This is a genomic window from Sulfurirhabdus autotrophica (assembly GCF_004346685.1).
GTDB lineage: Bacteria > Pseudomonadota > Gammaproteobacteria > Burkholderiales > SMCO01 > Sulfurirhabdus > Sulfurirhabdus autotrophica.
Map to the genome: position 1 here is coordinate 288,358 of NZ_SMCO01000001.1, position 230,686 is coordinate 519,043.

Annotated in this window: 212 protein-coding genes, 2 tRNA genes and 2 pseudogenes (2 of these 216 running past the window's edge); 76 read left to right on the top strand and 140 right to left on the bottom strand. The window is 45.3% G+C overall.

Annotated elements, in window-relative coordinates; all coding sequences use genetic code 11:
• A protein-coding gene (locus EDC63_RS01450; RefSeq protein ID WP_124947724.1) for a CbbQ/NirQ/NorQ/GpvN family protein crosses the window boundary here: on the bottom strand, positions 1–695 show its 5' portion. The gene continues 148 nt to the left of window position 1, outside the view; the window shows 695 of its 843 coding nt (coding positions 1–695); its start codon is at positions 693–695; its stop codon lies beyond the left edge, outside the window.
• Positions 696–776: 81 nt separating this feature from the next.
• Positions 777–1,187 carry a hypothetical protein gene (locus tag EDC63_RS01455; RefSeq protein ID WP_124947723.1) on the bottom strand — a complete coding sequence of 137 codons (411 nt, stop codon included), beginning with the start codon at positions 1,185–1,187 and terminating at the stop codon, positions 777–779.
• 141 nt (positions 1,188–1,328) lie between these two features.
• On the opposite strand from EDC63_RS01455, the gene EDC63_RS01460 reads away from it, so the two are divergent.
• The gene (locus EDC63_RS01460; protein ID WP_223248430.1) at positions 1,329–1,625 is read left to right on the top strand and encodes a hypothetical protein; all 297 of its coding nucleotides are present in this window, start codon (positions 1,329–1,331) and stop codon (positions 1,623–1,625) included.
• A 57-nt stretch (positions 1,626–1,682) separates the two neighbouring features.
• On the opposite strand, the gene EDC63_RS01465 is transcribed toward EDC63_RS01460, so the two are convergent.
• The 8 genes from EDC63_RS01465 to EDC63_RS01500 form a co-directional block, all read right to left on the bottom strand.
• Complete coding sequence (locus EDC63_RS01465; RefSeq protein ID WP_124947721.1) at positions 1,683–2,180, bottom strand: TPM domain-containing protein; 498 nt, start codon at positions 2,178–2,180, stop codon at positions 1,683–1,685.
• Complete coding sequence (locus tag EDC63_RS01470; RefSeq protein WP_124947720.1) at positions 2,177–3,076, bottom strand: TPM domain-containing protein; 900 nt, start codon at positions 3,074–3,076, stop codon at positions 2,177–2,179. Before EDC63_RS01470 ends, EDC63_RS01465 begins: the two co-directional genes overlap by 4 nt.
• 38 nt (positions 3,077–3,114) lie before the next feature.
• The gene (locus EDC63_RS01475) at positions 3,115–3,729 is read right to left on the bottom strand and encodes a LemA family protein (RefSeq protein ID WP_223248429.1); all 615 of its coding nucleotides are present in this window, start codon (positions 3,727–3,729) and stop codon (positions 3,115–3,117) included.
• A gap of 20 nt (positions 3,730–3,749) precedes the next feature.
• Positions 3,750–4,493, bottom strand: a complete 744-nt coding sequence (locus tag EDC63_RS01480) for a uracil-DNA glycosylase (RefSeq protein WP_124948016.1) — start codon at positions 4,491–4,493, stop codon at positions 3,750–3,752.
• Positions 4,494–4,498: 5 nt separating this feature from the next.
• A complete protein-coding gene (gene rimI / locus EDC63_RS01485) occupies positions 4,499–4,960 on the bottom strand; it encodes a ribosomal protein S18-alanine N-acetyltransferase (RefSeq protein ID WP_124947718.1) in 462 nt (153 codons plus the stop codon).
• Positions 4,957–5,628 carry a tRNA (adenosine(37)-N6)-threonylcarbamoyltransferase complex dimerization subunit type 1 TsaB gene (gene tsaB, locus EDC63_RS01490; RefSeq protein WP_124948015.1) on the bottom strand — a complete coding sequence of 224 codons (672 nt, stop codon included), beginning with the start codon at positions 5,626–5,628 and terminating at the stop codon, positions 4,957–4,959. Before tsaB ends, rimI begins: the two co-directional genes overlap by 4 nt.
• A 136-nt stretch (positions 5,629–5,764) precedes the next feature.
• Positions 5,765–7,711 (bottom strand): ATP-dependent DNA helicase, encoded by a 1,947-nt coding sequence (locus tag EDC63_RS01495; RefSeq protein WP_124947717.1) that lies wholly within the window; start codon positions 7,709–7,711, stop codon positions 5,765–5,767.
• A gap of 99 nt (positions 7,712–7,810) precedes the next feature.
• Entirely contained in the window at positions 7,811–8,434 is a 624-nt protein-coding gene (locus tag EDC63_RS01500; protein WP_124947716.1) for a DUF2238 domain-containing protein, read from the bottom strand.
• Positions 8,435–8,523: 89 nt separating this feature from the next.
• Between EDC63_RS01500 and EDC63_RS01505 the strand changes: the two genes are divergently transcribed.
• Both EDC63_RS01505 and EDC63_RS01510 read left to right on the top strand, forming a co-directional pair.
• Positions 8,524–9,399, top strand: a complete 876-nt coding sequence (locus EDC63_RS01505; RefSeq protein ID WP_124947715.1) for an alpha/beta fold hydrolase — start codon at positions 8,524–8,526, stop codon at positions 9,397–9,399.
• Positions 9,400–9,411: 12 nt separating this feature from the next.
• Complete coding sequence (locus tag EDC63_RS01510) at positions 9,412–11,667, top strand: putative bifunctional diguanylate cyclase/phosphodiesterase (protein ID WP_124947714.1); 2,256 nt, start codon at positions 9,412–9,414, stop codon at positions 11,665–11,667.
• 14 nt (positions 11,668–11,681) lie between these two features.
• Here EDC63_RS01510 and nhaR read toward each other — a convergent pair whose 3' ends face one another.
• Positions 11,682–12,611, bottom strand: coding sequence for a transcriptional activator NhaR (gene nhaR / locus EDC63_RS01515; RefSeq protein WP_124947713.1), 930 nt, complete (start codon positions 12,609–12,611; stop codon positions 11,682–11,684).
• Between the two features lie 110 nt (positions 12,612–12,721).
• On the opposite strand from nhaR, the gene EDC63_RS01520 reads away from it, so the two are divergent.
• The 7 genes from EDC63_RS01520 to EDC63_RS01550 all read left to right on the top strand — a co-directional run bounded on the left by EDC63_RS01520 (position 12,722) and on the right by EDC63_RS01550 (position 17,233).
• A complete protein-coding gene (locus tag EDC63_RS01520; protein WP_189836550.1) occupies positions 12,722–13,405 on the top strand; it encodes a Bax inhibitor-1/YccA family protein in 684 nt (227 codons plus the stop codon).
• A gap of 8 nt (positions 13,406–13,413) precedes the next feature.
• Positions 13,414–13,956, top strand: coding sequence for a YqhA family protein (locus tag EDC63_RS01525; protein ID WP_132920865.1), 543 nt, complete (start codon positions 13,414–13,416; stop codon positions 13,954–13,956).
• Between the two features lie 18 nt (positions 13,957–13,974).
• On the top strand, positions 13,975–14,850 hold the full coding sequence (gene htpX, locus EDC63_RS01530; protein ID WP_124947712.1) for a protease HtpX: 876 nt from the start codon (positions 13,975–13,977) through the stop codon (positions 14,848–14,850).
• Positions 14,851–15,159, top strand: coding sequence for a YkvA family protein (locus EDC63_RS01535; RefSeq protein ID WP_124947711.1), 309 nt, complete (start codon positions 14,851–14,853; stop codon positions 15,157–15,159).
• On the top strand, positions 15,156–16,121 hold the full coding sequence (locus EDC63_RS01540; RefSeq protein ID WP_124947710.1) for a TerC family protein: 966 nt from the start codon (positions 15,156–15,158) through the stop codon (positions 16,119–16,121). The genes EDC63_RS01535 and EDC63_RS01540 overlap by 4 nt, the downstream gene beginning before the upstream one ends.
• Positions 16,121–16,525, top strand: a complete 405-nt coding sequence (locus EDC63_RS01545) for a rhodanese-like domain-containing protein (RefSeq protein ID WP_124947709.1) — start codon at positions 16,121–16,123, stop codon at positions 16,523–16,525. Before EDC63_RS01540 ends, EDC63_RS01545 begins: the two co-directional genes overlap by 1 nt.
• A 120-nt stretch (positions 16,526–16,645) precedes the next feature.
• Positions 16,646–17,233, top strand: a complete 588-nt coding sequence (locus EDC63_RS01550; protein WP_124947708.1) for a YqaA family protein — start codon at positions 16,646–16,648, stop codon at positions 17,231–17,233.
• A 448-nt stretch (positions 17,234–17,681) separates the two neighbouring features.
• On the opposite strand, the gene EDC63_RS01555 is transcribed toward EDC63_RS01550, so the two are convergent.
• Positions 17,682–18,554, bottom strand: a complete 873-nt coding sequence (locus tag EDC63_RS01555) for a secretin N-terminal domain-containing protein (RefSeq protein ID WP_399166031.1) — start codon at positions 18,552–18,554, stop codon at positions 17,682–17,684.
• A gap of 516 nt (positions 18,555–19,070) precedes the next feature.
• On the opposite strand from EDC63_RS01555, the gene EDC63_RS01560 reads away from it, so the two are divergent.
• Together EDC63_RS01560 and EDC63_RS01565 are read left to right on the top strand one after the other, a co-directional pair.
• A complete protein-coding gene (locus tag EDC63_RS01560; RefSeq protein ID WP_132920866.1) occupies positions 19,071–19,400 on the top strand; it encodes a hypothetical protein in 330 nt (109 codons plus the stop codon).
• Between the two features lie 48 nt (positions 19,401–19,448).
• Positions 19,449–19,859, top strand: coding sequence for a hypothetical protein (locus EDC63_RS01565; RefSeq protein WP_124947706.1), 411 nt, complete (start codon positions 19,449–19,451; stop codon positions 19,857–19,859).
• A 329-nt stretch (positions 19,860–20,188) separates the two neighbouring features.
• Here EDC63_RS01565 and EDC63_RS01570 read toward each other — a convergent pair whose 3' ends face one another.
• The gene (locus tag EDC63_RS01570; RefSeq protein ID WP_124947705.1) at positions 20,189–20,371 is read right to left on the bottom strand and encodes a hypothetical protein; all 183 of its coding nucleotides are present in this window, start codon (positions 20,369–20,371) and stop codon (positions 20,189–20,191) included.
• 80 nt (positions 20,372–20,451) lie between these two features.
• Here EDC63_RS01570 and EDC63_RS01575 point away from each other — a divergent pair, with 80 nt between their 5' ends.
• The 3 genes from EDC63_RS01575 (at position 20,452) to EDC63_RS01585 (ending at position 22,386) form a co-directional block, all read left to right on the top strand.
• Entirely contained in the window at positions 20,452–20,682 is a 231-nt protein-coding gene (locus tag EDC63_RS01575; protein ID WP_124947704.1) for a hypothetical protein, read from the top strand.
• Positions 20,683–20,775: 93 nt separating this feature from the next.
• On the top strand, positions 20,776–21,597 hold the full coding sequence (locus EDC63_RS01580; protein WP_124947703.1) for a DODA-type extradiol aromatic ring-opening family dioxygenase: 822 nt from the start codon (positions 20,776–20,778) through the stop codon (positions 21,595–21,597).
• A gap of 174 nt (positions 21,598–21,771) precedes the next feature.
• Complete coding sequence (locus EDC63_RS01585; RefSeq protein ID WP_124947702.1) at positions 21,772–22,386, top strand: zinc ribbon domain-containing protein; 615 nt, start codon at positions 21,772–21,774, stop codon at positions 22,384–22,386.
• 107 nt (positions 22,387–22,493) lie between these two features.
• On the opposite strand, the gene EDC63_RS01590 is transcribed toward EDC63_RS01585, so the two are convergent.
• The 8 genes from EDC63_RS01590 to EDC63_RS01625 all read right to left on the bottom strand — a co-directional run bounded on the left by EDC63_RS01590 (position 22,494) and on the right by EDC63_RS01625 (position 30,845).
• Entirely contained in the window at positions 22,494–22,973 is a 480-nt protein-coding gene (locus EDC63_RS01590) for a hydrogenase maturation protease (RefSeq protein ID WP_124947701.1), read from the bottom strand.
• Positions 22,970–24,271: a Ni/Fe hydrogenase subunit alpha gene (locus EDC63_RS01595; RefSeq protein ID WP_124947700.1), complete on the bottom strand. Its 1,302-nt coding sequence runs from the start codon at positions 24,269–24,271 to the stop codon at positions 22,970–22,972. Before EDC63_RS01595 ends, EDC63_RS01590 begins: the two co-directional genes overlap by 4 nt.
• A 15-nt stretch (positions 24,272–24,286) precedes the next feature.
• Positions 24,287–25,060 (bottom strand): NADH-quinone oxidoreductase subunit B family protein, encoded by a 774-nt coding sequence (locus EDC63_RS01600; protein WP_223272267.1) that lies wholly within the window; start codon positions 25,058–25,060, stop codon positions 24,287–24,289.
• On the bottom strand, positions 25,057–25,887 hold the full coding sequence (locus tag EDC63_RS01605; protein ID WP_124947699.1) for an FAD/NAD(P)-binding protein: 831 nt from the start codon (positions 25,885–25,887) through the stop codon (positions 25,057–25,059). The genes EDC63_RS01600 and EDC63_RS01605 overlap by 4 nt, the downstream gene beginning before the upstream one ends.
• Positions 25,884–27,014, bottom strand: a complete 1,131-nt coding sequence (locus tag EDC63_RS01610; RefSeq protein ID WP_124947698.1) for a 4Fe-4S dicluster domain-containing protein — start codon at positions 27,012–27,014, stop codon at positions 25,884–25,886. Before EDC63_RS01610 ends, EDC63_RS01605 begins: the two co-directional genes overlap by 4 nt.
• A gap of 167 nt (positions 27,015–27,181) precedes the next feature.
• A complete protein-coding gene (locus EDC63_RS01615; protein ID WP_124947697.1) occupies positions 27,182–28,363 on the bottom strand; it encodes a methyl-accepting chemotaxis protein in 1,182 nt (393 codons plus the stop codon).
• Positions 28,364–28,478: 115 nt separating this feature from the next.
• The gene (locus EDC63_RS01620) at positions 28,479–30,158 is read right to left on the bottom strand and encodes an ABC1 kinase family protein (RefSeq protein ID WP_124947696.1); all 1,680 of its coding nucleotides are present in this window, start codon (positions 30,156–30,158) and stop codon (positions 28,479–28,481) included.
• 30 nt (positions 30,159–30,188) lie between these two features.
• On the bottom strand, positions 30,189–30,845 hold the full coding sequence (locus EDC63_RS01625) for a DUF6781 family protein (RefSeq protein ID WP_124947695.1): 657 nt from the start codon (positions 30,843–30,845) through the stop codon (positions 30,189–30,191).
• Positions 30,846–30,966: 121 nt separating this feature from the next.
• Here EDC63_RS01625 and EDC63_RS01630 point away from each other — a divergent pair, with 121 nt between their 5' ends.
• Positions 30,967–31,509 (top strand): C40 family peptidase, encoded by a 543-nt coding sequence (locus EDC63_RS01630; RefSeq protein WP_124947694.1) that lies wholly within the window; start codon positions 30,967–30,969, stop codon positions 31,507–31,509.
• On the opposite strand, the gene EDC63_RS01635 is transcribed toward EDC63_RS01630, so the two are convergent.
• The 4 genes from EDC63_RS01635 to EDC63_RS01650 form a co-directional block, all read right to left on the bottom strand.
• Positions 31,460–32,362, bottom strand: coding sequence for a patatin-like phospholipase family protein (locus EDC63_RS01635; protein ID WP_124947693.1), 903 nt, complete (start codon positions 32,360–32,362; stop codon positions 31,460–31,462). The genes EDC63_RS01630 and EDC63_RS01635 overlap by 50 nt on opposite strands.
• Positions 32,363–32,508: 146 nt before the next feature.
• Positions 32,509–33,264, bottom strand: coding sequence for a PepSY domain-containing protein (locus EDC63_RS01640; protein WP_124947692.1), 756 nt, complete (start codon positions 33,262–33,264; stop codon positions 32,509–32,511).
• Positions 33,261–33,794 carry an FMN-binding protein gene (locus EDC63_RS01645; RefSeq protein WP_124947691.1) on the bottom strand — a complete coding sequence of 178 codons (534 nt, stop codon included), beginning with the start codon at positions 33,792–33,794 and terminating at the stop codon, positions 33,261–33,263. Before EDC63_RS01645 ends, EDC63_RS01640 begins: the two co-directional genes overlap by 4 nt.
• A gap of 93 nt (positions 33,795–33,887) precedes the next feature.
• On the bottom strand, positions 33,888–35,156 hold the full coding sequence (locus EDC63_RS01650) for a porin (protein ID WP_124947690.1): 1,269 nt from the start codon (positions 35,154–35,156) through the stop codon (positions 33,888–33,890).
• A gap of 253 nt (positions 35,157–35,409) precedes the next feature.
• On the opposite strand from EDC63_RS01650, the gene EDC63_RS01655 reads away from it, so the two are divergent.
• Complete coding sequence (locus tag EDC63_RS01655; protein WP_132920868.1) at positions 35,410–38,454, top strand: response regulator; 3,045 nt, start codon at positions 35,410–35,412, stop codon at positions 38,452–38,454.
• A 157-nt stretch (positions 38,455–38,611) separates the two neighbouring features.
• Here EDC63_RS01655 and EDC63_RS01660 read toward each other — a convergent pair whose 3' ends face one another.
• From EDC63_RS01660 to EDC63_RS01675, 4 genes are all read right to left on the bottom strand, one after another.
• Entirely contained in the window at positions 38,612–38,989 is a 378-nt protein-coding gene (locus EDC63_RS01660; protein WP_124947687.1) for a DsrE family protein, read from the bottom strand.
• A gap of 75 nt (positions 38,990–39,064) precedes the next feature.
• Positions 39,065–39,301, bottom strand: coding sequence for a hypothetical protein (locus tag EDC63_RS01665; RefSeq protein ID WP_124947686.1), 237 nt, complete (start codon positions 39,299–39,301; stop codon positions 39,065–39,067).
• 283 nt (positions 39,302–39,584) lie between these two features.
• Positions 39,585–42,161 (bottom strand): ATP-dependent chaperone ClpB, encoded by a 2,577-nt coding sequence (gene clpB / locus EDC63_RS01670; protein ID WP_124947685.1) that lies wholly within the window; start codon positions 42,159–42,161, stop codon positions 39,585–39,587.
• Positions 42,162–42,249: 88 nt separating this feature from the next.
• A complete protein-coding gene (locus tag EDC63_RS01675) occupies positions 42,250–43,725 on the bottom strand; it encodes an FMN-binding glutamate synthase family protein (protein ID WP_124947684.1) in 1,476 nt (491 codons plus the stop codon).
• Positions 43,726–43,799: 74 nt separating this feature from the next.
• Here EDC63_RS01675 and nadC point away from each other — a divergent pair, with 74 nt between their 5' ends.
• Complete coding sequence (gene nadC / locus EDC63_RS01680; protein WP_124947683.1) at positions 43,800–44,630, top strand: carboxylating nicotinate-nucleotide diphosphorylase; 831 nt, start codon at positions 43,800–43,802, stop codon at positions 44,628–44,630.
• 107 nt (positions 44,631–44,737) lie between these two features.
• Here the strand turns inward: nadC and thrC are convergent, their stop codons facing one another.
• The 3 genes from thrC to alaC form a co-directional block, all read right to left on the bottom strand.
• Entirely contained in the window at positions 44,738–45,865 is a 1,128-nt protein-coding gene (gene thrC / locus EDC63_RS01685) for a threonine synthase (protein WP_124947682.1), read from the bottom strand.
• Positions 45,866–45,938: 73 nt separating this feature from the next.
• The gene (locus EDC63_RS01690) at positions 45,939–47,255 is read right to left on the bottom strand and encodes a homoserine dehydrogenase (RefSeq protein WP_124947681.1); all 1,317 of its coding nucleotides are present in this window, start codon (positions 47,253–47,255) and stop codon (positions 45,939–45,941) included.
• A 65-nt stretch (positions 47,256–47,320) separates the two neighbouring features.
• Complete coding sequence (gene alaC, locus EDC63_RS01695) at positions 47,321–48,508, bottom strand: alanine transaminase (protein WP_124947680.1); 1,188 nt, start codon at positions 48,506–48,508, stop codon at positions 47,321–47,323.
• A gap of 81 nt (positions 48,509–48,589) precedes the next feature.
• Between alaC and EDC63_RS01700 the strand changes: the two genes are divergently transcribed.
• On the top strand, positions 48,590–48,961 hold the full coding sequence (locus EDC63_RS01700; RefSeq protein ID WP_124947679.1) for an Mth938-like domain-containing protein: 372 nt from the start codon (positions 48,590–48,592) through the stop codon (positions 48,959–48,961).
• 30 nt (positions 48,962–48,991) lie between these two features.
• Here the strand turns inward: EDC63_RS01700 and yrfG are convergent, their stop codons facing one another.
• The 15 genes from yrfG to EDC63_RS01775 form a co-directional block, all read right to left on the bottom strand.
• The gene (gene yrfG / locus EDC63_RS01705; protein WP_124947678.1) at positions 48,992–49,645 is read right to left on the bottom strand and encodes a GMP/IMP nucleotidase; all 654 of its coding nucleotides are present in this window, start codon (positions 49,643–49,645) and stop codon (positions 48,992–48,994) included.
• Between the two features lie 120 nt (positions 49,646–49,765).
• Complete coding sequence (gene rpoS, locus EDC63_RS01710; RefSeq protein ID WP_124947677.1) at positions 49,766–50,683, bottom strand: RNA polymerase sigma factor RpoS; 918 nt, start codon at positions 50,681–50,683, stop codon at positions 49,766–49,768.
• Positions 50,684–50,703: 20 nt separating this feature from the next.
• Positions 50,704–51,690, bottom strand: coding sequence for a peptidoglycan DD-metalloendopeptidase family protein (locus EDC63_RS01715; RefSeq protein ID WP_223248424.1), 987 nt, complete (start codon positions 51,688–51,690; stop codon positions 50,704–50,706).
• Positions 51,687–52,343, bottom strand: coding sequence for a protein-L-isoaspartate(D-aspartate) O-methyltransferase (locus EDC63_RS01720; protein WP_124947676.1), 657 nt, complete (start codon positions 52,341–52,343; stop codon positions 51,687–51,689). The genes EDC63_RS01715 and EDC63_RS01720 overlap by 4 nt, the downstream gene beginning before the upstream one ends.
• Positions 52,340–53,083: a 5'/3'-nucleotidase SurE gene (gene surE, locus EDC63_RS01725; RefSeq protein ID WP_124947675.1), complete on the bottom strand. Its 744-nt coding sequence runs from the start codon at positions 53,081–53,083 to the stop codon at positions 52,340–52,342. Before surE ends, EDC63_RS01720 begins: the two co-directional genes overlap by 4 nt.
• 117 nt (positions 53,084–53,200) lie before the next feature.
• A tRNA-Pro gene (locus EDC63_RS01730) sits at positions 53,201–53,277 on the bottom strand.
• A gap of 34 nt (positions 53,278–53,311) precedes the next feature.
• Positions 53,312–53,719 (bottom strand): MerR family transcriptional regulator, encoded by a 408-nt coding sequence (locus tag EDC63_RS01735; RefSeq protein WP_124947674.1) that lies wholly within the window; start codon positions 53,717–53,719, stop codon positions 53,312–53,314.
• Complete coding sequence (locus EDC63_RS01740; protein ID WP_124947673.1) at positions 53,700–54,002, bottom strand: integration host factor subunit alpha; 303 nt, start codon at positions 54,000–54,002, stop codon at positions 53,700–53,702. The genes EDC63_RS01735 and EDC63_RS01740 overlap by 20 nt, the downstream gene beginning before the upstream one ends.
• Before the next feature lie 10 nt (positions 54,003–54,012).
• On the bottom strand, positions 54,013–56,376 hold the full coding sequence (gene pheT, locus EDC63_RS01745; RefSeq protein ID WP_124947672.1) for a phenylalanine--tRNA ligase subunit beta: 2,364 nt from the start codon (positions 56,374–56,376) through the stop codon (positions 54,013–54,015).
• Positions 56,377–56,455: 79 nt separating this feature from the next.
• A complete protein-coding gene (gene pheS / locus EDC63_RS01750; protein ID WP_124947671.1) occupies positions 56,456–57,475 on the bottom strand; it encodes a phenylalanine--tRNA ligase subunit alpha in 1,020 nt (339 codons plus the stop codon).
• Positions 57,476–57,667: 192 nt separating this feature from the next.
• Positions 57,668–58,027: a 50S ribosomal protein L20 gene (gene rplT / locus EDC63_RS01755; RefSeq protein WP_124947670.1), complete on the bottom strand. Its 360-nt coding sequence runs from the start codon at positions 58,025–58,027 to the stop codon at positions 57,668–57,670.
• Between the two features lie 12 nt (positions 58,028–58,039).
• Positions 58,040–58,237 (bottom strand): 50S ribosomal protein L35, encoded by a 198-nt coding sequence (gene rpmI / locus EDC63_RS01760; RefSeq protein ID WP_124947669.1) that lies wholly within the window; start codon positions 58,235–58,237, stop codon positions 58,040–58,042.
• 89 nt (positions 58,238–58,326) lie between these two features.
• Complete coding sequence (gene infC, locus EDC63_RS01765; RefSeq protein ID WP_442267841.1) at positions 58,327–58,860, bottom strand: translation initiation factor IF-3; 534 nt, start codon at positions 58,858–58,860, stop codon at positions 58,327–58,329.
• Between the two features lie 76 nt (positions 58,861–58,936).
• Positions 58,937–60,853: a threonine--tRNA ligase gene (gene thrS / locus EDC63_RS01770; RefSeq protein WP_124948010.1), complete on the bottom strand. Its 1,917-nt coding sequence runs from the start codon at positions 60,851–60,853 to the stop codon at positions 58,937–58,939.
• A 352-nt stretch (positions 60,854–61,205) separates the two neighbouring features.
• On the bottom strand, positions 61,206–61,670 hold the full coding sequence (locus EDC63_RS01775; protein WP_124947668.1) for a CBS domain-containing protein: 465 nt from the start codon (positions 61,668–61,670) through the stop codon (positions 61,206–61,208).
• A 225-nt stretch (positions 61,671–61,895) separates the two neighbouring features.
• On the opposite strand from EDC63_RS01775, the gene EDC63_RS01780 reads away from it, so the two are divergent.
• The gene (locus EDC63_RS01780; protein ID WP_124947667.1) at positions 61,896–62,168 is read left to right on the top strand and encodes a hypothetical protein; all 273 of its coding nucleotides are present in this window, start codon (positions 61,896–61,898) and stop codon (positions 62,166–62,168) included.
• Positions 62,169–62,305: 137 nt separating this feature from the next.
• A complete protein-coding gene (locus EDC63_RS01785) occupies positions 62,306–62,923 on the top strand; it encodes an NAD(P)H-dependent oxidoreductase (RefSeq protein WP_124947666.1) in 618 nt (205 codons plus the stop codon).
• Positions 62,924–62,986: 63 nt separating this feature from the next.
• Here EDC63_RS01785 and EDC63_RS01790 read toward each other — a convergent pair whose 3' ends face one another.
• Positions 62,987–64,192 (bottom strand): class I SAM-dependent methyltransferase, encoded by a 1,206-nt coding sequence (locus EDC63_RS01790; RefSeq protein ID WP_223248423.1) that lies wholly within the window; start codon positions 64,190–64,192, stop codon positions 62,987–62,989.
• A gap of 128 nt (positions 64,193–64,320) precedes the next feature.
• Positions 64,321–66,975: a cation-translocating P-type ATPase gene (locus tag EDC63_RS01795; protein ID WP_124947665.1), complete on the bottom strand. Its 2,655-nt coding sequence runs from the start codon at positions 66,973–66,975 to the stop codon at positions 64,321–64,323.
• Between the two features lie 232 nt (positions 66,976–67,207).
• Between EDC63_RS01795 and EDC63_RS01800 the strand changes: the two genes are divergently transcribed.
• From EDC63_RS01800 to EDC63_RS01815, 4 genes are read left to right on the top strand one after another with little or no spacing between them, the layout of a single operon-like run.
• Entirely contained in the window at positions 67,208–67,930 is a 723-nt protein-coding gene (locus EDC63_RS01800) for a cysteine peptidase family C39 domain-containing protein (RefSeq protein WP_124947664.1), read from the top strand.
• Between the two features lie 4 nt (positions 67,931–67,934).
• Positions 67,935–69,404 carry a RimK family protein gene (locus EDC63_RS01805; protein ID WP_124947663.1) on the top strand — a complete coding sequence of 490 codons (1,470 nt, stop codon included), beginning with the start codon at positions 67,935–67,937 and terminating at the stop codon, positions 69,402–69,404.
• Positions 69,401–70,654, top strand: coding sequence for a carboxylate-amine ligase (locus EDC63_RS01810; protein ID WP_124947662.1), 1,254 nt, complete (start codon positions 69,401–69,403; stop codon positions 70,652–70,654). The genes EDC63_RS01805 and EDC63_RS01810 overlap by 4 nt, the downstream gene beginning before the upstream one ends.
• Positions 70,647–71,363: an N-formylglutamate amidohydrolase gene (locus EDC63_RS01815; RefSeq protein ID WP_124947661.1), complete on the top strand. Its 717-nt coding sequence runs from the start codon at positions 70,647–70,649 to the stop codon at positions 71,361–71,363. The genes EDC63_RS01810 and EDC63_RS01815 overlap by 8 nt, the downstream gene beginning before the upstream one ends.
• Before the next feature lie 411 nt (positions 71,364–71,774).
• On the opposite strand, the gene EDC63_RS18655 is transcribed toward EDC63_RS01815, so the two are convergent.
• The 6 genes from EDC63_RS18655 to EDC63_RS01850 all read right to left on the bottom strand — a co-directional run bounded on the left by EDC63_RS18655 (position 71,775) and on the right by EDC63_RS01850 (position 80,975).
• Positions 71,775–72,332 (bottom strand): DUF2934 domain-containing protein, encoded by a 558-nt coding sequence (locus tag EDC63_RS18655; protein ID WP_124947660.1) that lies wholly within the window; start codon positions 72,330–72,332, stop codon positions 71,775–71,777.
• Positions 72,333–72,533: 201 nt separating this feature from the next.
• Positions 72,534–73,049: an Hsp20/alpha crystallin family protein gene (locus EDC63_RS01830; protein WP_124947659.1), complete on the bottom strand. Its 516-nt coding sequence runs from the start codon at positions 73,047–73,049 to the stop codon at positions 72,534–72,536.
• Between the two features lie 360 nt (positions 73,050–73,409).
• Positions 73,410–73,486 (bottom strand) — tRNA-Val (locus EDC63_RS01835).
• Positions 73,487–73,697: 211 nt separating this feature from the next.
• Entirely contained in the window at positions 73,698–75,926 is a 2,229-nt protein-coding gene (gene relA, locus EDC63_RS01840; RefSeq protein WP_124947658.1) for a GTP diphosphokinase, read from the bottom strand.
• A 67-nt stretch (positions 75,927–75,993) separates the two neighbouring features.
• Entirely contained in the window at positions 75,994–78,351 is a 2,358-nt protein-coding gene (locus EDC63_RS01845; RefSeq protein WP_124947657.1) for a DNA internalization-related competence protein ComEC/Rec2, read from the bottom strand.
• A 62-nt stretch (positions 78,352–78,413) separates the two neighbouring features.
• Positions 78,414–80,975 (bottom strand): cation-translocating P-type ATPase, encoded by a 2,562-nt coding sequence (locus tag EDC63_RS01850; RefSeq protein WP_124947656.1) that lies wholly within the window; start codon positions 80,973–80,975, stop codon positions 78,414–78,416.
• A 231-nt stretch (positions 80,976–81,206) separates the two neighbouring features.
• On the opposite strand from EDC63_RS01850, the gene EDC63_RS01855 reads away from it, so the two are divergent.
• The gene (locus tag EDC63_RS01855) at positions 81,207–81,707 is read left to right on the top strand and encodes a DUF2062 domain-containing protein (protein WP_124947655.1); all 501 of its coding nucleotides are present in this window, start codon (positions 81,207–81,209) and stop codon (positions 81,705–81,707) included.
• Between the two features lie 5 nt (positions 81,708–81,712).
• Here EDC63_RS01855 and lolD read toward each other — a convergent pair whose 3' ends face one another.
• The 6 genes from lolD to EDC63_RS01885 form a co-directional block, all read right to left on the bottom strand.
• A complete protein-coding gene (lolD, locus tag EDC63_RS01860; protein ID WP_124947654.1) occupies positions 81,713–82,402 on the bottom strand; it encodes a lipoprotein-releasing ABC transporter ATP-binding protein LolD in 690 nt (229 codons plus the stop codon).
• On the bottom strand, positions 82,395–83,639 hold the full coding sequence (locus EDC63_RS01865; protein WP_124947653.1) for a lipoprotein-releasing ABC transporter permease subunit: 1,245 nt from the start codon (positions 83,637–83,639) through the stop codon (positions 82,395–82,397). Before EDC63_RS01865 ends, lolD begins: the two co-directional genes overlap by 8 nt.
• A 61-nt stretch (positions 83,640–83,700) precedes the next feature.
• The gene (locus EDC63_RS01870; RefSeq protein WP_189836547.1) at positions 83,701–84,120 is read right to left on the bottom strand and encodes a secondary thiamine-phosphate synthase enzyme YjbQ; all 420 of its coding nucleotides are present in this window, start codon (positions 84,118–84,120) and stop codon (positions 83,701–83,703) included.
• Positions 84,121–84,282: 162 nt separating this feature from the next.
• Complete coding sequence (locus EDC63_RS01875) at positions 84,283–86,235, bottom strand: amylosucrase (protein WP_124947652.1); 1,953 nt, start codon at positions 86,233–86,235, stop codon at positions 84,283–84,285.
• 78 nt (positions 86,236–86,313) lie between these two features.
• Positions 86,314–87,159 (bottom strand): S-formylglutathione hydrolase, encoded by an 846-nt coding sequence (gene fghA / locus EDC63_RS01880; protein WP_124947651.1) that lies wholly within the window; start codon positions 87,157–87,159, stop codon positions 86,314–86,316.
• A gap of 10 nt (positions 87,160–87,169) precedes the next feature.
• A complete protein-coding gene (locus EDC63_RS01885) occupies positions 87,170–88,276 on the bottom strand; it encodes an S-(hydroxymethyl)glutathione dehydrogenase/class III alcohol dehydrogenase (protein ID WP_124947650.1) in 1,107 nt (368 codons plus the stop codon).
• Between the two features lie 398 nt (positions 88,277–88,674).
• Between EDC63_RS01885 and EDC63_RS01890 the strand changes: the two genes are divergently transcribed.
• The 15 genes and pseudogenes from EDC63_RS01890 to EDC63_RS01955 all read left to right on the top strand — a co-directional run bounded on the left by EDC63_RS01890 (position 88,675) and on the right by EDC63_RS01955 (position 101,317).
• Positions 88,675–88,827 carry a DUF3096 domain-containing protein gene (locus tag EDC63_RS01890; protein ID WP_124947649.1) on the top strand — a complete coding sequence of 51 codons (153 nt, stop codon included), beginning with the start codon at positions 88,675–88,677 and terminating at the stop codon, positions 88,825–88,827.
• A 45-nt stretch (positions 88,828–88,872) separates the two neighbouring features.
• Complete coding sequence (locus EDC63_RS01895) at positions 88,873–89,526, top strand: OmpA family protein (RefSeq protein ID WP_124947648.1); 654 nt, start codon at positions 88,873–88,875, stop codon at positions 89,524–89,526.
• Positions 89,527–89,908: 382 nt separating this feature from the next.
• Positions 89,909–90,802 carry a phosphoglycerate mutase gene (locus tag EDC63_RS01900; RefSeq protein ID WP_124947647.1) on the top strand — a complete coding sequence of 298 codons (894 nt, stop codon included), beginning with the start codon at positions 89,909–89,911 and terminating at the stop codon, positions 90,800–90,802.
• Between the two features lie 8 nt (positions 90,803–90,810).
• Positions 90,811–92,505 carry a single-stranded-DNA-specific exonuclease RecJ gene (gene recJ, locus EDC63_RS01905; protein WP_124947646.1) on the top strand — a complete coding sequence of 565 codons (1,695 nt, stop codon included), beginning with the start codon at positions 90,811–90,813 and terminating at the stop codon, positions 92,503–92,505.
• 137 nt (positions 92,506–92,642) lie between these two features.
• Entirely contained in the window at positions 92,643–92,936 is a 294-nt protein-coding gene (locus tag EDC63_RS01910; protein WP_124947645.1) for a type II toxin-antitoxin system RelE/ParE family toxin, read from the top strand.
• 16 nt (positions 92,937–92,952) lie between these two features.
• The gene (locus EDC63_RS01915) at positions 92,953–93,261 is read left to right on the top strand and encodes an addiction module antidote protein (protein WP_189836546.1); all 309 of its coding nucleotides are present in this window, start codon (positions 92,953–92,955) and stop codon (positions 93,259–93,261) included.
• A gap of 200 nt (positions 93,262–93,461) precedes the next feature.
• Positions 93,462–93,725: pseudogene (locus EDC63_RS01920) on the top strand (integrase); the annotation flags it as partial.
• A 51-nt stretch (positions 93,726–93,776) separates the two neighbouring features.
• Positions 93,777–93,872, top strand: a pseudogene (locus EDC63_RS18695) (IS200/IS605 family transposase); the annotation flags it as partial.
• 204 nt (positions 93,873–94,076) lie between these two features.
• Positions 94,077–95,181 (top strand): peptide chain release factor 2 gene (gene prfB, locus EDC63_RS01925; RefSeq protein WP_124947643.1). Its coding sequence is split into 2 segments (ribosomal slippage): positions 94,077–94,157 and positions 94,159–95,181, totalling 1,104 coding nucleotides; the frame shifts between segments, so codons are not numbered across the junction.
• Between the two features lie 37 nt (positions 95,182–95,218).
• Positions 95,219–96,730 (top strand): lysine--tRNA ligase, encoded by a 1,512-nt coding sequence (lysS, locus tag EDC63_RS01930; protein WP_124947642.1) that lies wholly within the window; start codon positions 95,219–95,221, stop codon positions 96,728–96,730.
• A 407-nt stretch (positions 96,731–97,137) separates the two neighbouring features.
• A complete protein-coding gene (locus EDC63_RS01935; protein WP_124947641.1) occupies positions 97,138–97,851 on the top strand; it encodes a glycine zipper 2TM domain-containing protein in 714 nt (237 codons plus the stop codon).
• A 79-nt stretch (positions 97,852–97,930) separates the two neighbouring features.
• Positions 97,931–100,318, top strand: coding sequence for a heavy metal translocating P-type ATPase (locus EDC63_RS01940; protein WP_223248422.1), 2,388 nt, complete (start codon positions 97,931–97,933; stop codon positions 100,316–100,318).
• Between the two features lie 65 nt (positions 100,319–100,383).
• Positions 100,384–100,593: a heavy-metal-associated domain-containing protein gene (locus tag EDC63_RS01945; RefSeq protein WP_124947640.1), complete on the top strand. Its 210-nt coding sequence runs from the start codon at positions 100,384–100,386 to the stop codon at positions 100,591–100,593.
• Positions 100,577–100,900, top strand: coding sequence for a metal-sensitive transcriptional regulator (locus tag EDC63_RS01950; protein WP_124947639.1), 324 nt, complete (start codon positions 100,577–100,579; stop codon positions 100,898–100,900). The genes EDC63_RS01945 and EDC63_RS01950 overlap by 17 nt, the downstream gene beginning before the upstream one ends.
• 123 nt (positions 100,901–101,023) lie before the next feature.
• Positions 101,024–101,317: a segregation and condensation protein A gene (locus tag EDC63_RS01955; RefSeq protein ID WP_223248421.1), complete on the top strand. Its 294-nt coding sequence runs from the start codon at positions 101,024–101,026 to the stop codon at positions 101,315–101,317.
• 57 nt (positions 101,318–101,374) lie between these two features.
• Here EDC63_RS01955 and EDC63_RS01960 read toward each other — a convergent pair whose 3' ends face one another.
• The 6 genes from EDC63_RS01960 to rluD all read right to left on the bottom strand — a co-directional run bounded on the left by EDC63_RS01960 (position 101,375) and on the right by rluD (position 107,746).
• The gene (locus tag EDC63_RS01960; protein WP_124947638.1) at positions 101,375–102,145 is read right to left on the bottom strand and encodes a TusE/DsrC/DsvC family sulfur relay protein; all 771 of its coding nucleotides are present in this window, start codon (positions 102,143–102,145) and stop codon (positions 101,375–101,377) included.
• A gap of 100 nt (positions 102,146–102,245) precedes the next feature.
• A complete protein-coding gene (locus tag EDC63_RS01965) occupies positions 102,246–103,298 on the bottom strand; it encodes an Sfum_1244 family protein (protein WP_189836545.1) in 1,053 nt (350 codons plus the stop codon).
• A 220-nt stretch (positions 103,299–103,518) separates the two neighbouring features.
• The gene (gene rimO, locus EDC63_RS01970) at positions 103,519–104,835 is read right to left on the bottom strand and encodes a 30S ribosomal protein S12 methylthiotransferase RimO (RefSeq protein WP_124947637.1); all 1,317 of its coding nucleotides are present in this window, start codon (positions 104,833–104,835) and stop codon (positions 103,519–103,521) included.
• Between the two features lie 317 nt (positions 104,836–105,152).
• Positions 105,153–105,974: a ZIP family metal transporter gene (locus EDC63_RS01980; protein WP_124947635.1), complete on the bottom strand. Its 822-nt coding sequence runs from the start codon at positions 105,972–105,974 to the stop codon at positions 105,153–105,155.
• A 43-nt stretch (positions 105,975–106,017) separates the two neighbouring features.
• Entirely contained in the window at positions 106,018–106,767 is a 750-nt protein-coding gene (gene pgeF / locus EDC63_RS01985) for a peptidoglycan editing factor PgeF (protein ID WP_124947634.1), read from the bottom strand.
• The gene (rluD, locus tag EDC63_RS01990) at positions 106,748–107,746 is read right to left on the bottom strand and encodes a 23S rRNA pseudouridine(1911/1915/1917) synthase RluD (protein WP_124947633.1); all 999 of its coding nucleotides are present in this window, start codon (positions 107,744–107,746) and stop codon (positions 106,748–106,750) included. The genes pgeF and rluD overlap by 20 nt, the downstream gene beginning before the upstream one ends.
• Here rluD and EDC63_RS01995 point away from each other — a divergent pair.
• Positions 107,745–108,530 (top strand): outer membrane protein assembly factor BamD, encoded by a 786-nt coding sequence (locus EDC63_RS01995; RefSeq protein ID WP_124947632.1) that lies wholly within the window; start codon positions 107,745–107,747, stop codon positions 108,528–108,530. The genes rluD and EDC63_RS01995 overlap by 2 nt on opposite strands.
• A 146-nt stretch (positions 108,531–108,676) precedes the next feature.
• Here EDC63_RS01995 and glnK read toward each other — a convergent pair whose 3' ends face one another.
• From glnK to sucC, 4 genes are all read right to left on the bottom strand, one after another.
• Positions 108,677–109,015: a P-II family nitrogen regulator gene (glnK, locus tag EDC63_RS02000; RefSeq protein ID WP_124947631.1), complete on the bottom strand. Its 339-nt coding sequence runs from the start codon at positions 109,013–109,015 to the stop codon at positions 108,677–108,679.
• Between the two features lie 35 nt (positions 109,016–109,050).
• Complete coding sequence (locus EDC63_RS02005; protein ID WP_124947630.1) at positions 109,051–110,655, bottom strand: NAD+ synthase; 1,605 nt, start codon at positions 110,653–110,655, stop codon at positions 109,051–109,053.
• Positions 110,656–110,791: 136 nt separating this feature from the next.
• Positions 110,792–111,673 (bottom strand): succinate--CoA ligase subunit alpha, encoded by an 882-nt coding sequence (gene sucD / locus EDC63_RS02010; RefSeq protein WP_124947629.1) that lies wholly within the window; start codon positions 111,671–111,673, stop codon positions 110,792–110,794.
• Positions 111,674–111,775: 102 nt separating this feature from the next.
• Entirely contained in the window at positions 111,776–112,936 is a 1,161-nt protein-coding gene (gene sucC / locus EDC63_RS02015) for an ADP-forming succinate--CoA ligase subunit beta (RefSeq protein ID WP_124947628.1), read from the bottom strand.
• A gap of 114 nt (positions 112,937–113,050) precedes the next feature.
• On the opposite strand from sucC, the gene EDC63_RS02020 reads away from it, so the two are divergent.
• The 6 genes from EDC63_RS02020 to EDC63_RS02050 all read left to right on the top strand — a co-directional run bounded on the left by EDC63_RS02020 (position 113,051) and on the right by EDC63_RS02050 (position 120,190).
• Entirely contained in the window at positions 113,051–114,148 is a 1,098-nt protein-coding gene (locus tag EDC63_RS02020) for a GNAT family N-acetyltransferase (RefSeq protein WP_317615892.1), read from the top strand.
• A gap of 16 nt (positions 114,149–114,164) precedes the next feature.
• Positions 114,165–114,581 (top strand): archease, encoded by a 417-nt coding sequence (locus EDC63_RS02025; protein ID WP_124947626.1) that lies wholly within the window; start codon positions 114,165–114,167, stop codon positions 114,579–114,581.
• 10 nt (positions 114,582–114,591) lie between these two features.
• The gene (locus EDC63_RS02030) at positions 114,592–116,025 is read left to right on the top strand and encodes an RtcB family protein (protein WP_124947625.1); all 1,434 of its coding nucleotides are present in this window, start codon (positions 114,592–114,594) and stop codon (positions 116,023–116,025) included.
• Between the two features lie 260 nt (positions 116,026–116,285).
• The gene (locus EDC63_RS02035; RefSeq protein ID WP_124947624.1) at positions 116,286–117,113 is read left to right on the top strand and encodes a phosphate/phosphite/phosphonate ABC transporter substrate-binding protein; all 828 of its coding nucleotides are present in this window, start codon (positions 116,286–116,288) and stop codon (positions 117,111–117,113) included.
• A 1-nt stretch (position 117,114) separates the two neighbouring features.
• Positions 117,115–119,559, top strand: coding sequence for an EAL domain-containing protein (locus tag EDC63_RS02040; protein ID WP_124947623.1), 2,445 nt, complete (start codon positions 117,115–117,117; stop codon positions 119,557–119,559).
• A gap of 394 nt (positions 119,560–119,953) precedes the next feature.
• Entirely contained in the window at positions 119,954–120,190 is a 237-nt protein-coding gene (locus EDC63_RS02050; protein WP_223248420.1) for a SemiSWEET transporter, read from the top strand.
• A 28-nt stretch (positions 120,191–120,218) separates the two neighbouring features.
• On the opposite strand, the gene arfB is transcribed toward EDC63_RS02050, so the two are convergent.
• The 3 genes from arfB to EDC63_RS02065 are packed head-to-tail and all read right to left on the bottom strand — an operon-like array spanning position 120,219 to position 123,053.
• The gene (gene arfB / locus EDC63_RS02055; RefSeq protein WP_124947621.1) at positions 120,219–120,641 is read right to left on the bottom strand and encodes an alternative ribosome rescue aminoacyl-tRNA hydrolase ArfB; all 423 of its coding nucleotides are present in this window, start codon (positions 120,639–120,641) and stop codon (positions 120,219–120,221) included.
• A gap of 34 nt (positions 120,642–120,675) precedes the next feature.
• Positions 120,676–121,986 (bottom strand): vWA domain-containing protein, encoded by a 1,311-nt coding sequence (locus EDC63_RS02060; RefSeq protein ID WP_124947620.1) that lies wholly within the window; start codon positions 121,984–121,986, stop codon positions 120,676–120,678.
• Positions 121,983–123,053: an AAA family ATPase gene (locus EDC63_RS02065; RefSeq protein ID WP_124947619.1), complete on the bottom strand. Its 1,071-nt coding sequence runs from the start codon at positions 123,051–123,053 to the stop codon at positions 121,983–121,985. The genes EDC63_RS02060 and EDC63_RS02065 overlap by 4 nt, the downstream gene beginning before the upstream one ends.
• A gap of 124 nt (positions 123,054–123,177) precedes the next feature.
• Between EDC63_RS02065 and EDC63_RS02070 the strand changes: the two genes are divergently transcribed.
• Positions 123,178–123,720, top strand: a complete 543-nt coding sequence (locus EDC63_RS02070; RefSeq protein WP_124947618.1) for an NUDIX hydrolase — start codon at positions 123,178–123,180, stop codon at positions 123,718–123,720.
• On the opposite strand, the gene EDC63_RS02075 is transcribed toward EDC63_RS02070, so the two are convergent.
• The 5 genes from EDC63_RS02075 to EDC63_RS02095 form a co-directional block, all read right to left on the bottom strand.
• A complete protein-coding gene (locus tag EDC63_RS02075) occupies positions 123,717–125,309 on the bottom strand; it encodes a hypothetical protein (RefSeq protein WP_124947617.1) in 1,593 nt (530 codons plus the stop codon). The two genes, EDC63_RS02070 and EDC63_RS02075, sit on opposite strands and share 4 nt — an antisense overlap.
• A gap of 229 nt (positions 125,310–125,538) precedes the next feature.
• Entirely contained in the window at positions 125,539–127,449 is a 1,911-nt protein-coding gene (gene htpG / locus EDC63_RS02080) for a molecular chaperone HtpG (protein ID WP_132920870.1), read from the bottom strand.
• A gap of 256 nt (positions 127,450–127,705) precedes the next feature.
• A complete protein-coding gene (locus tag EDC63_RS02085; RefSeq protein ID WP_124947616.1) occupies positions 127,706–130,591 on the bottom strand; it encodes a bifunctional diguanylate cyclase/phosphodiesterase in 2,886 nt (961 codons plus the stop codon).
• 28 nt (positions 130,592–130,619) lie between these two features.
• Positions 130,620–131,858 carry a hypothetical protein gene (locus EDC63_RS02090; protein WP_223248417.1) on the bottom strand — a complete coding sequence of 413 codons (1,239 nt, stop codon included), beginning with the start codon at positions 131,856–131,858 and terminating at the stop codon, positions 130,620–130,622.
• Positions 131,827–132,234, bottom strand: coding sequence for a type 2 periplasmic-binding domain-containing protein (locus EDC63_RS02095; protein ID WP_124947615.1), 408 nt, complete (start codon positions 132,232–132,234; stop codon positions 131,827–131,829). Before EDC63_RS02095 ends, EDC63_RS02090 begins: the two co-directional genes overlap by 32 nt.
• A 625-nt stretch (positions 132,235–132,859) precedes the next feature.
• Between EDC63_RS02095 and EDC63_RS02100 the strand changes: the two genes are divergently transcribed.
• Positions 132,860–134,692, top strand: coding sequence for an AMP-dependent synthetase/ligase (locus EDC63_RS02100; protein ID WP_124947614.1), 1,833 nt, complete (start codon positions 132,860–132,862; stop codon positions 134,690–134,692).
• Positions 134,693–134,799: 107 nt separating this feature from the next.
• Positions 134,800–136,401, top strand: a complete 1,602-nt coding sequence (locus EDC63_RS02105) for an ABC-F family ATPase (RefSeq protein ID WP_124947613.1) — start codon at positions 134,800–134,802, stop codon at positions 136,399–136,401.
• Between the two features lie 42 nt (positions 136,402–136,443).
• Here the strand turns inward: EDC63_RS02105 and EDC63_RS02110 are convergent, their stop codons facing one another.
• The 8 genes from EDC63_RS02110 to EDC63_RS02145 all read right to left on the bottom strand — a co-directional run bounded on the left by EDC63_RS02110 (position 136,444) and on the right by EDC63_RS02145 (position 142,414).
• On the bottom strand, positions 136,444–136,722 hold the full coding sequence (locus tag EDC63_RS02110) for a hypothetical protein (protein ID WP_124947612.1): 279 nt from the start codon (positions 136,720–136,722) through the stop codon (positions 136,444–136,446).
• 17 nt (positions 136,723–136,739) lie between these two features.
• The gene (locus tag EDC63_RS02115; protein WP_165922883.1) at positions 136,740–137,273 is read right to left on the bottom strand and encodes an ABC-type transport auxiliary lipoprotein family protein; all 534 of its coding nucleotides are present in this window, start codon (positions 137,271–137,273) and stop codon (positions 136,740–136,742) included.
• 125 nt (positions 137,274–137,398) lie between these two features.
• Positions 137,399–138,325, bottom strand: coding sequence for an MlaD family protein (locus EDC63_RS02120; RefSeq protein WP_124947610.1), 927 nt, complete (start codon positions 138,323–138,325; stop codon positions 137,399–137,401).
• Positions 138,310–139,098 (bottom strand): ABC transporter ATP-binding protein, encoded by a 789-nt coding sequence (locus EDC63_RS02125; protein ID WP_124947609.1) that lies wholly within the window; start codon positions 139,096–139,098, stop codon positions 138,310–138,312. The genes EDC63_RS02120 and EDC63_RS02125 overlap by 16 nt, the downstream gene beginning before the upstream one ends.
• 1 nt (position 139,099) lies before the next feature.
• Complete coding sequence (locus tag EDC63_RS02130) at positions 139,100–140,242, bottom strand: ABC transporter permease (RefSeq protein ID WP_124947608.1); 1,143 nt, start codon at positions 140,240–140,242, stop codon at positions 139,100–139,102.
• 144 nt (positions 140,243–140,386) lie between these two features.
• Positions 140,387–140,761, bottom strand: a complete 375-nt coding sequence (locus EDC63_RS02135) for a DUF3135 domain-containing protein (protein ID WP_223248416.1) — start codon at positions 140,759–140,761, stop codon at positions 140,387–140,389.
• A gap of 220 nt (positions 140,762–140,981) precedes the next feature.
• On the bottom strand, positions 140,982–141,794 hold the full coding sequence (locus EDC63_RS02140; RefSeq protein ID WP_124947607.1) for a ferritin-like domain-containing protein: 813 nt from the start codon (positions 141,792–141,794) through the stop codon (positions 140,982–140,984).
• Between the two features lie 113 nt (positions 141,795–141,907).
• Positions 141,908–142,414, bottom strand: coding sequence for a hypothetical protein (locus tag EDC63_RS02145; protein ID WP_124947606.1), 507 nt, complete (start codon positions 142,412–142,414; stop codon positions 141,908–141,910).
• 275 nt (positions 142,415–142,689) lie between these two features.
• Between EDC63_RS02145 and EDC63_RS02150 the strand changes: the two genes are divergently transcribed.
• Complete coding sequence (locus tag EDC63_RS02150; protein ID WP_124947605.1) at positions 142,690–143,748, top strand: PilT/PilU family type 4a pilus ATPase; 1,059 nt, start codon at positions 142,690–142,692, stop codon at positions 143,746–143,748.
• Positions 143,749–143,856: 108 nt separating this feature from the next.
• On the opposite strand, the gene EDC63_RS02155 is transcribed toward EDC63_RS02150, so the two are convergent.
• A complete protein-coding gene (locus EDC63_RS02155) occupies positions 143,857–144,567 on the bottom strand; it encodes a hypothetical protein (RefSeq protein WP_223248415.1) in 711 nt (236 codons plus the stop codon).
• 242 nt (positions 144,568–144,809) lie between these two features.
• On the bottom strand, positions 144,810–145,202 hold the full coding sequence (locus EDC63_RS02160; protein WP_124947604.1) for a Crp/Fnr family transcriptional regulator: 393 nt from the start codon (positions 145,200–145,202) through the stop codon (positions 144,810–144,812).
• A 479-nt stretch (positions 145,203–145,681) separates the two neighbouring features.
• Here EDC63_RS02160 and EDC63_RS02165 point away from each other — a divergent pair, with 479 nt between their 5' ends.
• Positions 145,682–146,017, top strand: a complete 336-nt coding sequence (locus tag EDC63_RS02165) for a hypothetical protein (protein ID WP_124947603.1) — start codon at positions 145,682–145,684, stop codon at positions 146,015–146,017.
• Positions 146,018–146,036: 19 nt separating this feature from the next.
• A complete protein-coding gene (locus EDC63_RS02170; protein WP_124947602.1) occupies positions 146,037–146,786 on the top strand; it encodes a TSUP family transporter in 750 nt (249 codons plus the stop codon).
• Between the two features lie 54 nt (positions 146,787–146,840).
• On the opposite strand, the gene EDC63_RS02175 is transcribed toward EDC63_RS02170, so the two are convergent.
• The 24 genes from EDC63_RS02175 to EDC63_RS02290 form a co-directional block, all read right to left on the bottom strand.
• The gene (locus tag EDC63_RS02175) at positions 146,841–150,299 is read right to left on the bottom strand and encodes a UvrD-helicase domain-containing protein (protein ID WP_124947601.1); all 3,459 of its coding nucleotides are present in this window, start codon (positions 150,297–150,299) and stop codon (positions 146,841–146,843) included.
• Positions 150,300–150,382: 83 nt separating this feature from the next.
• On the bottom strand, positions 150,383–153,121 hold the full coding sequence (locus EDC63_RS02180) for a PD-(D/E)XK nuclease family protein (RefSeq protein WP_124947600.1): 2,739 nt from the start codon (positions 153,119–153,121) through the stop codon (positions 150,383–150,385).
• A 47-nt stretch (positions 153,122–153,168) separates the two neighbouring features.
• Entirely contained in the window at positions 153,169–153,849 is a 681-nt protein-coding gene (locus tag EDC63_RS02185) for a hypothetical protein (RefSeq protein WP_124947599.1), read from the bottom strand.
• A complete protein-coding gene (locus tag EDC63_RS02190; protein WP_124947598.1) occupies positions 153,842–155,014 on the bottom strand; it encodes an O-succinylhomoserine sulfhydrylase in 1,173 nt (390 codons plus the stop codon). Before EDC63_RS02190 ends, EDC63_RS02185 begins: the two co-directional genes overlap by 8 nt.
• 150 nt (positions 155,015–155,164) lie before the next feature.
• A complete protein-coding gene (gene purF / locus EDC63_RS02195; RefSeq protein ID WP_124947597.1) occupies positions 155,165–156,691 on the bottom strand; it encodes an amidophosphoribosyltransferase in 1,527 nt (508 codons plus the stop codon).
• Between the two features lie 37 nt (positions 156,692–156,728).
• The gene (locus EDC63_RS02200) at positions 156,729–157,223 is read right to left on the bottom strand and encodes a CvpA family protein (RefSeq protein ID WP_124947596.1); all 495 of its coding nucleotides are present in this window, start codon (positions 157,221–157,223) and stop codon (positions 156,729–156,731) included.
• 25 nt (positions 157,224–157,248) lie between these two features.
• Positions 157,249–157,953: an SPOR domain-containing protein gene (locus EDC63_RS02205; protein WP_124947595.1), complete on the bottom strand. Its 705-nt coding sequence runs from the start codon at positions 157,951–157,953 to the stop codon at positions 157,249–157,251.
• Positions 157,954–158,021: 68 nt separating this feature from the next.
• The gene (gene folC / locus EDC63_RS02210) at positions 158,022–159,293 is read right to left on the bottom strand and encodes a bifunctional tetrahydrofolate synthase/dihydrofolate synthase (protein ID WP_124947594.1); all 1,272 of its coding nucleotides are present in this window, start codon (positions 159,291–159,293) and stop codon (positions 158,022–158,024) included.
• A 21-nt stretch (positions 159,294–159,314) separates the two neighbouring features.
• Positions 159,315–160,181, bottom strand: coding sequence for an acetyl-CoA carboxylase, carboxyltransferase subunit beta (accD, locus tag EDC63_RS02215; RefSeq protein WP_124947593.1), 867 nt, complete (start codon positions 160,179–160,181; stop codon positions 159,315–159,317).
• A gap of 39 nt (positions 160,182–160,220) precedes the next feature.
• Positions 160,221–161,021 (bottom strand): tryptophan synthase subunit alpha, encoded by an 801-nt coding sequence (trpA, locus tag EDC63_RS02220; RefSeq protein WP_124947592.1) that lies wholly within the window; start codon positions 161,019–161,021, stop codon positions 160,221–160,223.
• 7 nt (positions 161,022–161,028) lie between these two features.
• Positions 161,029–162,228 (bottom strand): tryptophan synthase subunit beta, encoded by a 1,200-nt coding sequence (trpB, locus tag EDC63_RS02225; RefSeq protein WP_124947591.1) that lies wholly within the window; start codon positions 162,226–162,228, stop codon positions 161,029–161,031.
• Positions 162,215–162,838, bottom strand: a complete 624-nt coding sequence (locus EDC63_RS02230) for a phosphoribosylanthranilate isomerase (RefSeq protein WP_124947590.1) — start codon at positions 162,836–162,838, stop codon at positions 162,215–162,217. Before EDC63_RS02230 ends, trpB begins: the two co-directional genes overlap by 14 nt.
• A 118-nt stretch (positions 162,839–162,956) precedes the next feature.
• Positions 162,957–163,739, bottom strand: a complete 783-nt coding sequence (gene truA / locus EDC63_RS02235; RefSeq protein WP_124947589.1) for a tRNA pseudouridine(38-40) synthase TruA — start codon at positions 163,737–163,739, stop codon at positions 162,957–162,959.
• Positions 163,736–164,353 (bottom strand): CbiQ family ECF transporter T component, encoded by a 618-nt coding sequence (locus EDC63_RS02240; RefSeq protein WP_124947588.1) that lies wholly within the window; start codon positions 164,351–164,353, stop codon positions 163,736–163,738. Before EDC63_RS02240 ends, truA begins: the two co-directional genes overlap by 4 nt.
• Positions 164,354–164,408: 55 nt before the next feature.
• A complete protein-coding gene (locus tag EDC63_RS02245; RefSeq protein ID WP_124947587.1) occupies positions 164,409–167,348 on the bottom strand; it encodes a FimV/HubP family polar landmark protein in 2,940 nt (979 codons plus the stop codon).
• Positions 167,349–167,494: 146 nt separating this feature from the next.
• Positions 167,495–168,520, bottom strand: coding sequence for an aspartate-semialdehyde dehydrogenase (locus EDC63_RS02250; RefSeq protein ID WP_124947586.1), 1,026 nt, complete (start codon positions 168,518–168,520; stop codon positions 167,495–167,497).
• A 113-nt stretch (positions 168,521–168,633) separates the two neighbouring features.
• The gene (asd, locus tag EDC63_RS02255; RefSeq protein WP_189836544.1) at positions 168,634–169,746 is read right to left on the bottom strand and encodes an aspartate-semialdehyde dehydrogenase; all 1,113 of its coding nucleotides are present in this window, start codon (positions 169,744–169,746) and stop codon (positions 168,634–168,636) included.
• Between the two features lie 78 nt (positions 169,747–169,824).
• Positions 169,825–170,889 (bottom strand): 3-isopropylmalate dehydrogenase, encoded by a 1,065-nt coding sequence (gene leuB, locus EDC63_RS02260; protein WP_124947585.1) that lies wholly within the window; start codon positions 170,887–170,889, stop codon positions 169,825–169,827.
• 123 nt (positions 170,890–171,012) lie between these two features.
• Positions 171,013–171,651 carry a 3-isopropylmalate dehydratase small subunit gene (gene leuD / locus EDC63_RS02265; protein ID WP_124947584.1) on the bottom strand — a complete coding sequence of 213 codons (639 nt, stop codon included), beginning with the start codon at positions 171,649–171,651 and terminating at the stop codon, positions 171,013–171,015.
• 2 nt (positions 171,652–171,653) lie between these two features.
• Positions 171,654–171,797 (bottom strand): entericidin A/B family lipoprotein, encoded by a 144-nt coding sequence (locus EDC63_RS02270; RefSeq protein ID WP_370685884.1) that lies wholly within the window; start codon positions 171,795–171,797, stop codon positions 171,654–171,656.
• Positions 171,798–171,816: 19 nt separating this feature from the next.
• Positions 171,817–173,226, bottom strand: coding sequence for a 3-isopropylmalate dehydratase large subunit (gene leuC / locus EDC63_RS02275; RefSeq protein ID WP_124947583.1), 1,410 nt, complete (start codon positions 173,224–173,226; stop codon positions 171,817–171,819).
• A gap of 78 nt (positions 173,227–173,304) precedes the next feature.
• Positions 173,305–174,459, bottom strand: a complete 1,155-nt coding sequence (locus EDC63_RS02280; protein WP_124947582.1) for an MFS transporter — start codon at positions 174,457–174,459, stop codon at positions 173,305–173,307.
• Between the two features lie 124 nt (positions 174,460–174,583).
• The gene (gene aroC, locus EDC63_RS02285; RefSeq protein ID WP_124947581.1) at positions 174,584–175,693 is read right to left on the bottom strand and encodes a chorismate synthase; all 1,110 of its coding nucleotides are present in this window, start codon (positions 175,691–175,693) and stop codon (positions 174,584–174,586) included.
• A gap of 280 nt (positions 175,694–175,973) precedes the next feature.
• On the bottom strand, positions 175,974–177,401 hold the full coding sequence (locus tag EDC63_RS02290; RefSeq protein WP_132920871.1) for a M17 family metallopeptidase: 1,428 nt from the start codon (positions 177,399–177,401) through the stop codon (positions 175,974–175,976).
• 243 nt (positions 177,402–177,644) lie between these two features.
• On the opposite strand from EDC63_RS02290, the gene pdhA reads away from it, so the two are divergent.
• The 17 genes from pdhA to EDC63_RS02375 all read left to right on the top strand — a co-directional run bounded on the left by pdhA (position 177,645) and on the right by EDC63_RS02375 (position 197,211).
• Entirely contained in the window at positions 177,645–178,604 is a 960-nt protein-coding gene (pdhA, locus tag EDC63_RS02295; RefSeq protein ID WP_124947580.1) for a pyruvate dehydrogenase (acetyl-transferring) E1 component subunit alpha, read from the top strand.
• Positions 178,605–178,749: 145 nt separating this feature from the next.
• Entirely contained in the window at positions 178,750–179,733 is a 984-nt protein-coding gene (locus tag EDC63_RS02300; protein WP_124947579.1) for an alpha-ketoacid dehydrogenase subunit beta, read from the top strand.
• A 104-nt stretch (positions 179,734–179,837) separates the two neighbouring features.
• The gene (locus EDC63_RS02305; protein ID WP_124947578.1) at positions 179,838–182,816 is read left to right on the top strand and encodes an FAD-dependent oxidoreductase; all 2,979 of its coding nucleotides are present in this window, start codon (positions 179,838–179,840) and stop codon (positions 182,814–182,816) included.
• 112 nt (positions 182,817–182,928) lie between these two features.
• The gene (locus EDC63_RS02310) at positions 182,929–183,942 is read left to right on the top strand and encodes a quinone-dependent dihydroorotate dehydrogenase (RefSeq protein ID WP_124947577.1); all 1,014 of its coding nucleotides are present in this window, start codon (positions 182,929–182,931) and stop codon (positions 183,940–183,942) included.
• Between the two features lie 131 nt (positions 183,943–184,073).
• The gene (locus tag EDC63_RS02315) at positions 184,074–185,969 is read left to right on the top strand and encodes a potassium transporter Kup (protein ID WP_124947576.1); all 1,896 of its coding nucleotides are present in this window, start codon (positions 184,074–184,076) and stop codon (positions 185,967–185,969) included.
• Positions 185,970–185,990: 21 nt separating this feature from the next.
• Positions 185,991–187,109, top strand: coding sequence for an alanine dehydrogenase (ald, locus tag EDC63_RS02320; protein WP_124947575.1), 1,119 nt, complete (start codon positions 185,991–185,993; stop codon positions 187,107–187,109).
• Between the two features lie 107 nt (positions 187,110–187,216).
• Positions 187,217–187,792 (top strand): electron transport complex subunit RsxA, encoded by a 576-nt coding sequence (gene rsxA, locus EDC63_RS02325; RefSeq protein ID WP_124947574.1) that lies wholly within the window; start codon positions 187,217–187,219, stop codon positions 187,790–187,792.
• A 43-nt stretch (positions 187,793–187,835) separates the two neighbouring features.
• The gene (rsxB, locus tag EDC63_RS02330) at positions 187,836–188,384 is read left to right on the top strand and encodes an electron transport complex subunit RsxB (RefSeq protein ID WP_124947573.1); all 549 of its coding nucleotides are present in this window, start codon (positions 187,836–187,838) and stop codon (positions 188,382–188,384) included.
• 16 nt (positions 188,385–188,400) lie between these two features.
• Complete coding sequence (gene rsxC / locus EDC63_RS02335; protein ID WP_124947572.1) at positions 188,401–190,074, top strand: electron transport complex subunit RsxC; 1,674 nt, start codon at positions 188,401–188,403, stop codon at positions 190,072–190,074.
• 36 nt (positions 190,075–190,110) lie between these two features.
• Positions 190,111–191,151: an electron transport complex subunit RsxD gene (rsxD, locus tag EDC63_RS02340; RefSeq protein ID WP_124947571.1), complete on the top strand. Its 1,041-nt coding sequence runs from the start codon at positions 190,111–190,113 to the stop codon at positions 191,149–191,151.
• A gap of 1 nt (position 191,152) precedes the next feature.
• Positions 191,153–191,797: an electron transport complex subunit RsxG gene (rsxG, locus tag EDC63_RS02345; RefSeq protein WP_223248414.1), complete on the top strand. Its 645-nt coding sequence runs from the start codon at positions 191,153–191,155 to the stop codon at positions 191,795–191,797.
• A 3-nt stretch (positions 191,798–191,800) separates the two neighbouring features.
• Positions 191,801–192,490 carry an electron transport complex subunit E gene (locus EDC63_RS02350; protein ID WP_124947569.1) on the top strand — a complete coding sequence of 230 codons (690 nt, stop codon included), beginning with the start codon at positions 191,801–191,803 and terminating at the stop codon, positions 192,488–192,490.
• A 47-nt stretch (positions 192,491–192,537) separates the two neighbouring features.
• Complete coding sequence (locus tag EDC63_RS02355) at positions 192,538–192,954, top strand: hypothetical protein (RefSeq protein ID WP_124947568.1); 417 nt, start codon at positions 192,538–192,540, stop codon at positions 192,952–192,954.
• A 132-nt stretch (positions 192,955–193,086) separates the two neighbouring features.
• Positions 193,087–193,719, top strand: a complete 633-nt coding sequence (nth, locus tag EDC63_RS02360) for an endonuclease III (RefSeq protein WP_124947567.1) — start codon at positions 193,087–193,089, stop codon at positions 193,717–193,719.
• 66 nt (positions 193,720–193,785) lie between these two features.
• Complete coding sequence (locus EDC63_RS02365; RefSeq protein WP_124947566.1) at positions 193,786–194,877, top strand: FIST C-terminal domain-containing protein; 1,092 nt, start codon at positions 193,786–193,788, stop codon at positions 194,875–194,877.
• Positions 194,870–195,307, top strand: a complete 438-nt coding sequence (locus EDC63_RS02370; protein WP_124947565.1) for a DUF1841 family protein — start codon at positions 194,870–194,872, stop codon at positions 195,305–195,307. Before EDC63_RS02365 ends, EDC63_RS02370 begins: the two co-directional genes overlap by 8 nt.
• A 116-nt stretch (positions 195,308–195,423) precedes the next feature.
• Positions 195,424–197,211 carry a SulP family inorganic anion transporter gene (locus EDC63_RS02375; protein ID WP_124947564.1) on the top strand — a complete coding sequence of 596 codons (1,788 nt, stop codon included), beginning with the start codon at positions 195,424–195,426 and terminating at the stop codon, positions 197,209–197,211.
• A gap of 164 nt (positions 197,212–197,375) precedes the next feature.
• On the opposite strand, the gene EDC63_RS02380 is transcribed toward EDC63_RS02375, so the two are convergent.
• Genes EDC63_RS02380 through EDC63_RS02395 form a run of 4 tightly spaced genes read right to left on the bottom strand, consistent with a single transcriptional unit; the run spans position 197,376 to position 199,374 of the window.
• Positions 197,376–198,452 (bottom strand): sulfite exporter TauE/SafE family protein, encoded by a 1,077-nt coding sequence (locus EDC63_RS02380; protein ID WP_124947563.1) that lies wholly within the window; start codon positions 198,450–198,452, stop codon positions 197,376–197,378.
• Positions 198,453–198,488: 36 nt separating this feature from the next.
• Positions 198,489–198,755 carry a hypothetical protein gene (locus tag EDC63_RS02385; protein WP_132920872.1) on the bottom strand — a complete coding sequence of 89 codons (267 nt, stop codon included), beginning with the start codon at positions 198,753–198,755 and terminating at the stop codon, positions 198,489–198,491.
• Positions 198,736–199,140, bottom strand: a complete 405-nt coding sequence (locus EDC63_RS02390; RefSeq protein ID WP_124947562.1) for a hypothetical protein — start codon at positions 199,138–199,140, stop codon at positions 198,736–198,738. Before EDC63_RS02390 ends, EDC63_RS02385 begins: the two co-directional genes overlap by 20 nt.
• A gap of 48 nt (positions 199,141–199,188) precedes the next feature.
• Positions 199,189–199,374, bottom strand: coding sequence for a hypothetical protein (locus tag EDC63_RS02395; protein ID WP_124947561.1), 186 nt, complete (start codon positions 199,372–199,374; stop codon positions 199,189–199,191).
• Positions 199,375–199,665: 291 nt separating this feature from the next.
• Between EDC63_RS02395 and EDC63_RS02400 the strand changes: the two genes are divergently transcribed.
• The 3 genes from EDC63_RS02400 (at position 199,666) to EDC63_RS02410 (ending at position 204,481) form a co-directional block, all read left to right on the top strand.
• Positions 199,666–201,156, top strand: coding sequence for a sensor histidine kinase (locus EDC63_RS02400; RefSeq protein WP_165922884.1), 1,491 nt, complete (start codon positions 199,666–199,668; stop codon positions 201,154–201,156).
• Between the two features lie 6 nt (positions 201,157–201,162).
• Positions 201,163–202,533 (top strand): sigma-54-dependent transcriptional regulator, encoded by a 1,371-nt coding sequence (locus tag EDC63_RS02405; protein ID WP_223248413.1) that lies wholly within the window; start codon positions 201,163–201,165, stop codon positions 202,531–202,533.
• Between the two features lie 160 nt (positions 202,534–202,693).
• Positions 202,694–204,481 carry a SulP family inorganic anion transporter gene (locus EDC63_RS02410; protein WP_124947558.1) on the top strand — a complete coding sequence of 596 codons (1,788 nt, stop codon included), beginning with the start codon at positions 202,694–202,696 and terminating at the stop codon, positions 204,479–204,481.
• A 9-nt stretch (positions 204,482–204,490) separates the two neighbouring features.
• Here EDC63_RS02410 and EDC63_RS18485 read toward each other — a convergent pair whose 3' ends face one another.
• Entirely contained in the window at positions 204,491–204,649 is a 159-nt protein-coding gene (locus EDC63_RS18485) for a hypothetical protein (RefSeq protein ID WP_165922885.1), read from the bottom strand.
• Positions 204,650–204,711: 62 nt separating this feature from the next.
• Here EDC63_RS18485 and EDC63_RS02415 point away from each other — a divergent pair, with 62 nt between their 5' ends.
• Positions 204,712–205,269 carry a cob(I)yrinic acid a,c-diamide adenosyltransferase gene (locus EDC63_RS02415; RefSeq protein ID WP_124947557.1) on the top strand — a complete coding sequence of 186 codons (558 nt, stop codon included), beginning with the start codon at positions 204,712–204,714 and terminating at the stop codon, positions 205,267–205,269.
• Positions 205,270–205,344: 75 nt separating this feature from the next.
• Here the strand turns inward: EDC63_RS02415 and cysM are convergent, their stop codons facing one another.
• The 22 genes from cysM to gyrA all read right to left on the bottom strand — a co-directional run bounded on the left by cysM (position 205,345) and on the right by gyrA (position 229,768).
• Complete coding sequence (gene cysM, locus EDC63_RS02420; protein WP_124947556.1) at positions 205,345–206,232, bottom strand: cysteine synthase CysM; 888 nt, start codon at positions 206,230–206,232, stop codon at positions 205,345–205,347.
• On the bottom strand, positions 206,225–207,220 hold the full coding sequence (locus EDC63_RS02425; protein WP_124947555.1) for a GGDEF domain-containing protein: 996 nt from the start codon (positions 207,218–207,220) through the stop codon (positions 206,225–206,227). The genes cysM and EDC63_RS02425 overlap by 8 nt, the downstream gene beginning before the upstream one ends.
• A gap of 30 nt (positions 207,221–207,250) precedes the next feature.
• Complete coding sequence (locus EDC63_RS02430; RefSeq protein ID WP_124947554.1) at positions 207,251–208,750, bottom strand: mannose-1-phosphate guanylyltransferase/mannose-6-phosphate isomerase; 1,500 nt, start codon at positions 208,748–208,750, stop codon at positions 207,251–207,253.
• Positions 208,751–209,025: 275 nt separating this feature from the next.
• Positions 209,026–209,358: a ComEA family DNA-binding protein gene (locus EDC63_RS02435; protein WP_124947553.1), complete on the bottom strand. Its 333-nt coding sequence runs from the start codon at positions 209,356–209,358 to the stop codon at positions 209,026–209,028.
• A gap of 211 nt (positions 209,359–209,569) precedes the next feature.
• Positions 209,570–210,271, bottom strand: coding sequence for a hypothetical protein (locus EDC63_RS02440; RefSeq protein WP_132920873.1), 702 nt, complete (start codon positions 210,269–210,271; stop codon positions 209,570–209,572).
• 378 nt (positions 210,272–210,649) lie between these two features.
• Complete coding sequence (rfaD, locus tag EDC63_RS02445; RefSeq protein WP_124947552.1) at positions 210,650–211,654, bottom strand: ADP-glyceromanno-heptose 6-epimerase; 1,005 nt, start codon at positions 211,652–211,654, stop codon at positions 210,650–210,652.
• Between the two features lie 82 nt (positions 211,655–211,736).
• Positions 211,737–212,660, bottom strand: coding sequence for a D-glycero-beta-D-manno-heptose-7-phosphate kinase (gene rfaE1, locus EDC63_RS02450; RefSeq protein WP_223248412.1), 924 nt, complete (start codon positions 212,658–212,660; stop codon positions 211,737–211,739).
• A gap of 13 nt (positions 212,661–212,673) precedes the next feature.
• Positions 212,674–213,996, bottom strand: coding sequence for a UDP-glucose dehydrogenase family protein (locus EDC63_RS02455; protein ID WP_124947551.1), 1,323 nt, complete (start codon positions 213,994–213,996; stop codon positions 212,674–212,676).
• Positions 213,993–214,703 (bottom strand): orotidine-5'-phosphate decarboxylase, encoded by a 711-nt coding sequence (gene pyrF / locus EDC63_RS02460; protein ID WP_124947550.1) that lies wholly within the window; start codon positions 214,701–214,703, stop codon positions 213,993–213,995. The genes EDC63_RS02455 and pyrF overlap by 4 nt, the downstream gene beginning before the upstream one ends.
• Positions 214,696–215,886, bottom strand: a complete 1,191-nt coding sequence (gene lapB, locus EDC63_RS02465; protein ID WP_124947549.1) for a lipopolysaccharide assembly protein LapB — start codon at positions 215,884–215,886, stop codon at positions 214,696–214,698. Before lapB ends, pyrF begins: the two co-directional genes overlap by 8 nt.
• Positions 215,876–216,178 (bottom strand): LapA family protein, encoded by a 303-nt coding sequence (locus EDC63_RS02470; RefSeq protein WP_124947548.1) that lies wholly within the window; start codon positions 216,176–216,178, stop codon positions 215,876–215,878. The genes lapB and EDC63_RS02470 overlap by 11 nt, the downstream gene beginning before the upstream one ends.
• Before the next feature lie 228 nt (positions 216,179–216,406).
• Positions 216,407–216,691, bottom strand: a complete 285-nt coding sequence (locus EDC63_RS02475; RefSeq protein WP_124947547.1) for an integration host factor subunit beta — start codon at positions 216,689–216,691, stop codon at positions 216,407–216,409.
• A 12-nt stretch (positions 216,692–216,703) separates the two neighbouring features.
• The gene (gene rpsA / locus EDC63_RS02480; protein WP_124947546.1) at positions 216,704–218,431 is read right to left on the bottom strand and encodes a 30S ribosomal protein S1; all 1,728 of its coding nucleotides are present in this window, start codon (positions 218,429–218,431) and stop codon (positions 216,704–216,706) included.
• 176 nt (positions 218,432–218,607) lie between these two features.
• Positions 218,608–219,264 (bottom strand): (d)CMP kinase, encoded by a 657-nt coding sequence (cmk, locus tag EDC63_RS02485; RefSeq protein ID WP_124947545.1) that lies wholly within the window; start codon positions 219,262–219,264, stop codon positions 218,608–218,610.
• 16 nt (positions 219,265–219,280) lie between these two features.
• Entirely contained in the window at positions 219,281–220,567 is a 1,287-nt protein-coding gene (aroA, locus tag EDC63_RS02490) for a 3-phosphoshikimate 1-carboxyvinyltransferase (RefSeq protein WP_124947544.1), read from the bottom strand.
• Between the two features lie 3 nt (positions 220,568–220,570).
• Positions 220,571–221,440: a prephenate dehydrogenase gene (locus tag EDC63_RS02495; RefSeq protein ID WP_189836541.1), complete on the bottom strand. Its 870-nt coding sequence runs from the start codon at positions 221,438–221,440 to the stop codon at positions 220,571–220,573.
• 111 nt (positions 221,441–221,551) lie between these two features.
• Positions 221,552–222,568: a 3-deoxy-7-phosphoheptulonate synthase gene (gene aroF, locus EDC63_RS02500; protein WP_124947542.1), complete on the bottom strand. Its 1,017-nt coding sequence runs from the start codon at positions 222,566–222,568 to the stop codon at positions 221,552–221,554.
• Positions 222,565–223,671, bottom strand: coding sequence for a histidinol-phosphate transaminase (gene hisC / locus EDC63_RS02505; protein ID WP_124947541.1), 1,107 nt, complete (start codon positions 223,669–223,671; stop codon positions 222,565–222,567). The genes aroF and hisC overlap by 4 nt, the downstream gene beginning before the upstream one ends.
• 49 nt (positions 223,672–223,720) lie before the next feature.
• On the bottom strand, positions 223,721–224,785 hold the full coding sequence (pheA, locus tag EDC63_RS02510) for a prephenate dehydratase (protein ID WP_124947540.1): 1,065 nt from the start codon (positions 224,783–224,785) through the stop codon (positions 223,721–223,723).
• A 14-nt stretch (positions 224,786–224,799) separates the two neighbouring features.
• The gene (locus EDC63_RS02515; protein ID WP_124947539.1) at positions 224,800–225,981 is read right to left on the bottom strand and encodes a phosphoglycerate dehydrogenase; all 1,182 of its coding nucleotides are present in this window, start codon (positions 225,979–225,981) and stop codon (positions 224,800–224,802) included.
• Positions 225,974–227,056 (bottom strand): 3-phosphoserine/phosphohydroxythreonine transaminase, encoded by a 1,083-nt coding sequence (serC, locus tag EDC63_RS02520; protein ID WP_124947538.1) that lies wholly within the window; start codon positions 227,054–227,056, stop codon positions 225,974–225,976. Before serC ends, EDC63_RS02515 begins: the two co-directional genes overlap by 8 nt.
• 87 nt (positions 227,057–227,143) lie before the next feature.
• Positions 227,144–229,768, bottom strand: a complete 2,625-nt coding sequence (gene gyrA / locus EDC63_RS02525) for a DNA gyrase subunit A (protein ID WP_124947537.1) — start codon at positions 229,766–229,768, stop codon at positions 227,144–227,146.
• A 250-nt stretch (positions 229,769–230,018) separates the two neighbouring features.
• Between gyrA and EDC63_RS02530 the strand changes: the two genes are divergently transcribed.
• On the top strand, positions 230,019–230,686 hold the 5' portion of the coding sequence (locus EDC63_RS02530; RefSeq protein ID WP_124947536.1) for an OmpA family protein. It continues 10 nt past the right edge of the window; the window shows 668 of its 678 coding nt (coding positions 1–668); its start codon is at positions 230,019–230,021; its stop codon lies beyond the right edge, outside the window.

The window sequence follows — 230,686 nt, forward strand, 5'->3', positions numbered from 1 at the left end:
GAAGTTGCTTCTTCCAAGCCATGGTCTTTCAAGGTTCGGGCCTTGCGCCCGGCGGCTACAAGTTTATGGGCTAATTCTTCAGGTAGTTCTGGCACTTCGCTACGCAGAATTTTCCGTTCAATCTCTTCATTAGGATAATCAAAGTTAATTCCGATAAAACGCTGTTTGGTTGAAGGCTTCAAATCTTTCAAGACGGTTTGATAGCCGGGATTATAGGAAATCACCAGCATGAAGTCTTCATGGGCTTCGATCTCCATTCCCCGTTTTTCCAGCGGTAATTGACGGCGATGATCGGTGAGAGGATGGATAATGACCGTGCTATCGGTGCGTGCTTCAACGATTTCATCCAGATAACAGATTGCACCTGCTTTAACAGCTCGGGTCAAAGGCCCGTCTTGCCATACGGTTTGTTCCCCCTCCAGCAAAAAACGCCCTACCAGATCAGAACTGGTCAAATCTTCGTGGCAGGATACTGTCACTAACGGACGATGCAATCGATGCGCCATGTATTCAAGAAATCGCGTTTTTCCACAGCCAGTTGGTCCCTTCAGCATGACTGGCAAGCGTTTCTTATACGCGGCTTCAAAAATCTCTACCTCGTTTGCCTGGGCTTCGTAATAGGGCGCATTGGATTCATCTGGTTGTTGGAGAATATCGCGCTCAACACCGCGTAAACGATTCAATAACTTCTTCATTTCATATCCTTCAGATTTTTCCACAAAGGCGAAAGTAAATGACCAAAATGGCATGTGTAAACACACGCACAACGTGAAATTTTAATCCCCTAATCGACCTTCTCGCATACAGCGGGTTTTCATAAACAGGAAAAGATGCCTCAAAGTACGAACAGCCATTTTTTCAGGCACTGGAGGCAATGCATCATTACGGTCCATGGTGATGCAGTTTTTGTAATAGACAAGTTCGCGAATATTGTCTCGAATCGTATTCCAGCTAGGATCACCCTTCACCAGAATTTTAAACACATCGAGAACTTCGTCTGTTTCTGCCGGTAAATTTTTCTCGCCCAAATCTTCGATGTAAGCAATAATCATTTGCCTGATCAATCCTATCGCATGATCAACTGTCTCGAGTAATGGTAATGAACCTCTTGACGAAAGAATACGCTCAAGGTCCCGAGTCTGCTCGTCTACGCTATCAAAAACCTGTATTAAATTTGTGTGATCCATATTATGGTTGCTAATTCCCGACTAGACTACTCAGATTAAACCAACTAAAATGTATTGATTGCTTTATAATACCCGATCATTTTACTCAACTTCACAAAATAATGGAATGCTAATATGAAGAAGCTGGTTAAACTCATAAAAATGAATAACCTACAATACAATGCCAACCGCGATCCAGAAGTATATCGCCGATGCGCCAATGAAAATTTCCGTATTCAGGTGTTACTTGACGGGACTGGTCAGGCTAATTGCAAGATTGCAGATGTCACAGGTAAAGTGGTTGCAGAAAAGACAGTTAGTTTACCAGGTACCTTTACGCATGAAATCTCATTCCCTACACCAGGTATCCGCGTTGTTACGCTGTCTGTAGATGCCAGCGGAGAGAAATTCTCTCAAGACCTGCGCCTGGATGTCATGGAGCATGCCTGGATAGGTTAAACACCTGTTGCATGCACATTATTAAAGCGGTCCTCTGGGCCGCTTTTTTTTCACCCGTTACAACAGAACCGGCGTATCGGATAGCTCATTTGCATTCGCACCTTTTCCTGGATAATGTTTTATCAGGTGCTCACTAACCGCTTTAATCCCTGTAATCACCCCTGCTTCAAATTGCATTTGCTTGAAAGCAAGTTCCATCTTCTGGCAAATGACTTCCCACCCATCATGCCCGACATGTGCATGTATGCCCCTGTCAGCAACAATTTCAAAATCATGATCGGCAAATAGCAAATATATCAAAATACCGTTATTTTGAGCGGTATCCCATACACGCATTTGAGAGAAAACTTCAATTGAGCGCTCTCTTGCAGTTTGGCCTTTCAATAACGGCATCATGTCGAGGGATGCTTCTACTGCAAAGCGAATCTGCCCTTGATGGGTCTTTTCAGCCAACCGAATTGCATCTTCAATTGCCTGCATAGCGTGTGCGGGAAAAGCGCGGCGAACCGCCCAGCGATCAGTCAGCAGATGCTTGATGATACGCATAAGGTTCATGGCTTCTCCAGCAGTAATTTTGGTGGCGTCATTACTGGGTACAGCCTTAGACTCAACGCTTCCCGCCATTTACCCGAAGCACCGCCCCCACCGAAGCCGCCACCGCCCCCACTGAACCCGCCACCTCCGCCTCCAAAGCCGCCGCCTCCAAAACCACCACCAGGCCAATTGCCTCCGCTGCTCCGTCCGCCACCTAACGAGAACACAAATGCAAGAATACCCGCAATCACAGAGCCAATAATGGAACCTATCACCATCCAGAAAATAATCGCCACGATACTGCCAACAATAGATGCACCCAAAACACGTCCAAAAATTGAACGCAATATACCTGCACCAACAAAAATCACCATAAAAGCAACGGGGAGATAGTCTTCAAAACTGGACCATGACACATTTTTCTTGCGTGGGGGTGGCAAAGGCTCACCATCTACAAGTCGAATGAGCCGCGTTACCCCTGCATCAATTCCCCCAAAAAAGTCATTCTGTTTGAAATAAGGCAACATGATTTCGCTAATCACCCGCTTGGCAATGGCATCAGGAATCACCCCTTCCAGTCCATAGCCGACTTCAATCCGCAGAGCATGGTCATCCTTGGCAACCAATAACAGCACACCATCATCCACACCCTTTCTACCAAGCTTCCACGCATCTGCAACCCGAATTGCGTATTGCTCAATCGTTTCAGGTTCTGTGGTGGGAATAATCAGTACTGCAATCTGGCTGCCTTTTCGGGTCTCAAAACCAGCTAACTCTTGTTCCAGTTTGCTTTGTTGCGATGTCGTCAGTGTGTTGGTTAAATCTGTGACGCGTTTTTGCAAAGGCGGAACGGCAACATCCGCCGAAGCAAAACCGAATGCCAGCAATAGCACACAAGTAATCAGCCACCGAAACATTGCTGGCGCTCCGAGCAGGTTATTGCGATCAGATTTGATTACTTGCTACCCGCTGCAGCTGGCGCACCAAAATCCACTTTTGGCGCTTTTGAAATTTCTTTTTCATTTTCAACAGTAAATGATGGCTTGGTTTTATAACCAAACACCATAGCTGTCAGGTTGCTTGGGAAAGAACGTACCGTGACGTTATATTCCTGAACCGATTTGATATAGCGGTTACGTGCAACTGTAATCCGGTTTTCAGTCCCTTCAAGCTGAGCCTGCAAATCCCGGAACAAGCCATCCGCCTTTAACTGAGGGTAGTTTTCAGCAACCAGCATGAGGCGTGATAACGATGAAGTTAATTCGCCTTGTGCTGCCTGAAACTTGGCAAATGCCTGCTCGTCATTAATCAGTTCCGGTGTAGCCTGAATGGAACCCACTTTTGCTCTTGCTTCAGTCACCTGGACGAACACGTCTTTTTCATGGCTCGCATATCCTTTGACGACATTCACCAGATTAGGCACCAGATCGGCCCTCCTCTGATACTGGTTCAGCACTTCCGCCCAGCTTGCCTTAACCTGCTCATCGGAAGTCTGAAAAGTATTGTAACCACATCCACTTAAAGTCAAACTCACCATCATCAGCACAACATAAAACAAGCTTTTGCGCATAGCATTCTCCAATTGAAACATTAATTAAATTCGTTATCTTGAACTGAGATTACGTCATTCATGGTTTTCACTGCAAAACATAAGTCATCCCACACCTTTGCCTTGTCCTGCGGGCTACGAAGCAAATAGGCCGGGTGGTACGTCACAATTAAAGGAATTCCGTTACTTGTGTGCACTGCACCGCGAAGATGGGCAATACTCTCATCAGTATTCAGTAAACGATGTGCGGCCACAGCACCGAGTGCCACAATCAATTTTGGCTGGATCAATGTGATTTGTCGTTTAAGGTAAGGTTCACAAGCAGTTGCTTCATTTGTTTTCGGATCGTGATTGCCAACTGGGTGGCATTTCACCACATTGGTGATATACACATTTTTTCTACGGTTCAGTTTAATGCTTCTCAGCATATTATCCAGCAATTGACCAGATGCACCGACAAAAGGCTCGCCGCTGGCATCTTCTTCAGCACCTGGCGCTTCCCCAACAAAAAGCCAGTCTGCGGATTGATCGCCCACACCAAAAACAGTTTGCTGACGAAATTCAGACAAATTACAGGCTGCGCACTCAGCAACACTTTGCCTGAGCGCCTGCCAATCCATTTGCTGGATTGCCGCACTTCGACCAACCAAATCCTGTGGGGAAACTCGCTTCAGGTCACTCACAACTTCAACTGGTGCAGCCGATTCTGGGCCTTGTTGTGGCGTAGCACTACGCAAGCGCCAAACAGGCCACAATCCCATTTCCTTCAGATAGGTCTCACGCATTGCGCTCACAAAGTCATGCCCATCAATACAGCATCTTCTCTACCACCATGCGCTGGATAATAATTTTTGCGGATGGCCATTTCATTAAAGCCGATATCTTCATAAAGCCTGATGGCGGGGATATTACTGGGACGTACTTCCAGGAACATGAATTCCGCCTGATATTCACGGGACACTTTAATCAAATGCTGCATCAATTTTCTGCCCATACCCTGTCGTTGCCATTCTTTAGCAATGCCTACGTTGAGCAAATGGGCTTCCCCTGCAGCCAGCATGACCAATCCATAACCAATCAGGCTTTCGCCGTATTCATAAATCCAGCAACTATAACCGGCGTTTAAAGAATCGCGGAAATTACCAAACGTCCAAGGATGGGAATAGATTTTTAATTCCGATGCCATGACCTTATCCAGATCATCTAGACACATGGGCCGAAATGAAGGGGCATTATTTAAAACTGCACTCATCGTTCACTCGTCTTCAAAGCTACTTTGTCACGTATATAAAGCGGCGCGGCTTTACTGGCTTCGACAGCTCTACCTTGCTGAAAAACCGGAATCGCCAAACTGGCAATGTGACGCGCATGGGGGAACACATCGCCAAAAACCGCTTTAAGCTGACTTCCGTACTGCAACTTCAGCGCTTCACCATAGGCAGAAAATCCACTGCCACAACCGATCCATTCATCTCCATCAATATGTGGGGCATTTTGCGGAGAATAAAGCCCTGGCTCACTTAAAATGTTCCACTGACCATCAGATTTTTCATATATCGCGTGATATATTTCACCCATACGCGCATCCAGACAACTAATGACCTTTGATTCATTACTGCCTTCTGCCAAAGCTTCCAATGTACAGATACCCGCTACGGGCAAATCAGCACCAAAAGCAAGCCCCTGCGCAACGCCACAGCCAATGCGGAGCCCGGTGAAAGACCCGGGGCCTGAACCGAAAGCAACACCATCTAATTCATTGAGCGTAATATCAGCTTCATCCAGCATTTCCTGCAACATAGGTAGAATAAGTTCGGAATGACGCTGACCAGCCAGTACTTCCCGAGTCAACACTTCATTTCCCAAACTTAAAGCAAGCGAACAGTATTCAGTTGATGTATCTAATGCCAGTATTTTTATCATATTTCGATATTATAAAGTATTCAGCTTGCGCTTTTACCTAATTAAATTTCGGATTCCAAACCACGCAATAATACGTACGTACATATGTGCTTATATAGCACCAAAAACGCATCATTAAATACCAATTCAAACACTAAACAGATGTAACTGTATTATCCTGCTCTACAAAAAAATCAGTTACCTCAGCTAACACCCGCGTCCGCTTCATAGGAGGCAAACTTTGCCAGATTCGTTTGCCGTAGGACTTGGTTAATAATCTGGGGTCACAGATCATCAACACGCCCCTATCTGTTTCATCGCGAATTAAGCGACCTGCACCCTGTTTCAGGGTTATGACTGTTCGGGGAAGCTGGTATTCCATAAAAGCATTTCGACCTTCCCGGTTTATCTGCTCTATACGCGCAGATAGCACGGGGTCATCAGGTGGGGCAAACGGCAGTTTATCTATGATGACCAGTGATAGTGCTTCACCTCGTACATCCACCCCTTCCCAAAAACTCTGGCTACCCAGCAATACCGCATTACCCAGCCTTCTGAATCTGTCCAACAGTTCAGTGCGTGACCCTTCGCCCTGCATCAACAAGGGGTAGGTCAAGCCCTCTGCTTCAAAGGCTTCTTTCAATTGTTCATGAGCTTCTTTCATTGCGCGCAGAGAAGTGAACAAACAAAAAGCGCGGCCTTTACTTGCCCTGATAATAGGCAAGGCGGCTTCTATAACCGATTTTGTATAATCCCTTGTATTGGGTTCTGGCAAACCTTGAGGAACATAGAGTATGGCCTGATTTTCATAGTCGAACGGGCTGTCCCAGCAACCGGTAGTGGCGTCTATCAACCCCATCTCACCCTGGTAATGACCAAAATCTTTTTTAACAGCTAACGTGGCAGATGTAAAAATCCAGGAGCGCGCATTGCCATCTATCTGTTTCTGGAAAATCTCTGCAATCGATAACGGTGTCGCATTCAGTTGAATAGAATGCGTGAATGCCTCTACCCACCGTACATAACCATTATCGATATCCTCCTGCCAGTGCTTGATTTTTCCCTGAAGGAGCAAACCACGCTGCCAGCAATTTTCAAGTCCCGGACTACGTTCTGCCTGCGTTTTCAGCAATTCCAGTAACTCAGCCAGTTTTTCAACCAGTGATTTTAACGCTTCATCAAATCCTGAATAACGCGAGATAACCTGCAGCGCAAAACGCCCGCTGTCCTCTTTTACAACCAGCCGCAAATCCCGTGCGGCTTTATCCATTTTTCCGGCAGCATCCGGCAACGCTGAAAAGTCCTTTGCGGAAACAATAGCTTCAGCCCGAACATCCCGCGCAAGCTCCAATAACTGGCTGGTAGAAATACTCTCACCAAAAAAAAGGCTTGCCGTTTCAGGTAGTTGATGCGCTTCGTCAAAAATAACGGTATTGCAGGCAGGCAGCAACTCCGCAACACCCTCATCTCGCAGCATCACGTCCGCAAAAAACAAATGATGATTCACCACTACGACATCCGCATCCTGCGCTTTTTTTCGCGCCTCCAGCACAAAGCACTCTTTATGATACGGGCACTCCTGCCCTAGACAGTTATCCCGGGTAGACGTAACAAACGGCCAGATGCTTGCACTTTCCGGCACATCACTCAGACCACCCTTATCACCTGTGGTGCTGGTGCGCGCATAACTCTGGATCATGGGAAGGTATTTCACATCATCACGATTCATGAAACGTCCTTCACTGACTGAACGCTCCAGATGATAATGGCACACGTAATTCGCTCTGCCTTTCAACATGGTGACAGTCACCGGGGCTTTTAGCGCAGCGCGAACAGCAGGAATATCCCGGTTAAAAAGCTGGTCCTGGAGGGTTTTGGTGCCTGTAGAAAGAATCACTTTGCCGCCTGAAAGCAGAGCTGGAACCAGATACGCCAGGGTTTTGCCTGTGCCTGTACCTGCCTCAGCAATCAGAATTTCATTTTTCTTGATCGCTGCAGATACTGCATGCGCCATTTCCAACTGCTGGCTACGTAACCGATAGCCACCAATAGACTGTGCCAGCGGGCCTTGCTCAGAGAAAATGGAATCCAGATCGTGCATTGAAGCGACTAAATATGTGAATTGGCCATTTTACCACGATAGCGACGCATAATACCTTCTGCAGCTTCTAATCAATATGCGCATCTAACGTCCAGCACGTTATGGTTTTTTATGGAGAAAAACTTCCAGTTGACGATCATGCCAGCGACTCATTACCAGCAATGAGGTAATTGCACCAGTCAAGGCTAAAAACATATCCCACTGGGTATCCCACACATCCCCTTGTGTTGCAAGAAATGCGACAGCGGCTTCCCCTGATGCTACTGCCACCCGCCATTCAATCAATTCGTAAAACGCGCTGATTGCCAAACAGATGCAAATAACAATAAAAATCAACCATTTCCCCTTATTCAAAGGAGAATTACGCAACAAAATTTCTCTGGCAATGATTGCAGGCACAAATCCCTGAAAAAAATGACCTAGCCGATCGTAGTAGTTTCTATCGAGAGTATAAGTATCCCGTAGCCAGTTAAATAAGGGCATTTCTGCATAGGTATAATGCCCGCCAACCAAAAGAACAACTGCATGCAACCATATCAACTGATATGCAAGATCAGTCAGTCTGAATCGCTGATAAGTGAAACACAGGACTAAAAGACCGATAAATACCGGCATAACTTCCAGATACCATGTAAGACGGTCGTGCGGGTGCATACCAGACCAGGCAGAAATGCTGACAATACTGGCCAGCAAAAATATATGTAAGGAATAGCTTGATCTCATGGTCACGTAAGGGCAAAATTACAAATTAAATCTAACTATTTCAATTGGCTTCCCAACATTATATAAATACCATATATAAGGAGCTGATATTGATCAACATCAAAGTTAATGTTTACCTGCTACTCCTATTCGCTGGTTTTTCTCTCCTCCCAAGTATTTCCAAAGCGCAGATAGTAGATTTAAATATTACATCTAAAATTACTGCAACGGCTGATTACCGAGAGGGCAAAACAGGTTTTCCGGCCGTCATTCTGATTCACGGGTTCCTGCAAACGCGTGAATCACCAACCATACGCCGACTGGCCGATGAATTGGCCAGTAATGGTTACACTACACTTTCACCTACCTTAACGCTAGGCATTACCAAACGTGCTCAAAGTTTGGGCTGTGAAGCCATTCACAAACACATCATGGAAGATGATAAAAAAGAAATTTCGCTGTGGGTAGAATGGCTTAATTCCAAAAAACAAAAGAATATTGTCTTGATTGGACACAGTCGGGCAAACAATGTCATTCTGTCTTATTTAAACGAAACTCCAGATCAATCTGTAAAAAAAGGAATATTGATCAGCTTACCGGATGATGACTTTACCAGCACGGCTCAGGACCGGCAGAAAATGGTTGCATTTGCAAAGCAAAATCTTAAAAACAGCCCCAATACGCTTGCCCCTTATAAAATAGCATTCTGTGATAAATATATGGCCACACCGGAAAGTTATTTATCCTTTTTTGGTTACTCGCGTAATGTCGTTTTAAATTCAATCAAGACCAGTAAAAAGCCAATTGAAGTTATTTTAGGCAATAAAGATGAACGTATGATGAAAGACTGGCCAGACCAGGTTAAAGAAAGTGGCGCTTCTATTTCTGTGATTAATGATGCCAATCATTTTTTTAGCGACCAGGCAGAATTTGAATTAAATGATGTGGTAATGAAATCATTACGTTCATTGCAAGTAAGGCGTTAAAATTTGTTACCCATGAAATTTAAAGGCCGTTTTCTCCCCCTTTCCATCAGGCATTATGCATTCGCATTTTTTGTCATCATCGGGGTATTCATTACGTTCATCGCTATTCTGATGCGTTACGAAATACAATCACTCAATGAAGAAACATCAATCAAAAATAAAAAATCTGCCCAACAGGAAATATCAGAAGCAATCACCCAACTTGATTCGGACTTTCAGAAATATGCATTAGCTGCGAGCAAATGGGACGAACTACGTCAACAATTTTACGATCCCAGTTATTACAGATACTGGCGAAATTCCCGTGCATTAAGCGCAGGTGTTTTCCCGGAACACCTTGAAATAGTGGAGTTATATAATACAAGAGGTGAGAGCTTTACCAAAGATTTGAAAGGTGAGGCTTCGATGCCTTTAAAAATAACAAAGGCTGATATCGGGTTGACGTTAAAAAAAGAAGCCCTTCATGACCATCTCTATTATTTTTTCCCAGTCTGGTCAGACGAAGATCACCAGTTCCTGCTTGGATATGCTGGTTTCAAGATAGATTTCCTTGCTCAGATTCAAAGATTGAAAAAATTTCGCTTTCTTGACATTAATTCTATATCGCTAAATTCAGCGCCCGGCTACCGTTTGCTCGCAACAGATATTGTTTCTCGCCTGAAATACAACTTGATTAGCGATGAAACAAATAATCAACTTGAAAACGTCATGTCAATGACGCTTTATCGCGTAATCAGTGTCATTATTCTGACATCCATTCTGGCTTATTTCTTTGTGAACCACTTTTTGGCAAAGCCTTTGCGCCAGATATCCAAAAGCATTGACAGCACGCATGACGAACATGGCCATATATTGCAAATCACCTCGCGTGACAGATTTGCTGTAGCTGAACTTGAAAAAGTACGTAAATCATTAAATGATTACCAGAAAAATCTTGATGCAATGCATCTCAGCCTGGAAGATTCTCATAACGAACTCTGGACGCTCGCGCACCATGACCCGCTAACCAGTGTCTATAACCGGAGAGCTTTTGAAGATGACTGGTATGAGCAATTAAAAAATTCGGGCGCCTCTCAAAAGCAAGCCACATTTTTATTGTTTGATTGCGACCACTTCAAAGCAATCAATGACACCTACGGACATCAGATTGGTGATCTGGTTATCCAGGGAATTGCCAAAACCCTGCAAGCCGCTTTACGAACCGGTGATCGGCTATACCGGTTGGGGGGAGACGAATTTGCCACGATTCTGTTTAACACGGATATTGCTGCTGCTGAAAAGATTGCTCAACGCTGTTTTGCTTTCATCGCTGAATTTGATTTTACTGAGTTGGGCATCCACGAACCTGTCAAAATCAGTATTGGCATGGCGTACGAAAAAGATCTATCAGTTGATGACCTGTCTGTTCTCCACAAGCAGGCAGACCTGGCTATGTACCATGCCAAGCGCCCGGGTCAGAAAAACATCTCGATTTACTCTGAAGAAATGAGTCAATCGCACGAATCAGTTGTTTCCAATAAAGAAACCCATGCGGTTTATGAAGCGATAGCGTCTATTGATATGCTCCAGATGCATTATCAAATGATTGCTCGTTTACCAGCCGAAAATTGCGATTATTACGAAGCTTTGGTGCGCATTCAGGACAAAGGGATTCTCATTATGCCTTCAGGTATATTCCCGGTTGTTGAAAGACGGCGTCTTGAAGTTGAATTCGATCTGGCCATTCTGGAACGTATTCGTCGCGACCTGGAAAACAAGGTTATCCCGTCTGGGACTGGCGTTTCAATGAACGTTTCAGGCCCAGGTATTGTTAACGAAGACGTCACGAAAAAACTCCTGGAATTTGAACCATTCTTTAAAGAGTACAAACTGGTACTGGAAGTCACTGAAACTGCCCTGATTACACAAATCACCCATGCATCGGCCAATTTAAACAAATTACGCAAAATCGGCTTTTTGATTGCACTGGATGATTTCGGCAGTGGCTATTCTTCTCTTCGATACTTATCCAATATGCCGGTAGACCTGATCAAATTCGATATTTCAATGATTCGCAGCCTGGAGCGAAATGACCGGCAAAGTATTATTGTAGAAAACCTCGCCAAGCTGCTCATTAGCGCAGGCTATAATCTTGTAGCAGAAGGAATAGAAACAAAATCATTGCTGGATAAAGTGATAGCGCTAGGTTTTACCCACGCACAAGGTTACTACCTCGGGCGGCCTCAAGCTTTTGAGCATACTACCCAACTTCTGACGAAAAACGGTTAGAAACAGGAACGGTATTAAAGCGCCCCTTTTTTCCCTGGCTTCCGAGTCATAAAAAATTCTTGCCGCGCCGCACGGCTAATTGCAACCACTGCCGGGTGCGTCAATTTACGTTCCACAGAAATAGCATAAAACTGCTCTATCACTTCTTCAGTCGAACCTATACTGATAACTTCATGCTGCCGTATCACCTGTTCCGCAATCGCCGAAGGGGCTGCGAAAATGCCCACTCCAGCCTGGCCAAAAGCGGTCATCAAAGCACCATCATCAAACTCACCGGTAATACGTGGACGGATCTGGTTGTCGTTAAACCAGCGAGTCAGCCTGGATCTGACTGCCACCCCTTCCCCGGGCAGAAGCATGGGCGCCCCATCCAGACATTTAGGGAAAGGGCCAGAATGCTGTTTTGCGAGATCGGCTGTGGCAAAAAAAGTCAGGCCACATTCACCAAGTGGATGACTGAATCCCTTTATATCCACGGTACGTGGCATGGGGCTATCGGCTATTACGATATCCAGTCGGTGCAACGCCAATTCTGCCAGCAGATCAGCCACTTTTCCTTCACGGCAAATGATACGCGGGGGCTGAGGAACCTGCATTGCGGGTTCCAGCAATTGGTACGCAACTGCTTTGGGCACGGCATCTGTGACGCCCACTTTGACTTGCAACGGCCTGTCCATGGGTTGATGATGCAATGCCTGTTCTAGTTCCTGTCCAAGCGAAAATATTTCTTCCGCGTAACTGAACACCATCCGTCCTGATTCAGTCAGCTCGAATTGACGGCCAGTACGATTAAACAGTTCCACCCCCATCACTTCCTCGAACAGACTCAACTGCCCGCTGATGGTTTGTGGCGTTAAATGCAACCGTTCGCTGGCGCGGGTCACACTTCCCGCTTTAGCTACCGCCCAGAAATAGTGAAGATGTTTGTAATTTAGCGTTGCCATATAGTTTATGCTTCGAATTTTTCGAATAACTTATCAATTATAATCGAATTTATAGAATATAAAAGTAGCACTATACTTCATGTTGTAATTACTTTAAGGAGTATAAATCCATGAACACTATTCATTCGATTGATCAGAATAAGGGTATGTCTTCACAGGCATCTCTCGTTCTTTCCACCAACAAGATGATTCGCAACACTTATATGTTGCTATCCATGACACTGCTATTCAGCGCATTAACCGCCGCAGCTGCCGTTGCGATGAAATTGCCGCACCCGGGGATTATTATCACTTTGATAGGTTATTTTGGCTTGTTATTCCTCACCTCCAAGTTTCGCGATAGCGCACTTGGGCTTGCTTTTGTTTTTGGGCTTACGGGTTTCATGGGCTACACATTGGGCCCGATTGTCAGCCATTATCTCGGTTTGCCTAACGGTGGCCAAATTGTCATGACCGCAATGGGGCTTACCGGCGCGATTTTTCTTGGGCTCTCAGGCTATGCACTAACCAGCCGCAAAGATTTCAGCTTTATGGGCGGCTTTCTGATGGTGGGTATGGTAGTCGGCTTTTTGGCTGGGCTGGGTGCGATGTTTTTTGAAATCCCTGCCTTATCGCTGACAGTTTCCGCTGTCTTCGTACTGCTGATGTCAGGGCTGATCTTGTATGAAACCAGCAATATCATTCATGGTGGTGAAACCAATTACATCATGGCAACAGTCACGCTATTTGTTTCCATCTTCAACCTGTTTACCAGCCTGCTTCACTTGCTGGGATTCATGAACAGTGATGATTAATAATCAACATGTTGAATTACATAGAAAGACTGTTTGAGAAACCCCTCTGGAGTGGACGCTTTGTCGTTGTGGTAGCAGTGGTAGCCAGTATGGCTGCCGCTACAGCCATCTTCTACATGGCCACTGTAGATGTAATCTATCTGGTTGGCCATATGCTGCATTACGCAGACCCGGCCCTGACAGAGGACGCGCGAAAACTGTTGCATGACCAGACTATCACGCACGTAGTGGAAGTGGTAGACGGTTATTTGCTTGCCACTTTCATGCTGATTTTTGCGCTCGGCATGTATGAATTGTTCGTCAGTGATATCGACGATGCCCATGGCAGCAAGACATCCAGCAAAATTCTGGTAATTGAAAGTCTGGATGACCTCAAAGCACGGCTGGCCAAGGTGATTTTGATGATTCTGATCGTCACCTTGTTTGAGGAAGCATTAAACATGAAGGTCACTTCACCGCTGGATCTATTATATCTCGGTGGTGCCATTGCCCTGATTGGTGCATCACTGTTTTTGACTCACAAAGCTGAAGATCATGGGAAAGAACATTAACACTCAGGAGATTGAATCATGAACCGCATTATTCTGTTTCTGGCCACCAATATGGCCATTGTTCTTGTGCTCTCCGTCACTATGCGGATTTTGGGCGTAGAGCCATACCTTACTTCGTCGGGGCTGAATCTCACTTCGTTGCTGATTTTCGCCGCCATTATGGGTATGGGAGGCTCATTCATTTCCCTCGCCATATCAAAGTGGACTGCCAAACGCTCTACCGGCGCAAGGGTGATTGAAACACCAGAAACTCCCGGAGAGAAATGGCTGGTCGAAACAGTGCAGCGTCAGGCTAAGGCAGCTGGTATCGGCATGCCGGAAGTAGCGATTTTTGACTCTCCTGATGTCAATGCTTTTGCCACCGGAATGAACAAGAACAATGCACTTGTGGCTGTTTCAACGGGACTGCTGCAAGCCATGACAAAAGACGAGGCAGAAGCGGTACTGGGCCACGAAATTTCTCACGTTGCTAACGGTGATATGGTGACACTGGCGTTGATTCAAGGTGTAGTGAACACTTTTGTCATGTTCTTGTCCCGTGTCATTGGTTACCTAGTGGACAAAGTGATATTTAAAACAGAGCGCGGCACAGGTCCGGCATTTTTCGTTACCATGATCATCGCTGAAATGGTGCTTGGCGTTCTGGCTTCAATCATCGTCATGTGGTTTTCTCGCAAGCGAGAATTCAGGGCCGATTTTGGGGGAGCAACACTGGCAGGGAAAGGGGCCATGATAGCGGCACTGGAACGATTAAATTCGTTGCATCCACAACCATTGCCTGAAAAAATGGCGGCCTTCGGTATTGCAGGCGGGGGGGCAAGTGGATTCAAGCGTCTTTTCATGACTCACCCGCCTCTGGAAGAGCGTATTGCTGCGCTAAAATCAGGCCAATAAGTGCGTGCAAAGCTGGCAGCGTTAGCCCAGGCGTTCAAACGAGAGTTAGCCGTCTATCGGTGCGCCCTTTCCCATCCGCACACGCCACTTGCTGCCCGCCTGCTGCTTGGTGCAGCGGTGGGCTATGCTCTGTTGCCATTTGATCTCATTCCGGACTTTTTACCCATTATTGGCCAACTTGATGACCTGATTATCGTTCCGGGTCTGGTCTGGCTGGCGCTGCGACTGATACCACCTTCAGTTATTGAAGAATGCCGGGCAAAAATTGCTGATTCACACCCTCACAATAAAGATCTAACAAACATATGAATAACACAGCTGTTTCTATCGGTGAGCCCTGGATGTGGGCGAGTTTTATCGGTTTTGTACTGGTAATGCTCGCGCTGGATTTGTTCGTGTTTGGTGGCAGGAAGGCGCATAAGGTCAGTGTCAAGGAGGCTGCAACCTGGTCACTGGTATGGGTCAGTATGGCGCTCCTGTTTAATGCAGGCCTTTGGTGGTATCTCAATGGTACGTTCGGACAAGAAATTGCTGATCGTAAAGCGCTGGAATTTTTCACCGGTTACCTGATTGAAAAATCCCTGTCGATAGATAATGTTTTTGTCTTCCTGCTGATTTTCTCAGCTTTCCATGTTTCTGCTGAATTCCAGCGCCGGGTACTGATTTATGGCGTGCTTGGGGCTATCGTCCTGCGCGCAATCATGATTCTGGCTGGCGCATGGCTGGTGCGTGAATTCAGCTGGGTGCTCTACCTCTTTGGCTTTTTTCTGGTATTTACCGGCTTACGCATGTTGGTTATGGCAGAAAAAGAACCTGATCTCACTCACAACCCGGTACTCAAGTTCGCGCGCAAACATTTGCGAATTTCCGATGATTATCATGGCGAAAAATTTTCCATTATGAAAGACGGAGTTCGTTACTTCACGCCACTCTTTCTGGTGCTGATTCTCATTGAAGTCTCTGATCTGGTATTCGCGGTAGATTCCATCCCGGCAATCTTCGCCATCACCACAGACCCATTCATTGTGTTTACCTCAAACATCTTCGCTATCATGGGCTTGCGAGCGCTGTACTTCCTGCTCGCGGACGTCGCAGACCGTTTCCATTTATTGAAATACGGTTTGGCCATGGTGCTCACCTTCATTGGTACAAAGATGCTCATTGCCCCCTGGTACCATGTACCCGTTGCCGCCTCGCTGGCCATCGTCGCCGTTTTAATCGGGGCTAGCGTTATTGCGAGCTTAATTGCCACCCGTAAGGAGAACCATTGATGCTGACACGACTATTAGGAATTCTGTTGCTCACATTTTCCCTTGGGGCATGTTCCGAACCGCCTTATACCAGCATCGACAATGCGCAATTGAAAACGTTGATCGCGCAGGGAATTCCTTTATATGACATCCGCCGCCCAGAAGAATGGATGCAAACAAACGTAGTGGAAGGCAGCCATAAACTCACTTACGTTGACGCAAGCGGCAGGATGAATCCAGCGTTTCTGGGTCGATTTACAGCAGAAGTGAACAAAAACGATCCGGTTATATTGATCTGCCGTACCGGTAGCCGCACCCGATCACTGGCACATGAACTGACTGATATGGGGTATACCAAAATTTACAACGTTCGCAACGGCATTACTAACTGGATCAGTGAAGGCAATCCAGTCGTCAAAAACTAAAGGCCGGATTTACCATGTTTAGCGCGACCAAGCCATTCAGCTAAACACATACAAGACACCATGCTAATCCAAATACTTGATGAGGTGCTTGTCACCACTTTACTTTAAGGCAACTGCACCATGCGCATATTTTCTTCATTTTACAGCCGTGCAATGAAATGGTCTCGGCATCCACGCGCCCCGTGGTATCTTGGGACATTAAGCTTCGCAGAATCATCTTTCTTTCCCGTACCGCCAGATGTCATGCTCGCTCCAATGAGCCTCGCCAATCCTTCAAAGGCCTGGCGCTTCGCATTGCTCACTACGCTGGCATCCGTGGCAGGCGGCCTATTAGGTTACACCATCGGCTTTTTTGCCTTCGACGCCATAGAACCATGGCTACGCGAATCTCATTACTGGGAACGGTATCAGTCGGCAGTAGACTGGTTTACCCAGTGGGGTTTCTGGGCAATCTTCATCGCTGGTTTTTCGCCCATACCCTACAAAGTGTTCACTATTGCAGCCGGTGCCCTGTCGATGGCATTACTGCCCTTTACACTGGCCTCACTGATAGGGCGCGGAGCACGCTTTTTTCTGGTTGCCGGACTGATGGCATGGGGAGGAAAAAGTATGGAGGAAAAGTTACACCTCTATGTAGACCGTCTGGGCTGGGCGACTGTCGCGCTGGTAGTCATCGGCGTAATCGGCTACAAATGGGCAGGTGTGTAATTGCAAAATGGGCATAATGCCTGCCCTCGGTAACAACGTATTACTAAGTTTTACAAGTAGTTTGAATGACTTTTTATATGAACCGCAGAGGCGCTGAGGTGCGGAGAAATGCAAAGCTTTGTAAAAGCGTTAACAAAGTCGCCATGTAACAATTCATCACAGATTGTATGTTACAAGTCACATCAACTCCGCGCCTCAGCGCCTCTGCGGTTAAAAACCCATTTCTTATATTACAAAAACCCCAAAATTTGCAAAATTTGTCAATCCAACTGAATTTTCTAAGTAGTTCCCATCCAGAAACGCTACATCCCCCTCTCCCCTTGTGGGAGAGGGTTGGGGAGAGGGGTTGAATTTCAAGGGGTTATCACCCTTTCCCTAGCCCTCTCACATCAAGGGGGAGAGAAAAACAGATGTTTCCAGATGGGAACTAGTTAATTAGTCAAAAAACTTACTTTAACTCTTCCACTTTAAGCAATATCCGGCGCTGATCCTGCCCGGTTTCATTGGTAGAATAAGCAATGCCAGATTCGTTTACAGAACGTTCCTGATTAATTCCGCCAATTTCCATCCATTCCCCAATCCGGCCAGAAACCTCAGTCTGGGCTTGTTGAATGTTGATGCGCCCCCGGCTGTCTACCGTATTATTCTGAGGAGAAATTTCCAGCGTCACTCGATTCCCCTGAATTCTCGGCCTCACATAAAACCCACTGGTCACATCCCGGTAAGAAGTACCCTGTATTACGGTAACAGTCTGCCCGTTTCTCACCACAGTTCTTTCCGGTACAGGCACGGAAGTACCCATACGAATAAAAGCTTGTCCTCCTTCAAGCACTTGCAACTGCTGGGTGTTTGCAGAATCTTCCTGCCTTTGTGAGCTATATACGCGGGCACGGGCAACATCACCACCGCGCCCTACTTCAATAGACCCGCCATCCCTGCTTCTGGTGCTTCCCACCACAACCCTGGCATTGTCACCCACACCCAAACGCCCTGAAACCTCGGCTTCCTTACCTTCTATATCACGCTGCGTACTCTGCTTCACCGTGATCAGCAGCTTTCGCTGAACTGTATCAATCTGATTCAGAATTTCCTTTATTTGGCTCAGATTGGCAGGCGTAGCGCGGATAATCAGTTGATTATTCATCCCATTAATTGCTCCCTGCTTTTCAACAAATGGCTGAAGAATCGGCAACACCTGATCCACAGTTCTGTGTTTTAGAGGAATAATTTCAAGCACAGTTTGGTCAGCGTAGCTTAATGAAACAGGGGAAAATAATGTCAAAAACAGAAATGGCCATAAGCATGATTTTATAAGCCTCACGGAAATACTCCATTCAAAATTGCTGATAGGTGAATATAGTAAACTGAATATTAACAGACAGAAAATAATATTTTAGAAGTGCACTATTAACTTGATTGGGGTAAAACTGGGTTGTTTATACGCTTAGAAATATCGCAAACTGATTTGATAAGATTCACAATCAGAATGCATCCCAAAATTATGCAATTCAAGACAAAGCCATATGCAGATAGCCTGAGATAATCAAAAGCCCTAAACAAGCATTTAATATATTTTATGCCTTTAGGCTATATTGTACGTTATAGTTGTTCCGCAAAGTTGCGACAACATCCAGTATGCCTCGTGCACGGATATACATACCTTGCATTTAAATGCAGGACTGACGAAAAAGGGGTTTTATATAGGTCGTGTAATTGATACATACCCATTGATTTTACGTGGAAAATTCTGATGAAATATGTTTAATACGTCACTATGATGTATTACTTTCCGTCTTTTAGGACGGCTACTTAACGTTAGGAATTCGGAGGAATTACCGTGGCCATGATCAAGTGCAAGGAATGTGGGGGCGAAGTCAGCTCGAAAGCTGATGCTTGCCCCAAATGCGGTGTTCGATTGAAAGCCAAGCCATCTGGCTGCATTGTCGGCTTCTTCAAGCTTATCGGCGGGATTGTTGGCACAATTATCGGCCTGATGGTTGCTATTTCATTCCTCTCAGGCGGCGACAAACGCGATCCACTTCAAGAGCTTGAAAGCAGGTGTCGAGCACTGTCCGATTCATATTCCATCGAATCTGAAAAGCCGACCGTCTATTCAAGTTGTGTGTCTTCGGGCAAGGCAGCACTGAAGTCTCGCGGTGTGAATTAGCCGCGACTATCAAAACATATAATTAACCTTAACAGGAAGGACTCGATCATGAACAAGAACCACATTGGACAACTGGCGCTGGCACTTGTGCTCATGGCTTCGCACATAGTTGCCCATGCCGGTGTTTGTGAATACGCAGACACGACCTACGCGAAAATCTCTACTGGCTTAGCCGGTGCCGGAGTTGCAACAGGCATCGGTCTAAATGTCGCTGGAGTAACTGCGCTCGCACACAGTTCAGGTGCCGCAATTGCAGCTACCGCTTCCAGCGGCTACTTGGCGGGAACATTGGGCACCGTCGGAACTGTAGTCGGTTTTGTTACCGCCCCTGCCACCCTCGTGGTTGGCGGAGTCGCAGTAGTGGCGGCAGGTGGAACAATTGCTTATTGCCACTACACGAAAGACGAAAGACCAGGAGTGCCTGCGCGTCCTGCTTCTGCGCATGGCAAAGCAAAATAAATGCAGTGCTGCTCGCTCAACCACGTGCAGTCGCCGTCTCGCCAGCACCGCCTTTTGAGGCAACATCTAGTCGTCACGCCATTCCTAACCCTTATGAGGCCCCACTGTGTCAAGAGGCAAAGAATTGCCTTTGACTTGACGCGAAGCGTTTAGTCTAAGTATTCACGTCACTCCAGACGAATGAACATGCGCTGACTTGATTTCAACAGCTGGCGCGAAACATGTCCTGCACCAAACACCTATCGGGGCTCTACAGCATCGATGTTGCACGACACCATTACAGACAGTTGGTCTGTGCCCCAGAAATAATATCGTGCCCTTGTACCGGCTCATTCATCGCATCGGGTTGAGATCTTGCGATCTTTCCAGTTATAGCCGAGCTCGGGTAAGGGGCAGTACACGCACAACACCTTCCATACCGTGTTATGAGAGGAACGAAGCGGTCCGTCAATCACGGCAGCGGGCTGCCAGGATGCTGTCCATTGACCATTGGGCGTTCTTTGACGCAGCATGTCATGGGCTATAGGCGGGCTGATCCCTGTGGCGAGTTAGACGTCGAACTGGACCGCTTCCTCCTTAATCTGCAAAAAACTTGTCTCTGTCGAATACGTGGTGGCTAGAATGGGATTTTTGTGTGCAAACCGTTGGTTGGGCTGTTGGCTGGTGTGCTTGTCGCACACTAACATTAGGTCGCTTCCCGGCAGAGAAGATTACGCAAGTGGATGATGACGCCCCATTTCAGGCCTTCATCGTTGAAATCATTGGTTTGGCGCTTATTGCACTTACCATTTACCAACTTTCCGAAAGTTGGCCTAGAATGTGAGAAGCACGCCCTTTAAAATACAGCACAGCCGTGATTTGACCTGAATAGTTGGCCTGCAACCCAGTTCTTGATACTTTCCCAACAGGAGTTTCAATGATTAACAAAACATCTGAAACGCTTTCACCTGTTTTATATCTTCCCCATGGTGGGGGTCCCCTGCCCTTGCTTGGCGATGAAAGACATGCGGAGTTGGTGAATTTTCTGAAGGAAATTGCAACCAGAATTAGCGAACCTTCAGCGATTTTGGTGATCAGTGCTCACTGGGAAGCAGAGCAGCCGACGATAACGAGTGGCAGCCATCCAGAGCTAATCTATGATTACTTTGGATTTCCTGCGGAATCTTATGAAATACAATATCCTGCTCCAGGTAACCCGCCACTGGCTCACGAAGTACTTGAACTGATACAACGCAGCGGTGTATCAGCAATACTTGATGATCGGCGTGGTTTTGACCATGGATTGTTTGTGCCACTTAAGCTGATGTATCCGAATGCGAATATTCCTTGCATCCAGCTATCATTACTGAATCATTTAGACCCATTGCAACATATTGCAATGGGAAAATCTTTGGCTGCTTTACGTAAAAATAATGTGCTGATTATTGGGTCAGGTATGTCGTTCCATAATATGCGGGCATTTTTTTCATCGGACACCAACAGTAACAAAGAAAGCGAATTATTTAATGACTGGCTGATCGAAACCTGCGCAAGTCAGACGATTCCAACTGAAGAACGTGAGCAGAGACTGATTGAGTGGGAAAAGGCACCGTCTGCAAGATTTTGTCACTCTAGAGAAGAGCATCTTTTGCCTTTACATGTTTGCTTTGGCATCGCATGCGCTGAAACACCCATAGCCGAAGTGGTATTCAATCAGGGAGTCATGGGGAAAAGAGTAGCGGGCTTGCTGTGGAAATAGCTTTGTGGAATACCTCTATGCAAACCTATCTAATGAGGCACAGGTATATCCGGATTGCTCGTTCAGGTTAGGCTTCCCAGCCTAACATTCGACAATATTTTCGCTACAATAAAGAAAACAGGACTTTGTTTACGTTGGGCTACACAAACTGGAAACGAGGAAAGGTATCAACCTATGTTCTGCTCAAATTGTGGCGCGAAGATTTCTGGCAAATTCTGTTCGGAATGTGGTGAACCTGTCACCGTTCTTGATACTCCCGAATCGCAGCCCACCGATTGGACTCAGGAATTTAACTATGAAAAGCTGGTTAGCCTACCGAAAGTAAAGGAAATGATAGCTAAACATTCATCTATGTCCAAAAAAACCGTATCTGGAGAGGAGTTTTTAGCCATAGCCGATAAAATCATACCGCTACCGATTTCCCTGGAAAAACTGACCTCCGTTGCTCAACCGATCTCAGCAAGACTTGGCATTAAGACTGGAAAAGAACGTTCTCAAAATCTGACTATTCCCATTGGTACGGCAATTGTTTCGGCCCTCTGCTCTTTGGCTCGCCATGGCCAGGTTTTGCAGCAGGTTCACCAGTTTGAAGATGGATGTCTACTTGAATCAACCTTACCCTCAGACATGTGGTCTTTCGCTGGTACGCTCTATGTAACATTGCGAAAGACACAATCAGGTACACGCATGGATTGCGCGACTCATATTGAAGGTCAGTTCTTTGACTGGGGAAAAAGCAACCGCTGTATAGATGAACTCTTCGCTGACATCCAATCTACCCCCGCATGAAGAAAATACTTTCCCTACAAGTGATACTGAGCGGTCAGTGACATTAGTAACACTTTAGCCCAGAAAAGTATTCACACTATGTGAGTTTTATTTTGCAATATTGATCTTCAATTTTCATTTCTTTCAAGTATAACTGTCACTTCATCCTCTATTGCATTAACCAGCGCCGGAATTGCCTCACGTACTGTGTCACTCATACCCATTGCTGGATCAGCCGATACTATTTCCATTCCCCATAACACAACATTCGCAGGTGCCTCCCCCAACGCTTGAGCTAATTTTAAAGCCTCTGCCAAGCCGAATCCATGGGTTGAAGTTTGATTTTGAAACGCCTGGTGAATTGCATTACCTTCCAAGCGATACAAGGTTCCGGGAGTTGCCTCCGTTATAATGGCATCTATCAATATAACTATTTCTGCCCCATGCATTAACCTGATCAGGTTTGCGCCTGGTCGATCATGCATTGAAACGGATAAGTTATTCAGGTCTAAATTTTGCTGTAATACCTTAGCGACTAACCACCCTACTTCATCATCGCCTAACGGTGACCCAATACCCAAAATTCGGATAGGTGCAGCGACTTTCATTCCCGCTCAACGCGCAAATCAAGAAAATGCGTGGCACAAGAAATGCAGGGATCATAGTTACGAATGACAGTTTCTGCACGGTGGCGAATGATGTCGTCCGGCTGATCAAAACCAAGCTGTTCTATACTGAGCTTCAAATCTTCTTCTATGCGCGCCTGATTTTGACTGGTGGGAGGGACTATCCGAGCATTTACTACTTGTCCGCGACCATCCATTTCATATTTATGCCACAAAATGCCTCTGGGTGCCTCGGTGCACCCGTAACCTGTCCCTGCTTTTGGCTGCGATTCACTATATGAACTGTTTGGTAATTCATAGGCTTCCAGTAACCGAATGGCTTCAACAAACGCATAATGAATTTCAATCGCTCGCGCCACCAAACTGTGATACACATTTTGAGATGGCCAGGTAATACCCGTGGATTCAGCATTTTTGCGAACACTGGCTGGTAACTTGTCCCAATTCAGATTTAGCCTCGCCAGTGGGCCAACCAGATAAGGTTTTCCGTTGTGTAAGCAATGCAATGCGGTTGAATAAGGTACTTGATGTTCGATAAATTCATTTTCAAAATCAGAAATAGCGATATCCATACCACGGCTGGAAACCAGTCGGCCTTCGTTCATGGGATATTCGTCTGGATGGCTAAGGCTAACGCACTCAAAATCCTGCTGAATAGCAGGGAAATTCAGCCCACCGGTCCATCTGACCAGTGCTTCAGCTTCGGGTAAAAGGGTTTTTAATTGTTGAAGCAACGATTGAGCAGCGGCAATGGCAGGTGCATGGTAAAAACCTCCAACCCGTGCACCAACAGGATTAACTGATCTCCCACCCAAAAAAGAAATAATATCATTGCCCAGACCTTGTAGTCTGAGACCACGACGCACCTCGTCTGGATAGTCCTTCGCCATTTCTGGCGCGCTGTTAAACCCTAGATAATCCGGTGCGGCAAGCAAATGAATGTGCAGGCTGTGAGATTCGATCCATTCCCCACAATAAAACAGGCGGCGCATAGCCCTCACCCACGGGCTGGTGGTCGTACCAAAAATACTTTCGATTGCATGGGAAGCACTCATTTGGTATGCCACAGGACAAATTCCACAGATTCTGGCTACCATGTCTGGCACTTCTTCGTATCTTCTGCCTTCCAGTAACTTTTCAAATAGCCTTGGCGGCTCAAAGATGCGCAGATTCAATTCGCTGATACGCCCGTCTTTCACCTTGAGTGACAACGCACCTTCACCTTCTACTCTGGCGAGTATGGGGACTGTTATTGAAATATCCCGGCGCTGATCATTCATATGTGCTGCCTGCCCTCACTTCTTTTCTGTTAGCTTAAATGCATCAGCCGCACTATGGATAAACTGAAAACGGTGTGCAACCTGGTCAGGCAATAGACCTAATCCTTCAAAGCGGCGAGAAAGCGATGCTGCGTTAACTTGTTCTGAAGGGCCATAACATGCATAGCAATCTCGTCCGAAGCTTGGGCAAAGCGCACCGCATCCGGTGCGCGTAACCGGCCCCATACAGGGCTTGCCCTGTGACACCAGAACGCACACATTGCCTTTGCGTTTGCATTCCATGCAAACACTGTCAGCATTAACCGCAGGCCGCACACCAGACAACTTATCCCGAATTGCCTGAATGATCTGGCGCGAGCTAACAGGGCAACCCCATAACTCCAGATCCACTTTCACATGTTTTGCTATTGCGTCAGAAGCCGCCAGACTTTGGATGTGCTCAGGTGAGGCGTAAATAGCGGCGACCCAGTCAGCGCTATTTTCAGCCCCATTTCGCAGCGCCTGAATGCCGCCTGAGGTTGCGCAGGCACCCATCGTAATCACATATTCGCTGTTCTTTCGAATTTTCTGAATGCGTTCAATTTCAGAGGGTGTAGATACGCTACCTTCAACAAAAGCAATATCAACTTTTGCATATGTATCCACTTTTCCTGTCTCGGCAAAATGTAGAATATTCACTTGTTCAGCCAATTGCAGGAATGCTTCACCCATGTTTAAAAACGCAAGCTGACAGCCATCACAGGAGGTGAATTTATGGACAGCAATGCTTGGTTTCGGCAAATTAATCAAAATCCCTTTATTCCCAGCAGTTCCTTCACATCAGGATATGCAAACACAGGACCGTTTTTGCAGATAAATTTCCCACCATACTGACAGTGGCCACAATGTCCTATGGCGCATTGCATATTGCGTTCCATACTCATGTAAATTGAGTGTTCCGGCATTCCTCGTTCAAGCAACAAACGAATAGCGGCAATCATCATACCTTCTGGTCCGCACATCATGGACACCGAAACAGCAGAGTCAAACTTTACTTCGGAAAATAAATCAATGACAGAACCTACGTGCCAAGGCCATAGCGCCTCACCTGAACTGGCCGACAAAAAAACCCGTGTATCGGGAATTTTAGCCCAGGCATCGTATTGCTCACGATAAATCATGTCTCGCGGATGTTTCACACCCTGAATAATGGTCAGTTTACCGTACCTGTCCCGCCTCTTCATGATGTAGTTAATCACAGAAACCACAGGGGCACAGCCTAAGCCTCCTGTGACAATAATCACATCCTTGCCCTCTGCCGCTTTAAGCGGCCAACCCCGTCCATAAGGGCCACGAATACCAATACGGTCTCCCACTGCCAATTTTGCCATTCCTTCCGTAACTCGCCCAACTGACCTGATTGTATGACCAAGCAGGTGAGGCTCTTGCGGATCGGAAGAAATGGAAATCGGTACTTCTCCAACACCAAACAGATACAACATATTGAATTGGCCAGGCTGAAATTGATAGGACCTGCCCATCTCAGGGTCCGTCAAACGCAAGTGCAAAGTAAAAACAGTATCAGTTTCCTGATGGCGCTCCATTATTTCCGCTTCATAGGGCAAATAGGGATTCATAACGCCCCTTCACCGGATTGCCAGAAACGGTCTCCACCGCAAATGATGTTGACCTCTTCCACCATATCAATCGCTGCAGGGCACCATGTCATGCAACGACCACACCCCACACATCCACTGGTACCAAATTGGTCATGCCAGCTACCTAGCTTATGCGTCAGCCATTGACGGTAACGATGTGTAATCTCCGGGCGTGTCTGCATACCATGGATATACCCATGCCCTTCACTAAAACAGGAGGCCCACTGCCGCATATGTACGCTCGAATTGCCATCCAGAGCAGGCACTTCAGCTTCAGTATGGCAAAAACAAGTGGGGCAAACCTGAGTGCAATTACCACAAGACAAGCAACGTTCTGCTACATTTTCCCATCGTTCGTGGTGTAAATTGGCAAATAGGGTTTTACGCAAATCCTCTTCTGGCAAGGAGCGTGTCTGAGTTGTAGCCGCGTATTCAGTGGCACTGTTAGATAGTAAAATCTGTTCTTCTATAGCAGTACCCAAATTCAGCTCTGATAAAATAATTCCACCCATTTCACTACCAGCCTGAACAACGAATCCGTCATCCAGTTCTGTCAGCACAATGTCAAAACCAGAATCGCACCTTGGACCATTTCCTGCAGAAACACAAAAGCAGGTAGATGCACTATGAGTGCAATTTACTCCCACCAAAAACACTGATTCACGACGCCTGGCGTAGTAAGGATCGATATAATCCCCTTGCAAGAATACCTTGTCCTGAATTTTAAGCGCCGCCAGATCACAAGCACGTGCACCTATAACCGCAATAGACTTAGTTTCTGGTAGCAGCCCATCTACTACAAAACCTTCATCGTTCTTATGCGCACGCCACATCGGTTCTTCCGGCGCAAAGAAAAGCGGTTTTAATGCTTGCGGACCGTTTGCCCAGGCAAAAAAACGCTGATCTCCATTTTGCTTAACTCGATATTCACCAGGTTTTTGCGAGTCTCTATACCCTTTTGGCAATGCTTCTACACTGGTAAATGCTTCATATAGAATTGCGCCATCCCTGAGCTGAGGGCCAATACATTGGTAACAATGATTGGAAATGCAAGTCAGAAAAAACTGAAAACGTTCACGAGGGAGATAGAAAAGCTTATCCGTCATAGGGAATAGCCAAACTATAAAAGAAAAATCCTAAACCTGCTTTAAACAAGTTTAGGATAAATACTACTGGAGAGAGCTTTAAATAATGAAACTTCATAATGAACTCCTATGAGTTCATTATAGTCAGTACAGAAACATATTCCAGCTGAAAATCAGCTGGAATTGAATTAACTCAGTTTGAATGCCTTGACTGTTGCATCCAGATTTTCTGCCAGTTCTACCAGTGCCTCTGCTTTGGAAGAACCTTCACGTGTATTCTGAATAGTTCCGTCAATTAAACTACCAATCTCCACGATGTTTTCACGGATACTGCTTACGTCTTCATTCTGGAGATCTGTTGCCTGAGCAATATCCTGAACCATGCGAGTAACCAGTTCTACGCCAGCCACAATTTTCTTCAAGGCACTTCCTGCTTCACGGGCCATTTCTACCCCGCTACGCACTTCAGTCGTACCCGTTTCCATTGTTTTGACTGCTTGACCTGTTTCTTGCTGGATAGACTGAATCATCTGGCTGATTTCCTGAGTAGCATGCGTCGTTTTCTCCGCAAGCTTTCTCACCTCATCAGCTACCACCGCAAAACCACGTCCCTGTTCACCGGCACGTGCAGCTTCAATGGCAGCGTTCAAAGCCAGCAAGTTGGTTTGTTCTGCAATTTCTTTAATCACCGCTACGATAGCGCCAATTTTATCCGAACTTTCACCCAGATTTTCTACAGCTTGAGCGGCCTCATTCACAGCCTGGCTGATTTTATCCATGCCACTGATTGTTTGCTGTACAACCACACCACCCTGGCTAGCCACACCCGCAGCCTCACGTGCCTGGCTTGCAGCTTCATTTGAATTCTGATTAATTTCAGAAACGGTATGGGCAAGATGATCAATCGCTTTATTGATCTGGCCAGCACGATCAGCTTGCTGATCCACATTCTTGTTGATTTGCCCCATCAGGGAACGAATACCACTACTATCTGCACGGACAGTACCACTTAAACCAGAGGTCTGACCGATCAATTGGCGCAGATTTTCAGTCATACCATTAAAACTGTCGATAATTTCACCAATAGTATCTGCGCTAGACATAGAGCAAGCAAAGCTTAAATCTTTATTTGAGATGGAAGTGGCAACTTCAGAAATCCTTCTCAGTTTTTGCAGCAGGATAACGTTCAGTAACCAGTAGTTGACGAAACCAATAATGATACCTGCTACCAAACACCCGACTACGAACCAGACCAGCATGCCTGGCTTCCATTCCACAAAGAAATCGGCATAAAAAGGAAAAACTGCCGCAACAGCAACACCAAAACCCAAAAACGAAAACAACAAGTTACGTAGTATGCTTGGTCTCATAAAATTTATTCCACTCCGCTTTATTTTTTTACCTACCGAACTTATCGGTCGAAACGTAATAAAACTTTAGATATAAATGTCAGTTATTACAATAATTGTTTTTTGTGACACCCATTCACTCTTTGCCAGAACGCCAGATAGAAAAAATAATCCAGATGCTGTTTAAAAATGCCACAAAAAATCCAAGCAATCCAAACAGCGGCAAGCCAAATACGGTTGGCCCACCTTTTACTGTCATCACGATGGATGAGCCTATCACCAGTGAAGCAGTCAAAATACCTAAAGTCAAACGATTCGTACTGCGATCAAGTTGCGAACCAAAATGGTCAAGCCGTTTCAGATCTAGATCAATTTTTAGTTTGCCACGTCGCGCTTCACGTAAAAGCTTGGCTAGATCCCTTGGAAGTGCTGTTGCAATTTCCATCAGGTCTTTTAAACCATGTTGCCCTCGTTTTAATAAGGCAGCAGGTTTATAGCGTTCTGTAATCACGCTGCGGACAAATGGCGTCAGATGCTCAAGCATATGAAACTCAGGGTCCAGTTGCTGCCCTAAACCTTCCAGCGTAATAAGCGCTTTGAACAAAAGCGTTAAATCCGATGGCAAAACCAGTCCGTTTTCACGCATGATCACCGTTATTTCACTTAATAGCGGGCCAAGCCTGAGATCTTTTAACTGCACATTATCAAAATTAAAAACAAACTCACTGACATCTGTCGCCAATTTCGTTTCATTAACTGCGCCATCACCTGTCCAATCCATCAGTACATCGAGCATGCCCTCTTCATCTTTTTTGGCCAAGGCATATAACAAATTAACAATCTGATTGCGTCTATAATCAGTGATTCTGCCAACCATGCCAAAATCAATAATACCAATACGATTTTCAGGCAGATAAAATACATTACCCGGGTGCGGATCAGCATGAAAATAGCCATGAATCATGATCATTTTCAGCACAGCATCTGCTCCCCGTGCAGCTAATAGCTTACGATCTAAACCTGATTCATCCACTTTTTTAAGGTTAGTGCCCGGTATGCCCTGAATGGCCTCCTGTACATTCATGATTTCACTGGTGTACTCCCAATATACCTGTGGCACGACTACAGTGGGATCATCCTGAAAATTGTTTCTGAAACGATCAATATTACGCGCCTCCATCGCAAAATCCAGTTCGCGACGCAAAGACCGTTTAAATTGTGAAACAACCTGGCTGGGCTGATACCGGCGCGACTCCGGTATTTCCGATTCAATCAGTCGTGCGAGATGCGCCAGAATACGTAAATCAGCTTCAATGACAGATTCAATACCTGGGCGCCGGATTTTCAACACAACGGGAGTGCCATCCTGCAACTTGGCCAGGTGAACCTGCGCAATAGAAGCCGCTGCAAATGGAATAGCGTTTAAATCACGAAAAATCTCATCAGGCGCTTTTCCCAGTATCTTTTGAAGGTCCGGTAGCAGATCTTCAAAAGGTACAGGAGGAACTTCACTTTGCAGCTTCTCGAATTCTGCAATCCAGTTAGGCGGAAAAATATCGACTCTGGTAGCCAACACCTGACCCAATTTGACAAAAGCGGGCCCAAGTTCTTCTAGCGCACGCCTTACCCTTACTGCAGGCTCAAGCTGGCTGATTTCACTTGCTTCTTTCCAATGAAGGATTCTTCCCGCGCGTTCAAGAATATTTCCGATTCCTATGAGGCGAACAAAATCCCCGCCACCATATCGAATCATGACTGAAGTGATGTCATGCAGACGTGAAATATCCCGCATGACATTGATTGTTTCCCAAAGCATCTGACAACCTTAATTTAAACAGGAATCTTATTATTTTTTAGATTTTTCATGTAGCGCATCTGCCAACCCGGAAAAAATCCCACTGGCAATCGTGGCCAAACGTTTGCTCACTTCTCGTGCTGCCTCTTTTCCGGTAGTTGCACTCCCGTCCAAAGTAGATTTCAACCGGCTTCCAAATTCGTTAACTGCCTCAGCAACCTTTGCACCCGTATCTGTCCCGGCTCGTCTTGCATGGGTTATCAGATCAGTCATTTCTTGCTTGACCTTGCTACTGGCACCCTCTGCTACATGACTAACAGTTGAGAGAAAATCTTCTTCCAGTAATTTCAAATTATCCAGCGCATCCTTCAGCTCATGATCTGTAAAGTCTTTACTTTGAGAAGTTAGCTGCCGCAGCGCCAAATGCGTTGCCTGTGCAGACTTCATTAAAGCCTCATCAAGACCAGCTATTGCTTCGGAAAGTGCAGATTTAATTTCACCAGACCGTTTATCCAGACCAAGGTTAATACCCTCTGTGACAGACTTGATGACACTTTTTATTTCCTTAGTATCCAGACTTTTTGAGTTCAGTGCCTGTATCGTTGTATCTCGCACTCTTGTACGAATATCTTTATCCTGCTGAACACTTTCACTTATAGCCCCCTTCAGGCTCTCGTCTGATACAGTGTTTTGTCCAATTTCACTCATAACATTCTCCACTTAAAGATTGACTATTATCGGAATACTATATGAATATTAACGCTATTTAATATGAAACGTACATAAATTTGCTTTACAAAAACACCAACCATCAGTTACATTTGTGCCCATGAATTATCGCGTAGCACTATTATCTGTCAGTATCATCCTCAGTTCAGCCACTTCAAACGCGGCAGAACCGACTGATTTAAATAACAAAGCCGACAGTCAACCAATCACAGCTTCACAAGAAAAATCGCCTGGCCACGTTTCCGAATTGCTGATGAATGCCCTAAGCCTTGTAGGTGTGAAATATAAATACGGTGGAAGCTCCCCTGAAACAGGTCTGGATTGTAGCGGTTTTGTGGGACACGTATTTGAAAGCGCGGCTGGCTTGGTGTTGCCTCGTTCTGCTTCTGAAATCAGTACGGTAGGGAGTAAAGTTACAAAGAGTGAGCTTCGCCCTGGTGATCTGGTGTTTTTTAAAACCATGCGCAAAGCCATTTCACATGTTGGCATTTATCTGGGAAATAACCGCTTTATTCACGCAAGCAGCAGCTCAACTGGCAGCGTCTTGATTTCCAACATGAAAGAATCTTACTGGGCAAAGCGCTTCATGACTGCTAATCGGGTAGACCTTTCCAACCCTTCTTCTGTAAAACCTGTCGAATAAGAGGCAATGCAGCTTGCGTTGCTTTCTCACCTTCCAGGATAGCAAGATGTCTTTGCTCAAAATCTGCAGCACCAATAACCCCCGTTTCAGGTCGAATAACGACATCTGCATCTGCTAGTTCATAACGACTGATAGTCTGTCCCATGATACTGAAAGTTTGCAATAACAGATCGATACTATCTTTAATTTTCGCCAATTTTGGTTTGGCTGAGATATCAACCGCAATAATAATGTCTGCCCCCATATCCCCTGCCGCTTTCACGGGTACCGGACTGGTTAACCCCCCGTCTACATATTCACGGCCGTTTATGCTGGCAGGTTGAAATAAACCAGGCACACTGCTGGAAGCCCGAACAGCCATTCCCGTGTTGCCACGACGAAATACAGCCTGCTCTCCCGACTGCAAATCCGTTGCCACTGCTGCAAATGTTTTGCTTAATTTTTCTATTGATTTGTTTTGCAAAGCGGTATTAATAAAATTTTGAAGACTGTCACCTTTGATAAATCCGCGATTGGGTAAAGTCCAGTCCCCAACATTGGATTCAGCCATTTTGAAAGCTATTTTTTGCAGCTCAAAACCAGTATAACCGCCTGAATACAACGCACCTACCACACTGCCAGCGCTCGTACCCACCACAATATCCGGTACAATACCCTGGGCTTCAAGTGCTTTAATTACGCCGATATGAGCAAATCCGCGTGCCGCACCACCTCCCAGAACCAATGCGATTTTCGGTTGGGGTTGCTTGGTCACAACGACGGGTTTGGGTGACTCTTTCGGCGCAGGTAAAATTGAGCAGGCACCAATAAAAGCCAATGAAAACAGGATTAAGACATTTTGTTTTAAAAACATTTTTGTTGTATGTATGCTGCGCACGTTAATAATCATGAAAAAGTTAAAGCATGCGTCAGACACCTAACAGCATTTTTCGTTCAATCGGTCTGATAGTCATTTAGAAAGTCGCTCGAAAATAACTGTGAATGTAAATGCTTCGCGGATTAATGTGATTTGTTCTGCATTCTACCTTGTTTTACAGATCGCCAATAAATCCAGACACCACTCATGCCTAACGTAAGCAAAGCAAACGCAACAAAGTCCATCACCCAAGGACCATAATGACCAAATAACCTGCCACTATGTAAATCCAGTAAGATGCGCTGGGCTGGCAGGCCCGGTGCCAATAATTCTGATTGCTGTTGCAGTGTTTTATCGGGTAAAGAAGCAAGGCTTACCCAGACAGTATGATTAACCGATGCATTATCCCAGTTTAACCCATCACCACTGGTAAAAATGCCATCCGCAGTTTTCAGCACGATGCTTTCCCCGGTTTTTCCCACAGCAATGATCGGATAACCTGGCAGAGATAGTTTCTCTACTTTATCCAACAACTGTCCATCTTGCTGAAACATATAAAGCTGAGAAGCGGTTGCAATATAGGCTATACCCGAAATTTCAATAGCGCCTACCGGCTGACCGCTTCCGTGCAGCACCCTGGTTCCCCATGCCCATTTTTCGCCATACCATGATAAAAATTCATGGCCAAGTAAATATCCCTGTGTGGGAAAATTGGCGTGAATGCCATACCAACGCATAAGCCACGGCGTTGAAACTTCCATTTTATCCAGCTTAAGCGCTTCCTCATGATTCAGTGCCAGCCCTGTGAATACAAGCAATACCAGAAACAAAGCAGCAAATACACCTACCCTGGCATGCCAGCGTCTGATTAGTCGAATATAATGAATTCTCAAACTCATTTTGCTTTACTCAACTGATCATAGTACAAAGCAAGGCGAGCCATACGCTCCATAGCATGAACAGAAAGCGTAGCACCTGAAATTCCATCAACAGAATGTTCAAGTCGATTATCGGAAGTATTAGATAGTCCTTTGAATTGGTTTAAGAATGCAGGGTATTTTATTTCCATGCCACGACTTTCTCGATACACCAGTACCTTGGCTTGATCAATCTTGCCATCCATTACTATAAAGCCAGCGGTGATTAAATCTTCTTTCCCAATTTCTTCCAAAATCCATAACGTTTTAACACCGTCGCTCCAATAACGTTGCCGTAATTGAGTTGGCGCGTGTCCAAGTATAGTCATTACTTGAGATTCAACATTTTTTGTTAGCCAAATGGTCTTGACTAGCGGTTTATTACTAAACGCATTGGCTACAAAAACTTCCGGCTCCATAATGACGCGATCCAAGGCACTAACTGGCAATGAAAAAAACAAAACACAAATTGTAACAATCATTGTTAAAGCTGAACGAGCTGGTTTTCGCATAATCTTCTTTTAAAACCGTATTTTTTTCCAGTATAAAACAAACGGCCAGGAATAATATTCCTGGCCAAATCATCCTTCCAACCGATTAACTGGTTAGAACATATAACCTATACCTAAATTATACCGATCCTTCTTATTGTCAGTCTTAAAATTTTGAATGTCTGCCTTTAGCACTACCTGAGGATGCAATTTAAAATTAACACCCATGGTCGTCACTGTTTCATTGTTAAGCGGGTCGGATGCATAACCATCTGCAACAGAAGCTTGCGTGTTATATCGTTCGTACCTAATAAAAGGCGCCACATCAAAATCACCCTTTTTCCATACGTGATAGGCAGCCTGTGTGTACCAACCATATAAGGACTTAGGTGCCACAACACCTGTCGCAGCGCTAACTTTATCTGCATCGTTCATAGTGCCGCGTGCATATAACGCTTGCAAATCAAGCCCACCTACTGTGTAATTTGCATGCAGATCCCACAACGTAACTCTTGCTGCCACTCCCTTAAGCGCCGCATTACTCGCTCCATCCTGACCTGTATTGCCAGAAAATACGCTACCGCCAACCAGTAACCCTGGCACACCACGATAATTTAATGCACCAAAAAACCCCAAATCATTGGCTGCGGCTTCTCCACCTGCAGTCCGGCTTTCACGCAGTCCATTTTCTGGCTTTTTGAATTTCCCTGCATTAAGACTTGTTGAAATACCAACATTGTATTCCAGCCCTGGCAGTGCTTCGCCTTGTGCCGAAAGGCCTAATTCACGCCATGTTGATGGAATGATCAATGATTCAACCTGATTGCGTTCTACGCCATAGAAGGTAGGCGGTTCGTGTGTCTCGTTGGTGATACCTATCGGCATCAACATTAAACCTGCTCTCGTGTTGATTTTGTCTGATATAGCATATTCGAGGTAAGCTTGCTCCATAGCCACCTCACCACCTTCCCCGCCCTCAATCCAGGAATGCTCAATTTCCAGCTCAGAATTAAAGCGCAATCTGTCATTAAACTTATGACCAAAGAACAACACAAAACGTCTTAAATCTGCTTGATCCTTAACACTGCTATCACGGTAATTGTTATAAATAGCTTCGCCATACCCCCCAATCACAGTAGGTGATTGGCCATAATCAAAACGTTTACCGCCAGTAGCAGATGCGTCATAACCAGGCATGTCACTAGCCAGACTGATTGTTGAAGATTTGCTTTGCGCTACCTGATTATTATTCATCTGTACTTTCAACGCTTCAATTTCTTGCTGAAGAATTTCCAGCTTTTCTTCAAGTGTTGGTTGTGCAGCAACCGCTTGTTCCATAAAGAACGCACTCGTTAACGCCAACGCTATCATTTTCTTACGCATATTCATCCTTTTTCCGTACATTCAATATTGAGAATCATTATTAACAACAATCAATACATGATAACAATTCTCATTACTATGTCAATATAAATAGCAATGATTCTCATTAATAATTATACAAACAACTTGAAATTAATTCATAACACTTTCACAACATATTGTAATTATTACTAATATGGTATCTAATCTAGTTAGAAATAAGACTGATCTGCTATACAGCTATCTGCCTACCGGCATGCAAAGGAATCTATAAATGTTTGCAAAAAACATGAAATTTAGTGTTGGCACCGGTTTTGCCGTTGTCCTGGCACTCATGATTTCGCTCACATTAATTGGTTTAAGCCAAATGTCTTCGATTAATGACCGCCTTGAACGTATTGTTGACGAGAACAATGTCAAAACAGAATTGGCAACCGTCATGCGCGATTCTATTCGTGACCGGGCTATCAGTATGCACACCATTGTGGTTCTGGATGACCCGTTCAAGATGGATGAAGAACTCCAGAATTTCTATCAATACGGTATCAACTTTACGTATGCACGCCAGAAGTTCGACAAAATGCCCCTCACCAAGGCTGAACAAGCCGTTTTGGAAAGACTGAGGAACGTCACCACGGCTACGCAACCTGTCGTAGTGAAAACAATTGAACTGGGGCTGGAAAACAACAAGGACGCCGCTTTCAAAATTCTGCAAACCGAAACTATTCCCATGCTGAGAGACCTTGTCAAAGAGCTCGATGAGCTCATGATGCTCCAGCGCGACTCAAGCAGAGTTGCAGCATCAGAAGCATCACAGGCTTATGAAAACACTCAGCTAATGATGATTACGTTAGGTATTATGGCAGTCATTTTAGGCATTTTGATTGCGATTTTTGTGATTCGCCGCGCAGCCGGACAAACAATTGAGATTGAGAAAGAACAACTTAAATATATGACGCTATTTGAATCTAATTCTGACGGTATCGTTATTTTTGATGAATCAGGATTTCTTAATTGCAACCAGGCCGCTCTCAATATGTTTTTAATTGGCTCTGTTGATGAGTTCATCCGTAAAAATCCTTCAGATCTTGGTCCTATCGAGCAAAGCAAGGGGATTGCTTCCGATAAATACGCAGCAGAAAATATGCATAAGGCTATGACTACGGGTCATGCATTTTTTGAATGGCTAGGCAAACGCTCAGACGGTACTTTATTCCCATCCGAAATTGCCTTGCATTCAGTAAAACTGGACGGAAAAATTGTAACGCAAGCTATTATCAGGGACATTACTGAGCGAAAGCTTGCTGACAAACAAATGAAATCGGCTTATGAAGCGGCACTTGAGGCAACACGGGTAAAATCAGAGTTTGTTGCCAATGTAAGTCATGAAATCCGTACACCTATGAACGGTATTATCGGAATGATCAGCCTACTAATGGATACCCGCCTCACCCACGAGCAAAAAGACTATGCAGAAACGGTTCGCGGTTCTGCAGAGTCACTTCTGACTATTATTAATGACATTCTGGATTTTTCAAAAATTGAAGCGGGTAAGCTTTCTCTTGAATCAATAGATTTTAATCTACATGAAACCATTGAAGATGTCTTTGAGTTGCTTGCAGAGCGTGCTCAAAGTAAAGGCCTCGATCTGTTATGCCATATACCGGCAGACCTAAGTAATTATTTTGTTGGTGATCCTGGACGTTTACGCCAAATTTTGATTAACCTGACTGATAACGCCATTAAGTTTACGGACTCTGGTGAGGTCATTTTGAAAGTCATCGCCAATAATGAAGATAACAACCATATAGAATTACTTTTTGAGGTTTCCGATACTGGCACTGGCATTACACCCGAAGAGCGAAACCGGCTATTCCAATCTTTTTCTCAAGCAGATGGCTCAACCACACGCAAACATGGGGGCACAGGTTTGGGCTTGGCCATATCCAAGCAACTGGTGGAAATGATGAATGGTTCCATCGGCGTGAATAGCACGCCAGGTAAAGGCAGCACTTTTTGGTTTAGAATTTCCCTTCAAAAGCAATGTATTGCAGATGATAAACCTTCCATCTCCGCCAACCTGCTAAGTGGCTTGCGTGCGCTCATCCTCAATAGCAATTCAAATGCCATACATATTTTGAATGAGCAGCTTTATTTTTGGGGCATGGATTGCATTGGCACCACACAACCTGATCAAGTCATAGAACTATTGCTGGAGGCGCAATCAGCAAATGCCGCGTTTGACATGATTATTATCGACATTCCGTTTACAAAACGCGATGGTTTGTCACTCTTCTCGGCAATAAAGACCGATAAAAGATTGCGCTCAATTAAAATACTCGCCCTGATCCCGCTATCACAGCGCCACCATGAAAAGGAATGGCGAATATCTGGTGCTAATCAATGCTTAGTGAAACCCGTGCGTCAGGCTAAACTACTACAGGCTTTAAGCAGCTTATCAGGACGTGCATCAAAAAATACGCCAAAGAACTCGGTGATGCCACGTCAGCCTGTAAAAAGTAAATCTTCATGCAATGTGCTTATTGCTGAAGATAATGTCGTAAACCAGAAAGTCATTTTGTATATATTACATAAACTAGGTATAAAAGCGGATCTGGCAACCACGGGAAGTGAAGCAGTATCTGCCATGTCCGAAAAATTATATGATTTAATTCTCATGGACTGCCAAATGCCTGAGATGGATGGATTTGAGGCAACAAAAGAAATCCGTCGATTTGAGAAGCTTCAAGCAGCTTCAAAAAAAGTGCCCATTATTGCCATGACTGCAAATGCTATGCCTGGTGATCGTGAAAAATGTCTTATATCCGGCATGGATGATTATCTGAAGAAACCACTACATCTTGCTGATATAGAAGGAATAATTAGCCAACACATCCCATCGTTCCAAAGCAATTCAGAATCAACAGCCACACCCGAAGCTAGCAGTTCAGATGAGGCACTTGCCCCGCCAATCGATTTAGAGCGCGTTAAACGTGTATTTGGGAAAGACCATGAGATCGTACAAGAATTGCTCCAACTTTACCTAACGAGCACACAGTCATCATTTGAAAGGCTACAAACAGCAATTAAAAATGAAGATAATCTATCTGTGGCTCGTGTTGCTCACGAAATTAAAGGCGCTTCTGCCTACATTGCGGCAAATGAAATTAAGGAACTGTCTACGCTACTGGAACAAGCCGCAAAATCGCAAAATTGGATTAAGGTGAAAGAACACTTTGATGATTTAGAGTCAGCTTACATACGCGCATGGGGCTTTGTAAATGATCTGGATATTGAAGAAAGTGCATTTCCAGCTTAAGCTGGACACTCTATTTTGTTCATTTCCCGTTCAATAGGTATTGGGAAAAGAAATACACAGCATCGGTGAGAAATAATCGCCGATGCTGTGTATGTTTTAAAGACTGAAGCAGGAAAAACAGCAAACACCTGTAAATCAGGTGCCAATTAACTGAAAATCAATAAGAAATTGATTTCCACTCATCATCCAGAACCCGACACATATAAGATGCCCCACCTGCAACGCCTGTGCATTCAGGGATTAAAATATCCTTGGTTATGGAATAGGCATCCAAAGCGCCACCACATGCAAAAAACTTTGCGCCCAGTTCAGCAGCGTCCTGCATAAACCCATATACAGATTTAACTTTGTTATCAGAAGGGAATATCTTGTCAGCGACGCCATTTACTAGCAAGCGAGTTGCACGACTGGCAAAATAAATTTCAACTTCTACATCCATAGCCGCAGCTGACGCTGCCTGAAAAAAAGGCGTACCACAAAGATGGGGGTTTTCAGGATCAATCGTAAGTAGCATCATGACTAGCTTTTCAGCCATTTCGTCACTCCAGGTAAACAGTTATAAGCTAAAGTACACGAGCAACGACAAATCTGTCAACAGAATGACTCAATTTCACGCCATGGTTTTACTAACGTGCCATGCTGTGTTGTGACTGGCTTGCAATTTGTGACGGACTTCCGCTTTATGCACTGCCTGAATTAATTCGGTAGCTAACACTCGTGCCTGCGCAGGGGTCATAAAACACCCTTGAGACTGTTGATCCGAAAGAGCAACCCGTACTAAATTTTGCCCTTTATCGTCATTTTCCAGAGAAACTTCTACTTTCAAATTGTTAATGGACGTATTCATTTATGGCAGACCCCTTCAAGTTTATTTCTGACTAGTCAGCATTATAATTGTTCTACATTACAACTATATGCAACATCCATGCCAGATTAATCTTTGTTTCAAAAACCAATTAAAATATTATTAATCATTATGTTATACCATTTAATGAGTTCATAAGCAATAAGACATTGTCGTATCATCAACAACACTGCTGATATTTCAACATTTACCTGCATCCATTTTCAGCATAGCAAAAAAAACGGGGCTTGTGAGTGCCCCGTTTTTTTTCTGATGAAAAATTCAATTATTTCTTATCAAATACCATCACCCCATTTTTGCAGTCAACCATAATCGTATCCTTAGCTGCAAAATGTCCCGAGAGAATTTCTTTGGCTAGCGGATTTTCCAACTGCGACTGAATCGCACGCTTCAATGGACGAGCCCCAAATACGGGGTCAAATCCTGCAGAAGCCAACTCTGACAATGCAGCATCCGTTACTTCAAGCCCCATCTCCATAGCCGCCAAACGCTTGGATAAATATTGCAACTGTATACTTGCAATGGATTTGATTTGATCTTCTCCCAAACTGTGGAACACGACCACTTCATCTATCCGGTTAATAAATTCCGGACGGAAATAGTTTTTAACCTCTCCCATCACTGCCAGCTTAACCACTTGATAATCATCACCCTCCATTTGCTGGATCATTTGTGAACCCAGATTTGAAGTCATCACAATCACCGAATTTTTAAAATCTACTGTACGTCCTTGGCCATCAGTCATCCGGCCATCATCTAACACTTGCAAAAGCACATTAAAAACATCCGGATGCGCTTTCTCCACTTCATCCAGCAAAATCACTGAGTAAGGCTTTCGACGAACAGCTTCAGTTAAATACCCGCCCTCTTCATATCCCACATAGCCGGGAGGTGCACCAATCAATCGTGCTACAGAATGTTTTTCCATGAATTCAGACATATCTATTCGGATCAAATGATCTTCCGAATCAAACAGAAAACCAGCCAGCGCTTTGCATAATTCGGTTTTACCGACACCAGTCGGCCCAAGAAACAGGAAGGAACCATAGGGACGATTTGGATCAGATAAACCTGAACGTGAGCGACGGATGGCATCTGAAACGAGTCTAGTCGCTTCATCTTGCCCTACTACTCTTTCATGCAATTTATCTTCCATATGTAACAGTTTGTCACGCTCACCCTGCATCATTTTGGAAACCGGAATCCCGGTGGCGCGTGACACCACTTCTGCTATTTCTTCTGCGCCAACCTGGGTGCGAAGCAACTTGTGCGTTTTTTCCACTTCTTCTACTGGCACTTGTTTCAGTTGCTCTTCTAACTGAGGAATACGGCCATACTGCAACTCTGATACTTTCTGGAAGTCACCCTTGCGATAAGCATCATCTTTTTCAACGCGAAGTTTTTCCAACTCTTCCTTGATATGCGAACTGCCCTGTACCTGAGCTTTTTCAGCTTTCCAGATATCTTCGAGATCGGCATACTCACGTTCCAGCTTGTTAATTTCCTCTTCCAACAAGCCAAGTCGTTTTTTGGAAGCTTCATCTTTCTCTCTTTTAACCGCTTCACGTTCAATCTTGAGCTGAATGGTTCGACGTTCCAGCTTATCCATCACTTCCGGTTTGGAATCAATTTCCATCCGAACGCGAGCAGCTGCCTCATCGATCAGATCAATTGCCTTGTCAGGCAAGAAACGGTCTGTAATGTATCGGTTTGACAATTCCGCCGCTGCAACAATGGCTGGGTCGGTAATATTGACGCCATGGTGCACTTCATACTTTTCCTGCAAACCACGGAGGATAGCTATGGTGTCTTCTACCGTTGGTTCTCCCACAAGTACTTTCTGGAAGCGCCGCTCCAGGGCGGCATCCTTCTCAACGTACTTACGGTACTCATCCAGCGTTGTCGCACCCACGCAATGCAATTCACCCCGTGCCAACGCAGGCTTTAGCATGTTGCCCGCGTCCATGGCACCTTCTGCCTTGCCAGCCCCAACCATCGTGTGCAATTCATCAATAAATACGATGGTTTGGCCTTCATCCTGTGCTAATTCCTTTAAAACGGATTTAAGACGCTCTTCAAATTCCCCTCTATATTTTGCGCCAGCAATCAGCGCGGCCATATCGAGTGACAGAACGCGTTTATTTTTCAAAGTTTCTGGTACTTCACCATTCACAATACGCTGAGCCAAACCTTCTACTATGGCGGTTTTACCTACACCGGGTTCGCCAATTAGAACTGGATTGTTTTTGGTGCGGCGCTGCAAAACCTGAATGGTCCGGCGAATTTCGTCATCTCTGCCAATCACCGGATCGAGCTTGCCCTGCTTGGCACGCTCAGTCAGATCAATCGTATATTTATTCAGCGCTTCTCTTTGCCCTTCAGCTTCCTGATCTTTGACAGATTCACCACCGCGCATTGCCTGAACAGCTTTTTCAAGATAGTCACGGGTGACACCTTGCTCTTTCAACAGGCGTCCGGTCTCACCTTTGTCATTTGCCAGCGCGAGCAAAAACAACTCTGAGGCAATAAATTGATCCCCTCTCTTTTGCGCTTCCTTATCAGTCACATTTAATAAATTATTTAAATCTCGAGAAAGGGAAACTTCCCCTTCATGCCCTTCTACCTTGGGCAAGCGTGAAATAGCAGCTTGAACCGCGGTGCGCAATGGCTGAACATTAGCCCCAGCCCTCCCTAGCAAAGACGAAGTGCCACCATCTTGCTGATCAAGCAATGCCAAAAGCAAATGCTGAGGTTCAATAAACTGATTGTCGTTGCCAACAGCGATACTTTGTGCATCAGAAAGGGCTTGCTGAAATTTTGTTGTTAACTTGTCAAAACGCATGGCATTTCCTTTTAAAAAATCATCGTTACAGCATAACTTGGGGGCAAAACGATAATTTCAACTGCTACCAGCACGTTAGCGTCATTATTTATGAACTGACTTTGAGTTCTGGATAGGGATAAAGCATGTTCATAGCTATGCTTTGACCGGCAGTTTGAACAATCCGTACATGTTCCCGGCGAAACTCTCTTGCGTGATGCAGACCGCAAGAATGCGCGATCATTTCAATTTCATTATTCATATTCTGAGCATAGTTGGCCACTCGCAGATATTTTTCCTGCACCACAAGCCCTCTCTGCAATCGCTTGTTATGTGTTGTTATTCCAGTAGGGCACATATTAGTATGGCAGCGCATTGCCTGAATACAACCCAATGAAAACATAAAACCGCGTGCGGTATTCACAAAATCCGCACCAATGCACAACGCCCAGGCCGCTTTAGCCGGCGTCACCATTTTTCCGGCTGCAACTACTTTTATGCGCTCTTTAAGACCCGACTCAATTAAAGCGTCTACTGCCCTGGGCAATGCCTCTGCTATCGGTAAACTCATGTGATCAGCCAGGACCTGTGGCGCGGCACCGCTCCCACCTTCCCCCCCATCAACAGAGATATAATCCGGTGCAAACTCCAGTCCACGACGTAATATTGCATCACAAACATCGTTTATAAACTGCCAGCCTCCTATCGCTGTCTTAATACCGACCGGACGACCAGACAATTCGCGAATCAAAGCAACCTGATCCAGCAACTCATCCACATTAGCTATATCACGATGACGATTGGGGCTTAAAGAATCTACAAATGCATCAATGCCGCGAATTTTAGCTATTTCAGTTGTGACTTTTATACCGGGTAATACGCCGCCCTTTCCTGGTTTGGCACCTTGCGACAACTTGATTTCAAAAGCGTTGACTATTTCACCCAATTCACGCGCTTTTTCCCTGGAAAATTTACCATCGCGATCACGGATACCATATTTTGCAGTCCCTATTTGCATGATGAGATCACAGTTTCCTGCTTGATGATAGGGAGAAAGTCCCCCTTCTCCCGTATTCAACCAACAACCAGCTTCCGCTGCGCCTTTAGATAGCGCTTGCACAGCAGGTCCTGAGATTGCGCCAAAACTCATCCCGCTAATATTAACAATAGAGCGCGCCACAAATGGTTTATTGCAATACCCTTCACCAATTACCAAAGGTGGAATGGTTAAACTATCTTCTGCCAAAACGGGGAACGCAGCGTTTACAAAGATAATCGAGCCCGGTTCTCGAAGATCATTGGTGGAACCAAAACCAATATTGCCGCCTAATCCTTTTGCAGTTCTGTATACCCAATTTCGAGTAGCCCGGTTAAAGGGCATCTCATCTCTGTCTCCTGAGAAAAAATATTGCCGGAAAAACTCGCCTTGCCTCTCAAAGAAATAACGCAACCTTCCAATAACAGGGTAGTTTCGTAAAACAGCATGTTTCTTCTGGGTTATATCCTGAATGATCCAGAATACTAAAAGCGCAATCAGCAGAAAACCAATGATTGTGCCAACACCATATGAAATAATGCTCAACATTCTTCTCTCCCGCAAACAGCAAACTACGATAAAATTTACACCTTTCTATGCCCTGACCATAATAGGCTAAAAACATGGACATCACATCTGCCATTGAGTTAAACGTTACTACTGCACTAGCTGAAGACATTGGAAATGGTGACATTACAGCCCAGCTCATCCCCGCATCACTAACTGCTATAGCCACAGTTATTTCCAGGGATCATGCCACCTTATGTGGAAAAGCCTGGTTTGAAAGCTGTTTCAAACGACTTGACTCGAACATTCACATTCAATGGTTCGTACAGGATGGAGATCGCATCACACCCTCACAAAAAATATGTGAAATCAGCGGCAATGCTCGCGCTATGTTAACCGCTGAACGTCCGGCACTCAATTTGCTCCAAACATTATCCGGAACGGCTACATTAACTCGCAGCTATGTAGATAAAATTGCAGGTACTTCTGCGTCTATTTTAGATACACGCAAAACATTACCAGGGCTTAGGATTGCCCAAAAATATGCCGTTCTTGCAGGTGGTGGTCTTAACCAGCGGATAGGTTTGTATGATGGCATCCTGATCAAGGAAAATCATATTGCGGCGGCTGGCGGTATTTTTACAGTGTTAGTAGAAGCGCGAAAACTGGCAAAACCAGGTGTCTCCATACAAATTGAAGTCGAAAACATGTCTCAGTTAGATGAAGCACTCCAAGCAGGTGCCAAGCTGATTCTGCTGGACAATTTTTCCTTCTCAAAACTGAGAGAAGCCGTTATTTTTACCGCAAAGCGTGCAGTATTGGAGGCTTCTGGAGGAATCACATTAGAATCAGTTCGTTTGGTAGCAGAAACTGGTGTAGACCGCATTTCTGTCGGCAATCTGACAAAAGACGTAAAAGCAGTGGATTTTTCAATGAGATTTGCTTGATTGACAACGTGGTTCTGCAAGCGACCACTGAATTGAACTTAAAAGGCTTTACAGGTTTTTGTGTTCACATAAGAATACATACTCTCAACCAATACAAAAACCAGACACTAAAATTTAGCGATATTCGCTAAAATAATTTTTTCAATGGCGCCATGCGTTGCCTCTACAGATACAGGCAGAGTACTCTGTGAAATAGCCATTTCAGGGTCTTTAAGACCATGGCCTGTAAGAGTACAAACAATCGTGCTGCCTTCGCCAATCAGTCCTAATTCCAGATCTTTCAGCACACCAGCCAATGAAGCTGCAGAAGCTGGCTCGCAAAATATCCCTTCAGTTTGTGCCAGCAACTTTTGCACTTTTAAAATCTCTGTATCAGTGCATTCACCAAACCAACCACCTGACTCTTCCTTCACTTTCCATGCACGGTCCCAGGATTGAGGATGGCCGATACGAATAGCGGTTGCAATTGTTTCAGGTTGATCTACAAATTCACCACGCAAAAATGGCGCGGAACCGGCAGCTTGATATCCAAGCATGATTGGCCGACGCTCCGCCAGGGTTCCATTCTTGAACTGGCAATTACCAGCGCAGAAAGCACATGATGCCGTGTCTATACATGCAGCTTCAGAGTAACCTATCCAATGGGCTGTAATATTGCCCGCATTACCTACTGGCAGGGCATGGTAATCTGGCGCTTCACCCAACTCTTCTATGATCTCGAATGCAGCCGTTTTCTGGCCTTGAAGGCGAAATGGATTGATTGAATTGACTATGGTTACAGACAGATTATCTGAAATTTCCTTGACCAGTCGCATCCCGTCATCAAAATTGCCTTTAATCTGAATAGTTACTGCACCATGCATCATGGCTTGAGACAACTTACCTAATGCAATTTTACCCTCAGGGATCAACACGAATGCAGCTATTCCAGCCCGAGCTGCGTAGGCTGCAGCAGCAGCTGAAGTATTTCCGGTAGACGCGCAAATGACTGCTTTTGAACCTGCTTCCACAGCTTTTGTTACAGCCATGGTCATACCGCGATCCTTAAACGAGCCGGTTGGGTTCAAACCTTCAAATTTAACCAGGATTCGCACATCTTTTTTAACAAGCTTGGGAAGATGTTTAAGCTCGATTAACGGGGTATTGCCTTCACCCAATGAAATAATTGGTGTGTTTGTCGTGACTGGCAAACGATCACGGTAACGTTCAATCAATCCCGTATAGTGTTTGGCCATACCCTTCCCTAAAATCAACTCATGAAACCGAGAGGTTTATATAACAACCCCTTCATCTCATTCAGTTAAAAAATCAGTTTTTATTAAGCTCTTCCAACCTGATACGCGTCACTTTCCCTGAGACCGAAGATAGCCCTTCAATCTTGGCAATAGCTTCATTCACATTTTTTTCTACTGTGATATGGGTCAGTATAATAATGTTAACCAAGGTTTCACCTTCACGTGGTTCTTTCTGAACCATAGCATCAATTGAAATACCCAACTTCGCGAGGATGCCTGTTATTTCAGCCAGCACACCTGTTTTATCCAGCACGCAGAGACGCAAATAGTAAGCTGTGCGCACTTCTGACATCGGAAGAATTGGGTCATCTGATAGAGCATCGGGCTGAAAAGCGAGATGCGGCACACGATTGCCAGGATCAGCAGTGTGCATACGTGTCACATCTACCAAATCGGCAACAACTGAAGAGGCTGTAGGTTCTGCACCAGCACCTGCACCGTAATACATGGTTGCACCCACCGCATCACCTTTTACCAAAATTGCATTCATCACACCTTCCACATTCGCTATCAAACGCTTGGCAGGAATCAGCGTAGGATGAACGCGCAATTCAATTCCTTCTGGCGTCCAGCGTGTAATGCCCAGCAATTTAATGCGATAGCCTAATTCTTCAGCATATTGAATATCTTCACGAGTCAGTTTGGAAATCCCTTCGGTATAGGCCTTGTCAAATTGCATAGGAACGCCAAAACCAATAGCCGACATAATCGTCAATTTATGCGCTGCATCAATTCCTTCAATGTCAAAAGTGGGATCGGCTTCTGCATATCCCAAGCGTTGAGCTTCTTTCAGCACCTCTTCAAAACTTGAACCTTTTTCGCGCATTTCGGAAAGAATAAAATTACTCGTTCCGTTAATAATGCCTGCTATCCATTCAATTCGATTAGCCGTCAGTCCTTCACGCAGCGCTTTGATAATAGGAATACCACCCGCAACAGCTGCTTCAAAAGAGACCATAACCCCCTTGGCTTGCGCAGCAGCAAAAATCTCATTGCCATGTTTCGCAATCAATGCCTTATTGGCAGTCACAACATGTTTGCCATTTTCAATCGCCATCATGACCATATCCTTTGCAGGCTCTATGCCACCAATAAGTTCAACAACGATATCAATATCCGGGTTATCCACCACATCAAACGGATTGGTTGTAATCTTAAAACCGTCCCCTGCGTATTTTTTTGCTTTCTCAATATCGCGTACCGCTGCCATCGTAACGCGAATTTCCCGGCCAGCACGACGCGTGATTTCAACCTGATTGCGGCGCAATACTGTTAGCGTTCCTCCACCAACAGTACCTAAACCTAATAAGCCGACATTAATTGGTTTCATTCAAATACCTTTATTCATTTTATAGACCACAAAGATGTAATAAGTTGCGCATACAAACGCTAGCGCTATTTCAGTAAGCCATCTTTGCGAAACATTTCTTTTAAACCACGAATAGCCTGCTTTGTCCTGGATTCATTTTCAATCAGTGAAAAACGAACATGATCATCACCATATTCTCCAAACCCAATACCTGGAGAAATCGCGACTTTTGCATCGGCTAATACTTTTTTGGAAAATTCCAGCGATCCCATTGCACGATATGCATCAGGAATCTGCGCCCAGACAAACATCGTAGCCTTGGGTATATCAACCATCCAGCCTATGCTATGCAAACCTTTACATAAAACATCGCGCCGCTTCTGATACATTAAACGAATGTCTTCTACGCAATCTTGAGGTCCTTCCAAAGCAAGAATCGAAGCAACCTGAATAGGCGTAAACGTGCCGTAATCATGATAACTTTTCATACGCGCAAGAGCAGACACCAACCGCTGATTCCCAACCATAAAACCAACACGCCAACCAGGCATATTATAACTTTTTGATAGAGTGAAGAATTCAACAGCCACATCTTTGGCACCAGGAACCTGCATAATTGAAGGCGCTACATAACCATCGAACACAATATCGGCATAGGCGAGATCATGCACTACAAAAATGCCATGCTCTTTTGCCAGTGCAATGACTTTTTCAAAAAAAGGCAGTTCAACGCATTGCGTGGTCGGGTTGCCCGGGAAGTTCAGAATCAACATTTTCGGTTTAGGATAGGAATCCTTGATTGCTTTTTCAAGCTCCTCGAAAAAATCTACCCCGGGTGCCATAGGCACGTGCCGGATATCTGCTCCAGCAATAACAGGTCCATAAATATGAATTGGATAGCTGGGATTAGGGACCAATACAATATCCCCCTGATCCATAGTAGCTAAAGCCAAATGCGCAATACCTTCCTTGGAACCGATAGTAACGATTGCTTCCTTATCGGGGTCAATATCCACATCAAATCGTTTCTTGTACCAAGTGCAAATCGCCTTCCGTAAGCGCGGTATGCCTTTAGATACAGAATAGCGATGTGTATCGCCACGACGTGCAGTTTCAATCATTTTATCGACGATATGTTTTGGTGTTGGCTGATCGGGATTGCCCATGCCAAAATCAATAATATCTTCCCCACGCTTACGCGCGGCTGCCTTCAATTCACCCGTAATGTTGAATACATACGGTGGAAGGCGCTTGATTCTTGGGAATTCTTCCATATACTTGGATCTGGCTATAATAAACTTAAAAATCGTACAATATTACATGAGCCCAATCTGCACCGCAAATGGAGAACACGCATGAAACTTCACCTAGCCAAAGCCGCCGGCCAAAACCTGTTCACAGGATACGGGGAAGACTATGTAGTCATTAATCAAATTCAATATGATAAAAGTCTGATAGCCTTACCAGATAAGCTGGTTGAGGATTGGAATGTCCCTTCATTTGAAGCATTAACCAGTGATCATTTTGAATTCATACTCAGCCTGGATCCAGAAATTGTCCTGTTAGGCACGGGTAAAAACTTACGATTTCCCCACCCGAGCCTGACGCAAACTTTAACACGCAACCAAATAGGTATCGAAATCATGGATATTTATGCCACTTGCAGAACGTACAACATACTCATGGCTGAAGGACGAAAAGTTGCTGCTGCCCTCATACTCAATTAAACACCCATATTTACAAAATACATTATTACATCAGATAGATATAATATCGTTGAAACGTTCAACAGCCATAAATTCTTCCACTTTTTTGGCTGGTTGTTTGGAATCAGGTTGATGTATTGCTAATAGATGCGCAATACCATACTCTCTAGCCGAACGTAATACCGGAAGGCTGTCATCTACTAATAGCGTCAACGCCGGATCAAATCGCTCTATTGTCTGCAACTTACCCCAAAACCCAGATTGTTCTTTTGGCATCCCTAAATCATGCGCGCAGATAATCGCATCAAAATAGCCACCCAGTTCTGTGCGTTTCATTTTAAGAGATAAGCTTTTTGAATGCGCATTTGTAACAAGGGTCAAACGTTTGCCAGATGAGCGTAGAAAGGATAAAAATGCCAATACATCAGGTCGCACAGCAATTAAATGCGCAACTTCTTCTTTGAGCTTCTCAATATCAAGGGATAATTCACGGGTCCAGTAATCAACGCAGTACCACTGCATCGTACCTGTAACCCGCTGATAGCGAATTGCAAGATCTGCATGTGCATCTTCATAATTCACACCATGCCGTTCTGCATATCTTTGAGGAACATGCGATAACCAGAAATGATTGTCAAAATGAAGGTCCAGCAGGGTACCATCCATATCCAGAAAAACCGTTTCTATTTTATTCCAGTCAATCATTTCAATTGCCAATTCTCGAACACAACTAATAACACCGTAGATACTGACGAAAAGTCGATAAGATATAAACTACACAGATCAAGCTAATACGACTAATTACTGAAAATGAGGAAATGCAATTCAGAGTAAAACGTCTTTGGATATACCCGCAAGCCGTAGGATTCGACGCAAGCTTTGCAGCGCCTCCATCTGAATCTGGCGCACTCTTTCGCGTGTCAGATCCAGACTTTCAGCCAGATCTTCAAGCGTGTGAACTTCCTGCTCGCCAAAACCATAACGCCGCTCAATTACCCATCTTTGCTTTTCGCTCAACTGATCCATCCAGCTTTGAACAAATTGTTCTACTTCAGCCAGTTGAAACAAATCTTCAGGCCTCAGACACTGCTCATCAGGCACAGCCTCACCAATAGAAAGCATCGGGTCAATATCCAGGGGCGCATCCAAAGATGCCATACGTTCATTTAACCTGAGAATTTTTCTGACTTCTTCAACCGGCTTTTCAACAAGATGCGCCACATCTTCAATCTTGGGTTCCTTATCACTATGCGCTTCCAGGTGACGATAGGCTCTGAGACAGACGTTCAACTCTTTAATGATATGGACTGGTAATCTAATAGTGCGAGACTGATTCATGATAGAACGTTCGATATTCTGACGAATCCACCACGTTGCATAGGTAGAAAAACGAAAACCGCGCTCATAATCGAATTTATCCAGAGCATGGATGAGCCCCAGATTGCCCTCTTCAATTAAATCCATCAAAGGCATGCCACGATTAATATAACGCTTAGCAATATTCACCACGAGGCGCAAATTTCGCTCAATCATCTTCTGTCTGGCCTGAAAATCGCCATCCCTGACCAGACGCGCAAGTTCATACTCCTCACTCGCGCTGAGCAAAGCATTCTGGCCGATTTCATTAAGATAAATCTGTGTAACATCTCCATGGCAATCACCAAAAAGAGATTCTGTTACCGGCAATGTTTCGCTGGTCTCAGAGGAGAAACTTGGTTCGAGCTGCTCTTCTTCGTCCTGCATAAACACTTCCCCTTAAGATTTTATGAGGTTTTGTCCCCAGGCAGATATTTCATAGGATCTACAGGCTTGCCAAGGCGCCGTATTTCAAAATGCAATTTAATCTGATCAGAATCCGTATCACCCATTTCGCCGATTTTCTGGCCCTTGGTAACACTTTGACCCTCTTTTACAAGGATCCGACTATTGTGCGCATACGCGCTGAGAAACGTTTTATTATGCTTTATGATTATTAGTTTACCATAACCACGCAAACCACTACCACTATATACAACTTTACCGGGCGCAGATGCGAAGACGGATTGACCACTTTTTCCAGAGATATCCAGCCCCTTGGCTCCACCTGCATCATTAAACCCGGCAATCAATTTACCTTGTGCTGGCCAAATCCAGTCAACCTGATCATCACCGGCTGCCTGACCAGACTGATCCGGCTTTTCCTCAATAACCTTTACTGCTGGCTTTTCTGCTTCAGCCGTGGGCGCAACAACAGGCAATGTTTTAGCTTGTGTGGCTACTGCAACCTTTTTGGTTGAAGCCTGTGCAAAGGCCTGATCAGAATAAGGAACTTTTTCAGCAATAGGCTGGGATTTTACCACCCCTCCTCCAGCTAAAGCTTTTGTTTCACCCGGAGATTTAAGTGCAGTAATGACCGGACCGTTCTCTGCTTGCTTAAACTTTAATCGCTGCCCTACTCTGATCACATTGAAATTTTCAATGTGATTCCATGCAGCAATTTCTTTATAATCTAGCCCATGTTCCAAAGCAATACTAAATAATGTATCGCCTTTTTTAACAATATAAGTATCTGGCCGCCAATCTACGTCTGCATCCCTTGCATTGGTTTTTGTTTTAACAGCAGATTTATCTGCTCGGTCTATCACAGGTGCTGATTGATTCGATGCACATCCACTAATAGTCAATAGCAAAGCCAATGAAAAAAAAATGCCGTACTGACGGCAATATCCCTTAAATAGATGGAAATCACATTTTGCAAAAAACGAATTCAAGAAACCCCCTGCATCAGAGGCACAAACTTCACTGGCTCTAAATCAGTTTCGACCAATCCATCAGCAGTTCGTTCAATCAAACGCAAACGCTGCTCTGCACTGCCAATCGGCAATATCATTCGACCTCCCTCAGCAAGTTGCTGCAACAACTCAGGAGGAACATGCGTTGCTGCTGCTGCCATAATTATACCGTCAAACGGACCGGCTTCAGGCAACCCCATACAGCCATCAGCATGCTTTAGACGCACGTTTGGCAAACGTAATTCACGTAGACTTACCCGGGCTTTTGCCAAAAGCGGTGCAATACGCTCAACAGAATAAACCTCTTTTGCTATGCGAGACAACACTGCAGCCTGATAGCCACACCCTGTCCCAATCTCAAGCACTTTATGCAACTCGCCCCCGGCACGTAATAATTCAGACATGCGCGCGACAATATAAGGATTAGATATTGTCTGACCGAATCCAATAGGTAATGAAATCTCTTCATAGGCACGACTGGATAGTGCCTCTTCAATAAATATGTGGCGAGGTATCGCATTTAACGCAGCCAACACCACCTCATCCTTGATACCTAATTGACGTAAACGCTCAACCATGCGTGCTCGGGTACGTTGTGATGTCATTCCAATGCCGGTGTGTCGAGTACTCATGCTTCCAACCAGTGTTTCGTGGCGCTTAGTTGCGCAAATTGTGTCAAATCCATTTGTAACGGTGTCAAAGAAACCCTGTCATGGTTAATGGCGTTAAAATCTGTTCCTTCACCAGCATCTTGCGCTGCACCCGCAGCACCTATCCAGTAAACTGTCTGGCCGCGAGGATTTTCAGACTTTACCACAGCTTCTGCTCTATGACGCTTACCCAATCGCGTTGTTTCAATCCCCTTAATTGATTCATAAGGAATATCAGGTACATTCACATTCATCAAAATTGGAGCAGGAAACGCAGACTTTTGATACCGTTTAACCAAATCAGCAACCACTTTGGCTGCAGTCAGATAGTTACCTTTAGAAGCACTGACCAGTGAAACCGCGATTGAAGGAATACCCAATAAAAATCCTTCAGTTGCAGCAGCCACCGTGCCGGAATAAATAGTATCGTCACCCATATTTGCGCCGTGATTAATTCCTGAAATCACCATATCTGGCAATTCATCCAGCATTCCGGTAACCGCCAAATGTACACAATCAGTAGGCGTGCCATTCACGTAATAAAAACCTTTATGGGATTGACGTAATATCAACGGACGATCCAGGGTAAGAGAATTACTCGCCCCACTACGATCCCTTTCAGGTGCAACCACTGTAATATTTGCGAATGTTGAAAGCGTTTCGGCCAGAACGGCCAATCCGGGAGCGAAATATCCATCATCATTACTCAGCAGGATACGCATAGTTATTTCCCGGTTACATCAATTATATTGAAGCAAAAGACTATAGACAAAATTGAATAGAAACAAATATTCTGCTTTTTCACTTTTATTTATGACGAGCCTTTTGTTGCAGAAATTTGGTCGGGGCGAGAGGATTTGAACCTCCGACCACATGCACCCCATGCATGTACGCTACCAGGCTGCGCTACGCCCCGAAGCGTGCGATTATACCAGAATTGAGAGAAGAGGCTAGGCTTGAAGCAACTCTAAAACGCTTTTTATTTCTTTACGTAAAAGCGCATAGCCAATTTTATCTTCTTCATCCATTTCAGTTGTAACCGAGTGACTTTCATCACCATTGGTTGAAACAGCAGAAAAAACAGAAGCATCGCCTTCACTTAACTGATTTCGCGCTCCGTTGATTGTGAAGCCTTGCTCATACAGCAAATCACGTATACGACGTATCAGCAACACTTCATGATGTTGATAATAACGACGATTACCCCGACGTTTAACCGGTTTAAGCTGAGTAAATTCCTGTTCCCAATAACGTAGAACATGCGGCTTTACGCCGCATAATTCACTTACTTCACCAATGGTAAAGTAACGTTTTGCAGGAATAGGAGGCAACTCCTCCTTATGCAGCGTTTCCGCCATAGTTCTTTTCCACTAAAGCTTTTAACTTCTGACTGGCATGAAATGTAACCACACGACGGGCTGTAATAGGAATTTCCTCACCGGTCTTGGGATTGCGGCCAGGACGCTGAGGTTTGTCCCTTAATTGGAAATTTCCAAATCCAGACAATTTAACACTGTCCCCACTCTCAAGCGCAATACGGATTTCCTCAAAAAAAGATTCCACCATATCTTTGGCTTCGCGCTTATTCAAACCTACTTTTTCAAACAATAAATCTGCCAACTCGGCCTTCGTCAATGTCATGAATGCTCCCTCATGTTCGTAATTTTGCGTTAAATCGGTTATTTAATATTTGTGTCAGATGAGTAATTGCTTCATCCGTTTCTTTATCTGTAAGCGTCTTTTGAGTATCTTGCATCAGCACGCGGAATGCAAGACTTTTTTTATCTGAATCAATGCCTTTGCCTCGATAAACATCAAATAATTCCAATGCTGTGACGATAGCAGGCTTATTTTCATGCAACGCATCCAGTATTATCTGCACACTCAAACTTTCATCAACAACAACTGCAATGTCACGGCGTACCTGCTGAAGTTTAGAATATTCACTAAAGACAGGTATCACTCTCTTTTGCAATGAAGCAAGATCAAGTTCAAACAAGGTGGCAGACTGAGGCAAATCATATTTTTGTTGCCATTGTGGATGTAATACGCCAATCCAACCAATACACTTATTGGCAATCCAGACAGTTGCAGACTGGCCAGGATGCAATGCCGGATGCTGAGCAGCGGTAAACCTGGGGATTTCAGGCCAGCACAAAGCTTCTACATCTGCTTTCATATCATAATAGTCAACGCTTCTCGCTGGCTCGCCCCATTGCTCAGACCTGACCGGCCCATAACATAATCCTGCGATGCGCAAAGGCTGTTGTTCACTACTCGGCTGATCACCCACAAAGCAACGACCCAATTCAAATAATCTTACTCGCTCCTGTTTACGGTTAAGATTAAACCGTAATCCATCAATCAAACCACCAAGCAATGTTGAGCGCATTGTGCTCATATGGCTTGCAATCGGATTTTGCAATTTTATAGGCTTGGTATTACCAGCAAAATCCTTCTCCCAAACCTCATCAACAAAACTATAGTTGATAACTTCCTGAAAATCTCGATTTACTAAAACCTGCCGTAATTCAGAATCCTGACGAAAAGATTCGGGTTTCGGCAACATCCCCAAATTAGCACGTGGCGAAACTGCCTTAACGTTGTCGTAACCATACAATCGAACTAACTCTTCAATCAAATCAGCTTCAATGTTCAAGTCAAAACGATAGCTGGGTGGCGTTACAAAATAAACACCTTTATCAGACACAAAGGTCAGTTGCTGAAGCCTTAGTAAGGCTTCCACTTGATCCTCTTGCATGTCGATTCCCAATACGCGCCGTGCTCTGGCAACACGCAATTGAATAGGGTCGCGTTTTGGTAATTCGCTGATAACTTCTGTAATTTCCCCTGCCGCACCGCCACATATTTCCTGTATCAAACAGGTAGCACGTTCCAGCCCAATGCGAGTGGAAGCAAAATCCACGCCGCGTTCAAACCGGAATGAGGAATCAGATGAAATTGCAAAGCTTCGTGACTTACCTGCAATAACTGCCGGGTTAAAAAATGCACTTTCCAAAAATATGTCTGTCGTAGTGTCACTGACGGCGCTATCTAGCCCACCCATTATGCCAGCCAACGCAAGAACCGTGGCATCATCTGCAATTACCAGCATATTCTCAGCCAGCTTGACAGCCTGTTCATTCAAAAGCGTCAGTTGCTCATCCTGCGTCGCAAAACGTACAGTGATGCCACCGTTTAGTTTATTGAGATCAAACGCATGAAGTGGCTGACCTAGTTCCAGTAACACATAATTTGTTACATTGACTATAGCGTTGATGCTACGCAATCCGCTACGCTCTAGCCGACGAATCATCCATTCAGGTGTAGGGGCAGCCAAATTAACGCCCCGTACAATTCTGCCGCAATAACGAGGGCAAGCCTCAGGCTCAAGCACCTTCACGTCAAGCACGCCAGCTGATTTATCTATTACAGCCGGTGTCACTTCAGGCAAAATCAGGCTGGAAGCGGTAATAGCAGACACTTCACGTGCAACACCGGTTACGCTTAAACAATCACCACGGTTTGGTGTTAATTTTAATGTGAACAGCTTATCGTTAAGGTCGAGGTATTCTCGAATATTTTGACCAACAGGTGCATCAGAAGGCAACAGCAACAGTCCATCACTTTCTTCAGCCAATCCAATTTCTTTCTCTGAACAAAGCATGCCACTTGACTCAACACCACGAACTTTTGCCTGTTTAATGACTATTCCGGGCAAAGCCGCGCCAACCTGAGCACAAGGAACACGAGCTCCAACATGGACATTTTTTGCACCACATACAATTTGTAATGGTGCATCAGCACCCACATTGACTTTACATACTTGCAGGCGATCTGCATCCGGATGCTTTTCCAGAGACAGTACCTCGCCAATCACCACATCATTAAAATCCGGTACCAACGATTCAAGCGCTTCTACTTCCAGACCTGACATTGTTAAGGCATGGGCAAGCTGCTCACTGGTAACCTCAGGATTAACTAATGTGCGCAACCAGTTTTCAGAAAATTTCATATTTTAGTGTTCACAGCAAAGTCACAACGTTATCAGCAAAAGTGCGATTCATTCAATTCATCCAGCATCAAGAAAACTGCTAATTAAATTGCTTTAAAAAGCGTAGATCATTTTCGAAGAACAAACGCAAATCATTGACGCCATAACGAAGCATAGCTAAACGCTCTACGCCCAGCCCAAAAGCAAACCCTAAGTATTTCTCACTGTCGACTCCGACATGTGAAAAAACATTAGGATGAACCATGCCACAGCCCAACACTTCCAACCAACCTGTATGACTGCAAACGCGGCAACCCTTACCTTCACACATGACACATGCGATATCCATTTCCGCTGAAGGCTCTGTAAAAGGGAAAAACGAAGGGCGAAAGCGCACTTTCAAATCATCACGCTCGAAAAAACGCTGCATGAAATCAGCCAGCACGCCTTTTAATTCTGCAAAACTGACATTTTCATCGACCCATAACCCCTCAACCTGATGAAACATAGGCGTATGTGTCACATCTGAATCACAGCGGTAAACACGTCCAGGCGCAATAATCTTCAGGGGCGGTTGATGATTTAGCATATAACGAACCTGAACGGGTGACGTATGCGTTCGCAAAACATGTTTGCTATCAACATAGAACGTATCATGCATAGCACGCGCCGGATGATCTTCAGGAATATTCAATGCTGTAAAATTATGAAAATCCGTTTCAATCTCTGGGCCTTCCGCTATTTCAAATCCAATCGAATGAAACAGGGATTCAATTCGCTGTAACGTTAAAGTTACAGGATGCAATCCACCAACACCCAAACCACGCCCTGGCAAAGTTACATCCAAGGATTCTTTTGCTAACTGATCATGTAACACTTGCGCTTGAATAGCATCTTTCCGTTCCTTAAGCGATTGCTCAAGCAACTGCTTTACCTGATTGATTCGTCCACCAACAGCAGGACGCTCCTCTGCGGATATTTTTCCAAGCTGTTTAAGCAACTCTGTCAGTGCGCCACTTTTTCCAAAATAACGCGCTTTAGCTTGCTCCAGATCAACCACATTATCTATTGTTTGAAATAGATCGAGCGCTTCTTTTTGAATATCGTCGAGATTTTGCATCTTGAATGTAATGTATTTATCACGGGGGAAATAAACTAAAGTTTAATCCACATTAACTTCAAACCATAATACATTGTTATCAATGAAAATTAAACAAATATATTATAACAATTCAGGTGGAGTAAAATTCAGTTTACTCATATCTTAAAACAAAAAAAGGAGGCCTAAAGCCTCCTTTTTTCAAGTTACTTCTTAGGCGCTAAGGCTAGCTTTGGCCTGTTCTACAATGCGAGCAAAAGCTGCTTTGTCGAAAACTGCGATATCAGCCAACACCTTACGGTCAATATCAATAGCCGCTTTTTTAAGGCCATTCATAAACACGCTGTAGGTTAAACCCAACTCGCGAGATGCTGCATTGATACGAGTAATCCACAATGAGCGGAACTGACGCTTACGCTGACGGCGATCGCGATAGGCATATTGCCCTGCTTTCATTACCGCTTGCTTGGCAATACGGTAAACATTACCACGACGACCGCGGAAACCTTTAGCTTGTGCTATAACTTTTTTGTGACGGGCACGTGCCGTGACTCCACGTTTTACTCTAGGCATTCTGACTCTCCTTTATGCGTACGGCATCATAGCTCGAATCGAGCGTGTGTTGCTGGCATCAACCATCGTAGTACCGCGCAACTGACGCTTGGACTTTGTGGTTTTCTTGGTCAGAATGTGGCGCATGTAAGCGTGAGCACGCTTCACTCCACCGCCACCCAGAACTTTGAAGCGCTTTTTAGCGCTACTTTTCGTTTTCATCTTAGGCATTGATAACTCCAATTTTAGCTTAACGCCGGGCGCTTTCAGCCAAGAAAGCTTTAAATAGCCCGGACATTACTTATTTTAAAAAGCTACGCTTACTTCTTTTTAGGAGAAAGCACCATTACCATTTGCCTGCCTTCCATTTTCGGAAACTGCTCAACCGTGCCAAATTCAGACAAGTCTGCTTCTACACGTTTCAACAGATTGTATCCAATCTCCTGATGAGCCATTTCACGACCACGAAAACGCAAAGTAATTTTGGTTTTGTCGCCCTCTTCCAGGAAACGTATCAAATTGCGCAACTTAATTTGATAGTCACCTTCATCCGTTCCCGGACGAAACTTTATTTCCTTGACTTGAATCTGTTTCTGTTTAAGTTTGGCTTCATGCTGTTTCTTGCTTTCCTGATATTTGAATTTACCAAAATCCATCAAGCGACAAACAGGTGGCTCAGCCTGTGGTGCGATCTCAACCAGATCAACGTCCACTTCTTCAGACAACCTTAATGCCTCAGCCAAACTGACGATACCAAGCGGCTCGCCTTCTAAACCAACCAAGCGGACTTCCGGTGCAGTAATTTCGCCGTTTAGCCGCTGCTCTTTACCCTGAGCGATAGTGAAAACCTCCAAATCAAGTTAACGCGAGGGGTGAAGTATACAGCAATGGAAATCAATTCCAAATACCGAACTTCACCCCTCGCTCAATTCAAGCCACAACACCTCGTTGTGACACTTCCTGTTTTAAACGCTCTACAAGTGTTTCCAGTGACATTTGCCCCAGGTCTTCTCCTGAACGTGCACGCACGGCAACCAGGTTTGCTTCCATTTCCTTATCACCAACGATGATCTGATACGGAAGCTTCTGTAAACTATGTTCGCGGATTTTATAGGTTATTTTCTCATTTCTCAAGTCTGTTTGCACGCGAAAGCCATATTTTTTCAATTCTTCTGCAACAGAAGTCACGTAAACAGCCTGTTTATCAGTGATATTCATAATTACCAATTGAACTGGTGCCAGCCACAACGGCATGGCTCCAGCGTGGTTTTCTATCAGAATACCAATAAAACGCTCCATGGAACCCAGAATGGCGCGATGCAACATCACCGGAACCTGGCGCGAATTATCTTCTGCTATGTAGGAAGCTTCCAGTCGCTCTGGCAATGCAAAATCCAGTTGAATAGTACCGCATTGCCAAACGCGACCAATAGAGTCTTTCAGAGAGAACTCGATTTTTGGACCATAAAAAGCGCCTTCACCTGGCTGCAACTCCCATGCCAAGCCTTTATGATTCAGTGCTGCTTCCAAGCCAGCTTCTGCTTTATCCCACAATTCATCTGCTCCAACCCTTTTTACAGGGCGAGTAGATAATTTAACCAGCACTTCATTGAAACCAAAATCCTTATAGACTTCCTGCAGCATATCTATAAATGCGCCGACTTCTTCCTGAATTTGCGCTTCAGTACAGAAAATATGGGCATCATCTTGTGTAAAACCACGTACACGCATAATGCCGTGTAGTGAACCTGATGGCTCATTGCGATGACACGATCCAAACTCAGCCAGACGCAATGGCAATTCGCGATAGCTCTTCAAGCCCTGATTGAAAATTTGAATGTGGCCAGGACAATTCATTGGTTTTACTGCGTAATCGCGGGATTCGGAATGCGTCGTGAACATGTTTTCACGGTAATTTTCCCAGTGTCCTGATTTTTCCCACAATGCGCGATCCATTACTTGTGGAGTGCGAACTTCCTGATATCCGTGGTCCACTAACTTGCGGCGCATGTATTGTTCAATTTGTTGCCAGATCTCCCATCCATTGGGATGCCAGAAAACCATACCAGGCGCTTCCTCCTGGATATGGAAAAAATCCAGCACCTTGCCCAGCTTGCGGTGATCGCGCTTTTCTGCCTCTTCCAGACGGTGCAGATAGGCTTCCTGGTCTTCTTTTTTGGTCCATGCTGTGCCATATACGCGCTGCAGCATTTCATTTTTTGAATCGCCGCGCCAATAAGCACCTGCCAACTTCATCAACTTGAATACTTTCAGTTTTCCAGTAGATGGCACATGGGGGCCACGACACAAATCGGTAAAATCGCCCTGGCTATACAGCGATACGTCTTCATCACCCGGTATAGACTCAATGATCTGCGCTTTGTAATGCTCTCCCAGATCCATGAAATACCGAATCGCATCCGTTCTTTCAAGCACTTTGCGCTCTACTTTTAAATCGCGCTTGGCAATCTCGCTCATTTTCTTTTCGATCGCAGCCAGATCTTCAGGTGTAAACGGGCGCTTATAGGAAAAATCATAATAGAAACCATCTTCGATTACAGGGCCAATCGTCACCTGCGCATCCGGGAACAGTTCTTTGACGGCTTGAGCTAGCAGATGGGCTGTGGAGTGACGTATTACATCCAATCCATCGGCGTCTTTATCAGTAACTATTGCAAGATCAGCGTTTTTTTCAATCAGATACGATGTATCAACTAACTTTCCATCCACTTTACCGGCTAGCGCAGCACGCGCCAATCCAGTACCAATGCTGGCGGCCACATCGGCGACCGTTACTGGACTGTCGAAATTGCGTTCAGAGCCATCAGGCAAACGGACAACAAGCATAGATACACGTTCCAGAAAAAACAAAAGTGCGGATAACCGCACTCTGTATTGTTGTAGGCGCGATCGGGATTATTCCCTCGCTTTCTAACCTATCAAAGGAAACGAATTTTCGTCCCCTTGTTAATTATTCAATTTAGCTAGAAGCACGGCGCCTGCTAAATCCGGAACCAGTAAATAGTACAAGACTCACTTCAAAAGTGCACTATCACTTTAGTTTCTCGGTAAAGGCGCATTTTCGCACAACCACTGTGATACTGCAATAAGCCCTCCCCTCTAGGAGAAAACTGCAGATATTCAACATTATTCAACTATGTTTTCCTTGGTTCTGTTTCTGAATATTGAAAAATTTGCCTCAAAAATGAACATGTGTTGAGCGGGTTTGACTTTCGTGTTTTATCTCATTTGAAACAGTTTTGCATAGCTCATTCATCTCTTCTGCCAGCAGTTCAAGTAAATCGTCCAGAGTCACAATGCCAACCAATGCCCCTTTAACATCTACCACCGGCAGTCGACGTACCCCTTTTGTTCGCATGTAACGCATAGTTTCAAAAACACCTTCACTTTCATTCACCACGGCAAGTTCGCTCCCCATAATGTCACCAATCGTAATTACAGATGAATCCAGTGCCATAGCGACAACTTCAATGACAAGATCACGGTCTGTCACAATCCCTATCGGACCTCGCAAGCCATTCATTTCTTCCACGATCACCAGGTCACCCGTATGATACTGGCGCATGAGCCGAGACGCTTCCAGAACGGTCGTATCTTTTGATGCTATCACCACTTCCCGGTTACAAATTTCATCTATAGCCATAATTTCACCCCTTGCACATTAACTCATACTGATCTGCTCTATTCCTTAATTTAAGATGTGCCATCACAAAAAATCAATACGCATTTATCAACAATTCAAGCAGTTAATTTCGCGTGTTGAACAAATTAAATTTCTCCAAAAATATTCATAGAGAAACTTCTATACTGAAATAGATGTGTGCATCGATTCATTATTTTCAGAGAACCTTATCAAGGAGAAGTCATAATGGCAGTCGTCAATATTGGCAACTACTACGCAGAATGGATGCCTTCCGGAAGCCCAGATAAACCAGGTTGTGGTCGGATCATTTTACGAAGTGCAACCCGTCTGACAGAGTTGTTTCGGCTAACCAACCTGAATTCGGATGACTTCCGCAATTTGCTCCACCTGTTGCAAACTGAAAAACCTCTTTTCTGGGATAGTGAGGCGGGATGGCTGCGAACTGCGCATCCACAGACACATGATGCTGAACCCGTAGGGGAGCAGGAAGGAAAATAAGCAACAGCACGAACTGTTACTTTTAAGACACTCGTTACCTCGATTGCCCCATAAATTTGGAGAATAAATACGCACTTTCTATCCGTTTTCGGGATTTATCCATTTGTGAATTGGGTAGATTTCATCAAGGAAAAGCCATGATAATGAAAAACGCCTTATTGGATGCATTCTATTTTCGCCATGCCTGCAAGTTGTTTGATGATTCAAGAAAAATACCGCAATCTGATCTGGATTTTATTTTGGAAGCCGGACGTCTCTCACCATCGTCAATGGGATTGGAGCACTGGAAATTTATTGTGGTTCAATCTCCGCAATTAAAAGTAAAGCTTCGGCACGCTTGCTCAGACCAACCACAGATCAGTTCCAGCAGCGATGTCATTGTTATCCTTGCCAAGATATCTGATTTGCAACCTGATAGTGCATACGTTATAGCGCAATTCAGCCGCCTTAATTTGCCTCCTGATAAAACTGAAGAATTTCATCAATTTTATCGTGAGTTTGTGCAAAACAGGGATCTCACGGATTGGAGCGTTGCTCAATGCCATATTGCCGCTGCCAACATGATGACTGCAGCGGCAGCAATCGGTATAGATTCATGCCCAATTGGTGCTTTTGGAACGGATCAGGTGAGGCACATCCTGCAAATTGATCACAACCAGTATGAGGTAGCTCTGGTTCTACCTATAGGCTATCGCAAGCACCCCCAACCTGCTAAGCACAGGCTGGCATTTTCGGATTTGATTGAGTTTCGCTAAATTTTGGAAAATCAGATCTCATTTTGTAATAGCTAATAACCAATTTGGTTGCTTGCATAGGGTTTATACATATACATGGTCGCGAGTATAGGGGTAAGGCAACGTTCCATCAGAAAGGGGTTTACCTGCAACGATCTGAAACAAGGACATCCATCCCCTTTCGAAAGCATGGGCTGAACCTCCCATATAGATGTGCCAAATTCGAAATTTTTTCTCACCTATCAATTCCTTTGCTTCCTGCTGACCGGCTTCCAGATTTTCTACCCAATTCCAAAGGGTTTTAGCATAGTGTGGACGTAAATTTTCTACATCCACACACTCAAGACATTGCTGAGACATGATTTCAATTGCATCTGACACATGAACCAGCTCTCCACCTGGAAAAACATATTGTTCGATGAATTCGCTGATTCCGCTGCCTAATCCATCTGTTCCAAGATTTGCTGCTGTGATCCCGTGGTTTAGCATCAAGCCTCCAGGTTGCAGTAACTGATATATTTTGCCAAAGTATTGGTGAAGATTTTTCATTCCCACATGTTCAAACATGCCAACTGATGAAATTTTCTCGTATTTTTCAGTTACCGGCACATCACGGTAATCCATTAACCTGACTTTGCATCTATCCTGCAAACCACGTTTAACAATCTGCTCTTGAACATATTCATATTGATTTAGACTCAGGGTGACTCCTGTTGCGTTGACACCATAATTCTCTGCTGCCCAAAATATTAATCCGCCCCAACCACAGCCAATATCGAGAAACTGCTCGCCAGTCTTTAAATCCAGCTTGCGGCAAATATGCTCAAGTTTTTGCTCCTGCGCCAAATCCAGACTGTCATCAGGGTGTTTAAAGTACGCACAGGAATAGACCATGCGTCTATCCAGCCACAGTTTGTAGAAATCATTAGATACATCATAGTGATAGCTTATTTCTTTGCTGGCATCTACCCTTGACTGCCTTAACCAGCTCAATCCTGTCCTGCTTGGTTGAGCAATGCAGGAAGCCGCATCACAAAACATTTCGCCTACATGAATGATGTCATGCATGCTTCCTTCCAAATCAATTTGTTGCTCAACGTAATTTTTTGCCAGCTTCCCCATGCTAGGGTTAGCCAATGAAGTTAGTGCATGGGGTGATCGCACAGACAATTTAACTTTAGAGTGTTTGCCAAGATTCATCTCTCGCTCATCCCAAAAATTAATGCTCATGGGCAAAACTAATTTTCGAATTCTCTGCTCTATCTGGTTAAACATTTGATCACGCAGCATAATGAGCTCTCCTCAAGCAGTTCTCATTTTTTTATAGCCTATATAAATCAGATATCTACCTGACTTGACATACATACTGTTGTAACATGTCAACCAGTCATTACTCAACGCCTGATGTCATGAAGCTTCTAGTGACGATTTCGTACGAAGTGCTTTCTTATCTCCTCCAGAAGCCCCATCCCCAAGGCCATAAGAATCATCAACAGCCAAATTTCTGCTGATAGTGGTTGAGTGCCGAACAGCATATTTCCAAGTGGTGTGTAAACAATTGCAAATATGATAGTAAGTTCGACAATCAAGCCAAGTATTAATAAAGGGTTTCGTTTCAGTGTAAAACGAAGTGAAGATTCTCTGGGATGACGGCAAAGAAATAAATTAATTACTTGCGTCATAACGATAGCAGCCAGGCAAGCCGTTGTGGCCTGTATGTAAAGTGATGAAGTTTTATTGAGCATCTCGCCATAGTGCCAACCAGCCTGGTATAACATAAAGAAAAAAATGGTCATTGCCACAGTCGCTTCCATCATTCCCAACCAGAGATAGGCCCTTGTAATGAGGGGCCAAGACAACAGTCGCTCATTTGATGGTCGCGGTGGCTGTTGCATCAGCCCACGATCTGGTCGCTCGGCCCCTAACGCAAGGGCAGGCAACATATCCGTACCTAAATCCACGGCCAGAATCTGGATGATGGTGAGCGGAAGCGGAATTTTGAACAGCACAAAAGCAAGGTACGGCACTATTTCCGGTATATTCGAGCTAAGAATATAAGTCAGAAATTTGCGAATATTCTCAAAAACCGCTCTCCCCTCTTCGATCGCATTGACTATGCTGGCAAAGTTATCATCCAGTAAAATCATGTCGGCCGCTTCTTTGGCAACATCAGTACCGGCTATCCCCATTGCAATGCCAATATGCGCAGATTTTAATGCTGGTGCATCGTTCACGCCGTCTCCAGTGACCGCAACAATTTCACCCTTTCTTTTTAATGCCTGAACAACCAGCATCTTCTGCTCAGCCGTCACACGAGTAAATAATATTTCCGGGCTATCCAGTGCGATCTGTAGTTGTGCCGGGGTTAATTTGCGTAGTGCTTCACCATGCATTACGAGAGGATTTTCGGTTTTCACCATGCCGATTTCACGTGCAATTGCAACTGCTGTATGAGGGTGATCACCAGTCACCATGATGACCTTGATACCTGCCGTGCGGCATCGTTCCATAGCTTCCGGCACTTCCGGCCTGGGCGGGTCCTGCAGCCCGATCAAACCTGAGAACACCATTTCTTTTTCAGCGGGAATCTCATTGATCAACAGCTTACGATAGGCAAAAGCCAATACCCGCAATCCTCTTCCAGCCATTTCCTCCTGCGCATCGCTTACACGACGTCGGGCTGTATCATCAAGTCGCGTCTGCACCCCACTTAAATCCACGTGTTCACACAAACTCATAATTGTTTCAGGAGCTCCCTTGCAATAAAGCCACAATTCACCACTATGTTCGATGACAACTGACATTCTGCGACGCTCGCTGTCTAAAGGAATCTCGCTAATGAGCGGTGCTTCGCCAAAATCATTCATATTTTTTGCAAACTCGGCAAGGGCCAACTCCATGGGGTCGCCAAGCCAGGTAACTTGGCTGTTATGAATACTGCGCTTAAGGCTATGGCAATACTGTGCATTACGCAGCAGTTGCACATTAATTGCGCAAGCATCAACAACATCTGGTGGGTAAAGTACGCCATCGGAAAAAATACGTTTCACTGTCATTTTATTTTGTGTCAGCGTGCCAGTTTTGTCGCTACAAATGACAGTAGTTGAACCCAAGGTTTCGACTGCAGGCAAGTGGCGTATCAAAGCATTCCGTTTTGCCATCCGTTGAGTAGCCATGGCTAATGACAATGTGACCGTAGGCAACAAACCCTCAGGTACGTTGGCAACTATAATTCCAATAGCAAACATGAAGTTATCCCAGAAAGGCAAACCGATAACAAAACCAATTCCGAAAAAGATCAATCCTAATATTGAAGAAAACATTGCTACCAGTTTTGACAAACGTACAATCTCTCGCTGCAATGGAGATCCTGCCTCGCCCTCGGTTTGCGTCAGATGCGCAATCTTGCCGAATTCTGTATGCATGCCTGTCGCAAAAATAACAGCCTTTCCTTCCCCAGATACCAGTGAAGTTCCTGCTAACAGCAGATTGTTTGCTTCAAGCGCCGAACCTATATCAGTGCCGGCTGCGGTTCTTGCCTTAGGCAAGGATTCACCGGTAATAGTCGAAGTATTTACCCTGACACCAGAAGCCTGAATCAGTCGGCAGTCAGCCGGCACATTATCGCCTTCAGAAAACAGGACAACATCACCTGGTACAAGCAAGTTGGCAGAAATTGTCTGGAGTTGTCCATCACGCATGACTTTCACATTCTGAGGCAACAAATTTCTGAGGGCTGAAATGGCTCGCTCGGCACGATATTCCTGCCAGAACGAGAAAAAACCGTTGATCAATATAACACCAACAATTGCAGTGACGAGCTGCCACATGCCTTCATCTGGGTTTCTGAGTTCAGCAAACATCGCAAGTCCTGCAGCAACCCATAGAATCAGCGCGAAAAAATGCGTGAATTCCTTTAAAAATCTAATCCAGAGAGGTTTACCTTTAATCTCTTCTATAAGATTGTAGCCAAATTCTCTCAGCCGCCTTTCAGCATCCGCAGAATTCAGCCCTTGTTCTGATGCCTTAAGGCTGGTCAGGACTTCAGCAATTGGCAGGTTTGCAATATTCATCGGCGATTAATGCATTTAGCTGTGGAAATACCATTTTTGAATTAACTATCATCAAATATAGCAGACAGCTCGCATAAAGCCGGTATTAGGGAATTTCACACCTCCCGATCTTTCCGATTACCCCAGTTCATCAATTATTTATTTTCATAATGGTAAATAAATTTGCCTTATCAACTATATTTAAATTGCGTACAAAAAAACCATTAAAAAATACATAGAAGGCTTTACCAATATGCTGCCAACTACGCTGAAACTGCCTGTCAAAATGCAGCCTCAGCCAAATGAAACCACTTGCGGGCCTACCTGCCTTAATGCGATATATCGTTATTGGGGAGAAAATGGATCACTTGACAGTGTTATTGAACGAACACAAAAATTCGAACATGGGGGAACATTTGCAGTCTTTCTTGCTTGTGATGCATTGCGCAAAGGTTTTAAGGCTACCATTTACACTTACAACCTGATGGTATTTGACCCCACCTGGTTTGCCAAGCCGGCAGTGGATATCGCCGAACGCCTTCAGCGCCAGAGTGAAGTTAAGAATGACTCCAGACTATTGCTTGCCACTGCAGGTTACCTGGATTTTCTGAATCTGGGGGGCCGACTTCGATTCCAGGACCTGACACGCCCGCTTATCAGGGGATTATTACGTCGCAATACGCCGATACTGACTGGACTAAGTTCAACTTATCTTTATCGTTGCGCACGAGAATACGGACCTGAAGACACCCCGGACGACGTTCGTGGTACACCAAGCGGGCATTTTGTCGTCATAGCGGGATACAACAGGATAAACCGCACAGTCTTGGTAGCGGACCCCTATGGGCCTCACCCATTCGGCCCCACTCATGAATATTGGATAAATATCGATCGCGTATTGGGTGCTGTATTACTCGGTATCGTCACTCATGACGCCAATCTGCTAGTCATTCAACCCCAGCGCGGCAAAAAATAATCCAATGCGTAACTTGTTCGTCGTGAATAACCCTCGGGACTGGCCACTTGAAGTACCGGGTGTGGAGGTAGTACCTGCGCGCACCTATCTCACCGATCCAGCCTATGGTAATGATCGCTCTATCAAGGTATTTAACCTTTGCAAATCCTACCATTACCAAAGTATCGGCTATTACGTTTCGTTGCTTGCGGAAGCGCGTGGCCAGAAACCGCTTCCAAAAGTTGGCACAATGGAAGACTTGCAATCACAAAATCTGGTTCGCCTTCTTACTGAAAGTCTGGATGAATTGATAGAAAAATCATTATCAACCATTAAATCGGATGAATTTGAGCTCAGTATCTATTTTGGACAAAATTTAGCCAATCGATACGCTACGCTGAGTCATCAACTTTTTAACCTGTTGCAGTCGCCCCTGTTGCGCGCTTATTTCGTGCGCAAGCGCAATCAGTGGCGCATCCGTACTGTACGGGCTATTGCTGCCAGTGACATTCCGCCCCATCATCAGGAATTTGTGGTGAAAGCTGCGACTGACTATTTCATGGGGCGCAGACAGCACATGCGTAAACGGCCAGCACCGCGTTACGACCTGGCCATCCTGCATGCACCTGACAATACAGAGCCGCCATCCAATTCAAAGGCCATGAAAAAATTCGAGAAGGCAGCTGAAAGCCTGGGCTTGCAAGTGGAGTTTATCACCCGTACAGATATTGGCAGACTGCCAGAATTTGACGCCTTATTCATTCGCGACACCACTTACGCTAATCATTACACTTTTCGTTTCTCCCGGCGTGCTGTTGCAGAAGGCCTGGTGGTAATTGATGATCCCGATTCCATCCTAAAATGCAATAACAAGGTCTACCTGGCAGAATTGCTTACTCGAAACAATATTCCAACGCCCAAAACGTTGATCGTTCACCGTGACAATATTGAACAAATTGTGCCTCTCCTTGCCCTGCCCTGTGTGCTTAAGCAACCTGACAGTTCATTTTCGCGTGGAGTAGTAAAAGTTACAACAGAAGCGGAATTGCGCACTAAAACAAGCGAACTCATGGAAAAATCGGAACTCATTATTGCTCAGGAATGGCTGCCAACGGAATTTGACTGGCGTGTTGGTATTCTGGACCGTCGTGTGCTTTTCGTGGCCAAATATATGTTCCCTCGCGGACATTGGCAAATAGTCAAACGTGATGAACAGCGGCAAATCTTAAGTGAGGGGCCTACGGTGGCTGTGTCAGTGAGTGAAGCGCCTGAGGTAGTTGTGATGACCGCACTCAAGGCAGCTAATCTCATAGGGGATGGGCTATATGGCGTCGACCTCAAACAACAGGAAAACCGTTGCTATGTTATCGAAATTAACGATAACCCAAATGTCGATGCCGGAAATGAAGATGATGTGCTGAAAGATGCAATCTACCGGGAAATCATGGGATCATTTTTGAGGCGCATCGAAGAACGTAAACGGGGTTCGCGATGAGTGGTAATTTGGCACTCCATGCGTTCACGGGGTATGGAATAGAGCTGGAGTACATGATTGTTGATCAACATACCCTTGCTGTCATACCCATGGCTGACGAGCTGCTACGTATGGAAGCCGGAAGCTATGTTTCAGACGTTGCAAGAGGGAAAGTCGGTTGGTCCAATGAACTGGTCAAACATCTCATAGAAATTAAAAACCCCTCCCCTGTTCCAGCCATCGCGCCCCTTGTTGCTACCTTCCAGGCAGAAATTCAATACATCAACCGATTGTTAGCACCTCACAATGCAATGCTCATGCCTTCAGCCATGCATCCATGGATGAACCCAAGTAACGAAACAAGGCTATGGGACCACGATCATGCAGATATTTACCAAGCTTTTGACCACATTTTCAATTGCAAACAACATGGCTGGGCAAACCTGCAAAGCATGCATTTGAATTTGCCATTTTTCAATGACGAGGAATTCTCCCGACTCCATGCTGCAATCCGGCTTGTACTTCCCATCATTCCGGCTATCGCCGCAAGCTCACCCATTATAGAAGGCAATCTCACGCATTTTCAGGATTGTCGTATGGAAGTGTATCGCTCCCACCCTATCAAAATCCCTTCCATTATCGGCCAAGTCATTCCTGAAACTGCGATGACAAAATTCCAATACGCTGAGCAGATACTCTCCCCCATGTATCGCGACATAGCGATATTTGATCCCGATGGGGTGCTTCAACATGAATGGCTCAACGCCCGGGGCGCCATTCCGCGCTTCGATAGGAATGCGATAGAAATCAGGGTAATTGATCTGCAAGAATGTCCACAGGCAGATCTTGCTATTGCTAGTGCTGTCATTGCTGTTGTCAGAGCCTTTTATGATAACCATTGGGCGACACTGGAAAAGCAACAACAGTTCAGCACGGAGCGCCTGGTACAGATCATGCACCACTGCATACGCGATGCTGAAAAGGCAATGATAGAAGATGCAGACTTTCTTACTCTTATGGGTTTCCCCGTGGCAAGGTGTGAAGCACGGGAACTGTGGCGACACTTTATCGAAGTGTTGATGTGGCATAAACCTGCCCACGATGAAACCGAGCATGCAATCTTGAATATCATTCTGGAACAAGGGCCACTTGCTCGCCGCATTCTTCAAGCCGTTAGCGGAGATTTCAGTCATCAAAACCTGAAAGCAGTTTACCTGTCGCTTTGCAATTGCCTCGAAAATGGGCAAGTGTTTCAACCGCAACATGCCTAAGACCATTCAATTTCTGATTACTTGCGAGCACGGCGGCAATCGGATTCCCCCTCAATTTCGTCATCTGTTCACAGGCCATGAGCTACTGCTTGAATCTCATCGTGGCTACGATGCGGGCGCGCTTGCCATGGCAAAATTACTGGCCAAAACACTCTCCGCACCCTTGTTCATATCTACTACCAGTCGCCTGCTCATCGATCTCAACCGGTCTATCGGGCATCCGAAACTTCACTTTGAAACCGTGTCTCAAGCGCCATCAGCCATTCGCGATGACATATTTAAACACTATTACCTGCCGTACCGAAACAAAGCTGAGTCGGTTATTGCCAATGCCATTAAACAAGACAAAATGGTTATTCACATTTCATCTCATAGCTTCACACCCGAGCTTAACGGAGAAATACGCAATGCTGATATTGGTCTGCTTTATGATCCAACGCGACAAGCCGAAGCTGAACTATGCTCTCGCTGGCAAACCGCATTTAAATCACAGCTACCCAAACTGAAAGTGCGCAGAAACTACCCCTATACAGGTAAGTCTGATGGTTTCACAGCCTATTTAAGACGCCAGTTTAAGCCTGAAAATTATGTGGGAATAGAATTGGAAATCAACCAAAAACACGTTTTCAATGGAACGCGGCAATGGCAATCTTTAAGAGAAACCGTCATCCGTAGTCTGCTGGAAGCATTGCAAACTGACACGCGATGATCACCAAGGGGTTGCTGAAAACAATTGATAGTTTTCATCAATCCTCCGCCAAGAGATTGAATAACACTTCAAATCAACCAGCTATCAGGAAGTGCCATCCTTCGCCTCGCCAGTAGCCGTTTGCGCTGTTCTCCGGAGTTCCGTCATTTTGGTGTTCATTTCATCCAGTTCTGTCAGAATTTATCTGACAAACTCATTGCGACCTTGATTCAATTTGCCTGCCTTCGCCACGTTGCCCTCAGTGGTTGACTTCTGAACCTCTTCAGAACTTGTTTTAAGTGGCGAAGGTTCTTCCTTTTTTTGGCACCCAGTCACAGTTACGACTAAACTCAATATCATGAACTTCAATAGTCGATTCATTGCACGCTCCGATCACTTGGAAACCAACTATTCAAACTCACCCCGGACAACTCATTTAAAACGAGATGCAATTTGATTGAGCGCTTTTCGCATTTCGTCCCAAGCCTTTTCAGTGCCACCTTTCAAATCCTCCCAGGCATCTTCAGTTCGCTGGCTCAATTCCTGCATTTTTGCATGAGCGACAGCCCTTTTACCCGAAAGAATTTGCAACTGTTTTTCATAATCCTCGCGAATCTCTGCTGTAGTTTCCAATGCCTTTTCTTTTAATTCAGCAAGCTTCGCGTCCCACTCTTTGAGCTGCGCTTCAAGCTTACTTTGAAAAGCTTGTTTATTCCCCCCATTCGATTCGCTATTTTGGTGTTGAAGAATACGCTCGATTTCTGCTTCAGCCTCAAACCAGTCGTGTGAAGGATCTCCCGATACGAAACCGCGACTTTCGGCACGAAAATAGGCTGCCTCTGCAATCATGTGATAGCGTTCTTCCGGAGTAACAGAATTTGTAATCTGAGCAGCAGAACTTGCCTGTTTTGACTTACTAGATATATTCGTTTTAGAGGTAGGGGATGAATTATTACTCTTGCTTCGGGATTTAGATTTAACTTCTGACATAACAAACACTCCTGAATGAAATGGCTTAATAAAACCAACTCGCTCCAAGTAATAGCTGAAACATTAATAATAAAATAATAACAATATGTTATTGCGATTTATTAATGTTAACTATAACAATTTTTCGAGCGCAAATCCATTTACAGCTGATTTACACTCGAAGTCTTACTGAACGGTCACATCAAAAAAGTTGTTTGATATTTAATCGATATTGACACTATGGCGCTTGGATTTCTTCAGTTTGGGAATAGTCATTTCCAACAATCCATCCTTAAAACTCGCTTTCGCATTGTCCGGATCAACATCGTGGGGCAGAGATACGGTTCGAGCAAATGCACCTCGTGATATCTCACACCGGTAATAATCACCCTTCTCTTCTTTTTCTTCGTGACTGGATTTACCTTTGATGGTAACCGTGTTTTCTGTCACAGAAATATCCAGATCTTTTTTATCAACACCTGGAACTTCTGCCCTTACCAAAATATCCCCATCATGTTCAATAATATCCACACTTGGCACTTTGCCTTCAAATGCCCTGTCAAAAGAACGCAACATTGGGCGATTCATTTGAAAAGGACTCATCCATCCACGCTGTAAAAAATTATCGAACATCTCATCCATTTCTTCAAACGGATTCATCACACGCATAGGCGCTGATTTTTGTATCTCTTTACCCTTATTTGATGTTGCCACTCCGGTTTTTGTAGTATCGTCCATGATGTATCTCCTGAATTATATTTTTGCGTTCAAATAAGGCAGTTAAAATCCACCTGCGTTTACTATAGGAAACGTAAATAATATTTCAAGACGATTGATATATTCAACTATATAAATAACAATGTAACCAATTGAGTAACAAGTAATTTTTTAAACAAGGTTTTTTGCAATAATCAATCACAAAAATTTGAAGCGTTATCAGAAGTGATCAATTGAGAAAATCTGATACGCAAACATATGACATTTTAGAGATTACTATCAGATTTTGTAACAGATAATTAGGATTATAAAGAAGGGGAGAAAAAATCCAAAAACATGGATTTTTAACATATAGCTACAAAATTATAACTAAAATAAATGTGGTAGGCGGTAGAGGACTCGAACCTCCGACCTTCTGGATGTCGACCAGACGCTCTAACCAGCTGAGCTAACCGCCTAAAAAAGCCTGCGTATTGTAACCGAGAATTCCATTGGGTTCAATTAGCGAATCGTAGATTAACCAATTGAACTACCTGAAAGCGATATTTTTCAAATGAATTGAAGATAAACAACAAATAGCATTTAAAACAAATCCATCGTATTTTCAATTCATTACCATTAAAGAAACACATGAATCACAGGTGTATACAACTTATTACACAAACAAGATTAATTTTGACGTCTGGCTGTCATTACATTGGGAACATGGTGAATCAACGCTATCAATCGACTTAATTGCTCAAGATCAGCTATTTCAATCGTGAATTGCATCTTGGCCCGATTATTTTTGCTTAACGTATTAACCTTGGTCACATTAACCTTTTCTCTGACAAAAACATCCGTGATATCACGCAGCAAGCTCTGTCTGTCATAGGCATCCACTTCAACATCTACCGCAAATGCAGAGGCTTTTTTTCCACCCCACTGTGCATTAACTAGCCGACTCCGCCTTTCATCCGTCAGGCGCAACATAGCCTTGCAGTCGCTACGATGAATAGTCACTCCCCTGCCACGCGTCACATAACCTACTATGGGATCTGGCGGTGCCGGTTTGCAGCACTTTGCCATGTTGGTGAGCAAATTGCCCACTCCTTCAATCAAAATACCTGCAGGGGATTCGGTTGCTACCGATGGCCTTGGTGTGAAAGGCTTGCTCACTTCTTCGGTTTTAGGAGCGACTTCATCCTGGATAGCAAGTATGATCTGGCGGTGCGTCACATCGCTACGTCCAATAGCAGCCAGTAAGTCTTCCAGCTTATTGAAGTGCAGTTTTTGGGCGAGCTTTTCTTGATTAAGCGATGTCACACCTAGCCGATGCAATTCGCGATCCAGTTGCGCTCTGCCTTGCGAGACATTTTCTTCAAAATTCTGATACTTGAACCAGTGTCGCACTTTGGCTCGGGCACGGGGGCTTTGAAGATAGCCTAGACTGGGATTTAACCAATCCCTGCTTGGTGCGCCCTGTTTTGTAGATAGAATCTCAACACGCTGGCCATTCTGCAACTTGTAGTTGAGCGGCACCATGTTGCCATCCACCTTGGCGCCCCTAGTGCGGTGCCCCAGATCGGTGTGCAGGAGGTATGCAAAATCTATGGGAGTTGAGCCCTTTGGTAAATCAATGACTTTACCCTGAGGTGTCAATACGTAGACCTGGTCCTGGAACAATTCATTTTTGAACTGCTCCATCATGTCACCGCTATCGGTTACCTCTTCTTTCCATTCCAGAATTTTGCGCAGCCAGGCAATCTTTTCATCAAACCGGGCATCTGACTTGCCACCCTCCTTATAGCGCCAATGGGCTGCCACACCCAGTTCAGCATGTTGATGCATCTCATATGTACGTATTTGCACTTCCAGCGCAAGCCCTTTAGGACCAATGACTGCGGTATGCAAAGAACGGTAATCATTGCTTTTGGGGTGTGAAATGTAGTCATCGAACTCGCTGGGTATTGGCTGCCATAAATTGTGGATTAACCCGAGCGTGGAATAACAATCTTTGACATCATCAACCAATATTCTGACGGCCCGCACATCATACAATTCACTGAATTCAACCTGCTTGCGTTTCATCTTGTTAATGATGCTGTAGATGTGTTTTGGTCTGCCTGTGACCTCAGCCTTGACGCCTGCCGAAGCAAGCTCCTGCTTTAATTGCTGCAGGACATCTGTAATATATTTTTCACGGTCAACTCGACGTTCATCAAGCAATTTGGCTACTTTTTTATAAAGTACCGGTTCCAGATAACGCAGGGAAAGATCTTCCAATTCCCATTTAATTTGCCAAACGCCAAGCCGATTAGCCAATGGGGAAAACAGTCCCTGGGTTTCCCGTGCAATGAATTTCTGCAAATCTTCCGGCGCATTCGCCAGACAACGCATGGTTTGAGCACGTTCAGCCAGTTTGATCAATACAACGCGAATATCTTCCACCATCGCCAGCAACATTTTGCGAAGACCTTCTACTTGCTGGGTGTTATCGCCTTTTTTCTTGTCCTGTTCCTGGCTTTGCTGAGCATGCATTTCACTGAATTCCTGAATTTGCTCCATACGTGAAATGCCTTCCACCAGTTTGGCAACATTCAGACCAAAACGCGTTGTCAGCGTTTCCATCCAATCATCCATGGACTCAGGTACTGCGTGCAAAATGGCAGCTGAAATAGTTTCAAAATCCATATTCATGCTGATCAAAATCGAAGCTGCGCCCAACGCATGCTGTATCAAAGGCGCGCCTGTGATCTCTGCTTTACCGACATAGAGGGGCGTTACAAATTCACAGGCCTGTCGAAGCGTTTCAATCTCAGCAGGTGTAAAACGTTGAGAAAGAGAATCAAGCCAGGTCTGAACATCCCCGCCTTCTTTGCAGGGGGAAGAATTTAAGGTGTGGTGAACTGAAATCATGAAATATTATGGCATAAATGCAATGTAATTTCGTTTTTTCCGCTAGTACTGCCAAGTATTAAAATCGTCAATCCCACCAATAACGGTGGTGCTCTTGCCGATATTCACTGGATATCAAATTCAAATTTTTCTCGAATTTATATTCAATTGCACCACCCAGATCAGAACGAATCAACTTGCTTCCCAGCAAATTATATCGCTCAATGATTTGTTGCTTTGGGTGGCCGTAACGATTGCGATACCCAACTGTAAAAACCACATCATCCGGCGCAACTTTCGCTATAAATTCTTCTGTCGATGACGTTTTGCTGCCATGATGGGGGGCCAATAAAATTGTCGATTTTAGGGATTGCGGTGCTCTATCCAGCAATTCCTGTTCCGCACCACGCTCAATATCCCCAGTCAGCAAAACACTGCCATAGGGCGTTACAATTTTTAATACACAACTTCTGTCGTTATCTTTTAAGGTATCGTTTAAATAGCTTTCAGAAGTGGGATACAGCATTTCAAAAAAAATGCCATCCCATTGCCACGATTGTCCTGCGTAACACCGTTTTGATTGTGATGCATGCTTTAGTATCGGACTATCAAGCGGCAAGGATGATGCCATCCATTCAACCGGTATGCCATCCAATACTGAAATAGCGCCTCCGCTATGGTCAAGATCATTATGCGTCACGATCAGGCCATCCAGATTCCGTATGCCTGCTCCTCGCAGGTAAGGCAAAATAACGCGATTCCCGCTATCTGACTCTTCTGTAAAACCCGGGCCGGTATCATAAAGCAAGGCATGATGTTCGGTTTTGGCAACCACTGACAAACCCTGCCCGACATCCAGTATGGTCAACCACAACGCATCGCCTTTTGGCGCGGGTGCCAGTATCAAGAAAACGGGTAATAGACTTATCGCACCCAGCCAGCGCCCGGGAAACCCCCTCGGCAATAAAAGCCATAAAATACCAAACATTGCGACAGGTGCTGTCCATGCCACCGGAGCGTGCTGCTGCCATACTGCGTCGGGTAGCGCGCTTAAATACATCAGCCCTTGCATGCACCAATCCATAACGGTGTGCGCAAGGATTAACAGAAAACCGAATCCGGGAATAATACCTGCCAACGTTAACGGTACAACTATTAAACTGACAACCGGAATAGCAAATGCATTAGCAATGGGCGATATGATGGAGACTTGCTGAAATAACACCAATAACGCTGGAACAAGTCCCAAAGTAACGGCCCATTGTGTAGTGATAGCCTCACGAAACCAGTGTGGCTTACCTATACGGCCTACGCTCACATATAGGATGACGGCAACCGCACCGAATGATAACCAGAAACCTGGTGACAATACGGCCCATGGGTCAAGCAAAGAAACCACCAGTAGCGCTAGGGAAAGAACGACCGAAACCGAAGTAATTCGGCCTGCCCACAATGCTGCAGCAACGATAGCCAGCATATAAAATGTGCGCTGCGCAGGGACAGCAAAGCCAGCTATGAGCGCATAGCTGAGTGCAGCCACAACACCAACCAACAAAGCGGCTTTACGCGCAGGCAGCCATAAAACCAGCCGATGGTTGCGACGCCATAACCAGTAGGTTAATGACAGAAACAGTCCTGAGATCATGGTGACGTGTAATCCGGAAATCGACATCAGATGATTGACGCCGGTGCGCAAAAATACCAGCCACTGAGATTGCGGCACTGCACTCTGCTCGCCTATTGCAAGGGCTTCCAGTACACCTGCGTATGGCCTGTCGCCCAGACCTTGCTGCAGCCGCTGGGCAATATATTCGCGAAGGGATTCGACCAGATAAGATGGTCTGGGAATAAATGCCTGTAACCGTTGGTTTTCTGCATTATTTCGGATGCTCCCTGTTGCACGTATATTGCGTTCCAGCAACCATGCTTCATAGTCGAATCCATAAGGATTAACATTACCGTGGGGGCGCTTCAATCTCACAGTCAACACCCAACGTTCTCCCGCATGCACTTTTGTAACAGGATTTTCGACCGGTTTGTGAAAATCTCCGCTGTACCAACTAAGCTGAATATGGCTTGGCACCATTGCGCCAGGAGTAATTACCTGCTCAACGTCAAACTCGAAACGGGTACCACTTTGGCTCAGTTGGGGTAATGCTGCTACCACACCTACTATCTGAATATCTTTTCCTTCCCATGCCTGAGGTAGCGTTTCAGCAAGCCGGTGATGTGCCATTTCAGCAGCAAATAAATAACCCAGCCCAAGAAAAAATGTGTTGATTAATAGAAGTCGAATTACGAGGGTGTATTTAGTGGATGCAGGAATAATGGCCCATACCACCAAAGGGATGGCCAAAAATAACCAGTTCCAGCTAAATGCTGGCAGGAACGGTTGTTGCTGAAGTAGCCATACACCTGAAACAAAAGAAAAAATATTGATGCGCACGCAGAAACAAACCAAAGCCCAATGAGAATGACGCTAGCATACACGAAATATCTGCTTTTGTTTCAGAATTGCTGTTTTCTGCCATTCCACAATTTCATGGCTTCAAACCACAAAACACTGGCGAACCCTGCACTGGTACAAAGCAACATATCATCCGCATGCAAGGTAGCAAAGTGGAAAATATCCATTAGCGCCGGAACGTACAAAATCAGCCCAAGAAAAACAATAGTCCCGGCCAACACCCACCACAAGGCACTATTGGGTTGGGAAAACATGCTCAATATACTGCGTGACCGGGAACGATTGGTCAAAATCAAGTTCAAATTAGCAATCACCAAAGTTGCAAATGCCAACGTGCGTGCTTCTGCTTCACCCTGACCACGATGTAAAGCGATGCCATAGACAGCCAGCACTATCATCAACACACTCACCCCTTGCATAATGCTCAACGCTAAGGTCCAGCCACCAAACAAAGGCTGATCTGGATGGCGCGGCGGACGACTCATGACGTTATTTTCTTCGGATTCCGCTTCCAACACAATGGAACAGGCTGGGTTAATCACCATTTCCAGAAAGACAATATGCATGGGCGATAAAATCAAAGGCCATCCCAGCATTAAAGGAACAAGTGTGAGGCCGGCTATAGGCAAGTGCGCTGCCAGTATGTAAGACATCGCCTTTTCCAGGTTATCGAAAATGCGTCTGCCCAAACGGATAGCATGCACGATAGAACTGAAATCATCATCCAGCAAAACCAAAGAGGCGGCCTCGCGCGCTACGTCCGTCCCCCGGCCACCCATGGCAATACCAATATGGGCCGCCTTGAGGGCAGGGGCATCATTGACGCCATCTCCCGTCATGGCCACCACTTCACCATTGGCCTTAAAAGCATTGACTAGCCGCAATTTCTGCTCCGGAACAATACGGGCAAAAATACTGGCGGATCGAATTCTCTTCTGCAGTGCGGTGTCATCGAGATTATCCAGCTCTTCGCCAGTCATAATTTCACAATTTGCACATAATCGCGCCTGCTGCGCAATAGCGCTTGCAGTGCCTGCAAAATCGCCGGTAATCATGACCACACGTATGCCCGCACTTTGACACTCTTTGATTGCTTCCGGTACATTGGGGCGTATCGGGTCTGCTAGGCCGATCAACCCTAAAAACACAAAATCAAAATCATGTTGAATTTGTGGCCAGGGCTCGCCCTGGCATGTTGCTTTTGCCATCGCCAGTACGCGCAAACCTTCACTGGCCATTGCATTGGCTTGTGCTGAGATTATCTTTAGCTGAGACTCGTTCATGTGACACAAGTCAGCTATGGATTCTGGGGCTCCTTTTGCAGCTACAACAAATTCATCACGATCTGTTGCAACCCACACATGGGACATGGCCAGTAAATCGGGTGCAAGAGAATATTCGTGGACAATAGACCATGATTGGTGAAGATGTTCCGTATTAGCCAAATAATGGGTACCGAGCCGATGAAACGCCTTTTCCATGGGATCGAAAGGCTCTACTTCACTGGCCAATATGCTGAATTCAACCAGTTCATGAAAGGATTCAGGCAATTCCTGATTCTTATCTTCGTAATCAATAGCATAGCTATCTTGTCCGGCGTAAAGCTTGCTTACCGCCATCTGGTTTTGCGTTAACGTCCCGGTTTTATCCACGCACAGCACCGTTGCAGAACCAAGTGTTTCCACAGCTGGAACACGGCGTGGCAGCACATTCTGACGGGAAATTCGCCATGCGCCCAAAGCCAGGAATACGGTAATAACAACCGTAAACTCTTCAGGCAGAATCGACATGGCAAGGGTAATACCGGCGAGCAACCCATTCAGCCATTCACCACGGTTGATGACATACAACGCTACCACCAACAGGCTTAAGGCCGTGCCAATCAATGCCAAATTACGAACCAGGCGCCCGGCCTGATGCTGTAATGGCGTCTTTTCCGGTTCATGGGATTGCAATGCTTTGCCGATTTTGCCTATCTCGCTATGCACCCCTGTTGCAAGTACCTTTGCTATCCCCTGCCCTTGTACCAACATCGTACCGGAATACACAAACGGCAAGTCATCGCCACCAGGACGCACCAATTTCAAGACACCATCCCATTTTGCTTTTCGCACAGTCACGGATTCACCCGTTAGCAAAGATTCATCCGCTTGCAGATCGTTACACGAAAACAATACGGCATCTGCTGGCACCCGATCACCTTCAGCCAGCAGCAAAATATCGTCTTGCACCACTTCCCGTCCAGGAATGCGTTTTTTTTCGCCATCACGAATGACTAATGCGCGCGGACTGGTAAGATCGCGCAGTGCTTCAAGTACTCTTTCGGTTTTTCGCTCCTGGTAAATCGTAATACCCATTACGATAAAGACAAACATTAACAACATCAGTGCCTCACGCAAATCTCCCAACACCAGATAGATCAGCCCGGCCGCTACCAGAAGCAAAAACATGGGCTCCCGCACAACATCAAAAGCAATACTCAAAACGCTACGCACTTTGGTGGATGGCAACTCGTTAAATCCATCTGCTTTTAAACGAACACTCACCTCCACTTGGGTAAGGCCAAGCAGTTGTTTAGTTTCATTTAAAGGTACTGTTTTCACTATCGGTCAATTCATTCGATTTAAGATTCATTTGGTTGCGTATTGAACCTGTTAGTAACCACAGGAGTCTACTTACTTTAATATAAACCATACCCACACAGCAGTCTTTATATAAAATAGACAGAAAGAGTTATCTTATTTCGAATTACAAAGGTTAAGAACAGTTCAGTGCCACGCAAATATTTCAGAAAATACTTACCTACCCACGCCGAAATCCTGCAGAACAAACTCATGAAAGTTTTCGGGTCTGTGTTGCATCACCACAATTTATGGCATCTCAACCGTCAGTCTGTTGCCGGAGGCGTTGCGGTTGGCATGTTTACAGGGATGATTCCCGGCCCGGTACAAATGATATTTGCAGCTTTATTTGCAATTATATTCAGGGTTAATTTACCCGTAGCAGTTGCTGCAACCTGGTTTACCAATCCGGTCACCTCTGTACCAATTTTTTATTCAGCATATAAAATTGGCAGTTTCATTACAGGGAAGAATGCAGGGAACATCCCGCCGCTGACATTTAACTGGCAGGAAGATAACTGGCTGGAATTTCCGGTTCTATTCATCCAATGGCTCAGTTCGCTGGGTGAAACGTTTTTAATTGGCACAGCAGTGCTGGCCAGTTTACTCTCATTGATCAGTTATTTTCTGGTACGGCTATTGTGGCGACTATACATTGTTGCTTACTGGCATCGACGCAGAAAGCGCATCAAGCCAGCTGATAAAATACAATAGCGTGCTCAGGCGTTTGTTAAAACGCCATCATCCAGCTTCATAATGCGTTGCATGCGCGATGCCAGATTCATGTCGTGTGTCACCACCAAAAAGCTGGTTTTGTAGGACGCATTCAAGTTCATCATCAAATCCTGAATACCTTCAGCAGTATGCCGGTCCAGATTGCCGGTAGGTTCATCGGCCAGGACGCAAGCAGGCCGGGTGACCAAGGCTCTGGCAATGGCCGCACGCTGACGCTCACCACCTGAAAGCTCGCCGGGATTATGCGACAACCTGTGCCCCAACCCCACATCATTTAATACCGCTTCTGCAGTCTGATAAGCTTCACTCTTGGCCATGCGCCTGATCAACAGCGGCATGGCAACATTTTCCAGCGCACTGAATTCCGGTAACAAGTGGTGGAACTGATAGACAAAACCCAGTGACTGATTACGCAGATATCCGCGATCAGCTTCACTCATATGCTGAATATCCCGCCCCATGATTTCTACTGAACCGCTGGAAGCACTATCCAATCCGCCCAGAAGATGCAGCAGTGTACTTTTACCGGAGCCGGAAGCCCCAACAATTGCAACGGTTTCTCCCTTTGCAACCGACATATTGATGCCGAACAATACAGGCACTTCAAACCTGCCCTGCTTGTATACCTTGTGCAAATCCTGACATGCAAGAACCATATCCTGAGCCTTATTCATATCTTAATGCCTCTGCCGGATTGGTTTTGGATGCGCGCCAACTGGGGTATAACGTAGCCAGCAAACTCAAAACAAGTGATACTGCGCCAATCACCATTACATCGTTTATTTCCAGTTTTGAAGGCAGCTCGCTGATGTAATAAATATCCTTTGCCAGAAAATGGATACCGAAAAGCCTTTCAATGGCTGGCACTACCACATCAATATTCATAGCCAGGGTCACGCCACCGAGCAATCCCATCATGGTGCCAATCACACCGATCAACGCACCCTGCACTATAAAGATCTTCATGATGCTGCCCGGAGAAGCCCCCAATGTCCGCAATATCGCGATATCGGCCTGTTTGTCAGTTACCACCATTACCAGCGTTGAGACAATATTGAAGGCAGCAACTGCGACAATCAACAATAAAATAATAAACATCACATTCTTTTCAATCTGGATCGCCCGGAAAAAGTTGGCGTGTTGACGAGTCCAGTCGCTGATGTACAAATCACTTGAAAGCATCGCACTCAATTCCTGTGCCACCTGAGGCGCCTTGTACAAGTCTTTCAGCTTGAGGCGAATACCGGAAACCTTGTCTTCCATGCGATACAATTTCTGCGCATCCGCCATATCAATCAACGCAAGACCGTTATCGTACTCATACATCCCAACTTCAAAAATACCGACCACTCTGAACTGTTTCAGTCGCGGCAAAATACCGGCAGGGGTGACTTGCCCCTGCGGCGCAATCAATACCAGTTTTTCACCAATCCCGACACCTAAAGCGCGCGCCAGTTCAGACCCAAGCACAATCCCGAATTCACCAGCACGCAAATTGGTCAGTTTGCCTGCTTTCATATGCTGACCAATATCTGCCACCTTATCTTCATACTCCGGCAGAATCCCGCGGATAATCACGCCCTGAACATTCTGATCGAACGACAACATACCCTGCGCCATGATATAAGGCGCAGCAGCAACGACTTCCGGATGCTTGATGGCCTGCGATTCGACACTTTGCCAATTTGAAAGCGTATTATCGAGGCCGCTTATTTGCGCATGTGCTGCTACTCCCAGAATTCGTGCCCGCAGCTCTTCCTGAAACCCATTCATCACTGAAAGGACAACAATCAGGGCTGCCACTCCCAACGCAATACCCAGCATGGAAATCAGAGAAATGAAAGAAATGAAATGATTGCGGCGTTTGGCGCGTGTATAGCGCAGGCCGATAAAGAGTTCGAATGGTTGCACGTGTCAGTTCAAAATATTAGCAAACGGCAAGTCTGCCACAAGCGGGCCCGCTTCGCCATTGTTATTCCCCAATTAGATGCAATAACACATGCCGTCGCTGTGATTCGGTTCGATGTTCATACAGGTAAACCCCCTGCCAGGTACCTAATGCAGGTTTTCCCGCAACGACCGGAATCGACAAATGGGTTTGGGTCAAAGCAGCCCTCACATGGGCAGGCATATCGTCCGGCCCTTCCAGAACGTGACTGTAGATGGGATCGCCTTCCGGTACCAAACGAGAAAAAAACCGTTCCAGATCGGTCTGCACATCAGGATCATAATTTTCCTGTATCAGCAGGCTGGCAGAAGTGTGTTTCACAAAAATCGTCAGCAGACCCATTTGCAGGCCGGATAACTTCACCCAATGATTTATCTGATCGGTAAAGCTGTAAAGACCTTTCCCTTGTGTATTCATTTCTATCTGATAGGTTGTTTGCCTCATGAAGATAAATCTGAAATTTGAATAAACACTTTGTATTTTCCTCTGAAATATTCGCAAGTTGCAACTTATCTTCAAATCAGAAAGATATTTTCGATTAGCAGCTTGGAAATTTGATAATGCTTGAAGGAGGTTTGAAGAACTCGTCGCCAAACATCCCAAATTTTACTCGGTGAGCCAATAACAAGACAATGGCAGTAGAACAATTTCATCATTTTCAACTGCAATATGCTCTCCTGTGCAGAGGTCGTTCATGCCATCGAGTTGAAAGAAACCATAGGCTCTTAAAGCCCCGACAGGGAGCGTTTGCGCTTCAGCATTAAAGTTCGCAGCAACTAACACTCTATTGCGATTGTTTTGCGGTTCAGTCCGGGAAAAAACCAGTAAATTCGGATTGTCGACTTTCAACAATTGGCGATTGTCAAAATCCGCAAACGCTATGGTTTCTTTACGTAATGCGATCAATTTTTTAATTGCACTGAATATCCGATTCTCCACCGTGCCAGCCTGGTGGCGTTTTTCTGATTTGTTCCAGTCAAAATGTGAGCGATGCACCCACCGATTGTCTTCTCGCTTAGAGGGTTCTGCGAGATATTCCAGACTATTGAGCATGCCAATTGCGTCTCCATAATAGAGTAAGGGTATACCGCCAAATGAGAGAATCATGCTATGCAACAACACGATAGTCTTGATTGCTGCATCGATGGCTTCTGGATCTTGCGCTTCCAGTGCAGACTCTAACCCTACCAATGAAGCGAGAGAACCGGAAATACGTGCATCGCCGGTCTTGGGATTTTCGCCAAACGGCAGGCCTTTGGCAGATGAACCTGTGAATCGCCCCGTAAAATAATCAATCAGAAAACGCCGGTGCTGAGCCGGGTCATATCCAGCCAGGCTGACATCGTGATCGTCAAAGCCCAAACCGATGTCGTCGTGACAGCGCACGTAATTAAGCCATGTTGCTCGTTCCAATTTGTTTGGCAGGTTTTTGATTCCCTGATTGAGCAAAGCTGCATTCTTTGTCGCAACGGCATCCCAGAGCAACGCCATAAATGTGGCGTTGTAAGCTATTTCGCACTCTTTAGCATTGATTGCATCCTCGCCGAAATATTTGGATATTTCGCTTGGCGAAACAATCGCCTCCGCTATGAATAACACGCCCGGCGCTGTCACCTGACAGCAATCCTTCATTAATTGCAAGATAAGATGAGCTTCACGTTCATTCTGGCAGGCGCTGCCCATTTTTTTCCATAAAAATGCTACAGCATCCAGACGAAGTATATCTACACCCTTGTTTGCCCAAAACAGGATGATATCGATCATTTCTATCAGCACTGCCGGATTGCGATAGTTCAAATCCCACTGATAGCTATGAAACACTGTCATCACCCATTTACCTAATTCTTCATCCCAAGTGAAGTTACCAGGTGAAGTGGCCGGAAATATTTCAGGCATGGCTTCTTCATAAATGTCCGGAATTTCCCGATCATCGAATACGTAGTAATAGTCCTGATATTTTTTGTCGCCTTTACGGGCTTTTGTGGCCCATTCGTGTTCGTTTGAAGTATGGTTAACTACAATATCCAGCACCAGCAACATATCGCGTTTCTTGAGCGTAGCAGCAAGCTCTTCAACTTCCTCCGTTGTGCCGAAGCACGGGTCTACCTTGCTATAATCACGCACTGCATAACCACCATCGCTATGGTCAGGCGGACAATCAAGAATAGGCATAATATGCAGCATGTTCACCCCCAGTTCCTGAAGGTATGGAAGCTTTGTGCGCAAACCTTTTAAGTCTCCGGCAAAACGGTCACAGTAAAGCGCCATTCCCACCCATTTCTGGCTTAAAAACCAGTTGTAATCCTGTTCGCGAGCCAGATCAGATTTGCGCAAATTGGGTGATCTTTCAATGTAGCGAAGTGCCAATGTTTCAACCAGTTCGAGCATTTGTTGCTTGAAATCAGGTCGATTACCATACAGTAAATTGAACAGCGAATGAATGGCGTAAAAATTTGCACCGAGCCGGGTGTAAAAATGCCGTAACCGCATGTTCCCGATTTCAGGTTTGAGCTTATGCAGAATTTCATTCAATAATGCGTGTGAAGCTTGTTCGTACATACATATCCTATGAATTTACTCAGACGTGACGTTTAGTTATATCAATATTCCGCAGACTTATTACTATTCCCATTTATCTTACTTATTCAAATTCTGATGGTGAAAAGCAATATGGTCTTCCATGAAAGTGGAAATAAAATAGTAACTATGGTCATATCCAGCATGTCGTCGAAGCGTAAGCGGCTGTTGAGCTGTTTGGCATGCAGATTCCAGATCATGTGGTCGCAATTGTTCTTCAAGAAACTTATCGCTCAGCCCCTGATCTACCAATATACCTTGCGGATAGGGTATAATTGATTGTTTTATCAATTCACTGGCGTCATATTGCCGCCAGCTAGCTTCATCGGCGCCCAAATAGGTTGAAAATGCCTTTTGCCCCCAAGGACAATTTACAGGTGAAGCAATGGGTGCAAAAGCAGACACCGAAGCATAGATTTCAGGATTGCGAAGGGCCAGCACTAATGCCCCATGTCCACCCATCGAGTGGCCAAATATACCTAACCGATCTGAACGAGCTGGAAAAGATTGTAATATTAATGCTCGAAGTTCATGCACCACATACGATTCCATTCTGAAATGCGCAGACCATGGCGATTGCATTGCATCAACATAAAACCCTGCCCCGGTGCCAATATCCCAACTATCGGCCTCACCCGGAATGCCCGTATCGCGAGGACTGGTATCAGGTGCAACCAGCATTAATCCGTGGTGCGCGGCATAACGCTGTGCGCCAGATTTGATCATGAAAGTTTCTTCGGTACAGGTTAACCCCGCAAGAAAAAACAGAACGGGAACCTTCCTTTCTTTGGCTTGTGGCGGCTGATAGACAGCGAACCGCATTGGTAGACCAATTTCGGTAGACGCATGCCGATAAAAACCTTGTACGCCACCAAAACAGGCGTGCTCACTGATACATTCCAGCATAAAAACCGCCCTAGTAAATAACGACAGAGCGAATTGACTCGCCACTTTTCATCAAATCGAAGCCTTCATTGATTTGCTCAAGACTTAATCGGTGAGTAATCATGTCGTCAATATTGATTCTGCCTTCCATGTACCAATCCACAATTTTCGGAACGTCTGTGCGTCCGCGCGCACCACCAAAAGCCGAACCCTTCCAAACACGCCCAGTGACTAACTGAAAAGGGCGAGTACTAATCTCCTCCCCTGCAGCTGCAACGCCGATAATAATCGACTGCCCCCAGCCCTTATGTGTGCACTCGAGCGCCTGGCGCATGACCTTCACATTACCGATACATTCAAAACTGTAATCAGCACCTCCATCAGTCAATTCGATAATTCGATCAACGACGTTTTCGACTTCATGGGGATTAATAAAATGCGTCATGCCAAATTTACGTGCCAATTCTTGCCGGTTAGGATTGATATCAACACCGATTATCTTTCCCGCACCCACCATTTTTGCACCCTGGATAACATTGAGTCCAATACCGCCTAAACCAAACACTACAACGTTCGCGCCAGCCTCAACCTTAGCCGTAAAAATGACCGCACCTAAACCTGTAGTTACGCCACAGCCAATATAACAAACCTTGTCAAAGGGAGCATCTTCGCGGATTTTTGCCAATGCTATTTCCGGCACTACGGTGTAATTGGAAAAAGTAGATGTGCCCATGTAATGATATATGGGACGACCATCAATGGAGAAACGAGATGTGGCATCCGGCATCAGCCCTTTACCCTGAGTCGATCTGATTGCCTGACAAAGATTCGTCTTTTGTGAAAGACAGAATTTGCACTCCCTGCACTCAGGCGTGTACAAGGGAATCACATGATCACCCTTTTTTAAGGAGCGCACATTTTTTCCTACATCCACTACAATCCCCGCCCCTTCGTGCCCTAGAATTGAGGGAAAAATCCCTTCCGGATCAACGCCTGAATGGGTGTAATAATCGGTATGGCAAATTCCCGTTGCTTTCAGCTCAACCAGCACCTCACCTTCCTGCGGGCCTTGCAGATCTACTGTTTCAATAGTGAGTAGGGTGCCTGCTTTCCAGGATATAGCTGCTTTTGTTTTCATTATTACTCCATCAATAAGTACGGGGAACCTTCTGCACTGACGTAATGTAAAAATATTCGCAGAATGCGGCGCTTGGCATAGATATAGCACAGTCTAATTAAAACATTCGGAGACTTGCACTAAAATGAGGAATCTATCTAATACAAGTTTGCCACAAGCCACTAACTGAGCCAAATTTATATAACAGACACATCAAAAGGTCGAAATATTGAATCCATTGTTATTTCAAGCAATGCCACCAGCCGCATCAAATTGTGATGCCATAATACAAATTAACTGACTTGCATCAACCAAAATAATAATGTTAACCTTTAACTCGGCTAATCAACCTGAACAAAATTCAGGATTACGCGTCCAACCGAGTCCCAATGCTACGCTTCTCAGGATAAGGAAACACCATGAATTTGCACCTGAACTTTGGCCCACTCGCAGCATTAATCGCAGGCATTCTTATTTTGTTAATGCCCAGAATGCTTAACCTGATTGTTGCTATTTATTTGATTATTATCGGCTTGGCAGGCCTCTTTGGCACTCGCCTTTTTAACTTTTAATCATTAAGTAACCACAAATCAGTTAACCCTAAATGGAGAACCATAATGCGTAAACTCATTATAAGCATCTTCGCCGCTACCCTCGCACTCACAGGCTGTGCAAACATGTCAGAAACCCAACGCGGAACAGCGACAGGCGCTGGAATTGGAGCAGGTCTTGGCGCGATTCTGGGCGCAACTACCGGTGACGGTGGTGGTGGCCGTGCAGCAACAGGTGCTGCATTAGGTGGTATTGCTGGTGCAGTTGCTGGTAATGTATGGTCTACCCGAATGGAAAAACAGAAACAGGATATGGAACAAGCCACACAGGGAACAGGCGTACAAGTCAGCCAGACTGCGGATAACCGTTTGAAACTGGACATCCCTAGCGACATCTCATTTGATACCGGCCGCTCAGATATCAAATCAAATTTCCGCCCTATTCTGGATAAATTTGCTGCAAGCCTGGCCGACAATCCGGCAACCATGGTCACTATCGTCGGCCATACAGACAACACTGGCAGCGATGCTATCAACGACCCACTTTCCGTTGAACGCGCGACTCGCACACGCGATTACTTAACAACAAGAGGTGTCGCCCCTGCACGATTCACTATAAACGGCCGAGGTTCACATGAGCCAGTCGCTTCTAATGATACAAGCGCTGGCCGCGCCCAAAACCGTCGTGTAGAAATTTACGTCGCTGAGACGAAACGATAAAAATTCACTGCTTTACGGACAGCACTTGCATACATATACAAGTGCTGTCACGCAGTAAAATAACTGACAAAAGCATGAATCGTTAGATACACTGCTGCACAGGGTCACACTATCCCCTCTAAAATCAAAAGGCTTCCAATTCCGGTTTTAAACGGCAAATTTACAACGCGCATATTGGCCAGCACATATTACAAGCCAACCATGCCGCCTATGTTAAACTTTGCACAGCTATCTGACTGGAACTTCCGTGCATTGCCATTTACTTATCCCCAACCTTTTTCTCACACTTCCATCTGGCCATGACCCTTTTCAGGGCTTGCATCTACCCTGCTTAAAAACTTTGTTGGGTAAAAGCTCACAACAACCCCCAACAAATCAAAGCATGGAAGCTTGGCTATGTGAGATTTTCGGAATTGAAAAGCAACAAGACTGGCCTGTTGCACCGCTAACACTTACTACAGATGGAGGTATGCCAGAGCAATATTACTGGTTGAGAGCAGATCCGGTGCATTTGCGCGTACAACGCGACCAGATTATTCTTGCAGACAGTGGCACATTAACCATAACGCAAAACGAGGCCGATGCACTGACCGAATCACTCAATCGCCATTTTGAACAGGATGGGATGCTGTTTTACGGGCTAAGGCCTGATCGCTGGTATCTCCGGCTCACCACCCCTCCTGCAATACAAACCCATATGCTGCCAGAGGTTGCCGGGAATAATATTGACGAGTTGTTGCCTTTTGGTCCCGAAGGTATGCGCTGGCACGGTCTTTTCAACGAAATCCAAATGTTATTTCACGATCACCCTGTTAATGAACAACGGGAAATGCAGGGTGAAATGCCTATTAACAGCGTCTGGATATGGGGAGGCGGCATTTTACCCAGCGTTCAAAAAACACCTTTCTCAAGCATCTGGTGTAATGATAATTTTGCCCGTACATTGGCGCATATTACACAAACAAAATTTTCCAACTTACCTGAAAATGGTACTGCATTCCTTGAACAGACCGACAAGGAGGGAAAATGCCTCATCGTACTGGATATTCTTCGCGGTGCCGGGCAATATGGGGATGTGTACGGCTGGCAGGAAGGCATGCAATCACTGGAACAGCAGTGGTTCTCTCCCCTGCTTCAGGCACTGAAAAACAGAAACTTGACTGCGTTAACTATTCATGCCGGAGCCGGCAAAGAAATTCGGACATTTACACTTGCTCCTAGCGATTTGTGGAAAATATGGCGTCGAAATAAACCACTTAAGTCCTACATGGAATAATCAACACTATGCCCAAAATTTCAACTCGCAATTATTCAAGCGAAACAGCTAAGGAATTGACTCAGCAAGGACTGCACCCCGTGTTAGCACGTATTTTTTCTGCCCGCGGCATTATTAGTTCAACGCAGCTTGAAAGTGATTTAAGTGGCCTGATCCCCCCCAAGCAACTCACTAATACAGAAAAAATGGCGAGTTTGCTGGCTGACGCGATCGAGCAAAAGAAACGACTGATCATCATTGCGGATTATGACTCTGATGGCGCAACGGCCTGCGCAGTGGCAATCAGAGCATTACGTGAATTTGGTGCCATTGTGGATTACATCGTTCCTAACCGTTTTGAATACGGCTATGGACTAACACCTGAAATCGTTCAACTTGCAGCAACAAAGCAGCCGGATATTCTGATAACCGTAGATAACGGCATCGCTAGTGTGGCTGGAGTTGCAGAAGCCAATCGATTGGGTATGGAAGTACTGGTGACTGATCATCACTTACCCGGAAACGAACTACCGAAAGCTGCATGCATAGTCAATCCAAATCAGCCCGGCTGCCCTTTTCCCAGTAAAAATCTGGCGGGAGTAGGCGTAATATTTTACGTCATGCTGGCCTTACGGGTAGAGCTAAGGAACCGGGGTGTTTTTGAAAACAAACAGGAACCTAATTTAGGCAACATTCTTGATCTTGTGGCACTGGGAACCGTAGCTGACGTGGTTAAACTGGACGATAACAACCGCATTCTTGTCCAGCAGGGTTTAAAGCGCATACGTTCCGGTAAGGCCCATGCGGGCATTAAGGCCTTGTATCGCGTTTCTGGCAGAGACTTCCGCAAGGCATCTACCTATGACTTGGGCTTTATGCTGGGGCCGAGGCTTAATGCGGCTGGCCGCCTTGATGATATGGCACTGGGGATTGAATGCCTGATTACAGACAATGAATTCCGCGCGCTGGAAATTGCTCAGAGGCTTGACACATTGAACCGTGAACGACGTGAAATCGAAGCGGATATGCAGCTAAGCGCCCTTGCCGTTCTGGATACCATGGTAGTAGAAGACAGTTACAGCCTGAGCCTCTATGATCCGGAGTGGCACCAAGGTGTGATTGGCATTCTCGCATCCCGTATTAAAGAAAAATTTCACCGCCCGGTCATTACATTCGCACCGGGCAACGATGGCGAAATTAAAGGCTCCGGACGTTCCGTTGCAGGTTTGCATTTGCGGGATGCCCTTGATCTGGTTTCAAAACGCCATCCTGATCTCATAAGAAAATTTGGTGGCCATGCTTTTGCTGCTGGATTAACCATTATGGCGTCCAGCTTTGACATGTTTACTCAGGCATTTGAAAAAGTGGCAAGGGAACTGCTTTCACCAAATGATCTGGAGCGCATTATAGAAACAGACGGAAATCTGCTACCCGACGAGATGACCATGGAACTCGCAACGCTAATAGAGAATCACGTCTGGGGCCAGGGATTCCCTCAACCGACATTTCAGGATGAATTTATCGTTGAGCAGCAGCGACTGGTTGGGGAAAAACATATGAAATTACGCCTCAACAATGGCAAGCGCAGCTTTGAAGCCATCCAGTTTTTCAGGGAAAGCCCGGTCCCTGACAAGATTCAGGCCGCCTTTCAGCTAAGTATCAATGAGTACAATGGCTCACGCACCTTGCAGTTGATGGTGCAACACTGCGAACCAAGCGAATGACTATATTCAACTGCGTGGCAGATACCGATACTCGCCGAAAGCAGCCCATCGTAAAAATTGGTGAATTATTCTAACTGACTGTTACTGATTCAACTATCTTATCTTGACTTATGTAATCGTTCGATTACAATTAAATCATGTTCTCGATTAAACCACTTCCTGAATTCACAGTATGGCTCGATGGGCTGACCGACGAGTCTGTACGTGGGGTTGTTGTCGCACGCATTAAGCGCTTGTCTTTAGGTTTAATGGGCGATGTAGAGCCTGTTGGAGGGGGTGTATCAGAACTTCGCATTCACTTGGGCGCAGGCTGGCGTATTTACTTTACCCAACGTGGAAAAGAGGTGATCGTGTTATTGGCTGGCGGCTCAAAACGCACCCAGAAAACCGACATCAAGCGAGCCAAAGTCTTGGCTGCGCTGCTGGTTTAGCTATAAGGAGATAACGATGAAACCAATCAAAGTGGATGACTTACCTGAATTCAACGCTGCACCATATCTTGGCAGTGAAGCGGCAATTGCGGCTTATCTGACAGATATTATTGAGGCGAATAATCCCGCGCTTCTGGCTTCCGCGCTCGGCGATATCGCTCGTGCACGCGGTATGGGCGAGATTGCCAAGGCATCTGGCATCTCCCGAGAGGCATTATATAAAGCTTTACGTCCTGGTGCCCAACCGCGTTTCGATACTATAAGTCGTGTTTGCACAGCCTTGGGGGTACGCCTGGTGGCGCAGGCCACTCATCCTTCAGTGTAATGTAGTGCCTGACAGATAGGCCAGAAACCACCACTGAAGCTGAAGGAAATCTGGGCCATCCGTATCCATCTGCAACTCGGCAAACGTATCCGTGACTTGGCCATGTTTAACTTGGCCATCGACAGCAAGCTGAGAGGTTAGACCTGGTGAACATACGGGTCCTGGACATAATTCACGGCATCCAGATGTTGACACGAGCTATGGTCATTCAACGAAAGACGCAGAGGCCTGTGCAGCTTGAACTGACGGAAGATACCAGAAATGCCGTCGCAGCATGGATAGCTAAAGCCAATCTAAAGTCGGAACATTACTTGTTCCCCAGTCGGTTGCAAAACTCTCCGCATGTTTCAACCCGGCAATACGCTAGGATCGTGCATCGATGGGTCGCCGCAATTGGTCTTGATTCCACTTTCTATCGCACACATACGAAGCGCCGAACCAAGGCAAACCTGATTTACCGGCAAACCAAAAACTTGCGGGCAGTGCAACTGTTGCAGGGCCATTCGAAGTTGGAAAGCACTGTGCAATTGGATGAAGAAATGGTTCGGGAATACATTCGTAATCAGGAGCAGGAAGACGAACGTTACGACCAAATGAAATTAGGGCTATAGCTGCCTTTAGGCGGCTCATGGGTTACCAGCGCCTTTGAGGCGCCAAAACTATAAACTGCATAGAACCTCTTGCCTACGAAAGGCTAATGGGCATCCGCTTATCAGTATGAAGATCAAACAACGCCAGCTTGCTATTCTATTTATGGGCTGAATTACGAGGTTCCCTCGTGTATAATCGAGAAATTTTCTCCAGGGTAGTATTTCATGGAAGCAGAACAACTTAATACGTTAACCAATTTATTGGAAGACTTAGGTAAAAGAACCGAAGAATTACGGGGGTATCTTTGACTTCGACCAGAAGAAAGATCGCCTGGTAGAAGTCGTTCAGTTGATGGAAGATCCAGCCATCTGGAATGACGCAAAAAAAGCACAGGATTTAGGCCGCGAACGCAGATCATTAGAATCCGTTGTTTTTACGCTGGAAAAACTCGTTCAGTCACTGAATGATACCAGCGAATTATTTGAAATGGCGCGGGAAGAAGGCGACGACGACACCCTTGTCAGCATAGAAGCCGATACCAAAAAACTCGAAGAAATCGTTGAGGGCATGGAATTTCGCCGTATGTTTTCCAACCCCATGGATCCCAATAATTGTTTTATCGATATCCAGTCAGGTTCAGGCGGTACAGAAGCGCAGGATTGGGCCTCCATGCTCGAACGCATGTACCTGCGCTACGCCGAGCGACATGATTTCAAAGTTGAAATTCTGGAAGAATCCGAAGGCGAAGTAGCAGGCATCAAAAGCGCGACACTGAAAATATCGGGAGAATATGCTTACGGCTACTTGCGCACTGAAACAGGCGTGCACCGTTTAGTACGAAAATCCCCGTTTGACTCCGGCAATCGTCGCCACACTTCCTTTTCCAGTGTGTTTGTCTACCCGGAAGTCGATGAATCCATTGAAATCGATATCAATCCCGCCGATTTGCGTGTTGATACCTATCGCGCATCAGGTGCGGGAGGTCAGCATATCAACAAAACCGATTCTGCAGTCCGTATCACACACATTCCCACGAACATTGTGGTGCAGTGTCAGAACGACCGTTCTCAACACAAAAACCGCGCTGAGGCCATGAGCATGCTGAAAGCCCGTATGTATGAGGCTGAACTCCGTAAGCGCATGGAAGAAAAGCAGTCCCTGGAAGATACCAAATCCGACATTGGCTGGGGTCATCAGATTCGGTCATATGTGCTTGATCAGTCACGCATCAAGGATTTGCGCACCAACTTTGAAGTAGGTAATACCCAGGCTGTGCTGGATGGGGATCTGGATGATTTCATCAGCGCCAGTTTGAAACAAGGTGTTTAATCAATTAACACGCAAAGATAGATAAAAGGCTACAAGAATGAGCGAACAAGAAAACCAACCGGTTCAAGATACAAATCAGATATTTGAAGAACGCAGAAGCAAACTGAAAGCTCTCCGCGAACAAGGGATCGCTTTTCCCAATGATTTCAACCGCGAACATTTAGCCGCTGACCTGCACCAGCAGAACGAGAGTAAATCCAAAGAAGAGCTGGAAGGTAGCCCAGTCAGTGTCAGCGTTGCTGGCCGCATGATGTTAAAACGGGTAATGGGTAAAGCCAGTTTTGCGACCATTCAGGATATGAGCGGGCGCATCCAGCTATACATTACAAACGACCATGTTGGTGAAGCCGCTCACGAGGCATTCAAACACTTTGACTTGGGCGACATCATTGCCGCCAAGGGCGTATTGTTCAAAACAAAAACCGGAGAGTTGTCAGTCCGCGCCACTGAAATCCGTTTATTAACAAAAACGCTGCGCCCGCTACCTGAAAAATTCCATGGGCTGACAGACCAGGAGCAAAAGTACCGGCAGCGTTATCTGGATCTGATCACCAACGAAGATACACGTAAGGTATTTTCTACCCGTTCCAAAATCATTCAGGGCATTCGCGAATTCCTTGTACGCCACGGCTATCTGGAAGTTGAAACCCCCATGATGCATCCGATTCCGGGTGGTGCAGCTGCGCGTCCCTTTATCACCCATCACAACACGCTCGATATGCAATTGTATCTGCGCATTGCACCGGAACTGTACCTGAAGCGCCTGGTAGTGGGCGGAATGGAAAAAGTATTCGAAATCAACCGTAACTTCCGCAATGAAGGTATGTCCACCCGGCATAACCCTGAATTCACCATGCTGGAATTTTACGAAGCCTATCGCGACTACCGTTACATGATGGACTTCACCGAAGCAATGTTCCGCGAAGTGGCAGAAAACGTCTTGGGAACAACCAAAGTGACTTACCAAGGTCGCGAACTGGATTTGGGCCTCCCCTTCGCTCGTTTAACCATTGCGCAAGCTATTCAGAAATACAATCCTGAATTCACCGAAGCGCAGTTAAACGACCGTGTATTCCTGATCAACAAATTCAATGAGCTCAAGGTCAGTTATAAGGAACATGATGGCATTGGTGGTTTGCAGCTTACCCTGTTTGAAGAAAACACAGAACACCTGCTGTTTGATCCCACTTTTATTATTGATTATCCGGCAGAAGTGTCACCATTAGCGCGTAGTAACGATAGCAACCCCGAGATTACAGAGCGTTTCGAGTTGTTTATGGTCGGGCGCGAAATTGCCAATGGTTTCTCAGAGTTAAACGACCCTGAGGACCAGTCTGATCGTTTCATGAGCCAAGTACAGCAAAAAGATGCAGGTGATGCAGAAGCCATGCACTACGACGCAGATTATATACGTGCACTGGAATACGGTTTACCGCCCACTGCAGGCGAAGGCATTGGTATTGACCGTCTGGTCATGCTCCTGACTGACAGCCCGAGTATTCGGGATGTTATTTTGTTTCCGCAAATGCGGCCTGAACAGCTGTCTTAAAAAACATCAAAAAATTGGGGATAACCAGTTGAGATAGCACTGGAAATATTGCCTTATTTATAAGCATGATTCATTAAAATGGCCCCAGAAATCCAGGGGCCTTTTTTATCAAGGCTTATTTGAAACTTTTACTTGTTTCATCCCAGACTTTTTCATTAGGGAAGATCTCGGAAGCATTAATAATATAACGTACAATATAGTCAAAGTTATTAGTTTAAAACCTATAGCTTCAATGAGATTGATACACTTTCTTGCAAATAATTTACTGACGAAACTCATGAACTATAATTAATTGGTTCTGAAACCTGTTTGCCAGTAACTTCACACAATTAACAGACCTGAAGTTAATCTTCTTAGGTCAATCGCTTACCTGCATAATTAAATCATTAATCAACTGGAGTACCGCAATGGCCACACAAACTACGAAAACCCATCCGATTATGATTATTGCTGCAATAGCAGTAATTCTATTCAGTGCTGTCGGAATTGGCGCTATTATGGGATGGATACCTGGCTCTGCTTCAAAAACCCAGGAACAGAGTACGCAACCATTAGTGACTGCTGAACAAACAGCCAAAATTGAAACGGCTGACACCAAGACTGTCACACCAGTACCTGAGGAACAAAAACCGGAGCCCGCTACCCCACCAAAAGCGGAAACTAAGGCGGAAGTGACTAAACCGGCTTCACAAACACATAGAGAAAAACAAACCAAAAAAGTAACACATCAAAATGTGGCCAAGCAAACCAGTGTCAGTACTAACTCAGTACCAGCACCCACCAATATTTGCTCAAATTGTGGTGTCATTGAATCTGTTAATGTCATTGAGCAAGCAGGTGAAGGAACCGGACTGGGTGCTGTAGCTGGCGGAGTTGCCGGAGCGCTTCTTGGAACGCAGATCGGTCAGGGACGCGGAACAACCGCGGCTACGATCGCGGGTGCAGCGGGAGGTGCTTTTGCTGGACATCAGGTAGAAAAAGCCGTCAAGAAAACCAAGCACTTTGAAATCAGTGTTCGCATGGAAGACGGCTCTTACAGAACCTTTAACCAGCCAAACGATTCCGGTTTGATGTCTGGAGATAAAGTCAAAGTGGTGGATGGTGCAATCGTAAGAAACTAACCTTCAATATACCCCCTAAGGGTATATTGACAACATCCAGTCATTCAGAATATGATGGTTGCTCTAAGGAGTAATCATCATGCATTTCCCTATTTCCTCAAAACGCATTGAATTACCCATTGAAGGCATGACCTGCTCTGCATGCGCCAACCGTATCGAAAAAAGCTTGAATAAACTGCCAGGCGTCAAAGCTGCGGTCAATTTTGCCAGCGAAAAAGTTCAGATTGATTACGAAGTGGGTGAAGCCAACCCCGCCAACCTTGTTGAAACAATCAAAAAAACAGGTTATTCCGTTCCCAACCAACGCATTGAACTTGCTCTGGAAGGCATGACATGTTCTGCCTGTGCAGCCAGAATTGAAAAAGTGTTGAACAAAAAACCCGGGGTAGAAGCAACGGTAAATTTTGCAGCTGAAAAAGCGAGCATTATGCTGTCACCGGGTACATCAACCATTGCAGATTTGATCTCATCAGTGAAAAAATCCGGCTATGACGCGCATGAGTTGGCAGAAGTCAGCCGCGAAGATGAAAAAGCACGCAGACAGAACGTATACCAGAAAGAAGTCCGGTTATTCTGGATATCGGCTGCGTTCACCCTCCCTCTGGTTCTCCAGATGGGTGCCATGTTTTCAGGCAGCCATGAAGAATGGCTGCCTCGCTGGCTGCAAATGGTACTCGCCACGCCAGTGCAATTCTGGGTTGGCAAGCGTTTTTACATGGGGGCCTGGAACGCTTTACGAGGTGGCAGCGCCAACATGGACGTGCTGGTAGCCTTGGGTACCAGCATGGCTTACTTCTTCAGTGCTGTTGTCACTTTGTTTGGTCTGACTGAACTTCACGTCTATTTTGAAGCCTCCGCCGCCATCATAACTTTGATACTCATGGGAAAGCTTTTAGAAGCCCGTGCCAAAGGAAAAACATCTACCGCTATTGAACAACTGCTTAAACTTCAGCCAAAAACCGCTCGCGTAGAGCGAGATGGCGAGATTATTGAAGTAGAAGTGAGCAGCATCCATATAGGCGAAGTCTTTATAGTGCGCCCTGGCGAACGTATTCCTGTTGATGGTGACATCATCGAAGGCCATTCCAGCGTGGATGAAAGCATGCTTACGGGTGAAAGCTTGCCCGTCACTAAAGAAGTGGGTAAAAAGGTCTTTGCTGCCACTCAAAATAATCAAGGCATGTTGCGGTGTAAGGCCACAGGGGTGGGTTCTCATACCGCATTGGCAGAAATTGTACGCCTGGTAGAGGAAGCACAGGGTTCCAAGGCCCCTATTCAGCGTTTGGCTGATACCATTTCAGGAATTTTTGTTCCGGTTGTAGTGGCCATAAGTGTCATCACTTTTGGCTTATGGTGGGGTATCGGAGGCAGTTTTACCGTGGCGCTGGTTAATGCTGTCGCGGTCTTGGTCATCGCCTGCCCCTGCGCGCTGGGCCTAGCCACACCCACAGCGATCATGGTGGGTACTGGCAGAGGTGCGCAATCAGGTGTGCTGGTTAAAAATGCAGCCGCACTGGAACGCGCAGAAAAAATCCAGATACTGGTTGTGGACAAAACAGGTACCCTGACTGAAGGCAAACCCTCAGTTACCGATGTTGTGCCCGTTAATGGTCATAGTGAACAAATATTGCTCAATATGGCCGCAACGCTTGAACAGGGTTCCGAGCATCCACTTGCACAAGCGATATTGAATCACAACAAGGAACAATCTGGATCCACCTCTGCCATATTAAACTTTTCTGCCGTCGCAGGAAAAGGCATTCAAGCCGAAATTGAAGGTGAAATCGTATGGCTTGGCTCACCGCGCTTTCTGATTGAACAAGGTGTCGTCATTGACGATAAACAGATTGCTCAACTTACCACCCAGGGAAAAACAGTTATCGGCATTGCAAAGCCCAACGGGGTTATTGGATATATTGCCATCGCAGACAAAATTCGTACCACCTCAACTAACGCCATTTCCCGTCTGAAAAACATGGGGATTGAAGTGGTGATGATTACTGGCGACAATCAGGCCACGGCGAAAGCCATTGCTCAACAAGCTGGAATTGATACTTTTTTTGCAGAAGTTTTACCTCAACATAAAGCCGAATCAATCAATAAGTTGCGCGAACAAGGAAAAATCGTTGGTATGGTAGGTGATGGCATTAACGATGCCCCTGCCCTTGCTGCTTCAGATGTGAGCTTCGCTATTGGCAGCGGTTCAGACATAGCCATTGAAGCCGCAGATGTGACGCTGATGCGCAGCGATTTGAATAGTGTGGCTGATGCGATCAGTTTATCCAAGGCCACGTTAGGGAAAATTCGACAAAACCTGTTTTTTGCATTTATTTACAATATTCTGGGCATACCTCTGGCAGCGTTCGGCATGCTTAATCCGGTTATCGCAGGGGCGGCCATGGCAATGAGCTCAGTATCTGTCGTCAGCAATTCGCTACTGTTAAAGCGTTGGAAAACAGCAAACTAGAATGCAACACATTTTCAAAAACGTTATTTGTATTAGCATAATGCAATTTATAAAGGAGCATTAAAATGGATTCAAAAAAACTGAATGTTAAAGGGATGACTTGCATGGGCTGCGTTAAAAGCGTAAAAAATGTACTTGAACCAATACCCGGTGTTAGTAATGTAGAAGTAGTCCTGGAAACCGGCAAAGTCACTATCGGTTATGATGCTTCTAAAACAGATACTGGTGCTTTTAAAACAGCAATCGAAGATGCCGGCTATGAAGTCGTCGGCTAAAACAGTCAGCAAACCTGTTTGTCACTCAGAACCTAAAAATGTCGTTCAGCCCCATAAAAACGCACTCCTTAAACGGTTAAACCGTATAGAGGGACAAGTGCGTGGCATTTCCAAAATGGTTGAAGGTGACCGCTATTGCATAGATATATTGACCCAGATCAGTGCAATTAAATCCGCACTTAATGCGGTTGGTATGCAACTTTTGGAAGACCATACCAAAGGCTGCGTTCAAAATGCAATAAAATCTGGAAACGGAGATGATGAACTGGCAGAGTTATTAACCATTGTCAGGCAATTTGTACGTTAACCCAAATCTCAAATAAAGATTTCCTTTGCAGCAGCATCAAAGGTTACAATAATCGTATTCGCAGTAGAGGAACAAACTGGGAAACCAGCTAATTACCGTATTTAGAAAACCGGAGCAAATTAAGTGAACGACGAAATCTTATCCAAAGAGCAACGCATTTTGCGCGTGATGCGCAAGGTACTGGCAAGCATTGTTAAAGACGCAACACCACAACCAGGTATGCTGCACCCCTTATCTGAAAGAACGATTCAGGATATCCGTGAATGTTTTGGATTGATTTCTGCACGGGAAGCTGAATTGGCAGACAATGCCGGACTGAGCAGAAATGAAAAGCCTTTTTATACAGATGAACCGCAAAAGAGCAATGTGGTTAAGTTACACAAACCCGGTTCTACCAAAAAACCAGAAGGGGAATAATAATTCTGGCTGATCACTCAGGTTTTCAGCCATAATTTCCCATCTGTTAAATAGCTGTCAATTATCTATACACCCCTGAGGTTCAGGCAAACCGGCAATACGCGATCCTTGCCGGGATGGACCGCCAGGAAACAGATGATAAAGATAGTCGTGACTGCTCTTACCTTCACCTAGTTCACGCCGCATGTGCTTCATCAGCAATCTCACCATCGGGGTTATTCCATAGTTGAAATAGAATTTCCTGAGATAATTGATTACTTCCCAATGGTCAGGTGTAAGACGAATATGCTCTTTACTTGCCATGAATTCAGCCAGGCGCTCGTTCCAGTCAGCCAGGTTAACCAGATTACCCTTTTCTGTTACAGAGAAGACCTCCTTCTCAAACTCAAAAGTGCCTACAAAATGTGAAACTTCTTTTGCAGGCACTGCTTTTGATTTCTTTCGGGTTATAACATGCATTCCCTCAATCTCAGCATCAAGCATAGGGACAGGGAGACCCGCAATTTTGGTACCTTGTGTCAAAACACCATTCGGGAACAAGTTTTCCAGATATGCATCTGAAGATTTGATTTCCCCATCGGGCAATTTTTCGCTAATTTCCTTCTTGAGCAACTTTTTAATTGGCGAAATATTGTATTCTGTATAGTAAGCACGAAGTAAATTGAGAATCTCCCAATGGGCTGGTTTGAGCTCCAGTCCCTCTTTTTCAGCTAGCATAATAGCGATCTCTTTATTCCACTCAGACAGGCTCTCCAAGCGCCCGCTACTAGTCAACTTCACTTTTTTTAAGGCATCCGAATGCTTTGCGGAATCAAACTGGCTGCTCATGATCTTCTCCTGTACTGGAAGTACATATCCCAAGCAAGAATGGATAATTTAAAGGTTTCTTAATTCTAGAATGCAATGCCAATTATACAACTGTAAAGTTTTAGAATTTAAGAACTGAATTCCCATCAATCAGTAGTTTTTCCAAAAAGAGGCTACTGTTCTTCCCGTGTTTCTTGTATATATCGAGCAACTGCTGGCCCACTTTTGACCAATGATCTTTACCTTGGCAAACTGCTTCTGCCAATGGCTCAATATTTCCTGAAGCCACCCAACTCTGGTACCCCTTCATAGCCCGTGGAAAAAGCTCTTTGCGCATCCCATTAAAATTAGCAAAGTAAAAATGTAATGAGCTTGCAGCTTCTCTTTCAAGCAGCGCGGGAAGTGTGGAAAGACAATCTGCCATATGATCACGTACTGCACGCGCCATAATTTCTGCCTTGATTGACGTCAATGTTGACAACATTTCCGACCAACCCTCACCCAACAAATCTCCAGCCATACCTTCACCCAGTTCATGCAGAATCATGGCTTCACTTTCATTTTCTGTCATGACCTCAAGCGCTAAATTAGGATTTTTCTGAAAATCATAAAAGCTGAATGCACTGGCTTGCGTGTTATCCCGCTTCTTCCAATTCCATTCTTCGAATTTATCCCAGATATATCGTCGGACAGCTTCCCGGCGTAAATATATGGTGCGGTTTAATAATGCTGCCGGAGGGGAAATTAAATCTCGCGCGTATTCACAACCTGAAACAAGAATAGTAAATCCATTGCGCTTTTCTTCTTTAAGTAACTCACCCAGAAAAAAATGCGGCTTGTGAAACCGGCCATACCCTCCGCTATACACATAGCCTTCTGGAAGTAATTTTCGGTTGATTGATTCACTATCAAACGGATCTTTCAAGTCTGAACCAACGCGCAAAGGAGCATAGGGTGATTCTTCAACGGTATTCCAGAGGTTTTCCCGCTCAACCATCCAGTTACCTAATTCATCCTTGGGCGGACTTTTACTGTATGGAATATCATTTTCCCATCGATAATACTGTCGCATTTCAAGAAGATAGGTGCACATTGTCATGTTTCGAGCATAACGTGCATCCGTGATATAACAGTTTTGCTGGACAGCATCTACAAGATGGTGGAAATTTTGCATAAAACTTTCTCCGTCTTATATCAAGCATATAAACCCCGAAAACTAAGGGGAATATACAATCAAAATATAGCACAAATGAAGATTTACTATTTTATATGAAGCACTGAGTACGTTAAATATAACGCTGAAAACCATCGTAAAGCATCAGAAAATTCTTAACAAGCATTTATTTCAGAGGGGGCTCATTGTAAATGAGAAATCCAGTATTGACCTTACTTGTTCAACCAACAAGTTTTGCCCACAAATCATGTTCGTCAGAATCAATAATTTCTACTTGAACCAAATCCCCTACTGCCAGCTTTTTAGCATCATCAATAAAAACCAACCCATCAATTTCTGGCGCATCTGCTGCACTTCTGGCAACAACGCCTTCCGGCGTAATTTCATCAACAAGTACTATCATTTTCTTACCCACTTTACGTGCTAAGCGATTGGTACTTATGTCAGCCTGTAACGCCATTAAACGCGCTTTACGCGACTCTTTCACATCTTCTGGTACGTGGTCAGCAAGTTCATTGGCTTTTGCGCCATCTACTGCTGAATAAGTAAAGCAACCTACCCTGTCCAGTTGTGCTTCAGTCAAGAATGACAGCAACTGTTCAAAATCTTCTTCCGTCTCTCCCGGAAAGCCCACTACGAATGTGCTGCGAATGGTCAGATCAGGGCAAATTTTTCGCCATGACTGAATTCTTTCCAACGTGTTTTCACTATTCGCAGGCCGTTTCATGGCTTTCAGAATCTTAGGACTTGCATGCTGCAAAGGAATATCCAGATATGGCAATATCTTCCCTTCCGCCATGAGTGGAATCACTTCATCTACATGAGGATAAGGGTAAACATAATGTAAGCGAACCCAAACACCTAATTCCCCTAATGCCTTCACGAGTTCTGTCATACGTGTTTTCAAAGGCTTGCCTTGCCAGAATCCAGTGCGGTATTTCACATCCACGCCATAAGCGCTGGTGTCCTGAGAAATCACCAGCAATTCTTTCACGCCCGCTTTTACCAGATTTTCAGCTTCCTGCATCACGTCGCCAACAGGGCGACTTACCAGATCACCACGCAATGCCGGGATAATGCAGAAGGTACAGCGATGATTGCAGCCCTCGGAAATCTTCAGATAAGCGAAATGCTTGGGCGTCAGTCGCACACCTTGCGGTGGAATCAAACTGGTATAAGGATCATGTGGCTGAGGTAAATGTTCATGAACGGCTGACATGACTTCATGTGTTGCATGAGGGCCTGTTACAGCCAGCACTTGAGGGTGCGCTTTCTTTACCACATCCCCTTTTGCACCCAGACAACCCGTTACAATCACTTTTCCATTCTCGGCCAAAGCTTCACCAATAGCATCCAAAGACTCTTCTACCGCAGCGTCAATAAATCCACAGGTATTAACCACAACCAGGTTTGCATCCTGATAGCTCCCCACGATCTCATAACCTTCCGCTCGCAACTGGGTCAGAATGTGCTCGGAATCGACCGTTGCCTTTGGGCACCCAAGGGAAACAAAACCAACTTTAGGAATAGCTTTCATATCAATTCATTCTCAATAAAAATTCTGGGTTCGCGCAAAACGAAAAAATCATTTACATATTGCAGTTTGCCGAGCTGAACGATACATATTCACTCTACAAAACTTAATTTTTTTCCAGCAGGTATAATTACTTTCATCTACACAACCTTGGTGCAACTTTGTATATTATTGCTATTGCCTGGATTTACATCATCTTTATGATGGCTATTACCGCCAAAAGTTTTTTCGGAGGTCTCATGACCTTCATCTGGTACGGTATTTTGCCGTGTGCGCTATTTTTGTGGGTGTTTGGAACGCCTCAACGCAAAAGAACCAAACTACGCAAGATCGCCGAGCAGAAACTTAATCAGCCCGATACTACCAATACCAAGCCCGATTAAAGTCACTTGTTGTACAGTTGCATGCAGTTCAGTGCGCTTGTGCAATCCCGGAATCAGATCTGCTACAGCCACATACAACATGCTGGCTGAAGCAATACCCAGCACAAACGGCACCCAGTCCTGCATGGATTGCAAAGCAAAATAACCTAAAACGCCCCCAACAATCGTGGCGGCACTCGACAGTAAATTAAAAATTAACGCTTGCCTTTTGGTATACCCGGAATGCAGCAAAATAAGGAAATCCCCTACTTCCTGCGGGATTTCATGTGCGATGATGGCAAGCGATGTCACGACGCCCAACTGGAAATCAGCCATAAATGCCGCGGCAATAATAATTCCATCCACAAAGTTATGGAAAGTATCACCCACCATGATCATGATACCACTTCTGCCATGGTCACTGTGGTCAGCATGAGCACTATGGGAATGGCCTCCAGTATGCTCGCCATGATCAGAGTCAGGTGTATGGACTTCGCATTCATGACCGTGACAATGACGCCAGATAACCAGCTTCTCCAGTATAAAGAAAAGCAGAATACCAAACAGAATAGTTGCCGCCATGTGCTCAATATTTTTTGTTAATTCAAACGCATGGGGCAATATTTCAAGAAAAACAGCGCCAAGCAACGCACCAATGGCATAGCTGATCAACATCGGCACCCAAGAGGCGCGCGCCGATAAAGCGACAATTGCAGCAAAGGCTACACTAAGCACGCCACCGAGCAGGCTGGCTAAAATGATGGCAAGGAGAGTTGGCACGATGAATGACTGAGCGTAAAATTTTTGTATTATACGCTATGTGTCAAGTATCGTCAGATAGCCAGATCAATGAAGCCATGCGACCTGTCACACCATCCCGACGATAGGAAAAAAAGGTTTCGTTATCTGTGTAAGTACAGAAATTACCACCGTAAACTCGCGTTATACCCAGGGCTGCAAGTCTCTGCCTTGCTAACAAATAGATATCAGCAAGCCATTTACTTTCGCCATGAGGTACAAATGCATCCTGCGCAGCAGCGTCATGATCCATGAATGCCTGCCGCACTTCTTCTCCCACTTCAAAACGCTTAGGACCTATAGCCGGCCCAAGATAAGCCATCAACGAAACAGGGGGTACATGCATTGATTTTACCGTGCACTCTATGACACCGGAAACCAGTCCTCGCCATCCGGCATGGGCGGCACCCACAACCGTTCCAGCATCATCACAAAGTAAAACTGGCAGGCAATCAGCAGTCATGACAGCACACACGTTATTTTTCGAATGTGATACACAGGCATCTGCTTCTATTACACCATCTGCCAAAATATCAGCATTCGCTACATGTACCCCATGCACTTGTTTAAGCCAAACTGGCTCATTCGGTAAAAGTAGACGCAAAATAGCGCGGTTTTGGTTAACTGCATCCGATGCGTCACCAACGTGATCGCCCAGATTCATTTCTGCATAAGGCGCGTCACTCACACCACCGTTACGCGTAGTGATGATAGCTTTAACTGTAGATGGCGCATCCCAATCAGGGATAATCAGCTCATTGCTTGCTTTGTTCATCAGTTTTTCGTAATACTTCCAGCAAATCAACCATATCTTGTGGCATTTCAGCTTCCCATTCCATTGGCTCATGCGTAACCGGATGAATCAACCCAAGACGCGTTGCATGCAGGGCTTGTCTGCCGAAAAGTCGAATAGGCTCCCGCAATTCGGGATTAACATGGGCGGTTTGACCTATATAAACCTGATCTCCCGCCAATGGGTGCCCTATCGATTGCATATGCACGCGAATCTGGTGCGTACGACCCGTTTCAAGACGGCATTGAACTAGTGTATGACCAGAAAAATTCTCAAGCACGTGGTAATAGGTGATTGCCGGTTTGCCGTTTCTCACAACGGCCATTTTGGTACGTGATTTCGGGTGACGTCCGATTGGTGTTACCACTTTTCCGTCCTGAGTGATTTGCCCGCGTGCAATCGCCAAATATTCACGTTTAACGGTGCGTGCCTGCAATTGCCTTACCAGGTCGGTCTGCGCTGTAAGGGTTTTAGCCACAACCAGCAAGCCACTCGTATCTTTATCCAGCCTGTGCACAATGCCCGCACGAGGTACCTGTGACACTTGTGGTGCATGGTGCAACAATGCGTTAAGCAATGTTCCTTGCCAGTTTCCACTGCCAGGATGCACCACCAGACCAGCCGGTTTATTGACAATCAATATTGTATCGTCTTCATAAACAACGTTCAGCGCAATTTCTTCCGCCAGATAGGGCATCTCCGAGGGGTGAACTTCAGGGATCACACTGATATTTTCACCTCCCCAGACTTTTTGTTTGGCAATAGCTGGTTTATCATCCACCATGACCTTTTCTTCCTTGATCCACGTTTGCAAGCGGCTTCTGGAATAGTCGGGTAATAATGACTGCAAGGCTTGATCTAATCGAAATCCGGCACAACTATCAGGAATGACTATATCAATCCGTTCTGCGTCGTCGTCGTTTAGGTTATAATCAGAAAAATTTTCTACGGGTTGGCTCATGAAACAGATTTTAGCGTTATTTCTACTATTAATGGTAACGGCGTGTGGTTTACTGCCAGAAGTTCAGGACGAAACCAAAAACTGGTCGGCCCAAAAGCTCTACACCTCAGCAAAAGAGGAGATGAACGACAGTAACTACGAAAAAGCCATCAAGTATTTTGAAACTTTGGAAGCACGTTATCCCTATGGCCGTTATTCCCAACAGGCACAACTGGAAATAGCCTATGCTTATTACAAATCAAGTGAGCCGGTTTCTGCTATTGCTGCAGCAGATCGATTCATCAAGTTACACCCTAACCATCCTTATGTTGACTATGCATACTATCTTAAAGGGCTAGTTAACTTCAACGAAGATAAAGGGTTGTTTGCCGTGTTGAGTGATCAGGATATGACACAGCGCGATCCAAAAGCCGCACGAGAGGCATTTGAATCATTCAAGGAACTGGTTACCCGCTTCCCGGACAGCAAATATACACCAGATGCTGCTGCTCGAATGAAATATTTGGTTAATGCACTTGCTTACCATGATGTTCATGTGGCGCGTTATTACGTTAAGCGTGGCGCTTATGTAGCCGCGGCTAACCGTGCTCAATCGGTTGTGAAGAATTTCCCGCAATCCCCTGCACAAGAAGAAGCGCTAGCATTGATGGTTAAATCCTACGATGCTTTAGGTTTAAAAGAGTTGCGTGATGACGCTCACCGCATTCTGAAACTTAATTTTCCAAAGAGCGCTTATTTGACTGGTTACTCACCTGAGACAAAAGACTGGTGGAAGTTTTGGTAAAACCCCTCATTTGAATGGGATTACTTTGAATAAACACCATTTTTCACATAGCTAAACCTTAGATTTACGCTGGCTGGTGTGTTAAATGAAATTTAAAAGCCCTTGACGATACGCCAAGGGCTTTTTGTTTGGGCAACCAATTCGTATCAAATGGCAGCTTCGTCTGTTTCCCCAGTGCGAATACGGACAATCTGTTCCACAGTCGTAACAAATATTTTTCCATCACCAATCTTACCGGTACGCGCCGCTTTTACAATGGCTTCAATAGCTGGATCTACCTGATTATCTGCAATCACAAGTTCGATCTTCACCTTTGGCAAAAAATCCACTACGTATTCTGCCCCACGATATAGCTCTGTATGACCTTTCTGACGTCCAAAGCCTTTCACTTCAGTCACGGTCAAACCACTCACCCCAATCTCGGATAGTGCTTCACGCACTTCGTCCAGTTTAAACGGTTTGATAATTGCTTCAATTTTTTTCATTTTTCACTCCTGAGTGTTCGACTTTGTTCTGCTGACTAAAATTTTGGTTTATATCTGGATGTTATAGGATAACGTCGATCCTTGCCAAATCCACGATGTGTAATACGTATACCAACCGGTGCCTGACGACGCTTATACTCATTAATATCAATCAGGCGGGTTACCCGGCGCACATCTGCTTCTGTATAACCTGCAGCGATAATTTCTTGCGGACACAAATCATGCTCGACGTATTTCTCCATGATTGCATCAAGAATCTCATAAGGTGGCAAGGCATCCTGATCTGTCTGGTCTTCACGCAATTCTGCTGATGGCGGCCGTGTAATCACCCGTTCAGGTATCACCGCACCCAAACTGTTTCGATAACGCGCAAGACGGTACACCAATGTTTTCGGGACATCTTTCAACACAGCAAAACCGCCAGCCATATCACCATATAAAGTGGCATAACCAACTGCCATTTCGCTTTTGTTGCCGGTTGTTAATACAATCGTGCCATACTTGTTGGACATCGCCATCAGCAATGTACCGCGAATCCGCGCCTGAATATTTTCTTCAGTAGTATCAAAAGGCAGGTCATTAAATTCATCTGACAGGCTGTTCATGAATGAGTCAAACATTGGTTTAATCGATATTTCGCTGTAGCGCACACCCAAAGTTTCGGCCATGATGCGCGCATCTTCCAAACTGATATCCGCAGTAAACTGGGAAGGCATCATGACAGCATGAACTTTATCAGCACCCAGCGCATCGACCGCCACTGCCAGTACCATGGCAGAGTCTATCCCGCCAGAAAGTCCGAGTTCAATCCCCGGGAAACCATTTTTACCGACATAATCCTTCACACCTTGGCACAATGCTTCATATGCACTGGCTTCCAGTGATAACAGGGGCAAAATTTCCCCTTTTACAGGCATGCCATTTTCAAGGGTTATGATCCCTAGCGTTTCTTGAAACCCAGCAAATTGATGGGTCAGTTCTCCACTGCTATCCATCGCAAAGGAAGCACCATCAAACACCAGTTCATCCTGCCCGCCAAACAAATTGCAATAAACTGCTGACATGCCAGTCTCAGCAATGCGTTCGCGCACAACCCGATAGCGTGATGCCTGTTTTTCCAGATGAAAGGGTGAAGCATTCAGCACGAGCAAAACCTGTGCGCCAGCTTTACGTGCAAATGAAGCCGCTTCTGCATCCCAAACATCGGCGCAAATATTGATACCAAACTTCACGCCATCCAGTTCAAAAACGCAGGGCTCACTACTGGGAGAAAAATAACGCACCTCATCGAATACCGTGTGATTAGGCAGACAATGCTTATGATAAGTGGCCACCACTTTACCATCTTGCAATACCGAAGCTGCGTTATAACGCTTATTTTCATCCCAGTGGGGATGCCCCACAATTACGGTAATACCTTCAATATTTGAGGCAAGTTTACTTAACACATGGTCACAGGCATCATAAAACCCTGATCTGAGCAACAAATCTTCAGGCGAATAACCTGAAAGCGCCAGTTCAGGTGTTAACAGTATGGTTGCTCCTTGTGCTTTAGCTTGATTGGCAAAATCGAGAATTTTGTCGGCATTGCCTTCAAGATCACCAACAATACAATTTATTTGGGCTATGGCTATTTTCATGACCTAACCGCTCCATATGCCCGGAATATATGCATCAGTCTTAATAACTCACACAACCCATCAATACAGCCATTCCATACAAAATGAGATAACCGGGTAAAAAGTTCATTATTTCCTGAACCTTTACTTATGTTGCTCAAGGTTTTTTCCCGGCAATTGCGGCCACCATGGCCTCTCCAATTTCGGCTGGAGATTTGGCTACAACTACACCTGCCTGTTCCAGCGCCTTGATTTTATCTTCTGCCAAACCGCTGCCTGCAGAAATGATAGCGCCGGCGTGGCCCATTCGTTTACCTTTGGGTGCAGTCTGCCCTGCAATATAACCGGCTACGGGTTTAGAAACATGCGATTTGATGTAGTCTGCTGCTTCTTCTTCACGGGTTCCGCCAATCTCACCTACCATAATTATCGCTTCGGTTTCAGGGTCGTTCTGGAACATTTCCAGACAGTCAATAAAATCCAGACCTTTAATCGGATCACCACCAATGCCAACGCAGGTGGTTTGCCCTAAGCCTAACTGTGTTGTCTGATAAACGGCTTCATAGGTTAACGTGCCGGAGCGGGACACAATCCCCACCTTACCGCGTTGATGAATAAAACCAGGCATAATGCCGATCTTGCATTCATCCGGTGTAATCACACCCGGGCAATTCGGGCCGATCAATTTGGCACCATTGGCCCTGATTGCTGCCTTTACATTGAGCATATCCAGCACCGGAATACCTTCCGTGATGCACACTATCACTTCTATACCTGCATCTGCCGCTTCCATCACTGAATCCGCAGCATAGAGCGAAGGCACATAGATTACGCTAGCATTTGCGCCGGTTTCTCGAACAGCTTCACGCATGGTATTAAACACGGGTAAATCCAGATGTTTCTGTCCGCCTTTTCCAGGTGTTACGCCACCCACCATCTTCGTGCCATAGGCAATTGCCTGTTCCGAATGAAAAGAACCTTGTTTGCCGGTAAATCCCTGGCACAGAACTTTGGTGTTTTTATTGATTAAAATGCTCATCTTCAATCCTAAAGTTTTTATTCGCTGCTGATCAGACTGACAGATTTAAGGAAAATATCATGCCATTACCTATTAACCAGACGCTTGTTCAGCGGCTAAAAATCAGCTCACTGCTTCTACTACCCGTTTAGCCGAATCCGTTAATCCGTCAGCCGAAATGATTTTCAACCCGCTTTCAGCCAGCATTTTCCGGCCTAGATCTACGTTAGTGCCTTCAAGACGGACAATGACAGGGACAGTCACAGCCACTTCCTGTACGGCCTTGATAATGCCTTCAGCGATAATATCGCAGCGCATGATGCCACCAAAAATATTCACCAGAATGGCCTTTACTTTGCTATCTGAAAGAATAATCTTGAAGGCTTTGGCGACTGTTTCTGCCGTAGCAGCCCCGCCCACATCCAGAAAATTTGCCGGTGCACCGCCATGAAGTTTAATCAGGTCCATTGTGGCCATGGCAAGGCCAGCGCCATTTACCATGCAACCTATATTGCCGGATAGCGCAATATAGTTCAGCCCGGCAGCGTGAGCCGCAGCCTCTTTGGGATCATCCTGCGTATGGTCACGCAACTCTGAAAGTTTTTTCTGACGATACAGAGCATTGTCATCCACACTTATTTTGCAATCCAGCGCTACCAGTTCACCCGTATCTGTCACAATTAGGGGGTTCACTTCTACCATAGACAAATCAGCCGTAGTGAATAACTTGTACAGTCCTTTCAATAGCTTGGTTAGCGCTACGATCTGTTTGTCTTTCAACTCAAGTGCGAAAGCAATATTACGACACTGAAAATCTTGCAGTCCCATCAATGGATCGCACACTTCCTGCACAATTTTCTCTGGCGCAGTCCGGGCAATATCTTCAATATCCATTCCGCCGCTGGCTGAAGCCACAACTGTAATGCGCTCATGCTCACGGTCCACCAGCAAACTCAGATAAAGTTCACGTGAAATGTTGAGCGTTTCTTCAACCAGAACACGCGAAACCATTTGTCCATCAGGTGCATTCTGGTAAGTAACCAATGATGACCCCAACAGCGCATCTGCTGCTTCTCGCAGCTCATCCACAGAGTTCACAAGGCGCACCCCTCCAGCCTTACCTCGCCCCCCGGCATGTATTTGCGCCTTGACCACCCACTTTTCGCCGCCCAGATAACCTGTTGCGACTTCAGCATGACCTGTATTTTCAACCACCACGCCACGCGGTGTGGTGATACCATGTTCACGCAAGAGTTCTTTTGCTTGGTATTCGTGTAAATTCATGGTGTTTTCGTCTTATTCAAAATTTTATGAAGATAAAGTTTATATTTTGGAGCAATTCCACTGAACACGCTAGTCTCTAACCCAGATATTCGCATAATTGATTCATTAGCTGACATCAATCCACAACAATGGAATGTATTGGCTGGTGAACAACCCTTCTTGCGGCACGAATTTCTTTTCGCGCTGGAAACCACTGGTTGCGTGTCTCAACAAGCCGGGTGGATTCCCAGACACATCACGCTTTGGAAAAACAATGTACTCACCGGTGCCATGCCGCTTTATGTCAAATCGCACTCCTATGGCGAATACGTTTTCGACTGGGCATGGGCAGATGCTTATCAGCGTCATGGAATAAGATATTACCCCAAACTGGTAAATGCCACTCCATTTACGCCCGTTACGGGACAGCGTTTGCTTGCTGCGACTGAAAGTGATCGGCTTTTGCTATTATCAGCCGCTCTAAAACACGCCCAAGATATTGGCGCGTCTTCACTGCATTGTCTGTTTCCCACACAACCTCAAGCCAAAGAGATGCAATCCCTGGGCATGATGCTAAGAAGCGGCGTGCAATTTCATTGGCAAAACAATGAATACGCAGATTTTGATGGTTATCTGGCCAATATGAGCCATGATAAACGCAAAAAAATCAAACAGGAGCGCCGTAAGGTCAGCAATTCAGGTATCACGTTCGAACACCTCACAGGTAATGCCATTTGCGATACTCATTGGGAGTTTTTCAATTCCTGTTACCAAACTACTTATAGACAGCACCGGTCCACTCCTTACCTTAATCTGGCTTTCTTTCGCCAGATTGGCGCTACGCAACCTGAAAATGTGCTTTTAATCATTGCCAGCCGGGATGGCATCCCTATCGCAAGCGCTTTGAACTTTTATAATGATCATACTTTGTATGGCCGCTACTGGGGGGCTATTGAGTATGCACCAGGGCTGCATTTTGAAACATGCTATTACCAGGCCATCGAGTTTTGCATACAACATAAAATCCTCACCTTTGAGGGTGGAGCTCAAGGCGAGCATAAGGTTGCGAGGGGGTTTCTGCCCACCCCAACCTGGTCAGCGCACTGGCTGGCACATCCTGAGTTTTCTCACGCGGTAGAAGAATTTCTGGAACGAGAGTCTCGCGGTATTGCGCAATATATTACCGAACTGAATGAAAGCAGCCCTTTTAAAAGTGAGAAACCTTCCATATAACCGTCTATAAATAAACATGGATGCAGGCGACTACAGCTATTTCGACCATGATGCAGATATCGGCATTATCGGCCATGGCAAGTGCCTTGAGGCTGCCTTTGAATCAGCAGCCAAGGCCATGTTTGCAATTATGGCCGAACTTGAACAGATCAAGCCCGTAAACGAGATAAACCTCTCGTTTGAAGAGTCTGATCTTGAATATGCACTGGTAACCTGGCTAAACCTGTTAATTACTGAAGCGAGAGAAAATGGACTCGCACTTGGTAAATTTTACATCACCCGCAACAAATTTCACTGGCATGGAAAAGCATGGGGAGAACCTTGGCGAGCAGGCCTCGAACGAGGTGTTGAGGTAAAAGGCGCCACCCTGACGATGTTATCAGTGAAAAATGATGGTAACGAATGGGAAGCACGTTGCATCGTGGATGTCTAAAGGATTTTATATGAATCTTGCTGGATTAAATAAAATAGAACCTTATTGCTGGGAAATTCCAGCAGTTAAAGGTGAAATGCACTCCCCAGTCCATCTTTATGGCAGCGAACCGCTTCTCGCCAGCATGGATGAAAAAGTTCGTGAGCAAATCACCAATGTTGCCAAATTACCTGGACTTGTCGGTGCTGCCATGACCATGCCCGACGCTCATTGGGGATATGGGTTTCCTATAGGCGGCGTAGCAGCATTTGATCCGGACTTAGGGGGCATCATTTCTGCTGGAGGCGTGGGATTCGACATTTCTTGCGGTATACGTTGCCTGCGAACCAATCTGAATCTTGCTGATGTTACCAGCCAGGCAGAGAGGCTTGCCAACACCTTGTTTCAGCGCATTCCGGCGGGCGTTGGAGAAGAAGGTGCCTTGAAACTGAGCATACTTCAGCTGGATGATATCATGCTGGGTGGAGCAGAATGGGCAATCAGGCAAGGCTATGGCGTTCAGGAAGATTTGTCCTTTATTGAGGAGCACGGGCGTATCCATAACGCTATTCCAGCCAATGTGTCAGATCACGCAAAAAAACGTCAGCATGGCGAAATGGGCACCCTGGGCTCGGGAAATCACTATCTCGAAGTACAGGTGGTTGACCGGATTTACGATGTTGATGCAGCCCGGACATTTGGCCTCAAGGAAGGACAAATTGTCATCTCCATCCACTGCGGCTCTCGCGGGCTTGGCCATCAGATTGGCACTGAATACTTGGTCAGCCTCGCTAAGGCTGCCAGCCGTTTGGGCATAGAACTACCGGACCGGGAACTAGCCTGTGCACCTATCAATTCTCCAGAAGGACAGGAATACCTTGGCGCCATGAATGCCGCAATCAATGTGGCGCTCGCCAACAGACAAATACTGACCCATCTCACACGTGAAGTGTTTAATCAAATTTTCCATGACAGCATTTTGGAAACACTCTTTGACGTCTCACACAACACCTGCAAACTGGAAAAACACAAGGTAGATGGCAAAGGACGATGGCTTTACATCCATCGCAAAGGTGCCACCCGGGCTTTTGGACCCGGACACCCCGCCCTGCCTGAACGTTATAAAGAAGCAGGTCAGCCTGTGATTATTGGCGGCAGCATGGGTACGGGCTCTTATGTGTTAGCTGGAATCAGCGAAAGCGAAAATAAAGCATGGTCTTCTGCCAGCCATGGTGCCGGCCGTGCGATGAGTCGGCACACAGCCATTAAGCAATGGCGTGGCAAGGAACTGATAGAAGAGTTAGCGTCAAAAGGCATACTGATCCGCACTAAATCCTTAAGGGGTGCAGCAGAAGAAGCGCCAGGTGCCTATAAGGATGTCGATCTGGTTGCAGAGGTGACAGAAAAAGCAGGTTTGGCGAAGCGTGTTGCATTTTTGCGACCAAAAGTCTGTATCAAAGGCTGACCATTTGCTTCTCTGTAGCTCGCCCTGCAACTCGCATTTCCAAGGCATTCATTTAAATTAAAGCGATAAATTCAATCAATTTTCAATACCTTTTCTTCAAGTACCAGCACAACTCAATTCAGGATGCGCGCATCCAACTAATTGATATTTATATGAAGATTTCTTGCACACACGTTAAAATAAGTTAATAATCAATCAAAAGCAACTATTGTGAATTGCACCGCAATTTAAGACAATACACTGGTTAAAAGGATAACAATGTGATTTCCAAAAAAACGCGTTCTCTCCTTCTCTTACTCTCAATTGTAACTACCACTGTTGCAAATGCTGCCCAGGAATTATCATTCGGTGTTATACCTTATGTGTCTGCCGGTCCATTAATACAAACTCAAAGCCCACTCAAACAATATATTGCCAAGGTGCTGGGCACACCCATCAACCTTGTTACAGCTCCTGATTTTCGTGCGTTTCTTGATCGAACTCAAAAGGGTGAATATGACATTCTTTTTACTGCCCCCCATTTTGGCAGGCTTGCTGCGGAGCGTGATGGCTACAAAGCGTTAGTTATGACTTCCCACCATGTGCAAGGCTCATTTCTGGCAAGAAAAGACTCGCCCATTGAATCTATTGATGATCTGAAAGGCAAGACCGTCATGATTGCCCAGCGGATTTCAATGCTTTTTCAATTAGCCGAAACAACTTTGCAACAAAGAGGTCTGATTGATGGTAAAAACATCACTATCATTGAAACGCGAACCCATAACAACGCGTTATATGCACCAATGCGTGATGAAGCAGACGCATCTGTCACAGGTGTACTGATCTGGCACCTGCTCGGCCAGGAGTTTAAAGACAAACTCAAAGTAATCGGCACAACAGCAACAGTGCCTGGATTTTTGCTTTTAGCGCACCCTCGAATGCCTGTAGACATTCAAAACAAACTAAAAGATGCCTTACTAAAATTTGGTGATACACCAGAAGGAAAGACTTATTTTGAAAACACTGGATTTATTGGATTTGAGCCGATTTCTGATAACACAATGAAGGCGCTAGATCCTTACACAAAAGTACTGAGAACCAAACCATAAAATGTTTAATCGCCTCTTTGCTCCGCATCGGTCAATCAGAACCAAACTGGTTCTCGTCAGTATTGTCGTTGAAATTTTTATGCTTGGCCTGCTACTGGCAAATAGCATGCGTCTGCTTAACCAGACACTGGAGGAACAAACCCAGGCAAAGATAGAGGCAGTGACCCCCTTACTGGATTCAGCCATCAGCGCACGCCTGTTTGAGCGTGATCATGTAGGTATTACTGAAATCCTGCAAAAATTGATGAAAAGTCAGTTTAGTAACTTTCAATACATCGTTATCTACGACAATCTCGGTGAAGTATATGCACAAACAGGCAACATTGATATCCACAAAATGCCTGTGATTGACAAACATGTTTCAACAAGTATCCCAAGTGGCGTGTATAACTCCATGACTGCCCTGACACTAGGACATGAAAAAATTGGCGCAGTCCGCTTTGGCCTTTCTTTGCATTCTTTGATCACCTCTCGCGACAACGTACTTCAACAAGGTCTGCTTATTGCTTCAATTGAAGTCATTCTCACTTTTATTTTGTTATCTGTCGGCGGGTATTTGCTGACACGCCACATACACACGCTCATGACCGCCACTCAGGAAATTGCTGCGGGAAACAATGCCACTCAAATACCAGTAAGCAGCAGGGATGAAATCGGTATGCTGGCAACCAACTTTAATATCATGACCCAAGCCATTCATGACCGAATCGATGCGCTACACCTTTCTGAGCGCGCTTTGTTTGAGGAAAAAGAACTGGCTGAAGTAACCCTTCATTCCATAGGGGATGGGGTAATAACAACTGATGTTCATGGCCTCATTCAATATATTAACCCTGCTGCGGAGCTCATTATCGGGTGGGAATCAAAGTTGGCAAAAGGCCGCCATATTGTTGAAGTATATCGCACTGTTGACGAGCTAACGTTAACACCACTGGACAACCCTGCTAGTGAATGCCTGCAGGAAAAAACCGTCATCAGTCGGCAAACTCAATCCGTTCTGATACGAAAGGATGGCAGGCAATTTGCTATAGAAGAGACGGCCTCGCCCATTCTGGATCGTGATGGAAAAATGACAGGGGCAGTGCTGGTATTTCACGATGTTACTGCCAGCAGGGAATTTGCGCGTCAATTGGAATACCAGGCAACCCATGATGCCCTTACCGGGCTGGTAAATAGACGAGAATTTGAAAGACGCACCATGGAGGCACTTGTAGATGCCCGTGAAAATAATCATAACCATGCCATGTGCTATCTCGATCTGGATCAATTCAAAATTGTAAACGATACCTGCGGACATTCAGCGGGCGATGAACTATTGCGGCAATTGGCTCACAATCTTGCTTCTGAAGTTCGTGGCATTAACACCATCGGCCGACTTGGTGGAGATGAATTTGGCCTCCTTATCAAAAAATGTTCCATTTCAGAAGCTACCCGCGTTGCAAAGGGGATCAGTGAATGCATCAAGGATTTTCGCTTTGTATGGAATGACAAGATATTTGAAATTGGTGTCAGTATAGGTGTAGTACCTATCAGACCAGATAGTGCGGATATCTCCGAAATATTCAGTACAGCAGATGTTGCCTGCTACATTGCCAAGGAAAAAGGGCGAAATCTGATCCATGTATCTCAAGTGGATGATATTGAGCACGCACGGCGACAGGGAGAGATGCAATGGTCAACCCGCGTAACAGATGCGCTTAAAGAAAACCGCTTTGTACTGTATTACCAGAAAATCATTCCCCTTTCCTCCACAACTATTACTGATGAAAAATGCGAAATTCTGGTGAGAATGGTCGACACCGATGGAAAAATCATCCCGCCAATCAAGTTTATTGGTGCCGCTGAGCGCTATCATTTAATTTCCAACCTTGATCGCTGGGTCGTCCGTAAAGCGCTATCATTGATCAGCCAACCAGACTCAAGTAGTGTATGCAACGGCATTTTTTCCATTAATCTGTCAGGTGACTCTGTTGGGGATCTCGAATTCCTCCAGTTTGTTATCCAGGAAATACGCATAAGCAAAGTAGATCCTGCCAAGCTCTGTTTTGAAATAACCGAAACGGCAGCCATCTCCAATCTGAGCCGCGCTGTTCAATTTATTTCAGAATTGAAAATTCTGGGATGCAAATTTTCACTTGATGATTTTGGCAGTGGGCTGAGCTCTTTCGCCTATTTAAAAGCGCTGCCTATTGACTACCTCAAGATTGATGGTGCTTTTGTCAAAAACATTGCCAAAGACCCGAATGACCGCGCTATGGTCACTGCCATCAACCAAGTTGGACATGCACTCGGCATCAGCACCATTGCAGAGTTCATAGAACATCATGAAATCAATAGCGTTTTAAAGGAAATCGGGGTAGATATGGGGCAAGGTTATTTCATACATATGCCAGAAGAATTCATCATCGCTCAACAGTCAAAATCTACTGACTTCATTGCAAAGTAATGGAATTTCAAATACGGTTCAGAGTGACTTTGAAACAATCAAAAGCATCACGAATTTTTGTCAAAAAATCTACTTTGCTTCTATTTTCGTCACCCCGCAACGTATACAAACAAAATGGGTAATGAGACGACCACTGTCAACATCAAACGGTTTTCCATTGCTCACCTCCCATTTATGAAAACCACTGCTGCACAATGATCTCCCCTTATGTTTTTCCCCGGGTTTCACTTTTTTGAATTTAACAATTTCACCCACAATCTGTACCTTTCTGAGACAATATTTAAATATTCAATCATTATCATAATTCTATCTGGGACAAGGCCAAAAAATTGCGTATGTTTTTCCAGTATCTATGTCAAAATTTTACCCATATTAAATGTTGAGCAGTAATTCAGTGACTGACCCAAATTTGCTAGGCATGATTGCCGGCACCCTGACAACTGTAGCATTCGTACCCCAAGTACTCAAAACATGGCGATCCAAATCAGCCAAAGACGTTTCCTATGGTATGTTCCTGATTTTCAGTACTGGCGTACTCTTCTGGCTATTTTATGGCATTGCGATAGGCGCGGCACCCATTGTGGTCGCATTCGATCACGCTGGTTTTGGCTGTTGTTATATTGGTGCTTAAATTTATTTACAAATAAATAAACAACCCACTACTCAGCGTTCACTGGCGCTTTTCTTGAACGTTTTATATCTCCGCGCTGTTGTTTACTTTCTAATCGACGCTTTTGAGAAGCCTTAGTTGGCTGGGTTTTATATCGGGGTTTGGGGGGCTGCGCAGCTTGACGAATTAATTCACATAATTTGACTCGCGCATCATCACGATTTCTACTTTGAGTTCGAAAACGTTGCGCCTCAATAATCAATATGCCTTCATCCGTCATGCGCCTGCCGGCAAGTTTGAACAACCTTTGTCGCACATCATCCGGCAAAGCAGGGGAATTGGCTGCATCAAACCGCAATTGCACTGCAGTAGACACCTTGTTAACGTTCTGACCGCCGGGGCCAGATGCGCGGATAAATTGCTCTTGAATTTCGCTTTCATCTATCACGATGGTGCGGGTTACATGAATCATGTCAGGCACCGTAAGAAAATATCATCTGTAAATACTAATTGAGCTGAATCCGCTGCCCCCAAGGTATCTTGGCCTTCCCTTTCACCAACCAAATGACGGGATAAGGGGGTTCATATTTTGGAAACTCACCTTCTGCATCGGTAAAATAAAGCAATAAATCCGGACGAGGCGTATCCGTTTCGACCCAGTCAAAAATCGGACGAAAATCAGTACCCGCACCCCCATTAATTTCATCTGGCAAAATAAGCGGTTCCCAGGACTGGAATATCCACGGCCCCTTTGCATTCAAGCGCTCATCGCAGGCATGCAAAGTCACCCTTGCCTTGATTTGCCCCTTCAGTGCATCCACCTCACTCACAAACTCTGCGATTTCAGCATCGCCAATAGAACCACTCGTATCAAGCACAACCACAAGTTCTACCTGACCACTTAACAGGCTGGGCATCATGGCGGCCCCCTCCCTGCGGGACGGGCGCTGAAAGCTGTAGTCATCTCGTGCCACGCTGACCATATAACGTGCCAGCAACATACGCCATGGCAGTTTTGGCTGAATCAACTCATCTACCACACGCATCCATGACTCACCCAGTTTTCCCGCCTGGCGAGCTTGCTGTGCTGCCGAAGCAAGGCGTTGCTTCCATTGGCTAGCCAACTCTTCTTTCGCTGTGGGGGACGAATCCAATGGCTTAGGCTTACCTTCTAAAGCCTCATGCTCCTCTGAGCCACCTGTTTTGCCCTGTTGTTCCTGATGCCCGTCAGCCGTGGTGCCGCCCTTGCCTTCGTTTTTCTCCTCACCACTGCTGCTGCCTTTACCTTCTTTTTCCTGACCACGATTGCTGCCAACCTGGCTCAATGCATTGTCGCCCTCACCCAACCCCTGCTCTTCGTCACCCTCACCATCATACAAATGGTCGTCCAGGGGCTCTTCAGTGGGCTCTGCCAGTATGAAAGGATAAATCTCTTCTGCAGTCAGATGCTTGTAAACGGGGTTCATCAAGGCACCCGGCGGCGCTTTCAGGCCTTCTCCAGCCAACAAGTGATTAACGGCATGATCACAGGCCACATCCCAGCGGCGTTTAGTGCGGTGATGACGTCGAGCAAAATGGCCCAAAGCACAATGAAGTGCTTCATGAGCCAACATGAATTGCGTTTGGCTCAGATTCAACCCATCTATAAATTCAGGGTTGTAGTAGAAAGCGCGTGCATCTGTTCCGGTAGTTTTACACCACTTCACAGGCTTGAGAGTCAAATGCATCACTAATGCGCCAAGGAATGGTTTCTCTAAAATCAACCGTGTACGCGCGGCAGCAAGCTTTATCTCTATATCGTTTTGTGCTGTACTCATGCCTCGGCAGTATTCGACCACTTCATGTCATACAGCAACAAATCGGTGATGGTATTTGCCCATTCAGCGAATTCCGGTACGGAAAATAACGGTTTTCCGATAGAACGATGAAGATCCGTTACCAGCATCACACCCATTTCGCGCTGTGGAAACAATTTGGCATAACGCAGAATATTACCCAATACTTTTGCGGCATCTGCTGTGCTTTTTGCCTTCACTGCACGCCTGACCAGCGCAGCTGCTACACCATACTGAAGATCGATACTGCGCGGTACATCGCTAACATCTCCGTTCAAAATACCATCAAGATCCGGCAACTGATCCATATTATCGACAAAAGCTTTAAGTTCTACACCAGCAGCCGGGCCGATACAGGCTTGTAATGTATCCAGAAGCAGCGTTGGCATTTCGCTGAATTTTTGTAGTGCGCGGTGTGCAAATTCCCATGAACGGGGTGAAGGAAATGCAACTGGATTGTGTGCAGGATCAAAATCAAACAACAGATCAGGACGGAAACGCAGAAAGGCAATTACCCGCTCATCCACATCGTTTTCATGAGCCCATGATACCCAGTCATCCAGATTAGCTTCCACTTCATAATGGGTAAAACGATTGGCCAATGGGGCTGGCATGGTATATGTCACCCCCCTGTCACCCTGCCTGTTTCCGGCAGCAAATATGGCCCAACCTTCAGGTACCACATATTCACCCAGCCGGCGATCAAGAATCAGCTGGTAAGCTGCAGCAGAAACGGTCGGTGGAGCTGAAGTTATTTCATCCAGAAAAAGAATACCATGTTTACCATGACGCTTGGCATCCGGCAAAATTGCTGGGACTGACCATTCCACCAAAGATTCATGACGAAATGGAATTCCCCGCAAGTCTGTGGGTTCCATCTGGGATAAACGAATATCAATCAAGGGGACATTATGTTTGGCCGCAATGCTAGCAATAATCTGCGACTTACCCACTCCTGGTGGGCCCCAAAGCATAACAGGCGTATGCTGTTTGTTCAGTGTGCTGCAAAATTCGCGATCAAGAATGGTTTGTATGTGTGAAGGTCTCATATTCTTTTCTATTAACAATACATTTACATAGGTTACCGCAAAACGGGTTATTTTTGCATAGGGTTTTAACTGTTACAATAGGCAAACCCTTATAAAGGAAGCGGAATCAACGCTTTAATAACCAATGAAATTTTGTAGCACATGCGGAGCAACCGTTGTTCTGCGTATCCCTGAAGGCGACTCCATACCCCGGCATGTCTGCATTGCCTGTCACACAATTCATTATCGTAATCCTAAGATTGTAGTGGGTTGTTTACCCGTTTGGGAAGATAAAATTCTACTGTGCCGCCGTGCTATTGAACCAAGATATGGACTGTGGACACTCCCTGCCGGTTTTATGGAAAACGGGGAAACAACAGCGCAGGGTGCAATGCGCGAAACACTGGAAGAGGCCAATGCCCTGGTTGAATTGAAGGGGCTTTATACATTGATCAACTTACCTCACATCAGCCAGGTTTACATGATGTTTCGGGGCAAACTGCTTGATCTCGATTTCAGTCCCGGAATCGAAAGCCTTGAAGTGGCCCTTTTCAGGGAAGAAGACATTCCCTGGAATGAGCTTGCTTTCACCACTATTCGTGACACTTTAAAGCATTTTTTTCTTGACCGAAAGAATGGGAGCTTTCAGTTCCATGAAGGGGACATCATTTCGAGCAGTTGCGATTAAGCTGCGCGGGATCGCCTTCCCAGAATATCAAACTTGATGCGCGCCCAATCCTCACTATTTTCAAGTATTTCTGTAAATCTGATTTTGTATGTCAGCTGTTTATCATGAAGGTCCATGATTTTGCCTGCCGTAAATTCCGATATTGGCAAAATCAAACTGCTGGCCATCCCTTTATTATCTACGTTTGGCAAAAACAATGCTCTCAATTCCTTTACATCTGCCGTAATAATGCCAGCCTGCTCCTGTAAATTTTCACTATGCAGCTGAGCCAACTCTAGTCTTTCAATTTTTACGGCTCTAGGTGAATCACTCAGTTTTTCAACACCTAACGAAATCTTGCCAGACTCAGCATTCTTGACCCAGCGAATAGCGCCAATTTTCCAGGGTCCGTTACTCTCTGCATCGCGCACCCCAATCAATCTGCCAACCTCTGCATTACTACATGCATCGGAATGAATAATCAAGCCATAGCCTGTAGCACTTTCATTTTCAATCGGCCATTTTGCTGACAGGGCATTTAATGAACAACTTTCACTATTAGAAGAATGACTGTCCAGCATAGAGATAACACAACTGATGCCACAAACAACTTCAACTGTTTTATTGTCACTCAGCTCTCGTGGATAAACTCTTGCAGCAGAATCAGTCATCCATAGCGTAGAAAGTTGCTCCATAAAATCTAAACAGGCACTGTCGCAATATTTACCCTCAATTCCAATCCGATCCAATTGTTTACCTTCACGCTGCAAACGCAAGGATCTGGTAACTTCAGCAAGCAATGGGCTGATATCCCAAAACCGCAATTTTTCTCCTTCAGTCTCAGGAACAATTTTTCCGGCACCTGCTGGTTTAGACAAATCGATAAAATGCGTATGCCTGTTTTCAGCATAGTGGTTATCCAGATGCATTACCTCAGCCCATCGCATCAGCCACTGTTCAACCAACTCAATTTGCTCAATCTGCAAGCTTGTAGGCACCAGCATATCCAGCATCAGGATTCTGAAATATTCCATCATGCATGAACTTTCACTACTGCCGCCTGCTATCGTTACTTTTTCGTTTGAAAATCCATGCAACTCACTCAGCCGATAAAGTTTATGCAATCGCTTCCACATATTAGGCTGCACCATCTCCTGATGGAAATAACGCCACTTTATCTCTCCGCTTAAATAATGAATTGCCCTCACTGTTATTAACGGGATCATTTTACTGATCTCACTCTGTTCAGGATGATCCAGGTAATCACGTATAAATGCCTGATATCCATGTGCAAGGTGCCAGAAATTGGCAAATATGCATTTCCACAGTTTTTGTTCTAATTCTGGATCTGATGCATGCTTTTTTAAATAAATGTCACACAAATTTTTCTGCAGAAGCTGGCTTCCTTCATCCAGCCTCATCAAAATTTGCAAGCGTTCTTTAGTCAAAGGATCTGTACTGGAATTGAAAATATTCAAAGCATCTGAAATATGCTTGTGAGCCTGATATTCATCTTTAAGTGATAAAGAGTTCAACCACCGCTCGGTAACCCGCAAGCTGGAAAGCGGATCAATAATTTTCTTTCTGAAATAATAAAATAGGTCAATCATTCGGTTCACACAATGCAATAGTTAACTCTATCCTTGCATGAATCGTGCCCGATATCGGCGCCACAAAATAGATAGTATATATTTAATTATCAATATGTTATGAAAAATAGTACATAAGTACTAAGATGAGAACACGAACAAGGATGTCAGTAAAATGACACCTCATTCTGTAGTGCAGACGAAAAAAAGGGTGCCTCAGCACCCTTTAAAATGTTACAACTTACACGGTTTAGTGAGTCGCAAGCGCCAGCATCAAACCATTCAGACGATGCACAAAACCGGCAGGATCTTCCAGTTGACCACCTTCTGAAAGCATCGCCTGATCAAAAAGAATAAAACTCCAGTCAAAAAAACGCTCCTGCCCCGCTTCTGACTTGATTTTCTGAACGATCGGGTGCTGGGGATTAATTTCCAGTACAGGTGTGCTATGAGGCACATTTTGTCCAGCCGCTTTAAGCATACGTTCAAGGTTACCACTTAAATCCTGCGCACCCGCAACCAGGCAAGCTGGCGAACTGGTCAGACGATTAGTAGTGCGCACCTCTTTAACCTTGTCGCCAAGTACTTCCTTGATTTTGTCGGTCAATTCCTTGAATTCATCAGCTTCTTTTTCAAGCTCGGCCTTTTCCGATTCATCCTGCAGTTTACCCAAGTCCAAATCACCCTTGGCAACAGACTTCATGGATTTACCATCAAATTCAGTAAGATGCGACACCATCCACTCATCTACGCGCTCGTGCAGCAATATGACTTCAATGCCTTTCTTGCGGAAAATCTCCAGATGAGGACTGTTTTTTGCTGCAGCAAAGCTATCTGCAGTTACAAAGTAGATCGTGTCCTGCCCTTCTTTCATGCGGGAAACATAATCTTCCAGGCTTACATCCTGAGCATCAGTGTCAGTATGGGTTGAAGCAAAACGCAATAATTTCGCTATGCGCTCTTTATTAGAGAAATCTTCACCGACACCTTCTTTCAGCACCAGACCAAATTCTTTCCAGAATGTGGCATATTTTTCTTTATGGTTTTCCGCAAGATCTTCCAGCATGGAAAGAACCTTTTTTACGGAGCCAATGCGCATCGCATCAATGTCTTTACTGTGCTGCAATATTTCACGGGATACATTCAGCGGCAGATCATTTGAATCAATTACTCCACGAACAAAGCGCATGTAGTAAGGCATCAACTGTTCGGCATCGTCCATAATAAATACGCGACGAATATACAGCTTTATGCCATGACGGTTCTCTCTATCCCACAAATCAAACGGCGCACGGGAAGGCACATACAACAGCTGTGTATACTCCTGTTTACCTTCTACTTTGCTATGGGTATAAGCAAGCGGCGGCTCGAAATCATGCGCAACGTGCTTATAAAACTCCTCATACTGCTCCTGAGTTATTTCATTCTTTGGTCGTGCCCACAATGCATTTGCCTGGTTAACCGTTTCATCTTCATCGGTTACAACATTCTCGCTCTTGTCCTTATCCCACTCTTCCTTCTTCATGACAATCGGCAAGGTGATATGGTCTGAATATTTACGGATTATGCCGCGTAAACGCATTCCGCTGAGCAACTCATCTTCGCCTTCACGCAGATGCAAAATTACATCCGTTCCACGAGTTTCCTTTTCTACTGTTTCCAGCGTATAGTCGCCCTCACCGCCAGATTCCCAGCACACGCCATGCTCTTTAGTCAGCCCAGCGCGACGTGTGATCAAAGTCACTTTATCCGCAACAATAAAGGCTGAATAAAAACCGACACCAAACTGTCCAATCAGGTGTGAATCCTTGGCCTGATCACCAGTTAATGATTGAAAAAACTCTTTGGTGCCTGATTTTGCAATGGTTCCGACATTCTCTATCACTTCACTGCGGGACATACCAATACCATTATCGGAAATACTCAGGGTACGAGCCGCTTTATCAAACGAAATGCGGATTTTCAGATCACTGTCATTTTCATATAGCGCTTCGTCGGTAAGCCCCTCAAAGCGCAATTTATCTGATGCGTCAGAAGCATTCGAAATCAGCTCCCGCAAAAAAATTTCCTTGTTGCTGTACAAGGAGTGAATCATCAGTTTCATTAATTGCTGGACTTCAGCCTGAAAGCCAAGTGTTTCCTTGTGAGTTTCCCCAGTCATTTCTTATAACTCCTAAATTGCCAGATTGATCTTAAAACAGCTGAATTTCAAATGGGGATGGCAAATGATTTTTCAAGTAGGAAGACAAACCAAACAAGAATGAAACTGATAAGGCAGATGGATGAGACCAAAAGCGGAGATGCGCTTTCCCCCATCTATCTGTGCAATTCAAAATGGCTATGAATGATGCTACAGAAGGGGTAAAGCAAGATGCTTTATCAATAAAGCGACCAGCATTTGATTGCCGCTGTAAAAATCATTCAAAAACGGCTGTGAAGGAAATTTCCTTGTCTGGTTTACCTATGTAATACCCTTGAGCGTAATCCACTCCGTATCCCTTCAACAAAGCAAGAATTTCGGCATTTTCAACAAATTCTGCAACTGTCTTCTTACCAAACCCTCTTGCTGCTTCAACCAAGACTTTGACAAAAACCTGATCATCCGGATTCTGGGTCAGGTTACGTATAAATGAACCATCGATTTTGACATAATCTACAGGCAATTGTTTCACATAGTGAAATGATGAAAAACCAATTCCAAAATCATCCAATGCAAATGTGCACCCTAATTCCTTAATACTTTGCATCAAAGCTCTTGCTGCTTGAAAGTCTTCAACAGCTGCCGTTTCTGTAATTTCAAAAATCAGATTTTCTGGATTGACCTGATATCGTTCCAATTCACGCTTCAACAAATCGACCAGAATCGGGTCTTCAAAACTGCGGCCGGAGAGATTAATGGAAAGCATGACGCTATTATTCATCTTCTCAAGTTCCGCAAGTTTTCGTATCGCCTTGCTTAATACCATATGATCAATTGATCGTATCAAGCCGGTTTCCTCTGCCACCCCGATGAAATCACCGGGCATTGCGAGGGTGCCATCCCGTTTGCGTATCCGTATTAATGTTTCATAATGAGATACGGTTTTTTCTGCTATTGACATGATAGGCTGAAAAAATAGCTCGAACCTGTCTTCTGCAAGCGCCTTTTCGATATTTTCTGCCCAGTGAACGCGTTTTGTAATTCGTTCCATGAGTTGAGTATCCGGCGCATATAAATGCCAGTTTCCTCGCCCCTTCGCTTTCGCCTGGAACATGGCAAGGTCAGAATAAGTAAATACTTCCTGGGGTGTATTACCGTATTGGGGAAAGATGACTATACCAATACACACGGTAATCTTATGAGATTTCCATGCACCAGGTAACTCAATTTTACCCAGTTGCAGATTAATTTTTCTTGCCATTTGAATGGCACCGGCCGCATCCATCTGGGAAAATGCAACGACAAAATCATCTCCTCCCATCCGGCCAGTTAATGCAGGTTTAGGCGTCAATGACTGCAATTCCGTGGCCACCGCCTTTAAAAGCGCATCACCAACATCATGCCCCCCCGTATCATTCACATATTTAAATTCATCCACATCAAAACTCAGTAACGCGCCGGATGTACCATCCGCTGAAACCGAATCCAGAATAATACGTAATTCTTCATCAAACCGTCTTCGGTTCATTAATCCGGTCAGCGAATCAAAATCAGCAAGGAATGAAACCTGTTTTTCTGCCTGGCGAAGTTCAGTAATATCCAATCCAACAGACAAAACTACGGGATCGTCAGGATTCATACTATAGAGCCGGGAATGTGACCAAATAATATTATGCAGCCTCCCATCTCTGGCCAAAATACGGCACTCATTACTTAAATGGCCATCTTCCTGAGAAATCAGCTGTGCAAATTCAATTCGGCGTTTTTCCACTTCCAATTCGTTACTAAAATGCTTGGCAAAGTCCATCCCTATTATTTCAGAGTGCGTATAACCAAATATCTTCTGGGCGTATCCATTTGCCATCATGATACGCCCCTGCCGATTCTGGGTAATAATGATCGCTTGTGCGGTATCCAGTAAACCTGTTACAAAATCCTTTTCCTTGGAAAGTTCGCTAACCAGTTTTGCCAGCACATCTGCACGTTGCGCAACTTCTTCATTCAAGCTTTCAAGGCGGTCTGCCAACGCTACAGCCGTTTCATCAAGCAGGTCAATTTCATCAATATGCCCGCTTTTTCGGACATGCTGACGGATGCTGGAACGAACCAATTCAAATTCACCCTGCCCCAACATCGGAATTGTCTGAGCAGTACGGCGCAAACGCATCATTGGTAGCCACAAAAACGCAAGCAGCAATATTTCTGACAACAACAAACCGAGCAAACCAGCCACAAACCCTTTCCAGTTTGCATTCCGTATTTTTGCCATTGATTCCGTAATATCAAAAATCATCACGAAATTTGCCTGTCCTGGGTAATTGGCAACGAGTAATGGAATCCTTGCAATTTCGAAGTTAAAATCTTTTAAACTCAATTGATTTACGGTCATTTGATGTTGATCAGCTTTACCTTGAAAAGGGAGCAGATCCAATATAGGCAGGTTATTTTCAGCTCCGGAGAGCGCTACCACTCTGGATTTAAGTGCCGGAAGAGCACGGTAGGTAGACTTAAGACTTTTTTCCTGGTCGTAAGGCACAAGCAAACCGACATCTGATCCAGAAATCTGTTTAAACGCAAGAATAACGTCCGCAAGGGATGCAGAAACAAACAAAGCACCTACATATTTACCTTTAACCAAAACTGGAATCACCATATTCTGTATACAGCCATTCAAACAATCGATGTAACTAACTGGTTTTTCCTTTATATGCACCTGCTTGACATATTCACTTCTAAGCCGTTCAGACACTGGCGAGTCTTCGAAATTATCCCAGTTAGCTAATAACTCACCTGCCTCACTATAAAAACGAACGCCATCGAGTCCCATATCCAATTGCATGGAAGACCAGTGGCTCTCAAATGCGTCCTGCACAAGGTTTGCTCGAGAAGATTCCAGTGACTCTTTCATCAGCGGCAAATCCGGGATTAAACTTCCTAATTGCTGCAGCCTTGAAGTAGATTGCTTCAGCAACCCTTGCAGTAACTGTTCATGCTGCAAGCGAAATGCTCTTCGTGAATCTTCAAATTGTTGCTGGAGATTGAGGTAATTTAATAAGGTGAATGAACCGTTGATGATAAGCAATACAAGGCTGAGCAGAAGCATTACTTTCCACTTCAGACTAAAGAAACCAATTGTTTTGGGTAATCCCAAAGATTTATTCAAAGATAATTCCCTAAGTAATCAATGCCATTCAGAACCTGTAAGCACCTTGAAAAAGAAATAAATTCCAGCGTCTTACCGGTGATACAGATCCCAAATTATCTTCAAAAGGTAGCCATCCAGTTCCATCAATTGTATGGAACTCTCCACTTAACATGAATGAAGGTGTTACATCATGACGCAAGCCAATTGTCCAATCCTTGGCGTAATAAAAATAAGCAGGTCTTTTGGATAGCGTTGCATTTCGCTCACCACTCCGGTCATGTCTGTCTTGATACAAAACGTCATATCGAATCAACCCTTCCCAACTTGGCGCGAATCGATATACACCTTGAACATACGCGCTTTCACCTTGTACTTCCCGGTCAGCCAAAACAGGGCCAAAACCGGAAAATTGACTTTCTCTTAAGGCATATTCACTGGTAAAGCTCCACTTTTCAGTATTGTATTGAAAGGAAAGCATCCAGGGAGAAAAAGAGAAAGTACCCGATGCAAAAGGATCCGAAGCCCCGGGATTATATTGTGAGTTAACCTTGCCATGTGTCACAGCGAGCCGCAGCCTGTCACCGTCCCATTCATACATCAAGTGCCCTAAATAAGAAGTTTTGCCTGAAATATCTCCCGGTCGATCGCCGCCCAGTACTGCATATTCGCTGCTTTTATCACCCAGCTTTGGATTCCCAACACTTGCGCGAAACGACAGTAAACCGGAATCGTTTGTATGTTCAGCATAAAATTGCACACCTGTAGCTGACAGAGCAAAATTCCGGGTTCGATCAAAATAGATAGACTGAGGCAACACAATACTTGGCCGTGTAAAAGCAATATCTCTGGTTTCATTGTAAAAACCGAGCGGGTTTTTAATCTTCCCCAATAAAAAGCCGGCCTTGGTACTTTCAGTAGAAATAAGGTTATAACCAATAAAACCATAATCAAGACGAATGCTGCCATTATCGGTTTCACCCGCGCGCCTTGACATGGCTTGAGCAGACAACTGTAAATCCGGATGAGGCCTATAAGAAAAATTCACACCTAATTCGGTATATTCTGTGCTGACGCTATTTCCACTAGGGCCAAAAAAATTGTTATGCGTTGAGGAAATAAGCCCTTGGCTAGCAAATCCATGAATCTGAAGATTTTCAGAGATTTCTGCACCTGATGCGCACATAGAAAATACGCCGCCGGCTAATATCAGAAACGTTTTGAATAGCCACAGCAGATAACGAAAGTGTCCGTTATCAATGAAGCGGTATTGTGCGAATGCGATCATTCACAATGCTCCTTCTCAAATATCCAATAGCGCCAGGATTGGAAGCTACCATAGCAATCATTTCATCTTCTGAGGACACACTGATAGGTGCCTGACCAGTACCTGAATAAACCAGACGATCCCAGGATTGCCTTAATTGATAGGGATAAATATCAAGAACCTCCTTACAAAATGCGATATGAGACAAACTGGCATCTTCCATAACAAATACTTTAATTGGCCGGCCATCAGGCCACTTCAACAAACGCATACCAAATATGGCACGCGCAGTTCCTCGACTAAGTGAATTAACTTGAATGCTGGAATTTATAATGATATCCACAGCTTTAGCAGGTGAAACGAGAAACACATAGCCAAACAGTAATATGAAAATCATAATCAGGTGCCTGATACCCCTCATTTTAATCTGAAGTATTTCAAACATCCCTGTCACCGTTTGTCCGTTATCATGGGACGAATTGTGCATTGTTAAGCCAATTTAAGTAAAAAAACCAATTATAAAAATCTGAATATTTATCGGCACAATTCTAAAAAACTTTATGTTGAATATGAATCCCAATCTTGAATCACCACACACAATTAGATTAGGATCATGTAGATACATGAATATTAAACAAAGTTCATAGGAAGCATTCATCTTAAAATACAAATGGAGTTAATTTATTCTAGAGGATTTGAGCAAAATTGCTGGAAATTCAAATATTCATGCAGGATTATTCTAGAATAACTATTTGTGTAGATAGGACATTCGGAGAGAAGTCACTTTAGCTTCAGGCACATTTTTTGTCAGATAGTGTTGAAACCGGTGAAGTAATAAGCCCTAAACTGACAACCTGATGCACAATCAGCCAAAGCTGCGTATTCAGGCAATCAATGATACAATAAATGCATTTAGCATGTTATGAATAAAAAACTTAGCATACTTATCAGATAAATGTAAAAAAACCATACACATTATTCTAACCAATTAAACTGTAACCAAGATAATCTCCTGATTATTAATGAACGCTTCGAAAACCTCACATCCAGATGTAATTACTTGCGAAGAAGCCCGCACTCTGCCAGGCCTGTTTGATTGCCGTGTGCACAAAACACCGGATACCGTCGCCTACCAACAATTTGATAAATCAGAAGGTATTTGGCAAAACTACACTTGGGCACAAACTTACGCATTGGCTAAGCGCTGGCGAAAATCCCTCTCAACGGAACAACTTGCTGAAGGTGATCGGGTTGCGGTGTTAATGCGCAACTGTCTGGATTGGGTATGTTTTGAACAGGCCGCGCTTTCTCTGGGTTTGGTTGTTATCCCCTTATATACAACTGATACTGCAGAAAATATAGCTTATATCCTAAAAGATTCGAACACAAAGCTTTTACTGGTTGGGAATGCCAGGCTATGGGAAAGTTTAGCATCACTTTCACCCCCTCCTGTTTTATCCAGAGTTATTTGTCTGCAGTTGGAAAATACAGAGGATTGCAGACAAAATTCAATCATCTGTAATGCAAAAGAATGGCTATCGCAAACAGGGGAGGAATTTGATGTTTCCCAACTATCACCTCATTCCCTTGCCAGCATTGTCTACACTTCCGGTACAACAGGCCAACCAAAGGGAGTGATGCTTACTCACTTCAATATATTTTGGGATACAAGAGCCACGCTTGAAGCAATCCCAGCCTATCAAAGCGATGTTTTTCTCTCTTTTCTACCCCTATCTCACATGTTTGAGCGCACCACCGGTTACTACCTGCCCATGATGGCAGGTAGTTGTGTAGCTTACGCACGATCCATACAAGAGCTTGGCACTGATTTATTAACTATCCGACCAACGGTGCTTATTGCTGTACCAAGAATCTATGAACTGTTTTACGGAAAAATTCAGGAACAATTAGTAAAGAAAGGCTGGTTGGCCAATTTTCTGCTACATCAGACAGAAATTTTTGGGTGGCAGCAATTTGAGAAAACTCAGAGGCGAGGTAATTCAAGCATCTTGTTGATTATATTGTGGCCGCTGTTGCGCCATTTGGTTGCCGACAAAATCCTGTCAAAAATGGGGGGGCGTTTACGCGTGGCAGTCAGTGGCGGTGCACCGCTATTCAACAAAATCGCCAATTTTTTTATTAGCATGGGATTACCCTTGATACAAGGGTATGGCTTAACTGAAGCTTCTCCAGTCATCAGTAATAACCGATTAGAAAACAACATGCCCGACTCTGTGGGTATCCCCCTAAGTGGAATCGAGTACCGCATTGGCGAAAATAAAGAATTGCTGATCAAAGGCCCTAACGTCATGAAAGGCTACTGGAACAGGCCTGATGAGACAAAACTGGTGATCGATAGCGATGGATGGTTGCATACTGGCGATCAGGTTAAAATCGAAGGTAACCACATCTATATTCTTGGCCGAATCAAGGAAATTCTGGTCACATCATCCGGTGAGAAAGTGCCACCTTACGATATGGAAATGGCCATCTGCCAGGACCCACTTTTTGAAATGGCAATGGTTGTTGGTGAAGGAAAACCCTATCTGACCGCCTTGCTGGTTCTGAATCAAGATGCCTGGGAAGAAGTAGCCAGCGTCAATGAATTGAATCCTGATGACTTAATGTCACTTCAGTCTAAAAAAGTAACCAGTTACATCCTGACTAAAATAACACAATTAATTCAGGGATTTCCCGGACATGCCAGAATCCGCTCTGTCTACCTGACCCTAGAACCATGGACAATCGACAATAGCTTGATTACTCCCACCTTAAAACTCAAACGATCAGCAATAGCAAATCGATTTGCCGAGCAAATACTTCAGCTATATGCAAAACATGATCTGCCACAGTGAATAGAAACTATTGCAAGCAAATGATATAATGCCAAGTTTTCTACCAATACTAGTGCCTGGATTCAGCCAACACAGTATTTGCGATATTTACTTGCAGGAATTCCACCTTGATTTCTACCGCTAACATTACTATGCAATTTGGGGCAAAACCCCTGTTTGAAAATGTCTCCGTGAAGTTTGGAGAAGGCAACCGCTACGGACTGATCGGCGCCAATGGTTGTGGAAAATCCACGTTCATGAAAATTCTGGGTGGCGATTTAGTACCCACCAGCGGCAATGTGATGATTGACCAAGGTGAGCGCCTTGGTAAACTTCGCCAGGACCAGTTCGCATTTGAAGACAACATTGTTCTTGATGTCGTTATGATGGGTAACACTGAGTTATGGGACGTCAAGTTCGAAAAAGATTCAATCTACGCCAATCTTGAAGCAACTGAAGAAGATTATATGCGTGCTGCTGAACTGGAAACCAAATTTGGTGAACTGGATGGCTACACGGCTGAATCACGCGCTGGCGAGCTGTTACTTGGTGTGGGTATACCCATCGAACAACACACTGGCCCGATGAAGGAAATAGCACCAGGTTTCAAATTACGAGTTTTATTGGCACAGGCTTTGTTTTCAGATCCTGAAATTCTGTTGCTTGACGAGCCTACCAACAACCTGGATATCAACACAATCCGCTGGCTGGAAGACATCATCAACGAACGCTCCAGCACGATGATTATCATCTCCCATGATCGCCACTTTTTAAATAGTGTCTGCACCCATATGGCTGATCTGGATTATGGTGAGATTCGTATTTATCCTGGTAATTACGATGATTACATGGTTGCTTCAACTCAGGCACGCCAGCGCTTACTCTCTGATAATGCAAAGAAAAAAGAACAAATTGTCGAGTTACAGGCTTTCGTTGCTCGCTTCTCTGCAAACGCATCCAAAGCTCGTCAGGCAACCAGTCGCGCCAGAAAAATCGACAAACTTAAAGATTCTGCCGTTGAGGTTAAGCCCTCCAGCCGCCAAAATCCTTACATTCGTTTTGAGTACGATGAAAGAGAAAAACTGCATCGCAAGGCTTTTGAACTGCTGGAAATTGGAAAAGGCTACGACAAGCCCCTCTTCCATAATCTGTCCCTCATACTGGAACCGGGTGAACGTATTGCAGTGATCGGGCCTAACGGCGCCGGTAAAACCACCTTGCTTAAAACACTTGTTGGAGATGTAGAGCCTGATCAAGGCGAAGTCAAATGGGCAGAAAAAGCCAAAATTGGTTATTTTGCTCAGGACCATGCATCTGACTTCCATGGCGACATGTCCCTTTTCGATTGGATGGAACAATGGGGACGAGCGAGTGATGATGATCAGATGATTCGCGCTACACTAGGAAGACTATTGTTTACAGGTGATGATTCCAAAAAGTCTATCCGTGTACTGTCCGGAGGTGAAAAGGGCCGCATGTTATACGGCAAGTTACTATTAGAGCGCCCCAATGTTTTAGTAATGGACGAGCCTACCAATCATATGGACATGGAATCCATTGAATCGTTGAATATGGCTTTGGAGGAATATAAAGGTACGCTGGTATTTGTCAGTCACGATCGTCAGTTTGTTTCGTCACTGGCAACGCAGATTATCGAATTGGATGGTAAAGGCGGCCACAAACACTTTATTGGCAATTACGAAGACTACCTCGCCACTCAGGAAAGCTAGATAGACATCACAATACAGTATCAGGTGAGAGCCGTCCGGTTCTCACCTTTTCTTACATAAATCGTATCCATCACGCCAACCAGAAGCATACTGACTGTCAGTTTTGAAACGTTTGATGTCTTTTTTCATTTCTGATCTGTCCACACTTTCACAACCATCTTGGTACCCTACTTTATAGGCAGGCGGAAAACCAGATAGATTGACTGATTGTGGCTGATATTTATGGGGTTGCAAAGAGGAATTGGATTTTTGCGCGTAGGTGGAACAACCACCTACCATTACCGTAATTAAAAACAAAATCACTAACTTATTCATATTCAATTAAATCCCTATCATCACTAAGGATGTTGCACAATTCCAGCAGCATAGGCAGAACAAAATTCGGCAATTTGGTTCAACAAGTTTTTAACGGCCAGATTAGCAGCAATCACGCCACCATACGGATCTTCACTTGCTGCTTTCTCAGAAACATCAAATTCTTTTGTTGCTAAAACTTTTTTCCCTGAAATATCTATCAACTGCGCACGTATCGTCATCTGAAGCGTACTGGGATGAGTCAAAAAAACTTGCTGGATTCGTATTATTTCAGTTTCCAGGCGCATATCAGCGGTTGCTGAACCCGAATTTTGAATGACTGCGCGGAAATGAGACCTGCGTTCCAAAGCCTGCACCAACAATGGTGCCAACATTTTTGCGGGACTATCAACCCATTGGTTCTTAGCAAAGTAATTAAGCTCGTGTGGCTTCTGGATATAAACCATTCCTGTACCGTCATACCCAGGTCTGGCAAGCGGCTTACTCACTAGCAAGGTCAATACATTTTTTGTACCAGCAGATTGCTCAAATTCCGCCTCTAAAGCATAAGTATTCATGCTTTGAATATTTGCAGGTTGCAAAATTGAACAGCCACCTACGAGCAAAATCCCCCCTAAAAAAATTAGTTTAAATATAACATCAATATGGGATTGCCTGACTGATTTGATAGAGTGCTTCATCTTTATTCCCCTGGCCCTGGTTTTGGTGCCTGTTTTCCGCGCAACAACATTGCAGGGTTTTGTTCAACTTGTTCTGTAATGCGACGCAACGATACCGACACGTCACGCATTTCCCGCAACAGCCTTTCCAACTCAGGTAATGAATCATCCGCAAATCGCTGTGTCTTCTGCCCAACGCTTTCAGAAGTGTTACGCACACTCACGCTGGCACGGGAGGCATCATTGGCCATTTTCCCTACAGCATCAGCACTACGCGCAATGTGGTTGAGCAGTTCAGGCAATTCAGCGCTCACTTGTGCAGTATTTTCCATTGTACGAGCAGCGCCCTTAATCCCGGCATCAATCTCTTTTTTATTTGTTGCAATAGTATTGCTCAAAACAGCAAGATCAGCCAATGCCTGCTTGACTGAATGGCGATTATCTTCACTCAGCAACGCATTCAGATTTTCAGTTGTTTTATTCAAATTCGTTAAAAGGGTTGTCAACGCCACATCTAAACGCCCCAGCAAAGATGGCCCCGTTTTGATGACAGGGTACTTTTCTTCTCCCACAGGTTTTAGCAGTGGCGAATTTCGGCTACCACCACTTAACTCTACGTAAGCAATACCAGTCAAGCCTTGTACTTTCAATATCGCTATAGTGTCCTCTTTGATCGGTACACCGCGTTCAATCGCAAACTCGAGGTGCACTTGTTCAGGATTGCCATCATCCAGAGAAATTTGCTTCACCTGACCCACTTCTACACCACGATATTTCACTGGCGCATTCATGTTCAAACCCGACACAGATTCACTCATGTAAGCTGTATAGTTGTCATACGTTTTACTGTATTGTTTGCCGGAACCTAACCACAGTACGCCAGCAATCAGCGCAAAAGAAAGGAGTAAAACGAACGAACCGACAATAACATAATTTACTTTTGATTCCATGCCTTATCCCATGCCGCCCGGCCGCGCGGCCCGTAAAAATATTCTCTGATTAAGGGATGATCCGACTCGGATAACTCTTGCATCGACCCAATGCCTAACACTTTTTTTTCTCCCAGTATGGCAACCCGATCTGCAACTCTCCATAGCAAATCCAGATCGTGTGTAACCATCATGATGGTTAATCCCAACGACTGTTTCAAGTGCAATACCAGTTCATCAAATCCGCTTGCACTCAGTGGATCAAGCCCTGCGGTTGGCTCATCCAGAAAAAGTAGTTCGGGGTCCAGCGCTATTGCACGAGCCAGTGCCGCGCGCTTACGCATACCACCGCTTAATTCACTGGGATATTTCTCCCCGGCACTTGCTGGCAGTCCCGCCAATGCAATTTTGACGGCGGCAAGCTCATTAATCAAAGCGTCACTCAATGTTGTATGTTCATGAAGCGGCAAGCCGACATTTTCAGACACAGTCAGCGAACTGAACAACGCACCACGTTCAAACATCACTCCCCAGCTTTTTCTGAATGACAATGCTGCTTCATCATCCAGCCCCAAGATTTCTTTACCGAATACACGAATAGAACCAGCTTGAGGGCGCTGCAACAAAATAATTTCTCGCAACAGGGTTGATTTACCACATCCGCTTGAACCTGCCAGACCAAATATCTCACCTCGGTGTACTTCAAGATTCACACCATCATGAACCTGTGTACTGCCAAAACGGGTGCTTATATTGCTAATTTCAATAATAGGCTCTGCTGATGGTTTGATCATGTCAAATCTTCAACCAGCTAAAAACAACAGAAAAAAGAGCATCAGCCACTATGATCACAAAAATAGCCTGGACAACGCTCACGGTCGTTTGTCTGCCAACACTGTCGGCACCATTACTGACCTGAAAACCCTGAAAACATCCCACCATGGCAATAATAACAGCAAACACTGGCGCTTTCCCAACCCCAACCATAAAGGAAGAAAGTTTGACGGCATCATCAAATCGATCAATAAATTCGGCATATCCCACACCTAACTGAGATTTAGCCATGATCATCCCACCTATTACACCCATCATATCGGAATATACTGTGAGTAGCGGCAAAGCAATAACCAACGCCAGCAATTTAGGTAACACCAGCAATTCCATTGGTGCTATACCGATAGTACGCAGTGCATCGATTTCCTCAGTTACCTTCATGGTGCCAATCTGCGCTGTAAATGCGGAACCTGAGCGGCCCGCTACAATAATTGCAGTTAACAGCGGTGATAACTCCCTGAGCATGGATAATCCCACCAGATCAGCAATAAAAATATTGGCCCCATAGCGCTGCAATTGTTCCGCACCTTGATAGGCAATCACAATGCCCATCAGAAAACCTAGCAAACCTACTATAGGTAGTGCATTAAAACCTGCATGCTGCAAATTATACAAAATTGGTGACCAGCGGATTCGTGAAGGCTGGGCGATTGATCGGAATATGGCAATCGCACTCTCACCAAAAAATGCGAGCATACCCATCACCTGTTGAAAATGCATCCAGGTCGACAGCCCAATTTTACCTAGGAAATTAAGTTTGGAAGGTAGCGCCTGCAATGATGTCTCAGTGCTTGCCAATTGAATCATTTTAAAGAGGGCTATTTGTTCTGGACGTTGCCCCTGCAGCTTTACTACTCGCCCGCCCTCTTCAAGCTTATGAATAGCACGTTGCAAAAACCAGGCTCCTGCGGTGTCAATGGAATCGATAGCATTTAAGTCAATGATCAGTTCACTACCGTCTGGCCAATCAAAGAAAGTAAGGCGTTGCTCAAGATTGCCAACTCCCTTCAAAGTCCAGTCACCAATACAGTTAACGACCTTGTCAGAGGTTGCCAATTTGATATCAGCGTAAACGCATGTTTTGCGAGGAGAATAAATCGTCATTTGTACAAGGTTTAAAATTATTTTCTTATGCCTCAACCTTACCTGACGACTATAAGTTCAGCAAGTAAATAGTCAACTTGAGCGTGACTGCAGATTACTCAATAGGGGGCGTTATGCAAAAATTTCGGCCAACACTTCCCAAATTTACTGGTGGATGGTCTTAACACGCTTAAAAGGCAATATTTGCGCGCTCTTTATTGTTGGGTTTCGTTCTTTTACGGATAAATCTTCCCCAGTTAGCTTTTGCAAAGCTTGCAAAAATCCCCGATCAGACAAAATCGAATCCCACATCATTGAATAGAGACGTAAACATGCTGAAAGTGGGTTGGAACTGCGTTTTCGTTCCAAATCAATACGCCATTGCAAACAACGCAACCGGTGTTGCAGTCGCGCTGGTGCGCGGGAGATTAAATTTTCAATTTCTTGCCTCCGTTTTTCTTCAAATGCAATCGGATCTTCTTTGACCAACGTCGCCCAATCAATGAAAGTCCTTGGTGGCGTATTAATATTGACCATCATTCGCCCTTTGCTAACACAATTAAAATAAACCCTACAATTTAATTGTAGCCATATCCATCATAATTTCAGATTAAATATAGTTATTACAATGGACTGTTAGCATGTGAATGACGCAATAAATTTCATGACTTGAAACCACCTGCTTGCACTGTAACAAAGCAAGCAGCATATCAGCTACGAAACAATACTAAATTAATCTTACGGAGATAGAAAAACAGAATTAACCTTGCGAAACGATGTCTTCCAGCATTATCATTTCGTCTTCAGTAAACCCGGCAGCCAAACGTGCCTCGGTGTGAAGCGGGCCGCGAAGTTTTGGTGCATTGTACTCACGTAACAATTGTCGAAAAGTAGCAATAGGCTCTAAACCGCGCTGATTACACAAAAAAGCGTACCAACGATTACCAATAGCAACATGGCCGATCTCATCGCGATGAATAATCTCAAGAATATCAGCAGCCGCCCTGTCGCCACTTGAAGCCAGCTTTTGCCTGATGGCGGGGGTTACATCCAGACCACGCGCCTCTAGCACACGAGGAACCAGAGCCATACGGACCAGCGGGTCATGATCTGTCACAACGGCCATCTCCCACAAGCCGTTATGCGCCGTAAAATCACCATACTGAAAACCCAGGGTTCGTAAATGATCTCGCAACAAAGCAAAATGATAAGCTTCCTCAGCAGCCACCTTTAACCAGTCGCCGTAATACGCTTCAGGCATATCACGAAATCGATAAACTGCATCCAGCGCTAAATTGATGGCATTGAATTCAATATGCGCCAAAGAGTGTATCAGCGCAGCTCTGCCTTCAGGCGTAGAAAGCTTACGTTTTTCAACAAGCAATGCTGATACCAGCTCCGGTTTTTCAGGATGACCCGGAGTCGCAATAGATTCAACGGATGAAAGATCTAGCCAGCAGGATAACTTGCCCAGCTCCCAGGCTTGACGCAATTCGGCAACCAGCGTCAGCTTGGTATCTGTATCGGAGGTTTGCAGACAGGTAAACGCCCTGTTAAAAAGATCATGTTGCATATGTTCATATGCTACCACGACTTAATCAGTTTCAAATCAAGATGCATCCGTATTCCAAATAATCAATGACAAGTGATAGCTCAGCAATACGGATCGCCTCAAAATTTCAGGATTTAGCTAGCATCACCTAACTTTGCATCCATGGTTGGGTTTTTAAGCCAGCCAGCCACATCGCCACCAAGCTCTTCGCCTAGATTATCCAATGTAGCGCATGCTCTGAAAGTCCCACCGATTGTTCTGCGAAGCGCCTCGAAACTTCCGATCACTTTTCCTTTTTCGCTCAGCTTACCCCGAATATGCGCCCACTTTGGGCCAGTAAATCCACCGCCACCGATAGAATGTACCTGATCAATCATGATCACGAGTTTTTTACCTGAAAATTTAGCCAAATCCTTATCGGTTGCCTCAACACTTGTATTGGATTCTTTAACAATATTTTGTGCCAGCTTCTGGTTCCAGTCACAGTCCTTTCGAATATCATCAGTCGCCGCATCATTATTTTCGTAAGGAATGGTAGCGCTGATCATGATTTTTTCATCAGCATGCACAGGTGCAGCTGAAAAGAACAAAAGTGGAATAACAACACTCACAAATTTTTTCATATCAGATACTAAAATCATACTTACATCCCCAGTTAAATTGATTAAATGCATAGTTTGTTTGAGCTATTCCTGAATCTCAGAAATATCGATGGACTAGCTAAGCCAAGCAATATTTTACTGCCAATGATAAACAAATGACATAAGAATAAGCATTAAAATCCAATTTTTCTGCAATATCCGCTCACAAACATATAAATCTGGCAATATAACGACAGGATTATATTGATGCTCACTTTTATAGGGTTTCTTTATAAATCACGTTCCGCATGATCAAGCAACAATTGGAGAAATAAATGGCTGATATAAAAGTACTCTTGAAAATGATGCTTGAATTCGGTGCCTCCGATTTATTTCTGACAGCTGGAACAACCCCACATTTCAAGATTGACGGCGCTACCAGACCCGCAAATGTACCCGCACTAAAGCCAGGCGAATCAACACAACTGGTCTACGAATTAATGAACCAGCAGCAACGTCATGAGTTTGAAACAGCCAAGGAATGTAATTTTGCACTGACGCTAGATGGCGAAGCTCGTTTTCGGGTGAACGTATATTACCAACGTGGGGAGGTTTCTGCAGTTATACGGCTAATAAAGTCCGTTATCCCTAGCTTTGAAAAACTCGGTTTACCCGAACAGGCCAAAGTACTTTCGCTATTAAAACGTGGACTTGTGCTCATGGTAGGTGCAGCCGGTTCAGGAAAAAGCACTACCATGGCAGCAATGGTTGCTTATCGCGCAAAAATGATGGAAGGACATATACTCACCATCGAAGATCCAATAGAGTTTCTTTTTTCCCATGACCGATCAATTGTGGAACAGCGTGAAGTTGGCCTTGATACGCTGTCATTTGGAGATGCACTGCGCAATGCAATGCGTGAAGCGCCGGATGTGATTGTCATCGGTGAAATTCGTGATCGACTTACAGCTCAAAACGCGATTATGTATGCTGAAGCTGGCGTGCTATGCATCTCCACCATGCACGCCAATAACGCAAATCAGGCAGTCGACCGCATTATTAATTTTTTTCCAGAAGAAGCTCACAAACAGGTACTGCTTGATTTATCGCTTAACCTGAAAGGGGTGATTTCTCAGCGCTTGCTTCCCGGGCTAAATGGCAAACAAGTACTAGCAACAGAAATTCTGCTGCAATCAGCTTACGTTACGGACATGATCCAAAAGGGGCAAACCCATACACTCAAAGATGCGATCAAAAAAGGAGCGGACGTCGGCATGCAGATTTTTGACGATTCCCTGTATACCCTTTACAAGGAAGGCCGAATCAGTAAAGAAGAAGCCATAAGCAATGCTGATTCCCATACTGATTTGGCACTGAGAATCAGGTTGACTTAGGCAAAGGGCAACAAAATAGCCGAGTTTTTATTCCTGATTTCAACAAGAAAGCATTAATAAAAAAGGACAATATAAAGCCACTCACCTTTCACACAGTCATCTTAAAAGTTAGTCCGGCAATTTACTGCGAATCGCATTACGATCAAACCACCATGTATCTCCCACAATTGCCCCTATCACCATGCTCAAACGAGGCAAAAAAACTTGTGGATCTCGCAACTCCAATTTATCCATCCACGCATTCAGTGCCTGCTGGTCTTGTACATTGCTATGACGCTCAGCAACGCGGGCAATCAGATGGTTAGCCAGTTGACTCTGGCCTTCGTGTTTTGCGTCATCGGCACGGATATCAATCACATAACGCGCTGTCACAGCTGCCAGCGCAGCGCCATCCGCGTGCTTAGGCGTTTCATCGACAACATGGTCTAGCATGGCATAAGTTAATTCAGGGTTTATCGGAAATGTAACTGCAAGCCACACTCCCATCCCCAATGCTGGAATAGATTCAGGCTGTTCAGCCTGGTAAAGCACATTGCACGCTTCTACAGCTTCTTGCCAGGATTCATTTTTCAACGCGGTTTCAAAGGCTTCTCGGGCTAATGTCCAGGCTTTTTCCTTACGATCTAATGCAGTCAGAATCTCAGCAATATCTAGTTGCAAGGTAGCATGCTCCATCGAGTGAGTATGCTTGAGTTGAGAAAGCTGAAGCAATTTTTCCTGCAATTGCTTTTCTAATTCCGCTTTATTTACTTCCGCCGAATTCCCCTCTTCCTGCCCGATCAAGCCGGCTACATCTATATCAGTTTCATTTTTGATCATAAGTTGTTTCTTGAATATTACCAATAAACTGGCAAGTTTAATTTGCAAAACTTAATATTTTATCTTGATTTTGTGCAGCGCACTGTATTTTCAGAAAAAATTTCCAAACCAATTGCAAATTCCAAGGAAAACAAATGAAGTGAATTGCCTCTGACAAAGCAACTGAGCAATAAGCAAAAGGATAATTTCCCTACAACGTTCACAAACACACGATTACATCAGGCGCAAAATTTCTTGAAGATCTAAAATCGCCCACCGGTTTTGTTGATGTAATTGGATAAAGCCTGACTTTCCATATTCATGTGCATCAGATTTGTATGCGTAATGCGAAACAGCGATCGCATAACTTTGTAAACAATGCGGGGATGAGTCTCAAGCAAGGATTCAAACGCCTCAGGTTCAAGGGTATATACAGTTGACTCACCAACGGAACGAAGTGTAGCCTGCCGTGGCTTTCGGTCAACGAATGCACGGGTTCCTGCGCATTCACCCGGTTTCATTGTATATACGACCCTTTCATTACCATCCACTTTACTTGTGACTGATATCCGGCCTTCAGTCAGTGCAAACAGGGTGGTATTGGGTTCACCTTCGGTAACCAGCAGTTCGCCATCATGCAGTTTACGAACCCCCATGATATTGGATAAAACCTGACATTCCTGAACAACCAGTTCTTCGGTTAACGAAGAAATGCATGGTGGGGTTTATTGCTTTGAACTACTCACTGAATTGCTCTCCTTTTGATAAGGTTTTTTTAACCTTTTTTATTGTTGCGCCAGCTTTATGATTAGCCATTCTGCATAGTTTATGCGTAAACCTTATCTTGTTCAATAACACTATAGATATAAGCGAGATCAAAAGCTATTTGTGCGAGATTAAATCAACAAAACTTACATTTAAATGTGATTATGTTTCAGCATTCTGTTTACTTTGAGCATGTAGCAATTCAACTGATAAATGCCTCAACCTGCTAATATTTACGCTAATAATTATGAACGTGATCAACGCTTAAGTCCCATTCAATGCAAATTTCTATAAGCAAGTAGTTCAAGGCTGGTGTTTGTTCGGTACAATTACCAATGTAACCATTACACGCTAATTATATGGAAAATCAATGAAATTTCACGAGCTCGCTATAGGCCAAAAATTTGAATTTCAGGGAACTGCTTTTGTTAAAAGCACCCCCATGATCGCGAGTGCATTAGATACATCAACGCAAAAATTCATGGCACGATCAGCAACTGTCAAGCCCCTAGACATAATGGTGGCATCCAGTAGCACAAACCCTTCCAAATTATGCGTTGATGTTGTTAACAACGCTTTTGAGATTTTTTATGCCAGTTGTCAGGCAACATTGGAAGAAATTCATAGAGAACTGAGCGCTGAATCTTTTTTATTAGTTAAAGAAAAGCTAAAAAATGAGCGTCAGATTTTCCTGAATTCGATTTAAGAAAGCGCTTTGCCTGACCATGCTTCTTGATTTTAATATTTACCAAACCGTCGCTATTGCCTTGCTCTTTATATGGACTGGATTTGTTCGTACTGGCCTGGGATTTGGCGGAGCTGCATTAGGTCTGCCGCTGCTTCTGTTTATCAGCGATCAACCCTTATTATGGCTGCCCATTATAGCGGTTCATTTATTATTCTTTTCTGGACTGACGCTACGCACACGTCTGCACAACGTTGACTGGGCCTATTTGCGTTATGCATCCCTGTTTATCGTGCCGCCTGCGATTATTGGTGTCTTTGGACTGGTTAGCCTGCCCACCCTGTGGCTGAATATTTTCATTTACTCTATCACGCTGTTTTACGGCATTATCTGGTTGTTGAACCGCGCTATTGAAAGCCGTCACAAAGGGGTGGATAAACTGCTATTAATGCTAGGCGGCTATATCGCTGGCACCTCTCTAACTGGTGCGCCATTAATGGTTGCCGTATTTATGCGCAATGTGCGCAAAGAACAATTACGCGACACTTTGTTTGTTTTATGGTTTGCTTTGGTCAGCATCAAGATGACAACGTTTATCATGTTATCGGTGAACTTGCACTTTCTGATTGCTTTAAGCTTGATACCTATTGCCTTCATTGGTCACTATATTGGATTGAGGGCACATGAAACTATCAGCAAAAATGATATTATTTTTAAACGATGGATGGGTGGTGGACTGGTTATTATCAGTTCGATGGGTTTATGGGGACTGATATCACCCTTGATTTAGACAATTGCGCTTAATCTTGTTTCGGGTTGGCAGATACTATAGTACTCGGACTTTTTAATTGCCCTTATACTCCCACTCGCGCCAGCCACCCAATACCGGAAAATACAACCCCAACCGAATTGGCCGATCATCAAGATGGGACATCAACGCTGCATACCGCTCTAACTGGCCTCTGTAACGCAGTTGTTCGTTATCCAGAAATCCTTCCAGATTACCCCCTTCATGGGCACTGGTTTTGTAATCAATTATCCATCGGACACCTTGATCATCAACAAATGAACGATCGATTATAATATTCACCAACTCGTCGCGATAAATCCCGGTCAACGCATATTCCGCCTGCGATTCATGATGGCGGCTATCCAGCACCCATCTACCACGCTGGTCGTCCAAAGTAAGGCTCAGGGCATGTACAGTTTTATCCACGGCGACGTGTAGTTCATTACGAGGCACACCAAGATTTAAAAGCGTATTAGTAAAGGAAGCGCGCAGATTTTCCACACGAGCAAGGTCCCATGCCTGCGCTCCTTCCTGCACAATTATTTGCAGCCATTTATGGACTACTATCCCGATAAATTTTGCAGTTTCGCTGGCCCATTCAAACTCAACCTCGTCCTGATCTATCAAGGGTTCTTCGTCCCTCTGTTCACTTTCAACCCATTGCACAGCAAGGGGTGGCGGAGTTAACACCCAGCCGGCTTTCAGCCGCTGAATGGTGCTTGAAAAAACCATGGGAGGTTGCCCAGCTTCATTTTCTGCTTCTTCCGCAAGTTTTGCCGCCTGATCAGAAGCTGCACTGGTATACAAAGGACCTACAACAGGCCATAACTGATTGAGTAAAGAATGAGAGGATACGCTGACTTCCACCTCACCCTTCTTAAGCTTTGCCGTAGCGCTGCCTAGTAGATGCAGATGATGCTTCGCCCGCGTACAGGCAACGTAAAGCAACCGACCATCTTCATTTTTGCCTCTGCGCTTATTCAGGAGCTGCAGATAAGTGTAAACCGAAGTATTTGAATCATTACTACCTGCTGCTTTGATAGGTGCAAGCAATAAGTCGCTTTGACCATGTTCAGTCGGGTGCTCTGCCCAAATCAGTAATTGCGATTCCGATGTCCGGGGTGTTCTGCCCAATCCTGGCAGAATCACAGTTTCAAATTCCAATCCTTTGGATTTGTGAATGGTCATAATCTGCACCGTATCGTCTGCCTGAACATCAGGCAAAGCGAACAGTTTGGCTACCCGGTCTGCCAACCCTGAAAAGTCCGCGAGGTTACCCCCGGTATTGAATTTTTCCAAAACATCAAAAAAAACATTGGCATCTTCCAGGGCGGTTTCATCATTCACGGCAGCAGGGCCACCCAAAGCAAGCCACACGCCTTCAATCCAGCGACGTAATGGCAACCGCTGGCGCTGCGAAATTGCATCAAACAAAACACTACGAACTCTGCTCAGTCGATGCTGTCCGTTTTGTGACATACGATTAAAAATCGCTTCCTGCTGCATGAGATCCCATAGCGTACTGCGATGATCGTCACCCGCAAGCACATGCAAATCTGCCAGGGTTAAACCGCACCAGGGAGCGCGTAGTACAGCAAGCCATGCCAATCTGTCTGCCGGGTGTGATAGTGCGCGTGTGAGTGAAAGCAAATCCTGAATAATGGGTAAAGTCCCCAGCTGTTCGATTTCAATCGCGCGAAAGCGCAATCCAGCTTCTTTCAGCGCAGGAATAATCTCTACCAAATGGCTCCTGTTACGAACCAATATGGCCACTTTAGCTACAGAATCAGTAATTTTAGCGGCTTTTACCAACTCAACCACTTTTATCGCTTCTCTCACGTGGTCTTTAGTAAAAAAGGGGTGCATCATGACAGCAGGTAGACCCAGATCATGCTTATGGGCAACCGACTCTGAATAAGAAACGGCCCCACTGGCAATATCTTCGCGCTGAGGAAATACTGCCGCGAAGGTACTGTTCACCCATTCTACAATCCCTTGTTGGGAACGAAAATTCACACTCAAGGTAACAGGCTTCAGGTAAATAGTTCCGATACCTTCATGGCGTGCGCGCAAATACAAGCCCACTTCTGCTTCGCGAAAACGATAGATGGATTGCATGGGATCTCCCACTACAAACATAGTACGGCCATCGCCTTCTTCCCATCCCGCAGTCAATTTGCTGAGCAAGGCATATTGACTGAGCGAAGTATCCTGAAACTCATCCACCAGCAGATGCCTAATTCTGTAATCAAGTGCCAGTGCAAGATCAGTTGGGTTATCTTCTTCCCCTAATGCCCTGATCGCTGCCTGCGATACCTCTGTAAAATCCACCTGGCCTTGTGCCAGAAACGCCAGCCTCAGTTGTGCTACTGCAAGCGGCAACATTTCAAACAGTGCTTCCATCACTTGCCATTGAGATTCTTCATACTTGACGGGTGGCAAAGTGCGTAATCCATCGAGTTGATCCTGAAGGAACTCAGACTCCGCCATCCGAGCTATAAGCACATCCAGCCTGTCTTTCATTAATTGACGGCGCGCTTTTTCGGTTTTATCTGTTACCTTGCTGGGCGGTAACATGCCAATGGAGGCATCCAGTCGCTTGCGCCAGCCACCTTCATTGGTCAATACCAATTGAACGACCCCTCGCCAGGCAGGCAGATCATCCGGGGTAGTACCGGGCAATTCAATGCAATCCAGACTGTGCAAGATTTCAGATGAAGAAGAGGCTTCCGCTTCATTCAAGTTCCCAGCTGCATAACGCAGAATTTCCACGAGTTCACTGCCCACTTCATCAGAAATTGCTGCCTGCAATCTCTCTAGCGCCTCACATACTACTGTCTCCAAAGCGGTTTCAAGACTTTCGCGCTGTATGCGTTCATCCGAGTGAACGGCAATATGCCGCAACCACTGGTCACGCCTTGCCAACATGGCAGCCAGTAGTCCTTCTACCGTTTGTAGATTATTATCCAGATATGCTAACAGCCGCCGCACCGATTCCGACCAACTATTCCCCGACTCAAGCAAAGCCAGGGTACCGCGCGCAGCTTCTATATAAAGCGCAGAAGGATCTTCAGTGACACCCGGTTGCGCACCAAAATTAGAAAGCACTGGCATTTGACGAGTGAGCGAAGAACAAAGCGAATCGATAGTCTGCATTCTGAGACGTAAAGGGTTGTCTTGAATGTGCCAATCCTTTTTCTCATCTCTTTGCAGCACTGCCTTTGCCAGCAACCACGTTCTTCGTTCGTGTTCATTTTCCGGTTCTGGATCAATGCGCGCCTTGACCAGAGCAGACAACACCCGCTCACGCATTTCCCCTGCCGCTTTGCGCGTAAAGGTAATCGCCAGCACTTCTTCCGGTACTTCCACACTGCCAAGCAAGGTCAAGAATCGTTGAATCAAAAGACCTGTTTTACCTGACCCTGCAGGAGCCTGCACGATAAATGATTGCGTTGAATCTAACGCAATTTCACGCGCCAGTTTGTCCGCTTGCAAGATGTCAGAAGGGTTCATGGTGGTTTTGATTCTTTTTCAAAAATAAAGTAGTAGCAATTGCAGTTATTTGAATTTGTCTATCTAAATACCAGCAAAAAATTTCAGTCAGGTTCTGTAAGTGATTCATCATTATCAAGCAGGCTGGCTTTGCCTGATTCATTGACACGACAAAGCGGGCCGAGATCACAATAGGCGCAGGTTTTAGGATAATGTTTTGGATCAACGACAGCTTTTCCTGATCTGAAATCCTCTCCCAACTGATTTAAGACCCTTTGCCAGGATGCAACCATCTGCTCCCATGTTCCAAACTCCTTTCCAGCTTCTGTATCGGCAAATGAAGCAATACCGGGTACCGCACCTTCGCTTGCAGAAAGTCCTTTAAAACCCATATCACCCAGCTTGATTTGTGCAAAATACACTGATCTGACGTTTTGTCCGGAAGCTGTGCAATAAAGTGGAAGTTGTGGTTCTTCCGGCCTGTCACTAAACCAGTGCTTCACATTGGGTACATTGGTTTTATAATCAATAATCGCCTGAGTGCCATCGGCCAGCGTATCCATCCGATCTATTTTCGCATTGACACTGATCCCACCTATCGTCACGGCTTGTTGGCGTTCAGATGCCAGCACCACAAAGGGGGAGCGCTGTTTTTCAATCGCCAGCCATTGCAGCAGCAAATTCACCAAACGCCGGCACTCCAGTTCAGCAAAGCGTTTTGTAAAGGTGTTGGGGCGATTTCTTGCCAACTCTTCTGTCGCTTTGTTGGCGGCCACTCGCACCACCTCATCAATTTGGCTATCCGTTGCGTCACATAGTTGTGCGTGGCTTTTTAGCTCATCCCAAGTCAGTTCAAGGGATCTGTGTAATAGTGTTCCGCGTTCAGCAGGTGATAAGCCAATACGCCCTTCCTCCAACGTTTCCGCACCTAGCCGGTATTCACCAAAAGCACGAAACGGGCAGGCAGCCTGCTGTTTGAACAAACCTGTTCCCCCACGCGTAAGCCCTTTATCCTGCAACGCAGGGCCCTGGCTATCTTCCAGCATTTCCAGATCATTAGTTGTGTGGATTAAACGGGCATAGTTTGAAGTGAAAACAGCTACTAATGCTGCGCCTTCCACTTCCGGTAAATCCTGAATCAACGGCGAGGGACGTAAAGCGCGGTCCCCATCCCGTTCGGGGTAGCTGAAAATCACATAAGGAGCAGATGATCGCAAGCGCGAAGTAATCTGTTGAGAAAATCTCAATTCACGGGAAGCTGATGAATGCGGCAATCCCAAATTACGCTGCAAATTGATCGGCAAGAATGGATTGGGGTGAGCTGCTGCCGGCCACACTTCATCATGCACGCCCATTACCCACAAATGATCAAACAACATATTGGCGGCTTCCAGCGTTCCCAGAATTTGCACAGGGACAGCATCTGTTTCTGGTTGAAACATCGCTTCTGACGTCATACGCCTCAGATAGCCAAGCGCATCAAGAAAACCTATGTCTGTGAGTACTAAATCCAGAGAGGAATATTCATTCAGCAAATCGCGCCATGCGCCAGCTGCCTGATATTCCTCACTACTCAAGGCACGCTCACCTGGCCATCCCATATCATTCAATATTTGCTTAAACAGACTTCCCCACTTACCAGGCGGCTGCTTCAAGTACTGAATTTGGGAAGAAATGGGGAGCATCTTATCAATGCTCTCTGCAAAAATCGGCGTAGTGTAGGGCCGCACTACCCCCTCTTTGTCCACTGATTTTGAGAGTGACCACAAAGTAGGCAAGGAAATTTCAAGCTCACCAATGCTGCGTAGTTTGGCATCCAGCAAGCAGCGCTTTGCCATTTCAGATTCTGCACCAGCTATAAAAGCTGTACGCAGCAAAATCCCCATCTTTTCTAAAGAGAGCTTTCCCTCTAACAACTCAAGTACAAGTAATGCACCATGAATAATGGGGAAATCTATCAAACCATTCCCCATAGACATATTATATGGCCGTTTAATCTTGTCAGCCGGTTTGGGCAAGACAAGCTGAGGCTGTAAAATATCATCAAAACGATGGGTAATAGCTTCCTGGAGAGCGCTTAAATCCGGCACAACAATACCAATTGTTTCCCCGGTATTTTTTTCCAGTAAGTCACGAACCCAAACTGCTGCTGCTGAAATTTCTGCTGCTGCATCTGTAAATCGGGTTCTTACCGCTTCTTTATTATTTGCTTCTGGTTCCAATTCCGTACATTGGCACCCCAATACTTGCAAAGTAGCAAGTAATTGACGCTGTTGCGGCGTCAATTCATCAAATCCTGCCAAAACAAGACGACCAGGCAATGCAATTTTCCCTGCCTTATACCCGTCTTCAACCAAGTCAGGGAGGCGCGCATGATCCAGCCAACCCTGCTTGACACATACCTCTTTGAATTTTTTTGCCCAGCCAGAAAAAACTTGCACATCTGCGCTTGACAGTGCCTGATCCACCGGCAATTTCAAATGCCATGCCTGCATCAACTGCCAGGCGGCAGCCGCATTTTTTGCCGTAGCAGGCACCTGCAACAGACGACTTTCCGCATTGGAATACTCAGCTACAATATTTTCCCATAAAGATTTTTCCTGAATTGCATTCAGCAACACCCCCGTTTGAAATCCAGCACCCATGGATCTCTGGTTGGCCATTACTTCCCAACTGCGTTCTATCCAGGATGACCACGGCAATATATCCGGGCTGTGCCATGCCATTCGGCCACGAGATTGTTGAACCGTATCAAACTGCGACTTGAGAAAACGCGCCAACCGACGATTAGCGGTCAAAATAGTGGCGCCGGATTCGATGGCTTCAATAATATCAGCGTGCATTTAATCCAAGTCTGAGTGCATTCGATTTAATATGGAACATGGTTAGCTTATTTTGCACCCCGAATATCATCCAGACTCACGGTTCGGTATTGTTTTGGCAATGTAAAAAGCTGACTATCCATGTTGATCATATGGTAACCCACCATGCGACGCGTATTGCCGCTGTGATAAGTAGCCTCAAGAGGTAATCCATATTTCAGTTCCCGTCCAAACTCAAATACGGTCTGCGCGAGATCACAATCGTTCTGTAACTCAGGTGGCGTCGCCATGAAAGTTTGAGCTTGAACCTGCGCCAGAGTCTCGTTATAGCGACGCAATGCACTTACTGCATCCGGCAGGAACCCTTCAACAGCCGTAATTTGCATGCACATCGTATCATTCACGAAAATATTTACCTTTTTAGCGCCTTTACCTTGCTTTGGCAAATCAGTTACTTCCTCGCGGACGACCCATTTTGCGGGCTTTTGCATTGTGACCACACCTGCATCGATTTTGAGAATTTCCTGACGATCGTGTGTCACATTGAAAATGCGCTTTTCCTGACGATCCAGCAATAAAAAATCGCTCTTGTTATTCCCATCATCAATCCGCATGAATTGATCTGTAATCAGAATACGCATCGGTACAGCTGGCGTTCCTTTTTCCTGATCCAGATAGTTCAACTCCAGCATTTGCGAAGCCCATGCCGGCATTGCCAGCATCCATAAAATCAGAATCTTTTTAAGCATTTAACCCCCGTGCCAAATCAGCTTGAATATCGCCAATCGCTTCCAGACCTACTGCAACACGCAGCAAACCATCACCAATCCCCGATGCAGCTCTTGCTTCTGCCGTTACCCTGCTGTGCGTGGTTGTAGCTGGATGCGTAATCGTCGTTTTGGTATCCCCCAGATTTGCGGTAATGGAAAGCATTCTGGTGTGATCTACAACTCGCCACGCAGCATCCTTACCTCCCTTTACATCAAAGGAAAGTATCCCTCCCCCGCTCTTCTGCTGTTTCATTGCCAGATCATGTTGAGGATGTGATGCCAAACCTGGATAATAAACACGATCCACCTGCGGATGTTGCTCCAGCCATTGCGCTAAAGCCAAAGCGTTTTGTGAATGTGCATCCATTCTGATTTTAAGCGTTTCCAGTCCCTTTAATATTACCCAGGCGTTAAATGCACTCAGGGTGGGACCAGCTGTACGCAAAAATCCGTATACACCTTCCATTAATTCCTTCTTACCCAGCACAGCCCCACCCAGCACGCGACCCTGTCCATCCAGATATTTGGTTGCGGAATGAATCACGATGTCAGCACCCAGATCCAACGGACGTTGCAACATGGGCGTGCAGAAACAATTGTCCACAGCCAGCCATGCACCCGCCTGTTTTGCTACGCTGCTTAATGCACCGATATCGCATACTTCGGTCAATGGGTTGGATGGTGTCTCAACAAACAACAACTTAGTGTTTGGCTGAACAGCCGCTTGCCATGCGCTCACATCAGTCAATGAAACAAAAGTCGTCTCAATACCAAAGCGCTTCAAAATATTGCCAAAGAGCTGCACGGTTGTACCAAAAATGCTGCGCGAGGCAATGATATGATCACCAGCGGACAAAAGCCCCATGACGCAAGACAATATGGCGGACATCCCGCTGGAAGTAGCCACGCAAAACTCGGCGCCCTCAAGGGCGGCTAAGCGTTCCTGAAATACGGTCACTGTCGGATTGGTAAATCGCGCATAAATATTCCCTGGCTCCTGACCAGAAAAGCGGGCTGCTGCCTGCGCTGCATTCTCAAAGACAAAACTTGAAGTGAGGTACATTGCCTCAGAATGCTCATTGAATTGACTGCGGTGGATGCCGGCTCGCACGGCCAGCGTTTCTAGTTCGAAATCATCAGACATATTATTCACCTCCAAATAAAAAAACCCGTCCAGCTTGCGCGGAACGGGTTATTCCTCGTTTAGCTGGATTTATAAAGCGCCCGCAAGCTGAAATCAAATCGGCGCATGAATATAAAGTTACGCTTCCCGCATAACGATGTCAATTATTTTTCAGGATTCCGCCGAGCTGAGATTAAGATCAAGCTGTCGTGTGGACACAGATGCTTTATCGTCGTCATTACCGTCATTCCGGTTTGATTCAATCATCGCAAGATATTCTGGCGTAACATCACCCGTAATATAGTCGCCGTTAAAGCAGGACGATTCAAAATGTGTAATGAGCGGATTGGCCTTTGTGACGGCCGCTATCAATGCATCAAGGTCCTGATAGAACACCGCATCGGCTCCGATTTCCAGTGCGATCTGATCATCCGTACGGCCAGTTGCCAGCAGTTCCTGACGCGTTGGCATATCGATACCATAAACGTTCGGAAAACGCACTGGCGGTGCGGCAGAAGCCAGATAAACTTTACGCGCACCCGCTTCACGTGCCATTTGGACGATCTGCTTGCTGGTAGTACCTCGAACAATAGAATCATCCACCAACAACACATTTTTATCTTTAAATTCAATCCCGATCGGATTTAACTTTTGACGCACAGACTTTTTACGCATCGCCTGGCCTGGCATAATAAATGTACGGCCAATGTAGCGATTCTTTATAAAGCCTTCACGATAAGTTACCCCTAATCGGTTCGCCAATTGCAAGGCACTTGGGCGACTGGTATCCGGAATGGGAATCACCACATCGATATCTTCAGGACTCAGGGTTAAACGAATTTTTTCAGCAAGACTTTCCCCCATGTATAAACGGGTTTCATACACAGAAATACCATCAATCACTGAATCGGGTCTGGCCAGATACACATATTCGAAAATACAAGGATAATACTTTGGATTCATCGCACATTGCTGGCTATAAAATTCACCAGTCTGCTCTACCAATATTGCCTCGCCTGGCGCAACATCTCTCATCAGCTGGAATCCCAACGTATCCATAGCGACACTTTCTGAAGCAACCATATATTCAGTGCCACTCTCAGTCTCAGTCTTGCCAATCACCATTGGGCGAATACCATAAGGATCACGAAAAGCCACCAAGCCATATCCCGCAATCATTGCCACCACAGCGTAAGCACCACGGCAACGGCGATGCACCCCAGCTACTGCAGAAAATACGGCGGCAGCGTTAAGCTTGTGGTTGTTTGAGCTTTCTTGCAATTCATGGGCCAAAACATTTAACAGCACTTCAGAATCAGAGTTAGTGTTAACGTGTCTTAAATCCTGCTGAAAAAGTTCTTCTTTCAACTGTTCAGAATTTGTCAGGTTGCCATTGTGTGCAAGGACAATGCCAAAGGGCGAGTTTACATAGAAAGGTTGTGCCTCAGCAGAGGAAGACGCGCTGCCAGCAGTCGGATAGCGAACATGAGCAATGCCCATGTTACCCTTTAACGAGCGCATATTACGAGTTCTAAACACATCCCGCACCATGCCATTCGCCTTGTGCATATGAAACGTATTACCCTCAGCAGTGACAATGCCAGCGGCGTCCTGACCGCGATGCTGTAGCACCTGCAACCCATCATAAAGCACCTGATTAACGGGGGACTTTGCAACGACGCCTATAATTCCACACATACCCGATTTACTCGAAAAATAAAAATTTTGAAACTGCTCACATATCGTATTTGATTCGCCTGGACAAATCATCCGGCAACCAAGGTTTGATACTGACAGCTAACGCTTCCAGAGGTGCACTAAACATCGCATTTTGCCAGAATCTCTGACGTGGAATAGCAGTAAGGCCAGCCAACAATACCAGCACAAGAACAATCAACAGCCCTCTTGCCAACCCAAAAAAAGCACCTAACCCTCTATCCATCATGCTCAACCCGATCGTTTTAACCAATTCAGACAGGGTAATAGTCAACAGGCTCATCAGTAGCAGCGTCACCAAAAACAAAATCACAAAAGCCGCTAAAAAACGGAGGGATTCATCAGGTATGGCATTTGGCAGTATAGGCTCAAATTGCACTGAATAAATGTTCGCAATCCAGAAAGCTACAAACCAGGACAAAAGCGCTAAAACTTCTCGTACCATGCCTCGCATGAGGCTCAGCAAAATAGAAAAGCCGGTTATCAGCAATACTGCGTAATCGAATGCCGTCATATCAACATCAGGTTAATAGATAAACTCACTCTTTCATTTCAGCAATAATACCATCCTGAATGCCTGCGGCTTTCAGTTTTTCCTGTAATTTTTCTGCATCCTGGCGAGTAGCAAACGGACCTGCTCGCACCCGCAACTTTGCTCCGGTCGGTGTTTTAAGCGTTTCAGTGTAAAACTTTACGCCTATCGAAGAGAGTTTGGATTGTCTTTGCTTGGCATTGTCCAGATTTGAAAAGGCACCCAACTGAACAACAAAACCTGATGATGCCTTTGTGCTTGACTCGGCCTTGTGCACAGGCTCAGATTTATGCACTGGTTCAGCCTTGTGCACCGGCTCTGGTTTATGAACCACTTCAGCTTTCGGCGACTTAGCTTCAGCTTTTTGAACAGGTTTTGGGGTAGGCTTAGCTTCTACTGCTTTTACTGGTGGGGCTAGATGTTTTGAAGGTGCAACGGGTTCAGGTTCAGCAACAGGCGCTTGTACCTCTACGCTGGGGGGAGGCGCTTCAAGAGCAGGTTTATCTTGAGTAGGTACGGTATTGGACGAGAAATCTGTTCCATCTCGGGAAGGAATATGAATAGCAATATCCTGACTGACAGGCTTGGGTTCATTATCCAATACCATTGGCAGGAAAATAACGACTATCAGGACCAATGCAATGGCCCCAACTAAACGACGTCTTGCGCGTTTTTTCAGTTGAATTTCTTCATCAGTGATAGATTGAGCCATGTACTTTACATCCCTAGTGGCCAATTATATTGACCAAATATTGTTAGTTTCAATGCCACATCAGCATGTTAAGTTAAATGCAATTCCCGAAGCGCGTCCGCTACCGTATGAAATGAACCGAAAATGATAATTCTATCATTTTCGGAAGCAAGGATACAGGCTCGACGATATGCAATGCCAACGGATTCATATTCCTCGGCCACCACATCGCCAATTTCCTTTCTTATAACCTGCAGCAAATGCTGAGCAGTTGCACCGCGCATTTCCTTAATATCTGCCAATAACCAAGTGTTAACCTGCGCCTTTACTTCATTTATTACACCTACAATGTCCTTATCACCCAGCATGGCAAATACTGCTATCGTTTTGCCTGTACATGGCATGTTTTGCAAATTAACCGCAAGCGCCTTTGCTGCATGTGGGTTATGAGCCACATCCAGTACAACAACCGGTCTGCCGGGCCGGACTTGAAAACGACCTGATAAACGCGTATCCAGCAAACCGTTACGTATATTATTAACCGTTACCGGCAATTGCGACTTTAACTCATCAAGTGCAGTTAAACAGGCAGATGCATTAGCCAACTGAAACTTTCCACGCAATACCGGATAAGGGAGTGCGTGACGACTACCGCGAGGACCATCAAACCGCCATTGCGTATCTAACTGAGTAAAACCAAAATCACGACCAATTTGATAGAGCCTGGCACCAATGGTTCCAATAAATTTCTCAACAACTACCGGTAAATCCGGTTCAGCGCAGATAACCGGCTTTCCGGCACGAACAATCCCCGCTTTTTCCAGGCCAATAGCTTCGCGCGTGTCCCCAAGATAATCCATATGATCCATATCGATGCTGGAAATAATGGCACAATCTGAATCAAACACATTCACAGCGTCCAAACGACCACCAAGACCAACTTCGAGAATAGCAACGTCCACTTCCTGCTGAACGAAATGTCTGACTGCTGCAAGCGTCCCAAATTCAAAATACGTAAGAGAAATTTTGTTTCTGGCTTGTTCAACCGCAGCAAACGCATTACACAACTCTGCGTCAGAAGCATCCTCACGCCCCACCCTTACTCTTTCGTTGTAGCGCAACAAATGGGGGGATGTATAACATCCAACGCGAAAACCAGCATCACTCAGAATAGCTTCCAGCATGGCACAGGTGGACCCTTTACCATTGGTCCCACTAACTGTAATTATTGGGAAACCGGGTTCAAGCTGCATCTCCCGTTTAACTTTTTCTACACGTTCAAGACCAAGTTCAATGGTTTTCGGATGCAGTTGCTCAAGATAGGACAACCAATCGGGAAGGGTCTCGAATTCGAGCTTCACAGGTCGATGATAATCAAAAAATTAGGCAACTCTTGGTACTTTCATCATCATGGTGAGCAAATTAGCCAATTTGGCACGCATTTCGCGGCGATCCACAATCATATCAATTGCACCATGCTCTAACAAAAACTCTGCTCGCTGAAAACCGTCAGGTAGCGTTTCACGCACGGTCTGTTCTATTACACGAGGACCAGCAAAGCCGATTAAAGCACGAGGTTCCGCAATGATCACATCGCCAAGCATGGCGAAACTGGCAGAAACACCCCCCATGGTCGGATCGGTTAATACTGAAATGAAAGGTAACTTTTCCTGTGCCAGTTGCGTCAATGCCGCACTGGTTTTTGCCATCTGCATCAAGGAGTACAGACCTTCCTGCATGCGGGCACCTCCACTTGCAGAGAAGCAGACAAAGGGGAGTTTATGTTCTACACATACTTGGACAGCACGTACAAAACGCTCCCCAACAACAGAACCCATTGAGCCACCCATGAATTTAAACTCAAATGCAGCAGCTACCAGGGGCACATTTTCAACACTGCCCTGCATAACTATGAGGGCATCTGATTCTTCCGTATCCTTTTGCGCTGCAGTTAAACGGTCCGAATAACGCTTGCTGTCTTTGAATTTAAGCACATCAACTGGTAATACTTCTGCACCAATTTCATAACGACCTTCTGGATCAAGCAACATATCCAGCCTGTTACGACCTGTTAAACGGTTATGGTGGTCACACTTGGGACAAACTTCCAGATTTTTTTCCAGATCAGCACGATACAACACAGATTCACAGGTTGGACATTTATTCCATAAACCTTCAGGAACTACCTTTTTGGCACCACTGATCTTGCGCTTGATTTTTGGGGGTAATAATTTTTGAAACCAGCTCATAATCTATTCCTTAATCCATGACATTAATTTCATGGGTTACTATTTTTCATCCATTGCAGTGCGGATATCCCTGAGCAAAGTGGAAACATTTTCCAGCAGCTTTTCTTTAGGGGACGCTTCAATTTCCTGAATAATACGACTGCCAATAACCACGGCATCAGCAAAAGCTGCAATTGCCTTTGCGGTTGCTGCATCACGAATACCAAAACCTACACCCACTGGCAGACCCGAAGCGGCTTGAATTTCAGGAATTTTTTTGCCTACAGCATCCAGATCCAGATTTGCCGAACCGGTAACACCCTTGAGCGAAACATAATATAAAAAGCCGCGAGCCATTTTAGCGACCAGTTCAAAACGCGCTTCCGGTGTCGTAGGGGACAACAGGAAAATCGGATCAAGGCCGTATTGATGGAGCAATGTGACAAATTCAGCACTTTCTTCGGGTGGGTAATCAACTGTCAGCACACCATCAACGCCAGCCAATGCAGCCTGTTTTGCAAACTCGGCTTGTCCCATTCTTTCAATAGGATTTGCGTATCCCATCAGCACAACTGGCGTGGTCATATTGGTTTTGCGAAACTCAACCACAAAATCCAAAACATCTTTTAATCCTGTACCAAATTTCAGTGCGCGTTCACTGGAGCGCTGAATGGTAGGACCATCTGCCATAGGATCAGAAAAAGGTACGCCAAGTTCCAATATATCAGCACCAGATGCCACCATGGCGTGCATCAAAGGCACCGTTATTGAAGGCTCTGGATCACCTGATGTAATAAAAGGGATCAGTGCTTTACGCCCTTGCGCTTTTAACTGCTTAAAAGTTGTTTCGATACGAGACATGATTTTCCTAAAACTGGAGGCCAGACAACTCAGCCACTGTTGCCATATCTTTATCTCCCCGACCAGAGAGATTAACCAGCAAAATCTGATCTTTTTTCATGGTCGGTGCTATTTTGGCTGCATGGGCCAGGGCATGGCTGGACTCAAGTGCCGGTATAATACCTTCAAAATGGCACAGATCGTGGAATGCCTGAAGTGCTTCATTATCTGTGACAGTAACATACTCAGCACGACCGCTGTCTTTCAGATACGAATGTTCCGGGCCGACACCTGGATAATCCAGGCCGGCAGAAATAGAATGTGTTTCAATAATCTGGCCATTATCATCCTGCATAAGATAAGTACGATTTCCATGCAGAACGCCTGGTGTACCTGCAGATAACGGTGCAGCATGCTTACCACTGTTTAAACCTAACCCACCGGCTTCCACACCGATCAACCGCACATCAGCCTCTTCAATGTATGGGTAAAACAGCCCTATCGCATTAGACCCACCACCCACACAGGCAATTAACGCATCTGGCTGACGCCCGGCAATTTCGACCATCTGAAGCTTGGCTTCCTGACCGATCACTGCTTGAAAATCTCGCACCATCATAGGATAAGGATGAGGACCTGCAGCTGTGCCAATAATATAAAAGGTGTTTTCAACATTCGTTACCCAATCTCGCATTGCCTCGTTCAGTGCATCTTTCAATGTTTTAGAACCGCTTTCAACAGGCACAACTGTAGCCCCTAGCAGTTTCATGCGATAAACGTTACTGGCCTGACGCTTGATGTCTTCAGAGCCCATATACACGACACATTCCAAGCCATACCGCGCCGCCACGGTTGCACTCGCAACACCATGCTGGCCAGCGCCGGTTTCTGCTATCACGCGCGGTTTGCCCATTCGGCGTGCCAAAAGCGCTTGCCCGACGGTATTATTGATCTTATGTGCGCCAGTGTGGTTCAAATCCTCACGCTTGAGATAAATCTGTGCGCCACTCAATTCATCAGACCAGCGTTTTGCGTGATAAATTGGGCTCGGACGCCCTACATAATGCTTTAGTTCGCGCGCAAACTCTGCTTGAAATTCAGCATCTTTGGCATAAAACTCATATTGCAATCTGAGTTCATCCAATGCCTTAATTAAGGTTTCAGCAACAAAAATACCACCATAGGGACCAAAATGGCCCTTTTCATCCGGTTTATCATACATCTGCATCACGCACTCCTTTCATAAACGCAGCCATTTGAGCTGCGTCCTTAATCCCTTTTGAGGCTTCTACCCCGCTGCTTACATCTACCGCCCAGGGTCTGACATGCTGTATTGCAGCCATCACATTTGCTGCGTTCAACCCACCTGAAAGCACAACGGGTAAGGATAATTGATCTGGAATCAAGCTCCAGTCAAAGCTTTTCCCTGTCCCACCGTGGGTGCCTTCTACAAATGCATCCAGCAACAAACCCTTTGCGTTCGAATAAGCCAGGGCGTATTGTACCAAATCTATACCCGGTTTGACTCGGACTGCTTTCAGATAAGGCAAGCCAAACTGTTCACAGAATTCAGGCGATTCTTCTCCGTGAAATTGCAACAAATCCAGTCTGACATGGCCCATAATATCCAGAACGTCCTCAGACGTTGGATTCACGAAAAGACCTACATTGGTAATAAATGGAGGTAAATTTCGAAGAATGGTATCAGCTTGATCAGAAGTCACAAAACGAGGACTTTTAGGATAAAACACCAGACCAATTGCATCCGCACCAACTTCAGATGCAAATAGCCCATCCTGAACGCGCGTGATGCCACAAATTTTAACACGGGTTTGCATAATTCTATCCGGCTATGGGACGTTTTACAGTACGTTGCATATGCGCATCAGAAAGCATCATATTTTCTTCAATCAATTCCGAAGAAATACAGCGTTACTGAAAACACTAAAAAAGCGATTATGCCAGTAACAGGTGAGAGTTGGCGAATTCTGGCAATTGAAATTTAGGGTCATAGGCTATTTTTGCAAGATACAGACCATCAGGAGCGAATGTAGGCGCAGCTTTTTTACGGTCGGTAGATTCAAGAAGCACTTTCATCCAGGAAGGCACTTGTTTACCATTTCCCACATAAATCAAACTACCCACTATATTACGCACCATATGATGCAAAAAGGCATTTGCACAAAGATCAAAAATAAAATAGTTGCCATGCTGAGTAATCTCAAGCTTGCGCAAATTTTTAACCGGGGATTTAGCCTGACATTCAGCTGCACGGAAAGCACTGAAATTATGCTCACCTATCAACATGTTTGCCGCTTCCTGCATTTTCACAATATCCAGTGGTGCATGGTACCAACCTACCTTCCCCTGAAGAATTGCGGGCCGCACAGGCTGATTAAGTAATATATAACGGTAACATCGATCCATCGCACTGAAACGCGCGTGAAACTCATCAGGCACCAATTGCATCCATTGTATGGAAACGGATTTAGGTAACAAAGCATTTACACCACGAACCCAGGCCGTGTCAGCGCGCGCAACATCAGTCTCAAAGTGAACAACCTGGGCAAATGCATGCACACCTGTATCTGTTCGACCGGCCGTTATCACCCGTATCGGGTGGCAAGCAATTTGTGTCAGCGCCTGTTCGAGTATGTCTTGTACGCCACACCCTGAAGGCTGACTTTGCCAACCACAGAAATGGCTCCCGTCATATTCCATTCCAAGTGCAATTCTCACAGTCTCAACAAACCCAAAACCAGCGCCATAACACTTACCATTGCCACTAAATCAATTAAATTAAATCGGTCAACCGTCAGAATCAGCTCTTCGTTTTTAATCTGGGTTCTTTCCGACATTTCAAAAACTTCGCGCCACGACTTCCTGCTTCCCTTCTGTATGGGCAGATCGGCATATTGCAATGTTAACCATATGCGAACTGCAATCTTGTCAACATTGACACCTAAATATTTAAGCGGAGTCATCAGTATATACAGCCCACTTAACAAGTCATTTCGGGGGGTAGTACGAAACAATAGCGCGAGGCCTGCAAGCAATACAAGTAATCTCCACGCTTGCACATAACCTAATTGCAAACCTTCTAAGCTCGGGCTAAAAATCCCTGCCGCTGGATAAATTAATTCACCGGGTGTGGCATATCCATAAATCAATAGTAGTGAAATAAGTAGATAGCGAGTTCGACGAATCAGGCGAGAAAATTCATTTGCTTTGAAATAAACCAGGAGCACCAGCAAGATGAAACTCAAAATCAGTAAAGACGAGGGTTGCATCCATTGAGTAAAAATTGCCAGAATCAACCACATAGCAATCTTGGTTGCAGCATGGAGTGACATTTGAAGCGCTTTAACATTCAATGCTGGCTACCCGAATGGGTAGCCAGCAAAAAAATCAACCTAATTCAGCAAGCAGGGATTTTGCATCGTCTTGTTGTTGCTGGTCTCCTTCGCTCACAACTTCCTGCAGAATTTCACGGGCGCCCTCAGCATCACCCATTTCTACATAAGCTTTTGCCAGATCCAGTTTGGTAGAAACTTCCTGCCAATGATCGCCGCTTTCAACCTTGCTTTCCACATTTGGCGCAGCGATTGTAGGAGACTCATCCATATCCAGGGTAATTCCGGAAAGATCCAGTCCCAATGATTCTGATTGCTGCACTTGTGTAGATTCAGCAGGTTCTGGAGATTCCTCATCTAAATTAAAGTCGAAGTCCAAATCCGAATCATCGCTGGGCGCTTCAAGAGAGATAGCTTCTTCTTCAGACACAGGAGCCAGACCAATATCAGACTCCGAAGGCAATTCAAGGTCCAGATTACTTCCTAATTCAAATGCATCTTCGTTTGAATTAAGCTCAGCTTCTTGTTCTTCCTGAGCTGCAGCTTGTTTCTTTTCCAAGGCTTGAGGAATGATAGTATCCATATCAAAATCCAAACCAAAATCCTCAAGAACGGGTGCATCAGCTTGTGGCTGCTCTTCTACATCAAGAGGAGATTCTTCTAATGCATCAGCAATACCAGTTTCAGCCTCAACATCGGAACCTGGCAATTCCATATCAAAATTCAGGATTCCTTCATCTTCATTCTCACTTTCCGATTCAAATAACGGTGCTTCTTCAGGTTCAACCACCATATTTGTGTCAGCATCAAGAGAGAAATCGAGGTCTGGCGTTGTGTCATCTACCATATCACTCATTTCAGCAACCGCACCTGCTGTACCAGCCACCGCAGCCGCAACCATTCCTGCTTTCACGAGGCCGGAATCTTCTTTGGAGGACTCACCGTGCGCTTCAGAAGAAGCAAAACCAGCTGCATAAAGCGGATTTTTAGGATCCAGTTCCCGACCCATTTCTGCTGCCTTTTCCCACACTGCTCCAGGCTTGCCACTTTGAGCTGCATACAGTTCGCTAGCCAATGTTTCATATGCCTGAGCATTCTTGCGTGAGGCATAAATCTCCAGCAATTTAAGTTGAATTTCATGCCTGTTTGGATCTTTAGACATCGCTTCATTCAAAATTTCTTCAGCTTGCGCATCACGGCCGTAAGCCATATAAACTTCTGCTTCAGCTATGGGGTCAACATCGTTGGTATCAATCGTACCCAAACCTGCCTGACTGAAATCAGTGAGGAAGGAAGTATCACCCGTATCAATCACGCCACCACCGGTATTACCCAAAACGGTATTAGGTTTCAAATCACCACCAGTCATAATACTGTCTTCAAAACTGGTCAATTTCTTTTTACGTCTGCTACCTGCCACAAACAGACCTGCCAGGCCTGCAAGCAACACAGCACCTGCACCACCTGCCAGATACAGCGGATTATCAATTATCTCGTCATACCATGATGCAGCAGGTTTTACTGGTTCTGCTGGCTTGGCTTGCTCTACAGGTGTAATTTTTTCTGGTTCAGGTTTTTTCTCAGGCTCTAATTTTGTTGCTTCAACTGGCTTAGCCTCTACAGCTGGTTTTTCTGCAACAACGGGGGCAGGTTCCGCTGCTGGTTTAGCTTCTACTACAGGCGCAGGTTTCACTTCTTCAGCTGGCTTTGTAACTGGCGGCACTGCTGCTGGACGTTCTTTAGTTGCAGCAGCCTGCTTTTGTAAATCAGCAAGATTTTGGCTCTTAACATCCAAAAGCTTTTGCATTTCCTTGATATTTTTTTCCAATTCTGAAATACGTGAACTGGATTCTTTAATTGTTTTTTCTTTCGCTGTTGCTTCTTCTTCCAGCGAATGAATTCTATCTTGCAAACCTTTCTCATTCTTACCTGCAGCAGCACCCTTGCCTGCTACCACTTCACCCTTGGAAAGTTTCAGTACGTCTTTGCTTGGCTCAGGCTTAGCGGCTGCTTTATCTTCCGCAGAAGCAATTTTCCCTGTTACTGTCTGGGTCGGTGCCTTTTCTTTCTCGACTTCAGAACCCGCTACAACAGCGGCAAGTTTCTGCCTGTAAGAATTCCAGTCCGCAGAATGTACTTTTACTTCTTTTGCTGCTTCTGACTTATCGATTGCGGCCAATTTTTCAGCTTCTGGTACGCGCAATATCTGACCCGTTTTCAGGCGGTTCATATTACCTGCAAAAGCTTGTTTATTGTTTTGATACAGACCGACAAGCATCTGATCCAGATTAACGCCTTCTGATTTCAGATTTCCGGCGATCTTGCTTAAGGTATCGCCTTTCTTTACAGCATAATTTTCCGCTTCTTGTGGTGATGCAGTCTGGGAAACACCGGAATCTTCTGTTTTTGCCGCTTTTTGTTTAGGGAATGTTCTCTCAGCGGGAGTCATTTTGGAAGACTTAGCGGCGTTAACCGGCTTAGTTGCAGGTGCAGCACCTTCTGACATATCCGATTTTGGCTTAGCAATTGGCGCTTCCGTGGATATTGCCTTTACCAGGGGGACGGCTACTGGTGATACTGACTGACCTTCACCAAAACCTGGTGGATCTAATAACACGCTGTATTCGCGCAGCAAACGACCCGATGACCAGTTCAACTCAATTAACATATCCAGGAAGGGATCATTTACCGGCGCAGTTGAGGTTATTCTGAGATAAACCTGCCCACCTGGTTTTCTTTCAACACTGAATTTAAGGCTGGAAAGAACTGAAGCCCGTTCAAGTTTAGCGTCGCGGTATGCTTCTTGCGACGCTAATTTGGCGACGAATGAAGCTACATCTTCTTTTTGATCAGCCATTACGACGGCTTCTGCCCGTAATGGCTGACCAAGCGCTGAAGTTACTGTTAATTTTCCTAACCCAGCCGCATTCGCTGACAAAGGTAATAGTAACAATCCCGCTGCTATCAGACTTTTTCTAATGATATATTTTTGCACGTCGCCACCCTCTATTAATCTTTGGCATGGATTTGTAAAAAATCCTGTCTCACTCTTTCATAAATTATGTGCGCATTTCGAGCCAAGTTATAACTTAACATCATGAAGTTAGAGATGCAAGCTAATCTTTGACCTCACATTGCCATTTACATTAAATATTTTTTAATCAGAATTTCAGCAATCTGTACACTATTAAGCGCCGCCCCTTTACGCACATTGTCTGAAACCACCCATAAATCAAGGCCCATAGGATGTGAGATATCCTCGCGAATGCGTCCTACAAACACGGGATCATTATCAGCGGCTTCGGTAAATGGCGTTGGATAACCACCAGGCACACGCTCGTCATACACAGCTACACCAGGTGCATTTTCCAGCAAAGTGGTAGCGGCTTCAGCAGAAATTTTCTTACATGTTTCAATATGCACGGCTTCTGAATGCCCAAAAAATACGGGTACACGCACCGCTGTAGGATTAACCATCACTGTTTTATCTTCGAGAATTTTTTGGGTTTCCCACACCATTTTCATTTCTTCTCGGGTGTAGCCGTTTTCCATAAACACATCAATTTGTGGCAGTACATTGAATGCTATCTGTTTGGGATAAATATGGGGATCATGAGGATTCTGGTTAAAAATCCCCATTGTTTGCTGAGCCAATTCTTCAATCGCTTCTTTTCCTGTGCCTGAAACTGCCTGATAAGTGGCCACATTAATACGGGCAATACCCACAGCATCATAAATTGGCTTCAGTGCAACCAGCATTTGAATCGTCGAACAATTCGGGTTGGCAATAATACCGCGATTTTTATACTGCCCGATGGCGTGCGCATTAACTTCAGGAATAACCAATGGCACATCGTCTTCATAACGAAATTCAGAAGTGTTATCAATTACCACGCAACCTGCAGCCACTGCCTTGGGCGCATATTCTTTAGAAACGCTATCACCAGCCGAAAACAAGCCAATTTGTACTTTTGAAAAGTCAAACTCGGCAACATCCAGCACAGTTATCTCTTCATCACGAAAATGGATTGTTTCTCCAGCTGAGTGACTTGATGCCAATAGAAAAAGATTACGTACAGGGAAAGACCGGCTTTCCAGAATTTCGATTATCGCATTGCCGACTGTACCAGTCGCACCCAGAACGGCGACATCGTATTGTTTGGTCATTAATTAAAACCTATTGAATAAGTGAGTGAGAATTTGCTGAGCAGCCCATTTGGGTTGTTCAGCAAGGGTACTGAAGTGATAACGACTAAAAACTGAAAAAGTTTAGAAATGGTTTAAGCTTCTATCAAAATACGCAACATGCGACGCAAGGGTTCTGCAGCACCCCACAAAAGTTGATCGCCTACAGTAAAGGCAGAAAGATACTGCGGCCCCATGGTCAATTTGCGCATTCGCCCAACAGGCACGTTAAGTGTACCGGTCACTGCGGCTGGCGTGAGTGCTTTCATTGTCAGCTCACGATCATTTGGTATTACCTTCACCCACTGGTTGTGACTGGCGATGATATCGTTGATTTCATCCAGGGGAATATCTTTGGTCATTTTGATGGTTAATGCCTGGCTATGGCAACGCATTGCACCAATACGCACACACAAACCATCAATCGCAATCGGATTGGCGCTACTACCAAGAATCTTATTTGCTTCAACCTGTGCTTTCCATTCTTCTTTGCTCTGACCTGACTCAAGCTGAACATCAATCCATGGAATCAACGACCCGGCCAATGGAACAGGCCAGGCTTCGACAGGATAGCGATCGGAGTTGATAAAGTCAGCTACTTTTTTGTCGATTTCAAGAATAGCCGAAGCGGGATCATCAAGCAGCGATTTTACTTCACCGTTGATTGCGCCCATTTGCTGTATCAATTCACGCATATTACGTGCACCAGCGCCAGAAGCCGCCTGATATGTCATAGGGCTGATCCACTCAACCAGTCCCTTATCAAACAAACCACCTATCGCCATCAACATGAGACTAACCGTGCAATTACCACCAACATAGGTTTTTACATTACTAGCAAGCCCTTTCTTGATCACATCTTTATTCACTGGATCAAGAATGATGATCGCCTCTTCTTTCATGCGTAGTGTTGAAGCAGCATCAATCCAGTAGCCTTTCCAGCCAGAATTTCTCAGTTGGGGGTAAATCTCACTGGTGTAATCTCCACCCTGACAAGAAATGATGGCGTCCATTGCCTTGAGTTCTACGATATTTTTGGCATCTTTGAGTGGAGGAACATCCTTTCCAATATTGGGACCTTTTCCGCCAGGATTGGAGGTTGTGAAAAAAACCGGATCAATCAGGTCGAAATCTTTCTCCTGCTGCATGCGCTGCATGAGTACCGAACCAACCATACCACGCCATCCAATCAGACCTACTCGCATCATAAATTCCCTAAATCAAAAAATTCTTTCATCACAGAAAAGGCTGAGCGTTATACCTTTTCATTGAAATGGTCACAACTATCACAATGCTGCGACTACCGCCTCACCCATTTCAACGGTACCTACCTTTCTTGTCCCTTCCACGTAGATGTCCGCAGTACGATAGCCTTGTGAAATAGCGCTTTTTACCGCAGCTTCAATACGCAAGGCACTTTCTTCCTGGTTAAAGGTGTAGCGCAACATCATGGCAACCGACAAAATAGTTGCTAATGGATTAGCAATATTTTTGCCAGCAATATCGGGTGCAGAACCATGTATCGGTTCGTACATACCCTTATTATTTTCGTTCAGTGAGGCAGACGGCAACATACCGATGGAACCTGTCAGCATAGAGGCTTCATCAGATAAAATATCACCAAATATATTACCCGTTAAAATCACATCAAATTGCTTGGGGTTACGCACAAGCTGCATGGCTGCGTTATCTACGTACATATGAGACAATTCAACTTCCGGATATTGCTTAGCCACCTCCAGCACCACTTCCCGCCAGAGTTCGCTTGTTTCCAGCACATTTGCCTTTTCAACCGAACACATTTTTTTCCCGCGCTTCATCGCTATCTGGAAACCTGTATGTGCTACGCGTCGCACTTCAGACTCACTATAGAGCATGGTGTTAAAGCCTTCACGCTCACCATTGGCATTCACCCGAATCCCGCGAGGCTGACCAAAATACAGATCACCAGTTAACTCACGCACTATCATGATGTCCAGGCCGGCTACAATTTCCGGTTTGAGAGAAGAGGCATCAGCCAGCTCTTCATACAAAATAGCGGGGCGTAAATTCGCAAATAAATTCAATTCTTTGCGAATACGTAACAGTCCTTGTTCAGGGCGCATCGGACGAGGCAACTTGTCATACTGGTAACCCCCTACAGCTCCCAATAGAACCGCATCGGCAGCATTTGCCAACTTGAGCGTCGCTTCTGGCAAAGGATCGCCGGCTGCATCATAGCCTGCACCTCCGATAGGGGCTTCTTCCATTTCAAATTTCAAGCCATCGCTTTGTATTGCCTTTAAAACCTTAACCGCTTGAGCGGTCACTTCCGGACCAATACCATCACCTGGCAAAACCGCAATTTTCATATTTTTTCCTAATCAATATCTGTGAAACCAAGAGGTGTCGATAAACCACCTCCTTTAAAAATTCAAACCACAACGTGCAGGCGTTATATCCGCAATTTCAGAACCAAGCGCTTTAAACCAAAATCAAGTAAACAGCCAGGAGGCCTCTTGCTGACGTTTATCTTCATAAGCCTTGATTTTATCAACGTGACGCAGTGTCAAACCTATGTCGTCCAATCCATTCAGCAGACAATATTTACGAAACGCATCCACCGAAAATGCAAATACCTTCCCCGATGGCGTGGTCACCGTTTGTGCTTCAAGATCGATTGCTAAACGATAACCTTCTATTTCACTCGTTTCACGAAATAACATATCTACATCTTGCGCATCCAGCACAATGGGCAATATTCCGTTTTTAAAACAATTATTGAAGAAAATATCTGCAAAGCTTGGCGCGATAATGGCACGAAAACCAAAATCTTCCAAAGCCCAGGGCGCATGTTCACGAGATGAACCACAGCCGAAATTTTCACGTGCCAATAGCACCTGCGCACCCTGATAGCGTTCCAGATTCAGAACAAATTCGGGGTTAACGGGGCGATTGGGGTTATCCATACCAGGTTCGCCATGATCAAGATAGCGCCATTCATCAAATAGATTGGGGCCAAACCCGGTACGTTTAATTGACTTCAGAAATTGCTTGGGAATGATTGCATCCGTATCAACGTTGGCCCTGTCAAGGGGTGCAACCAAACCATCAAGCCGAGTGAACTTATCCATTACTACCTCTTTTTCTCGTCAGCTTTTTTTTCAATCTTGTCGCCCAGCTTGGACACATCCTTGCCAAAACCTTCCACAGTGTTACAACCTGCCAAACCCATCACAGAGAGTGTTAACACAAACAAAAATACTTTCTTCATCAACATGAAACTGCTCCTAAAAGTGTTATGCCGGCATATTTCGAACATCAGCGAAATGCCCGGCAATAGCCGCAGCAGCAGCCATTGCCGGGCTAACCAGGTGCGTTCTACTCCCTGGCCCTTGGCGTCCTTCAAAATTTCGATTGGAAGTCGATGCGCAGCGTTCACCTGGCTCAAGTTTGTCCGCATTCATTGCGAGACACATGGAACAGCCCGGCTCACGCCACTCAAAACCTGCAGCCACGAATATTTTGTCCAGCCCTTCCAGTTCAGCCTGCTTTTTTACCAGTCCAGATCCTGGCACCACCATTGCCAATTTAATGTTTTTAGCAATATGCCTGCCTCGCGCCACATCTGCTGCCGCGCGCAAATCTTCAATTCTGGAGTTGGTGCATGAGCCAATAAACACCTTGTCAATCTGAATGTCAGTGATAGGTGTGTTAGGTTGCAAGCCCATATATTTTAACGCGTGTTCAATACTGCTGCGCTTTACTGGGTCACTTTCCTTTGCAGGGTCAGGTACTTTACCATCTACGGTCGTAACCATTTCTGGTGAAGTACCCCAGGTAACCTGTGGCAAGATCTGGGCGGCATCCATTTTGATGACCTTATCAAATTGCGCTTCAGGATCGCTCACCAAAGAACGCCAGTTAGTGACAGCCTGATCCCACATTTCCCCTTTTGGTGCAAAGGGGCGACCTTTTACATAATCGATGGTTGTGTCATCAACAGCGACCATTCCGGCACGCGCACCAGCTTCAATAGCCATGTTGCACAGTGTCATGCGCCCTTCCATGGAAAGACTGCGAATGGCACTGCCTGCAAATTCGATAGCAAAACCTGTGCCGCCTGCTGTTCCGATATGCCCAATAATCGCGAGTGCTATATCTTTTGCAGTGACACCAGCTCCAAGGGTACCCTCAACCAGTATTTGCATGGCTTTGGATTTTTTCTGGAGCAAACATTGCGTCGCCAGGACATGTTCAACCTCGCTGGTACCGATACCTTGGGCCAGTGCTGCAAAAGCGCCATGAGTACTGGTATGGGAATCTCCGCATACCACGGTCATTCCGGGAAGTGTCGCACCCTGCTCTGGTCCAATAACATGCACGATACCCTGACGCACGTCATTCATTTTAAATTCAGTGATGCCGAATTCTTCGCAATTCTGGTCCAGTGTTTCCACTTGCAATCGTGAAATCGGATCAGCAATACCATGGCTGCGGTCAGTTGTAGGAACGTTGTGGTCAGCCACAGCGAGATTAGCGTTAATCCGCCTGGGCTTGCGACCTTCAAGGCGTAACCCTTCAAAGGCCTGGGGGCTGGTTACTTCATGCACCAAATGACGGTCTATATACAGCAATGCTGTTCCGTCTGATTCCTCATGCACTACATGTTGCTGCCACAATTTATCGTAAAGGGTTTGCTTGCTCATAATGGTTGGGGCAATAAAATAGTAAATTATTACATAATGGTGATCGAAGGGGTAGAGCCCGTGGTTACAAACTGTTCATCATGCAACCTGCTTATCATTTAATCCCACCTTCCAGATCAGCAGAACCATTGCAAGAAATGCAAAACCTGATGCAATGGTGAAGGTCACATTAGGCCCCAGCGAATCCCAGCTGTACCCACTATACAGGCCGCCAAGTGTACCACCGGCACCAAATGCTACGCTGTTGTAAATACCTTGCCCCTTGGATTGGTGTTTACCTTTAAAGTGGTGATGTATCAAAGCTACAGCAGATGCATGGTAAGAGCCAAAACTGGCAGCATGCAGAATTTGTGCAAACAGGATTACCCCTAACCATTTCACTCCCCATGCAATCAATAGAAAACGCAACACCGCCATGGCAAAGCTGAACAGCAATATTTGCTGCAGCGTGAAAATGCGAAATAGCTTCGGCATCCAGATAAATACGGCGATTTCACAAATAACGCCTAATGCCCACAACCAACCCACGCTGCTTTTACTATAGCCGTTATCCACCAGATAAATCGAATAAAAGGTGTAATATGGTCCATGTGCAGCTGCCATCAAAAAACAGGCTGCAATCAATATAAATACTTCTGGTTTTTTTATGATGTGCCAGACTGAAAGATGGTCTGTTTCATGGGCAATCATCTGCGCTTCGGGGATATAACGGGAAAAAAGAACTAACCCTGCCATCATTCCCAATATTGCCCATAGTAAAAAGCGGATCGGCATGAAATCCAGCAAATAGCCCAACCCGACTACAGCCAGAATAAAGCCGATTGAACCCCACAGGCGAATTTTACCGTATTGGTCGGTTTTTTTGCCCAGATGACTGAGGGTAGTCGCTTCAACGAGAGGCAGTGATGCACTCCAGAAAAAACTCATCAGTGACATCACAATAAACAACCAGAGAAAACTGGTTCCGAAAAACACACCAATATAGCTTGCCATGCTGGCCATTGCTGCAATCTGTACGATCAAAACCCGCTTGCCATGACGGTCAGCAATCCAGCTCCAGATATTAGGCGCAAAAATTCGCATAACCTGAAGCAAAGACATCAGTACGCCAATCTGAAAAGCGTTAAATTCGAGCGATTTTAGATATAGGCCCCAGAATGGAGCCATAGCGCCGACGAAGGCGAAATAGAAGAAGTAAAAGCCAGAAAGGCGCCAGTAAGGCAAGTTTTGCATAAAATTATTTCACCGCAGAAGCGCTGAGGCACGGAGAATTCTTCAAACCAAAGCTGGCAAGTAGAAAAATTGATACGTCGTATTGTCTAACCGTACGTACCCGAAGTCCTCCGTACCTCTACGGTTAATCAGCTTTTTTAACTGAGCCGGGAATTTTCGGCGTCGTGCACACCACATCCGCATTTTGCGCGCGATGACGCAAAGCCTGATCCATCAGAACAATAGCGACCATTGCTTCCGATATAGGTGTGGCGCGAATACCCACACAGGGATCGTGCCGCCCTTCCGTGGATACCATGACCGGATTACCCGCCTTATCTATAGAGCGACGGGGCAAACGGATACTCGAAGTGGGTTTGATCGCGATATGCGCAATGATATCCTGCCCGGTAGAAATACCCCCCAGAACACCACCAGCATGATTACTCAAGAAACCTTCTGGTGTCAGTTCATCTCCATGTTCAGTGCCTTTTTGATTGACACAATCAAATCCGGCACCGATTTCGACCCCTTTGACTGCATTAATACTCATTAACGCATATGCAAGGTCAGCATCCAGCCGGTCATAGACAGGTTCACCCCAGCCCACGGGAACATTTTCTGCCACTACACTGATTTTAGCCCCTATGGAATCACCGGATTTGCGCAACTGATCCATATAGGTTTCCAGTTGTGGAACAAAGCTTTCATCCGCCACAAAAAAGGGATTGTCATTGACTTTGTCCCAGCTATTGAAGGGAACAACGATTGGGCCTAACTGTGAAAGATAAGCACGGATCGTGACACCGAACCGTTCATGCAGCCACTTTTTAGCGACGGAACCCGCCGCAACCCGCACTGCAGTTTCACGCGCAGAGGAACGTCCACCACCACGATAGTCGCGGATACCGTATTTTTGCCAGTATGTGTAATCGGCATGCCCCGGACGAAACGTTTCAGCAATATTTCCATAATCCTTGCTGCGTTGGTCTTCATTACGTATTAATAACGCTATCGGCGCACCGGTAGTTTTGCCTTCAAACACGCCCGACAAGATTTCAACCGTGTCGGATTCCCGTCTTTGGGTCACATGGCGAGAAGTACCCGGCTTGCGGCGATCCAGATCTAATTGAATATCTTCTTCAGACAAAGCCATTCCTGGAGGACAACCGTCTACAACACAACCAATCGCTGGGCCGTGAGATTCACCAAAAGAAGTCACACTAAATAATTTGCCTAGGGTATTTCCCGACATCGCTATTCATCTCGCAATAAATAAAAGTTGATTAGCAGTTTAACATAGGCAGATTCAATCCAATGAGCGTCTTGGCAGGAAAATTTTGGTCCATTGGATTCGTAATACGCAACAAGGCTTGTGTTTCATATTTTCAATCTCAGTGAAAACCATATTAATGGCTGTTGCAGGCAATCCAGATGAACTGCAATCCAAAATCACCTACACCTGATTTACCCAGCCCAAACCTCTGGTTGAGCGTTTGTATGCTGCATATCGACTAACCACATAATCTCATAGGTCATTCTGTTAGCTTCAACATGCGCATTCCCCAAGCCACACCAAACCCGGTAACATCGCTAGCCACCGCTCCCAACCCGCCATCGCAACGGCTGGCAGACAGATCCATATGTATCCAGGGAGTATCGTCAACAAAACGCTGCAGGAACTTGGCCGCAAGGATATGATCAGCCTCACCATCCAGAGTGCATTGCTTGATATCTGCCACTTTGCTGTCCAGGGCAACCTCGTAGTCGCTGTCCATCGGGAACGCACAAACCCGTTCACCCGATTCGATGCCCGCATCCAGTGCTTTGCTTATTAACGCATCCCGATTACTGAAAACACCACTATATCGATTACCCAGAGCAGTGACGCAACTGCCTGTCAAAGTTGCAAAATCAATCATGAAATCAGGTTTCTCACTAGAAGCAAGCGTCAGCGTATCTGCCAGCACCATGCGCCCTTCCGCATCGGTATGAATAATTTCAATGGTCGTGCCGTTTAACGCTGTTACCACATCATTTTGTTTGTATGCCTTAGGACTGATATGGTTTTGCGCAAGCGCTACCCAGCAATCAATATTAACAGGCAGTTTTTGACGCGTTGCAGCCAGCAATATTCCCAATGCGACTGCCGAACCATTCATATCCTCATGCATGCCATGCATATACTTGGCAGGTTTCAGATTGTGCCCGCCCGTATCAAAACAAATGCCCTTACCTACAAGCGCAACTGTCTTTTTTGCATCTTTATGGGTATAACGAACGCGCACAATTGCAGCATCTTCATCAGCGCTGCCCTGTGCAACCGCAACAAAAGCACCTGCACTCAGCTTGCGCAGTTTTTTCATATCAAATTCAATTACTTTCCAGCTATTTACTTTTGCAAGGTGACGAATTCGTTCACGATAAAGTCCCGGCGTCAGTTCGTTTGCAGGTAGCAAAGTCAACTCTCGAGCAAGCAGATTTCCATCCGCCTTTGCCTTCAAATCTGCAAATTTCCCGGGATCTTTATAACCAAATAAAGTAATACTCTTCAGGGGTTTTGGAGGCATCTTCTTTTTGCGTACCATCAAACGCGCCCCATTCACCCAAGCTGTGTAGAGTCCAACAGATGCTGCATTTCGCCTTTCCTTTTCATTACCATAAACGCTAATAGCCAATTGCTGCGGATGTTCCGTCAACAGCAAATCAAGCGCTTTTCGCATAATGGTCAATTGTTCAAACCTGGATTTGCTGATATCAAGCATCACCCATACAGCCATCGCACCATGGTCAAGATCGCAACTGATTGGATTTTCGATCAATTCATTCATTTTCATACCGCGACGAGTGACCGCTGCATTCAATTTTTCATGGTAGGGAATTGCGATCCCAGCTAAGCCATTTTCTCTGACTGGTAAAACAAACAGAATATGCGAATATTCGCCACCATTAATTTCCGACATTACCTTTTGATTTTGTATTAATTTTTCAACCACACGCACCCCCAAAGACACCCTATGGGCTACAGTAAAAACTTGACCAAAACGGTTAAGTTGGTAATGATAGCAAGTTTATTCAGCTAGCCAACAAGGCAAATTACAAGCAGGAACAAAGAAGTAGCAAGAATTATCGCTATTTGCCGGGCTTTAAGGCAAGTTACTGAAAGCACAAGCTCGGCGCAAGGATTAATTAATAAGGAATTACCCATGAAATTGGAAGATAAAAAACGCATCCTGCGCGGAATGGTGCTAGCACGCCGCTTTGAAGAACGCTGTTACCAAGCGTTTATCGAACGCAAAATTGGTGGTTTCATGCACCTCTATCCTGGTCAGGAAGCATGTGCAACGGCTGTAATGGAAGCAGCTCGCCCAGGAGAAGATTATGTGATCACCGGTTACCGCGATCACATCCATGCCATGCTGTGTGGTACTGACCCAAAAGCTGTAATGGCTGAATTGTACGCCAAAGAAACCGGTTGCTCCAAAGGCCGCGGTGGTTCCATGCATATTTTCGACGTAGAACACCGTTTCATGGGCGGCTACGCACTGGTTGGCGGTCCGTTTCCACTCGCTGCCGGCATCGCAAAAGGCATTCAATTGAAAGGCGGCGATGAAATTGCAATTTGCTTCCTGGGTGACGCTGCCAACAACCAGGGCACATTCCATGAAACCATGAACATGGCTAAAGTGTATAACCTGCCTGTCCTGTTTGTATGCGAAAACAACCAATATGGTATCGGAACAGCAATTCATCGCTCCACAGCCGTTCTTGATCAGTTCAAGCGTGTCTGCGCCTACGACATTGAAGCTGCGCAGTGCGATGGCCAGGATTTCGACATTGTTTATGAACACGCCAAAAAGGCGGTTGATCATGTACGCAGTAAAAAAGGGCCTTATTTCCTTGAACTGATGACCTACCGTTATCGCGGCCACTCCATGTCTGACTCCCGCGGCTACCGTACTCGCGAAGAAGAGGAACTGTGGAAGCAACGCGACCCGATTCTGATTCTGCGTGATCGTCTGCTCGATGCAAAAACACTCTCCATGGACGAATACACTACCATGGAAAAAGAAATCGACGCTTACATCGAAAACGAAGTCATCAAATTCGCTGAAGAGTCACCGGAACCGGATGTAGCTGACCTCGAAAAATACGTGTTAGCTTAAATATATTAACCACAGAGACTAAGAGACAAAGTGAGTTCATTGCAAAGCAAGGTTTGACAAACTCAACCCTGTTTAACGATGTACTTCTACAAGTAAGATTGCGTGCCTCTGTGTCTATGTAGCAAAAGATTGAAAGGATAACAATATGGCAGAAATTATGTACTGGGAAGCGATTCAGCGTGCCCATGATGAAGAAATGGCCCGCGACCCGCTAGTCATCTGTATGGGTGAAGATATCGGCGTTGCCGGTGGCACGTATAAAGCGACCAAAGGTCTGTTTGAAAAATACGGCCCCCTTCGCGTGATGGACACCCCTATTTCCGAGAACGGTTATACCGGCCTGGGTATTGGTGCATCGTTCCTGGGTGTGCGCCCCATTATTGAAATCATGTCAGTCAACTTTGCCTGGCTCGCCATGGACCAGATTTTTAACTCGGCAGCGAAAGTACGCTACATGTCCGGAGGTCAGTTAACTTCGCCAGTGGTAATCCGTTCTCCAGGCGGAACAGCTCATCAGCTAGGTGCCCAACACTCTGCACGTATGGAAAAAGTATTTATGGGGATTGCTGGCCTGCGCGTGGTCACGCCTAGCAACCCAAAACAGGCTTATGGTCTGCTTAAATCTGCGGTCCGTTCAGATGATCCTGTATTTATCAACGAACATGAGCTGATGTACAACATGAAAGGCGAAGTGCCTGACGAAGAATACTTCATGCCTCTGGAAGGCTCTGAAGTGACTCGCGCAGGTACGGACGTCACCTTGTTCGGTTATAATATTTCCGTACACTGGTGTATTAAGGCGGCAGAAATTCTGTCCAAGCAGCATGGCATCAACGCGGAGATCGTAGATCTTTATTCGCTCTCTCCGCTTGACCGTGCCGGCATCAAAAAATCTGTCAGTAAAACGCACCGCGCAATCGTTATAGAAGAAGATGAAGCACCGGTTGGTGTTGGTTCTGAAGTCATGGCCATCATTAATGAAGAGTGCTTTTTTGAACTGGATGCCGCACCTGTGCGTGTGCATGCAGTCAACGTGCCGATTCCATACAACCACAAGCTTGAAAAAGCAGCGATCCCTGATCATGAAGATGTGGTCAAGGCAGTATTGAAGATGTTTGGCAAAGCGTAACATATCAACATTGGACGCAGATGCGCGCTGATTGACCAGGAAACCCCTAGAATCTGCGCACATCTGTGAAAATCCGCGTCCTGTAACACAACTAGGAATTCAGCATGTCTGCACATTACGTTATCACTATGCCGCAGCTATCCGACACCATGACAGAAGGTGTCGTTGTTACGTGGGAAAAAAATCCCGGAGATAAAGTATCTCGTGGCGACATCGTCGCCACCGTTGAAACAGACAAAGCCATCATGGATGTCGAAGTATTTACTGAGGGTTACCTCGTAGGCCCGATGGTCGAAGTTGGCGCAACCGTACTAGTGGGTGGCGCGCTTGGCTATATCAGCGACACCCAGGGCGATGTATCCGTTGCGGAAGACGAAGTCGTCACCAACAAGGTATCTGTCGAAATCGTCCCTCACGATTCAGGCACCCCCATCCTGATGCCTCAGCTTTCAGACACCATGACGGAAGGCACAGTGGTGACATGGGATAAAGCCATTGGAGACAAAGTTTCCCGTGGTGACATTGTGGCTACGGTTGAAACAGACAAAGCCATCATGGATGTTGAAATTTTTACAGATGGCTTTTTATCCGGTCCGCTAGCAGGGGTTGATAGTGTAATTCAAGTGGGTCACCCCATGGCTTTCATCGTCGCTGATCAAGAAAAAGTCAGCACATCAGAAGTCACTATTTCAGCAAATCACCAGGTAGCCGAAAAATCTGCAAAAACAGAACATGTAGCGGTTTCAAAACCTGTTACTGCACCTCAGTCAGTGGTTCAAACAGATATTTCCCAAATACCGCAAACCAGTGCAAAACCAGCTGCCCGCCCTGCTAACCGCTATGCCAGCCCTTATGCCCGCAAGATTGCATCTCAGATGGGTGTGGATCTGAATCAGGTTTCTGCAACGGGCCCTAACGGCGTAATTGTCTCGGCCGATGTAGCCAAATCCCGACCAAGCATGGCCGAAGTTGCCCATCAGTTGCCTCAAGTGCAGGTACCTGGACAAGGCCGCGCCATGACATCCATGGAAAAAGCTGTCGCCCACTCCATGACTGCCGCACTGACACTTCCTACATTCCATGCAACTTTCAACATCAAACCGGAGAAATTGATTGCAGCAGCTAAAGCGCGCAGTATTTCAGTCACGGTAGCCATTGCCAAAGCCTGTTCAGTGGCAATGCAAAAGCATCCCATGCTGAATTGCACCTATCAACCTATCGACAAAATCGTTGAAAGAACCAACCACGATTTTGGTTTGGCTGTAGCTGCAGATGGCGGCGGGCTCGTCGTTCCTATCCTGCACAATGTAGAACAGAAGTCACTTGAGCAATTACAGGCAGAGTGGAGTGATTTGATGCCACGCGCCCGTATGCGCAAACTCGCTCCAGCAGAATATGCGAACCCGACCTTTACCATTTCCAATATGGGTATGTTTGGTGTAACCCATTTCACAGCCATTCCAACTCCAGGAATTGCTGCAATCATGGCCATTGCAGCAAATGGCCCGGAAGGCATGCCAGTCACCATCACCGCTGACCACCGCGTAGTGAATGGGGCGCATGTTGCTGCTTATTTAGCTGATCTCAAGAAAATTATTGAAAGCCCTGAAACCTGGATGTCCGAAGGTTCACAAGCACCGGCATCTCCAATTCCTGAAGGCAACTGGGATGTACAAGTTGTTGTGATTGGTGGCGGCCCTGGCGGAGAAGATTGTGCCCGTGACCTGGTTGAACATGGCGTTAAAGTCGCCATGATCAACAATGCTCCGCTACCTGGTGGTGAATGCCTGTGGCGTGGTTGCATACCGTCCAAGGCATGGCGTCACGCTGCGGATATCATCCGCAACCGAACTCATGATGCAGCCATTGGTATAACCGGCACAGACAAGCCTAAACTTGCCTGGGATGCACTGGAAACCCATCGTAAATCCGTGCTTCAAACCCGCGGTGAAATGGCACTTAAAACCGACATAGGCGTTAAAATTGACGTGAGGGAAGGATTTGCCAGCTTCGTTGATGATCACACCATTGAAATCAAACCTGCTGAAGGCAAGCCATACAAAATGACGTTTGGTGCCGCAGTTATCGCCACTGGCGCACCTCCATTTGTGCCCCCTATTCCAGGTGCTAAAGAATGCCTGGCTACAGGTGGTGTCATCACCTCCGACACTGTGTGGAATTTGCCGAAGCCGCCAAAAAAACTGGGGGTAATTGGTGGTGGTGCCATTGGTATTGAGATGGCCCAGATTTTCCACGATTTCGGAACAGAAGTGATTCTGCTGGAAGGCAAAGACCGCCCTCTCATGGAAGTTGAAGAGGAAATTGCCAAACACCTGAATGAAATCCTGAAGCAGGAATTCAAAGTTGAAACTTCTGCCAAAATCATCGACATTTCTGGCAAACCAGGCAAAATGGCTTTGAAATACACCAATGCAGAAGGTACAGAAGAAACCTTTGCTTGTGATTACGTGTTGATGGCAACCGGCAAACGGCCGGACACCGCTGCACTCAATCTGGAGAAAGCCGGCGTGGTTCTGGATGGTGCCGCAATCAAAGCAGACACCCAGTGCCGCACCAATGTACCGCACATCTATGGCGTAGGCGATGTTATCGGTGGTTATATGCTGGCTCATACTGCTGCTACTCAAGGCCGCGTCGCTGCAGCCAACCTGACAGGCGAAACACTCAAATATAATCAGGATCTGGATTGCGGTGTTATTTTCAGCCGTCCAGAAGCTGGTTTTGTCGGGTTATCTGTTGCACAAGCGAAAGCCAAAGGCATAGACGCTGTTGAAGCAAAAATGCCTATGAGCATTGACGCTAAAGCCATGATCAGCCTGGAAACTCAAGGCATGATCAAGCTTGTAGCTGATAAAGCCACACAAAAAATCATCGGCGTACATTTCCTGGCTGACCATACCGATACTTTGATTGGCGAGGCCGTTATGATGGTATCTGCCGGCATAACGCTGACACAGGCTGCACAAGCGATTCATCCACACCCAACCCAGACTGAATTATTTGGGGAATTGGCTAGAAGATTGCAGGCACGGCTACGGAGAACATCTAAAGCCAAAGCCTAAGCAACTAAAATGACATGGAACAAACCTAATATGAAGATAAGTTCTGGTTTATTCCATGTCATTGCGGTGCTTTTTACCCCCCAACTTTCATATTTCCGGCAATAATTGCGCCATGCTTTATTCCATACTGCGCCCTCTCCTTTTCAAGCTAGATCCGGAATCAGCCCATCATTTCACACTGGATGCCCTGGAAAAAGCACATAAGCTTGGCCTATTACGGCTAATCAAACCCGGACATAAATGTTTGCCTCGCAGCGTCATGGGGCTCTCTTTTCCGAACCCAGTTGGATTAGCTGCTGGGCTAGACAAAAATGGCGATTACATCGATGCACTGAGTGATTTAGGATTCGGCTTTATTGAAATCGGGACTGTGACACCACGTCCACAGCCAGGCAACCCTAAACCCCGATTATTTCGCATCCCAGAAGCCAATGCCATTATCAACCGCATGGGTTTTAACAACAATGGCGTTGACAGTCTGATCGCCAATGTTGAAAAAGCGCGATACTCTGGTATTTTGGGTATCAACATCGGCAAAAACTTCGATACACCTATTGAAAAAGCTGCTGACGATTACCTGATAGGTCTCCGCAAGGTTTACCCTTACGCCAGCTACATTACAGTGAACATTTCATCCCCTAACACCAAGAACCTGCGCCAATTGCAGCAAGCTGACGAATTAGGTGCCCTGCTTGACCAATTAAAAACAGCGCAAGACAAACTTGCCAGCGACCATGGTAAATATGTGCCAATTGCACTTAAAATTGCACCAGACTTGGAAACCGAACAAATCATTGAAATTGCAGAATTGCTTCTGCAATATAAAATCGACGGCGTCATTGCTACCAACACCACCCTTTCACGGGAAGGGGTGGAAAGTTTGAATCAAGGCAATGAAACTGGTGGACTCAGCGGTGCACCTGTACGCATCAAATCAACAGCAGTGATTAAACAACTCAGTTTGGCGTTGCAAAAGAAAATCCCCATCATTGGAGTCGGTGGCATTTTGAACGGATTGGATGCGGAAGAAAAATTTAAAGCAGGTGCAGACTTGGTCCAGATATACAGTGGTCTTATATATCGTGGCCCGGAACTCATTAAAGAAATTCTCCAAACGATACGTTAATCGGTGACAAAACAATGCCCTATTTTCCCAGTATCAATTTTATTGCCACACCAAAAAAAACCGGAAATTTTGCATTAGAACGCCTAGAATACACACGACTAGTCCTGAAAAAATCAAAAATGTGAGGATGCATGCAGCAAACCAATGATGAAGTCAGCTCGCACCAGAAACAAAACCTGACAGCGCTATCTATTGCTGCAATCGGGGTGGTTTATGGTGATATTGGTACCAGTCCCCTTTACACGCTAAAAGAAGTATTCAATGGGGTTCATAGCATCCCGGCGAACCATGCTAATGTGCTTGGCATCTTGTCTTTGATTTTCTGGTCTTTACTGATAGTTGTGTCCCTCAAGTACGTTGTATTCATTATGCGTGCAGACAACAAAGGTGAAGGCGGAATTATGGCGTTGATCGCCTTGATGCAGCGCGTCACAGAGAAAGACTCCCGGTTGCGCTGGATTCTACTGGTTTTAGGTATATTTGGAGCAGCGCTCTTTTTTGGTGATGGTTTGATCACCCCTGCAATCTCAGTACTTTCGGCGGTTGAAGGTTTAAACGTTGCCACACCTACGCTTGAGCCTTATGTTATCCCTATTTCATTGGGTGTGCTGATCGCATTATTCAAAATTCAGCGTAATGGCACGGCTAGCGTTGGTGCGTTATTCGGCCCTGTCATGATCATCTGGTTCTTAACACTTGCAGTTCTGGGTGTGATTAAAATATTTCAATATCCGGATGTTTTGTACGCTATCAACCCGATGTATGCCGTGGACTACTTTCTGGTCCATGAGTGGCATGGTTTTTTAGTACTAGGGGCTGTTGTACTTGCGTTGACGGGTGCAGAAGCGCTTTATGCTGATATGGGCCATTTTGGGAAACATCCCATACGCGCCGCCTGGTTTTTGTTTGTTTTGCCATCTCTATTGCTAAACTATTTTGGTCAGGGTGCGCTACTCATCCATGACCCCAGCGCTGCAGTAAACCCATTTTACAAGATGATCCCCGAATGGGGTATCTACCCGATGATAGCCCTGGCGACAATAGCAACAGTCATTGCTTCCCAGGCAGTGATCACTGGTACTTTTTCAGTCACGCGGCAAGCCATTCAACTGGGCTTCATGCCCCGTATGGAAATATTACATACATCAGCTAAGGAAATCGGCCAGATTTACATTCCTTTCATGAACTGGGGTATGTTGGTAGGCATTATTCTGCTTATCCTCGGTTTCCAGTCATCAAGCAATCTTGCCGCTGCTTATGGGGTTGCCGTAACCGGAACTATGGCGATCGATACTATTCTTGCATTCGTTGTAGTACGTGGACTATGGAAATGGAGTTGGCCAACCACATTAATTGGCATGGCCTTTTTCTTATCCATTGATCTAGCGTTCTTTAGTGCCAATTCCATGAAAATTGTACAAGGCGGCTGGTTTCCGTTAGCCATTGGTATTGGCTGGTTTACATTGATGTCCACCTGGAAGCGGGGGCGGCAAATTCTCTTTGAACGCCTGCGTGAAGGAGCCATAGCTCTTGAACCTTTTCTTGCCAGTATTGCTGAACATCCCCCGATACGCGTACCGGGTATTTCAGTATTTTTGACTGCCAGCCCGGAAGGTGTGCCACACGCATTGCTCCATAATCTGGTGCACAACAAAGTATTGCATGAAAAAGTGGTATTACTCACAGTGCAAACCATGGATGTCCCTTGGGTACCCAATGAAGAGCGACTGGAAATACATCCATTGGGAAATGAATTTTATCGCGTAGTCATTTACTACGGCTTTAAAGATGACCCGGACATTCCTGATGCACTTTCCCAGTGCAAAATTGAAGGAATGGAATTTAATATGCTGGAAACCTCATTTTTCTTGAGCAGAGAGACACTGATTCCCACAAAAATGCCGGAAATGGCTTTATGGCGAGAAAAAATATTTGTTCACATGGCTCGTAACGGCAGTAGCGCAACAGCCTTCTTCAAAATTCCAACCAATCGAGTCATTGAGCTAGGCTCACAAGTTGAACTTTAGCGTTAGCCATTAGGTAAAAACATGCGCATAGGCATACCAAAAGAGATCAAGGATCAGGAGTATCGAGTAGGCGCCACACCTGCGGGTGTAAAAGCACTGGTAACGGCTGGCCACGATGTCATTGTTGAAACATCCGCCGCATCCAGAATTGGCTTTAGTGATGAAAACTATCTTGCTGCCGGAGCAAACATCGCTCAATCAGCCAAAGCGGTTTACGATGCTGATTTGATTATTAAAGTCAAAGAGCCTCAACCCACTGAATTCCCTTATTTAAAAGAAGGGCAGATACTTTTTTGCTACTTGCATTTGGCTCCTGCACCAGACCTCACCCATGCGCTATTGCAAAACAAAGTAATTGGCATCGCATACGAAACTATCACCGACGCTCATGGCACCCTTCCCTTATTAACGCCCATGTCTGAAGTTGCAGGCAGAATTTCTATCCAGGCAGGTGCAACGGCGCTTCAAATGGAACACGGGGGCAATGGCACGTTACTGGGAGGCGTTCCAGGTGTGCCCCCTGGAAAAGTACTGATACTGGGAGGCGGGATAGTTGGCACTAATGCTGCAAAGATGGCAATAGGCCTGGGTGCAGACGTTACTTTACTCGATATTAATGCAACACGGCTCCGCTATCTGGATGATATTTTTGGTTCGCGACTGAAAACTGCCTATTCAGATCCCCATACTATCGAAACACTGGCTCAAGAAGCGGATATAATTATTGGATCGATTTTATTGCCCGGGAAAAAAGCACCGAAATTACTGACCCGCAAAATTATTGCTTCCATGAAACAGGGATCAGTGTTGGTCGATGTTGCGATTGATCAGGGAGGATGTGCTGAAACATCCCGGCCGACAACGCACACCAATCCTACCTACATAGAAGAAGGGGTAGTACATTACTGTGTAACAAACATGCCTGGAGCAGTTGCACGCACATCAAACTTCGCACTGACGCATGCCACCCTCCCTTATGCATTACAGATTGCCGGAAAAGGCTATCAGAAGGCGTTTACGGATAATCCAGGTTTCCTCAACGGACTGAACGTGCATTTCGGAAAAATTACGCATCCGGCCGTCGCCTCAGATTTAAATAGTCCTTTCACGCCCCCCGCTGTCGCATTCAAAGACATTTAAACTCACAACACTGTGCTTCAACCCAATACCTGCTTGTATAATAGGGTTGCAACATTTCACTGAGCAGACGATAATTTCATAAATATTAGCGACCAATAATAAAGCAGATGGAAAGCTATTTACTTCTATTAGTCGGGGCGGTGTTTGTTAATAACATCGTGCTCGTAAAAATACTCGGCCTATGCCCGTTCATGGGGGTTTCCAAGAAACTGGAGACCGCGATCGGCATGGGTGCAGCCACCACATTTGTCCTGACCCTGGGCTCCGGGTCCAGTTATCTGATCAATGAGTATCTCCTGGGCACTGACCTGTTCTACCTCCGCACACTGTCATTTATTGTGGTCATTGCTGGTATTGTTCAATTTACTGAAATGGTGGTGCAAAAAACCAGCCCGACGCTGCATCAGGTATTGGGAATCTATCTGCCGCTGATCACAACCAACTGCGCGGTACTAGGCATTCCCTTGCTGAATGTACAACAGAAACATAACTTTCTGGAATCTTTGCTTTTCGGTCTGGGCGGCGCCGTTGGATTTTCCATGGTATTGATCCTGTTTGCATCCATGCGAGAACGCCTCGATGCAGCCGATGTGCCGCCTGTATTCAAAGGTTCGGCCATTGCGATGATCACGGCAGGATTAATGAGCCTTGCATTCATGGGTTTTGCCGGGTTGGTGAAGTGATCGAAACGTTCATTTCAACAGCAGTAAAACACAAGGTTCAAGCATGCTAACAGCCTTGCTGGTCATGACAGGCCTTGCTTTATTACTGGGTGCAGTACTGGGTTATGCATCTATCAAATTCAAGGTAGAAGGCGATCCCCTCGTTGAAAAAATCGACGCAATTCTACCCCAGACACAATGCGGTCAATGTGGTTTCCCTGGGTGCAAACCCTATGCAGAAGCTATCGCAAGGGAAGAAGCTGAGATAAACCAATGCCCGCCAGGGGGTGATGAGGGAGTGCGTAAGCTTGCTGAATTGCTAGGCAAAGATTTCAAACCCCTGAATGCTGAACACGGCACGCCCAAGCCTAAGTCTGTCGCTATTATTGATGAACCAACCTGCATCGGCTGCACATTATGTATTCAGGCTTGCCCTGTAGATGCTATTTTAGGCGCGCCAAAGCAGATGCACACCATTCTGGCAGCCGAATGTACCGGATGCGAATTATGCGTTGCGCCTTGCCCGGTGGATTGCATCAGCATGATAGAAATTCAACCTGATATCAGCACATGGAAATGGCAGTACCCGATATATCAAATAAAATCGGTATGACCACATATACATACATATGACGAACCTGCGATCTCTCTACAATTTTAATGGTGGTGTCCACCCGCCCCAACATAAAGAAGTATCTGCGGGACGGCCAATCGTTAAAGCGCCCATTCCTTCACGTTTGACAATCCCTTTGCACCAGCATATTGGCAATGTTGCCAAGCCAATCGTCCAGGTTGGCGAAAAGGTATTAAAAGGGCAAATGATTGCTCAGGCCGAAGGCTATGTCTCAGCATCAGTACATGCATCCACTTCTGGTACGGTCAGTGCAATTGAGATGTTGTCAGTCCCACATCCATCGGGACTACCGGATTTATGTATCGTTTTAGAGTCCGATGGTGAAGACACCTGGGCAGAACGTATTCCACTAAATTACCGTGAGATGGATCTCAGTGCCTTACGCAACAGATTACGTGATGCTGGCGTGGTCGGATTGGGTGGCGCCGTATTCCCCAGTTTTATCAAATTGAATCCTGGACCCCAGCAAAAAATCCAGACATTGATTATTAATGGTGCGGAATGCGAGCCCTGGATTACCTGCGATGACATGCTGATGCGTGAACGTGCTGATGAAATTGTTCAGGGCATCGAGATCATGCGGTATCTGATGCGTCCGGAAGAAATTCTGATAGGCATTGAAGATAACAAACCGGAAGCCATCGCTGCCATGCAGGCAGCCTGCAGCAATTTGCATTTTCAGATTGACGTCATCCCCGTTCCTACAATTTATCCAGGTGGAGGTGCCAAGCAGCTGATTAAGGTGCTTACCAATAAGGAGCCCCCTTCTGGTGGACGTTCAACCGATATCGGCGTGCAGTGTTTCAACGTAGCTACCGCCTATAGTATTCACCGTGCTATTAACCATGGTGAACCCGTCATCTCACGCATCGTCACTGTGACGGGAAATGTCACCCTTCCCCAGAATTTTGAGATGCTCATTGGCACGCCTGTCAACGAACTGGTTGCACTAACCGGTACGCCAAAAGCGGACACAAACCGTTACATAATGGGCGGACCCATGATGGGATTTGACCTGCCATCTGATCGGGTTCCAGCAATCAAAGCCACCAATTGCATTATTGCTGCATCACCCAGGCTTTTCCCTCAGCCCCCTGCTCCAATGCAGTGCATCCGTTGCACCCGTTGTGCGCAAGCCTGCCCTGTGGATCTTCAACCACAGGAGCTATACTGGTTTGCACGTGCCAAAAACCTTGGTAAAGCACAGGAGTATTTCCTTTTTGACTGTATCGAGTGCGGTTGTTGCAGTTACGTTTGCCCAAGTAACATACCACTTGTGCAATACTACCGTTTTGCCAAAAGTGAAATCTGGGCGCGGGAAAAGGAAAAACAGGCATCAGACCTTGCCAGGGAACGACATGAATTCCGCCAGCTCAGAATTGATCGGGAAAAACAGGAACGCGCCGAAAAACTGGCTAAAAAGGCAGCTGCCGCAAAAGCAGCTCCTACCCCAGCGGTTGAGGGAACTGCAAACCCATCTGGGATTGACAGTGATGCCGCCGCTAAAAAGGCAGCAATTCAGGCTGCTATCGAGCGCTCCAAGGCCAAGAAAGCAGGCATTGCGCCAAAGAACGTTGATAATCTCCCACCGGACAAACTAAAAGAAATTCAGAACATCGAAGCCAGAAGAGAAAAAATTCGTGAATTGGCTCAAAAAGAAATTGAGTGATGTTGTATCCCTATTTAACGTATTGAAATTGATTTCATGAATTCACCCTACATCAAAGAAACAACCAGTGTCAGCATCATCATGCTTAAGGTGCTGCTCGCCCTGGTGCCTGCGATCGGGCTATACGTCATGTATTTCGGACCAGCTATTCTGGTAAGCATCATGCTGGCCATTGCAACTGCGTTAGTTTGCGAATCGATGATGCTCAAATTTCGCAGTTATGCCGTAAAACCATTTTTACTGGATGGGAGCGCAACAGTTACGGCGGTGCTTCTGGCGCTTTCCATGCCACCTTTGGCACCCTGGTGGCTAATCGTCATAGCAACCGCATTTGCCATTATCGTCGCCAAACATTTATATGGCGGATTGGGAAACAACCTGTTCAATCCTGCCATGGTCGGATATGCCGTCATGATCATTTCCTTCCCGGTGCATATGACGCAATGGCCCGCGCCGGAAATGCTTGCGAGTGCACATCTTACATTTACTCAAGAACTGCAATATATCTTTGCGGGCATCATGCCAGATGGCCTGAATCTCGATGCTGTCAGTATGGCTACACCATTAGATACTTTAAAAACCCAGCTCAAGCTTGAACATACTATTAACGAGATACTTCAAATGCCCATTTTCAGCTGGGGCAGCGGCAAGGGAACAGAAATAATCGCACTGGGGTATTTGGCAGGTGGATTAATATTATGGCAGCAACGCATCATCACCTGGCATATTCCTGTTGCTTTCCTGTCCGGACTATTTCTCACAGGCAGCTTATTCCATATTTACGATACCGATCGCTACATTTCTCCGTGGTTCCATCTGTTGAGTGGCGGTGCCATGCTGGGCGCATTTTTCATTGCGACCGATCCTATCACCGGCGCAACGACTCCCAAAGGCAAACTGATCTTTGGCGCGGGAATCGGCTTTCTGACTTACGTTATTCGATCAATGGGTGGATATCCTGATGGTGTGGCTTTTGCTGTACTCATCATGAATATTTGCGTTCCACTCATCGATGCGTACACACAACCTAAGGTATTCGGTCATAAAAGCGTGCAACCCGATGCACAGGAAAAATGAAGTGAATGAATTCATCATCAAAATAGCAGCGCGTACTGCTGCAACAATGATCGCATTTACGATTGTTGGCACTGCATTGCTTGCCTTCACTGCCAATAGCACTAAAGACATCATCAGCAAGAATGTAGAACAGGAAAAAATGGCCTTAATCAGCCAAACTCTACCCCATGCGCTATTTGATAATAATCTGGTACAGGATGCGTTCATTTTACAACCTGATGATAAACTAGGAAATGATGAGCCTACTTTTGCCTATCCTGCTCGCCTGCATGGCAAAACTACGGCTGTAGTACTGGAAGTTATTGCTCCAGATGGCTATAGTGGAAAGATAAACTTACTGGTTGCCATACTGGAAAATGGCGAAGTAGCAGGTGTCCGTGTAGTTGCGCATAATGAAACACCGGGTCTGGGAGACTATATAGATATTGCCAAAAGCGATTGGATTACCCATTTCGATCATACTTCACTGAAAAAAATCCCCTCCCAGGACTGGAAGGTAAAAAAAGATGGTGGCCATTTTGACAGTATGGCTGGCGCCACCATAACTCCCCGTGCTGTAGTAAAAGCAGTATTTAAAGCTTTACAATATTTTGAGAACAACAAGAACAAACTTTTGGCAGAACAGTCCAATTCAGCAGGAGCGTAAATAATGAGCAATCAACCAAGTTACAAAGAAATCATACGAAATGGTTTATGGAACCAAAATACCGGCTTGGTTCAGTTGCTTGGCTTATGTCCTCTGCTGGCAGTGAGCACAACCGCAGTAAACGGCATTAGCCTTGGACTGGCAACTGCCATAGTCATGAGCATGAGCAATGGCGCTGTTTCCGCTGTGAGAAATGTTGTTCCCAATGAAATCCGCATCCCCGTTTTTATATTAATTATTGCGGTACTGGTCACCGTGGTTCAGATGGGCATGAACGCTTTTGTGCATCCACTTTATCTCGTACTCGGCATTTTTATTCCGCTCATCGTTACTAACTGCATCGTTCTGGCAAGAACCGAAGCATTTGCATCAAAAAACCGTGTTCTGCCTTCAATGGTTGATGGATTGATGATGGGCGTGGGGCTGACTTTAGTACTGGCGGTGCTTGGTGGCGCACGTGAAATTATTGGCAAGGGCACCCTTTTTTCCGGGCTCGATATGGTCTTTGGTGAGGCTGCCAAGCACATGGTGTTACATGTCATACCAGATTACCACGGCTTTCTGCTAGCCATTCTCCCACCTGGGGCTTTCATTGGATTAGGCCTGCTGATTGCCGGAAAAAATTACCTTGAACAACGTGCAACGGCAAAACCTGAAACACACCAGCCAGACATTCAGGTTGCAACTGCATAAGAAGCACCTGACCATCCCTATTTGAACACTTTAAGAAGGAACTTTTTATGTCCGGACACTTTCCATTCAGCGGCAATGTAAATCGCGTAAGCGTGTTTGCTTTTTACGAAAAGCATGGACTTGGACTGGTACTTCAGGAAAAATACAACCAATGGTGGTTTAATTGGACCAAGCAGTTTGTCGCAAATGACCCAGGATTAAAGGCAGCGAAGGGCCAGGATTTCAATGAATTCCCTTATGGCCAACACGCCCATCATGATTTTCATCTGCATAAATATCAATGGTGCACGACAATGATAGATTTAGGTCAGTTTATCGCTGGTGTCATTTTGCCCAAATTGTCAGAAGAGCAACTTCACAAATTGGAAGAAGATCATCATCACCTACTGGAAGCCTTACACAAGGAAGCAGAACAAACACCTCGTGAAGCAACACCGGTGATTGGTTATTTCCGCCACACCTGAAGTCTTTTCAATTAATAACAATTCAAAAAACGCAGAGGCAAGATAAAACAGCCTGTTATTTCCTTAATCTTCAGGGAATAACAGGCTATTCAGCAACGCTCGCTAACTCTGTGTTTATAGCCAGATTGACATATGAACACCCAAAAACGTCACGAAATATTTACCCGCCTTTCCTCATTAAATCCAAACCCTACAACAGAACTGCTTTACACAACCCCTTTTGAACTGCTGATTGCTGTAGTGCTTTCTGCGCAATCAACCGACAAAGGAGTCAATATTGCCACCAGAAAACTTTACCCGCTCGCCAATACACCAGAGCTGATACTGCAACTAGGGCTGGAAGGATTAAAGCAGTACATCCAGACAATCGGGTTATACCACAGCAAAGCAAAGCACATCATGGAAACCTGCCGGCTTTTGGTGGAGCAACATCATAGTCAAGTACCTAATACTCGCGAAGAACTTGAAAAACTGCCCGGCGTAGGCAGGAAGACCGCGAACGTCATTTTAAATACAGCTTTTGGCCATCCCACAATGGCTGTAGATACCCATATTTTCCGCGTGTCTAACCGTACAGGTCTGGCACCCGGTAAAAACGTTTCGGAAGTTGAACAAAAACTATTAAAATTCATCGACAAAAAATTCCTGCTCAATGCACATCACTGGCTTATATTGCATGGTCGATATACTTGTAAAGCGAGAAAACCTAGCTGCCCTGAATGCATTATTCGCGATTTATGTGAGTACAAATCTAAAACCCAGTAAACAGGATTTGCATGAATAGCGTTTTAATCCTGTAAAATGGCTTAATTCTGTCAATTTGTTATCCATATGAAAATCGCAACAGGTCTCGCAACAGGTCAAATAGCCAGCCCGGATTTAGCTAAACAAGCCGTGGCCCAAGCCATGGAAAAAGCAGAACTTGAAATCGCTGCAAGCGTTCTCCTATTTCTTACCCCTGATTTTGCCCGTGACCCTCAGCCTTCACTTTTAGCAGCGTCTCGCGCTAGCAATTGCACGCACATTGTGGGCTGTTCTGCTGTCGGTATTTTCACAGAAGATGACTGGGTGCTGGATTCTCCAGCAGCAGCTGCTATGGTTTTTGGAGATGGCATCAGTTTATTACCTGTTCACTCACCTCAATCTGACGACCTGATACTCACACTGGCTGCACCGAATGCCATCAACACGAACTGGCTTTCTGAACCAGGGATACGTTATGGGGGGGTATCTGGCGATGCCACAGGACAGGGCCCATTCAAGGTCTGGTGTGGGGGCAAGGAAGTTGCTAACGGTCGATGTGAAACATTGATTAGTGGTGCGAGCGGCGCCATTGGCATTTCACAAGGAATACGTGCTCTAACACGTCCGCAAGAGGTTACTCAGGTTAATGGGTATGATGTGCAATCTCTTGGCAACCAACCTGCACTCAACACACTCATACGGGAACTCCCCTTAGAAGTACGTGAACTGGAAAGAATTCCCCTGCATCTGATTATGGCAGGCATTACATTTGGGGAACCATCTACCGCGATTGCTGAAGGCAGATTCCATCTGACTCCTATCATATCCACCAACACTGATGACCGATCCATTACCCTTTCCAAGCGTATTGATGTGGGCGAAAAACTTTTCTGGGCCTTCCGCCAACCCCTTGCAGCTGAACGCGATATGCGAATGGCCATTGACCGCATGCAAGAACAATTAACAAGTGCACCGGATTTTGGCTTGCTCTTTCCTTGCACAGGGCGAGGCCCTTACTTCTATGGTGGCATAGACAGAGATCTTGAGCTAACCAAGCAGCGATTTCCAAGCATGCCCATCATCGGATTTTACGGCAACGGTGAAATAGGCCCATTAAACAATAACAATCATTTATTCCAGTACGCCGCCATTCTGGGATTATTTTCAGGCAATGTTTAATCCTTCCAGAGAGGAAGCACGCCGCTTCTTCTTCGACACTTGGCGCAAATATCAAGTTAAAGAGTCTTTATCTGGCTTAGAAGGCACAGCGTTGGATATTATCCTGCAACACCCGGAATATCACGCTATGCTTTCAGATCCCGAAAAACACATAGACCGAGATTTTTTGCCTGAATTTGGTGAAACCAATCCCTTCTTGCATATGAGCATGCATCTGGCAATAGAAGAGCAGCTTTCTATTGATCAGCCTCAGGGTATTCGAAGTCACTACCAAAACCTGCTTAAAAAGGGCAGCACAGCCCACGATGCTCAACACATCGCCATGGATTGCCTGGCAGAAATGATCTGGCAGGCTCAGCGCAATAATAGCGCACCGGATGCTTCTGTATATCTGAATTGCCTGACAACAAAAGTACATCGCAATAGCTAAATTAATCATAGCGTTTGCAACTCTGCGTAAAATATAAGAAAATTGCAGGTTTTTTACGAGCCTTCCTGTTTTGCCATATTACAACAGGGAGCAAACTCAATTTTCAGGAATCACCCGTGAAAGATATTCTCGCTTGTAATCTCTGGCTTTATAAAGTCTTCCCCTTTCTTCGCTGGTGGCCGATGGTCACAAAGGAATCCAGTCGCGCAGATCTGATGGCCGGTTTGACTGGTGCCATGATTGTGCTGCCGCAGGGCGTTGCATTTGCCACGATTGCCGGAATGCCGCCAGAATACGGTTTATATGCAGCCATGATTCCCGCCATTATTGGCGCACTATTCGGTTCAAGCTGGCATCTGGTTTCCGGGCCAACGACTGCCATTTCCATCGCAGTCTTTGCATCTGTCAGTCCCCATGCGGCTCCTGGTTCTCCCGATTTCATCAGTCTGGTGCTTACGCTGACTTTCATGGTTGGTCTATTCGAACTGATTCTTGGCATGGCCCGCATGGGTGCGTTAGTAAACTTTATCTCTCATACAGTGGTGATTGGCTTTACCGCTGGCGCTGCAATTCTGATTGCATCCAGCCAAATCAAGCACTTCTTTGGCATCAGTATCCCTCGCGGCACACCATTCCACGAAACCATTCACCAATTATTCCTTCAAATTGGAGATATTAATCTTTACGTCACTGGTGTTGGTTTAATTACGCTCGTTTCAGGTATTTTGTTCAAGAAATTTTATTCAAAATTTCCCTATATGATTGCGGCAATGATTATTGGGAGTCTGGTAGCAGTCATTCTGAATACTTTTTTTGGCGGTATTGATGCGACACAAATAAAAACGGTTGGCGCTCTACCCTCAGGCTTACCACCACTTTCTCACCCAGACCTTTCGCTTACCTCACTTCAGCATGCTTTCTTTCCAGCATTGGTAGTAACAATGCTAGCACTGACAGAAGCGGTATCCATTTCCCGTGCAATTGCAGTCAAATCTGAACAGCGAATAGATGGTAATCAAGAGTTTATTGGACAGGGCCTGTCGAACATTTTTGGCAGTTTTTTCTCTGGTTATGCCTCTAGTGGCTCATTCAATCGTAGCGGTGTGAATTACGCCTCCGGTGCACGTACCCCCCTTGCTGCAGTGTTTGCATCTATATTTTTGATCATCATCCTGCTACTGGTCGCACCACTAGCCGCTTATTTACCCACTGCCGCCATGGCGGGAATTCTGTTCCTGGTCGCATGGGGGCTCATCGACTTTCATCATATTGCTTCCATTCTCAAAACCAGCCGTGTTGAAACCACCATTCTTGCGGTTACATTCATCGGTACGCTGATCGATCTTGAAAAGGGCATTTTCTTCGGTATAACACTGTCACTTGCTCTTTACCTCTATCGCACATCTCGCCCGACCGTGCGTGATATCGTACCGGACACCTCTAATGAAAAACGCAAATTTTCAACCCCGCGCGAAGGTATGCATGAGTGCCCTCAACTAAAAACTGTACGTATTGACGGTTCAATCTTTTTTGGAGCAGTTAATCACATCCAGACTTCCTTGCAACAAATAGACGAGTACAATCCACAACATAAACATGTGCTTGTGGTTGCAGATGGCATCAACTTTGTAGATCTTGCCGGTGGTGAAATGTTGGTTCAGGAAGCCAAGCGACGCAAAAAAATGAACGGTGGACTGTATTTTAAAGGAGTAAAAGAAGGCGCCTGCGAAATGATCAAAAAAGGGGGATATATCAAGGATATTGGCAATGACAATATTTTTAAATCCAAAACCACTGCAATTACCACCATCTACAGCAAGCTAGATTCAGAAATCTGCAGAAACTGTACAGTGCGAATTTTCAGAGAATGTCACCAATCTTTGCCTAATGGTGAACCAAGATAACCATTAGATTTTGACTGCTTTCTAGTAGTATTTAAAACATACTGCCAGGTCAGTTTTTACCATTTTGCCTAACAAAATAAAACCCGCAAGTTAACCACCTTGCGGGTTTTATTTTGTAAAAAAATCACACGTAACCAATAAATGTTCAAGTAATAAACTGAATATCAATCGGTTGCCATCGCTTCTTGCAACACTTTTGTCTGACGCTTGTGATCACGCATACCCTGCCAAAGAGCAAACAACACAATGCCTGCCCCCAGCAAAAGCGCCAGTATCATCACACCAAGACTGATATTTTTCAATAGTGCCATATTCTCATCCGCCATCGGCGCAATCATGTGAAGTTGGGAGAGGTAAACAGGGATAACAAATGCCCGGCTAAATAACACAGTGATCATGATGACGCCCATTACCACTTTAATCATGTAGGGCTTCACATAAGTAGTACCAATTGCCCCCAAATGGATACCGAACAAAGATCCGGCAAGAATAATCATAGCCAATCGAATATCTACATACCCGCCCCAGGCAAACTTGATTGTGCCCCCTACCCCCATCACAAAAGCGATTACCAGTTCTGTTGCTGAAGCCATCATGCTTGGCACGCCTAGTACATACATCATTGAAGGTACACCGATAAAACCGCCAACAGCGATGGTTGCCGCCAGCAACCCAGTTGCAAAGCCCAAAGGAATGGTGAACAGAACAGAGATTTTTGCCTTGATGCTGGGGAAATAAACCATGGTGCCTGGAATGTAAACCGATTGAACCCATTTTGCCAATGATCCTTTTTTTTCCTCCTCGTCTGTTGCTCCTGAACGATATATCTTGATGGCATCTCGCATGACGTAACCGCCTACAACAGCAAGCACTATCACAAATGCCACGCTTACATAAAGATTAGAACCCGCATCACCAAACGCCTTTTTAATGGATTCCTGAATATGCGCCCCATATAACACACCGGCTTCTGCCGAAGCACCCATAACCAGTCCAAGTTTCAGATCTACCTGCCCATATTTCGCACGTTTTAACGCGCCAACCAATGCCTTGGGAAACTTATGGCACATATTACTTGCCACCGCCACGATACCTGGGACTCCCAAGCTCATCATTGCCGGCGTCAACACAAAAGCACCGCCAGAGCCAATAAACCCACTCACCATTCCTCCAACAAAACCTACAATTAACAGGAATAAGACATTCGTCACATTTAGATCAATAAAATTAAGACCTTCCACTTGAAATCCCCAATAAATAATGAATCAATATAGCCACTATTTTTTTGCTTTAATTCCTAGCACATCCCAAAACTCGCTCGTAAATGCGCCATGCGCAAATGAGATGACGAATGCAATGGTAATTGGAATCACAAATGCCCAATGCCCATGAGAAGTTATGTCAAGCACCTGATTTTCATTTATAAATAACACCCCGTATAGACCGGTAGAGAGCATCCCCAAACCAAACAGTTTCACGATTTTTTTTGTATTTTTTACCTTTTCCATCATTCCCCCTGAATTTTCATTTTTTAAAACTGTCACCACCCGTTATTACCAATGGACAACCAACCTTACCCCAATAATCACGTGTCTTCTTTCCAGGCCATCCAGCTGGTGGAGGCATGACTACAAACAAGATGCTTTTAAAATGATTGACATAATCAGCCACTTCAGCATCAAAGCTTCCTACCTTTTTCACCAACCTGTAAAAAACTTTTTCACTTTCCAAAACCAGTAAAAAATTTTCCAGAGCAGTGTCTTTCACGCGGCAATTTGTAACGCATAAAATATCCAAGCTGGCAGACATCCGCTTACACAGACTCAACGCTGCAAGAAATGATTCACGGTTACAGGTAGCATTACCCACAGCCAGCAATATCTTTCTTTCAGGGCATGAACCAGCCGCAGGGTTGGCAAGCTGCCCCACTAATACCTCATACTTCGCTTAGTTTGCATGCAACAAATTATCATTTTTCTAATGTGTATCAGCCATACCGTTTGAAGGCATTCCGCTGACAGGCACGTTCACTTTTATTTCATCCACCTTTTCTTTTGAAGCGTGGTTTTCATTCAAAATTTGCCTAACCGCATCAAAATTTCCTGCTTCTGCATAAGACATCGCCGTAAACATCCTTCCCAATTTGCTGAATATTTTGTTCATATCCACTCCAAATGAAATATCTAAAAAAACATGCGTCGTTTACTACCGTCTTATTAAGCAGTTACCGTGCCACATTAATATTTTTACCAACCAATTGTTATATATACATTTTTCTTAAACTATTCTCTTTCAATCAAACAGAACTACTATTTCATATTGCAACAATCATCAACCAATAAAACACTAACTACTATCAATATATTGATTAATATAATAATTATTTAAAATTACCAATGTTGCATATTTATGCGACATGTTGCTATTTGCAATGCAAAGATTTAGCATATGCACATGAAAATCCAATCATCCTTAAGGCAAAAAATTACATTTGGCTATTACGGTTATTACGCCATGGCAGCCTTGATCATTGGATTATCACTATTTACTTTTATGGAACTAAGGCTTATAGAGGGAAAGATTCACTCTGGTACAAGAATTACTGAATTTTTTGACGTCACACTGGAAATCAGAAGATTTGAAAAGAATTATTTCCTGTACCGACAACTAGCTGATTATTGGGAAAATGTAGGCTATATCGAAAAAGCTCAATCACTATTAGACAAACACGGAAATGATTTTGAATCACTGACCTCACACAAGAACATCACCAACCTGCGTTCGAATTTAGTCAATTACCGCCTGCTCTTAGAACAGTATTCGCAACACGCGCTTTTATCTCCACCACAATTGGAGCAGCTTGAAGCCAGGATTCGTAACATCGGCAGAGCGATCACTATTGAAGGCGAACATATCGCCAACTCGGAAAGGTTAATGCTTCAAAAATCCCTGGATAGAGCCCGGACTTTTTTCTTTGGATATTTAGCACTGATAGCACTGGTGATGATTGCGATAGGCATGACACTGTCAAAAATGGTGGTTCGCCCCTTGCGTCACATGGAAACCTGCATAAATGGTTTAACTGGTGGCCGACTTGAAAAGCTTAAAATTGATTCCAATGAGCATGAAATCATTTCAATTACCCACGCTTTTAATCACATGATTGAAGAACTTGAAAAACGGCAACAGTGCATCACCCGTTCCGAAAAACTAGCTTCGATGGGGACACTCCTTTCCGGCGTAGCACATGAACTGAACAACCCGATATCCAATATATCCAGCTCCTGTCAGATTCTCCAGGAAGAACTGGGACACGCAGACATCGTTTTCCAGAAAGAAATGCTTGAGCAAATTGATAATCAGACTGACCGTGCACGCATCATCGTCAGGTCATTACTTGATTTCGCCCGGGATCGTGAATTTAAACATTCCGACATTGCACTGGATAAGTTGGTAGCGGAAACCATTCGTTTCAGCAAAGGCATGATACCGCCAAACGTGACTCTCACCAGCGACATCCCTGAAAACCTGATGATTACGGCTGACTGCCAAAGACTGCAGCAAGCTTTGCTCAACTTGCTTCAAAACTGCCTGGATGCATTGGGTGGAAAAGGAAAAATCCACATAATGGCAGAGAAACGGTTTATCACCGCAAACGATAAAAATGACATTACGTTTCATGGCAGATGTGAAGCGCACATAGAAGTGGTCGATTTAGAAATCCGGGACAACGGAACAGGAATTGCTGATGACGTTCTGCCCCGCATTTTTGATCCGTTCTTTACAACAAAAGATGTAGGACAAGGTTCCGGGCTAGGCCTTTCTATCGTGCATGACATTATTGAACAACATCACGGTTGCATTGCCGTGAGTTCTGCAAGCGGTGGCGGCGCCACGTTCACAATTCGCCTTCCCGTACAGATATCCACTTTACAACCTAATTAATTCAGCATGAATATCATGACAACACCAGGTACGCTTCTTATTGTGGACGATGAAAAAGCCGCACTTAAAAACCTTGAACACATAATGAAAAAAGAAGGATATGAAGTCACAACGACTCAAAGCGGTCCCAATGCGCTGACATTACTCGACACTCAAAATTTCGACGTCGTTTTGACAGATTTACGTATGGAGAAAGTCGATGGCATGCAGATCCTTCAAAAATGCCGCGCAATTTCACGGAATACTGAAGTCATCATGATCACCGGTTTTGCCACACTGGAATCAGCTGTAGATGCCATGAAATATGGCGCCTTTCATTACATATCCAAACCGTTTCGTCTGGATGAAGTAAGAAAAGTTGTCGCTGAAGCCATAGAAAAGGTACGCCTTAAAAAGGAAAACCAGGCGCTTAAATCGCAAATTGATCTTTATCATGGAAAGGTAAAAATCGTAACGCAAAACCCCACCATTCAGCGCATGCTTGAAACCGCAAGACAGGTTGCGCCCACAGACTGCAATATCATTATTACAGGGGAAAGCGGCACAGGAAAGGAATTATTCGCACGATACCTTCATGACAATAGCGAAAGACAAAATGGGCTGTTCCTGGCCGTTAACTGTGGCGCCTTTAATGAAGAATTGCTCTCAAATGAACTGTTCGGCCATGACAAGGGCGCATTTACCGGCGCAAGTTCGAGCAAAAAGGGTCTCATAGAGGCCGCCTCTGGCGGAACACTATTTCTTGATGAAATTACTGAAATGTCCCCTTCCATGCAAGTCAAATTACTTCGTGTAATACAGGAAAGGGAAATCCTTCATCTGGGTGGTACCGAGCCGATAAAAGTCGATGTACGTTTTATTGCCGCCTCTAACCGGGATTTGCAAACAGCCATGAAAAGTGGGGAATTTCGTCAGGATTTATACTTTCGCCTGAACGTAGTTAACCTCTCCATCCCTTCGCTCTCAGAGCGATTGGAAGACATTCCCATGCTCAGCCTGCACTTTTTAAAAAAATATGCCTCTTTGATGAAAAAGGAAGTTACAGAAATCTCCAAAGAAGCAATGGAACTTCTGATTGGATATGACTTCCCTGGTAACGTACGAGAACTTGAAAACATTATTGAGCGTGGCGTCGCCATTACCCATAGTGACACTATTGAAAGCACACACCTGCCAGATGATTTGAGAGAAATGACTTTCCGCACATTTCGCAAAAAAAATGGACGTATCCTGCCTCTGGAAGAGCAAGAGAAAGATTATATACTGTGGGTATTAAGTGAATCCATGGGGAATCAGACCGTGGCAGCACAGGCCCTTGGCATTGATCGGGTTTCACTATGGCGCAAGCTAAAAAAATATCAGATAGCGCCAATATAATGACTCATACTACCTATAGCTTAAAGTGAGTCGGTCTGATTACACACCTTGCTTCTAGCCACAGCATGGTTTGCAAGAACTTCATTTTTAAACGATAATTATTGCTTATTGAAATAGACTAGTTGCAATTTGCAACACATTTAACCTTGGAATTACACCTGTGAAGTCACTTCTCGCATGCAACCTCTGGCTCTATAAAGTTTTCCCGTTTCTGCGATGGTGGCCTATGGTCAACAAAGAGACTGCCCGTTCCGATTTAATGTCGGGATTGACTGGCGCCCTCATTGTATTACCCCAAGGTGTCGCTTTCGCGACTATTGCAGGCATGCCGCCAGAATATGGTTTATATGCTGCGATGGTTCCTGCAGTGATAGGAGCATTATTCGGCTCCAGCTGGCACCTTGTCTCAGGGCCTACGACGGCCATTTCCATTGCTGTGTTTGCATCCGTCAGCCCATATGCTCATGCAGGAACCCCCGAATTTATCAGCCTGGTACTCACCCTGACTTTTCTGGTCGGATTATTTGAACTATTAATGGGTCTGGCAAAACTGGGCGCGCTAGTCAACTTTATCTCACACACAGTGGTTATTGGCTTTACTGCTGGCGCGGCAATCCTCATTGCTTCCAGTCAAATCAAACACTTTTTTGGCATTCATATTGAACGCGGCACAGCTTTCTACGAAACAATCCATCAATTATTTCTGCAATTTAATGATATTAATATCTATGTCACTATTGTCGGCGCTCTAACATTGATATCAGGTATTCTGGTTAAAAAATTCGTACCAAAATTCCCTTATATGATTGCGGCCATGATTATCGGCAGTATCGCAGCGCTCATTATTAACCAGTTTGCCGGGGGTATTGACGCTACCCATATAGTCACAGTCGGGGCACTTCCTTCTGGATTACCCCCCTTGTCTCACCCTGACTTGTCCATCCATTCAATTCAACAGGTATTCTTTCCTGCACTCGTTGTCACTATGCTGGCATTGACTGAAGCCGTTTCTATATCCCGAGCTATATCTGTCCGTTCCGAGCAGCGTATTGATGGCAATCAGGAGTTTATTGGCCAAGGCTTGTCTAATATGTTTGGCAGTTTTTTTTCAGGATACGCTTCAAGCGGATCGTTCAACCGAAGTGGCGTTAACTATGCTTCTGGCGCCAGAACCCCGCTTGCAGCAGTATTCGCATCATTTTTCCTGTTACTGATATTACTGTTGGTAGCACCACTCGCTGCTTATCTGCCCACAGCAGCAATGGCTGGCATCCTCTTCCTGGTTTCCTGGGGTCTGATTGACTTTCATCACATGTCATCCATCATGAAAACAAGCCGATCTGAAACGGCTATTTTGTGGGTCACACTGATTGGTACGCTAATCAATCTGGAAAAGGGGATATTCTTTGGCATCATTTTGTCATTAATCACTTATCTTTACCGTACTTCTCGCCCAAGCATAACTGCATTCGTGCCCGATACTGAAGAAGGAAGTTATCATTTCATTCCTGCCGACAACATGCCTGAGTGCCCGCAACTGAAAATTGCCCGTGTGAATGGCTCAATATTTTTCGGTGCAGTTAATCATGTGCAACAGCATCTCCAGCACTTTGATGAAGAAAATCCACAAGCCAAGCATGTCCTCATTCTCTCCAGTGGAATCAATTTCGTTGATATCGCTGGAGCAGAAATGCTTACCCAAGAAGCAAAACGTCGTAAAAAAATGGGTGGGGGACTTTACTTCTATCGTGTTAAAGAAAAGGTTTACCAGTTGTTTAATAAGGGACATTACATTGACGATATTGGCAAAGAGAATATCTTTGAGGCAAAAATGCACCCAATTTCTAACATTTATCCCAAATTAGATTCTGAAGTTTGTCGTACTTGCAAAGTAAGAATATTCAATGCGTGTAAAGTTGCGTTGCCTAACGGAGAAGCTTTGCAGTAACCATTCAATCTATTTAAAAGCATAACGCTCAACAAACCGATGACTGAAAAGGGGATCTAACGCATCCAATACGCGATGCGTACCCCTGGCCAGTAAAGCAAAACTGCTTATTTCCTGATTCAAAGTGTTGCATTCACCCCATCTGACTTTGTCTAATTCAAATTCCAAATACTTCTCCACAGCTGCACCGCTGCGGTAAAATCAAGTTTTATCACATTTATGGTTTATTTATGGGCAACCGCCTCAGTAAAATTTATACTCGCACCGGAGACGATGGCACAACTGGTCTCGGCGATGGCGCTCGCACGCCCAAAGACAGCTTGCGCATTAATACGATAGGTGAAGTGGACGAATTGAACAGCCACATCGGGGTGTTGCTCACTGAAAGTTTGCCGGAAATAATCCGCAACTGCCTTATCAATGTTCAGCACAAGCTTTTTGATCTGGGTGGGGAACTGAGTATGCCCGGTTCTGGCTACATTGGCATTTCTGCCGATCACACCACCCAACTGGAGTCAATTCTCGACAAGCTGAATACCCCTCTGCCACCACTGAAGGAATTCATCCTGCCTGGAGGCTCTCGCGCTGCGGCACTCTGCCATGTGGCACGAGCTGTTTGTCGGCGCACCGAACGCAGTATCACATCATTGGCAAAGGCGGAAGATGTCTCTACTGCAAGCCTTATATATCTGAATCGGCTATCTGACCTGCTTTTTGTAATGTGCCGAGCACTGAATGTATATCATGCTCAGGAAGATGTGTTATGGAAGCCAGGCAAAGCAGATTAACCCCTTTCAGGATTCGACTTGCCCACTGTTTTCATAACTGAATACAGTCCACCATATTGGCCTTTTATATTGAAGTTAAGCTGGAAATACCCCGGTAGAAAGATAGCGGTCACCCCGGTCGCAGATGATTGAAACTATCACTGCGTTTTCTACCTCATCAGATAATTTTAGCGCAGCAGCCAGCGCGCCTCCTGATGAAATACCTGCAAATATCCCTTCTTCCTGAGCCAGGCGCCTCGTCATGATTTCTGCCTCTGACTGAGTTACATAGCGAATAACATCTACGCGTTCTGGATCATAAATTTTAGGCAAATATTCCTCGGGCCATTTTCGAATCCCCGGTATTTGCGAGCCTTCCTCCGGTTGAACACCCACAATTTGAATGTTGGCATTCTGTTCCTTCAAATAACGCGAACATCCCATAATCGTGCCCGTTGTGCCCATGCTTGATACAAAATGGGTGACTTCACCTTGGGTGTCGCGCCAGATTTCCGGGCCTGTACTATCAAAATGCGCTAGTGGATTATCCGCATTACCAAACTGGTTCAGAATAAACCCTTCACCAGCAGCCTGCATACGGTTGGCAGTATCAATTGCCTCTTCCATGCTGCCTTTTTTTGAAGTTAATACAATTTCTGCGCCAAAAGCGCGCATTACCTGTCGTCGCTCCACGCTCATGTGCTCAGGCATGACTAAAATCATCCTGTACCCACGCATAGCAGCAGCCATCGCCAGTGCAATGCCGGTATTTCCACTTGTCGCTTCAATCAGGGTATCGCCTGGCTTGATGTCGCCTCTGATTTCAGCATGCATAATCATCGATAGCGCTGGCCGATCTTTCACTGACCCTGCAGGGTTATTTCCCTCCAGTTTAACCAGAATGATATTGCTCGTATTACCGGGCAAGCGTTTTAGTTTAACTAACGGTGTATTTCCTACAAAATCCTCAATACTTTTATACATCGTTTGCTTTCGTCTGCTCAAAATTAATACCTTGGTAGAGATGATCGCATTCACCAATCACGCCTGCCATGGTTACGCAATTTTTACCCGTTGTCTTAGAGTTTTTTGCGGCCCTTTCTGCGCGTGAGCAAAATTCTGTCCGTGTCTCATCAGGCAGCAGAGTAGCCACCCCAAAGCTGGCTGTAATTGGTTTCACCATAGGCAAAATGATTTGATCTCCCAATTCCATACGCAATCTTTCAGCAGCAATCAATGCGCCAATTTCATTGGTTTCTGGTAACAAAATTGCAAATTCTTTACCACCATACCGAACAGCCAAATCCAGAGTACGAATAGACTGCTGAATCACTGTAGCGACATGCGTCAATATTTCATCCCCTGTCTCACGTCCATAGGACTCATTCACCTGACTGAAGTTATCAATATCCAAAATCACCAAAGCCAGTGGTCGGCGGTAACGCTCCCAGCGTTCCATCTCCTCATCCAGTTGTGAATCCAGTTTGCTGCGAATGGGCAACCCCGTCAGAGAATCCTGAGATTTTAATGCCATATTTTCTGACAGGACTTTCTGTAACGTCAACGAACGTTGCGTCAATTGGGCTTTGGCCTCATTGTAGCCAACCGTTAAATTGTCTATCTCATTACTCATGCGTTCAAACGCAGAAATATCCATTTCAGCAACCAGCAGCACCATCTGATTGCGCAAAAAAATACTTCCAGAGAAAGTTCGCCGCATGCCATTTAGTTTACCTAATGTAACCAGGCCTGAGTGGAGGAGACCTCCGTCACCCGGTTCTTTTTTTAGCAAACTAAAAAAAGGGGGATCAATAAAGATGGCGCCCGCACTTTCAGCCGGCAAGTCACCTAGAACCGATAAAAAACCTTGATTCGCTTCAACCAATTCGCCTTGCTTAGTCATCAAAGCAACAGAAATAGCGCGAAACTCAAGCAACCATACAGGCAAAAAACTAATTGGATTGGCGCTCAAAATAAATACCCCTTCTGCTTCATGGCAATCTTAAGGCGTAACTGGCGCGCGACCATAGACATCATCAAAACGAACAATATCATCTTCCTCCAAATACGGTCCACTTTGGATTTCAATAATTTGCAAAGGAATTCTGCCCGGATTCTCCAAACGATGACGATTGGTTTGAGGAATATAAGTAGACTGATTTTCTTCAAGAAAAATTTCCTTATCGCCATTAGTAATCTTAGCCGTCCCTGCAATGACCACCCAATGTTCTGAACGATGAAAATGCATTTGCATGGAAAGCTTTGCACCAGGATTAACCACAATCCGTTTTATCTTGTAACGCGCGCCTTCTTCCAGAATCGTATAGCTGCCCCAGGGGCGAGTGACGGTCATGTGAATTTCAGTGAGGTGCTGGTGCGTCTCTTTCACAGAGGCTACCAACTGTTTTAAATCCTGCACCCTGTCACGCGGGCAAACCATGGTTGCATCCCGTGTTTGCACCACCGCTAAATTTTGCAAACCCAATGTAGCAATCAGGCCATGTTCACTCCATAACAAGTTGTCCTGGCTATCTACCGCCAGTACTTCACCCTTGACCATATTCCCCTGCTCGTCTTTATCGCGCTGTTGATAAATTGCTTCCCAGCTGCCAAGATCATTCCATCCCATATCAACGGGAACAACAGCCACTTTGTCTGCTAACTCAAGCACACCGTAATCGATTGAGAGATCGGGTAAAGCAGCATAGGTATCAAAATCAGCTACTTTGCCGCCCCCATTTGAAAGTGACAACGCCGCAATATGAATTGCAGGCTGGTATTTCTTCAACATGGCGAGGAAGATATCCGCACGAAATACGAACATGCCGCCATTCCAGTAATAACCGCCTTGCTTCAGATAGGCTCGCGCGGTTTTTGCATCTGGTTTTTCAACAAATCGCGATACGCTCATTGCGCCAGAAGCTTTACTCGAAGTTTTCTTTTTCAGCGCAGAGCCAGCCTGAATATAGCCGTAACCTACCGCAGGCTCGGTGGGCTGCATGCCAAATAATGTCAGATATCCATCCAGCGCAGCTTCTTCGGCAGATTCCCAGGCCTGATTAAATGCAACCTGATCTGAAACAGCATGATCCGAAGAAAAAACCCCAATTAAGGCTTTGGGGTCTTTTTCAGCAATACTGGCAACTGCCCAGGCAATCGCAGGCAACGTGTTGCGGCCAATAGGTTCCGACAAAACATTATCTGCGAGAGAAGCATGGATAGAATGTAGTTGCCCCATCACCTCAAACCGATGATCAGCGTGGGTGACAGTGATTAATTTGTCATGGGCAACTCTAGGCAGCAAACGACGCGCAGTTTGCTGAAGCAGTGAATCCTCACCGTTAAGCGCCAGCAACTGCTTGGGCATAGCCGATCTGGATAAAGGCCAGAGACGAGTTCCTGAGCCCCCTGCGAGTATGATCGCGTAGCGCTCGCCAGCAGGTTTAATGGATGGTACGTTTTTATTCTTTACTGACGCCTGTTTAGCTGAAGAAGTACCCATTTCTCTCCCTTATGTTGCATCCTCAAAGTTTGCGTTTTCTGAACACAACTCTCAATAGCTTATTATGATTTCACTACTATAGCGTATTGCAGCCCGTCGGCAAACAGCCCCTAGTATAAAAATAAACCCTTATAAGTAAATATTACCAAAAGTTACAATGCAATTAAAAACCAATTGAATTTACTATCAGATGAATATCCAGCATTGCAGCAAACCGATTGAATCAACTGGATAGGATGGCAAGGTAAAAATATGAAGGTTTTGAGACGGTGAATTTAACGAATAACCCCTTTCCAGTTTCCTGCAGAATCAATTTTGTTCGTTGAACTTGCACTATCTGAAGCGACCTTCGGCTTAGATGCAGTAATCTTTGAACGAATTTTATCAATTGTTTTGGGACCGATGCCTGCTACATTATCCAGTTCATCCACATTCTTGAACGGGCCATGCTCTTTTCTATACGCTATTATTGCCTTAGCCTTTCCCGGTCCAATCCCAGGCACAGATTCCAGATGTGTACGACTGGATGTATTGATATCAACCGGCGCAGCAAAAACAGGACTGACAAATAAGCAGCAGAGAGCAATAACAATAAATATCGTGTTCATTTTCAAATTTCCAAAAGTAGTGCAGTCAAACAAATAATATTTAGCATTATCATGTTATTGTCATTATAATTCAAATTCAAAACCTAAAATAGTGAATATGGCATCGTGACACTAGCTCATTTTGAAGCCTGTTAAAAGCAGACCATTTTCGCCCTCCACAAAAAAAAACGACAACCAATTGGCTGCCGTTATAGTGCACAAGAAAAATCTGTTATGTTATTTTGCACCGAGTAACACCTATCAACCCCAGCAGGCCGGAGGCAAGGAGCCATACAGCTGCAGGCACCGGGACGGCGGCAAACTCCGCGCGAAAGCCAGTAACTGTTGAGTTGCTATCAATACCACCCACTCCTCTATTACGCACAACAAAATCCAGCGTATTTGAGCCGGTGTTTAATCCACTACCAATAATGAATGACGTCCAATTGCCACTGTCGGCTGGTCCATTAAGGGGGAAACCAGGCAATAATGTATTATTTAGAAAAACCCCTAAAAGTTCGTTATCGGACGAATACCTGCCTCCAAATGGATTGGCTCCTGTGAAAGTTGTTTGGTACACGTATTGTCCACCAAACTCAGTATGAAATGATGCGGATGGTACAACCCACCCTGAGTCAGGTCCATTAAGCATCCATGAGCCGGCATTAACATTAGCGAAAACAGGGGAAAAGCTTAAAGTCGGTAAAACCACCGAACCGTTTATGAGCGCACCAGATGGTGCAGTAGGATAAGGATTTGCCAATTGCCAGTGAAAATCTGAACTACCTGCACTCAACAAAGAAATACCGCACGTAGATGCAGTACCGATAAGACCAGTGTTACAAGGAATTGCAACCGCCGCTGTAGGTAACAGTAGCACCGTAACTACAAAATAGCGTTTTAAATTCACCCTCAATAGATGTGATGCATTCATGATCATTTACTCCTATTAGTTATACGGAGCGAATGGTTTGCCTTTAGTTTCTATCGCTCCACTCCAAAATGACAGAGCCTAAGAGTTATCAACAGATCGATGATTTGTGCTGCTGAAAATTGCGATGACAGATTAGCCATTGATTTAATGACGAATCTAAAAATTCGCCAGTTAGGAATTTTATGATAGTAAAGAATCTCGGGAGTTTATTGAAAATTTATTTATGGGGCAGTTTTGAGTATTTATCGACAGTGTTCGACACGTTTGAAACAACCCAACTTAGCCAAATAAGGCTTAAACACCGGACTGTTATCGCAAAAAGAAAGGCTCGATTAAGTATCGAGCCTTTCTCACTTCACAAACAGCGTGCAAAAAATTTTATAGTGTTTTATCCGCCTTCAACAAGTAATCAACATAACGTGATACACCTTCCTGCACGTTAAACAATGGATCGGTATAGCCAGCCTGACGCAAAGCCGTTACATCGGCTTGGGTAAAACTCTGATATTTACCTTTTAATGCTTCAGGGAAGGCAATATAGTTCACAATTCCCTGATTTTGCAATTCTTCCAGACTCAGCGCTGTTTCCCCTTTTGCGGCACGACAGGCGTTCACCGTGGCAACGGCTACATCATTAAAGGCTTGCGAAAAACCTGTTCCCAGATTAAAAATTCCGGATTGCTCAGGATGATCCAGAAAATGCATGTTGACTTTAACTACGTCTTCAACAGACACAAAATCACGTAACTGTTCACCGTTTGCATATCCATCACATCCTTCAAACAACTTCACTTTGCCTTCTGCCTGGTATTGATTGAAGAAGTGATACGCAACAGAAGCCATACGGCCTTTATGCTGTTCACGAGGGCCATAGACATTGAAGTAACGGAATCCCACTACTTGTGAGGTAAGGTGATCCCAGTGGCGTCGCAGGTATTGATCAAATAGAAATTTGGAATAGCCATATACATTCAAAGGAGATTCATACTCTCTTGATTCCTTGAAAATGCTGCCACCACCGTATACTGAAGCCGATGAGGCATACAGAAATGCAGCTTCCTGTTCCTGACAAAAATCGAACAGTGAAATGGTATAGCGATAGTTATTTTGCATCATGTAGCGACCATCGGTTTCCATGGTGTCCGAGCAGGCACCTTCATGAAAAATGGCATCAATTGCCCCGTCAAATGCGCCATCCATGATCAGATCCAGAAATTCCTGCTTATCCAGATAATCTGCAATTTCACAATCAGTCAGATTTTTAAATTTATCTGCTTTGGAAAGATTATCTACGCAAATAATATTGCGCTCACCGCGATCATTTAATGCCTTAACCAGATTCGCCCCGATAAAGCCTGCTGCGCCGGTAACTACATAGTACATATTTGTATCATCCACATAAATTAAGCTTCATCAGCAACAGATAAATTTAAAAATTCAGTCTATTGCGTTAACCAAAACTGTATTATTGAAATAGTTCTTCCTGATGAACCACAGCAGTTCCCAGTTTGCCAACCACAATACTTGCTGCACGGTTTGCCATATGCATGGCTTCCGGCAATTCCTCACCTGCCGCCAGCATCACACCAAGGGTTGCAATAACCGTATCCCCTGCACCGCTCACATCGAACACTTCCAGCGCATGAGCTGGCTGATGCAAGGTATCCCCTTCGCGATACAATGTCATCCCCTCTTCACTTCTGGTAACCAAAAGCGCCTGAAGGTTCAACTCAGTACGGAGTTGCTGTGCCTTACGTGTCAGTTCTTCTTCATTTTTCCAGCTGCCTGCTACTTCCTTGAATTCACCTCGATTAGGTGTCAGCAGCGTCGCATTGCGATAGCGCACATAATCATCCCCTTTGGGGTCAACCAGCACAGGTTTTCCAGCCTGATTAGCCATCTCGATCATCTGTGCGATATGGGTCAAGCCACCCTTGCCATAATCAGACAGAATTACCACATCGTACTCAGGCAACATACGACGAAAATCTTCCTGCGCTGATAACAAAACTTCATGGCTCGGTTGCGTTTCAAAATCAATGCGGAGCAATTGCTGCTGACGCCCGATCACTCGTAATTTAATCGTGGTGGAAATACTTTCATCCTGATGCAAAACTGACGTAATACCCTCTTCCCGCAACATGCGGTCCAGACAATCTCCTGCCTCATCTTTACCCGTTACGGAAATCAAGGCTGCCTGAGCACCTAAGGCCACAATATTTCGCGCTACGTTAGCGGCGCCACCTAAGCGCTCTTCACGCCGATCAATTTTTACGACTGGTACGGGTGCTTCGGGTGAAATCCGGCTGACATCACCAAACCAGTACCGGTCCAGCATGACATCACCGACCACCAGCACCCGTGCATTTTTCAATTGCGCAATATTCAATTTACGATCCTGCTTATTTTCTACCTATTGGGAAATATTCCATTCCCGCGCTGCGTACTGTCGCTGGCTCATACAGGTTGCGTCCGTCAAAAATGGCCGGTGATTTAAGCGCAGCCTTAATTGCCGAGAAATCAGGACTTCTGAATACTTGCCACTCGGTCACAATGACAAGCGCATCCGCACCTGCAAGCGCTTCCATTTGGTTATTAGCCAATTTCAAGCGAGGGTCATCGCCGTATATGCGTGTTGTTTCTTCCATCGCCACAGGATCATAAGCAGTAACAGTAGCGCCGCGTTGCCATAACCCTTCAATCAACACGCGGCTGGGTGCTTCGCGCATATCATCTGTATTTGGTTTGAATGCCAATCCCCATACTGCAAAGTGCTTACCTGAAAGATCCTTGCCTAAACGTGCAGTAATTTTATCCAGCAGCACCGTTTTCTGATGGTCATTGGCCGACTCTACCGCTTCAAGGATTTTAAGGTCAGAACCATATTCCCGGGCTGTACGCTGTAATGCCTGTACATCCTTTGGAAAACAGGAACCGCCATATCCGCAACCAGGATAAAGAAAGTGATACCCAATACGGGGGTCAGAACCAATACCCTGACGTACATGTTCAATGTCCGCACCCATTTTTTCTGCAAGGTTAGCCAGTTCATTCATGAAAGAAATGCGGGTAGCCAACATGGCATTAGCTGCATATTTGGTTAGTTCTGCAGATTTGATATCCATCACAATAACGCGTTCATGGTTACGTTGGAAAGGCGCATAAAGCGTACGCATAGCCTGCGTTGCCCTGTCATCATCTGTCCCTACAACAATCCGGTCTGGGCGCATGAAATCTTCCACAGCAGCCCCTTCCTTCAAGAACTCAGGATTGGAAGCCACACTAAAATCCAGTTTGACACTTCTGCTATCCAGTTCTTCCTGAATGGCTGCACGCACCTTGTCGGCCGTCCCCACTGGAACGGTCGATTTATCAACAATGACTTTATACTCTGTCATATACTTGCCGATATTTCTGGCGGCAGAGACCACATACTGCAAATCAGCTGAACCATCTTCATCAGGCGGTGTTCCGACTGCTATGAATTGAATCGCACCATGTGCGACACTCTCTTCAATACTGGTAGTGAAGCGCAATCGGCCGGCTTCAACGTTACGCTTAACCATAGCCTCTAAACCAGGTTCATGAATCGGAATACCCCCCTGATTCAGGGTATTGATTTTTTTAGCATCCAAATCAAGGCATAACACATCATTCCCTACTTCTGCGAGGCATGTCCCACTCACCAAGCCCACGTAACCAGTCCCTATTACAGTAATCTTCACTCAATCTCCCCCAATAATTCAATTTCGCTATTAATCTTTTTCAACATATGCAACGGATCATCAGCCCGCGTAATGGGCCTGCCAATCACTAAATAACTGGAGCCCATGTAGATCGCATCACTTGGCGTCATGATCCTGACCTGATCATCCCTGCTACTGTCAGCAGGACGAATACCAGGGGTTACCAACGCAAACTCATAACCCAGTTCTCTGCGCAGCATTGCTGTTTCCTGCGCTGAGCAAACCACCCCATCCAGACCACTGGTCTGGGCTAGTTTTGCCAAACGTAATACCGCTTCTTGCGGCTCACCAAGCAAGCCGGTCTCATGCATATCTTCACTGCCCATACTGGTCAGCAAAGTGACCGCAATTAACTTGGGACGATGGAGTTCATTATCTATGGCTTCACGTGCCGCTGTAAGCATGGCACGGCCACCCAGAGCATGCACATTGACCATCCATACGCCTAATTGCGCGGCTACTTTACACGCACTGGCTACAGTATTCGGGATGTCGTGAAACTTTAAATCAAGGAAAACATCAAACCCGGAACTAACCAGTTTTTCAACACAAGATGGGCCTGTTGCGGTAAACAACTCTTTACCAATCTTCAGCTTACAAAGCTTCGGGTCTAGCCTGTTTGCCAGTTCTAACGCTTCATTCACACTGGGAAAATCCAGTGCAACAATCACTTTGGGATCATGCATGGCTTAATAAATGTCCAAATTCTGTTTCTTCTCTTCTTCTCGGCGGGAAAGTTTCCCAGCCACCACATGCCGGGCAGTACCAATGAAACTGCCTGGCTTCAAACCCACAGCTATCACAACGGAACATAGCAAGTTGTCGTGTATGCTGATGCAACAAATTTTTGATGAGCAATAAATCCTGCTGACGATCTACAGGCATATCCTGTAATTGCGCTTCAAGCAGGCGTGTTAACCCCTGAAGGGTTGGGTTTCGCCTTAATTCATCTCGCAGCGTACGGTATGCATTTTCAGCGCCCTGATGCTCCAACATTCCCTGATAAACAATATTTAACAGGTCCGCAGAAGGATATTGTGCCAGATAACCACGCAACAGGGCCAATCCCAGGTCGACTTTATCCAAGGCACGATAACTGGCTAAAAGCTTACCCGCGACTAAACTTATATAACGTGGATCTTGCGTTTCAACACGCTTCCAGATTTGAATAGCACCTTCATGATTTGTCAGCGCAACTTCCTGGTCACCCATCAAAATGGTAGCGCGAACACATCGTCTATTTTCTTTTAAAGCTTCTTCCAGGTAAGCCTTTGAGGCCTCCGGATTAGAGTGTGCGCTTTCGATGACCGCCAATTCACAATAAAAATGTGAAATCACCTTGCGATGGGGATGTTCTGCAGTACTAAGCTGACGTGCTGTCTGAATAGCTTTGGACCAGTCTTTTTCTTGTTGATAAATTTCCAGAAGAAATTTTAAGGCCACTTTTGAATAAGTAGTTTTTTGCAAGTCACTGAAAAGCTGTTCCGCACTGTCCAGCAAACCCGCCTTTTTATAATCCTGTGCCAACTCAAAAACAGCTGCAAGCTTTTGCTCGTTACTCAGATAGGACCGATCGACGATACTTTTATGCATGCGTATGGCTCGATCAACTTCACCACGTCGCCGAAAAAGACTGCCCAAAGCAAAGTTCAACTCAACCGCCTCTGGTTTCTCAGATTGCACAACTTCACTTAACACTTCAATCGCCTGGTCCGGTTGCTCATTCAACAGGAAATTAAGCCCTTTGAAATAAGATTCAGGGAGTTCACTCGATTCTGAAATAACGTGTTTAATATCTATGCGTGCTGCTAACCAGCCCAATGCAAAAAACAAGGGAAAAGCCAACAACCACCAAAATTCAAATTCCATGGTTTGTTGCGCTTCCATCCTTTAACTGTAGTGCGTCATTCGCATGCGACTTTATACGCAATTCTTTTTTCAAGCCCAGAATTTCTCTCTTTAATCTTAGAATCGAAAGCATGTTTGCCACGACACCAATCACAATACCTGCAAGGAAAAAAACCATCAAAACCAGGACCAGAGGTGCTTGCCATTCATAGCCTAAATAGTAGTGTAAAGAAACTACTTCACTATTTTTAGCAGCGAATCCCAACAACAGAATAAATAATAATAAACGCAATGCCCAAGCTAAATAGCGCATAAGATCCTAATTTAATTTAACTAGCCTCATAAAAGTTAATTTTGCATGAAATACCGTCGAGCTGAGGCTTCAGAAATCTTCCTAGCAAACCAATCCAAGATACTGAGGTCCGCATATATTGTACCTCGCCAAAACTGAATATTGGCGCAAATGCAGTATTTTTTTAAAAAAAAACGGCATGATGTAATAATCATGCCGTTTTTTTCAGTTAACAATCAAAATTTCTGATTATTCGCTGTAATCAACTCGCTCACGCAATTCCTTACCAGCTTTAAAGTGAGGTACGTGCTTTTCAGCAACACTCACCTTATCACCAGTTTTAGGATTACGGCCAGTTCTTGGTGGACGATAATTCAGACTAAAGCTGCCAAACCCTCTGATCTCAATTCGTTCCCCTTGAGATAAGCTTTTAGCCATCTCATCAAGCAACGTTTTAACAGCGAGTTCCGCATCCTTGGCGACAAGCTGGGAATAACGGGTTGCCAGCTTGGCGATCAGATCCGATTTTGTCATGAAATTTCCCTTTTATTGATCGGTAGATTGATCGGATTTCTTCACGTCCATTTTAGCTTTCAACAGGGCGCCCAAACTTGTAGTACCAGCACTACCGCCTTGATCTGTAGCCATTTTCTGCATAGCTTCAGATGTTTCAGCCATATCTTTTGCTTTAATCGATAGATTAATGGAGCGATTTTTGCGATCGACATTGATAATCATCACTTCAAGTTCATCACCTTCATTCATGTGGGTACGAATATCTTCCACACGGTCACGTGAAACTTCAGAAGCGCGTAAATAACCATCAACATCTGTGTCCAGAGATATTACAGCACCTTTGGCATCCATTGACTTGACAGTACCTTTAATCAGGCTGCCTTTGTCATGTACAGAAACGAAGTTGGTGAAAGGATCGCCATCCATTTGCTTGATACCAAGAGAGATGCGCTCACGCTCAACATCAATCGCCAATACCATGGCTTCAACTTCATCGCCTTTCTTGTAGTTGCGAACTGCTTCTTCACCAGCCACATTCCATGACAGGTCTGACAGGTGTACTAAACCGTCGATACCACCTGGCAATCCAATAAACACGCCAAAATCGGTGATAGATTTGATCTGACCGCTGACCTTATCACCTTTCTTATGGTTAATTGCAAAATCATCCCATGGATTGGATTGACACTGCTTCATACCCAGCGAAATGCGGCGACGATCTTCGTCTATTTCCAGAATCATGACTTCTACTTCATCGCCCAGGCTAACAACCTTGGATGGATGAACGTTTTTATTGGTCCAATCCATTTCAGAAACGTGAACCAGACCTTCAATACCCTGTTCGATTTCAGCGAATGCGCCATAATCTGTCAGGTTTGTGATCTTACCAAACATGCGTGTACCTTGTGGGTAACGACGTGACAGACCAACCCATGGATCATCACCAAGCTGCTTCATACCCAGTGATACGCGATTTTTTTCCTGATCGAACTTCAGAATCTTAGCTTCAACTTCATCACCAACAGTCAGCACCTCGGATGGATGCTTAACACGGCGCCATGCCAGATCAGTGATGTGCAACAGACCATCGATACCACCCAGATCCACAAACGCGCCATAATCGGTAATGTTCTTAACAATACCTTTAACTACTGCGCCTTCTTTCAGGCTACCCAGCAGCGCTTCACGTTCAGCACCCTGGCTAGCTTCAAGCATGGCACGACGAGAAACAACAACGTTATTACGCTTGCGATCAAGCTTAATAACCTTAAATTCCATTTCCTTACCTTCGTAAGGGGTGGTGTCCTTGATTGGGCGTACATCTACCAAAGAACCTGGCAAGAATGCGCGAATACCGTTAACCATAACGGTCAGACCACCCTTAACCTTACCTTGAACCAGACCCATGACTGGCGTGCCTTCTTCCATCGCCACATCTAGTTCGGTCCATGCTTGCAAGCGCTTGGCTTTTTCACGAGACAGTTTGGTTGCACCATAACCATCTTCCAGCGCATCAATCGCAACCATCACGAAATCGCCGACCTTAACTTCTAGTTCGCCTTTATCATCGCGAAACTCTTCAGCTGGAATCACGCTTTCGGATTTCAAACCGGCATTAACAATTACAACACCACCTTCGATTGCGACAACTTCAGCGGTAATCACTTCGCCGGTGCGCATTTCTTGGCGCGTTAGACTTTCTTCAAATAGTGCAGCAAAACTTTCCATGGATTCGACAACAGGAGACGCAGTAGTCATTAGATAAACACCTGATAAACCCATCAAACAGGATGGGACTGGTTAGTTAATAAACGCCCAAAGCAATTGAAAAAACGTCCTTACTCTGCACTATTGCAGAGCATAAACGATCGTCGCCATTATCAGGGGAGATATACGACTTCCAACACTTAAGGCACTTTGGTCAAACGAATGGGTCACTCGAACCGTTTTAGAATCACGTCAACAGCTTCGTCTATCGTGAGTTTTGTGGTATCTAAAAGACTTGCATCCGCATACTTTTGCAGTGGAGCAACACTTCGCGCACTATCACGCTTGTCCCTCTCCTGAATATCCTGCAAAATATTTTCAAATATAGCACAAACACCTTTTTCTTTCAACTGTTTAAATCGACGTTCAGCGCGTACTTCTGCACTTGCCGTCAAAAATATTTTTGTGCCTGCATCAGGAAATACAACCGAGCCCATATCTCGACCATCCGCAACCAATCCTGGTAGCTGACAAAAATCACGCTGACGCGCCAGCAAAGCGGCTCTCACCTCTGGCAACGCAGCTACCACAGACGCGCCATTTCCGCATTTTTCCGACCGCACTTCATCGGTTACCTTATCCTTACCTAGCCATATTTCACCACCGTCAAAAACCACATCCAGCTTGGCCGCCAGGTTTGCCAGCGATTGCTCATCGTCCAAAGCCACGTTTTGACGGAAAGCTGCAAGTGCGACCAGACGGTATAACGCACCGCTATCAAGGTAATGAAACCCCAATTTCTTCGCAACGATACTTGCAACGGTGCCCTTGCCAGAAGCGGAAGGACCATCAATAGTAATAACAGGAATCGGTTTTTCAGACATATCAGGCTTTATTGGTTCAAACAGATATTGAGGACAAGACCTCAAAATACTTAGGAAAGGTTTTTGCGACACATTCAGGTTCGTTGATTCTTACTGGCACGCCTCCTAGCGCAACCAATGAAAAACACATTGCCATACGATGATCATCGTAAGTATCTATGATTGCATTGGGAATGAGTACGGAAGGGGGAGTCACTCGAATGTAATCCGCGCCTTCTTCCACTTCAGCACCAACTTTGCGTAGTTCAATGGCCATAGCTGCTATGCGATCGGTTTCCTTTACACGCCAACTGGCTATATTACGAATAGTTGTTGTACCATCCGCAAATAAAGCGGTTACCGCAATCGTCATGGCAGCATCAGGTATAAAATTAAGATCCGCATCAATCGCACGCAACTTACCATTACCGCGTGCTTCAATCCAGTTATCACCCATCGTGATCACTGCACCCATTTGCTCGAGTACTTCAGCAAACCGCACATCGCCTTGTATACTAGATTTTCCCACCCCTTCCACACGAACCGGACCTCCGCCAATTGCGCCAGCCGCCAGAAAATAAGAGGCACTTGAAGCATCACCTTCAACATGAATAACGCCAGGTGATTGATACGCCTGCCCGCCTGTAATTGTAAATTTCTGCCAATCCTGACGCTCCACTTTTACCCCGAATCTTTGCATGAGGTTTAACGTGATTTCTATATAAGGTTTGGAGATCAGTTCACCCACCACTTCTATGACTACCGTTTCACCGGCAAGCGGCGATACCATCAACAGCGACGTCAGAAACTGGCTCGATACATTCCCGCGAACTTGAACCGTTTTTGTCTTGCGTGCACCTGACGGAGCAATTTCCAGCGGAGGAAACCCTTCATTTCCTAGGTAGCGTATATCCGCACCTAGCTGACGTAATGCATCAACCAGATCACCAATGGGGCGTTCATGCATCCGATTCACGCCGGACAACTTGTAGTTCCCATGGGACAATGCCAATGCTGCAGTTAAGGGTCTGAACGCGGTACCTGCATTACCCAAAAATAAATCAGCCTTTTTTACAGGAAATACCCCTCCTGCACCATGCACAACATAATCAAGGCTCTCACCTTCACGCGACCACTGCACACCCAGCGTTTTCAGCGCATCCAGCATGTAATTGACGTCATCAGATGACAAGAGACTTTTAACTATTGTCTCCCCGTTTGCAAGGGCTGCCAGCAGCAGAATGCGATTTGAAATACTTTTTGAGCCAGGTAATAACACCGTACCCTTAACCGAATTGATTGGAGCCAGATCGAGATAATTCATCTTTTATTTACTTCCACCACTTATCCATGCATTTCTGGCATTACGAGCTGCATCAAAAATTTGTTGCAAAGCAATACCATCCCCCTTGATTATCGCATCCCGCATTCGATTTACCTGAGCCAGATAACTGTCCAGCTCAACCACCATCGCATCACGATTTGCCAGGCAAATATCCCGCCACATTTCGGGTGAACTGCTTGCAATACGGGTGAAATCACGGAAACCACCGGCAGCAAACTGAAAAAGGTCGCTGGCATTGGGACGTGCCGCGATATCCGCTACCAGCGCATAAGCCAGAACATGGGGCAAATGGCTGACTGCAGCAAAGATCTGGTCATGCACTTTGGGTGGCATTTCATGGACGATAGCGCCACACTTCTGCCACAGTTCTTTGACCAGATTGCGCGCATCATCACTGGTTTCTGGAAGCGGCGTGAGAATTACATTTTTATCTTGAAACAAACTGTCTGTAGCTGCCTTGACACCACTACGTTCTGCGCCTGCTATTGGATGACCGGGAACAAATCGTTCCAAATGTTCCGGCATGTAACGCATAGCCAGTTCAATTACATCCTGTTTTGTACTGCCTACGTCGGTAATCACTGTATGGGATGACAAGACCGGTGCAATTTCCTGCATAATGCCACCCATCTGACCAACAGGCACTGCCAGCACGACTAAATCTGCATCTGCAACGGCATTGACAGCGTTTGTTTCAGCTGCATCGATAACATATGTACCCAGTGCGGAAGAAAGATTTTCCCAGCTGCGCCCCACGCCCACAATTCTCTCAACCATGTTGGTATTGCGCAGCGCCATGGCAAACGAGCCGCCAATAAGGCCAACACCGACTATTACAAGTTTTTTAAGCATAAAATTGATAAGCCATAAAATTTACAAAGGGGATTGAGAACGAAATCTTCATTCTCACCCCCCTCCGCAAAAACAAAATATCAATGCATCACTGATATCGCTAACTATTCGTTAGATACTTCGACCGATTACTTCCGCGATCCCCTTCAGCTCACCCATCAAAGATTTCAGCTCACCTGGATTCAACGCCTGATCTGCGTCACACCATGCTTCGCATGGATTCGGATGCATTTCCACCAGCAAACCATCCGCGCCTGCTGCAATCGCCGCGCGGGAAAGTGATGCAACCATCCAGGCTTTTCCACCTGCATGTGAAGGATCAACAATCACAGGAAGATGGGTTTCCTTTTTCAAAACAGGAATCGCCGTGACATCCAGCACATTGCGATAGTAAGTTTCAAAAGTACGAATACCACGTTCACAGAAAATAATATTGTGATTGCCACCAGCCGCAATATACTCAGCCGACATCAACCATTCCGAAATAGTAGCAGACATGCCGCGCTTTAAAATTACTGGTTTGTTGATTTTTCCGACTTCTTTCAGCAAATCAAAATTCTGCATATTACGTGTACCAATCTGAATCACGTCAACGTCGTATTCCAGAAAGGTATCCAGCATACGCACATCCATCAGTTCAGTGACGATTGGCAGCCCCTCTTTATCAGCTGCTTTCCGGAACAGGTCCAATCCTTCCACACCTTTACCCTGAAAAGTATAGGGACTGGTACGCGGCTTGAATGCACCACCACGCATCAGACGGCAATTAGCTTCTTTTACAAACTTAGCGGCTTCTTCCATCTGCTGCTCAGTCTCAACCGAGCATGGGCCCGCAATAATCTGAATCTGATTACCACCAAGGGGAACACCCTTGATGTCAATAATGGAATTTTCTTTGTGCCATTCCCGCGCAACAATCTTGTAAGGTTTGACGATGTGCATGGACTGTTCTACACCAGGCAAAGCCTCGAATAGCTCCTGATCAAGCTTGCGTTCATCTCCAATCGCACCAATTACAGTACGTTCAGTCCCCTTGGAAATATTGGCATCAAGACCAAACTCCTTAATTTTGCGAACTACTGCATCAAGCTGTTGTTCCGTGGCGTCTTTGTTCATTACAATAATCATATTTGCTCCTGCATCCCTGCTTCCAGGGCCTGTAAAAATCTTGTATTTTCAGCCTCTAAACCGATGCTGACTCTTAAATATTCCGGCATGCCGTAGTTAGCAACGGGTCGCACGATGACCCCTTGTTTGAGCAAACTTTGATACATGCCCATAGCGTTACCAATACGGAAGCTCACAAAATTACCAAACGAGGGAATAAAGCTGATCTCCAACCTGTTAAAGGCTTGCGTTACCTGCTCCATCCCTTTGCGATTCACTTCTATACATTGCTCTAAAAAGGGTACATCTTGCAAAGCGGCAAGTGCTGCAACCTGTGCCAGGCTATTGACGTTGAAAGGCTGGCGCACACGATTCAACATTGCGGCCACATCAGGATGCGCCATTGCAAATCCGATACGCAGCCCTGCCAAACCGTAAGCTTTCGAGAACGTCCGCATCACCACCAGATTGGGAAATTTACTTAACCAGTTCACGCTATCAGGCTTCAAATTTTCAGGCAAAAACTCGTAATAGGCTTCATCCAGTACAACCAGCACGCTGCTTGGCACTTGTTCGAGAAAAGACGCTAATGCGTTGCTGCTTAATATTGTACCAGTTGGATTATTTGGATTTGCAATGAATATAACTCGCGTATCCTGTGCAATTGCCGCTAGCATAGCTTGTGGGTCATGCCCGAAATCTTTAGCCGGCACCTCAATACCTTTAGCCCCTACAGCTTGCGTTACTAAAGGGTACACTGCAAAAGCATGTTGCGAATATACAGCTGATGTGCCGGGTGACATAAAAGCGCGGGCGGCAAATTCCAGCACGTCGTTTGAGCCATTACCGAGCACAATCTGGTCTTGCGCGACACCATATTTTGCTGCCAAAGCAGATTTTAGATCATATCCATTTCCATCCGGATAGCGGGCGATATCCATCAGTGCATTTTCAATTGCTGCAAGCACACGCGGACTAGCCCCCATGGGGTTTTCATTTGAAGCAAGTTTCACTATATGTTCTTCAGCCATCCCCATTTCGCGGGCCAACTCGGAAATAGGCTTTCCGGGTTGGTATGGCGCAATGGCACTGACATAAGAAGGCGCTAAATCACACAGGTTCATAATAAAATATAAAGTTACGCGGATTCAAAAAACAGGAAATGTTAAAAGACTACAAAACTGCGATTGGATAAGATCCCATTACTTTCAGAAAAGCGGCCTTGCTCTCCAGTTCCTGAAGCGCTTTAGCCACATTTTCATCCAATTGATGTCCTTCAACATCCACAAAAAACACATATTCCCACATTCCCATGCGTGAAGGCCTGGACTCCAGCTTGGTCATGCTTACCTGATATTTGGCTAGGGGTGACAACAATTCCACTATTGTACCCGGCTTGTTCTTGGCTGACATCGCCAGAGATGTTTTATCTTTGCCTGAAGGCGCAGCATCGTGCTGAGCAATCACTAAAAAACGGGTGGTATTATTAGGTTCATCTTCAATATTCTGAGCGAGCTTTTGCAATTGGTACAATTCAGCTGCCATTTCACCCGCAACAGCTGCACTGGACTCATCTTCCGAAGCCAATCTAGCCGCTTCAGCGTTACTGGATACGGGAATACGTGGAATATCCGGTAAGTTTTTGTTCAACCATTCGTGACACTGACCAAGAGATTGCGCGTGAGAGTACACCCTGCGAATATCCTGCAACCCTTCTTTTTTTCGCATCAAAAACTGGTGTACGCGCAGATCCACTTCTCCGCAAATTTTAAGCGGACTCGCCAGTAACAGATCTAACGTGCGACTTACTGTACCTTCTGTTGAGTTCTCTACTGGTACAACACCATAATCCACGATATTTGCTTCTACTTTACGAAACACTTCATCGATGGAACTACATGCTTCTGTATGTGCTGCGTGGCCAAAATGTTTGATAGCCGCTGCTTGTGTAAAAGTGCCTGCGGGGCCAAGAAAAGCTACAGATAAAGGTTTTTCCAAAGCCAGGCAAGCGGACATGACTTCCCGAAACAATCGCGCAACGGTTTCACCAGACATCGGCCCGGGATTGTTATCTTTTACACGGCGCAAAACCTGCGCTTCACGTTCTGGCCTGTACACCACGCCATTTTTTAATACACCTATTGCTTTGGCATGCTCGGCACGTTCATTGATGAGTTTGAGTAACTCGTCATCGAGTGCATCTATTCTGGTACGGTGTTGTTGAAGCTTGTCTGACATTTAGTTCTACTGACTTATTTATCGGTTGGCAAAGCTCTGACATTCAAAACGCCAGGTATTGAAGCTATCTGATCGATCACACTTTGTGGCACATCACTATCGACATCCAGCAAGGTGTATGCCATTTCGCCCTTGGATTTATTGACCATATTATGAATATTCAAGCCGGCATTTGCCATTGCAGTAGAAATCTGACCTACCATATTGGGTACATTAGAATTTGCAATTGCAATACGAAAAGGCGACTCACGGGGCATTTCCACATTAGGGAAATTTACCGAGTTCAGAATATTGCCATTTTCCAGATAATCACTAACTTGTTCTGCTACCATAATGGCACAATTTTCTTCCGCTTCTTGAGTGGACGCACCCAGATGCGGTAACGCTACTACGCCCGCCTGGCCCTTAAGCGCATTACTCGGGAAATCACAAACATAGGCATGCATCTGCTTGGCGGCAATCCCGGCCACCACTGCAGCATCATCCACGATCCCTTCACGGGAAAAATTGAGCAATACAGCACTTGGACGCATCAGCTTGATACGTTCAGCGTTAATCATGTTTCTGGTTACTTCAAGTAAAGGCACATGCAGCGTAATAAAATCGCTGTTCTTAACAACCTCTTCAACGCTGGCCGCTTTCTTCACCTGCGATGACAAGCGCCATGCAGCTTCTACAGTGATGTCCGGATCGTAACCCAGCACATTCATGCCAAGTTTAATGGCCGCATCGGCCACCAACCCGCCAATGGCGCCCAAACCGATAATACCCAAAGTTCTATTAGGCAATTCAGTGCCGGCAAAATTCTTTTTACCGCTTTCAACCTGTTTATGCAGTGATTCATCATCACCTTCCAGTCCTTCCACAAACTTGAAAGCTGGCACAAGATTGCGCGCGGACATTAACATTCCCGCGATCACTAATTCCTTAACGGCGTTTGCGTTAGCTCCTGGCGCATTGAATACAGGTATCCCTCGCTCAGACATTTTTTTAACTGGTATATTATTGGTGCCCGCGCCTGCCCGACCAATTGCACGAACACTAGCAGGAATAGCCATTTCATGCATATTCTGCGAACGTACCAAAATCCCTTCAGGCTCTGCAATATCACTACCTACGGTATAGCTGATGGGCAGCCTTGACAGGCCTAATTTGGAAATGGCATTAAGCGTTTGAATCTTATAATTTTTAGCCATGAGACTTCTCAAAATCATTCATCAAAGCGACCAATGCTTTTACACCATCAATTGGCATTGCATTGTAGATAGAAGCACGCATACCCCCCACTGAGCGATGTCCCTTTAACTGCACTAAACCACGTGCTTTGGCTTCCTTCAAAAACGCTTCATCTAATGCAGCATCTTTCAGCGTAAAGGGAACGTTCATGCGCGAACGATTTTCCTTGGCTGTCGGGCAATGATAAAAATTACTTGCATCAAGACAATCGTAAAGAAGTTTGGCTTTTGCAACGTTGTTTGCTTCCATTTTGACCAAGCCACCATTGTGCTTCAACCATCTGAAAACAAGCCCTGCCATATAAATACCATAGGTTGGAGGGGTGTTATACATAGATTCATTCTCTGCATGGATTTTGTAATCCATCATGCTTGGAGTACCTGCAATGGTTTCCCCGATGAGGTCATCACGAACAATCACAATGGTCAAGCCTGCAGGGCCGATGTTTTTCTGAGCACCTGCGTAAATCAAACCAAATTTACTAACATCGATCACACGTGACAAAATATTGGAGGACATATCTGCCACCAAAGGCACACCACTTGTTTCAGGAATCCAGTTAAACTCCACACCACCAATGGTTTCATTCGGGGTGTAATGAACGTAGGCGGCATCTGAATCCAGCTTCCATTTGTCCTGAGTTGGCGCGTAGCTGAAGTTTGCATCTTCCGAACTGGCCACAACATTGACAGCGCCAAATTTTTTCGCTTCTTTGATCGCTTTCTTTGACCATTCACCCGTGTTTACGTAATCTGCACTCTTTTTCCCGCGCAACAGATTCATTGGCACCATGGCAAACTGTGTAGATGCACCGCCCTGCAAGAACAATACCTTGTAATTTGCAGGTATAGCCATGAGCTCACGTAAATCCGCTTCAGCCTGTGCCGCAATCCCCATAAACTCTTTACCACGATGACTCATTTCCATGACCGACATACCACAACCTTGCCAGTTCAACATCTCGTCGCGAGCTTGTTCCAGAACTTCCTGAGGCAGCACGGCAGGGCCGGCGCTAAAATTGTAAATGCGTTCCATCTTGCGTCATTGCTCCAATTTAAGAGATAAACAAAGGGAATTACGAGGTGTGCAGGCGTTTTAACCGCCTGCACACCTCAGTTTTTATTATTCCTCGCCTGCTACGTCATCAGAATCAGTCACCACATCATCAGCATCAATTTCACCGACATCAGCGTCTGTTGCTGCATCTTCAGAATCAGTTTCTACTACCCGTTGCAACCCAACCAGTTTCTCGCCTTTATCCAGATTGATCAAGGTAACGCCTTGAGTAGCGCGACCCATTTCACGAATTTCAGCTACACGGGTACGAATCAGAACGCCGCCTGTGGTGATCAACATGATTTCGTCTTCAGTATTTGCCAAGGTTGCGGCAACCACTTTACCATTACGCTCGGAAGTCTGAATCGCCATCATGCCTTGCGTACCGCGACCGTGACGGGTGTATTCAGTAATTGGTGTTCGCTTGCCAAAACCATTTTCCGTAGCAGTCAGAACAGACTGTTGTTCGTTTTCAGCGACCAGCAATGCGATAACCTTATGACCTGCCCCCAGACGCATACCTCGCACACCACGAGCACCACGACCAACGGCACGAACATCCTGTTCTTCAAAACGCACAGCTTTGCCGCCGTTAGAGAACATCATCACATCGTGACTACCATCGGTAATTGCCACACCCACCAGATAGTCTCCTTCATCCAGATTCACGGCAATAATACCGTTAGAACGCGGACGGGAATACTCTGAAAGCGGGGTCTTCTTGACAACACCATTGGCTGTCGCCATAAAGATAAAATGGTCATCATCAAACGCTTTAACCGGCAAGATAGCGTTAATTTTTTCGCCTTCCTCCAATTGCAGCATATTCACAATGGGTTTGCCACGACTGATACGACTACCCTGCGGTACTTCATAAACCTTAACCCAGTACACTTTGCCGCGATTCGAGAAGCTCAGTATGTAATCATGGGTATTAGCGATGAACAGGTTATCGATAAAATCATCTTCTTTGGTTGCAGTTGCCTGCTTACCACGTCCACCGCGTTTCTGCGCCTGGTAATCTGCAAGTGGTTGAGACTTGATATAACCGGTATGCGAAAGTGTCACCACCACATCTTCCGGTGTGATTAAATCTTCCAGTGAAAGGTCATGTGCAACGGCAATAATTTCACTACGGCGCTTATCACCAAACTGAAGTTTGATGGCGGTAAGTTCACCTACGATGATTTCAGTGATCCGTTCCGGTCTGGCCAGAATATCCAGCAAGTCGGTGATTTTTTCCATCACGTCTTTGTATTCCGCAACAATCTTGTCTTGTTCTAAACCCGTCAGACGTTGCAAACGCAATTCAAGAATCGCTTGCGCCTGGGTTTCAGACAATCTGTAACCATCTTTGTGATAACCAAATTCTGCTGGCAGTCCCAATGGGCGTGACGCATCGCTTTGAACACGCGATAACATATCTTCCACCAGCGTGGAACGCCAGACACGGGCAATCAATTGCTGCTTGGCTACCGCGGGAGACTCAGCCGCTTTAATCAACGCGATAACATCATCAACGTTAGACAATGCCACAGCCAGACCTTCCAGAATATGCCCTCGATCACGCGCTTTGCGTAATTCAAATACGGTACGACGAGTGACCACTTCACGGCGATGGCGCAAGAACGCTTCCAGCATCTGCTTCAAATTCAGCAGGCGCGGCAGATTATCTACCAGCGCAACCATATTCATGCCGAAGGTTTCCTGCATCTGGGTCTGCTTGTACAGATTATTGAGCACAACTTCAGGCATTTCGCCCCGCTTCAGCTCAATCACCATGCGCATACCGGACTTATCGGACTCATCGCGAAGGTCAGAAATCCCTTCGATCTTCTTCTCGCGAACCAATTCACTAATTTTGATTAATAAATTAGCCTTGTTAACCTGATAAGGCAGCTCATCAACAATAATGGCCTGCTTGCCACCCACCTTATCTACATCTTCAAAGTGCACTTTGGCGCGCATCAGAACACGCCCGCGACCGGTTCTGTAACCTTCTTTCACCCCGACGGTACCGTATATGATCCCTGCCGTAGGAAAATCGGGTGCAGGTACGATATCGATCAAGTCTTCTATACTGATATCCGGCGTTTCCAGCAAAGCCAGACAGGCATCCACAATTTCATTCAGATTGTGGGGCGGGATATTGGTCGCCATACCCACAGCAATACCGGAAGAACCATTTATCAGCAAGTTAGGTATTTTTGCTGGCAAAACCAGTGGCTCATGTTCTGAACCATCATAGTTTGCGCCAAAATCTACTGTTTCTTTTTCGAGATCAGCCAGCAGTTCATGGGCAATCCGCGCCATACGGATTTCGGTATAACGCATCGCAGCCGCGTTATCGCCGTCAACCGAACCGAAGTTACCCTGACCATCAACAAGAGGGTATCGCAAGCTGAAATCCTGAGCCATACGAACGATCGTGTCATAGACAGCTGTATCACCGTGAGGATGGTACTTACCGATTACGTCACCAACAATACGTGCTGATTTTTTGTAAGCCTTGTTCCAGTCGTTAGATAACTCGTGCATGGCAAAGAGCACTCGACGGTGAACAGGTTTAAGACCGTCACGCACATCTGGGAGTGCGCGACCGACAATTACGCTCATTGCGTAATCCAGATACGAACGGCGCATTTCCTCTTCAAGGCTGATGGGGAGCGTTTCTCTAGCGAATTGTTCCATATATAATGTTTTTTATTGAATATTAAACGTGCAGTAAAGCGCATGATTCTAGCATGCCCAAAGAATCTCAGCCACACCTGACATTATCCTGATGACTGTATTATTTCTACAACAAAATATTGCGATGGTATTAGCAGTAACTGATTTTAGTTGAAATATTAGGCTTTATTGTCTACTATGAGGCATTGAGAAAGAAATTGCTCACTCACTTTATACGATTTCGAAGTCTTAACAAAAAAGGGAAAACAACATGAAAGCTTCTCGACTAATTCTCAGCATGTTTGCTTTGGCAGCTTTGTCCGTAGCTAACGTTGCTTCCGCTCACGAAGTAGCTAACACTGGCTACCTGATTGACTCACAAGGTAAAGTTGTAAAGAACAACTTTGGCGAGTGCTGGAAAACCGGTTACTGGACACCAGCCATGGCTACTGCTGAATGCGATTCCAGCCTTGTAAAGAAAGAAGAAACCAAGAAAGATGAGCCAATGGCAGCTGCAGCTCCTGCTGAAGCCGGTCCAAGCAAGCCAGCTTTCGCTGCAATTACATTGCAAGCTGAAACTCTGTTCGACTTCGACAAAGCTGTATTGCGCGCTGATGGCAAGAAGACTCTGGACACTGAAGTTGTAGAAAAAATGAAAGCTAATCCACAAGTTGAAGTTGTGTTGGTTACTGGTCATGCTGATCGTATTGGTTCAGATTCTTACAACCAGAAGCTTTCACAGCGTCGTGCCGATGCAGCTAAAGCCTACCTGGTAAGCCAGGGAATTGACTCCAAGCGCATTGAAACAGCGTCTAAAGGTGAATCCGAGCCAGTTGTTGCTTGTAACGACATCAAGGGCAAGGTAAGCGGCAAGAACAAGAAATTGGTTGAGTGCCTGCAACCTAACCGCCGTGTAGTGGTTGAAGTTAAGGTTCAAGC

Bases quoted from the DNA above. Each gene is read 5' to 3' on its own strand.
- EDC63_RS01455 (WP_124947723.1), bottom strand. From the start codon at position 1,187: ATGGATCACACAAATTTAATACAGGTTTTTGATAGCGTAGACGAGCAG.
- EDC63_RS01460 (WP_223248430.1), top strand. From the start codon at position 1,329: ATGAATAACCTACAATACAATGCCAACCGCGATCCAGAAGTATATCGC.
- EDC63_RS01465 (WP_124947721.1), bottom strand. From the start codon at position 2,180: ATGAACCTTATGCGTATCATCAAGCATCTGCTGACTGATCGCTGGGCG.
- EDC63_RS01470 (WP_124947720.1), bottom strand. From the start codon at position 3,076: ATGTTTCGGTGGCTGATTACTTGTGTGCTATTGCTGGCATTCGGTTTT.
- EDC63_RS01475 (WP_223248429.1), bottom strand. From the start codon at position 3,729: ATGCGCAAAAGCTTGTTTTATGTTGTGCTGATGATGGTGAGTTTGACT.
- EDC63_RS01480 (WP_124948016.1), bottom strand. From the start codon at position 4,493: ATGCGTGAGACCTATCTGAAGGAAATGGGATTGTGGCCTGTTTGGCGC.
- rimI (WP_124947718.1), bottom strand. From the start codon at position 4,960: ATGAGTGCAGTTTTAAATAATGCCCCTTCATTTCGGCCCATGTGTCTA.
- EDC63_RS01495 (WP_124947717.1), bottom strand. From the start codon at position 7,711: ATGCACGATCTGGATTCCATTTTCTCTGAGCAAGGCCCGCTGGCACAG.
- EDC63_RS01500 (WP_124947716.1), bottom strand. From the start codon at position 8,434: ATGAGATCAAGCTATTCCTTACATATATTTTTGCTGGCCAGTATTGTC.
- EDC63_RS01510 (WP_124947714.1), top strand. From the start codon at position 9,412: ATGAAATTTAAAGGCCGTTTTCTCCCCCTTTCCATCAGGCATTATGCA.
- nhaR (WP_124947713.1), bottom strand. From the start codon at position 12,611: ATGGCAACGCTAAATTACAAACATCTTCACTATTTCTGGGCGGTAGCT.
- EDC63_RS01520 (WP_189836550.1), top strand. From the start codon at position 12,722: ATGAACACTATTCATTCGATTGATCAGAATAAGGGTATGTCTTCACAG.
- EDC63_RS01525 (WP_132920865.1), top strand. From the start codon at position 13,414: ATGTTGAATTACATAGAAAGACTGTTTGAGAAACCCCTCTGGAGTGGA.
- htpX (WP_124947712.1), top strand. From the start codon at position 13,975: ATGAACCGCATTATTCTGTTTCTGGCCACCAATATGGCCATTGTTCTT.
- EDC63_RS01540 (WP_124947710.1), top strand. From the start codon at position 15,156: ATGAATAACACAGCTGTTTCTATCGGTGAGCCCTGGATGTGGGCGAGT.
- EDC63_RS01545 (WP_124947709.1), top strand. From the start codon at position 16,121: ATGCTGACACGACTATTAGGAATTCTGTTGCTCACATTTTCCCTTGGG.
- EDC63_RS01550 (WP_124947708.1), top strand. From the start codon at position 16,646: ATGCGCATATTTTCTTCATTTTACAGCCGTGCAATGAAATGGTCTCGG.
- EDC63_RS01565 (WP_124947706.1), top strand. From the start codon at position 19,449: ATGAACAAGAACCACATTGGACAACTGGCGCTGGCACTTGTGCTCATG.
- EDC63_RS01570 (WP_124947705.1), bottom strand. From the start codon at position 20,371: ATGCTGCGTCAAAGAACGCCCAATGGTCAATGGACAGCATCCTGGCAG.
- EDC63_RS01580 (WP_124947703.1), top strand. From the start codon at position 20,776: ATGATTAACAAAACATCTGAAACGCTTTCACCTGTTTTATATCTTCCC.
- EDC63_RS01585 (WP_124947702.1), top strand. From the start codon at position 21,772: ATGTTCTGCTCAAATTGTGGCGCGAAGATTTCTGGCAAATTCTGTTCG.
- EDC63_RS01590 (WP_124947701.1), bottom strand. From the start codon at position 22,973: ATGAAAGTCGCTGCACCTATCCGAATTTTGGGTATTGGGTCACCGTTA.
- EDC63_RS01595 (WP_124947700.1), bottom strand. From the start codon at position 24,271: ATGAATGATCAGCGCCGGGATATTTCAATAACAGTCCCCATACTCGCC.
- EDC63_RS01605 (WP_124947699.1), bottom strand. From the start codon at position 25,887: ATGAATCCCTATTTGCCCTATGAAGCGGAAATAATGGAGCGCCATCAG.
- EDC63_RS01610 (WP_124947698.1), bottom strand. From the start codon at position 27,014: ATGACGGATAAGCTTTTCTATCTCCCTCGTGAACGTTTTCAGTTTTTT.
- EDC63_RS01615 (WP_124947697.1), bottom strand. From the start codon at position 28,363: ATGAGACCAAGCATACTACGTAACTTGTTGTTTTCGTTTTTGGGTTTT.
- EDC63_RS01620 (WP_124947696.1), bottom strand. From the start codon at position 30,158: ATGCTTTGGGAAACAATCAATGTCATGCGGGATATTTCACGTCTGCAT.
- EDC63_RS01625 (WP_124947695.1), bottom strand. From the start codon at position 30,845: ATGAGTGAAATTGGACAAAACACTGTATCAGACGAGAGCCTGAAGGGG.
- EDC63_RS01630 (WP_124947694.1), top strand. From the start codon at position 30,967: ATGAATTATCGCGTAGCACTATTATCTGTCAGTATCATCCTCAGTTCA.
- EDC63_RS01635 (WP_124947693.1), bottom strand. From the start codon at position 32,362: ATGTTTTTAAAACAAAATGTCTTAATCCTGTTTTCATTGGCTTTTATT.
- EDC63_RS01640 (WP_124947692.1), bottom strand. From the start codon at position 33,264: ATGAGTTTGAGAATTCATTATATTCGACTAATCAGACGCTGGCATGCC.
- EDC63_RS01645 (WP_124947691.1), bottom strand. From the start codon at position 33,794: ATGCGAAAACCAGCTCGTTCAGCTTTAACAATGATTGTTACAATTTGT.
- EDC63_RS01650 (WP_124947690.1), bottom strand. From the start codon at position 35,156: ATGCGTAAGAAAATGATAGCGTTGGCGTTAACGAGTGCGTTCTTTATG.
- EDC63_RS01655 (WP_132920868.1), top strand. From the start codon at position 35,410: ATGTTTGCAAAAAACATGAAATTTAGTGTTGGCACCGGTTTTGCCGTT.
- EDC63_RS01660 (WP_124947687.1), bottom strand. From the start codon at position 38,989: ATGGCTGAAAAGCTAGTCATGATGCTACTTACGATTGATCCTGAAAAC.
- EDC63_RS01665 (WP_124947686.1), bottom strand. From the start codon at position 39,301: ATGAATACGTCCATTAACAATTTGAAAGTAGAAGTTTCTCTGGAAAAT.
- clpB (WP_124947685.1), bottom strand. From the start codon at position 42,161: ATGCGTTTTGACAAGTTAACAACAAAATTTCAGCAAGCCCTTTCTGAT.
- EDC63_RS01675 (WP_124947684.1), bottom strand. From the start codon at position 43,725: ATGTTGAGCATTATTTCATATGGTGTTGGCACAATCATTGGTTTTCTG.
- nadC (WP_124947683.1), top strand. From the start codon at position 43,800: ATGGACATCACATCTGCCATTGAGTTAAACGTTACTACTGCACTAGCT.
- thrC (WP_124947682.1), bottom strand. From the start codon at position 45,865: ATGGCCAAACACTATACGGGATTGATTGAACGTTACCGTGATCGTTTG.
- EDC63_RS01690 (WP_124947681.1), bottom strand. From the start codon at position 47,255: ATGAAACCAATTAATGTCGGCTTATTAGGTTTAGGTACTGTTGGTGGA.
- alaC (WP_124947680.1), bottom strand. From the start codon at position 48,508: ATGGAAGAATTCCCAAGAATCAAGCGCCTTCCACCGTATGTATTCAAC.
- EDC63_RS01700 (WP_124947679.1), top strand. From the start codon at position 48,590: ATGAAACTTCACCTAGCCAAAGCCGCCGGCCAAAACCTGTTCACAGGA.
- yrfG (WP_124947678.1), bottom strand. From the start codon at position 49,645: ATGATTGACTGGAATAAAATAGAAACGGTTTTTCTGGATATGGATGGT.
- rpoS (WP_124947677.1), bottom strand. From the start codon at position 50,683: ATGCAGGACGAAGAAGAGCAGCTCGAACCAAGTTTCTCCTCTGAGACC.
- EDC63_RS01720 (WP_124947676.1), bottom strand. From the start codon at position 52,343: ATGAGTACTCGACACACCGGCATTGGAATGACATCACAACGTACCCGA.
- surE (WP_124947675.1), bottom strand. From the start codon at position 53,083: ATGCGTATCCTGCTGAGTAATGATGATGGATATTTCGCTCCCGGATTG.
- EDC63_RS01735 (WP_124947674.1), bottom strand. From the start codon at position 53,719: ATGGCGGAAACGCTGCATAAGGAGGAGTTGCCTCCTATTCCTGCAAAA.
- EDC63_RS01740 (WP_124947673.1), bottom strand. From the start codon at position 54,002: ATGACATTGACGAAGGCCGAGTTGGCAGATTTATTGTTTGAAAAAGTA.
- pheT (WP_124947672.1), bottom strand. From the start codon at position 56,376: ATGAAATTTTCTGAAAACTGGTTGCGCACATTAGTTAATCCTGAGGTT.
- pheS (WP_124947671.1), bottom strand. From the start codon at position 57,475: ATGCAAAATCTCGACGATATTCAAAAAGAAGCGCTCGATCTATTTCAA.
- rplT (WP_124947670.1), bottom strand. From the start codon at position 58,027: ATGCCTAGAGTAAAACGTGGAGTCACGGCACGTGCCCGTCACAAAAAA.
- rpmI (WP_124947669.1), bottom strand. From the start codon at position 58,237: ATGCCTAAGATGAAAACGAAAAGTAGCGCTAAAAAGCGCTTCAAAGTT.
- thrS (WP_124948010.1), bottom strand. From the start codon at position 60,853: ATGCTTGTTGTCCGTTTGCCTGATGGCTCTGAACGCAATTTCGACAGT.
- EDC63_RS01775 (WP_124947668.1), bottom strand. From the start codon at position 61,670: ATGGCTATAGATGAAATTTGTAACCGGGAAGTGGTGATAGCATCAAAA.
- EDC63_RS01780 (WP_124947667.1), top strand. From the start codon at position 61,896: ATGGCAGTCGTCAATATTGGCAACTACTACGCAGAATGGATGCCTTCC.
- EDC63_RS01785 (WP_124947666.1), top strand. From the start codon at position 62,306: ATGATAATGAAAAACGCCTTATTGGATGCATTCTATTTTCGCCATGCC.
- EDC63_RS01790 (WP_223248423.1), bottom strand. From the start codon at position 64,192: ATGCTGCGTGATCAAATGTTTAACCAGATAGAGCAGAGAATTCGAAAA.
- EDC63_RS01795 (WP_124947665.1), bottom strand. From the start codon at position 66,975: ATGAATATTGCAAACCTGCCAATTGCTGAAGTCCTGACCAGCCTTAAG.
- EDC63_RS01800 (WP_124947664.1), top strand. From the start codon at position 67,208: ATGCTGCCAACTACGCTGAAACTGCCTGTCAAAATGCAGCCTCAGCCA.
- EDC63_RS01805 (WP_124947663.1), top strand. From the start codon at position 67,935: ATGCGTAACTTGTTCGTCGTGAATAACCCTCGGGACTGGCCACTTGAA.
- EDC63_RS01810 (WP_124947662.1), top strand. From the start codon at position 69,401: ATGAGTGGTAATTTGGCACTCCATGCGTTCACGGGGTATGGAATAGAG.
- EDC63_RS01815 (WP_124947661.1), top strand. From the start codon at position 70,647: ATGCCTAAGACCATTCAATTTCTGATTACTTGCGAGCACGGCGGCAAT.
- EDC63_RS18655 (WP_124947660.1), bottom strand. From the start codon at position 72,332: ATGTCAGAAGTTAAATCTAAATCCCGAAGCAAGAGTAATAATTCATCC.
- EDC63_RS01830 (WP_124947659.1), bottom strand. From the start codon at position 73,049: ATGGACGATACTACAAAAACCGGAGTGGCAACATCAAATAAGGGTAAA.
- relA (WP_124947658.1), bottom strand. From the start codon at position 75,926: ATGATTTCAGTTCACCACACCTTAAATTCTTCCCCCTGCAAAGAAGGC.
- EDC63_RS01855 (WP_124947655.1), top strand. From the start codon at position 81,207: ATGAAAGTTTTCGGGTCTGTGTTGCATCACCACAATTTATGGCATCTC.
- lolD (WP_124947654.1), bottom strand. From the start codon at position 82,402: ATGAATAAGGCTCAGGATATGGTTCTTGCATGTCAGGATTTGCACAAG.
- EDC63_RS01870 (WP_189836547.1), bottom strand. From the start codon at position 84,120: ATGAGGCAAACAACCTATCAGATAGAAATGAATACACAAGGGAAAGGT.
- EDC63_RS01875 (WP_124947652.1), bottom strand. From the start codon at position 86,235: ATGTACGAACAAGCTTCACACGCATTATTGAATGAAATTCTGCATAAG.
- fghA (WP_124947651.1), bottom strand. From the start codon at position 87,159: ATGCTGGAATGTATCAGTGAGCACGCCTGTTTTGGTGGCGTACAAGGT.
- EDC63_RS01885 (WP_124947650.1), bottom strand. From the start codon at position 88,276: ATGAAAACAAAAGCAGCTATATCCTGGAAAGCAGGCACCCTACTCACT.
- EDC63_RS01890 (WP_124947649.1), top strand. From the start codon at position 88,675: ATGAATTTGCACCTGAACTTTGGCCCACTCGCAGCATTAATCGCAGGC.
- EDC63_RS01895 (WP_124947648.1), top strand. From the start codon at position 88,873: ATGCGTAAACTCATTATAAGCATCTTCGCCGCTACCCTCGCACTCACA.
- EDC63_RS01900 (WP_124947647.1), top strand. From the start codon at position 89,909: ATGGAAGCTTGGCTATGTGAGATTTTCGGAATTGAAAAGCAACAAGAC.
- recJ (WP_124947646.1), top strand. From the start codon at position 90,811: ATGCCCAAAATTTCAACTCGCAATTATTCAAGCGAAACAGCTAAGGAA.
- EDC63_RS01910 (WP_124947645.1), top strand. From the start codon at position 92,643: ATGTTCTCGATTAAACCACTTCCTGAATTCACAGTATGGCTCGATGGG.
- EDC63_RS01915 (WP_189836546.1), top strand. From the start codon at position 92,953: ATGAAACCAATCAAAGTGGATGACTTACCTGAATTCAACGCTGCACCA.
- lysS (WP_124947642.1), top strand. From the start codon at position 95,219: ATGAGCGAACAAGAAAACCAACCGGTTCAAGATACAAATCAGATATTT.
- EDC63_RS01935 (WP_124947641.1), top strand. From the start codon at position 97,138: ATGGCCACACAAACTACGAAAACCCATCCGATTATGATTATTGCTGCA.
- EDC63_RS01940 (WP_223248422.1), top strand. From the start codon at position 97,931: ATGCATTTCCCTATTTCCTCAAAACGCATTGAATTACCCATTGAAGGC.
- EDC63_RS01945 (WP_124947640.1), top strand. From the start codon at position 100,384: ATGGATTCAAAAAAACTGAATGTTAAAGGGATGACTTGCATGGGCTGC.
- EDC63_RS01950 (WP_124947639.1), top strand. From the start codon at position 100,577: ATGAAGTCGTCGGCTAAAACAGTCAGCAAACCTGTTTGTCACTCAGAA.
- EDC63_RS01960 (WP_124947638.1), bottom strand. From the start codon at position 102,145: ATGAGCAGCCAGTTTGATTCCGCAAAGCATTCGGATGCCTTAAAAAAA.
- EDC63_RS01965 (WP_189836545.1), bottom strand. From the start codon at position 103,298: ATGCAAAATTTCCACCATCTTGTAGATGCTGTCCAGCAAAACTGTTAT.
- rimO (WP_124947637.1), bottom strand. From the start codon at position 104,835: ATGAAAGCTATTCCTAAAGTTGGTTTTGTTTCCCTTGGGTGCCCAAAG.
- pgeF (WP_124947634.1), bottom strand. From the start codon at position 106,767: ATGAACAAAGCAAGCAATGAGCTGATTATCCCTGATTGGGATGCGCCA.
- EDC63_RS01995 (WP_124947632.1), top strand. From the start codon at position 107,745: ATGAAACAGATTTTAGCGTTATTTCTACTATTAATGGTAACGGCGTGT.
- rluD (WP_124947633.1), bottom strand. From the start codon at position 107,746: ATGAGCCAACCCGTAGAAAATTTTTCTGATTATAACCTAAACGACGAC.
- glnK (WP_124947631.1), bottom strand. From the start codon at position 109,015: ATGAAAAAAATTGAAGCAATTATCAAACCGTTTAAACTGGACGAAGTG.
- EDC63_RS02005 (WP_124947630.1), bottom strand. From the start codon at position 110,655: ATGAAAATAGCCATAGCCCAAATAAATTGTATTGTTGGTGATCTTGAA.
- sucD (WP_124947629.1), bottom strand. From the start codon at position 111,673: ATGAGCATTTTAATCAATAAAAACACCAAAGTTCTGTGCCAGGGATTT.
- sucC (WP_124947628.1), bottom strand. From the start codon at position 112,936: ATGAATTTACACGAATACCAAGCAAAAGAACTCTTGCGTGAACATGGT.
- EDC63_RS02025 (WP_124947626.1), top strand. From the start codon at position 114,165: ATGGATGCAGGCGACTACAGCTATTTCGACCATGATGCAGATATCGGC.
- EDC63_RS02030 (WP_124947625.1), top strand. From the start codon at position 114,592: ATGAATCTTGCTGGATTAAATAAAATAGAACCTTATTGCTGGGAAATT.
- EDC63_RS02040 (WP_124947623.1), top strand. From the start codon at position 117,115: ATGTTTAATCGCCTCTTTGCTCCGCATCGGTCAATCAGAACCAAACTG.
- arfB (WP_124947621.1), bottom strand. From the start codon at position 120,641: ATGATTCATGTAACCCGCACCATCGTGATAGATGAAAGCGAAATTCAA.
- EDC63_RS02060 (WP_124947620.1), bottom strand. From the start codon at position 121,986: ATGAGTACAGCACAAAACGATATAGAGATAAAGCTTGCTGCCGCGCGT.
- EDC63_RS02065 (WP_124947619.1), bottom strand. From the start codon at position 123,053: ATGAGACCTTCACACATACAAACCATTCTTGATCGCGAATTTTGCAGC.
- EDC63_RS02070 (WP_124947618.1), top strand. From the start codon at position 123,178: ATGAAATTTTGTAGCACATGCGGAGCAACCGTTGTTCTGCGTATCCCT.
- EDC63_RS02075 (WP_124947617.1), bottom strand. From the start codon at position 125,309: ATGATTGACCTATTTTATTATTTCAGAAAGAAAATTATTGATCCGCTT.
- htpG (WP_132920870.1), bottom strand. From the start codon at position 127,449: ATGACTGGGGAAACTCACAAGGAAACACTTGGCTTTCAGGCTGAAGTC.
- EDC63_RS02090 (WP_223248417.1), bottom strand. From the start codon at position 131,858: ATGATCGCATTCGCACAATACCGCTTCATTGATAACGGACACTTTCGT.
- EDC63_RS02095 (WP_124947615.1), bottom strand. From the start codon at position 132,234: ATGATTTTCATATTACTGTTTGGCTATGTGTTTCTCGTTTCACCTGCT.
- EDC63_RS02100 (WP_124947614.1), top strand. From the start codon at position 132,860: ATGAACGCTTCGAAAACCTCACATCCAGATGTAATTACTTGCGAAGAA.
- EDC63_RS02115 (WP_165922883.1), bottom strand. From the start codon at position 137,273: ATGAATACTTATGCTTTAGAGGCGGAATTTGAGCAATCTGCTGGTACA.
- EDC63_RS02120 (WP_124947610.1), bottom strand. From the start codon at position 138,325: ATGGAATCAAAAGTAAATTATGTTATTGTCGGTTCGTTCGTTTTACTC.
- EDC63_RS02125 (WP_124947609.1), bottom strand. From the start codon at position 139,098: ATGATCAAACCATCAGCAGAGCCTATTATTGAAATTAGCAATATAAGC.
- EDC63_RS02130 (WP_124947608.1), bottom strand. From the start codon at position 140,242: ATGACGATTTATTCTCCTCGCAAAACATGCGTTTACGCTGATATCAAA.
- EDC63_RS02135 (WP_223248416.1), bottom strand. From the start codon at position 140,761: ATGATGGTCAATATTAATACGCCACCAAGGACTTTCATTGATTGGGCG.
- EDC63_RS02140 (WP_124947607.1), bottom strand. From the start codon at position 141,794: ATGCAACATGATCTTTTTAACAGGGCGTTTACCTGTCTGCAAACCTCC.
- EDC63_RS02145 (WP_124947606.1), bottom strand. From the start codon at position 142,414: ATGATTTTAGTATCTGATATGAAAAAATTTGTGAGTGTTGTTATTCCA.
- EDC63_RS02150 (WP_124947605.1), top strand. From the start codon at position 142,690: ATGGCTGATATAAAAGTACTCTTGAAAATGATGCTTGAATTCGGTGCC.
- EDC63_RS02155 (WP_223248415.1), bottom strand. From the start codon at position 144,567: ATGATCAAAAATGAAACTGATATAGATGTAGCCGGCTTGATCGGGCAG.
- EDC63_RS02160 (WP_124947604.1), bottom strand. From the start codon at position 145,202: ATGGGGGTTCGTAAACTGCATGATGGCGAACTGCTGGTTACCGAAGGT.
- EDC63_RS02165 (WP_124947603.1), top strand. From the start codon at position 145,682: ATGAAATTTCACGAGCTCGCTATAGGCCAAAAATTTGAATTTCAGGGA.
- EDC63_RS02170 (WP_124947602.1), top strand. From the start codon at position 146,037: ATGCTTCTTGATTTTAATATTTACCAAACCGTCGCTATTGCCTTGCTC.
- EDC63_RS02175 (WP_124947601.1), bottom strand. From the start codon at position 150,299: ATGAACCCTTCTGACATCTTGCAAGCGGACAAACTGGCGCGTGAAATT.
- EDC63_RS02180 (WP_124947600.1), bottom strand. From the start codon at position 153,121: ATGCACGCTGATATTATTGAAGCCATCGAATCCGGCGCCACTATTTTG.
- EDC63_RS02185 (WP_124947599.1), bottom strand. From the start codon at position 153,849: ATGCTTAAAAAGATTCTGATTTTATGGATGCTGGCAATGCCGGCATGG.
- EDC63_RS02190 (WP_124947598.1), bottom strand. From the start codon at position 155,014: ATGTCTGATGATTTCGAACTAGAAACGCTGGCCGTGCGAGCCGGCATC.
- purF (WP_124947597.1), bottom strand. From the start codon at position 156,691: ATGTGTGGAATTATAGGCGTCGTTGCAAAGTCCCCCGTTAATCAGGTG.
- EDC63_RS02200 (WP_124947596.1), bottom strand. From the start codon at position 157,223: ATGACGGCATTCGATTACGCAGTATTGCTGATAACCGGCTTTTCTATT.
- EDC63_RS02205 (WP_124947595.1), bottom strand. From the start codon at position 157,953: ATGGCTCAATCTATCACTGATGAAGAAATTCAACTGAAAAAACGCGCA.
- accD (WP_124947593.1), bottom strand. From the start codon at position 160,181: ATGAGCTGGTTTCAAAAATTATTACCCCCAAAAATCAAGCGCAAGATC.
- trpA (WP_124947592.1), bottom strand. From the start codon at position 161,021: ATGTCTCGTATCGAAACAACTTTTAAGCAGTTAAAAGCGCAAGGGCGT.
- trpB (WP_124947591.1), bottom strand. From the start codon at position 162,228: ATGCAGATGTATGATAAACCGGATGAAAAGGGCCATTTTGGTCCCTAT.
- EDC63_RS02230 (WP_124947590.1), bottom strand. From the start codon at position 162,838: ATGCAAACCCGTGTTAAAATTTGTGGCATCACGCGCGTTCAGGATGGG.
- EDC63_RS02240 (WP_124947588.1), bottom strand. From the start codon at position 164,353: ATGTCACTCCATGCTGCAACCAAGATTGCTATGTGGTTGATTCTGGCA.
- EDC63_RS02250 (WP_124947586.1), bottom strand. From the start codon at position 168,520: ATGACCAAACAATACGATGTCGCCGTTCTGGGTGCGACTGGTACAGTC.
- asd (WP_189836544.1), bottom strand. From the start codon at position 169,746: ATGATGCGAGTAGGTCTGATTGGATGGCGTGGTATGGTTGGTTCGGTA.
- leuB (WP_124947585.1), bottom strand. From the start codon at position 170,889: ATGAAAATTGCGGTTTTGCCAGGTGATGGTATTGGTCCGGAAGTGACC.
- leuD (WP_124947584.1), bottom strand. From the start codon at position 171,651: ATGGATAAGTTCACTCGGCTTGATGGTTTGGTTGCACCCCTTGACAGG.
- EDC63_RS02270 (WP_370685884.1), bottom strand. From the start codon at position 171,797: ATGTTGATGAAGAAAGTATTTTTGTTTGTGTTAACACTCTCTGTGATG.
- leuC (WP_124947583.1), bottom strand. From the start codon at position 173,226: ATGAGCAAGCAAACCCTTTACGATAAATTGTGGCAGCAACATGTAGTG.
- EDC63_RS02280 (WP_124947582.1), bottom strand. From the start codon at position 174,459: ATGCAAAACTTGCCTTACTGGCGCCTTTCTGGCTTTTACTTCTTCTAT.
- aroC (WP_124947581.1), bottom strand. From the start codon at position 175,693: ATGTCGGGAAATACCCTAGGCAAATTATTTAGTGTGACTTCTTTTGGT.
- EDC63_RS02290 (WP_132920871.1), bottom strand. From the start codon at position 177,401: ATGTCGGAAATTAATGGTGGCGAATATTCGCATATTCTGTTTGTTTTA.
- pdhA (WP_124947580.1), top strand. From the start codon at position 177,645: ATGAAATTGGAAGATAAAAAACGCATCCTGCGCGGAATGGTGCTAGCA.
- EDC63_RS02300 (WP_124947579.1), top strand. From the start codon at position 178,750: ATGGCAGAAATTATGTACTGGGAAGCGATTCAGCGTGCCCATGATGAA.
- EDC63_RS02305 (WP_124947578.1), top strand. From the start codon at position 179,838: ATGTCTGCACATTACGTTATCACTATGCCGCAGCTATCCGACACCATG.
- EDC63_RS02310 (WP_124947577.1), top strand. From the start codon at position 182,929: ATGCTTTATTCCATACTGCGCCCTCTCCTTTTCAAGCTAGATCCGGAA.
- EDC63_RS02315 (WP_124947576.1), top strand. From the start codon at position 184,074: ATGCAGCAAACCAATGATGAAGTCAGCTCGCACCAGAAACAAAACCTG.
- ald (WP_124947575.1), top strand. From the start codon at position 185,991: ATGCGCATAGGCATACCAAAAGAGATCAAGGATCAGGAGTATCGAGTA.
- rsxA (WP_124947574.1), top strand. From the start codon at position 187,217: ATGGAAAGCTATTTACTTCTATTAGTCGGGGCGGTGTTTGTTAATAAC.
- rsxB (WP_124947573.1), top strand. From the start codon at position 187,836: ATGCTAACAGCCTTGCTGGTCATGACAGGCCTTGCTTTATTACTGGGT.
- rsxC (WP_124947572.1), top strand. From the start codon at position 188,401: ATGACGAACCTGCGATCTCTCTACAATTTTAATGGTGGTGTCCACCCG.
- rsxD (WP_124947571.1), top strand. From the start codon at position 190,111: ATGAATTCACCCTACATCAAAGAAACAACCAGTGTCAGCATCATCATG.
- EDC63_RS02350 (WP_124947569.1), top strand. From the start codon at position 191,801: ATGAGCAATCAACCAAGTTACAAAGAAATCATACGAAATGGTTTATGG.
- EDC63_RS02355 (WP_124947568.1), top strand. From the start codon at position 192,538: ATGTCCGGACACTTTCCATTCAGCGGCAATGTAAATCGCGTAAGCGTG.
- nth (WP_124947567.1), top strand. From the start codon at position 193,087: ATGAACACCCAAAAACGTCACGAAATATTTACCCGCCTTTCCTCATTA.
- EDC63_RS02365 (WP_124947566.1), top strand. From the start codon at position 193,786: ATGAAAATCGCAACAGGTCTCGCAACAGGTCAAATAGCCAGCCCGGAT.
- EDC63_RS02370 (WP_124947565.1), top strand. From the start codon at position 194,870: ATGTTTAATCCTTCCAGAGAGGAAGCACGCCGCTTCTTCTTCGACACT.
- EDC63_RS02395 (WP_124947561.1), bottom strand. From the start codon at position 199,374: ATGAACAAAATATTCAGCAAATTGGGAAGGATGTTTACGGCGATGTCT.
- EDC63_RS02400 (WP_165922884.1), top strand. From the start codon at position 199,666: ATGAAAATCCAATCATCCTTAAGGCAAAAAATTACATTTGGCTATTAC.
- EDC63_RS02405 (WP_223248413.1), top strand. From the start codon at position 201,163: ATGAATATCATGACAACACCAGGTACGCTTCTTATTGTGGACGATGAA.
- EDC63_RS02415 (WP_124947557.1), top strand. From the start codon at position 204,712: ATGGGCAACCGCCTCAGTAAAATTTATACTCGCACCGGAGACGATGGC.
- cysM (WP_124947556.1), bottom strand. From the start codon at position 206,232: ATGTATAAAAGTATTGAGGATTTTGTAGGAAATACACCGTTAGTTAAA.
- EDC63_RS02430 (WP_124947554.1), bottom strand. From the start codon at position 208,750: ATGGGTACTTCTTCAGCTAAACAGGCGTCAGTAAAGAATAAAAACGTA.
- EDC63_RS02435 (WP_124947553.1), bottom strand. From the start codon at position 209,358: ATGAACACGATATTTATTGTTATTGCTCTCTGCTGCTTATTTGTCAGT.
- EDC63_RS02440 (WP_132920873.1), bottom strand. From the start codon at position 210,271: ATGAATGCATCACATCTATTGAGGGTGAATTTAAAACGCTATTTTGTA.
- rfaD (WP_124947552.1), bottom strand. From the start codon at position 211,654: ATGTACTATGTAGTTACCGGCGCAGCAGGCTTTATCGGGGCGAATCTG.
- pyrF (WP_124947550.1), bottom strand. From the start codon at position 214,703: ATGCATGATCCCAAAGTGATTGTTGCACTGGATTTTCCCAGTGTGAAT.
- lapB (WP_124947549.1), bottom strand. From the start codon at position 215,886: ATGGAATTTGAATTTTGGTGGTTGTTGGCTTTTCCCTTGTTTTTTGCA.
- EDC63_RS02470 (WP_124947548.1), bottom strand. From the start codon at position 216,178: ATGCGCTATTTAGCTTGGGCATTGCGTTTATTATTATTTATTCTGTTG.
- EDC63_RS02475 (WP_124947547.1), bottom strand. From the start codon at position 216,691: ATGACAAAATCGGATCTGATCGCCAAGCTGGCAACCCGTTATTCCCAG.
- rpsA (WP_124947546.1), bottom strand. From the start codon at position 218,431: ATGACTACTGCGTCTCCTGTTGTCGAATCCATGGAAAGTTTTGCTGCA.
- cmk (WP_124947545.1), bottom strand. From the start codon at position 219,264: ATGTCTGAAAAACCGATTCCTGTTATTACTATTGATGGTCCTTCCGCT.
- aroA (WP_124947544.1), bottom strand. From the start codon at position 220,567: ATGAATTATCTCGATCTGGCTCCAATCAATTCGGTTAAGGGTACGGTG.
- EDC63_RS02495 (WP_189836541.1), bottom strand. From the start codon at position 221,440: ATGCTTAAAAAACTTGTAATAGTCGGTGTTGGCCTTATTGGCGGCTCG.
- aroF (WP_124947542.1), bottom strand. From the start codon at position 222,568: ATGATTATTGTAATGAACAAAGACGCCACGGAACAACAGCTTGATGCA.
- hisC (WP_124947541.1), bottom strand. From the start codon at position 223,671: ATGAACCTGTGTGATTTAGCGCCTTCTTATGTCAGTGCCATTGCGCCA.
- pheA (WP_124947540.1), bottom strand. From the start codon at position 224,785: ATGTCAGACAAGCTTCAACAACACCGTACCAGAATAGATGCACTCGAT.
- EDC63_RS02515 (WP_124947539.1), bottom strand. From the start codon at position 225,981: ATGGCTAAAAATTATAAGATTCAAACGCTTAATGCCATTTCCAAATTA.
- serC (WP_124947538.1), bottom strand. From the start codon at position 227,056: ATGGAACGCATTTACAATTTTAGCGCCGGCCCTGCCGTGCTGCCTCAG.
- gyrA (WP_124947537.1), bottom strand. From the start codon at position 229,768: ATGGAACAATTCGCTAGAGAAACGCTCCCCATCAGCCTTGAAGAGGAA.